The 185,337-nt window shown below is 43.1% G+C and carries 178 protein-coding genes, 1 pseudogene and 1 other annotated feature; of the genes and pseudogenes, 28 read left to right on the top strand and 151 right to left on the bottom strand.

Annotated elements, in window-relative coordinates; translation table 11 throughout:
* Window positions 1–1,126: 1,126 nt before the first annotated feature.
* The 7 genes from AB5916_RS06180 to aroD all read right to left on the bottom strand — a co-directional run bounded on the left by AB5916_RS06180 (window position 1,127) and on the right by aroD (window position 6,668).
* On the bottom strand, window positions 1,127–1,432 hold the full coding sequence (locus AB5916_RS06180) for a hypothetical protein (protein ID WP_368189771.1): 306 nt from the start codon (window positions 1,430–1,432) through the stop codon (window positions 1,127–1,129).
* Window positions 1,433–1,473: 41 nt separating this feature from the next.
* The gene (locus tag AB5916_RS06175) at window positions 1,474–1,905 is read right to left on the bottom strand and encodes an ACT domain-containing protein (protein WP_158421117.1); all 432 of its coding nucleotides are present in this window, start codon (window positions 1,903–1,905) and stop codon (window positions 1,474–1,476) included.
* A gap of 103 nt (window positions 1,906–2,008) precedes the next feature.
* On the bottom strand, window positions 2,009–3,316 hold the full coding sequence (locus AB5916_RS06170) for a phenylacetate--CoA ligase family protein (protein ID WP_368189769.1): 1,308 nt from the start codon (window positions 3,314–3,316) through the stop codon (window positions 2,009–2,011).
* A gap of 218 nt (window positions 3,317–3,534) precedes the next feature.
* Window positions 3,535–3,966 carry a hypothetical protein gene (locus AB5916_RS06165; RefSeq protein ID WP_368189767.1) on the bottom strand — a complete coding sequence of 144 codons (432 nt, stop codon included), beginning with the start codon at window positions 3,964–3,966 and terminating at the stop codon, window positions 3,535–3,537.
* Between the two features lie 142 nt (window positions 3,967–4,108).
* Window positions 4,109–4,837 carry an RNA polymerase sporulation sigma factor SigE gene (gene sigE, locus AB5916_RS06160; protein ID WP_173728911.1) on the bottom strand — a complete coding sequence of 243 codons (729 nt, stop codon included), beginning with the start codon at window positions 4,835–4,837 and terminating at the stop codon, window positions 4,109–4,111.
* 16 nt (window positions 4,838–4,853) lie between these two features.
* Window positions 4,854–5,693 (bottom strand): sigma-E processing peptidase SpoIIGA, encoded by an 840-nt coding sequence (locus AB5916_RS06155; RefSeq protein WP_158421113.1) that lies wholly within the window; start codon window positions 5,691–5,693, stop codon window positions 4,854–4,856.
* Between the two features lie 195 nt (window positions 5,694–5,888).
* Complete coding sequence (gene aroD / locus AB5916_RS06150) at window positions 5,889–6,668, bottom strand: type I 3-dehydroquinate dehydratase (RefSeq protein WP_368189765.1); 780 nt, start codon at window positions 6,666–6,668, stop codon at window positions 5,889–5,891.
* A gap of 77 nt (window positions 6,669–6,745) precedes the next feature.
* On the opposite strand from aroD, the gene AB5916_RS06145 reads away from it, so the two are divergent.
* The gene (locus AB5916_RS06145) at window positions 6,746–7,615 is read left to right on the top strand and encodes a shikimate dehydrogenase (RefSeq protein ID WP_368189763.1); all 870 of its coding nucleotides are present in this window, start codon (window positions 6,746–6,748) and stop codon (window positions 7,613–7,615) included.
* Window positions 7,616–7,897: 282 nt separating this feature from the next.
* Here AB5916_RS06145 and thrS read toward each other — a convergent pair whose 3' ends face one another.
* From thrS to AB5916_RS06075, 14 genes are all read right to left on the bottom strand, one after another.
* A complete protein-coding gene (gene thrS, locus AB5916_RS06140) occupies window positions 7,898–9,832 on the bottom strand; it encodes a threonine--tRNA ligase (RefSeq protein ID WP_158421110.1) in 1,935 nt (644 codons plus the stop codon).
* A gap of 100 nt (window positions 9,833–9,932) precedes the next feature.
* Window positions 9,933–10,154 (bottom strand) — a binding site (T-box leader).
* A 51-nt stretch (window positions 10,155–10,205) separates the two neighbouring features.
* Complete coding sequence (locus tag AB5916_RS06135; RefSeq protein WP_158421109.1) at window positions 10,206–10,952, bottom strand: YdcF family protein; 747 nt, start codon at window positions 10,950–10,952, stop codon at window positions 10,206–10,208.
* A 16-nt stretch (window positions 10,953–10,968) separates the two neighbouring features.
* Entirely contained in the window at window positions 10,969–11,484 is a 516-nt protein-coding gene (locus AB5916_RS06130) for an SEC-C metal-binding domain-containing protein (protein ID WP_368189761.1), read from the bottom strand.
* Between the two features lie 324 nt (window positions 11,485–11,808).
* A complete protein-coding gene (locus tag AB5916_RS06125) occupies window positions 11,809–12,612 on the bottom strand; it encodes an HAD family hydrolase (protein ID WP_368189759.1) in 804 nt (267 codons plus the stop codon).
* A 74-nt stretch (window positions 12,613–12,686) separates the two neighbouring features.
* Window positions 12,687–13,967, bottom strand: coding sequence for an adenylosuccinate synthase (locus AB5916_RS06120; protein ID WP_368189757.1), 1,281 nt, complete (start codon window positions 13,965–13,967; stop codon window positions 12,687–12,689).
* 85 nt (window positions 13,968–14,052) lie between these two features.
* Window positions 14,053–16,023 (bottom strand): DUF2207 domain-containing protein, encoded by a 1,971-nt coding sequence (locus tag AB5916_RS06115; protein ID WP_368189755.1) that lies wholly within the window; start codon window positions 16,021–16,023, stop codon window positions 14,053–14,055.
* 34 nt (window positions 16,024–16,057) lie between these two features.
* Window positions 16,058–16,615 carry a LemA family protein gene (locus AB5916_RS06110; RefSeq protein ID WP_368189754.1) on the bottom strand — a complete coding sequence of 186 codons (558 nt, stop codon included), beginning with the start codon at window positions 16,613–16,615 and terminating at the stop codon, window positions 16,058–16,060.
* A 245-nt stretch (window positions 16,616–16,860) separates the two neighbouring features.
* Window positions 16,861–18,294 carry an adenylosuccinate lyase gene (gene purB, locus AB5916_RS06105; RefSeq protein WP_368189752.1) on the bottom strand — a complete coding sequence of 478 codons (1,434 nt, stop codon included), beginning with the start codon at window positions 18,292–18,294 and terminating at the stop codon, window positions 16,861–16,863.
* Window positions 18,295–18,439: 145 nt separating this feature from the next.
* The gene (locus AB5916_RS06100) at window positions 18,440–19,126 is read right to left on the bottom strand and encodes an amino acid ABC transporter ATP-binding protein (protein ID WP_158421101.1); all 687 of its coding nucleotides are present in this window, start codon (window positions 19,124–19,126) and stop codon (window positions 18,440–18,442) included.
* A gap of 14 nt (window positions 19,127–19,140) precedes the next feature.
* On the bottom strand, window positions 19,141–19,791 hold the full coding sequence (locus tag AB5916_RS06095; RefSeq protein WP_368189750.1) for an amino acid ABC transporter permease: 651 nt from the start codon (window positions 19,789–19,791) through the stop codon (window positions 19,141–19,143).
* Between the two features lie 128 nt (window positions 19,792–19,919).
* The gene (locus tag AB5916_RS06090; RefSeq protein WP_173728908.1) at window positions 19,920–20,807 is read right to left on the bottom strand and encodes a transporter substrate-binding domain-containing protein; all 888 of its coding nucleotides are present in this window, start codon (window positions 20,805–20,807) and stop codon (window positions 19,920–19,922) included.
* A 253-nt stretch (window positions 20,808–21,060) separates the two neighbouring features.
* The gene (locus AB5916_RS06085) at window positions 21,061–21,843 is read right to left on the bottom strand and encodes a hypothetical protein (RefSeq protein WP_368189747.1); all 783 of its coding nucleotides are present in this window, start codon (window positions 21,841–21,843) and stop codon (window positions 21,061–21,063) included.
* A 13-nt stretch (window positions 21,844–21,856) separates the two neighbouring features.
* Complete coding sequence (locus AB5916_RS06080) at window positions 21,857–23,137, bottom strand: DUF5716 family protein (RefSeq protein WP_368189745.1); 1,281 nt, start codon at window positions 23,135–23,137, stop codon at window positions 21,857–21,859.
* Window positions 23,138–23,140: 3 nt separating this feature from the next.
* A complete protein-coding gene (locus AB5916_RS06075) occupies window positions 23,141–26,680 on the bottom strand; it encodes a DUF5717 family protein (protein WP_368189743.1) in 3,540 nt (1,179 codons plus the stop codon).
* Window positions 26,681–26,843: 163 nt separating this feature from the next.
* Here AB5916_RS06075 and sigK point away from each other — a divergent pair, with 163 nt between their 5' ends.
* Window positions 26,844–27,485, top strand: a complete 642-nt coding sequence (gene sigK, locus AB5916_RS06070; protein WP_158421096.1) for an RNA polymerase sporulation sigma factor SigK — start codon at window positions 26,844–26,846, stop codon at window positions 27,483–27,485.
* A 39-nt stretch (window positions 27,486–27,524) separates the two neighbouring features.
* Here sigK and AB5916_RS06065 read toward each other — a convergent pair whose 3' ends face one another.
* From AB5916_RS06065 to mtaB, 9 genes are all read right to left on the bottom strand, one after another.
* Complete coding sequence (locus AB5916_RS06065) at window positions 27,525–28,766, bottom strand: U32 family peptidase (RefSeq protein ID WP_368189742.1); 1,242 nt, start codon at window positions 28,764–28,766, stop codon at window positions 27,525–27,527.
* Complete coding sequence (locus AB5916_RS06060; RefSeq protein WP_158421094.1) at window positions 28,751–29,416, bottom strand: O-methyltransferase; 666 nt, start codon at window positions 29,414–29,416, stop codon at window positions 28,751–28,753. The genes AB5916_RS06065 and AB5916_RS06060 overlap by 16 nt, the downstream gene beginning before the upstream one ends.
* A complete protein-coding gene (locus tag AB5916_RS06055) occupies window positions 29,413–29,817 on the bottom strand; it encodes an endolytic transglycosylase MltG (RefSeq protein ID WP_158421093.1) in 405 nt (134 codons plus the stop codon). Before AB5916_RS06055 ends, AB5916_RS06060 begins: the two co-directional genes overlap by 4 nt.
* Before the next feature lie 38 nt (window positions 29,818–29,855).
* Window positions 29,856–30,200: a YlbF family regulator gene (locus AB5916_RS06050; protein WP_158421092.1), complete on the bottom strand. Its 345-nt coding sequence runs from the start codon at window positions 30,198–30,200 to the stop codon at window positions 29,856–29,858.
* Window positions 30,201–30,226: 26 nt separating this feature from the next.
* Window positions 30,227–32,191, bottom strand: coding sequence for an RNase J family beta-CASP ribonuclease (locus AB5916_RS06045; RefSeq protein WP_368189741.1), 1,965 nt, complete (start codon window positions 32,189–32,191; stop codon window positions 30,227–30,229).
* A 17-nt stretch (window positions 32,192–32,208) separates the two neighbouring features.
* Window positions 32,209–32,463 (bottom strand): DUF1292 domain-containing protein, encoded by a 255-nt coding sequence (locus AB5916_RS06040; protein ID WP_158421091.1) that lies wholly within the window; start codon window positions 32,461–32,463, stop codon window positions 32,209–32,211.
* Window positions 32,463–32,912: a Holliday junction resolvase RuvX gene (ruvX, locus tag AB5916_RS06035; protein ID WP_158421090.1), complete on the bottom strand. Its 450-nt coding sequence runs from the start codon at window positions 32,910–32,912 to the stop codon at window positions 32,463–32,465. Before ruvX ends, AB5916_RS06040 begins: the two co-directional genes overlap by 1 nt.
* A 2-nt stretch (window positions 32,913–32,914) precedes the next feature.
* Window positions 32,915–33,187: an IreB family regulatory phosphoprotein gene (locus tag AB5916_RS06030; protein WP_158421089.1), complete on the bottom strand. Its 273-nt coding sequence runs from the start codon at window positions 33,185–33,187 to the stop codon at window positions 32,915–32,917.
* Window positions 33,188–33,249: 62 nt separating this feature from the next.
* Window positions 33,250–34,569 (bottom strand): tRNA (N(6)-L-threonylcarbamoyladenosine(37)-C(2))-methylthiotransferase MtaB, encoded by a 1,320-nt coding sequence (gene mtaB, locus AB5916_RS06025; RefSeq protein WP_158421088.1) that lies wholly within the window; start codon window positions 34,567–34,569, stop codon window positions 33,250–33,252.
* 272 nt (window positions 34,570–34,841) lie between these two features.
* On the opposite strand from mtaB, the gene AB5916_RS06020 reads away from it, so the two are divergent.
* Complete coding sequence (locus AB5916_RS06020) at window positions 34,842–35,078, top strand: HPr family phosphocarrier protein (RefSeq protein ID WP_158421087.1); 237 nt, start codon at window positions 34,842–34,844, stop codon at window positions 35,076–35,078.
* 58 nt (window positions 35,079–35,136) lie between these two features.
* On the opposite strand, the gene thiI is transcribed toward AB5916_RS06020, so the two are convergent.
* The 9 genes from thiI to hrcA all read right to left on the bottom strand — a co-directional run bounded on the left by thiI (window position 35,137) and on the right by hrcA (window position 44,950).
* Window positions 35,137–36,318 carry a tRNA uracil 4-sulfurtransferase ThiI gene (thiI, locus tag AB5916_RS06015; RefSeq protein WP_368189738.1) on the bottom strand — a complete coding sequence of 394 codons (1,182 nt, stop codon included), beginning with the start codon at window positions 36,316–36,318 and terminating at the stop codon, window positions 35,137–35,139.
* Window positions 36,319–36,329: 11 nt separating this feature from the next.
* A complete protein-coding gene (locus AB5916_RS06010; protein ID WP_368189736.1) occupies window positions 36,330–37,484 on the bottom strand; it encodes a cysteine desulfurase family protein in 1,155 nt (384 codons plus the stop codon).
* Between the two features lies 1 nt (window position 37,485).
* Window positions 37,486–38,232 (bottom strand): 16S rRNA (uracil(1498)-N(3))-methyltransferase, encoded by a 747-nt coding sequence (locus tag AB5916_RS06005; RefSeq protein ID WP_158421084.1) that lies wholly within the window; start codon window positions 38,230–38,232, stop codon window positions 37,486–37,488.
* Window positions 38,233–38,234: 2 nt separating this feature from the next.
* The gene (gene prmA / locus AB5916_RS06000; RefSeq protein WP_173727016.1) at window positions 38,235–39,188 is read right to left on the bottom strand and encodes a 50S ribosomal protein L11 methyltransferase; all 954 of its coding nucleotides are present in this window, start codon (window positions 39,186–39,188) and stop codon (window positions 38,235–38,237) included.
* Entirely contained in the window at window positions 39,163–39,900 is a 738-nt protein-coding gene (locus tag AB5916_RS05995) for a phosphatase PAP2 family protein (RefSeq protein WP_368189734.1), read from the bottom strand. Before AB5916_RS05995 ends, prmA begins: the two co-directional genes overlap by 26 nt.
* Before the next feature lie 113 nt (window positions 39,901–40,013).
* Window positions 40,014–41,198, bottom strand: coding sequence for a molecular chaperone DnaJ (gene dnaJ, locus AB5916_RS05990; RefSeq protein WP_173727014.1), 1,185 nt, complete (start codon window positions 41,196–41,198; stop codon window positions 40,014–40,016).
* Window positions 41,199–41,330: 132 nt separating this feature from the next.
* Window positions 41,331–43,220 carry a molecular chaperone DnaK gene (dnaK, locus tag AB5916_RS05985; protein WP_158421080.1) on the bottom strand — a complete coding sequence of 630 codons (1,890 nt, stop codon included), beginning with the start codon at window positions 43,218–43,220 and terminating at the stop codon, window positions 41,331–41,333.
* A 16-nt stretch (window positions 43,221–43,236) separates the two neighbouring features.
* Window positions 43,237–43,884 carry a nucleotide exchange factor GrpE gene (gene grpE, locus AB5916_RS05980; protein WP_368189778.1) on the bottom strand — a complete coding sequence of 216 codons (648 nt, stop codon included), beginning with the start codon at window positions 43,882–43,884 and terminating at the stop codon, window positions 43,237–43,239.
* Window positions 43,885–43,909: 25 nt separating this feature from the next.
* A complete protein-coding gene (hrcA, locus tag AB5916_RS05975) occupies window positions 43,910–44,950 on the bottom strand; it encodes a heat-inducible transcriptional repressor HrcA (protein WP_158421079.1) in 1,041 nt (346 codons plus the stop codon).
* A 212-nt stretch (window positions 44,951–45,162) separates the two neighbouring features.
* On the opposite strand from hrcA, the gene AB5916_RS05970 reads away from it, so the two are divergent.
* Entirely contained in the window at window positions 45,163–46,065 is a 903-nt protein-coding gene (locus AB5916_RS05970; RefSeq protein WP_368189732.1) for a ComEC/Rec2 family competence protein, read from the top strand.
* 616 nt (window positions 46,066–46,681) lie between these two features.
* Window positions 46,682–48,673, top strand: a complete 1,992-nt coding sequence (uvrB, locus tag AB5916_RS05965) for an excinuclease ABC subunit UvrB (protein WP_368189731.1) — start codon at window positions 46,682–46,684, stop codon at window positions 48,671–48,673.
* Window positions 48,674–48,707: 34 nt separating this feature from the next.
* Here the strand turns inward: uvrB and larC are convergent, their stop codons facing one another.
* The 14 genes from larC to AB5916_RS05895 all read right to left on the bottom strand — a co-directional run bounded on the left by larC (window position 48,708) and on the right by AB5916_RS05895 (window position 66,626).
* Window positions 48,708–50,027: a nickel pincer cofactor biosynthesis protein LarC gene (larC, locus tag AB5916_RS05960; protein ID WP_368189729.1), complete on the bottom strand. Its 1,320-nt coding sequence runs from the start codon at window positions 50,025–50,027 to the stop codon at window positions 48,708–48,710.
* A gap of 172 nt (window positions 50,028–50,199) precedes the next feature.
* Complete coding sequence (locus AB5916_RS05955) at window positions 50,200–51,987, bottom strand: aminopeptidase P family protein (RefSeq protein ID WP_368189728.1); 1,788 nt, start codon at window positions 51,985–51,987, stop codon at window positions 50,200–50,202.
* Window positions 51,988–51,992: 5 nt separating this feature from the next.
* Window positions 51,993–52,709: a ribulose-phosphate 3-epimerase gene (locus AB5916_RS05950; RefSeq protein ID WP_173727007.1), complete on the bottom strand. Its 717-nt coding sequence runs from the start codon at window positions 52,707–52,709 to the stop codon at window positions 51,993–51,995.
* A gap of 29 nt (window positions 52,710–52,738) precedes the next feature.
* Window positions 52,739–53,908, bottom strand: a complete 1,170-nt coding sequence (locus tag AB5916_RS05945; protein WP_368189726.1) for an amidohydrolase — start codon at window positions 53,906–53,908, stop codon at window positions 52,739–52,741.
* Window positions 53,901–55,610, bottom strand: a complete 1,710-nt coding sequence (locus AB5916_RS05940; RefSeq protein ID WP_368189724.1) for a M3 family oligoendopeptidase — start codon at window positions 55,608–55,610, stop codon at window positions 53,901–53,903. Before AB5916_RS05940 ends, AB5916_RS05945 begins: the two co-directional genes overlap by 8 nt.
* Window positions 55,607–56,788 carry an iron-containing alcohol dehydrogenase gene (locus AB5916_RS05935; RefSeq protein WP_368189722.1) on the bottom strand — a complete coding sequence of 394 codons (1,182 nt, stop codon included), beginning with the start codon at window positions 56,786–56,788 and terminating at the stop codon, window positions 55,607–55,609. Before AB5916_RS05935 ends, AB5916_RS05940 begins: the two co-directional genes overlap by 4 nt.
* 49 nt (window positions 56,789–56,837) lie before the next feature.
* Complete coding sequence (locus AB5916_RS05930) at window positions 56,838–58,031, bottom strand: amidohydrolase family protein (RefSeq protein ID WP_368189720.1); 1,194 nt, start codon at window positions 58,029–58,031, stop codon at window positions 56,838–56,840.
* Entirely contained in the window at window positions 58,028–59,611 is a 1,584-nt protein-coding gene (locus AB5916_RS05925; RefSeq protein ID WP_368189718.1) for an aminopeptidase, read from the bottom strand. Before AB5916_RS05925 ends, AB5916_RS05930 begins: the two co-directional genes overlap by 4 nt.
* Before the next feature lie 11 nt (window positions 59,612–59,622).
* Window positions 59,623–60,963 carry an MATE family efflux transporter gene (locus AB5916_RS05920; RefSeq protein ID WP_368189716.1) on the bottom strand — a complete coding sequence of 447 codons (1,341 nt, stop codon included), beginning with the start codon at window positions 60,961–60,963 and terminating at the stop codon, window positions 59,623–59,625.
* A gap of 115 nt (window positions 60,964–61,078) precedes the next feature.
* Window positions 61,079–62,710, bottom strand: coding sequence for an ABC transporter substrate-binding protein (locus AB5916_RS05915; protein ID WP_158421067.1), 1,632 nt, complete (start codon window positions 62,708–62,710; stop codon window positions 61,079–61,081).
* Between the two features lie 24 nt (window positions 62,711–62,734).
* Window positions 62,735–63,703: an ABC transporter ATP-binding protein gene (locus tag AB5916_RS05910; RefSeq protein ID WP_158421066.1), complete on the bottom strand. Its 969-nt coding sequence runs from the start codon at window positions 63,701–63,703 to the stop codon at window positions 62,735–62,737.
* Entirely contained in the window at window positions 63,696–64,742 is a 1,047-nt protein-coding gene (locus AB5916_RS05905; protein WP_294526040.1) for an ABC transporter ATP-binding protein, read from the bottom strand. Before AB5916_RS05905 ends, AB5916_RS05910 begins: the two co-directional genes overlap by 8 nt.
* A gap of 13 nt (window positions 64,743–64,755) precedes the next feature.
* Window positions 64,756–65,694: an ABC transporter permease gene (locus tag AB5916_RS05900; protein ID WP_368189713.1), complete on the bottom strand. Its 939-nt coding sequence runs from the start codon at window positions 65,692–65,694 to the stop codon at window positions 64,756–64,758.
* Between the two features lie 11 nt (window positions 65,695–65,705).
* Complete coding sequence (locus AB5916_RS05895) at window positions 65,706–66,626, bottom strand: ABC transporter permease (protein WP_158421064.1); 921 nt, start codon at window positions 66,624–66,626, stop codon at window positions 65,706–65,708.
* 298 nt (window positions 66,627–66,924) lie between these two features.
* On the opposite strand from AB5916_RS05895, the gene AB5916_RS05890 reads away from it, so the two are divergent.
* The 7 genes from AB5916_RS05890 (at window position 66,925) to AB5916_RS05860 (ending at window position 74,377) form a co-directional block, all read left to right on the top strand.
* Entirely contained in the window at window positions 66,925–68,310 is a 1,386-nt protein-coding gene (locus tag AB5916_RS05890; protein ID WP_158421063.1) for a tryptophanase, read from the top strand.
* Window positions 68,311–68,390: 80 nt separating this feature from the next.
* Entirely contained in the window at window positions 68,391–69,050 is a 660-nt protein-coding gene (locus AB5916_RS05885) for a transcriptional regulator (protein ID WP_368189710.1), read from the top strand.
* Window positions 69,051–69,072: 22 nt separating this feature from the next.
* A complete protein-coding gene (locus tag AB5916_RS05880; RefSeq protein WP_368189708.1) occupies window positions 69,073–70,185 on the top strand; it encodes a phosphotransferase in 1,113 nt (370 codons plus the stop codon).
* Window positions 70,186–70,517: 332 nt separating this feature from the next.
* Window positions 70,518–71,549 (top strand): phosphate/phosphite/phosphonate ABC transporter substrate-binding protein, encoded by a 1,032-nt coding sequence (locus AB5916_RS05875; protein WP_158421058.1) that lies wholly within the window; start codon window positions 70,518–70,520, stop codon window positions 71,547–71,549.
* A gap of 5 nt (window positions 71,550–71,554) precedes the next feature.
* On the top strand, window positions 71,555–72,346 hold the full coding sequence (gene phnC, locus AB5916_RS05870; protein WP_368189706.1) for a phosphonate ABC transporter ATP-binding protein: 792 nt from the start codon (window positions 71,555–71,557) through the stop codon (window positions 72,344–72,346).
* Complete coding sequence (gene phnE / locus AB5916_RS05865; RefSeq protein WP_368189704.1) at window positions 72,343–73,884, top strand: phosphonate ABC transporter, permease protein PhnE; 1,542 nt, start codon at window positions 72,343–72,345, stop codon at window positions 73,882–73,884. Before phnC ends, phnE begins: the two co-directional genes overlap by 4 nt.
* 142 nt (window positions 73,885–74,026) lie before the next feature.
* Window positions 74,027–74,377, top strand: a complete 351-nt coding sequence (locus tag AB5916_RS05860; protein WP_368189702.1) for a BlaI/MecI/CopY family transcriptional regulator — start codon at window positions 74,027–74,029, stop codon at window positions 74,375–74,377.
* Between the two features lie 209 nt (window positions 74,378–74,586).
* Here AB5916_RS05860 and AB5916_RS05855 read toward each other — a convergent pair whose 3' ends face one another.
* The 11 genes from AB5916_RS05855 to rpmJ all read right to left on the bottom strand — a co-directional run bounded on the left by AB5916_RS05855 (window position 74,587) and on the right by rpmJ (window position 83,061).
* On the bottom strand, window positions 74,587–75,159 hold the full coding sequence (locus AB5916_RS05855; protein WP_173726995.1) for a xanthine phosphoribosyltransferase: 573 nt from the start codon (window positions 75,157–75,159) through the stop codon (window positions 74,587–74,589).
* A gap of 66 nt (window positions 75,160–75,225) precedes the next feature.
* On the bottom strand, window positions 75,226–76,647 hold the full coding sequence (locus tag AB5916_RS05850) for a substrate-binding domain-containing protein (protein ID WP_368189700.1): 1,422 nt from the start codon (window positions 76,645–76,647) through the stop codon (window positions 75,226–75,228).
* A gap of 16 nt (window positions 76,648–76,663) precedes the next feature.
* Window positions 76,664–77,263 carry a WYL domain-containing protein gene (locus tag AB5916_RS05845; RefSeq protein ID WP_368189698.1) on the bottom strand — a complete coding sequence of 200 codons (600 nt, stop codon included), beginning with the start codon at window positions 77,261–77,263 and terminating at the stop codon, window positions 76,664–76,666.
* Window positions 77,264–77,268: 5 nt separating this feature from the next.
* Window positions 77,269–78,006 carry a type 1 glutamine amidotransferase gene (locus tag AB5916_RS05840; RefSeq protein ID WP_368189696.1) on the bottom strand — a complete coding sequence of 246 codons (738 nt, stop codon included), beginning with the start codon at window positions 78,004–78,006 and terminating at the stop codon, window positions 77,269–77,271.
* Complete coding sequence (locus AB5916_RS05835; RefSeq protein WP_158421050.1) at window positions 78,003–79,340, bottom strand: Mur ligase family protein; 1,338 nt, start codon at window positions 79,338–79,340, stop codon at window positions 78,003–78,005. The genes AB5916_RS05840 and AB5916_RS05835 overlap by 4 nt, the downstream gene beginning before the upstream one ends.
* A gap of 232 nt (window positions 79,341–79,572) precedes the next feature.
* The gene (locus AB5916_RS05830) at window positions 79,573–80,109 is read right to left on the bottom strand and encodes a bL17 family ribosomal protein (protein ID WP_158421049.1); all 537 of its coding nucleotides are present in this window, start codon (window positions 80,107–80,109) and stop codon (window positions 79,573–79,575) included.
* Window positions 80,110–80,213: 104 nt separating this feature from the next.
* Complete coding sequence (locus AB5916_RS05825) at window positions 80,214–81,167, bottom strand: DNA-directed RNA polymerase subunit alpha (RefSeq protein WP_158421048.1); 954 nt, start codon at window positions 81,165–81,167, stop codon at window positions 80,214–80,216.
* 60 nt (window positions 81,168–81,227) lie between these two features.
* Window positions 81,228–81,821, bottom strand: a complete 594-nt coding sequence (gene rpsD / locus AB5916_RS05820; protein WP_158421047.1) for a 30S ribosomal protein S4 — start codon at window positions 81,819–81,821, stop codon at window positions 81,228–81,230.
* 18 nt (window positions 81,822–81,839) lie between these two features.
* A complete protein-coding gene (gene rpsK / locus AB5916_RS05815; RefSeq protein ID WP_158421046.1) occupies window positions 81,840–82,235 on the bottom strand; it encodes a 30S ribosomal protein S11 in 396 nt (131 codons plus the stop codon).
* Between the two features lie 49 nt (window positions 82,236–82,284).
* On the bottom strand, window positions 82,285–82,653 hold the full coding sequence (gene rpsM, locus AB5916_RS05810; RefSeq protein WP_158421045.1) for a 30S ribosomal protein S13: 369 nt from the start codon (window positions 82,651–82,653) through the stop codon (window positions 82,285–82,287).
* A 294-nt stretch (window positions 82,654–82,947) separates the two neighbouring features.
* A complete protein-coding gene (gene rpmJ / locus AB5916_RS05805; protein ID WP_003022746.1) occupies window positions 82,948–83,061 on the bottom strand; it encodes a 50S ribosomal protein L36 in 114 nt (37 codons plus the stop codon).
* A gap of 280 nt (window positions 83,062–83,341) precedes the next feature.
* Here rpmJ and AB5916_RS05800 point away from each other — a divergent pair.
* Window positions 83,342–83,533 (top strand): annotated as a pseudogene (locus AB5916_RS05800) (hypothetical protein); the annotation flags it as partial.
* Between the two features lie 60 nt (window positions 83,534–83,593).
* On the opposite strand, the gene infA reads toward AB5916_RS05800, so the two are convergent.
* From infA to murB, 30 genes are all read right to left on the bottom strand, one after another.
* Window positions 83,594–83,812, bottom strand: coding sequence for a translation initiation factor IF-1 (infA, locus tag AB5916_RS05795; RefSeq protein WP_005428560.1), 219 nt, complete (start codon window positions 83,810–83,812; stop codon window positions 83,594–83,596).
* Window positions 83,813–83,890: 78 nt separating this feature from the next.
* Entirely contained in the window at window positions 83,891–84,646 is a 756-nt protein-coding gene (map, locus tag AB5916_RS05790) for a type I methionyl aminopeptidase (protein WP_158421044.1), read from the bottom strand.
* Window positions 84,647–84,660: 14 nt separating this feature from the next.
* On the bottom strand, window positions 84,661–85,305 hold the full coding sequence (locus tag AB5916_RS05785; RefSeq protein WP_173726991.1) for an adenylate kinase: 645 nt from the start codon (window positions 85,303–85,305) through the stop codon (window positions 84,661–84,663).
* A gap of 98 nt (window positions 85,306–85,403) precedes the next feature.
* On the bottom strand, window positions 85,404–86,720 hold the full coding sequence (gene secY / locus AB5916_RS05780; RefSeq protein ID WP_158421042.1) for a preprotein translocase subunit SecY: 1,317 nt from the start codon (window positions 86,718–86,720) through the stop codon (window positions 85,404–85,406).
* The gene (gene rplO / locus AB5916_RS05775) at window positions 86,720–87,160 is read right to left on the bottom strand and encodes a 50S ribosomal protein L15 (protein ID WP_158421041.1); all 441 of its coding nucleotides are present in this window, start codon (window positions 87,158–87,160) and stop codon (window positions 86,720–86,722) included. Before rplO ends, secY begins: the two co-directional genes overlap by 1 nt.
* Window positions 87,161–87,197: 37 nt before the next feature.
* Window positions 87,198–87,380: a 50S ribosomal protein L30 gene (gene rpmD, locus AB5916_RS05770; protein ID WP_117852555.1), complete on the bottom strand. Its 183-nt coding sequence runs from the start codon at window positions 87,378–87,380 to the stop codon at window positions 87,198–87,200.
* A 14-nt stretch (window positions 87,381–87,394) separates the two neighbouring features.
* Window positions 87,395–87,904 (bottom strand): 30S ribosomal protein S5, encoded by a 510-nt coding sequence (rpsE, locus tag AB5916_RS05765; RefSeq protein WP_158421040.1) that lies wholly within the window; start codon window positions 87,902–87,904, stop codon window positions 87,395–87,397.
* A gap of 18 nt (window positions 87,905–87,922) precedes the next feature.
* The gene (gene rplR / locus AB5916_RS05760) at window positions 87,923–88,291 is read right to left on the bottom strand and encodes a 50S ribosomal protein L18 (RefSeq protein ID WP_158421039.1); all 369 of its coding nucleotides are present in this window, start codon (window positions 88,289–88,291) and stop codon (window positions 87,923–87,925) included.
* 17 nt (window positions 88,292–88,308) lie between these two features.
* Window positions 88,309–88,848, bottom strand: a complete 540-nt coding sequence (rplF, locus tag AB5916_RS05755) for a 50S ribosomal protein L6 (RefSeq protein WP_158421038.1) — start codon at window positions 88,846–88,848, stop codon at window positions 88,309–88,311.
* Window positions 88,849–88,946: 98 nt separating this feature from the next.
* A complete protein-coding gene (gene rpsH / locus AB5916_RS05750; RefSeq protein ID WP_158421037.1) occupies window positions 88,947–89,348 on the bottom strand; it encodes a 30S ribosomal protein S8 in 402 nt (133 codons plus the stop codon).
* A 102-nt stretch (window positions 89,349–89,450) separates the two neighbouring features.
* Window positions 89,451–89,636: a type Z 30S ribosomal protein S14 gene (locus AB5916_RS05745; RefSeq protein ID WP_158421036.1), complete on the bottom strand. Its 186-nt coding sequence runs from the start codon at window positions 89,634–89,636 to the stop codon at window positions 89,451–89,453.
* Window positions 89,637–89,655: 19 nt separating this feature from the next.
* A complete protein-coding gene (rplE, locus tag AB5916_RS05740; RefSeq protein WP_368189690.1) occupies window positions 89,656–90,195 on the bottom strand; it encodes a 50S ribosomal protein L5 in 540 nt (179 codons plus the stop codon).
* Window positions 90,196–90,217: 22 nt separating this feature from the next.
* Window positions 90,218–90,532 carry a 50S ribosomal protein L24 gene (gene rplX / locus AB5916_RS05735; RefSeq protein WP_158421034.1) on the bottom strand — a complete coding sequence of 105 codons (315 nt, stop codon included), beginning with the start codon at window positions 90,530–90,532 and terminating at the stop codon, window positions 90,218–90,220.
* Between the two features lie 11 nt (window positions 90,533–90,543).
* Complete coding sequence (rplN, locus tag AB5916_RS05730) at window positions 90,544–90,912, bottom strand: 50S ribosomal protein L14 (RefSeq protein WP_019162495.1); 369 nt, start codon at window positions 90,910–90,912, stop codon at window positions 90,544–90,546.
* A gap of 14 nt (window positions 90,913–90,926) precedes the next feature.
* Window positions 90,927–91,181: a 30S ribosomal protein S17 gene (rpsQ, locus tag AB5916_RS05725; protein WP_008707264.1), complete on the bottom strand. Its 255-nt coding sequence runs from the start codon at window positions 91,179–91,181 to the stop codon at window positions 90,927–90,929.
* Between the two features lie 21 nt (window positions 91,182–91,202).
* Window positions 91,203–91,412: a 50S ribosomal protein L29 gene (gene rpmC / locus AB5916_RS05720; RefSeq protein WP_158421033.1), complete on the bottom strand. Its 210-nt coding sequence runs from the start codon at window positions 91,410–91,412 to the stop codon at window positions 91,203–91,205.
* Window positions 91,402–91,839 carry a 50S ribosomal protein L16 gene (rplP, locus tag AB5916_RS05715; protein ID WP_158421032.1) on the bottom strand — a complete coding sequence of 146 codons (438 nt, stop codon included), beginning with the start codon at window positions 91,837–91,839 and terminating at the stop codon, window positions 91,402–91,404. The genes rpmC and rplP overlap by 11 nt, the downstream gene beginning before the upstream one ends.
* The gene (rpsC, locus tag AB5916_RS05710) at window positions 91,839–92,495 is read right to left on the bottom strand and encodes a 30S ribosomal protein S3 (RefSeq protein ID WP_173726989.1); all 657 of its coding nucleotides are present in this window, start codon (window positions 92,493–92,495) and stop codon (window positions 91,839–91,841) included. The genes rplP and rpsC overlap by 1 nt, the downstream gene beginning before the upstream one ends.
* Before the next feature lie 11 nt (window positions 92,496–92,506).
* Window positions 92,507–92,896, bottom strand: a complete 390-nt coding sequence (rplV, locus tag AB5916_RS05705; protein ID WP_158421030.1) for a 50S ribosomal protein L22 — start codon at window positions 92,894–92,896, stop codon at window positions 92,507–92,509.
* Window positions 92,897–93,013: 117 nt separating this feature from the next.
* On the bottom strand, window positions 93,014–93,295 hold the full coding sequence (rpsS, locus tag AB5916_RS05700) for a 30S ribosomal protein S19 (RefSeq protein WP_173726988.1): 282 nt from the start codon (window positions 93,293–93,295) through the stop codon (window positions 93,014–93,016).
* 15 nt (window positions 93,296–93,310) lie between these two features.
* On the bottom strand, window positions 93,311–94,156 hold the full coding sequence (gene rplB / locus AB5916_RS05695) for a 50S ribosomal protein L2 (protein WP_368189687.1): 846 nt from the start codon (window positions 94,154–94,156) through the stop codon (window positions 93,311–93,313).
* A gap of 193 nt (window positions 94,157–94,349) precedes the next feature.
* Window positions 94,350–94,649 carry a 50S ribosomal protein L23 gene (gene rplW, locus AB5916_RS05690; protein WP_158421027.1) on the bottom strand — a complete coding sequence of 100 codons (300 nt, stop codon included), beginning with the start codon at window positions 94,647–94,649 and terminating at the stop codon, window positions 94,350–94,352.
* Window positions 94,649–95,269: a 50S ribosomal protein L4 gene (gene rplD, locus AB5916_RS05685; protein WP_158421026.1), complete on the bottom strand. Its 621-nt coding sequence runs from the start codon at window positions 95,267–95,269 to the stop codon at window positions 94,649–94,651. Before rplD ends, rplW begins: the two co-directional genes overlap by 1 nt.
* A 21-nt stretch (window positions 95,270–95,290) precedes the next feature.
* Window positions 95,291–95,923 (bottom strand): 50S ribosomal protein L3, encoded by a 633-nt coding sequence (gene rplC, locus AB5916_RS05680; protein ID WP_158421025.1) that lies wholly within the window; start codon window positions 95,921–95,923, stop codon window positions 95,291–95,293.
* A gap of 95 nt (window positions 95,924–96,018) precedes the next feature.
* A complete protein-coding gene (rpsJ, locus tag AB5916_RS05675; RefSeq protein WP_158421024.1) occupies window positions 96,019–96,336 on the bottom strand; it encodes a 30S ribosomal protein S10 in 318 nt (105 codons plus the stop codon).
* A gap of 397 nt (window positions 96,337–96,733) precedes the next feature.
* A complete protein-coding gene (locus tag AB5916_RS05670) occupies window positions 96,734–97,813 on the bottom strand; it encodes a hypothetical protein (RefSeq protein ID WP_173726986.1) in 1,080 nt (359 codons plus the stop codon).
* Between the two features lie 50 nt (window positions 97,814–97,863).
* A complete protein-coding gene (locus AB5916_RS05665) occupies window positions 97,864–98,118 on the bottom strand; it encodes an HPr family phosphocarrier protein (RefSeq protein ID WP_158421022.1) in 255 nt (84 codons plus the stop codon).
* Window positions 98,115–99,074: a DNA-binding protein WhiA gene (whiA, locus tag AB5916_RS05660; RefSeq protein WP_158421021.1), complete on the bottom strand. Its 960-nt coding sequence runs from the start codon at window positions 99,072–99,074 to the stop codon at window positions 98,115–98,117. Before whiA ends, AB5916_RS05665 begins: the two co-directional genes overlap by 4 nt.
* A gap of 14 nt (window positions 99,075–99,088) precedes the next feature.
* Complete coding sequence (gene rapZ / locus AB5916_RS05655) at window positions 99,089–99,964, bottom strand: RNase adapter RapZ (RefSeq protein ID WP_368189685.1); 876 nt, start codon at window positions 99,962–99,964, stop codon at window positions 99,089–99,091.
* Window positions 99,965–99,977: 13 nt separating this feature from the next.
* Window positions 99,978–100,889 carry a UDP-N-acetylmuramate dehydrogenase gene (murB, locus tag AB5916_RS05650; protein ID WP_368189684.1) on the bottom strand — a complete coding sequence of 304 codons (912 nt, stop codon included), beginning with the start codon at window positions 100,887–100,889 and terminating at the stop codon, window positions 99,978–99,980.
* A 190-nt stretch (window positions 100,890–101,079) separates the two neighbouring features.
* On the opposite strand from murB, the gene AB5916_RS05645 reads away from it, so the two are divergent.
* From AB5916_RS05645 to AB5916_RS05625, 5 genes are all read left to right on the top strand, one after another.
* A complete protein-coding gene (locus AB5916_RS05645) occupies window positions 101,080–101,499 on the top strand; it encodes a stage V sporulation protein AB (protein WP_158421018.1) in 420 nt (139 codons plus the stop codon).
* Window positions 101,500–101,561: 62 nt separating this feature from the next.
* On the top strand, window positions 101,562–102,023 hold the full coding sequence (locus tag AB5916_RS05640; RefSeq protein ID WP_173727024.1) for a SpoVA/SpoVAEb family sporulation membrane protein: 462 nt from the start codon (window positions 101,562–101,564) through the stop codon (window positions 102,021–102,023).
* Window positions 102,020–103,096 (top strand): stage V sporulation protein AD, encoded by a 1,077-nt coding sequence (locus AB5916_RS05635; RefSeq protein ID WP_368189682.1) that lies wholly within the window; start codon window positions 102,020–102,022, stop codon window positions 103,094–103,096. The genes AB5916_RS05640 and AB5916_RS05635 overlap by 4 nt, the downstream gene beginning before the upstream one ends.
* 39 nt (window positions 103,097–103,135) lie before the next feature.
* Complete coding sequence (locus tag AB5916_RS05630; RefSeq protein ID WP_158421120.1) at window positions 103,136–103,492, top strand: SpoVA/SpoVAEb family sporulation membrane protein; 357 nt, start codon at window positions 103,136–103,138, stop codon at window positions 103,490–103,492.
* Window positions 103,493–103,528: 36 nt separating this feature from the next.
* The gene (locus AB5916_RS05625; protein WP_368189680.1) at window positions 103,529–104,161 is read left to right on the top strand and encodes a stage V sporulation protein AA; all 633 of its coding nucleotides are present in this window, start codon (window positions 103,529–103,531) and stop codon (window positions 104,159–104,161) included.
* Here AB5916_RS05625 and AB5916_RS05620 read toward each other — a convergent pair.
* Both AB5916_RS05620 and AB5916_RS05615 read right to left on the bottom strand, forming a co-directional pair.
* A complete protein-coding gene (locus tag AB5916_RS05620; protein WP_368189678.1) occupies window positions 104,119–105,522 on the bottom strand; it encodes a hypothetical protein in 1,404 nt (467 codons plus the stop codon). The genes AB5916_RS05625 and AB5916_RS05620 overlap by 43 nt on opposite strands.
* A gap of 23 nt (window positions 105,523–105,545) precedes the next feature.
* Window positions 105,546–106,400 (bottom strand): C40 family peptidase, encoded by an 855-nt coding sequence (locus tag AB5916_RS05615; RefSeq protein ID WP_368189677.1) that lies wholly within the window; start codon window positions 106,398–106,400, stop codon window positions 105,546–105,548.
* Window positions 106,401–106,714: 314 nt separating this feature from the next.
* Here AB5916_RS05615 and AB5916_RS05610 point away from each other — a divergent pair, with 314 nt between their 5' ends.
* On the top strand, window positions 106,715–107,536 hold the full coding sequence (locus AB5916_RS05610) for a hypothetical protein (protein ID WP_368189675.1): 822 nt from the start codon (window positions 106,715–106,717) through the stop codon (window positions 107,534–107,536).
* Between the two features lie 161 nt (window positions 107,537–107,697).
* Complete coding sequence (locus tag AB5916_RS05605; RefSeq protein ID WP_158421013.1) at window positions 107,698–108,201, top strand: QueT transporter family protein; 504 nt, start codon at window positions 107,698–107,700, stop codon at window positions 108,199–108,201.
* Window positions 108,202–108,265: 64 nt separating this feature from the next.
* Here the strand turns inward: AB5916_RS05605 and AB5916_RS05600 are convergent, their stop codons facing one another.
* From AB5916_RS05600 to AB5916_RS05540, 13 genes are all read right to left on the bottom strand, one after another.
* The gene (locus AB5916_RS05600; protein WP_368189674.1) at window positions 108,266–108,979 is read right to left on the bottom strand and encodes a SigB/SigF/SigG family RNA polymerase sigma factor; all 714 of its coding nucleotides are present in this window, start codon (window positions 108,977–108,979) and stop codon (window positions 108,266–108,268) included.
* 1 nt (window position 108,980) lies between these two features.
* Window positions 108,981–109,406 carry an anti-sigma F factor gene (spoIIAB, locus tag AB5916_RS05595; RefSeq protein ID WP_158420707.1) on the bottom strand — a complete coding sequence of 142 codons (426 nt, stop codon included), beginning with the start codon at window positions 109,404–109,406 and terminating at the stop codon, window positions 108,981–108,983.
* A 16-nt stretch (window positions 109,407–109,422) separates the two neighbouring features.
* Window positions 109,423–109,722 carry an anti-sigma factor antagonist gene (locus tag AB5916_RS05590; RefSeq protein ID WP_158420708.1) on the bottom strand — a complete coding sequence of 100 codons (300 nt, stop codon included), beginning with the start codon at window positions 109,720–109,722 and terminating at the stop codon, window positions 109,423–109,425.
* Between the two features lie 98 nt (window positions 109,723–109,820).
* The gene (locus AB5916_RS05585; protein ID WP_368189671.1) at window positions 109,821–111,056 is read right to left on the bottom strand and encodes a tetratricopeptide repeat protein; all 1,236 of its coding nucleotides are present in this window, start codon (window positions 111,054–111,056) and stop codon (window positions 109,821–109,823) included.
* A 16-nt stretch (window positions 111,057–111,072) separates the two neighbouring features.
* Complete coding sequence (locus AB5916_RS05580) at window positions 111,073–111,225, bottom strand: hypothetical protein (protein WP_173726977.1); 153 nt, start codon at window positions 111,223–111,225, stop codon at window positions 111,073–111,075.
* Complete coding sequence (locus AB5916_RS05575; RefSeq protein WP_368189669.1) at window positions 111,222–112,526, bottom strand: folylpolyglutamate synthase/dihydrofolate synthase family protein; 1,305 nt, start codon at window positions 112,524–112,526, stop codon at window positions 111,222–111,224. Before AB5916_RS05575 ends, AB5916_RS05580 begins: the two co-directional genes overlap by 4 nt.
* 187 nt (window positions 112,527–112,713) lie before the next feature.
* Window positions 112,714–114,729 carry an LTA synthase family protein gene (locus tag AB5916_RS05570; protein ID WP_368189776.1) on the bottom strand — a complete coding sequence of 672 codons (2,016 nt, stop codon included), beginning with the start codon at window positions 114,727–114,729 and terminating at the stop codon, window positions 112,714–112,716.
* 41 nt (window positions 114,730–114,770) lie between these two features.
* Entirely contained in the window at window positions 114,771–117,425 is a 2,655-nt protein-coding gene (locus AB5916_RS05565; RefSeq protein ID WP_158420711.1) for a valine--tRNA ligase, read from the bottom strand.
* Between the two features lie 245 nt (window positions 117,426–117,670).
* Entirely contained in the window at window positions 117,671–121,489 is a 3,819-nt protein-coding gene (locus AB5916_RS05560) for an FtsX-like permease family protein (protein ID WP_368189667.1), read from the bottom strand.
* A 9-nt stretch (window positions 121,490–121,498) separates the two neighbouring features.
* Complete coding sequence (locus AB5916_RS05555) at window positions 121,499–122,215, bottom strand: ABC transporter ATP-binding protein (protein ID WP_368189665.1); 717 nt, start codon at window positions 122,213–122,215, stop codon at window positions 121,499–121,501.
* A gap of 20 nt (window positions 122,216–122,235) precedes the next feature.
* Window positions 122,236–122,664, bottom strand: coding sequence for a cytidine deaminase (locus AB5916_RS05550; RefSeq protein ID WP_368189664.1), 429 nt, complete (start codon window positions 122,662–122,664; stop codon window positions 122,236–122,238).
* A gap of 19 nt (window positions 122,665–122,683) precedes the next feature.
* Window positions 122,684–123,214, bottom strand: a complete 531-nt coding sequence (locus AB5916_RS05545) for a nitroreductase (protein WP_368189663.1) — start codon at window positions 123,212–123,214, stop codon at window positions 122,684–122,686.
* Between the two features lie 427 nt (window positions 123,215–123,641).
* Window positions 123,642–123,824, bottom strand: a complete 183-nt coding sequence (locus tag AB5916_RS05540) for a small, acid-soluble spore protein, alpha/beta type (RefSeq protein ID WP_158420716.1) — start codon at window positions 123,822–123,824, stop codon at window positions 123,642–123,644.
* A gap of 167 nt (window positions 123,825–123,991) precedes the next feature.
* Between AB5916_RS05540 and AB5916_RS05535 the strand changes: the two genes are divergently transcribed.
* Window positions 123,992–125,395 carry an RsmF rRNA methyltransferase first C-terminal domain-containing protein gene (locus AB5916_RS05535; RefSeq protein ID WP_368189661.1) on the top strand — a complete coding sequence of 468 codons (1,404 nt, stop codon included), beginning with the start codon at window positions 123,992–123,994 and terminating at the stop codon, window positions 125,393–125,395.
* A 44-nt stretch (window positions 125,396–125,439) separates the two neighbouring features.
* Here the strand turns inward: AB5916_RS05535 and addA are convergent, their stop codons facing one another.
* Window positions 125,440–129,147, bottom strand: a complete 3,708-nt coding sequence (addA, locus tag AB5916_RS05530; protein ID WP_368189660.1) for a helicase-exonuclease AddAB subunit AddA — start codon at window positions 129,145–129,147, stop codon at window positions 125,440–125,442.
* A 1-nt stretch (window position 129,148) separates the two neighbouring features.
* Window positions 129,149–132,505, bottom strand: coding sequence for a PD-(D/E)XK nuclease family protein (locus AB5916_RS05525; protein WP_368189658.1), 3,357 nt, complete (start codon window positions 132,503–132,505; stop codon window positions 129,149–129,151).
* A 185-nt stretch (window positions 132,506–132,690) separates the two neighbouring features.
* Here AB5916_RS05525 and AB5916_RS05520 point away from each other — a divergent pair, with 185 nt between their 5' ends.
* Window positions 132,691–133,125 (top strand): hypothetical protein, encoded by a 435-nt coding sequence (locus tag AB5916_RS05520; protein ID WP_158420720.1) that lies wholly within the window; start codon window positions 132,691–132,693, stop codon window positions 133,123–133,125.
* A 20-nt stretch (window positions 133,126–133,145) separates the two neighbouring features.
* Here the strand turns inward: AB5916_RS05520 and AB5916_RS05515 are convergent, their stop codons facing one another.
* The 23 genes from AB5916_RS05515 to AB5916_RS05405 all read right to left on the bottom strand — a co-directional run bounded on the left by AB5916_RS05515 (window position 133,146) and on the right by AB5916_RS05405 (window position 161,375).
* Window positions 133,146–135,053, bottom strand: coding sequence for an NAD(+) synthase (locus AB5916_RS05515; RefSeq protein ID WP_368189656.1), 1,908 nt, complete (start codon window positions 135,051–135,053; stop codon window positions 133,146–133,148).
* On the bottom strand, window positions 135,050–135,931 hold the full coding sequence (gene hslO / locus AB5916_RS05510) for an Hsp33 family molecular chaperone HslO (RefSeq protein WP_158420722.1): 882 nt from the start codon (window positions 135,929–135,931) through the stop codon (window positions 135,050–135,052). Before hslO ends, AB5916_RS05515 begins: the two co-directional genes overlap by 4 nt.
* A gap of 55 nt (window positions 135,932–135,986) precedes the next feature.
* Window positions 135,987–136,739, bottom strand: a complete 753-nt coding sequence (locus AB5916_RS05505) for a class I SAM-dependent methyltransferase (RefSeq protein WP_368189774.1) — start codon at window positions 136,737–136,739, stop codon at window positions 135,987–135,989.
* Window positions 136,740–136,838: 99 nt separating this feature from the next.
* Window positions 136,839–137,825 (bottom strand): hypothetical protein, encoded by a 987-nt coding sequence (locus AB5916_RS05500; RefSeq protein ID WP_173726965.1) that lies wholly within the window; start codon window positions 137,823–137,825, stop codon window positions 136,839–136,841.
* A 140-nt stretch (window positions 137,826–137,965) separates the two neighbouring features.
* Window positions 137,966–140,053 (bottom strand): UvrD-helicase domain-containing protein, encoded by a 2,088-nt coding sequence (locus AB5916_RS05495; RefSeq protein ID WP_368189654.1) that lies wholly within the window; start codon window positions 140,051–140,053, stop codon window positions 137,966–137,968.
* A gap of 157 nt (window positions 140,054–140,210) precedes the next feature.
* Window positions 140,211–142,046, bottom strand: coding sequence for an ABC transporter ATP-binding protein (locus AB5916_RS05490; RefSeq protein ID WP_368189652.1), 1,836 nt, complete (start codon window positions 142,044–142,046; stop codon window positions 140,211–140,213).
* On the bottom strand, window positions 142,043–144,205 hold the full coding sequence (locus AB5916_RS05485) for an ABC transporter ATP-binding protein (RefSeq protein WP_368189650.1): 2,163 nt from the start codon (window positions 144,203–144,205) through the stop codon (window positions 142,043–142,045). The genes AB5916_RS05490 and AB5916_RS05485 overlap by 4 nt, the downstream gene beginning before the upstream one ends.
* A gap of 72 nt (window positions 144,206–144,277) precedes the next feature.
* A complete protein-coding gene (locus AB5916_RS05480; RefSeq protein WP_368189649.1) occupies window positions 144,278–144,778 on the bottom strand; it encodes a MarR family winged helix-turn-helix transcriptional regulator in 501 nt (166 codons plus the stop codon).
* A gap of 318 nt (window positions 144,779–145,096) precedes the next feature.
* The gene (locus tag AB5916_RS05475; RefSeq protein WP_158420728.1) at window positions 145,097–145,270 is read right to left on the bottom strand and encodes a DUF4250 domain-containing protein; all 174 of its coding nucleotides are present in this window, start codon (window positions 145,268–145,270) and stop codon (window positions 145,097–145,099) included.
* 32 nt (window positions 145,271–145,302) lie between these two features.
* Window positions 145,303–147,906, bottom strand: a complete 2,604-nt coding sequence (clpB, locus tag AB5916_RS05470; RefSeq protein WP_368189647.1) for an ATP-dependent chaperone ClpB — start codon at window positions 147,904–147,906, stop codon at window positions 145,303–145,305.
* Window positions 147,907–147,998: 92 nt separating this feature from the next.
* On the bottom strand, window positions 147,999–148,460 hold the full coding sequence (locus AB5916_RS05465) for an Hsp20/alpha crystallin family protein (RefSeq protein ID WP_173726961.1): 462 nt from the start codon (window positions 148,458–148,460) through the stop codon (window positions 147,999–148,001).
* An 844-nt stretch (window positions 148,461–149,304) separates the two neighbouring features.
* Window positions 149,305–150,255 carry an AEC family transporter gene (locus AB5916_RS05460; RefSeq protein ID WP_368189645.1) on the bottom strand — a complete coding sequence of 317 codons (951 nt, stop codon included), beginning with the start codon at window positions 150,253–150,255 and terminating at the stop codon, window positions 149,305–149,307.
* Between the two features lie 28 nt (window positions 150,256–150,283).
* Window positions 150,284–150,853, bottom strand: a complete 570-nt coding sequence (locus AB5916_RS05455; protein WP_368189643.1) for a chromate transporter — start codon at window positions 150,851–150,853, stop codon at window positions 150,284–150,286.
* Window positions 150,850–151,425: a chromate transporter gene (locus AB5916_RS05450; RefSeq protein ID WP_158420741.1), complete on the bottom strand. Its 576-nt coding sequence runs from the start codon at window positions 151,423–151,425 to the stop codon at window positions 150,850–150,852. Before AB5916_RS05450 ends, AB5916_RS05455 begins: the two co-directional genes overlap by 4 nt.
* Before the next feature lie 261 nt (window positions 151,426–151,686).
* On the bottom strand, window positions 151,687–152,793 hold the full coding sequence (locus AB5916_RS05445; protein WP_173728842.1) for an anaerobic sulfatase maturase: 1,107 nt from the start codon (window positions 152,791–152,793) through the stop codon (window positions 151,687–151,689).
* A 19-nt stretch (window positions 152,794–152,812) separates the two neighbouring features.
* Window positions 152,813–154,297, bottom strand: a complete 1,485-nt coding sequence (locus tag AB5916_RS05440) for a sulfatase (RefSeq protein ID WP_368189641.1) — start codon at window positions 154,295–154,297, stop codon at window positions 152,813–152,815.
* Between the two features lie 51 nt (window positions 154,298–154,348).
* Window positions 154,349–155,818 carry a sulfatase gene (locus tag AB5916_RS05435; RefSeq protein ID WP_173728846.1) on the bottom strand — a complete coding sequence of 490 codons (1,470 nt, stop codon included), beginning with the start codon at window positions 155,816–155,818 and terminating at the stop codon, window positions 154,349–154,351.
* A 12-nt stretch (window positions 155,819–155,830) separates the two neighbouring features.
* On the bottom strand, window positions 155,831–156,577 hold the full coding sequence (locus tag AB5916_RS05430; protein WP_158420745.1) for an ABC transporter ATP-binding protein: 747 nt from the start codon (window positions 156,575–156,577) through the stop codon (window positions 155,831–155,833).
* Window positions 156,578–156,591: 14 nt separating this feature from the next.
* Window positions 156,592–157,368 (bottom strand): ABC transporter ATP-binding protein, encoded by a 777-nt coding sequence (locus AB5916_RS05425; protein WP_368189773.1) that lies wholly within the window; start codon window positions 157,366–157,368, stop codon window positions 156,592–156,594.
* On the bottom strand, window positions 157,347–158,138 hold the full coding sequence (locus AB5916_RS05420) for an ABC transporter permease (RefSeq protein WP_368189640.1): 792 nt from the start codon (window positions 158,136–158,138) through the stop codon (window positions 157,347–157,349). Before AB5916_RS05420 ends, AB5916_RS05425 begins: the two co-directional genes overlap by 22 nt.
* Window positions 158,135–158,920, bottom strand: a complete 786-nt coding sequence (locus AB5916_RS05415) for an ABC transporter permease (RefSeq protein WP_368189638.1) — start codon at window positions 158,918–158,920, stop codon at window positions 158,135–158,137. The genes AB5916_RS05420 and AB5916_RS05415 overlap by 4 nt, the downstream gene beginning before the upstream one ends.
* Window positions 158,921–159,014: 94 nt before the next feature.
* The gene (locus AB5916_RS05410) at window positions 159,015–160,061 is read right to left on the bottom strand and encodes an ABC transporter substrate-binding protein (RefSeq protein WP_368189637.1); all 1,047 of its coding nucleotides are present in this window, start codon (window positions 160,059–160,061) and stop codon (window positions 159,015–159,017) included.
* Window positions 160,062–160,349: 288 nt separating this feature from the next.
* Entirely contained in the window at window positions 160,350–161,375 is a 1,026-nt protein-coding gene (locus AB5916_RS05405; protein ID WP_368189635.1) for a LacI family DNA-binding transcriptional regulator, read from the bottom strand.
* A gap of 241 nt (window positions 161,376–161,616) precedes the next feature.
* Here AB5916_RS05405 and AB5916_RS05400 point away from each other — a divergent pair, with 241 nt between their 5' ends.
* The gene (locus tag AB5916_RS05400; RefSeq protein ID WP_368189633.1) at window positions 161,617–162,558 is read left to right on the top strand and encodes a ribokinase; all 942 of its coding nucleotides are present in this window, start codon (window positions 161,617–161,619) and stop codon (window positions 162,556–162,558) included.
* 253 nt (window positions 162,559–162,811) lie between these two features.
* Here the strand turns inward: AB5916_RS05400 and AB5916_RS05395 are convergent, their stop codons facing one another.
* The 5 genes from AB5916_RS05395 to AB5916_RS05375 form a co-directional block, all read right to left on the bottom strand.
* On the bottom strand, window positions 162,812–163,378 hold the full coding sequence (locus AB5916_RS05395) for a hypothetical protein (RefSeq protein WP_158420751.1): 567 nt from the start codon (window positions 163,376–163,378) through the stop codon (window positions 162,812–162,814).
* 103 nt (window positions 163,379–163,481) lie between these two features.
* Window positions 163,482–164,822 carry a glycoside hydrolase family 32 protein gene (locus tag AB5916_RS05390; protein WP_368189632.1) on the bottom strand — a complete coding sequence of 447 codons (1,341 nt, stop codon included), beginning with the start codon at window positions 164,820–164,822 and terminating at the stop codon, window positions 163,482–163,484.
* Between the two features lie 18 nt (window positions 164,823–164,840).
* Window positions 164,841–165,695, bottom strand: a complete 855-nt coding sequence (locus AB5916_RS05385) for a carbohydrate ABC transporter permease (RefSeq protein ID WP_158420753.1) — start codon at window positions 165,693–165,695, stop codon at window positions 164,841–164,843.
* Window positions 165,695–166,567, bottom strand: coding sequence for a carbohydrate ABC transporter permease (locus tag AB5916_RS05380; RefSeq protein ID WP_158420754.1), 873 nt, complete (start codon window positions 166,565–166,567; stop codon window positions 165,695–165,697). Before AB5916_RS05380 ends, AB5916_RS05385 begins: the two co-directional genes overlap by 1 nt.
* Window positions 166,568–166,580: 13 nt before the next feature.
* The gene (locus tag AB5916_RS05375; RefSeq protein ID WP_244093027.1) at window positions 166,581–167,957 is read right to left on the bottom strand and encodes an ABC transporter substrate-binding protein; all 1,377 of its coding nucleotides are present in this window, start codon (window positions 167,955–167,957) and stop codon (window positions 166,581–166,583) included.
* 282 nt (window positions 167,958–168,239) lie between these two features.
* Here AB5916_RS05375 and AB5916_RS05370 point away from each other — a divergent pair, with 282 nt between their 5' ends.
* Window positions 168,240–169,280 (top strand): LacI family DNA-binding transcriptional regulator, encoded by a 1,041-nt coding sequence (locus tag AB5916_RS05370; RefSeq protein WP_368189631.1) that lies wholly within the window; start codon window positions 168,240–168,242, stop codon window positions 169,278–169,280.
* Here the strand turns inward: AB5916_RS05370 and AB5916_RS05365 are convergent.
* From AB5916_RS05365 to AB5916_RS05345, 5 genes are read right to left on the bottom strand one after another with little or no spacing between them, the layout of a single operon-like run.
* Window positions 169,277–170,146 carry an EamA family transporter gene (locus AB5916_RS05365; protein WP_368189629.1) on the bottom strand — a complete coding sequence of 290 codons (870 nt, stop codon included), beginning with the start codon at window positions 170,144–170,146 and terminating at the stop codon, window positions 169,277–169,279. The two genes, AB5916_RS05370 and AB5916_RS05365, sit on opposite strands and share 4 nt — an antisense overlap.
* 27 nt (window positions 170,147–170,173) lie before the next feature.
* Entirely contained in the window at window positions 170,174–171,922 is a 1,749-nt protein-coding gene (locus AB5916_RS05360) for a S8 family peptidase (RefSeq protein ID WP_368189628.1), read from the bottom strand.
* 58 nt (window positions 171,923–171,980) lie between these two features.
* A complete protein-coding gene (locus tag AB5916_RS05355; protein ID WP_368189626.1) occupies window positions 171,981–172,754 on the bottom strand; it encodes a prolipoprotein diacylglyceryl transferase in 774 nt (257 codons plus the stop codon).
* On the bottom strand, window positions 172,744–173,568 hold the full coding sequence (locus tag AB5916_RS05350) for an arginase family protein (RefSeq protein WP_368189625.1): 825 nt from the start codon (window positions 173,566–173,568) through the stop codon (window positions 172,744–172,746). The genes AB5916_RS05355 and AB5916_RS05350 overlap by 11 nt, the downstream gene beginning before the upstream one ends.
* 3 nt (window positions 173,569–173,571) lie before the next feature.
* The gene (locus AB5916_RS05345) at window positions 173,572–174,354 is read right to left on the bottom strand and encodes an HdeD family acid-resistance protein (protein WP_368189624.1); all 783 of its coding nucleotides are present in this window, start codon (window positions 174,352–174,354) and stop codon (window positions 173,572–173,574) included.
* Between the two features lie 266 nt (window positions 174,355–174,620).
* Here AB5916_RS05345 and AB5916_RS05340 point away from each other — a divergent pair, with 266 nt between their 5' ends.
* The 4 genes from AB5916_RS05340 (at window position 174,621) to AB5916_RS05325 (ending at window position 178,542) form a co-directional block, all read left to right on the top strand.
* On the top strand, window positions 174,621–175,418 hold the full coding sequence (locus tag AB5916_RS05340) for a GDSL-type esterase/lipase family protein (protein ID WP_368189622.1): 798 nt from the start codon (window positions 174,621–174,623) through the stop codon (window positions 175,416–175,418).
* Window positions 175,415–175,891, top strand: a complete 477-nt coding sequence (locus AB5916_RS05335; protein WP_368189621.1) for a DUF4358 domain-containing protein — start codon at window positions 175,415–175,417, stop codon at window positions 175,889–175,891. Before AB5916_RS05340 ends, AB5916_RS05335 begins: the two co-directional genes overlap by 4 nt.
* 63 nt (window positions 175,892–175,954) lie before the next feature.
* On the top strand, window positions 175,955–177,343 hold the full coding sequence (locus tag AB5916_RS05330; RefSeq protein WP_368189620.1) for an MBOAT family protein: 1,389 nt from the start codon (window positions 175,955–175,957) through the stop codon (window positions 177,341–177,343).
* 23 nt (window positions 177,344–177,366) lie between these two features.
* Window positions 177,367–178,542 (top strand): DHHW family protein, encoded by a 1,176-nt coding sequence (locus tag AB5916_RS05325; protein WP_368189618.1) that lies wholly within the window; start codon window positions 177,367–177,369, stop codon window positions 178,540–178,542.
* A 14-nt stretch (window positions 178,543–178,556) separates the two neighbouring features.
* On the opposite strand, the gene AB5916_RS05320 is transcribed toward AB5916_RS05325, so the two are convergent.
* From AB5916_RS05320 to AB5916_RS05290, 7 genes are all read right to left on the bottom strand, one after another.
* Entirely contained in the window at window positions 178,557–179,294 is a 738-nt protein-coding gene (locus tag AB5916_RS05320) for an HAD family hydrolase (protein WP_368189617.1), read from the bottom strand.
* A gap of 19 nt (window positions 179,295–179,313) precedes the next feature.
* Window positions 179,314–180,618: an O-acetylhomoserine aminocarboxypropyltransferase/cysteine synthase family protein gene (locus tag AB5916_RS05315; protein WP_173728863.1), complete on the bottom strand. Its 1,305-nt coding sequence runs from the start codon at window positions 180,616–180,618 to the stop codon at window positions 179,314–179,316.
* 186 nt (window positions 180,619–180,804) lie between these two features.
* Window positions 180,805–181,626, bottom strand: a complete 822-nt coding sequence (gene larE / locus AB5916_RS05310; protein WP_368189615.1) for an ATP-dependent sacrificial sulfur transferase LarE — start codon at window positions 181,624–181,626, stop codon at window positions 180,805–180,807.
* Entirely contained in the window at window positions 181,619–182,788 is a 1,170-nt protein-coding gene (locus tag AB5916_RS05305; RefSeq protein WP_158420765.1) for an ATP-binding protein, read from the bottom strand. Before AB5916_RS05305 ends, larE begins: the two co-directional genes overlap by 8 nt.
* 64 nt (window positions 182,789–182,852) lie before the next feature.
* The gene (locus AB5916_RS05300; RefSeq protein ID WP_158420766.1) at window positions 182,853–183,038 is read right to left on the bottom strand and encodes a hypothetical protein; all 186 of its coding nucleotides are present in this window, start codon (window positions 183,036–183,038) and stop codon (window positions 182,853–182,855) included.
* 17 nt (window positions 183,039–183,055) lie between these two features.
* Entirely contained in the window at window positions 183,056–184,243 is a 1,188-nt protein-coding gene (gltS, locus tag AB5916_RS05295; RefSeq protein ID WP_173728865.1) for a sodium/glutamate symporter, read from the bottom strand.
* A 33-nt stretch (window positions 184,244–184,276) separates the two neighbouring features.
* Window positions 184,277–185,224, bottom strand: a complete 948-nt coding sequence (locus AB5916_RS05290) for a TAXI family TRAP transporter solute-binding subunit (RefSeq protein WP_368189614.1) — start codon at window positions 185,222–185,224, stop codon at window positions 184,277–184,279.
* Window positions 185,225–185,337: the final 113 nt, after the last annotated feature.

The following is a 185,337-nucleotide window of genomic DNA, read 5'->3' as shown; positions in this document are numbered from 1 at the left end:
CGTTCATCCTGAGCCAGGATCAAACTCTCTGATAAAGTTTGATGTCTCAAGACAACCAACTAGCTTAGTTATCTCTCGTCATTACTGTTTTAAAGTTCATTCACTCAAACAATGAAGTTCGGTTTTTAAAAACCGAACCGCACTCTCACTAAACTCAGCTTCGCTTCGTCAAGTGATCGTAGTGTTAAAGAATTTTCGAGAATCGTATGTGTTTCACTGTTTAGTTATCAATGTTCATTGTCATCTGTCTTTCGACAGCTTATCTAATTTATCACATCTGTTTTCGTTTGTCAAGAACTTTTTAAGTTATTTTAAAACTTTTTAAGTGGTTTCAAAACTGTTTAAGATAATGATATCTGTCATTCTGTTTCAACGACTTGGTTACTTTATCATAAGTTCAGTCATTTGTCAACATCAATTTTATATTTTCTGAAAACTTACTGATTTTTCAGTTGTTCAGAAACATTTCCTTGCGACAGCTTGTTTACTTTACCACACCCAAAAGCATTCGTCAAGCACTTTTTTTAAAAAAATCAATTTTTTAAGTCAATCGGATATTCCAGCAATCGGATATTCCAGGCCCGCTTCGCTACTTGTTCATAACCGAATAACTGCTTCGCAGTTTATCAGAAGGAGCTTACACTCCTCCTGATACAAGCAAGTCCCCACCCATTTCTTATTGCTTTTCGCAACCAACCCAGGGAACTCACTTGATTCGGTTAAATTCAAATTCAAGAATGCCTCGGCATTCTTGCTGCGAGGTGCGCGTCATGCAATTGCATGACATACTTCTCCTGCGCACCTCTGCAGTCCTGCCGGAGGCTATATCAGCTGGGGGATTAACTCCCAGCTGATATTCTTCAGATAACACTTCAAATTATTTTTTCAAATGTTTTTTACTCTTTACCCCAAAATGTTGAGAATAAAACGGACAAATCCACTTCAAGCTCCGTAAATTTCTTATTCTTTGAAAAACTCAGGGCGTTTGAAGTGCTGGATACATTTAAAAGATCTTTTCATCTCTTTCAGGTATTTTCCCTACTGCTGATTATCTTATTTATAATCTTGTTTGCCAATCCGTTTTTCTTTTTATCCAACAATTTAATTTACCTGATAACTTCTATGATTACTTATCTGCTGCCTTTTCCGCTTCCTGAAGACTTGCCATCAGCAATTCATAAAAATCATCTTCACCTTCAAGCTTGGGAGAATTCTCCCCACCGCCATTTGTACTGCGGCGCATCTCTGCATAAAAATCTTCTCCTGCAGAAATAAGATCCATCTCATAGAGCTCATAGCCAAAGCTTCTACATAAGCAGCAAAATACAGTCAACGGATCCTTCTCACTGCGTGTGGCAAGAAGATGTTTTCTCAGTTCTCTGTCACGTAGTGCATCTTTCTGCAGTCGATCCAATATATCCAATGTTGTCATACTTACTCCTCCCTCACACGCATTTTCGATCACCTTGCTTTTTATAACTCCGTCAATTCTTCCTGCTCAACCTGACGGATGCCTTCTTTTTGCAGTACTTCAATTGCTTTTGCAACATCTTCTACACGAAGGATCATGCAGGCAGTTCCCTTTTTCGGGGTGGTAAATGCATACATGTATTCAATATTCACTCCAGAATCGCCTAAAGTCTTAATCACATGGGAAAGTCCGCCTGGTTCATCTGGAATCACAGCTGCAACCACCTTGGTCATAGAAAATACATATCCTGCATCTTTTAAAATCGTAGATGCATTGTATACATCATCTACAATAACACGGGCAATTCCGAAATCTGCTGCCTCTGCCAGAGACAACGCACGCATATCAATCTTATTATCAGATAAAACATCTGTAAACTCAGCCAGCTTCCCCGGCTTATTTTCAAGAAAAACGGAAATCTGCTTTACTGTCATAAATCTTCTGCTCCTTTCACTTTTTAATAAGAGTCAAGCGGATATTCCAGGTCCGCTTCACTGCTTGCCCATAACCGAATAACTGCTCAAAAAATCCCACAGCTTACTGCTGATACAGATTACGTTTATCAATCACACGCACTGCTTTTCCTTCACTTCTAGTAATGGTTTTAGGATTTACCAGCTTCACTTTCGCATAAATACCCAGCATAGCCTTTAACGCATCTACCAGTTCTTTTTCCTTTGCAGCTACAGCACTCAGACTGTCAGAGAACATTTCCGCAGTCATCTCTACCTGTATTTCAATTGTATCGCTATGATTTACCCTGTCAACAATGATCTGATAGTTTGCTGGGTATCCTTTGTTCATAAGTACAGTCTCTATCTGGGACGGGAATACATTCACGCCCTTTACGATCAGCATATCGTCACTTCTGCCTAATGGTTTTGTCATTTTAACATGAGTTCTTCCACAGGAACACTTTTCTCTGCTAAGGATACCAATATCCCTTGTACGGTATCTCATCAAAGGGAAGGCTTCTTTTGAAATACAAGTAAAGACAAGTTCCCCTTTCTCTCCGTCAGGAAGAACCTCTCCTGTTTTGGGATTGATGATCTCAGGAATAAAATGATCCTCATTTACATGCATCCCGGACTGTGCTGAACATTCAAATGCTACTCCAGGTCCTGAAATCTCAGTTAGTCCATATATATCGTAGGCTTTGATTCCAAGCTTGTCCTCAATATCCCTGCGCATCTCCTCAGTCCAGGCTTCTGCTCCAAAAATACCCGCCTTCAGCTTGATCTGGTCCCGTACGCCCCGCTCGCAAATACACTCTGCCAAATAAGCAGCATAAGAAGGGGTGCAACACAGAATCGTGGATCCCAGGTCTGTCATAAACTGAATCTGCCGGTCTGTGTTCCCGGAAGACATAGGTAATGTAAGGCAGCCTACTTTATGTGAACCTCCATTAAGACCAGCACCGCCTGTAAACAGTCCATAGCCATAACTTACATGGCAAACATCTTCCTTTGTACCGCCAACTGCAACAATAGCCCTTGCACAACAGTCTTCCCAAAGATCAATATCATGCTGTGTATAAAAAGCAACTACCCGTCTGCCGGTGGTTCCGCTGGTTGAATGGATCCTGACACAGTCTGATAGTGGTCTGGCCAGCAAACCATAAGGATAAACCTCCCTTAGATCGTCCTTTGTAACAAAAGGAAGCTTATGAAGATCATCTACTGATTGGATATCTCCTGGCTCTACTCCCTGTTCTTCCATTTTCTTTCTATACATAGGAACGTGCTCCCACACATTCTGTACCTGCTTCACAAGCCGTTTGCTTTGTAATTCCCGAATCTGATCCAGGGAAGCGCACTCAATCTCCGGTTGATAATATCTTTCCATTATCTGACATGTTCCTTTCTTTTGTTTTTCTGATAATTTCTGTATTTAGCTTTCTTTTCTATTTAGCTTTCTTTTTCATTTAACTTTCTTTTATTTTATCTTTTAGCATCATCAAATTCATAGTAATACTATATCACATCACAGTTTCAACGTAAACAAAAAAGTCCGGAAACATTCCAGACTTTTTATCCTAGGATTTTTTCGTTTTAATTAAAATTTTAAAGATATTTCTTCAGTCGTTCTATATTTTTTTCTTCAAAATCCTTCAGGTCCTCCATTAATTTCCGAATTTCCTTATCTGCATCATTCTCATACTGATGCAGTTTCTGCAAAGCTTCAGTAATGCCCATACTGCTTCCCTGTATCATCATTTTTGCAATATGAGAAACCGACTGATCTGTTAAGGTCTGCATGTTGATCATCAAATACGTTCTCATTTTTTCAAAGGAATTTAACCCTTTTTCATCAAATCCATTCTCATGAAGCTTTTCTCTTGCCTTTTCATGAAATCTCATATAATCTTTCTGTTGCTCCTTTAATACCTTCCGAAATGATTCATCTTCTGTCAGATCCAGAATCCTGTCTATGGATTCTACGCCCATCTGCGAATTCTGGTATACATAATTCAGTAATTCTGCATTTTCATTCATTGTTCTTTCTCCTCTCTTTTGTGATATTATTCCCATATTCAGAGACTTTATGCATTTCACATATCATAGTTCTTTCACACATCAAAAGCATGATCCCCGGAATAAGTCTTTTCCCAAAACCATGCTTCTGAATCTTACCTCTTTATTCGTACTTGACGATTTCTTTTCTCAGCCTTTTCATAATACGTTTTTCCAGCCTGGAAATATAGGACTGGGAAATCCCCAAAAGATCTGCCACTTCTTTCTGTGTTTTCTCCCGTCCATCCGTCTTTCCAATTCCAAAACGTAATTTGATAATCGTCTGCTCCCTTGGTGAAAGTTTTGCAATAGCTTTCCCCAGTAATGTAATCTCCACCTCATCCTCCAGACGTCTGGATATCACATCTTCATCTGTTCCCAGAATATCTGACAGCAGCAGCTCATTTCCGTCCCAGTCTACGTTCAAAGGCTCATCAATGGAAACCTCCATTCTGATTTTACTATTCCTGCGAAGGTACATCAGAATTTCATTTTCTATACACCTGGATGCATATGTTGCAAGCTTGATCTTTTTCACAGGATTAAAGGTATTAATTGCCTTGATCAACCCTATGGTTCCTATAGAGATCAGATCCTCTACCCCTACCCCTGTATTATCAAACTTCTTTGCAATATAAACAACCAGCCTAAGATTATGCTCAATAAGAAGAGCCTTGGCTTCTTTTTCCCGTTCTGTTCCCAAACACTCCAACACATCATTTTCCTGCTCCGGCGTAAGGGGTGGCGGCAATATATCATTGCCTCCAATATAATAAATTTCCCTGGGTCTTGTGAATACGAACCTGGAAAAAAGCTGAAACGGATAATAACTTACATCTGCTGCTCTGTTCATAGATATTCCCCTCCTGTTACAACAATTTAGCATTCAAAAGCACCTGGCACTCTTTTCCCAAAGCAGAGGGTTCCTCTGGTAATACCAACACCGGGCTTTCAATATGAACCACTTCTTTGGGAGTGTGAATGATCAGATCTTCCAGTGTCACTGCCAGAAGCATCCTTTCTCCTCCTACACTCCTGCAGATCAGAAAATGAGGATGCAGCCCTGCAAGTTCCGTACTTTCAATCTCCCCTGGGTTCTCTTTTAAATGTGTTACTTTTTCTGCCAGCGATCCAGGCAGTAAACCTGCCAGAAATTCCGGTGTTACAACAGAAACCGGTTTTCCACTGATTGGATCTGTCAGCAGATTCCCTGTGTCATATAATCCATAAGATGACTGTACTTTTCCCTGATAAGACAGGGCAACCGGATAAAGATTCCTCTTTTTCACATCCACAACCTGTGAAATATAAGCCAGGAACATAAAGCAAAAATAAGTGACCGCCGAAAAAAGAAGAAAAATCAAAAATCCTTTCTTTCTTCCCCGCATAAGCATATCCCACAATCCTCCTGCAAGAAACGCAGCAAGATACAGCGACAAAATTGCTTTTGCCAGAATTCCTTTCTGCTTTAATCCATACGCCAAAAAAGTCATGCAACAGGCACATCCACCGTGAAGCAAAATACTTACAGTCAGAATCCCATCCATATGTACATAAAGAATCAGGCAGGAAAACAGGGCACCAATCATTGCCCCGGCAAAGGTTCTCTTCTGGCTTTTGCAGCAGGACAGATATGCGCCGACTGCCTGCAGAAGAATATAGTCCATTAAGAGATTTGTTACAAAGACTACATCTATGTATATCTTCATACATAAAAACCCCCTATGACCTGTCAATCCTTCACTTTGGTGAGCGAATTCATTATAAGGTGATAGGGGGTGCGGATTTTGTCAAAACAACCACCAGGATCTTTAGAATTTCTCGTGACATTTCGATATGTTTCGACTTTTTATCCTTCTACTTTATCCTTCTACTTTATTCTTCATTTTTCCTGTCAGTTCTGATCACTTGGTTTCTTGCCGCCTGTTTTCCTGATGAAGCGCCTCCATCATTACACGAAGCTCCTGGATAGGGAACTGCCCTGGCGCTGATGCAGCTCCTACTGTAGCAAAAGTAAGGCAGGAACCAAAATTTTCTCCTGCAATCCTGCTAATGGAGCCTATACTTCCCATAGACATGGAAATCAATGGTTTGCTGGTACATGTGCACATTTCCTTTGTTGCCTGCATAATTGCAGCAACATCCTCAAAGTTCTTTGGCATCACAGCAATTTTTAAGATGTCGGCACCGGTTTCATCCATTCTTTTAAATCTTTGAACCAACGCTTCTTTTTCTTCCGTTTTTTCAAAATCATGACTGGATGCAATTACCCTGCAGTCTTCTTTTTGGAGCTGTAAGATCAGGGACTTCTTCTCCTCCTCTTCTCCAAATACTTCTACATCCACAAAATCAGCTTTTTTTGTTCTGGCTGCGGCCAGATTGATCCTTACATACTCCTCTGTGGATAATTCTGCGTTTCCGCCTTCTTTTTTTGTACGAATAGTAAATATCAACGGAATACCATCCAAAATCCGGATCAATTCTTCCAATGTGTCCCTTAAATCATCCTCATTACAAAGATTGCAGTAAAAATCCGCTCTCCACTCCACCAGCTCTGCTCCTGCCGTCTTTGCATTCACAGCTTGTGTACATATTTCCTCTGATTTACTTTCTGTGAGAGGAACACATATCTTGGGCATTCCCTCTCCCAGTATAATGTTTTTTACCTGAATGGGTTTTGTCATTTCTTGACATCTCCTTTTCACTGAAATAAAATAAAAGCAACACGATGATCACACTGATCTGTAAATGGAGGTATATTATGATTCCAATCACTGGCCATACAAAACTTACTGCTCTTCTTGGAAGCCCGGTTGCACACAGTATTTCACCATCCATGCATAATGAAGCCTTTCGTCTGTTAGGGCTTGATTACGTATATCTTTGCTTTGATGTAGGAGAAGAGGGTCTTCCTGCTGCTGTACAGGGACTGAAAACCTGTGGTATCCGCGGTTTTAATCTGACAATGCCAAACAAAAACAAAGCAGTAGAGCTTATGGACGAACTATCTCCTGCTGCTTCTTTGATCGGTGCCATTAATACAGTTGTAAATGATAATGGCAGACTGATCGGTTATAATACAGATGGTATGGGATATATGCGTGCAGTACAGGACGCCGGCTATGACCTTATTGGGAAGACGCTTACCATAATGGGTGCTGGTGGAGCTGCCACTGCTATTTGTGCACAGGCAGCACTGGACGGAGTAAAGGATATACACATTTTCGCCAGGAAAACCAGCCGTTTCTGGGATCGCACCCGCAGGCTTGTGGATAACATCAACCATAATCTGCCCTGCAATGCTTATCTTCACGAAAACCAGGATCAGCAGGCTCTTAAAAATGCCATTTCAAAAAGCTACCTGCTTTTAAATGCCACATCCCTTGGTATGGCTCCAAATACAGAGAATACTATCATCACAGATACCTCCATATACCATAAAGATCTGATCGTTTCTGATGTGATCTATAATCCCAGAGAAACCCGTTTTCTGCAGGAAGCAAAGCTTGCTGGCTGTCATACTTTTAACGGCATGTATATGCTTCTGTATCAGGGTGCAGAAGCCTTCCGTCTGTGGACTGGCCAGGATATGCCAGTTGAACAGATCAAAGCGGCTTTCTTCTCAAAATAAAGTTCAGATTCAAGTCGAGCAGCCGCGAGACTTGGCGCGTGATTCTGGTCAGCGTAAGCTGACATATTCTTTACAGAATCACTGCGCATCCTCGCGGAGCGTTTATCTCAGTCGGAGATTGGACTCCCACTTAGACGAACTTGCTGTTACTCACCACCTGAAAGAGGTGGGAGTCTTCTCGACTGAGATAAACCTCCATTTTACAAAAGGACTGTATCGCAGGTTTTTCCCGGATTGCAGTCCTTTCATAATTTCTTTTACTGTTTTATTTCTTTTGCTGGTTTATTTCTTTTCTTCCTGCACTTCAACCTTACGGTTTGCTCGTGTTCTGATCTCCTCTTTAATATCAGAGACAAATACGCTCAGGTCTTTAGCTCCTTCATCACCAAGGAAACGGCTTCTTACAGAAACCTTGCCTTCTTCCTCTTCCTTTGCACCTACAACAAGCATGTACGGAATCTTCTGAAGTCTCGCCTCACGGATCTTGTAACCGATCTTCTCTGCACGGGTATCGATTTCTGCGCGGATACCATTTTCCTTCAGGTCATCAAGTACTTTTCCTGCATAATCCATATATTTGTCAGAAATAGGAAGTACCTTTACCTGTACTGGTGAAAGCCATGTAGGGAATGCACCAGCAAAATGCTCAATCAGGATACCGATGAAACGCTCAATAGAACCAAATACAACACGATGGATCATGATCGGACGATGCTTCTCTCCATCAGCTCCGATATATTCGCAGTTAAATCTCATTGGCAGCTGGAAGTCAAGCTGGATCGTACCACACTGCCATGTTCTTCCAATAGAATCTTCCAGATGGAAATCAATCTTAGGACCATAGAATGCTCCGTCTCCTTCATTTACAGAATAGGACAGACCCAAATCATCCAAAGCACCCTGAAGTGCTGTAGTCGCCATATCCCAATCTTCGTCACTTCCCATGGAATCCTCAGGCCGTGTGGAAAGTTCTACATGATATTTAAATCCAAACAGCTGGTATACTTCATCAATCAGCTTTGCAACGCCTTTGATCTCGTCACGGATCTGCTCAGGCATCATAAAGATATGGGCATCATCCTGTGTAAAGCAACGTACACGCATCAGGCCATGAAGCTGACCGGATTTCTCATGACGATGGACAAGACCAAGCTCACCCATACGCAGTGGCAGATCCCGGTAAGAACGTGGTTCTGACTGATATACAAGGATGCCGCCAGGACAGTTCATTGGTTTGATGGCGTAATCCTGCTCATCGATCACTGTTGTATACATATTCTCTTTATAATGATCCCAGTGTCCGGATGTTTCCCACAGATGACGGTTCAAGATAATAGGTGTGGAAATCTCCACATATCCAGCCTTCTGATGGATCTCTCTCCAGTAATCCAGAAGTGTATTCTTCAGAACCATACCCTTTGGAAGGAAGAATGGGAAGCCAGGTCCTTCATCACTCATCATAAACAGACCAAGCTCTTTACCAAGCTTTCTGTGGTCACGTTTCTTTGCTTCTTCCATACGGTTCAGGTATTCTTCCAGCTCTGCTTTCTTGGTATAAGCAGTACCATAGATCCTGGTAAGCATCTTATTCTTCTCGCTGCCTCTCCAGTATGCACCAGCAAGACTGGTAAGCTTAAATGCTTTGACAGGTTTTGTGCTCATCAGATGGGGACCTGCGCACAAATCTACAAACTCACCCTGCTGATAAAAGCTGATCTCGGCACCTTCTGGCAGATCCTGGATCAATTCTACCTTGTAAGGCTCATTTTTTTCCTCAAAATAAGCAATTGCTTCTTCTCTTGGCTTTGTAAAGCGTGTAATAGGCAGTGCTTCTTTTACCACCTTTTTCATCTCAGCTTCGATCTTTGCAAGATCATTTGTCTGGATCGGTGTCTCACTGTCAATATCATAATAAAATCCCTCTGCAATAGAAGGTCCGATCGCCAGCTTCACATCCGGATACAGTCTTTTCAGTGCCTGAGCCAGGATATGGGATGCTGTATGACGAAATGCAGCTTTTCCGCCTTCATCCTCAAATGTAAGAATGCTGAGCTCACAGTCTTTATCAATAACTGTTCTAAGATCGACAACCTCTCCGTCCAGTTCTCCTGCACAGGCAACTCTGGCAAGTCCTTCACTGATGTCGGAAGCAATCTCAATAACAGACTTTGGTTCGGAATATTCTTTTTTGGATCCATCTTTTAATGTGACAACCATGTTCTTTCTCCTTTTCACTTATTAATGTGAGGGTTCCCAACGGATGCGTCTCTTTTTTTATGAAATTATACAAAAAAATCCCTTACAATGCATATGCACTGTAAGGGACGAATAAACATTCGCGGTTCCACCCTGCTTGCCAGATCATACTATCTGCTGATACTATCGTATAAAATGGCCACTTATTTGATGATAACGGAATCACCGGACTGTATTAAAGTCACTCGGAGGTGGTCTTCAACTACTTTACGATAAGACAATCACACCTATATGTCTCTCTCTGAATCGTTCTGCAGCCTACTCTTCTCTTCATCGTTTTTCCTTATTACGCACTCATTATATATGCGGAAATTCTGTTTGTCAATGGGCTGACTCAGATATTCCCGGATATTTTTTCTTTTATTAGGGCTGCTGTCTCCCGTATCACATAATGTACCTGCATGATCAGATCCGACTTTGCTCCGATACCGCATAAATCCTGATATCCTAATTTTCTTGCAAGACACAGTGCACGATAAATATGAAAATTATTGGACAAGATCCCGCAATTCCCATGACTGCATCCAGTCAACTGATCAGAAAAAACGAGATTCTCCCTGGTACTTACAGACCGTTCCTCGAGGATCATCTGCCCTTTTCCTATCCCATGTACTAGCAGATACTCTGCCATACACTTTGCTTCTGTGATATCTTCACCAGGTCCCTGCCCGCCGGACAAGATCAGGACAGTATCAGGATTCTCCCTGGCATAAGCCCTGGCCGCCTCCAGACGCATCTTCAATGCCTTTGATGGCTTCTGCCCTCTCACCTGTGCCCCAAGAACAACTACATACTCAAGTCCCGGTTTTCCTTTTGCCTGCATCCCGTGGATCACACAGATCAACAGAAATGTAAATAAGCAAATACCTGCTGCCAGCAGCACATAACCTGCCATACTGATCCAGTCAGGAAGCTGCAGTTCATATCGTTCCATGTGTCGTCTGACCAGACACCATCCCCACAAAAGAACAGTTCCTGCAGGCCAGATCCAGGCAAAATCTGCCGTAATACCTGCATGGATAATAATTACTATATAATAGGTCAGGCAAAGAATACCTGCCGAAAAAATGAATACGTTCATCAAAAAACCGTTTTATTTATTTATTTCTGCCACAGCAATATTTATATTTCTTGCCGCTTCCGCAAGGACATGGATCATTACGGCCTACTTTATGTGGCTTGATCACAGTTCCTGACTTCTTCTGCTCCAAATAAAGTTCTTTTCTCTTCTCAGGAGTAAAGATCTTATCCCACTGAGGCAGTTCATACAGCCAGTCTGCTTTTGCATCTACCATATTCTTATACAGAAGTTCTTTGTCAAAGCACAGACTTACAATTGTATTCTCATCCATAGTCTCAATAGGATTCTTAACCTTCAGGCTGTCATTAATACCATCCAGGAAACCTACCATGGTAAGTACTTCCTGTCCATATTTCTCAGCAAGCTCTTTTACTGTGCCGGTAACAACCTCATCCGGATTCTCTAAAAGCTGCTCATAAATACCTTTTTCAATGTTAAAATAGTTTGCCCAGAATCTCTGGAGTTTATTGCGGTCTGCCTGCTGATCATAGGCAATCCCACGCCACTGCTCTAAAATGGTCTTGTCGCTCATTTCTTGGTTCCTCTTTTCAAATAAGATTCATTTTTCATTTCCTTAGGTCCTGCATCTGCAGACCGGATTTCATCCATTATAACATCTTTTAAATCATTACGCAATTCTTTTAGCAGATTACGCGTTTTTTTCCATGTATAAAATCAATTCTATATGCCTATACTATGATTGTTCATTGAACCCCTTCAATGACGTCATTACAAATGATAAAGCAAAAGTAACTGTTCAGCAGGCAGGCTTCTGCCGGTACCAAACAGTTACTGTAACTTATATCCTCCCCTGGAAAATGCGGAATGCGGTACAAATAAGGACTGCTTTCCGCATTTATTTTATGCCCAGCTTCTCCAGCTCGGCCACTGCCTGCTTAAAATCATGAAACTGGATGGCATGGATGCCAAGCTGTCTGGCTGCCTCACAATTCTCAGCCCTGTCATCCAGAAATACACTTTCTTCTGCTTTCAGTCCGTATCTGCCCAGCAGGGTTTCATAAATATCCTTTTCCGGTTTCAGCTGCTGCACTTCGCAGGAAAAAATGATCCCATCCATATTTTTCAGGAAAGTAAGATCCTTTCTTGTTTGTTTTAATGCATAATCACAGTAATTGGAAAGCACATACAGACGATACCCTTTGCTTCTCAGGTACTTTGTCCAGGTATCTGCATAATCCCGCACCTTAATAGTTTTACCGGAACCTTCCAAAACCTTCCTTACATCCTGTGCATATTCCGGTAATGCTCTTTCAAAAGCCTTTACGTAAGTTTCCTCATCATAAAGGCCGCGATCTCTCTCATTCCACTGCTGGCTGAGAAATACCTTTTCACCGATCAGCTTATTCTCTTCCTCTGGAAAGCCAAAAGACTTAAGATACCCCTGCCAGTCAAAGTCAACCAGAACCAGTCCTACATCAAAAATCACATTTTTCATTTTACCCTCTGCACTCCTTTTTCTTTTATCCAGCAGCCTGTACATCATCCAAAACAGATATCCAAGAATAGGCACAAGAATGGCTACTCCCCAGGAAGCCCTGAACAGATTGCTGTCTGTCATTGCAAAAAACATTGGCATACAGGCTGCCAGCAGAAAAACCACTATTCCTAAAATCGCAGCTGCCTTTTTTAAATTTTTCATAATACTTCCGCCTTCCTGACAGATAAAAAGAGGGGCCAGCAAGCTGTTCTCCACTGGCCGGTCCCTCAAAACTTTTACCTGTTTCTATAAATAATATCATTTCTTCCCGGTCCGTTAGAAATCATTGTGATCGGGCACTCGATCTGCTTCTCAATAAACTCAATATAATTTCTGCAGTTTTCCGGAAGATCTTCGTATTTCTTGATTCCGCGGATATCACATTTCCATCCCGGAAGCTTTTCCAGTACGGGTTTTGCTTTTTCCAGCTTGCAGGTAGTTGGGAAATCAGTTGTTACCTGACCGTCAATCTCATATCCTACACAAACCGGAATCTCATCCAGATATCCAAGAACATCAAGAACTGTAAAAGCCACGTCTGTAGCTCCCTGGATACGGCAGCCATACTTGGATGCAACACAGTCATACCATCCCATACGTCTTGGGCGTCCGGTAGTAGCACCAAACTCACCGCCGTCACCACCGCGTTTTCTCAGTTCATCAGCCTCATCACCAAAGATCTCAGATACAAATGCACCAGCACCTACAGCACTGGAATATGCTTTACTTACAGCAATGATCTTCTTGATCTCATATGGAGGAACTCCCGCACCGATTGCGCCATAGCCTGCCAGTGTAGAAGAAGATGTAACCATTGGATAGATGCCATGATCAGGATCTTTCATAGAACCAAGCTGTCCTTCAAGAAGGATCTCTTTTCCTTCTTTCAATGCATTCCACAAAAAGAGAGATACATTTCCTACATATGGAGCAACCATTTCTTTGTATTCCATCAGCTTATCCATAATTTCATCCGGATTCAGAAGCGGCTTGTGGTAAAGATGCTCTAACATAACATTCTTAACCTGGCAAACGCTTTCAACCTTCTCTCTCAGTTTCTCATTGTCAAACAGTTCATTTACCTGAAAACCGATCTTTGCATATTTGTCAGAATAGAAAGGTGCAATACCTGATTTGGTAGATCCAAAGGATCTGCCTCCCAGTCTTTCCTCCTCATACTGATCAAACAGAGGATGATAAGGCATAACGATCTGTGCTCTGTCAGAGATCAGGATCTTAGGTGCCGGTACGCCTCTACTGACAATCTCATTATATTCTTTAAAAAATACAGGAATATCCAGTGCCACACCATTTCCGATCACACTTGTAGTACGACCGGAAAATACACCAGATGGAAGTGTATGCAGTGCAAATTTGCCATAGTCATTGACGATGGTATGTCCTGCATTAGCTCCTCCCTGGAATCTTACAACAACATCCGCTTCCTGAGCCAGCATATCGGTAATCTTTCCTTTTCCCTCATCGCCCCAGTTAGCGCCTACTACTGCTTTGATCATAACACAATTCCTCCTCGTGTCTTTTTATGTTTACCGTAAATCCGGAAACATCCTATACTATTTTCTTAATATTTCTAAAACCACATTACCAGCTTCCGCCGCCTCCGCCGCCAAAACCGCCGCCGGAAAAACCGCCGCTGCTTCCAAAGGAAGATCCTCCGCTGCTTCCGCCTCCTGATGAACTTCCCGGATCCACCTTGGTAAGGGTACTTGTTACGTGCTGCATGCTCTTTGACATCTGCCTGCTGAACATATAATAATTCCATGTTAAGTAATCCGGGGAACTGCTTACATACCACTCAGGTGCAGGAATAGCTAATGTTTCCAGTCTCTTTGCAAATACATCAGAAAGACCGAACACATAGGTATATGGCAGCACGCTATAAAACCATTCCGGATTATCTTCTGCCATTGCCTTCAGACGGTCAAGCTCTGCCGTTTTAATAAACTCTCTAAGCCCAAGCAAACGTCCCATCCAGTCCACACATTTTTCAGTTCTTTTTTTCATAAATGCTGTAAAGAACAGACATATAAAGGATGCCACTGCTGCCACTGCCAGCCCACGTGTAAAATCAAACACATTCTGCTGTCTTAAGCCAGAAAGATAAATACCTGTCACAAGTGCAATACCGCACAGGTAAAAACAGATTCCTATGAACCCGCCTCCAACACGGCCGGCGCCTCGTCGGCCATGCCATTTATCAACAGCAGAGCAGAGAAGAACCATACCGATCACCATCAAAATCAGTGAAAACACACTGAAAAGCTGCTGCAGGATCCAAAACTTATTCAGCACAAGCATCATCACAAGAAAGATGCACATGGGCACAAAGCTGATCAGGGCAGCAAACACTCTTGCCACAGTAGATGAAGTAGTATAAAGCCCCCCCTTTGCCTTCACATAATCCTTAACCTGACTCTTAACCGTATCAATTGTACCTGCACATTTATATTTCAAACTGGAAATCCTGACAGAATCTCCTTTTTTGAAAAGCTTATCAAACAGGGTCCTTTCATATTTGGGAGCATCTACTGGTAATGGAAGTGCTGTCTTTATCAGTGTAAGATCCTTTTTCTTGCCTGTATCTTTAATCTGAAGATGACCTCTGTCTGCCCAGTAAAGAATCAGGGACAAAACATCCTTATCCTCCACACTACCGTCAATAATGTATCCTACTGCTGCACTGTCCAGATCTACAGGGGGCTGGAACTGTACAGATGTGATGATCTCTTCGTCCCTTCCAAAACAGCGGAACATAAAGATCACCAGCATCAGGATCACCACGGAAGCAGCCACCAGGATCGTATTCACAGGAGGGATCAGATTACTTCCTGTAAAATAATCATCTCCCATCTGGGCATACATGGTAATGCCGCTGCCAAATTCCATATCCTGGGTCAGCGTACCTTCCAGGGTATTCCCATCCCAGACAAGATCCATCAGTTCCTTCCCATCTGCAGTCGATCCGTAACTTCCATAATATAATTCCAGCTTTTCATGATCAAAATTCTTTGGAAAGCTTACTATAAAGCTGCTGCCTGCTGGAATCACATTCTGCCAGCTTAAAGGAAACAGGTTGTAATATACATCTGTATATGCTTTTTCTTGTACTAACGGTGTAACTGAGTACTCCAGGTAATAGGTCTGTGGGCCATATACCGTATGATCCGCATCCCCAAGCTTAAGAACATAGAAGCCCTCGTCTGTACTCTCTTCTACATTTGTATTGCAATCTTCCAACTCTATATCAGCAAAATAAGGGATCTTTTCCCCTTGCACATTCTGAATGGTGCCTTTCATTGGAATATAGCGGTAAATTCCATGACGTTCCCGAAGCATGTCCACCTGGATCGTCTCACTTACCAGGTAACTGTTGTCTTCCCCAAGGGTCACTTCCACATGGTAATTCTCAGTATCCATATTGTGGTCATATTCAAGGGTGCTGCTGTCACCACTTACCCCTCCCAGGATATTCCCTGTCATACAAAACATGATTCCAATAACAACCAGTATGCCGATCTGGAATATTGTTGACAGGCTGACTTTCTTAAACATACTTTCTCCTCCTGCTCAGGTTTCTTGTTTGATGTCAAAAAGAAACCTTTACATTTTCTCTTTCAGCTTCAGAATTTACTTCATAAAGAGGTTTTCTCTTGAAGCCGAAAAGTGACGCAAGAATATTGCCTGGGAACATCTCTGTTTTCGTGTTGTATTTATTAACAACACCATTATAGTATCTTCTTGAACCTGCAATTTCTTCCTCGATACGGGAAAGCTGATTCTGCAGACTCAGGAAGTTCTGGTTTGCTTTCAGATCCGGATAACTTTCTGTAAGTGCAAACAGACTTTTCAGTGTACCTGAAAGTGCATTGTCATTTGCTATTTTCTGCTCCGGACTGTTGGCATTCATAGCCATATTTCTGGCATTGATCACAGCCTGAAGTGTGTCCTGTTCGTGCTTGGCATAACCTTTTACAGTTTCCACAAAATTAGGAATCAGATCATACCGTTTCTTTAAGGATACATCCATAGCTGAAAAGGCTTCTTCGCTTTTGTTGCGAAGTCTGACAAATCCATTATAGGAGGACACAAGCCAGAGCACCAAAAGTACAACTATTGCCAGTACAATAATCACAATTTTTAACATTTTTCTTTCTCCCTCCATCACGGAAAACCATCAGGCTTTCCAAACAGCCACAGCTTTCAAGTCGAGCAGCCGCGAGACTTGGCGCGTGATTCTGGTCAGCGTAAGCTGACATATTCTTTACAGAATCACTGCGTATCCTCGCGGAGCGTTTATCTCAGTCGGAGATTGGACTCCCACTGAGACGAACTTGCTGTTACTTACCACCTGAAAGAAATGGGAGTCTTCTCGACTGAGATAAATGGCTGTTATACATTAATCTCTGCGTGCATGCCAAGCATCTCTTTATGGGCATCCAGCACAGGGGTTACTACCTTTGCAACAAAGCTTTCTGTCTGCTCTTTTGCACGGCCAACATACTTCTTAGGATCCATTGTTTTCTGCAGTTCTTCCAATGTAAGGTTGAAAGCAGGATCCGCAGCGATCAGTTCAAGAAGATTGTTATCCTTTCCTTCTACCTTTACAGTCTTTCCTGCTTCCATGGAAAGTTCACGGATACGCTCATGCAGTTCCTGGCGGTCTCCGCCTGCCTTTACTGCATCCATCATAATGTTCTCAGTAGCCATAAACGGAAGTTCAGCCATCATATGCTTCTCGATCACCTTAGGATAAACAACCAACCCATCAACCACATTCAGACACAGATCCAGTATACCATCAATAGCAAGGAATCCTTCCGGAATGGAAAGACGCTTATTTGCTGAATCATCCAAAGTTCTTTCAAACCACTGGGTGGCAGAGGTGATAGCCGGATTCAATGCATCTATCATCACATATCTGGATAAGGAAGCAATACGCTCACTTCTCATAGGATTTCTCTTGTATGCCATAGCAGAAGATCCGATCTGAGACTTCTCAAAAGGCTCTTCCACTTCTTTCAGATGCTGTAAAAGACGGATGTCATTGGACATCTTATGTGCGCTGGCAGCAATACCTGCAAGGATATTTGCAACACGGGTATCAACCTTTCTGGAATAGGTCTGTCCGGATACCGGATAGCATGCCTTAAATCCCATCTTCTGTGCGATCATCGGATCGATCTTGTCGATAGTCTCCTGGTCTCCGTCAAAAAGCTCCAGGAAGCTTGCCTGTGTACCTGTAGTTCCTTTGGAGCCAAGCAGCTTGATGGTTCCCAGTACATACTCCAGATCTTCCAGATCCATAAGGAACTCCTGACACCATAAGGTTGCTCTTTTCCCTACTGTAGTAGGCTGTGCAGGCTGAAAATGTGTAAAAGCCAGTGTGGGCTGATCCTTGTATTTGCCTGCAAACCTGGACAGCTCTGCAACAACATTCACCAACTTCTTCTGAACCAGCTTCAATGCTTCTACCATAATGATGATATCTGTGTTGTCCCCTACATAACAGGAGGTAGCTCCCAGATGGATGATTCCTTTTGCCTTGGGACACTGAACTCCGTAAGCGTACACATGAGACATTACATCATGACGGACTTCCTTTTCCCTTGCTTTTGCCACATCATAATTGATGTCCTCTGCATGGGCTTTCATCTCATCGATCTGCTCCTGGGTAATATGAAGCCCCAGTTCTTTCTCTGTCTCTGCAAGTGCGATCCACAGCTTTCTCCAGGTACGGAACTTCATATCCTGTGAAAAAATATACTGCATCTCTCTGCTTGCATAACGCTCGGATAACGGACTTGTGTATCTGTCTGTGCTCATCTTCGTTCTCCTATTTCTTTGTATATTCAGGAACTGACAGTTCCTGCACATGATAAAATGTATGTTTCCCCGCTTTTTACGGATAAACATACTTATTCGTCTAAAATTATATAACATTGCCCATGCAAAAGCAACCAAAAAGGCATCAACCCTGATGGAATTTACCCAGGAATTCCTTCATACGGGCATGTTCGGAAGCAAATACCTGCTCAGGTGTACCTTCTACAGCGATCACACCATCATCCATAAAAATAATCCTGTCTGAAATATCTCTTGCAAAAGTCATCTCATGAGTTACGATCACCATGGTAATATGCTCTGCAGCAAGGGCCTTGATCACCTTCAGGATCTCACCAGTAAGCTCCGGGTCCAGTGCAGAAGTAGGCTCATCAAAAAACAAAATATCTGGATTCATGCAAAGTGCCCTTGCAATGGAGACCCTTTGCTGCTGACCGCCAGACAGCTGGTAAGGATATGCATCTTCCTTTCCTTCCAGTCCCATCTTTTTAAGAAGCTCTCTTGCCTGCACCAGCACCTCTTCTTTTTTACGCTTCTGCACACGCATCGGTGCATCAATAATATTTTTCAGCACAGAAAAATGAGGGAAAAGATTAAAGTTCTGAAATACCAGACCTACTTCCCCGTTTTTTACGATCTCACCGGCATCCGGTGTCTCAAGTCCTGTAGCACACCGAAGCAACGTGGACTTTCCGGAGCCGGAAGGCCCAATGATGCTTAACACTTCTCCTTTATCTACCTCCAGCGAGATATCTCTTAACACATCCAGTGCACCAAAGCTTTTCTTAATATGTTTCATTTCAAATAATATCATTTTACTTTTCCCCCTTATTTGTAGTAATTCATCATTTTCTCGATCTTGTTCATAGCTACAGCTACAATAAGGTTAAAAATGTAATAGAAGATGGCAGCAACCAGAAACGGAGTCATGGTAGTCTGGGCACTTGCAATCTGTTTGGCAATGGTAAACATTTCGGCAACAGATACTACAAATGCAAGGGACGTATCTTTTACCAAAGTGATCACCTCATTGGTGATGGACGGAAGGATTCTTTTAATAACCTGTGGCAGGATGATCCTGAAAAAGGTCTGGGACTTGCTATACCCAAGAATCTGTGCTGCTTCATACTGTCCTGCAGGCATGGATTCAATCCCGCCTCTGTAAATCTCTGCAAAATAAGCAGCATAATTGATAGCAAATCCGATAAACACTGCGATTAGACTGTAACCTCTGGATATACGGATCCCGAAAATAAAGTAAGGGCCAAAATAAACCACCATCAGCTGCAGCATCAGCGGTGTTCCTCTCATCACCGAAACATAAGCAGATACGATTCCTTTCAATATTTTATTCTTTGACATTCTTCCAAAACATATCAGAAGCCCCAGTGGCAGGGAACAGATCAAAGTCACAAAGAAAATTTCCACAGTAGTGACCATTCCGCCTGCCAGCTGTTCCAGCATTGTACTTAAATCCATATACTTTCCTCCATTAGCACAACAACAGAGGGTGCAAGCTGTACCCTCTGTCTGTTATACATTCGTCCTGTTTTATCTCAGTCGAGAAGACTCCCACCTCTTTCAGGTGACAGCCGTCATCAAAATTATCACTCTGCCTCTGTTTCTTCTGCTTCTGTTTCAGCTTCTGTTTCACTGTCATCTGCTGTCTTAGTATCTTCTGTCTCAGAAGTCTCCTGTGCATCATCGTCTCCAATGCACAGCATATCAGCAACCTCATACTGCTGGGCAAGCTTCTCTACTTCGCCAGCCTCATACAGCTTCATAACCTCTGCCCATACAGTATCTCTCAGTTCTTCATTGCCCTTCTTAAAGCCGATACCATACTGCTCACTCTGAATAGGCTCATCCATGATCACATATTTGCCCTCTTCTCTTTTGGACAGCTGATATTTGGCAACCCCGATATCAACAGCAATAGCATCTGCTGCACCTGAATCCAGATTCATAAATGCTGTATTGTAGTTCTCATTCTCAGTAAGAGAAGCAAAACTTGCAGTCAGATCTTTGTTGTCATCACTGTTCAGTGCATCCAGTGCAGCGGATGCAGTCTGTACAACCACATTCTTACCAGCCAGGTCTGACAACTTCTCAATACCGGAATCTGCTGCCACAACCATTACCTGCTCATTATTCAGATATGGGTCTGACCATGTATAGTCATCCTCACGACCGTTAATGGTAAATCCATTCCAGATACAGTCAATAATACCAGAATTCAGGTCTGCATCCTTGCTGTCCCACATAATCGGTGTTTTCACCAGCTCCCAACCAAGATTGTCGCAAACTTTCTGAGCCAGATCAAGATCAAAGCCTACATATTCTCCATCATCATTCATGTATCCAAAAGGTGGATATTCTGCATCAAAGCCTACCACCAGTGTCTTGCTGTCTGCATCTGCGTAAACCGGAACAACAGATACCATTCCCACTGCCATTACTGCTGCCAGAACTGCAGCCATCATCTTTTTCTTCATATTGTGATCCTCCTCTTCGTCTTCCTTTAAAAAAATTCATGTTCTAAAACCATTCTTTTCGTAACTGTTCACTGCCTGATAAATTGTTACCATTTCTTTAGTGCGTAGTCACTCTACCGTATTAAAGCATGTTGATATGGTAGCATAGGAATCCATAGCTGTCAAGAGGAGTTTTTGTAAATACCGGGATTGTTGAAATACACAAGTACGAAACAATCCACAGTTATCATAGAAACACAGGTTCCTTATTGAATCAGGAACCTGTGCTTCTATGATATTCTTTTGTAAATTTTACCAGGCACTCATCAATATGCTGAGAATACACCGGTATCTCCGGCTTCTTGGCAAACCGTTCCAGCGCCTGCTGCACAGTCTCTTTTACCTGGTCGCTTACATTCAGTGCAGTCAGACGGCTTTCATATTCAATAGGTGTCCGGATGCTTTTATAAGCAAGAAGATAGGTGATCAGGGACTGCTCTGTTTCATCCAGCTGATGCGCATGCCAAAAGCATTCCACTGCCTTTTCCATCTGAAAAAGATAGCTGCAGGCACATCCCAGATTGTGATAGATCTGTGCTGTAAGCCCTGCCTGTCCCTGCTCCAGTCCTTCTTTTTTCAGAAGCTTCTCATATACATGGATGGCACTTACCAGCATCCCATTCTCTACCAATGCATCTCCCTTTTTCTTCTCACGGACTACAAGGGCTTCTGCATCCATCTTGGAAAGCTTTGCATTTAATGTGCGAAGCTCTTCATATGTAAGATAATTGATCTCCTTGAAAACAGGATACAGAATATCCTCTGCGCTTGCAAACTTACCCAGCTTAGGACGAAGCTTTGCAGCCAGCCTTGGAAGCTCCAGTTCCTGGGCGATCCAGCTGCACAATGCTTCATTGATAATCGTCTGATCCACCAGATAAATATTGTGATAAAGATAATAACACAATTCTTCCAGTGTATAGATATTGGTGCTGATATTCTGGATAAAATAAGGGGATCTGGCTTTTTTAGTCTGACATAAAATATATCCGCTCATTCCTCGTTCCTCCTTACCACTTTACGGAATCTTTCCATACCTTGCCGCTGGAGGGATACATTTCTCCAAAGCCAAGATCCTTTACTGTGATCCTGCACAGATCTTTGGAAATATACTGTAGCTCCAGGGAAAGCCTGGTAGTTTTATTTGGACGCACAGGCAGTCCTGGAAGCCCCATGGAAATACGTTTCTTACCTTCCTGTCCCATGGTACTCACCACAAACACCAGCTCCTTTGTATCATCCAGGATCAATTCGCAGCCGGCTTTACATTCATACCAGTTCACTCCTGCATGGATCAACGGATAGTAGGTAGGTGATCCCATCACCCGCATTTCCATACCTACATCTGTAAGCACCAAGGAAGGACTGAGGTAGCGGTAGCCTTTCAGATTCCTGTCCTCTGTTTTTTCCTTACCTGCTCCGCAGGCTCCCTTTGCAAAAAGATTGTTTCCAAAATACACTTTTCTTCTCTGCTGGCACAATAGTCTTACAGATTGCTTAGCCCACTTTGGATCAAACCCCTTGCCGGTGATCTGAATGCTGGAATATAGATCTGTTCCCAGAGTTTTCTGAATGAAAGTCAGAAAATCCGAATCACGGTGCAAGGCTGCTTTTTCTCTGGAAGCTTCCGCCTCCTCGGTCAAAAGCGCTGTAAGGCTGCACTCTCCCAGATCTTCCAGCTGCACCAGTACAGGACCTCCGCCCTGCATCACCAGCTTACGGAACTGCACCCTGTCCCCGTTAAAATCATACCAGCCTACGCTTCGGTTCCAGGTTTCTCTTTTTTGGGTCATAATATAGTAGAAAAAGCTTTCTCCGTAATCAAGAAGCAGATACTTATCCTCCAAAAAGCCCAGCGCCTGGCAAGCTCTCTGAAAATTAGACACTTGCACCTGATCCAGCTCCTGCGCAGTGATCACCAGGCATTTGGTATTTTTCACCACATCCATTACACCTAAAAATTTCAGCATTCCTTTTAAGAATACTGCCAGCAACTCCCAAGGCTGCTTTGTTTCTGTGCCCACCTGCACTGCTTCCTCTTTTCTGCAAAGATCATACAGACTGTCGATCAGTATGCCCCCACGGTCTCTTGCAAAATATTCAGCCTCCAGACCTACACAATAATCCTTATGCTCTCCTCTGTGACAGAGAAGGGTAGGGGCTTCAAACTGTTCGCTGCCCACCTTCATGGAAACAGACCTGGGCTCATCACCCTTTCTGTCATAATAACAGATCTGGGAGTATTCCTTGCCAAAGTCAATACCAATAATCAAGTCCCGAATCTCATTCATCCCTTAGTCCTCTTTCCTGATCACAAACATCTCATTCACATACTGTTCCTGCCGCAGATACTGTTTCAGCTTTGCAGCTACTTCTGCATCCTTGTCCAGCCTTCTGGCTGACAGGATCTGGTTGATCATCTGATATTTGCTGCCTGGTGCGCCTTCCACCCGGCTCATGGTCATAGTACGTTCTGCAGTCTTTTTTATTTTCCCTTTATATTCTGACTGGAAATAATAATGCAGGGTTTCCCCATAGAAAAGTGTAAATGACTTTGTGCGGATCCCTTCGTATATATCATAAAGTGGTTCATTTTTGTATTCCGGTTCTGCTCCAAGACCAGTATCCAATGCATAAAACAGTGTAACCTTCCACTTTGGACTGCCGTGGAACTCTACATAGGTCTTATCATCCAACTGATAAGGGCTGAGAAGCTCTGCAGATAATTTATGGAAAAAGGCAAACTCCATGTTTCTGTCCATGCATTCCTTCAGAAGCTCTCTCTCCATAGAAAGGATCTCTTCGCTTTTTCCTTTTTCCCTTACAAGTTCTTTAAAAAGCGCCAGATGGCAGATCAAATCTACCGGCCACTTTTCCAGATATGCCTTTTTCAGGGATTTTTTCACAAGACTGCTCATGGAAAACTCTTTAACAAAAATCCCATATGCCACCTGTGTCAGATAAGCACCGATCAGTCTTTCTTTTCCTTTATGCTTGATATAATCTGCCAGAATACTCTCTCCCTCTTTTCGATAGTCAGAGGTAAAGATCAGAAGCCCCAGCAGCTTTTCTTCCATATCATAAGTATCCATTTCAAAGCCTTTGGCACTTTTCCAGATAGAAAACATCTCGTCCATTGGCCCAAACCTATACTTCATCAGATACTGAAGGATTACTTCATCATAAATCCCGCTTCTGTATACTTCAGATGCCAGTGCCAGCAATTCTTCGTCCTCTGCCATTTCACAGCGGATGATCATCCTGCTTACCAGCTTCAGAAGGCTCTTCATATCCAGTCCTTCAAAGCCAAACTCTTCCACAATGGCTGCTGCCTGCGGAAAAAGCCCTCTGGAAATCAATACAGACAACAAAGTTTCCCTGTCTACCAGTGCATATTCCCTGCAATCCAACCTTTTCAGGTATCCGTCCAGGTCTTCCCCATGGATATGACCAGCATAATAATCCAGGATCTCTTTGCGGATTCCTCCCCTATAATCACTGCTCACTCCAGGAAGTCCGGCCAGCTTCTGGAAAAGTTCCAGATCATCCCTGGAAATAGGATGCTCCATGCAATAGTGAAGCAGCACACCTGTCTCCTCCACACCAAAAGCCAGCACCTTTGGCATCATCTCTTCTTCGTCCAACATCTTTTTCAAATTATAGCCAACGGTAGAAGCATACCGTCTCTGCTGCTCATCCTGGAAAAGGATCACCGCATCCTCTGTATAGATTCTTGGATAGGCCACCCCCTGTACACATGGATACACTTCTTCCTCGGCCATCTGGCTGTGCTTTACGATCACACTGCGGATCTTTTTGTCATCACAGAAAAGCCGGTAAGTAAACATCCTGCCGGCAATAGCGTTTGCCTCTTCCTTTGTCTTTGGGTCTGTAAGAAATTCCTGATAGATTGCCGCATAATGTTCATTCATACATCCTTCTGACAGTTTTTTCTTTGCAAAAACAGCCATACTCTTCTGATAACTCTGGTAATTTGCTGGATCTGCTTCTTTATCAGCAATTACCCTGGAATAAATGAATGCTTTCTTGTTATCCCCCAGCGTATCATTATTATAAGTAAAATACATAAGCAGAGGCTTGGGCAGTTCCTGCTGGCCGGCCATATCCATGGTCTCCACATAGTACTCATACAATCTGGTAATCCGCAATCCCTGCTGTACAGCCCGGCTGTACCATATAAAATATTCAGGTTTCCTGGGATCCCCTTTTATGATATATTTGCACACTGCTTCCAGGGTATCCTCAGATGGAAAGTACTCATACCCTTTTGCCAACACACGATAAAGACTTTCATTATAATTCTTCTCATATCCGGACAAATAGGCAATACGCATAGCCAGCTCCTGGGTTAGCAGATCCCTTTTTGCAGCATACAAAAATACCTGTACCCAGAACCCATTTAATCTGTGCAGAAGGGAAATATTCCTGCTTACCAGCTCCCAAGCCTCCAAATACAGGAACGGACTTTTACATCCTTTTTCATAAAGCTCCTCCATCATAAAAATCGCCTTGGACGATGACTGGCAAAGCTCAGGATCCTTTCTTAGCAATACCCATAAAAGAGTAAAGCTATCCTCTTTCTGCATATGGAAATTGCGAAGCTTCCTAAGAGCCTGCTCCTGATCTCTATAAATCCCTGTTTCCACACACAAATACAAGTAAAATCCTGCAAATTCCAGGTCGTCCTTTGTAAAGGCTTTGTCCTGGTATTTTTCAAGAATCTGCACTGCTCCTTCATCATTTCCTTCCTGATGGAGCAGAAAAGCTTCATACATCTGATATTCTGGATAATCACATCCATTTTCACGCAGCTGGTTCAGCTCATAATGAGTGCTTGCCGCCCATGTGGAAGCATCCATTTTATTGCACCTGAAATCCAGGTAGTCCTTAAGGATAGCCAGCTTGTGCTGCTCCTCCACTACCCGCACATTAACCTCTACCTTTGGTGTTCGTGACACCAGAAGCTCATAAGTAAGCTGTTGATAAGGACTTTTTACTACAATCTTACCGAACTGGTTGCCTGCCCCCAGCTTGTCACAGCTGATCAGATAATCCACTTCATAATAGCTGCCAATAAAGTCTTCATCTGTAACAACCTTCTTGGGAATCTCCAGGAAATCCCCATATGATTCTATTTCCAGGCGCAGATGTCCCCATCCGCTTCTGTGGATATGAAAAGCCTCCTGCATATCCTGCTTCACTTCGTAGTATCTGGCACCAGGGTCTTTCAAAGAAACGCTCACTTGCTCTTTCATGCCAATACCGATCAGGAATTCCTCCAGATGCTGGTAAGTCACTGGCTGTCTGGAAAGGCCGGCAAAAAGAGCCTTTTTCTGATCCTCTTCATTCTTTAACAAAGAGGAAAAAGAAGGATCAGTAAAAATACGAAAGGCTTCTCTGAAATCTTTTTTTGCAATCTGGCAGAATTCTTCCAGATCACTCACTGTACCTTTCGCTGTTTTTAATTCTTCTTTTTCTACATGTATCTCAAAACCAAGTCTGTATTCTCCGATATTGGTGGTAAAGCAGATCCAGCCTTCCAGATCCTGTCCTGGTTCCATGCCTACTGCATCAATACCATATGGCAGGCAGACTGTTGTTCCGGTAAACTTATCAAGACCCGGCACCAGCCGTCTGGAGGAGGATGTAACATATCCCCGGATCCTGCAGTTATCTTCGGTTCCAAGATATACTTCTCCCCGCCTGGTTTCTCCTGCTTTCAGGGTCAGGGAAATCTTTTCTTTTGAAAAAAGAAGATGGGGCTGTTCATATTCAAATTTTCCATTTAATAGCTGTTCTGTTTTTTTCTTCAATATCCTTCACCTTACTGTCTTTTGTTATTCGCTGTACTGTTTTCCATTATAATGATTTTACAGCTCTATTTCAACGCAAAATTAGAAGCAAATCCAAGTTGGAAAAGCACCAGCCTCCATTTTGCGGCATAGAATATAGAGAAATCCCTTTCGAGGTGCGGACTTGAAGACTTTCCAGAAACCCCTGACTCCTGCACAGGAACGCTTCTATCTTCAACAATACCAGGAGGGAAATGAAGAGGCAAAGAAAATCCTGATAGAACGCAACCTCCGTCTGGTAGCCCATATCGTTAAAAAGTATCAGAGCGGCGAGGAAGACCTGGATGATCTTATTTCCATCGGCACCATCGGTCTGATCAAGGCGATTTCTACTTTTGATATCAGCAAATCCACCCGGTTATCCACCTATGCAGCCAGATGTATTGATAATGAGCTTCTTATGATGTTTCGTTCCAGAAAAAAATTCTCCAGGGAAGTTTCTCTTTATGAACCAATCGGAATGGATAAGGAAGGAAACGAGATCAGCCTTTTAGATGTGATTGAAAGTCCTCTTACAGATGTGGTAGAAGATTATTCCATACGTGAAGATTTAAAGCTTCTTTTTCAGTCCATAGATAAGGTTTTAAATACTCGGGAATATCAGGTGATCTGCTGCCGTTTCGGTCTTTTCGGCCAGCAGGAACTGACACAGAAGGAGGTTGCCAGACAGATGGGCATCAGCCGTTCTTATGTTTCCCGCATTGAAAAAAATGCCCTGACCAAGCTTCGGAAATTGTTCCCCGCCGGGCAAAGGCATTTTTCATAAACGGCAACTGCTGGACATTCACAGTTGTCGTAAATATGTCTATTGTTCTTCTTCTCTTCGCAGAATATCATACTCCTGGATATCTGCCCCAAGATCGATCCACAGCTTCTGCTGGGCATGAGGTGCACTTTCCATTGATGTGCCATCACAGTCATAGATCCCACGGACAGTTACATCCAGATTCCGTCCATCCGGCTTCATGATCTGTATGGTTTCACCTACAGAAAACTTATTTCTCTGAGTGATCTGGATACGACCGCTTTCATCAACAGCCTCTGCAAAGCCCAGATAAGTAAAATTCTTCTCATAGGTATTATCTGTATAAATCTGGGTATTGCTGTCCGGCTTCCCATAAAAAAACCCGGTTGTAAACTGACGATAAGTACAATTGGAAATCTGCTCCTGGTACCAAGGCATATTTGCCTGATACTTCTCAGGTGATTCCATATAATCATCAATGGCTTTCCGATAGGTGCGGGCAACCGTGGCTACATACAAAGCCGTTTTCATCCTGCCTTCGATCTTCAGACTGTCAATGCCGCTGGTCATAATATCATCCATATGCTCTATCATGCAAAGATCCTTGGAATTAAAAATATAAGTGCCTCTTTCATTTTCATAAACAGGCATATACTCGCCTGGGCGTTTCTCCTCTACAATGGAATATTTCCATCTGCAGGGATGAGTGCAGGCTCCCCGGTTGGCATCTCTTCCCACCATATAATTGCTGAGAAGGCAGCGTCCGGAATAAGAGATACACATTGCCCCATGGACAAAGGTTTCTATCTCCAGATCTTCCGGGATATGTGCCCGGATCTGACGAATCTCTTCCAGAGACAGCTCCCTTGCTGTAACTACACGCTTTGCTCCAAGCCTGTACCAGAAAAGGAAGGTTTCATAATTGGTATTATTGGCCTGGGTACTGATATGGCATTCAATCTCAGGGCAGATCTCCCTGGCATAAGTAAATATACCTGGATCTGCAATGATCAATCCGTCCGGTTTCAATTCTTTTAATTCTTTTAAATATTCCCGCACTCCTTCCAGGTCATAATTGTGTGCCAGGATATTCACCGTAACATATACTTTTACCCCGTGCTCATGGGCAAAAGCAATCCCCTGAAACATATCTTCATGAGAAAAGTTCTTTGCTTTTGCACGAAGTCCGAAAGCTTCTCCACCGATATATACTGCATCAGCCCCGAAAATAACCGCAATCTTCAACACCTCCAGACTGCTGGCTGGAACAAGCAGTTCAGGTCTTTTTAATGGTTCTCCCATTCTATTTCCTCCTTCTTCACACTTACAGTCACTCCGTCTCCCAGGGGAAGAATGGAGGTTTCCAGTAATGGATCATGTTTCAGCTGGTACAGATATTCCCGCATTCTTTTGTAGATCGTCCGGTCACGCCTTTCCACAATGTAATGGGACTCTATAAGATTTCCATCCTGCAACACATTGTCAGACAAGAGAACCCCTCCTTTCTTAAGCAGGCGAATCACATCCGGAAGCCAGTGGATGTACTGTCCCTTTGCAGCATCCATAAAGATCAGGTCATAAGAACCAGAAAGACCGGCCAGTATCTTTGTTGCGTCCCCTTCCAGAAGGGTGATCTTTGACTCCTGCCCGGCTTTTCTGAAATTCTCCTTTGCCAGGGGAATTCTTTTTTCGTAATTTTCTATAGTAGTAATCTGTACATCTGCAGGACCATATTCACACATAAGAAGTGTGGAGAAGCCAATGGCTGTCCCCACCTCAAGAATGCGCTTCGGTCTTTGCAGTGCCAGAAGCATCTTTATGAAGCTTTGCATTTCCCTGCGGATCACCGGAACCCTTTCCTGCAAAGCATACTGCTCCAATTCTTCAAGAAATGGTGTATTCCCGGTATCCAGGGAATTAATAAAGGTCCGCATTCTCTCTTCTACGATCACGAATTGCTTACCCCTTCCTGCTCTGTATCTCCTGCAAGGATCCCCATGATCCTGGTAGGTGTATATGCTGTACTGAGCAAATATGTACCAGCTTTCAGCTTTCCTTTGTAATTGGATAATTTCTCCTGTACATAGAACACCTTGGCATCCTTGATCAGTCCTTTGGCTTCCAGAATCTCTCCGATCTGATATTCAGAAGATCCTTCTGGGATCACAACAGTTACTTCCTGTCCATCCCCAGGGCTCATTGCCTGTTGGTTAAATATGTCATATCCAAACTGATAGGTAGTCTTTCCTGCCCAGAATATAAACACTGCAACACATACGTACAATGCGATCCGGAACACTCCGCCTGCAAAAACCAGTCCGGCTTTTCCTATCTTGTCTCTGGTATTTCCCATTACAACCTCCTTTACATAGGCTTTCCTGTGGCCATCTGTCAGAACTCCGGAATCTGTATATGGATTCCTTCTGTCACACGGATACAGATCTTCTGCATCAGCCTGCATAAGGCAAGCTCTGCATCCAGGTATGCATTCACCTGCGGATTCCTGCGAAGCTCTTTGGACTCCCTTGACAGCTGTTCTGCCACCTGGAACAGATCATCCCTTCCGGTCTCATTCTGCATCCGAAAATTATTACTGCGGAATTGAAAAACCCTTGCCTTCAAATCCGGATCCTGATCCAGAAGTTCTTCCTGTTTTTTGTATTCCTCATATTCCCTGCTGTTTTTAACAGCATCCAGCAGGGAATCGATCTTTTCTTCAATTACTTTCGTATCCATTTATTTCTTTTGTACCTCCCTGGAGGCTACGCCTCCATAATAATGGGCAGGATCATAGGACTTCTCTTTGTCCTCTTCCAAACATAATCGCTTAATGCATCTTTCACATTTGTCTTGATCTTGCTCCAGTCTGTGATATTCTTCTCCAGACATTCATCCAGCGCATTCTCCACTGTCTCTCTGGCATGATCCATCAAGTCCTCAGATTCCCTCACATAAACAAATCCTCTTGAAACAATATCCGGTCCTGCAAGTACTACATTGCTGTGACGCTCAAGTGTCATAACAACGATCATGATCCCGTCTTCTGCAAGATGCTGACGGTCACGGAGCACAATATTCCCTACATCACCTACACCAAGTCCATCCACAAGGATCGCACCAGTATGCACCTTGCCAGTTACTTCTGCATCCTGACCATCCATCTCAAGCACACAGCCGGATGAAAGAATGAATATATTCTCATCAGAATATCCCAGTTCTTCTGCAACATGCTTCTGTGCAGTCAAATGGCGGTACTCACCATGTACAGGAATGGCATACTTTGGACGAACAAGGGAATAAAGAAGCTTGATCTCTTCCTGGCAGGCATGTCCGGAAACATGGGCATCCTGGAAAATAACCTTTGCCCCCTTCATAGAAAGCTCATTGATTACTTTGGATACAGCTTTCTCATTGCCAGGGATAGGGTTTGAGCTGAAAATAATCGTATCATTAGGCTTTATAGTGATCTTCTTATGGATATTGGCTGCCATACGGGAAAGCGCTGCCATAGACTCTCCCTGACTTCCAGTAGTGATAAGTGCTACCTGCTCATCCGGATAATTCTTTACCTGATCGATCTCGATCAAGGTCTGATCCGGTACCCGAAGATATCCCAGTTCTGCAGCAGTGGTGATAACATTTACCATGCTGCGTCCTTCAACTGCCACTTTCCTGCCAAACCGGTATGCAGTATTAATAATCTGCTGTACACGATCTACGTTGGACGCAAAAGTGGCAATAATGATCCTGGAAGATTTATGCTCATTAAACAAATTGTCAAAAACATGACCCACTGTCCGCTCAGACATGGTAAATCCCGGACGCTCTGCATTGGTACTGTCGCACATCAGTGCCAGTACTCCCTTTCTGCCAATTTCGGCAAAACGCTGCAGGTCAATGGCATCTCCGAATACAGGTGTATAATCCACCTTAAAGTCTCCGGTGTGGACAACAATGCCTACCGGTGAGTAGATAGCCAGAGCTGATGCATCCTGGATACTGTGGTTTGTTTTAATAAATTCAATAGAAAAATCGCCAAGATTGATAACCTGTCCATGCTTTACTTCTTTTAATTTAGTTGTCCTGGTAAGATTGTGCTCTTTCAGCTTGTTGGCGATCAGTGCCAGGGTCAGCTTTGTGGAATAGATCGGCACATTTACATCCCGGAGTACATAAGGCAATGCCCCGATATGATCCTCATGCCCATGAGTGATCACAAATCCTTTAACCTTGGAAATATTATCCTTCAAATAAGTCACATCCGGGATCACCAGGTCGATACCCAGCATATCATCCTCAGGGAAAGCAAGACCGCAGTCCACTACTACAATGCTGTCATCATATTCAAAAGCTGTAATATTCATACCGATCTGCTCAAGTCCTCCCAGCGGGATGATCTTTAGCTTCTTACCTGTATAACCGGACTTTCTGCCTCTTTTCGCCACACCCTTTACAGGATTCTTGGGGAGCTGCCTGGATGGCTTTTCTGCCAGCTTTTCTGCCGACTTTAGTGATGGCTTTACAACTGCCTTTGCTTCTGGTTTCACAGCAGCTTTTACAGCCGGCTTGCCTGTACTTTTCGAATTCTGCCTGTTATATCCTGATTTTGATTTGTATTTATAATTATAATTTTTCTGTTTTGTATTTGTGGACTGTTTTTTGGTTCCCCACATAGCAGCCGGTGACTGCCCGCTGCTGTTCCTATTCTCATTGTTTTCGCTTTTCAATCGCTTCGTCCTCCATTTTATGCTTCAAGGTCCACGTCATCTAACATTTGGGCAAAGACTCTGGATATAGCTTCAAGCTCCGAATCATCCTGGATCATCTCATAACATGCTTCCTGACTGTCTTTCTCAGAGATATCCTTCAAAATATAGGCATTTGCTTCATCATCCTGCGAATCAGAAACAAGGAGATAGGTGATCCCTGCAATTGTGGTCTGCTCTTCAACATAAAATTCTACGATTCCGTCCTCGGACTGAAATTTGATCTTTTCCATCAGATATTAACCTCTCTCACTGCATCTTCCCGTCCGTATGCGTCCAGGTAACTCTGCAAAATAAAAATAGCCGCCAACTCATCCAGATACTGTTTGCGGTTCTCACGCCTTACTCCTGATTCCATCAATGTACGGTTCGCTTCTACTGTAGTCAGTCTTTCGTCCCACATAACAACAGGCAGGCCTGTACGTCTCTCCAGCATTTCTTTAAACTCCAGAGATTTCAAAGCCCGCTCTCCTACTGTATTATTCATGTTCTTAGGATATCCAAGTACAATCCGTTCCACCTGGTAATCCTCAACAAGTTTCCCGATCTGGGCAAGTGTCTGGCGAAGCTTGTTCTCCTGCTTGCGCCAGATCGTACTCACACCCTGTGCTGTTATGCCTAACGGATCACTCACTGCAACTCCCACTGTCTTAGAACCGTAATCTAATCCCAGAATTCTCATAATCAGCCTTCCCAGGATCTGTTCTTAATATACTCGGTAAGAAGCTCTTCTACCAGTTCGTCACGTTCCACTTTCATGATCATGCTTCTGGCTCCCTTATGGCTGGTGATATAAGTGGGATCACCAGACATAATATAACCAACGATCTGATTCACAGGATTGTATCCCTTTTCTTCCATCGCATTGTACACCAGATCCAGAATCTCCTTAACTTCCAGATCCTGGTCCGGTTTTGAACGGAAATACTGTGTACTTCCCAGATTGTTCTCTGCCATTGTCTCTCACGTCCTTAAAATTATTTCTATTTTATAATAATATAATTCTCAGTAAAATACAATCAAAACTTTCCAAGGAGCATATGTTGGTCCAAAAAGTCCTCTGCCTGAAGTGTGATAATATCATTTATGCCATACCCTTTGGATTTCTCCACTGCTACCTTTACATACTCCTTACTGTGTCCCAGATAATATTCTCTGCCATTTACCTGAATTTCTTCTTCCAGAAGCACTTCCAGCTTCTGCCCAAGAAGAGATCTTTCATATTCAGCCGCATGAATATGATGCATCTGAAGCATCTGATCACTGCGTCCTGCTTTTACTGGCTCCGGGATCTGTCCTTCCATAGCTGCTGCCTTAGTGCCCTGACGCATGGAATATTTAAAAATATGGGTTTCATAAAAATGGATGCTGTCCACAAAATTCTTTGACTGTAAAAACTCTTCTTCTGTCTCCATTGGAAAACCTACGATCACATCTGTGGTCAGCGCAGGATTGGAAAAATACTCCCGCAAAAGCTTACACTTCTGCCTGTATTCATCACTTCTGTATCTCCGGTTCATACGCTGAAGCGTTGCATCACAGCCGCTTTGTAAGGAAAGATGAAAATGGGGACAAATTTTCGGAAGGCCAGATAAAGTCTGTGCAAACTCCCTTGTTACGATCCCAGGCTCCAAGGACCCCAGGCGGATCCGTCGGATCCCATCGATCTGGTGCACTTTCAGTATCAAAGACAGAAGGGTTTCTTTTTCTTCTTCCTGAAAATCCACACCATAGGAAGATAAATGGATCCCGGTAAGCACCACTTCCTTGTATCCTGCATCTGCCAGTGCCTGCACTTCCTTCAACACATGCTCTGCTTTCCTGCTGCGGACTCTGCCTCTTGCATAAGGAATGATACAATAGGTACAGAACTGATTGCATCCATCCTGTACTTTGATATAAGCACGCACATGCTCTGCTGTTTTCTGGATATTCAATTCTTCGTATTCTTTTGTCTGGTTGATTTTGATCACATGGGCAGCCTTTTCTCTGACTTCCTGGTATTCCTCCAGTGCCTGTACAATGTTCTTTTTCTGGTTATTTCCAAGGATCAGATCCACAGCCGGATCCTTATCCAGCTTTCCCTGATCAGTCTGCACATAACACCCGGTAGCCACTACCACTGCTTCCGGATTCATTTTTTTTGCTTTGTGAAGCATCTGTCTTGATTTACGGTCTGCAATATTGGTAACAGTGCATGTATTGATCACATAAACATCTGCCCCAGGTTCAAAAGGTACGATTTCATACCCGGCCTGTTCCAAAAGCTGCTGCATGGCCTCTACCTCATAGGCATTTACCTTGCATCCCAGGTTATGCAATGCTGCTTTTTTCTTCATATTTTCCGATTCCTACTTTCCTTTCATGAATGCTCACAGGCATTCTTACTGCAAGATGTGCATCATACAACGTATATCTTGCTTCTGCAGCGTTTTTATTTTTTATACAATTTCACTAATTCTTTCGATTTTTTTTATCTCTTTTCACCTTGACTTTTAGAATATGCACAGGTAAGATGAAATCTGTAAGATAACGTAACAATTCAGCCGGCAGCATCCTGTCAGTTACTGAACCGTTACAAATAACAATTATCCCAAGGGAGGTTATTAAAATGAAAACAGTAAAAATCTCACTTAACTCTATTGACAAGGTGAAAGCATTCGTTAATGAAATCAGCAAATTTGACTGTGACTTTGATTTAGTATCCGGCAGATATGTTATTGACGCCAAGTCAATCATGGGTATCTTCAGCCTTGACTTATCCAAGCCTATCGACCTGAACATCCACGCTGACGGATCCGCACTTGACGGTGTAATGGATATTATCCAGAAATATACTGTAGAATAATTTTCATCATCACCAGCCATCTGGGGAGGAACTGTACACAGTTCCTCTTTTTTTATTTTTATCTTATCTCAATCACCTCTGCGGTTCTTAATGCCTCATCCATCAGCTCCTGGATCTTCTCAGAAAGCTTCTCCTCTGAACGGCTGATCACCTTCAGATTTGGCTTTGTTACCGGATGCTTTGCCACAAAAATGGTACAGCAGTCTTCATAAGGAAGGACAGAAGTATCGTATGTACCGATCTCCCAGGCTCTTTCCACAATCTCCTGCTTGTCAAATCCAATCACAGGTCTGTATACAGGCAGTGTACACACCTCATTGGTGGCAGCAAGACTCTGCAGGGTCTGACTGGCTACCTGACCGATGCTCTCTCCTGTGATCAGTCCCAGACAATTGTCCTTCTTAGCAAAATGCTCTGCGATCCTCATCATATAGCGGCGCATGATAATGGTCAGCTCATCATGTGGACACTGATCATAAATATATAATTGGATATCTGTAAAGTTTACTACATGGAGGCGGATAGGACCGCTGTATTTTGCCACCAGCTTTGCCAGATCCACAACCTTCTGCTTTGCACGCTCACTGGTGTATGGCGGAGCATGGAAATAGACAGCCTCAATCTTTACTCCACGCTTTGCGATCATATATCCTGCTACCGGACTGTCAATACCGCCGGAAAGCAGAAGCATTGCCTTGCCATTGGTTCCAACCGGCATACCGCCCGGTCCCTTGATAGCCTGGGAATAAACATAGATCTTCTCACGGATCTCCACGGAAAGTGTAAGCGCAGGCTCATGTACATCCACCCTTGCCTCCGGAAAAGCATCCAGAATACTGCCGCCAAGCTTTGCACTTACCTCCATAGATGGAATAGGATAAGATTTCTTTGCCCTTCTTGTATAGACCTTAAAAGTGCCTGCATATCCCGGATGGCAGGCCTGCATATAAGAAACCACATCCTTTGCCATCTGGTCAAAGCCCTGATCTTCATAAATCACAACAGGGCAGATATATACGATGCCAAATACCCTTTTCAAAGCTGCCACTGTATCTTCATAATCATATTCTTCCGGGCAGAATACATAAATGCGTCCCTGCTCCTTAACAACACTAAAATCTCCTTCTACTGCAGAAAGGGCAATGTTCATCTGCTTTACAAGGGCATCCTCAAACAGGTATCTGTTCTTTCCCTTGATGGCAATCTCTGCATACTTGATCAAAAATGCATGATATATCATTAATTCTCCTCCTAATGCCTGGAATATCTGCGAAGTACAGGAACCACTTCCCGAAGGACTTCCAGACAGTAATCAATTTCTTCAAATGTATTTTCTTCTGAAAAGCTGAACCGAAGTGTACTCTCTTTCTGGGAGACCGGCATTCCCATGGCAGCCAAAGTACCTGCTGCTTTACGTTTATGGCTTGAGCAGGCGCTTCCTGCTGAAACATAGATTCCCCGGTCTTCCAGTGTATGAAGCAGTACTTCGCTTCTAATACCAAGAAAGCTGGCACTTAAGATCTGTGGTGCCCCTTCCCGTAATCCCATACCATTCAGGCATACATCATCCAGCTTTAAAAGCCCCTCTGCCAAGTATTCCTTCAGCTGATAAAGATGCTCCCTGTTTTCCTCCAAATGGTCATAAACCATCTGTGCAGCTACACCAAGACCTGCGATCCCCGGTACATTGTCTGTACCGGAACGCATCCCATCCTGCTGTCCGCCACCAAGGATCTGGGGCTGTATCTTTGCTTTCTCGTTGATATACAAAAAACCAACCCCCTTTGGTCCATGCAGCTTATGACTGCTTACAGACAACAGATCAATCCCTGTCTTTTTAGGATGGATGGTATATTTTCCAAATGCCTGGATAGCATCCACATGGTACAAAGCCTTAGGGCTTTTCTCATGGACAAGTGCTCCGATCTTTTCCACAGGCATCACTGCACCCACTTCATTATTCACATACATGGTAGAAACAAGGATCGTATCCGGACGAAGTGCTTCTTCCAAGGCTTTCATATCTACCACACCTGTACGATCTACAGGAAGGACTGTAACTTCATAGCCCATTTGCGCCAGCCTTTCCATTGGCTGCCCTACTGCTGCATGCTCCACTGCTGTAGTGATCACGTGTTTTCCACTTCTTGCATTAGCCTGGGCTGCCCCAAACAAGGCAAGATTATTGCTTTCTGTCCCACCGGATGTAAAAAAGATCTCTTTTTCCTTTACTTTCAGGATCCTTGCAAGGATCTCCTTTGTATCGCGGATGTATTTTTCTGCTTCCACACCCTTCTGATGCATGGATGAAGGGTTGCCGAAATCCTCTGTCATTGTTTTTACCACGATCTGTGCTACCTGAGGATAGCATCTGGTTGTGGCTGAATTATCAAAATATGCTTCCATCTTATCTTTCCTCCAGCTGGAACATCAGTACTGACAGGATCGCCATGCCTGCTGTCTCTGTACGCAGGATCCTGTGCCCCAGTGTGATCTGTCTTGCTCCATGTTCCATGGCAAGCTGGACCTCTTCTTTTTCAAGACCGCCTTCAGGACCAATAAATATCCCTACGCTCATCCCTGGCTTTACTTGAGACAGAATCTGTCGTGTTTCTTCCATTCCCTTAGCATTCTCATACGGAATAAGACAAAGATCCATCTGCCCGGCAAAATCCAAAGCTTCTTTGAAGGACATTACCGGCTCTACCTTTGGAACGATCATCCTTCTCGACTGCTTTGCACCACCTTCTGCGATCTGCTGCCATCTTTGCTGTTTCTTCTGGGCTTTCTTGGCATCAAGCCGTACCACACACCGTTTCATCTCTACCGGGATAATGGAATAAGCCCCAAGCTCCACTGCTTTCTGCACGATCAGATCCATCTTATCTCCTTTGGGAATCCCCTGAAAAAGATACAGCCGGGTTGGAAGTTCATAATCCGGTCTGGAAATATAATAAATCTTAAGTTCTATCTGTTCCGGTGAAAGGGATTGGATGCTGCAATAATATTCCTTTTCGCCCCCTGCACTGATCCAAAGTTCTTCACCTTCCCGCATACGGAGCACATTCCGGATATGGTTCACATCATCCCCACAGATCAGGATCTGTCCTGCAGCTTCATCTACCTGTCCAGGCTCTACAAAAAATCTCTGCATGCTTATTCCTTTCTTGCTGTCACACATACCCACTCACCCTGATGGGTGATCTCTTCCACCAAAAGACCGGCAGCTTTCACAGCCTGTACCACCGTGTCCTCTTTCACATCCAGAATCCCTGATGTTACATAATAAGCGCCCTTTTTCATATGGCTTACCACTTCTGGTGTCAGAGCAACCAATACATCTGCCAGGATATTGGCTGTTACAAGATCATACTTCTCGTAGCCTGCCTGATCCTGGATCTTCTTATCATCAATAATATTACCGATCATCATATCAAAGGCATCATCCGGGATCCCATTGGCTTCTTTATTCTCTGCGACTGCAGGAACTGCACAGGGATCCAGATCCGTGCCAACTACATGGGCTGCTCCCAGCTTCAATCCTACAATGCCAAGAATACCGCTTCCTGTTCCTACATCCAGCATCTGTGTATCTTTATGGACCAGCTTTTTCAGCTGGCGGATCACCAGCTGGGTCGTCTCATGCATACCAGTGCCAAAAGCAGTGCCCGGATCGATATGAAGGATCATTTTCCCTTTATCCTCTTCTTTAACCTCTTCCCAGGAAGGTACGATCAGAATATCATCTACATAAAACTGATGGAAGTATTCTTTCCAGTTATTGATCCAGTCCTTATCCTCTGTCTGGGACTGTTCAATACTGCCCTCTCCAATATCCATATAAGAGCTGACCTCATCCAGTACCTGGCGTACATTTTGCAGTACTTCTTCTATATCCTCATCTTCTTCAAGATAAAAATTCAGGTATGCGATCCCGTCATCCTCTGGACAATCAGGCATAATATCTACAAACATCTGTGCTTTATCTTCATCTGTAAGAGGCTGCTTGTCCTGGATCTCCACACCCTGGATTCCCACATCCGCAAGAGCTGAAATGATCACATCCTCTGCCTCTGTTTTTGTCTTAATGGTAAAACGATTCCACTTCATCTAAATTTCCTTCTCCTTTCCAAATCTTGTGATTTAACACCTCAAAAAATCCCATCAGCTTCTGGTATCGCTGCTTTTTACCGTAAAATCTCCAGAATATTTCCACAAGTGCCACTCCTGCCACAGCATCCACAATATAATGCTGCTTCAATACCTGGGTGGAAACAATGATCAGTGATGCAAATACAAAGGAAAATCTCTGATACCACACAGGAATCTCCCTGGCTCCCTTAAGTCCACGATAACACATCCAGCTTACATAACAATGGATGGAAGGAAAAAGATTAGATGGATGCACACCTCCATCCATAGCATACACAATACCCAGGATCTTTTCAGAAATAGTGCCATCTGTCAGCTCCGGTCGGATATTGGTAGTAGGGATTACTAGGAATAAAATAAAGCATGTCAGATGAATGGTCAGGTCTGTAGCCACAAATCTGTAAAATATTTCTTTCCCCCTTCTTGCAGACAGAAGATATCCAATTGCCCAGAAAGGAAATGCCAGGATATAAAACCACACAAAAAATGGAACCAGAGGCACAGCCCGGTCAAATCCCATGGTAAAATCAAAATGATGCCTGTTTGCAGTAAGAAGATCACTTCCCCAGTAGATCAGGCAGTTGGCTGCCAGGATAGTCAAAAGCGGGAGAACCGCCCATCTGGGTACATATTTATCAAGAAATTGTTTCCATTTTGCTTTTTCTTTCAAAGCCGACGACTCCTTTTCTATATTAGGTCTAACCCTTAATATACAATAAGACACAAAAAAAGAAAAGAGGTGAATCCCTCTTTTCTCGTATTTCTCACCGTCAAACCTTTATTTTACTCTTCAAAAGTCTCTTTCAGCTTATCCATAAAGCTCTTTTTCTTCTTTTCGCTCTTTTCAGGGCCATCCCCCTTTGCTTCAGCAGGACGGTTGCCGCAAGCTTCATCAAATCTGCGAAGGGCTTCCTTGGCCTCTTCATTCAGGCCTGTAGGAACCTGAACCACCAGGGTAACATAATGATCACCACGTATGTTCTTATTCCGCAGGGAAGGAACTCCTTTGCCTTTCAGGCGGATCCTGGTGTCTGTCTGTGTGCCGGGCTTCACTGTATATACCACATCTCCGTCCACAGTGCTGATCTTCACATCTCCGCCCAATGCTGCCTGAGCATAAGTAATAGGAGCTGTGGAAAAAATATTCATATCCTGTCTCTGGAAAATAGGATGACGAGCCACGTTCACTTCAACAAGAAGATCTCCTCTTGGTCCTCCGTTTACTCCTGGCTCACCCTTCTCACGGATGCGGATGCTCTGTCCATTGTCAATACCTGCCGGTACGGACACCTGGATCTTCTTCCTGCTGGAAGTATAACCGGTTCCCCGACAAGCGGAACACTTTTCTTTGATGATCTTTCCAGTTCCATGGCAGTCCGGACAGGTCTGTACATTACGCACCATGCCAAACATGGACTGCTGGGTATAGACGATCTGACCTTCCCCGTTACATCTTGGACAGGTAACCGGAGATGTACCCGGTTTGGCTCCTGTGCCGTGGCAGGTAGTGCATTCATCTTTTAATGTGATCTCCAGCTCCTTATCACATCCGAAAACAGCTTCCTCAAATGTAATATTGACTCTTGCACGGAGATTGGCTCCCTTTGTAGGCCCGTTATTCGGTCTTCTCCTGCTTCCGCCTCCAAACAAATCGCCAAATATGTCCCCGAAAATATCTCCCATGTCTGAACCTGAAAAATCAAATCCACCAAAACCACCAGCACCACCGCCGCCACCATTTTCAAAGGCTGCATGCCCGAACTGATCATACTGTTTTCTTTTCGCAGGATCACTTAGCACGCTGTAGGCTTCTGTGGCTTCTTTAAATTTTGCTTCAGCTTCTTTGTCTCCCGGGTTTACATCCGGATGATACTTCTTGGCTAACTGTCGATATGCTTTTTTCAGTGTTGCATCATCCGCATTCCTGTCAACACCAAGAACCTCGTAGTAATCTCTTTTATCAGCCATAGTCTCTTTTCCCTAATATAATTATTTAGAACCTTAACATCGGCTGCCACTTCTATTTCAAAGCAGCAGCCGTCATAACAGTCACTTTATTTATGCTGCCGTCTGTGCTATTAAAAACAGACAGCTGCTATTTTACACCTCTTTGTAGTCAGCGTCAACTACATCATCACCATATCCGGCTTCATTGCTGCCTGTAGCTCCGCCCTGGGATGCGCCTCCCATATCCGGGCCTGCTCCTGCAGCTCCACCCTGTGGATTCTGTGCCTCATACATCTTTGCAAAAAGCTTCTGAGCACTTTCCATCATCTTCTCCTGTGCAGCTTTGATATCAGCTACCTGAGAATCTGTAACTTCATCAGGATTTGTGCATTTTGCAAGGATATCTTTCAGGGCATTCAGATCAGACTCGACTGCTGCCTTATCATTGGCATCGATCTTATCTCCTGCTTCTTTCAGGGCATTCTCAACCTGGAATACCATGGAATCTGCATTGTTCTTTGTATCGATTGCTTCTTTACGTTTCTTATCCTGTGCCTCAAACTCAGCAGCTTCTTTTACTGCCTTGTCGATATCGGACTCAGACATATTAGATCCTGCTGTAATGGTAATGTGCTGCTCTTTACCTGTACCAAGATCTTTTGCAGATACATTTACGATACCATTGGCATCAATATCAAATGTAACCTCAATCTGCGGAACACCACGACGTGCTGGCGGAATACCATCCAGACGGAACTGTCCAAGGGATTTGTTGTCTTTTGCGAACTGACGCTCACCCTGTACTACGTTAATGTCTACGGCAGTCTGATTATCTGCTGCTGTAGAGAAGATCTGGCTCTTCTTTGTAGGAATGGTTGTATTTCTCTCGATCAGTCTTGTAGCAATACCACCCATTGTCTCAATAGAAAGTGACAGCGGAGTAACATCCAGAAGAAGGATATCACCTGCGCCAGCCTCTCCTGCAAGCTTACCACCCTGTACGGAAGCACCAAGTGCAACACACTCATCCGGGTTAAGAGATTTGCTTGGCTCCTTGCCAGTCAGCTGACGAACCTTATCCTGAACAGCAGGGATACGTGTAGATCCACCAACCAGAAGTACCTGACCAAGCTCAGATGCTGTAAGGCCAGCATCTGAAAGTGCACGGCGAACCGGCTCTGCAGTCTTCTCAACCAGATCATGTGTCAGTTCATCGAATTTAGCTCTTGTAAGGTTCATATCGAAATGCTTCGGACCTTCTGCTGTAGCTGTAATGAACGGCAGGTTAATATTGGTTGTTGTTGCAGAAGAAAGCTCTTTCTTTGCTTTCTCAGCTGCTTCTTTCAGTCTCTGAAGTGCCATCTTATCGTTGCTTAAATCAACACCCTCGTTCTTCTTGAACTCGGAAAGCATATAATCTGTGATTCTCTGGTCGAAGTCATCACCACCAAGACGGTTATTACCTGCTGTGGAAAGAACCTCGATAACACCATCGCCGATCTCAATGATAGAAACATCAAATGTACCACCGCCAAGGTCATATACCATGATCTTCTGCTCTTTTTCATTATCAAGACCATAAGCAAGAGCTGCTGCTGTAGGCTCGTTGATAATACGTTTTACATCAAGACCTGCGATCTTACCTGCATCCTTGGTAGCCTGACGCTGTGCATCATTGAAATATGCTGGAACTGTGATCACCGCTTCTGTTACAGGCTCACCTAAGTATCCTTCTGCATCTTTTTTCAGCTTCTGAAGGATCATAGCGGAAATCTCCTGTGGAGAATATTTCTTACCATCAATATTTACACGATAATCTGTACCCATCTCTCTCTTAATGGAAGAGATTGTCTTTTCTGCATTTGTTACAGCCTGACGTTTTGCAGGCTCACCTACCAGACGCTCACCTGTCTTTGTAAATGCAACAACAGACGGTGTTGTTCTGGATCCTTCTGTATTTGCAATAACGGTAGGTTTTCCACCTTCCATAACTGCTACACAACTGTTTGTAGTACCTAAATCAATACCAATAATCTTACTCATGATAATTCCCTCCTGATTAATTTGCAACTTTAACCATACTGTGTCTTACAACAAAATCTTTATAGGTATATCCCTTCTGGAATACTTCTACTACTTCATTAGCACCTGCATTTTCATCCTCTACATGCATCACTGCATTATGGAGGTTCGGATCAAACTCTTTGCCTTTGGCCTCGATCTCCTTAACACCCATCTCATCAAGAGCGGTCATCAACTGTTTGTAGATCATCTTCATGCCATCTGCAAAGGCATCTCCCTCTGGAGCCTGTGCAAGTCCTCTTTCAAAATTATCCACAACAGGCAGGATCTTTTCAACAATATCTCTTGCCCCGATCACATACATGCTGGCCTTTTCCTTTTCCGTTCTTTTACGGAAATTATCAAACTCAGCCATGCTTCTCTTTAAACGATCGGTAAGCTCTTCCACCTGCTGTTCAAATTTATCTTTTTTCTTTTTTCCGAAGAAAGAAGTCTTTGTCTTTTCTTCCGGTTTGGCATCTTTTGTTTCTGGCTCTTCTGATGCTTCAGCCTCTGGAACTTCTTTTTCCTCTTCTTTGGAAGATTCTTTCTCTGTATCCTCAGCCTCGGCTGCTGTCTCTTCTTCGCTGCCGTCAGTCACCGGAATCTCAACTGTTTCTTCTGTAGCTTCGGTTTCTTTCTTTATATCTGACACGCTGTCAACCGCCTTTCTATGTTTTCTTATTTACTGCTTCATCAAGATGAACCTTAAGCTTCTTCAAGCTGTCCACAACATTCTCATAATCCATACGCTTAGGTCCGATGATACCGATGGTTCCATGCATCCCATTGCCCAACTCATAAGAGGCAGTCACAACACTGCAATCCTTCATGGTCTGAATGGGAACCTCATCACCGATGTACACCTGCACACCTGTGCTTTCCTGATCACCCATGCTCTCACGAACCATATCTGCCAATTCCTTCTTATCCTCGAAAGTGGAGATCAGCTCGCTTGCTCTGGACTTGTCAGCCAGCTCCGGATATTTAAAAATATTGGTGGTTCCTGATGTATATACTTCCAAATCTTCCTCATCCACCTGAATGGTGGCTGCCACTGCATCTAACACGGTAGCTACCACACCGCTGTGGGTTCCTGCCTGCTCCTTCAGTCTGGCGATCATACCAAGATTGATATCCTGGATAGGAACTCCGTTCAGGTTGGTATTCAGAAGAAGGTTTAATTTCAGAATAGTCTGGTCATCCATCTCTTCGTCCAGATCAATGATCTGATTGCGGATCACATTGCCTTCACAAACAACAACTGCGATCAGCTGGTGCTCACTGACTCTGGAAAGCTGAATGAATTTCAATCGGCTTCCGCTGTACTGTGGAACCGTGATCATAGTGGCATAATTAGTATTGGCTGCCAAAACCTTGGCAACCTTCTTTAATACTTTATCCATCTTATCCGTGTTCTCTATCATCATCTCACGGATCTCTGCGATCTCTGATTCCTTTTCCCTGGTCAGTTCATCTACATAGAGACGATAGCCTTTGTCAGATGGAATCCTTCCTGCAGATGTATGAGGCTGTACGATATATCCCATATCGGTCAGGTCTGACATCTCATTCCGGATGGTTGCTGAACTTACATTCAGATCTGGATATTTGGAAATTGTCCTGGAACCTACCGGCTCACCTGTTTCCATGTATGTTTTGATGATTGCTTTCAGTATTTTCTTTTTGCGCTCATCTAATACGTCATCCATGAATGTTTGCTCCTTTCTCCATCTGTTTTGTTAGCACTCAACATAATGGAGTGCTAACATCTATGGTCTTAAGATACACCTGTTGTAAAAGTTTGTCAATATTTTTTACAAAATATTTGTGTGAAAATTTGGTGATGATTTTTCCTGATTGAGAAATGATTGTAAACGGCTTATAATATAGTTACGCAATATAAAAAAAGGAAAACACTACAATGGATTATAAAAAACATCTGACCTATTTTACAGGACTGGCTATCGGGCTTCTGACTCTTTTACTGGCTTTATTTCTTTCTCCTGCTGTTCCATGCTCAGCCGGCACTGCTTCTGTCACCTGGCGCGTTACCCAGTACGGCGATGACCATGCCGGAAAGCAGTCCATGTTCTATACCATCAAGGGCAGTAACGGCAAACTGATCGTAGTAGATGGTGGCTGGACAGATCAGGAGGCCTTTGTCCGTAAGACCATCCAAAGTCTGGGCAGCAAAGTTGATCTGTGGATCATCACTCACCCGCATCCGGATCATACCGGTGCTTTTATCAAAATCTTTTCTTCTCCAGGAGATATCCAGATTCGAAAAGTGATCGCTCCTAAGATCAATGACAGTCGCTACCGTAAATTTAAACACAGCTGGGATGAATATCCTGTGTTTCAGCAGTTTATGAAATTAATGTGCGGCACCTCCAAAATCCACTGGAAAGGAGCTGGTGACAGCTTCCGTTTTTCCGGACTGAAATTTCAGTTTTTCAACGGTTACAGCAACACCCTTACCAATACCACCAAAGACATCTGCAATGGTTCCTCCCTGGTATTTAAAGTATCCGGCAGGAAAACCAGCATGCTGTTCACAGGAGATATTCTCACAAAGGTAGGCAGACGGCTGATCAGTACATATAAGAAGCAACTAAAATCCACCTTTCTGCAGGCGCCGCACCACGGCAATAATACAGGTCGTTATTCCTTCTATAAATATATCGGTGCTGATATCACTTTTGTGGATGCCCCTGCTTTTCTCCGGACTTATCCTGCAGTAGCCCGGAATCTTCAAAATATAAAAGCACTTGGCGGACAGGTATATACCTACAACAGTTCCAGGCGAAGCGTTATCATTCACTGAAAATTGCAGGAAGATTGGGGATTTCCTGTAAGATCACAAAATGACCGGTCAGATGTGTTTACACCTGCCGGTCATTTGTATAAAACAGCCCCAGCAGTCCAAGCCCTGGGCTATGATACCTGATTTTTTGTTTTATATACGCTTACCGCTCCATCTCTATGTGAAATCCCTGATTTTCATGTTCTTTTATAATATTTTCCACTTCTTTCAGATTCATGGAGGTTAAATCCCCTGGAATGGTATTCTTTGCTGCACCGCTGATATTTCCGAAACCCGTCGCCTTTTCACAGCTGCCTTCCTCACATAAAAGCCCATATAGCACACCGGATAGCTTAATTCCATAAATCTCAAGAGATTCATCCCTCCTTACATAGGTTTATTATCTATTTTATCTGTGGTTTTCCTTTCGGCAAACGCAGTCTCTTTTGAATTTCTTTCACTCTGGTTACTTGTGATTGAAATACTGATGAAGATTGCAACCTACTCTGTAGTTGCAGTAGAAATAATCAGTATTATCCCTATACTTTCAAAAGTATTTCTGCTATAATCGGGAAACAGAGTACAGCGCAGACGGTAACGTCCACCCATAAATAGATTCTGACAAAGAGGTGTTTCCATGGATCATTTCAAATTACATTCCGAATACAAACCTACCGGCGATCAGCCGCAGGCCATTGAGGAACTGGTCAAGGGCTTCAAAGAAGGTAACCAGTTTGAAACCCTGCTGGGTGTTACCGGCTCAGGTAAGACCTTTACCATGGCAAATGTGATCACACAGCTGAATAAACCTACCCTTGTCCTTGCCCACAATAAAACACTGGCAGCACAGCTGTATGGTGAGTTTAAGGAGTTCTTCCCTGAGAACGCAGTGGAATATTTTGTCTCCTATTATGACTATTATCAGCCGGAAGCTTATGTTCCCTCCTCTGATACGTATATTGCCAAGGATTCAGCCATCAATGATGAGATCGACAAGCTTCGTCTTTCCGCTACTGCTGCCATGTCCGAAAGGCGTGATGTGATCATTGTATCTTCTGTTTCCTGCATTTACGGTCTGGGTTCTCCTCAGGAATTCCAGGACATGATGATCTCTCTTCGGCCTGGCATGACCAAAGACCGGGATGAAGTGATCCGGGAACTAATCGATATCCAGTACACCAGGAATGAAATGGATTTTCACCGCAGTACCTTCCGGGTACGTGGAGATACTCTGGAGATCTTCCCTGCCAACTACTCTGACAGTGCGATCCGTGTAGAGTTTTTCGGCGATGAAATCGACCGGATCACAGAGATTGATGTGCTTACCGGTGAGATCAAATGTGAGGTTTCCCATGCTGGGATTTTTCCGGCTTCTCATTATGTAGTACCAATGGAACAAATCCAGCGTGCAGCCAAGGCAATCGAAGAAGAACTGGAAGAACGTGTTACTTACTTTAAAAGCGAAGACAAGCTTCTGGAAGCCCAGCGTATTTCCGAACGAACCAATTTTGATATCGAAATGATGAAAGAAACCGGCTTCTGCTCTGGCATTGAGAATTATTCCAGGCACCTGGCAGGTCTTGCTCCTGGTCAGCCCCCTTACACCCTTCTGGATTATTTCGGAGATGATTTTCTTCTGATCATAGATGAGTCCCATAAAACGGTGCCTCAGATCGGTGCCATGTATGCCGGTGATCAAAACCGTAAGCAGACCCTGGTGGATTACGGTTTCCGTCTTCCCTCTGCAAAGGACAACCGACCTTTAAGCTTTGATGAATTTGAGCAGAAGCTGGATCAGGTTCTGTTTGTATCTGCTACTCCTGGTGAATACGAAGCAGATCATGAACTTCTTCGTGCAGAACAGCTCATCCGTCCTACCGGCCTTCTGGATCCGGAAGTAGAGGTACGTCCTGTAGAAGGCCAGATCGATGATCTGATCGGAGAAGTGAATAAAGAGGTAGAAAAGAAGCATAAGATCCTGATCACAACCCTGACCAAACGGATGGCAGAGGATCTTACCCAATATATGAAGGATGTGGGGATCCGTGTACGTTACCTTCACTCGGATATTGATACACTGGAGCGTGCACAGATCATCCGGGATATGCGTCTTGATATATTCGATGTACTGATAGGTATCAACCTGCTTCGAGAAGGCCTTGACATCCCGGAGATCACCCTTGTAGCAATCCTGGATGCAGACAAGGAAGGCTTCCTCCGTTCGGAAACCTCCCTGATACAGACCATTGGCCGTGCTGCACGTAACAGTGAAGGCCATGTGATCATGTATGCAGATACCATGACCGATTCCATGCGTCAGGCCATTGATGAGACCAGACGGCGCCGTCAGTTACAGGATGCCTATAATCAGGAACATGGTATTACGCCAACCACTATCAAAAAAGCCGTCCGTGATCTGATCGCAGTATCCAAGGCAGTAGCAGAAACAGAAGTGAAGCTTGCCAAGGATCCTGAATCAATGAACAAAAAAGAGCTTACCAAACTGATCTCCCAGGTAGAAAAACAGATGCGTGCTGCTGCAGCTGATCTTAACTTTGAACAGGCCGCACAGCTACGCGATAAGATGATCGAATTGAAAAAAAGCCTTGCCGAGCTTGAAGGGAATTAACAGCATTCCCGGCCCGGCAGGGCTCTTTTTTCTGTTACATTGTCTTTTCAGCTTCTAATTTAATCTCATGATAAAGTTCTGAAAAGCTCTTTTTATTTTTACGTGCCAGTTCTGCCACGCCATCACTTTCCGGATAGCAATAACATTCACCTTCCCAGGTACAGAATTTCACTTTGGCTGTCCCATAAGATGTGCTCACATTCTTAATCTCCCGAATCATTTTAGAGCGGTTTACCAGGTAATATCTGATCCCTATAGCTGTGGTATGGACAAAGACCAGTTTTTCCATACTTTTCCGATCTTGTATTTTGCAAAGGATACTCAGCTTGTAGGCGGGACGATTCTTCTTCATATAAATTGGCTGATACCAGACATCCAGTGCTCCTGCCTGCAACAGCTCTTCCATAACAAAACCAAGTGTTTCTCCTGTACAGTCGTCCAGATTACTTTCCAGTACCATCACCTGATCTCTTTCTTTATCATCCGGGGCTTCTCTGGTTTTGCCAGTTTCTCCCAGACTCTCAGGATTCTTATTCTCCTCAGGTACTTGGATCCACATGGCACGAAGAATCCCTGCAATCCCGTAATCTCGCTTACCACCGCCCATACCCATTCTTTTGATGATAAACTGCTCCGGCAAAGTATCCCTAGTTCTAATCGCCGCTGCAATCGCCGCACCGGTAGGCGTTACCAGTTCTCCCTGCACATGAGTAATATGAAGTGGCAGCTGATATGCCTGAGCAATAGCTGATGTTGCAGGAACAGGAATGGGAAGAAGGCCATGCTGGCAGCGGATCTGACCCTGTCCTTCATTTACAACCGGAATAACCACGTCCCGTACCTGAAGATCATCCAGACATATCGCTGCTGCTGCAATATCAATAATAGAATCCACTGCACCCACTTCATGAAAATGTACCTGATCCATCGGCTTTCCATGTACACTTCCTTCTGCCTCTGCTAGGATCCTGAAAATCTTAAGTGCTAGTTCCAGTGCATAAGGACTCATATTTCCAGCCTGAAGAATCCGGGTGATCTCCTGAAGATTTCGTCCATGATGTCCGTTTTTATGGATACTGTCATGATGAACATGCTCTTCATGGCTGTGTCCGTGAAGATACTCCATATCATGATCATGATTATCATGCTCCAGGATCACGTTAAAATCGCAGACCCTTAAACCGGATTTGGTCACATTTGAAATCTCTGCTTTCCAGCCGTCCAAAGGCAGGCTTTCCAGAGTTTTTACAAGATGCTCCGGATCAGCCCCAAGATCCAGAAGAGCTGCTACTGTCATATCTCCGCTGATTCCACTGGAACAATCCAGATAAATCATTTTTCCCTGTTTCTGCATATATAAATACTCCCTGTTTTCTCTTCATTTGTAACTGTTTTCTCTTCATTTATAACTGTTATGTGTTTTCCATCATTTTTTTATCCACTCTGCCTTATTATAAAGCAAAAACCTGCTTCTCTCAACAAAAAAAGAAAAGCCGTTGCTTTATAACAACAGCTTTTCCATACTTTTAGTCCCTGATCGGACTTGTTACGTTTTTAAGCCATTCCCGCTCTTCTTCCGGCAAAAAGGCTTCAATCTTCTCATATACCATTTCGTGATACTGATCCAGCCATTTCTTTTCTTCACAATCCAGGTATTCCATTTTCACAGCGGAAAGATCAATCGGGCAAAGAGTCAGTGTTTCAAAATGCAATAGTCCATCCTGGGAATCCTTCACACACAAAATCAGATTCTCTATACGTATCCCATGGCTTCCTTCTACATAAACTCCTGGCTCATCAGAAGTGATCATCCCCTCCTGAAATACTGTTTTCAGATGATCCGGCAATCTCCAGTGAATAAAATTAGGCGGCTCATGTACATTCAGAAGTGCGCCTACTCCATGTCCGGTACCATGATTAAAGTCCTGTCCATGCTCAAGCAGCGGCCCTCTTGCCAGGTAATCCAGCATCTGCCCATTTGTACCCTGATGGAATCTGGCCTTTGCCAGATCGATCATACCCTTTAATACCAGCGTATAATGAAGCTTCTGTTCCTCCGTTACGTTCCCCATTACAACCGTTCTTGTAATATCTGTTGTACCGGCTCTATACTGCCCGCCTGCGTCTACAAGATAAAAGCCTTCTTTTTGGATTTCTGTATCTGTTTCTCTTGTGGAAATATAATGGCACATAGCTGCATTTTTACCATAAGCAGAAATCGTTTCAAAGCTGGGCTCCAGATAACCCTTCTGCTCTCTTCTAAGCGTTTCCAGATGATCCGCAGCCTCCATCTCCGTTACATGTGCTGTTTCCGGAACGTGCTTCAGCCAGTACATATATCTGGTCATTGCCACCCCATCCCGCAGATGAGCACTTCGTACCTGTTTTATCTCCTGCTGATTCTTCACAGCCTTCATGAGAACCGAAGGATCCGTTGCTTCTTTTTTAGTCACGTGTTCCGGCAGACAATAATATAATTCATCACTTACCTTTTCCGGATCCATTAATAGCGTACATTTCGGAAGCTTTTCTAAGACCTGAACAATATCATCATAATCCCTTACAAAGACTCTGTCCTTTTCCAGTACATCTCTTTGTGCCTCATTAAGTACACCACTTTGTACAAACAAAACTGCGCCGTCCATGGTAATAATGGTATAGGCCTGAATTACCGGGCTGCAGGCTATATCCATTCCACGAAGATTATAAATCCATGCAATATCATCCAGAGAAGTAACCAGATGTACATCCGCTCCCTGTTTCACCATTTCTTCCCGGACACGTTCCAGCTTATCTGCCCTGCTTTCTCCTGCCTCATCCATTGTAAGGAACCAGGCCGGTGTTTTTTCCATTGCCGGCCGATTCTCCCACGCTTCATCCACAATATCTCTGGAGCTGCTGATATTGATCTTATTTTCTTTTAAAACAGATCGGAGTTTTTTCCCTTCTGATGCGCTGAGCACCCTGCCGTCAAATCCGGCTGTTTCTCCAGATTTTAATTCCTGTGCCAAAAACTCCTCTAAAGTCGGCACATTCGGTTGTCCGCTTTTAAACAAATGAACCTCCGTACCTGCCAGCTGCTTTTCAGCCTGTACAAAGTATCGTCCATCCACCCATAGCCATGCTCCCTTTTGTGTTACTGTCACAGTGCCAACGCTTCCTGTAAAACCGGTAAGGTATTTTCTGACTTTGAAATGTTCTCCAATATATTCAGAACCATGAAAATCATTGGTAGGTGCGATCCATGCATCTATCCCATATTTTTTCATTACATTTCTGAAATTTTCCAACCGTTCCCTGATTACCTCTGACATTGTTCTTACTCTAATCCGTACTTTGCAGCAGCCTCATCAATGGCTTTTCTGCACTTCTGGACTCCGGCCTTGATTCCATCCGGATCCTTAAAGATTGCAGAAGAAAGGATGATCACATCTGGATTGCATGCGATCAACGGATCCATATTATCATGACGAAGACCGCCATCAATAGCAAGCTCACAGCGTGGATTCTTCTCATCGATCAGCTTTCTTGCCCTCTGAACCAAATCTACAGCAGATTTTCTCCATCCCCAGTTATCCTGTCCATCTGTGTCGTCTACACCATGGGTTACGATCTGAAGACGGTCAATATCATTAATAGACTCATCAACAAAGCAAAGAGGTGTATAGCATCCTACGGTAAGACCGATCTTCATGCCAAACTCACGGCAATAATTGATCAGGTAAGCGAGTGGTGCTCCAATAAAATGCTCAGCTGGTACGATCAGCATCGTGCAGCCAGCCTTTGCCAGCTTTTCAACAAACAGACGGTCACACTCGATGGTATAGATATGGCATTCAATATGCTTATCTGTTACTTCCCGAAGTCCTGAAATGATCTGTGGGCCTCCCATAAGCTGCATATTTTTCAGGTCATACATATCTGCTGCATCTGAATGGATATAATCAACTCCGCCGTCAATAGCCTCCAGAACTCTGTCTGCGATCCTTGCGTAACTTACATGTGCCAGTCCTGCTGCGATTTTAATGTGTTTCATAATGATTTCCTCCTTCTTATCTTAAATAATTATTTTTCATATACAATCCTGCCATCGATCAACGTGCAGATGCATGCTGCATCAAGATTCTTTACAGGATTCTTATCAAACACTGCAATATCTCCATCCTTGCCTGGTTCAATGGATCCTATTCTGTCCTCCAGGCCAATAGCCTGTGCTGCGTGAAGGGTAACTGCTTTTAAAGCCCCTTCCTCACTCATGCCTTTTCTGTGGCAGATTCCTGCACATACGATCAGATTCTCCTCATGCATTCCCGGAAGATCTGTCATAATAGCAACCTTTACTCCTGCCCGCTCCAGGATTCCTGCTGAAGCTTCATCCTGATGGATCGTTTCGTTTTTGTGCGGAAATCCGGTAAATGGTCCAAGAATAGCAATTCTGTTTTTGGCTGCAAACTCTTCTGGGATCAAATGCCCCTCTGAACAGTGCTCAATGGTCATCTTAAGGTCAAACTCTTCTGCAATACGAATAGCAGTCATGATATCATCTGCCCTGTGTGCATGAGCCTTTACCAGAAGTTCTCCCTTTATCACAGGAACAAGGGCTTCCAGCTTCATATTGAAAGCTGGCATCTTATCCGGATCCCCAGCTGCCCGTTCCTTTTTGTCTGCATATTCCTTTGCCTTAAAAAGTGCTTCCCGGATCAGTGCGGCCACACCCATTCTTGTGGATGGAGTACGTTTACTGCCATATATATTTTTTGGATTTTCCCCAAAAGCCATTTTCATGGCAAGAGGCTCTTTGATCACCATCTGCTCCATAGTACGTCCCTTGGTTTTCATTGCAAGGAACTGTCCACCAATTGGATTGGCACTGCCAGGGCCTGTAGCTACACAGGTAACTCCTGCTTCATAAGCTTTTTTAAACTCCGGATCCAGCGGATAAATCCCATCCAATCCTCGCATTTCAGGAGTGATTGGATCATTCTCCTCATTTCCATCCACACCTGCATTACCGATCCCGGATCCAAAAACACCGATGTGGCAATGTGCATCAATGATACCAGGCATAACAAAGCCGCCATGTGCATCAATCACTCTGCAGTTTTCTGGCTGGTCAACCGTATGTCCTACCTTTAGGATCTTTCCATTTTCCAGCAGTATACAGCCATTTTCAATGGTTCCTTCTGCAGCCATGGTAACAATGGTACCGTTCTTTATAAGAACTGTTTCACTCACTGCTTACACCTCCCTGTATTCTTGCAGATAACTGCTCCATCTGGGCAATCGCTTTCTCTGAAAGCGTTCGGATCACCCCGTCCTCAAACGGAACCTGCAGACCTGCTTTATGAAGAGTATCTGTAAAACCATACTTTCCACTGTACCTAAGGATATCCATGTAACAGTTCCATCCCTTTTCCCTGTTTTCTTCACAGAGGAAATGCACCTGCATTGCACAGGTCTGTGCCAGTACATAATCAATATAGTAAAATGGCCATTTATAAATATGAGTCTGTCTCTGCCAGAACCTGCCTTCTGAAAGAAAACTCTGATTATCATAATGTCTGAAAGGCATATACTCCTGTTCCAGCTTTTTCCATAAATCAAGTCTCTGATTTGGTGTCATCTCCGGATGGTCATATACAGTTTCCTGGAATTCATCAACTGCACAGCCATAAGGTATAAAGGAAAGAGCCCCTTTCAGATGCTGATATTTATATCTATCGATCTGTGCTTCCGGCATGGTTTCATTCAGGTAAGGCCACACAAGAAATTCCATACTCATGGAATGGATCTCTGCAAGATCACTGCTGCAGTTCTCTGTAAACCTAAATGGCTCTCCACGCTTTAGATAAGAATGGAAACCATGTCCTGTTTCATGGGCAAAGGTTTTTAATGCACCAAACGTGCTGTTATAGGTTTCAAAAATAAATGGCATATTATACCGGCCTACCAAATTAGAATAAGCACCATTGATCTTCCCTGGACGGACTGCAAGGTCATAAAACTCCCCTCTTGTCAGATCGTCATAAAATACAGCGGTTTCTTTGGACATAGAACCATAAATCTTCTTAAATGCCTCTACCACATTGTCTGTTATGTCGTACTTTTCACCTGGAAAACTGAAATCCTCATCATAATGATAAAGCGTTTCCACACCCAATCGTTTCCTTTGTTCTTCAAAAAGCTGTGTCACTACCGGAACAAGCTGCTCTTTTACTGCATTTCTAAAGGCCGCAACTTCCTTCTTTCCATAGCTGGTTCTTCCCATGGAACAATAGCCGATTTGAGTATAAGTGTCTTTTCCAAGCTTTCCGGCAATCTTTGCACGAATCTTGACAAGACCGTCATAAACCTGATCCAGTTCCTGTGCAATTCCCATCCAGCTTTCTTCCCATATTTTATAAAACCTAGATCTTTCTTCCCTGTTTTCACTTGATCCCATTTTGGCAAGACTTACAAGCGGCACTTCACCTTCTGCTGTTTTTGCCTTAAGTGTAGCCGTAAGTTCTGAATATCTGGCAGACAGTCTGTTTTCTTCTCTTAGATCCTCCAGAATCTCTTCTGAAAAACACTGCTCCTTCAGTCCTGCTTTTTTGAATGCTTCTTCGCCTGTAAAATAAGAAAGCTGTTCTTTAAAAGGAGTCTTTTCCATAGCACTGCTAAGGCGGCTTTCCAATGCTTCATATTCTGGACGGATCTTATCACACCAGGCAGCTTCTTCTTTATAAAAAGCATCTGTTACATCCATAGTATTACGAATCTCAACGATGGTTGCCATTGTCTGGTATTTCACCATCAGTGTATCAAGATCCAGCATTGCATCATAAGCTTCTTCCATAGTTTTTGCATTGGAAAAGCGTTCCAGTTCTTCTTCAAAGTGTCGTTTATAGGACACTATATCCAATCTGTAAAATGGAATATCTTTAAATTTAATCATAATTTTTCTCCATAGCTTTCATTCATGATCTGAAGGAGTGTTTCCTTCGGTGCAAATGGAAGAACATTAAATACAAAATTTCCTTTCATTTCCTCAAACTGCTCTTTGGTCACTCCCAAATTGGAAAGTGTATTGTAAAGTCCGATTTCTTTCAAAAAGCCTTCAATCTGTGCCGGAAGGTGGGATGCAGCCTCCTCATCAGAAACCTGTGCAAGAGCAGGATCAAAAAGCCTTGCCACATCTGCACATTTTTCCGGTGTTTTTGTGATCTGGAATCTGATAAATGCAGGATACAGACATGCCAGACACTGTCCATGTGCGATTCTTGGTGTTACCCCTCCGATCACCTCACTTAATGGATGCGGAATGGTTGCAGAAGCATTGCTCAGGGAAATCCCGGAAAATGCAGCTGCTCTTGACATAGACTCCCTGTATTCCATATTGGAAGTATCCTTTACCAGCTTGGGCAGCACCTGTATAATAGTTCGCATAGCTTCCTTCCCAAGAAGCATGGTATAAGGAGATGCCAGTTCTCTTACATAGCTTTCAAAAGAATGAGTAAATGCGTCAAATCCTGTAATCGCAGTTGGATAAGACGGCAATGTACGACAAAGCTCCGGGTCAATGATGGCAACCCGTGGGAAAACTGCCTGATGGTACACACATTCTTTATCATTGTTTTCCTGGTCAGAAATGATCATTGCCTGGGTAAGTTCGCTTCCGGTTCCTGCAGTTGTTGGTACAGCGATCACCGGCAGTACACTTTTTCCCGGAAGTTCATATACAGCAGAAGGGCTGGAATATTTTGAAAATACTTCTTTCCAGTGGATTTCTCCTGCATCATGGAACAATGCCACAGATTTAGCTGTATCCATGGAACTGCCTCCTCCTACAGCCAGTATTACCTGCAATTTTTCTTTATTTACAATCTCAATTGCCTTTGCAATTCCCCGAATATCCGGATTTGGAACAACTTCATCAAAATGTACATAACGGATTCCTGCTTTCTCCAGGATCTTTTTTACCCTGTCATATAAAGGTCTCAATACATCTTCCTTATTTGTGGTAGTGACAAGCAGACAACTGTCGCCGTAGGATGCAACGATCTCTCCTGCCTTTTCAAGCTTTCCTGCACCAAAATCAATTCTGGTGGGCTGGTAAAACATAAAATCTGCCATTTAAGTGTTCCTCCTTTAATATGATTTTCAATACCATTACAGTTATGATTTAATCCAGATTCACTTTCTTTCCATCCATATAAAGAGCTGTCAGTTCATCTACATAATCGATCTTTTCCAGTGGATTACCTTTCAGGCACACAAAGCTTGCTTTTTTTCCTGCTTCCAGAGATCCAAGTTCTGGAAGATCCAGAAGCTCTGCCCCGCCTCTGGTTGCAGCATCCAAAGCAGCCTTCGGAGTAAGGCCTGCCATAACCATCAGCACCATTTCATGGGCTGCTGCTTCATATGGATTAAAGGGACAGCCTGCATCTGTTCCCATTGCGATCTTAACTCCTTTTTCCCAGCATCTTTTCAGAACATCTCTGTGACGCTGCAGAACTTCTTTGCTCTTCTTGTGGTCAGGATTATCCGGTTCAAGGCGGATTCCCTCATTTACTGCATAATACGGAGCGCATAAGGTGGGGACAAGGAAGGTTCCCTGTGCACTCATCTTATCCATAATATCCTCAGTCATAAATACGCCATGCTCAATAGAGTCTACGCCTGCGTCTACGCATCTGCGAATAGCTGTATTTCCATGGGCATGTACTCCCACTTTTCTGCCCCAGTTATGAGCAGTTTCAATTCCTGTTTGAATCTCTTCCCAGGTAAGCTCACATGGTCCCGGCTCAGGTCCTGGTGAATTAACGCCTCCAGATACCATCAGTTTCACCACATCAGCACCATCCTTGATCACCTGCCGGACTGCTCCACGCATCTGATCCTGATCATCTACTTCATAACTGATCTCATAACCGTGTCCGCCTCTTGCGCATACTGCATAACTACAGGCAAGTATCTTAGGCCCAACGATCAGTCCACGATTGATAGCATCACGGATGCCCAGCACATAACCTTTATATGAACCCAGATCTCTGCAGGCAACCACACCTGCTTTCAGCAGCTGTTTTGCATGGGCTGCTCCCTCGCATACTACATTGGCGATCTCACGGTTTTCATTTGCATAATCTCCGCCTCCGTGGCTGGTGCTTCCAAGAAAATGCACATGGCAGTCAATAAATCCTGGAACAACATATGCATCCTTCAGATCGATCACCTGATCTGCCTCTGTCTGGTCTGTTTCCTCTCTTTTTTTCACCCAGAGGATCTGCTCCCCTTCGGTCAGCATTGCAAAATCTTCAATCACTGTTCCTGCTGCATCTGCTGTGTACAGCCATTTTCCTAAGTATAATGTTCTCATTTTTCACCGCCTCCAAATCCGGTATTTAATCCATCTGTCCCAGGCAGTACAAATCTGCCTTTTTCAATAAAAGCAACCTTGCTGCCGTCCTTTTTTATACCTCTTAAATACTCCACCTGATGATAGGGAAGTGTTATATCTACATGGTTTTCAAAATACACATCATCTTTTTTGTCCCGATCCTTTGTCACTTCATTTTCCCTGCACACCATTTCTTTATGGTCATACATATTGTAAATCGGTGCATCCTCAGATCTTGCAAAGCATGGATCTCCGATTGCAATGTGGGGTCCCATTTTCTCGTAGATCAGGATCGGCAGTCTGCCTCCCAGCTGATATTTATGGGCAATGGAATAAGCCTTTGTGTTGCTTCCGATTGCAAATTCACCCATAGTCACTTGCTGATAAGGATACAAAAGCCGGTTCATCACATACTCTTTTCCTTCTTTACAGGTAGCATCCACAACCCATCCATCCTTAAAGGTAAGCCGAAGATCATGATAAAAGATACCTTTCAGACAGATTTCCTCCACATGATAAAGTCCCGTTGTCCCAGTCAGCCTAGGAGTTGTAAAAACCTCTCCATAAGGAATATTCAGATCTCCGCCGCAATTCAGAAATTTTGTCTCTTTTTCCGGATCCTTCACAGGCCAAAGGCTGATCTTAATGTCTGTTTCATTTCCATTACAGCCTTTGATCTCCACAGTCTCACAGGTATCAAGCCCATCGATCAGTACCTGCTGAAGAAGTTCAAAAGGCTCAGATACTTCTGCATTCATCTGGAAAAAGTCATCAAAAATCTGTTCAAACCGTTCTCCCACCAGCATATTTGGAAAAGCCACCTTGCAGAAAGAAATCTCAGAGGGGCGGATCCACCGTGCTTCAAAATCACGTTTTTTCTGTGAAAGCTTTGTAAGCCACTCTTTATTTTCTTCTGAAAGAAAAGCATTTTCATTACCTGTATCTACTACTGGCTCCATACCAAACTGATCAATGCCGATCATTCCGCAGGTATCCTTAAGCTCTTTCTCATATAAATACATAGCAGCTTTATAAGCTTCCCACTCAGCATGAAATAGTTCTTCGTCCATTACATCCCCATGCTCAAGCAAAAGATCTTTCTGCCCCTGGCTTGCATACAATATATGAGGTTCTGTGATCACAGGAGTAAGGCCTTTTTCCTTTAATGCTTTTACCACTTCCTTTGCCAGAGCTTCCTGACCGATCTGATAAAAGAACCTTACTCTTTTTCTGTCTTTTCGATCCCTGCTCTGACTGATAAAGCCATGAAGGAATGCATTTGCAACGGTATTTCCCATTGCCTGCAGTTTTTCTTTTTCAAGGCCAAACCAGAACTTCATCATTTGCCGGTCAGTATCTGTAACCGGCAGTCCGTATTCTTCCATCCAGTCTGTACTTTCAGGCGTTGCTTTTTCCAGAATCATTTCGTAAGGATTTTCTTCTCCGATACGTATCAGGCTTTTTACAAAATCCTGTGCACGGCTTACAGCAGTTTCCAGAAGTTTACGTTTCCACTGCTCTTTTTCTGCAACCTGTGCTTTACCTTGTTCCTTCATCATGCCCTCCTTGGTTACATTCCCTGTTTTTTCAATTTCTCTTTGTAATATTTACTGTGAAGAAACAGCCATGTAAGGATCACAGAAGCCACCCATCCGCTGGGCACTGCCAGCCATACGCCCATTTCTCCCCAGAAGCTTTTCAGAATATATGCAAGAGGAAGCCTTGCTCCCCAATTTCCAACAAGAGTGATAGCCATTGGCACTGCCGTATTTCCTGTTCCCTGGATAAAACCATGAAGAACTACCCAATAGGAAGCCATGAAATATGCAATACTTAAAACCCGGATATAGCTTTCCGCCATTTTTGCCACTGCAAGATCACTACAGAAAAGTGATGGTATTGCTTTTCCTGTTCCCCAGAATAAAAGCACCAGGAACAGACTGTAACCATAAGCCCACATCAAACTGAAGCGTTTGCCCTTTCTCACACGATCCGGTTTGTCTGCTCCCAGATTCTGACTTGTAAAAATACATAAGGACTGTCCGATGCCTGAGATAGGTATATTGGCAAATGAATCAATCTTTGACCCTACCGTATAAGCTGTAACCACCTGCGTTCCCAGTGAATTTACTGCTATCTGCAGCACGATCATACCGATACTGTTGGCGCATTGCTGCACAGAGCAGGGAATTCCGTATATAAAGCCCTGCTTGATAGCAGTAAGGCTTATTTTCAAATGAAATGGATTATACCTGATCATTCCTTTTTTCGTATTTGTATAGATAAGACAGCAGATAAAGGCTATTGTCTGAGACAAAACTGTGGCAATCGCTGCGCCTTTCACGCCCATACCCAGTCCCCCTACAAAAGTCAGATCCAGTCCAATATTCAGTACTGCTGAAATCAGTAAAAGAACCAGTGGAACAATTGCATTTCCACTACTGCGGATCAATCCGCTTAATGTATTGTAGCCTGCAACACCCACAAGCCCAAGAAAATAATATTTCAGATAGAGAACTGCTTCATCCAATATCTCTGCCGGTGTACCGATCAGAGAAAGTAAAAATCTGGAACCAAAAAAACCGATCAACATTGTTATAACTGCAATCACCAAAATCGTTGTAAGCATGGAATCCAGAGTGATCTTCTGTCCCTTTGCATCCTTCTCACCAATCTTTCTGGCCAGGATCATCTCGGTTCCTGCCCCAAGGCCGATCATCAGTGCAACTAAAAGGGTAATGATTGGTGTACTGGCACCTACTGCTGCCAGAGAGTTCCCGCCTGCTACACGCCCTACGATCACTGCATCTGCAGCACTATACAGCTGCTGCAGAATGTTACTTACAAGAATGGGAAGGGTAAATAATGCCAGTCTTCTTTTAACCGGCCCTTCCGTCAGCAAACCAGTCATTCTTTTTCATCCTTTCCCTTGTAAAAACTTACGGGAGGGATTGCAAAATCAGCAATCCCTCCCGCGGGACTAACTTACTTTATGGAATCCTCCATATATGCAGACCCTGCAATCTTTATTTTGTGATTGAAACATATTTGAAATCAAATTCATAACCATAAGTAAAGATTTCAAGCCCCTGTACATTGCCTTTGATTGCCCAGTGATTCAGAGCATATACCTGTGGAATGTAGATAAAGTTATCAAGTACCATTTTCTCAATATCCATCCATGTCTGGATTCTTTCATCACCAACCTGTGTATGAGCTTTCTCAACTAATGCTTTGAACTCATCATTATCCCACTTGCCTTCATCATAGATGAACTGCATGAAGCCCTGAGGATCACGATAGTCAGAATCCTGGCCACCGCCGATTACGCAGTCAAATGTTCCCTCTGTAAGCATTGGAAGAATTACGTTGAAATCAAGAACGCTTACAGGCATCTCGATACCAAGGTTTGTTTTCCACATATTCTGGATAGCCTGAGCCTGAACTTTGCCGCTTTCCAGACACTGAATGGAGAATCCATCCTGCATATCTTCTTTGGTCTTGCCGATTTCTTCAAGACCCTGATCCAGAAGCTGCTGTGCTCTTTCGATCTCGGACTGATCAGATGCATCTTTTACGATTGGGCCGGCCTGCTCACGGAAATCTCCGCCATCAAGTCCCTTTACTCCGTAAGGAACAAGACCATAAGCTGCCAGATCTGCATTATGCATTACCTGCTGTGCAAATACTTTACGGTTGAAAGCGATGGATAATGCTTCACGGATGTTCTTGTTTGCAAGATATTCATTTGTGTTCGGGTTGAACTCAATGAATGTATTTCTCAGAAGCTTGTTGTCAACGATATTCTCGTCTGCATACTGATCAAGAAGCTCGTCGCTGACTTTCAGAACACTCAGTTCATCATTCTGATACATACCCTGAAGAGTATTGGCATCAGATGTGATTGTGATCTCGATCTTATCAAGCTTTACATTGTCTGCATCCCAGTAATTCTCGTTCTTTTCCAGTGTCATGGAATTCTCATGTGTCCAGTCTGTTACAACAAACGGTCCGTCTGCAACGATCTTGTCCACATCTGTTCCATAGGTATCTTTATACTCTTCTGCTGCTGCCTTCTGAACAGGCGCAAAGCTTGCAGATGTTAAAAGGTCGATAAAGTAATCACATGGTTCACCTGTTGTGATCTCCAGTGTGCTGTCATCTACCGCTTTTACTCCAAGATCATCTTCTGTTGCTTCCCCATTGTAATACTTCTCAGCATCTTTGATGATGAAGTATTTGTAAGCAATAGCAGATTTCAGTTCTGGATCAAGCTCACGCAGGAAGCTGGCAACAACATCGTCCATTGTTACATCTGTACCGTCAGCCCATTTTACACCATCACGAAGTGTAAGGGTATGTACAGTATAGTCATCATTGTGCTGATAATCCGTCATCAGGGCTGGTTCCCATCCCTGCTCATCATTTGTCTTTCTCAGCATTGGCTCATGAACAGCTGCCACTAAATTACCAGCTGCACCAGAGTTATTTACCCACGGATCAAGTGTTGCAGGCTCATTGTTAAGGGAAAAATAAAACACCTGCTCATCTGCCAGTTCAGCATCTTCTGCATACACTGCTGTAGATGCTCCGATCGTTCCTACGCCAAGCATTGCAGCCAACATAAGACTCATACCTTTTGATACACGTTTGTTCATTTCTTTACCTCCTTTTAATAAAACTTACCCGTTTATTAAGTGACAGGCCACTTTATGACCTGGACCACACTCTTTAAGTACCGGCGGCTGCTCAAAGCATACCGGCTTTGCATATGCACATCTTGTACAGAATTTACATCCCTTAGGTGAATTGATAGGGCTTGGAATCTCCCCTTCCAGCTTGATCCTGCTTCTCCCTTTTTCAATCTTGGGATTGGCCACCGGGATTGCGGAAAACAGTGCCTTAGTATAAGGATGCTGAGGATTCTCATACAATTCCTTATTGGTTGCATATTCCATAATGCTTCCCAGATACATAACTGCTACAGTATCAGAAATATAACGCACCATAGACAGGTCATGGGCAATAAAAATATAAGATAATCCTTTATCCTGCTGCAGCTTCAAAAGAAGATTCATAACCTGGGCCTGAATGGAAACATCCAAAGCACTGATAGGCTCATCACAAATGATCAGTTCCGGTGACATAGACAAGGCCCTGGCAATTCCGATACGCTGTCTCTGCCCTCCTGAGAATTCATGAGGAAAACGGTTTGCATGTTCTTCATTTAGTCCTACCGTTTCCAGAAGCTCGATCACTCGGTCTCTTTTCTCCTCTGCACTCATATGAATGGCATGATTCAGACCCCAGCCCTCAGAAATCAGTTGAGAAACTGTCATACGTGGACTTAAGCAGGCATATGGGTCCTGGAAGATCATCTGAATGCTTCTTGCCAGATCCTGCCGGAACCTTTTAGTGCTTTTTCCACTGATATCCTTTCCATTCAAAGTGATTTTTCCTTCTGTAGGCTCATAAATACGGATCAATGTCCGTCCAAGAGTGGATTTACCACATCCGGACTCCCCTACAAGTCCTAATGTTTTTCCCCTCTCAACTTCAATGCTGACGCCATCTACGGCCTTTACCACTTTACGTCCTTTTATTTTGAAATATTTTTTCAGATCTTCTGCTTTTAAGATTACATCACTCATGCTTCGCTACCTCCCGTTCTGTAATGGGATTGACTGTCCTAACTGCTTTCTTATGGTACAGCCAGCAGGAAGCATAATGATTTTCACCCTGCTGTGAATATGCCGGAGGATACATGGTTGAACATACCTTCATAGCATACGGACATCTGGCTGCAAAAGGACATCCAGCCGGAGGATTAAACAGATCCGGCGGTGTACCAAGGATCGGATGCAGCGGTTCCCTGTTGCTGGTATCTTCCGGAGGAATAGACTGAAGGACACCCCAGGTATACGGATGTGCAGGATGCTCGAAAATATCTTCTGCATGTCCGTATTCCATGATCTTTCCTGCATACATAACCGCAATATCGTCTGCAATATTAGCAACAACTCCCAGGTCATGAGTGATCATGATCACGGAAGTATCGTACTGTTTCTGGATATCCTTGATCAGATCCAGAATCTGCGCTTGTATGGTAACATCCAATGCAGTGGTAGGCTCATCCGCAATCAGAAGCTTAGGATTCACTGCCATTGCCAATGCGATCATAGCACGCTGTCTCATACCACCTGAAAACTCATGGGGATACTGCTTGAATCTCTGCTCCGGACTTGGGATCCCGGCCATTGCCAGAGTATCCAGTGCGATCTTCTTTGCTTCTTCTTTTGTTTTATTTCCGTATTTCAGAATACCTTCCACGATCTGTTTTCCAATAGTCATGGTAGGATTCAAGCTTGTCATAGGATCCTGAAAAATCATGCGGATCTCCTGAGCTCTGATTTTCTGCATCTCTTTTTCTTTTAGTTTTGCCAGATCTTTGCCGTCAAACCAAATCTCTCCCTTTTTCAGAAGCCCCTTTGGCTTTGATGGATTCAGGCCAATAATGGATTTGGCAGTTACGGATTTACCGCATCCGGACTCTCCTACTATACCAAGACTTTTGCCTCTCTCAAGGGAAAAGCTGACGCCTCTTACAGCCTGTACTTCTCCTGCATAGGTTTTAAAAGAGAAGGTAAGGTCTGTTACATCCAACAAGGTTTTTTCATTTCGGTTCCCCATGTTTGTTTCCTCCTTACTGTCTCATTCTCGGGTCAAGGGCATCTCGTAAGCCATCACCCATCAGGTTAAAGCAAAGCATTGTAATACAGATCAAAAGTGAGGGGAATAAAAGCTGGTATGGATAGCTAAGCAGCTTATTGGCACCATCGCTTGCAAGTACACCCCAGCTGGCTGTTGGAAGCGGAACACCCAGTCCGATATAGCTGAGGAATGCCTCTGAAAAGATAGCACTTGGAATAACATTGGCCATACTGATAATGATAGGGCTCATAGCATTTGGAAGAAGATGCTTCATAATAATGTGAAGGCTTCCTGCGCCCATGGTCCTGCTGGCCATAACAAACTCAGATTCTTTTAATGAAAATACCTGACCTCTGAAAAGTCTGGCCATGCCGATCCATCCTGTCACTGCAATCGCCAGAATGATAGGGAATACACCTGGCTTCATGATCAGGATCAGAAGTACTACCCACAGCATCTGCGGAATAGATGCGATCAATTCGCAAAAACGCATCATAAGGTTATCTGCCACACCGCCAAAATATCCTGCAATACCTCCGTAAAGGATACCAATGGTTCCATTAAGAATCGCAACGATAAAAGCGATCATAAGGCTGACTCTTGCGCCTTCCCAGCAACGTACAAAAATATCTCTGCCCAGCTCATCTGTGCCGAACCAATGCTCTGCTGACGGCCCCTGATTGATAGCAAACCAATCCTGCTGGTCATAGGTATATTTGCTGACCATAGGCTGAACAATCGCCATTCCAATGATCAGTATCAGAACCACAGCAGATACCATAGCAACTTTATTTCCTTTGAATCTTCTCCATGCATCACTCCAGTATGTAAGGGAAGGTCTGGACATCTTATCCGCATTCACATGAGCGGAGTCATCTTTTTCAAAAAGGCTGTCTTCCAGATTCTGCAGCTCCATTTCTTTTGTTTCCATGTACTCCCCTCCTATCCTGCGATTCTGATACGCGGGTCAACAAGACCATACACAATATCTACTATGAAATAACAGACAACAGATATAAAAGAAAAGATGATCGTCAGACCCATGATCATTGTGTAATCTGAGTTCTGAATCGCAGTGATCATTGACTGTCCAATACCTGGTACGTTGAAAATCTTCTCAATTACAAAGTTACCTGTAAGCACACCTGCACACATTGGTCCAAGAGATGTTACAAGCGGCAAGAATGAGTTACGAAGCATATGCTTTCTTACAATCTCATTCTGATTTAAGCCCTTGCTCTTAGCTGTGTAGATGTAATCCTGTCCCATAGTATCCAGCATACTGGTTCTCAGCATTCTGGCATAATAAGCAATGTTGGTAAAAGCTGCTGCCCCAATGGGAAGGACTGCGTATTGCCATCCTTTCCACCCCTGTATAGGGAACATCTTCCATTCTACTGCAAAATATCTCTGGATCAGGGATCCAAAAACAAAGTTGGGAATGGAAACTCCCAGGATTGCAAGTATGATAACAAAATAATCAACAAAACCTTTATTCTTTAATGCAGCCACAGCACCAAGCACGGAACCGATCAGACATCCGATCAGTACACCGCCAAATCCGATGATGGCAGAAACCGGCATACCGGATGTAACATTACCCACAACAGTCTGGCTCTTATATTTCATGGATACACCGAAATCTCCGTGAAGAAGATTCTTCATATAGATCAGATACTGTTCAAACAACGGTTTATTCAATCCATACTGTTCATAAAGAGCTTCCTTTACACTGTCTGGTGTCTCCCTGGTAATCTCAAAGGGCTGTCCAGGTACTGCATGCATCAGAAAGAATGTTACTGTTGCTACCAGAAACAGCGTAATGAGCATTGACACAAAACGCTTTGCCACATATTTTGCCATTTGCATCCCCTCCATTGATAAATGATATGTAATAATATATTCTCAACCGCTCGGGTAGAGTTGAACAATTTGTATACTCTTTTTAGACAATTTAAAATATATTTTGTAGATTATGCATAGAGTATAACCGACTTCTATTCTCTTGTCAATAAAAATTGTTCAAAAATATATTCTTTTATTGTGTTGACATTATTTTCTCATTATGATAATATTTTTTTATCAAATATTTGCAAGATTCTTATTTCTATTGCAAATACCAATGTTTTCCATTATAATTTTACAAGGAGGGTCCTATTTTATGAAGTACATGACCGCAGAACCATTTCGTATTAAAATGGTAGAGCCAATTACCAGATCCACCAAAGCCCAGCGCCAGCAATGGCTTCAGGAAGCCGGATACAATGCATTCCGCCTGAAATCTGAACAAGTTTATATTGACTGTATCACTGACAGCGGTACAAGTGCAATGAGCCAGGCGCAGTGGTCAGCTATGATGATGGGTGACGAAGCCTATGCAGGATGCCGCAGCTTTTACCGTCTGGAAGCTTCCGTACAGGATATCTTTGGCATGCCTTACGTACAGCCCACCCATCAGGGACGTGCAGCCGACTACATCATGACTCAGATCTACTGTCGTCCAGGTGCTTATGCCATTGGCAATATGCACTTTGACACATTCAGAGGCAACGCTGAAATGATGGGATGCCTGCCTGTAGATTATGCTATTGCTGAAGGTATGGACACTGCTTCTGCTCCTCATCCTTTCAAAGGAAATATCGACCTTAACAAGATGCAGAGCCTGATCGATGAGAAGGGTGCAGAGAATATATGCGTATGTATCATTACTATTACCTGCAATAATAACGGCGGACAACCTGTATCCATGCAGAATATCCGTGAAGTCAGCGCTCTCTGCAAGAAATACAATATCCCGGTTGTTCTCGACAGTGCACGTTTGGCTGAGAATGCTTACTTTATCAAAACAAGAGAGCCAGGCTATGAGAACAAGAGCATCAAAGAGATCACCAATGAAATGTTCAGTTACTGTGAGACAGCCACCATGTCCAGTAAGAAGGATGGTCTTGTAAATATCGGCGGTCTTTTTGTTACAAGAAATAAGAGTGTTTATGAGCAGGCAAACCAGCTTGCAATTGTACACGAAGGTTTCATTACATACGGCGGTATGTCCGGCCGTGATATGGAAGCACTTGCTGTAGGCCTTCAGGAAGCATGCGACTTTGATTACCTTGACTACCGCATCAAACAGGTGGCTTATCTTGGCGAAAAGTTAAAAGAAAGAGGAGTTCCGATCATCGAGCCTACCGGCGGTCACGGTGTATATGTGGATGGTCGCCGCTTCTTCCCACAGATCCCTCAGAGCGAATTCCCAAGCCAGCGTCTTGTATGTGCACTTTACGAAGAAGCAGGTGTACGTGCTGTTGAGATTGGTGCATGTGCTTTCGGTTCCATTGACAAGATCACAGGCGAGCCTGTTTATCCGGCTATCGAGGCTATGCGTATTGCCATCAACCGCCGTGTTTATACCAACAATCATATGGATGTGATTGCCAATGCACTTGGTGACATCTATGAAAACAGAGATCAGTATCGAGGCATGAAGATCGTTCATCAAGGTTCTATCCAGTCCCTGCGCCACTTCACAGCCGGATTTGAACTTTTATAAATACCACTAATAGTAACTGTTCAGCTCCATGACAATTAACTGAATAGTTACCAATAATCTTCCTCAAAGGAGAACCTACTATGCTGAATGTTGATTTTTACAGACCTATTGTTGAATTCCTTGCCCTTTATATGGGTTCCAATACGGAAGTGATTCTTTGTGACACTGAGAATATTCTTCTGATTGAGAATTCCATGGACGAAGAGCGCTTCGAAGGTGCTCCTATCGGAGAAATGCAACAGGCTCTGATCCAAAATCCAGAGTGCAGGAATATTCCCTACAATATCAATTACCGTACTCTGTCCAAAACAGGGGAAAAGGTCCGTTCAGCAACGCTATTCATCCGTGATGCCAATGGTACTCTTGAGGGGTTGCTTACGGTCAACCAGTGCGTTGGTGAGCTTGTACGCCTGCGCAATATGATGGATATGCTGATCAGCGGAGAACAGGATCATAATGTTCTCCGTAAATCCAAGCATGGCAGTTCACCAAAACAATCTTATGAAGCACTTACCCTGTCTGTGACAGAGATCATAGACAGGGTTCTGGAGGAAGCTACCATCCGTTTCGGAGCTCCTCCTAACAGACTGACTGCCAACGAAAAGATTTCTACTATCCGTGAAATGGACAGCAGAGGTGTTTTCCTGGCAAAAGGCTCCGTCAACGAAGTGGCTGATAAACTTGGCAGTTCTAAAGCCACGATTTATCGATATCTTCATCAACTGGAGACAAAACAATAAATAAAAAGGACAGATATTTAATATGGCACAGAGTATTGATGTGGAAAAAGCCAGAAAGGCCCTTGCAGAATGCGGATATACTGTGGATGCTATCAGCCAGATCAACGAGGGAAGCAACCACTATGTATTTGATGTAACTCTGGCAGGTGGCAAGCCAGCTATCTGTAAATTCGCCAGAGTCAGAGAAACAGAAGAAGGGCTTTCACAGGAAAATAAAGACACTTTGTTTGGCGGTACACTTTCCCTTGGAAGGGAAGCATATCTTTTCCGTATGATCCGTCAGCAAGCAAATGTTCCTACACCGGAAGTGTACGGAGTACATGACTCTCCTTACGGGAAGTTTATCCTCCTTGAAAGAATGAGTGGTATCTCCCAGAAAGAGTGTATGGTACAAAGCGGTTACTCCAAAAAGGTATTTCTTGACAGTATGAAATATCTTGGCCGTGATTTTGCACGCATTCAGAATATTACCTTTCCCTCCTTTGGGAATATTATGGAAGACTCTGTGATCGAGCCTTCTGATATGACTAATTTTTCAGACCGTTTTCTTCAGGTTGTGGACATGCGGCTTCTCCGCTGTCAGCAAAAAGAGGTCTTTACCCCTTCAGAACAGACAGTTGTAACCAGATTTTTCCATGAAAAGCTGGAAGCCTTACGTCCTTATTTTGATAAAGACAAAATGCCTCCTGTATTAGTTTTTACAGACATGCATGCTGAGAATTTCTTCACAGATGCACAGGGCGTTCCTACCGGATATTTTGACCTGGAATCTGCACAGGCAGCACCTGCTGCCCTTGAGTTCTATGGTTTCCGGTTCTTCCTTTACAACTTTTATGACCATACCTGCTTTGAAGAAGCTGAGAAAGCTTTTTTTGATGGTTATCAGGAGGCCGGTGGTAAAAATACTCCGTCTTCTGCTTCTGATTTTGAAGCCATTGATTTTCTTGCAGGATGCCGTCTCCTGGAGCTTGCCCAGTCTTACTGGGGATACATTGATGGGATTCGTGATACCTGGGGTCAGGATATGAAGGATTTGCTGTTCCATTATATGGATACTGGTGTGATTGATTACGATGCGATAGGACGTATCTGGCGTCAGAGAGATAAGCAGCCTGTTATCCCTGCCCGTCCATAGTCACACGCCCTATTGTGTTTTTTATAGAGATATGATACAATCATTCTCGGTTAACGGAATGCAGCGGAAGGGGGAGCGCCCTGCCGCTGCGATCAATATAATCTCCGGCATCTTAACAAGATTGCCGGTGCATTCTTAAAATATGATGACGAAAACCAGATTGCGAGGGAGCCTGTATTTCCAGGCTGAGAGGATCCCGTAAGGATCGACCGAAACCTGTCCGCCTTATATAGGTGGATTGTCAGCATCTGCCTGAAAGTCATTTCTTCAGTACATGCTGCGGTATGTACTTTTTTATTTGGCAGATAATCAAATTTATGGAGGACTTTGTAATGAAGAAAAGAAACACATCAGCACTCTCTCTGGCTCTCTGCCTGGGACTTACCTTAGGAAATACCAGCTTGGCATTTGCTTCTGATGCCAAAACCATTGACTCATTAAAAATCGCATTCTCCCCATACGCAGACTCTGATACTATTACAACTGCTACCGAGCCGCTGGAAAACCTTTTAAAAGAAACCCTTCTGGAAAAAGGCTATGATGTAGAAAATGTAGACATGACTGTGGGCACCAGCTACACAGCAGTAGGACAGGCATTAAGCGCAGGAAGTGCAGATATCGGCTTTATTTCCGGAGGCAATTACGTACTTTTCTCTGATGACTGCGATGTGCTTCTCACTGCACTCCGCTACGGAATCAACAAGGACTCTGATGACCCGAAAGACTGGAATGATGGCACGGTTGAAGAAAATACGGATGACATGTCCACCTATTACCGTTCCATCTTTCTTGCAGGTCCAAGTGAAAAAGGACAGGCACTTCTTGAAAAGGTGAATAATGGTGAAGAGCTTACCTGGGATGATTTAAACGATGCTACCTGGGCTGTTATGGGGCCAACCTCTGCTTCCGGATATATTTACCCCAGCCTGTGGCTCCTTCAACGTTATGGCAAAGGAATCAGCGATCTGGATCATGCTGTAGAATCTGATTCTTATACCACGTCTCTTGCCAGACTTGCATCCGGACAGGCAGATATAATGGTATCCTATGCGCACATCCGCACCAAATATGCACCGGAATGGAAAGAAACCTTTGGCGGTACTGACGATATGATAAACCAGACAGGCGTGATCGGAGTGACAGACAAGATCTACAATGATATGATCGCTTACAGTAAAACTTCTGAGACAATGGCTGACCAGGATTTCCGACAGGCTCTTGGAGATTCTTTCATCGAAATCGCTCAGACGGAAGAAGGAAAGGATATCATCAGCGTCTTCAGCCAGGTTGGCTATGAATGGGGCGACGACTCCAATTATGACGGTGAACGTGAGGCACAGAAACTTCTGAAATCCGAAGAATAAGGAAGGTGATTCCCATAAAGCTCCAGATCCAGCATATTCATAAAGCATTTAAAAATCATGTTACTGCACTGGAAGACATTAGCTTTTCCATTTCCCAGGGAGAATTCGTCTCTGTGATCGGTCCTTCCGGTGCAGGAAAAACAACCCTGTTCCGCCTGTTAAATGGAACGGAAGACTGCACAAAAGGCCAGATCCTTATAGATGATCATCCTATGAAGAACATTCGCAGACAACAAAAACGGCAGTTTAAGAAGAACATGTCTACTATTTATCAGGATTTCTGCCTTGTGGAAAACAGTTCCTGTCTAGAGAATGTGCTTACCGCTGCACTTCCTGACATGAGCTTTTTCCCTGCTGTTCTGGGGCTTTATGGTACTGCACGTACAGAAAAGGCCCTTCAGCTGCTTACCCGGGTCGGTCTGGCCGAAAAAGAACAAGAGCCGGTAAAGAACCTGTCCGGTGGACAGAAGCAGCGGACAGCCATTGCCCGGGCCTTAATGCGGCAGCCTTCTCTGCTTCTGGCAGATGAACCTATCGCTTCTCTTGATCCTGTTACAGGCCGTCAAATACTGTCTCTTTTAAAAGATATTCAACAAAAAGATGGAGTAACAGTTCTTATGAACAGCCACAATCTGGAGCTTTCCATGGAATTTTCCCACCGTCTCATCGGACTTAACAATGGCAGAATTGTGTTCGATGGTTCCCCTGATGAAATAAATGATTCTGTGATCCGTACCATTTACGGAAATTCCAGTGTCTGTCCTCTGAATAAAAACCGAAAGGATGTGGGACTATGACCAGAAGCAGTAAAAACAGATGGAAAGGACTAGCCTGCTTCCTTCTTTTTTTATGTCTGTTTCTTTTTACAGTAGTCTATACACAGTGTGATCCTGTCCTGTTCTGGAAGCGCCGGAGTCATCTTACTGATCTTCTATCCGGCATGTTTCCTATGGATTTTGCTTATATTCCACATATTCTTACCCCACTGTTTTACACCATACAGATGTCTGTTACAGGTACTGTGATCGGCTCAGTACTGGCTTGTATCCTGGCACCTGCATGTGCAGGTTCCATGGATTTCCCAAAATGGATCCGTTATGTTCTCCGTTTTCTCATACAAATCCTACGGTCTTTCCCAGCACTGATCCTTGCTCTTTGTGCCACCTTTCTCTTCGGTCTTGGAACCTTTGCCGGCACCTTTGCCATCACCTTGTATACCTTTGCCATTATGACCCGGCTTACCTATCAGGATATGGAAGCAGCCTCTCCATTGGCTTATCAGGCACTTCGAACCATGGGAGTGTCTCGTTTCCCAGCATACATCCACGGGCTTTTCCCGGAAATAGCCCCCTCTTTTTTCACCAACGCACTATATATGTTGGAAACCAATGTGCGTCACAGTTCTATTCTTGGTTATGTAGGCGCAGGAGGAATTGGTCTTCTTCTGAACGAAAAAATATCCTGGCTGGAGTATGAAAAAGTAGGAGCCATTTTACTGGTACTTTTCCTGGCTGTTTTCACTATTGAAAACCTTAGCCGCTATCTGGCCGCCCTGATCCGAAAAGAATGCACATTGAAAAAAAAGTACATAAAGCTGCTGCTATTTTTTCTGACAGCCCTGTTTATTGTTTGCACCATCACTCTGTCTCCTCCGGATTTTGGCAGAACAAGCCTTCAGACCATGAAAAATATGTTTTCCGGTTTTCTGTCACCAGACTGGGGCTTCTTCTTTTCCACTAAGAAAGACGGACTTTTTACCCTTATCCTGGAAACTCTTTGCATCGCTTTTGCAGGCACTGTAATTGGTACGGTTTTCTCGATTCCTTTGTCCTTTGTGAATACCAGACGTTTTGTACCTGGATCTGTTGCCTTTATTTTCAATCTGTTGATTATTGCCATCCGATCCATTCCTTTTCTCATCTATGGACTGATTTTTATCCGTGTATCTGGCCCTGGACCCTTTACCGGAGTTCTTACTCTTTCCATGTGCAGTATCGGCCTTCTTACAAAACGCTTTACAGAAGCCCTGGATGCCATAGATTTGAAAGCTTATCGCGCCCTGCTGGCTATGGGAGCTCATCCGGTACCTGCTATATGCCATGGTATTTTGCCACAGCTAAAACCAATCTTCATCTCCATCTTCCTGTATCGGTTTGATGTAAATATCCGTGAAGCCTCTGTGCTTGGTCTTGTAGGTGCTGGCGGCATTGGTGCACCCTTGATCTTTTCCATGAATCAGTATGCCTGGGAAAAGGCCGGTGCTATCCTTTTGGGCCTGATCCTGCTGGTTTGGCTCATTGACATGATTTCAGTCAAGATTAATCATATTTTATAAAGCCCAATATAGTTTACATCAATTATAAATTATGATAAAATTAATCACGAATCATTGATGGGCATTTGTCATCAACTGCAAAGTCTTATGCATTATCATAATAGAAAAGCAAGACTTCAGCTGTGACAGGGAGGAGAAAAGTATGAGAAAGCCAGACAAAGGATTAACGCCCATGGAACAGGAAGTTATGAAGGTTCTGTGGGAAAGTCAGCATGAACTGACAAACAGCGAAATCGCAGAAAGTATGAAGAATCAGAAAGTCAGCGTGGCATCTGTTGCACAGACCATGAAGAGACTCCTTGAAAAAGGGGCTGTCTGTGTAGGAGATCATGTCCTTGTGTCAAATGTATATGCAAGAACATTTCATCCATGCATAACCCGCAAGGAGTTTGTCCGGCAGGAGCTTATCCGGCTATGTGACACTGCATACCGTGACCAGATTGTTGGTATGCAGGAGATTCTGGATATCCTTGAAAAACAGATCAAAGTATAACTACAAAGATACTAATGCCAGGCATTTATGCCTGCTCAAACGAAAAAGAAGCCCTTGGATCAGGTGCACATCTGTAATGTGCCGCCTTTCTAAGGGCTTCTTATACTATCTGATACTTTTGTATGATCTGACACTTTTGTACGTTCTGATACTTTTGTATGATTTGATATCTCTTATATGGTCTGGTATCTCTTGTACGGTCAGTGGATTTATTCCCTGAATGTAAGGGATGTATCGCTCATGGACTCAATGATGGCAAGGGATTCCAGACGAACACCCATATCACGGATCTGCTGTCCACCAGACTGGAAGCCTTTCTCAATCACAATACCGGCTCCCTCAAGGGTAGCTCCGGATTTCTTTACAATATCGATCAGTCCCAAAAGGGCACATCCATTTGCAAGGAAATCATCGATCAGAAGAACATGATCCTGCTCTGTGAGGAACCGTTTTGCAAGGATCACATCATAAACTTTCTTGTGGGTAAAGGATTCTACCTTTGTAGTATACATCTCCCCATCCAGATTAACGCTCTGTGCTTTCTTGGCAAATACTACCGGTACATGGAAATACTGTGCTGCAATACAGGCGATCCCAATGCCTGAAGCCTCAATAGTAAGGATCTTTGTAATCGGGCAGTCAGCAAACCGCGCCTTAAACTCCTTTCCGATCTCATTGATCAGATCAATATCCATTTGATGGTTCAGGAAACTGTCTACCTTAAGAATATTTCCAGGCTTCACAACTCCATCCTTAAGAATACGGTCTTTTAAAAGCTTCATGTTTTTTCTCCTTTTTTCTGGGCGTATTGTAAATTAATATCATGATACGCTATTCTTCAAAGAAGTTCAATCCTTTCCTGAACTTTCTTCCTTTGTTGCTGCAGGTGTTTTGGTTGAGGTCAGTGTTTTGGTTGGCGTGGGACTTTCGGTTGGCGCCGGGCTTTCGGTTGGCGCCAGGCTTTCGGTTGGTGCCGGGCTTTCGGTTGGTGCCGGGCTTTCGGTTGGTGCCGGGCTTTCGGTTGGTGCCGGGCTTTCGGTTGGTGCCGGCGTTGCAGTTGGATCTGGAACGATCTGAGATTTCATATAAAAACCATTATCTACAAGGATCTGGTAATTATCCTTGTCAATCACCTGTGCCTCACAAGTATAAGTACCTATGATTTTCTTTCCATTATCATACTGCTCATAGTCATTCACCTCCGGCTTATCTCCCTTAAGATAAGTATCCACCATATCTGCGCAGGCCTTTGCCAGTTCCCTTCCATCCAGGAACAAAGTAAAATCCTGCTGATCCAAGGCAATTTCCTTTACAGAATCAGCTTCTGCACCTACACCGGTGATCATTGGCCAGGCTTCCTGGGAGATTCCTTCTTCCTTCAGTACCTGTATTACCTGACTGGCAAATCCATCATAGGCTGTACAGATGATATCCGGGGTTCCCTCTTCCTGGTAATTCTCTTTTATAATCTCTTCAAATCTGGATCTGGCGCTGTCCTCGCTCCATCTCATTATAGCAGAATCATCAAACGAAGATTTCTGGGAACTGCATACCAGTGTACCGTCATCCAGATACTCCTGCAGGCTTTCCATCAGACCATTATAGAAAAACAGTGCTCCTCCATCATCTGGAGAGCCCATAAGAAATTCGATGGTTTTTGATTCCTTATTTTCTCTTGCCTTTTCCAGCTCTGCATTTTTTATAATGGTATCCCCAGCTTCATTCCCTGCTTTTCTTGTATTAAAGGTAACATAATAATTGACTGCATCAGTATCACGGATCAGCTTATCATAGGCAAATACTGGTATCGGATCTGAATCCTGCTTTATCTCTTCCAACACCTCTGTAAGAGAATATTCGTCTACAGGGGAAATCACCAAAGCGGCTGCTTCTTCTTTTGCCTGGCGGATCTGGTTGATCTGGGTATCCGTATCATTCTCTGCATAATAAGCTTTTGGCTCATACCCTGCATTTTCAAGCTGCTGAAGAAGCTCTTCTTCTTCTAATGTATGCCTTTCATCCTGCCGGTCTGTAGAAAAAAGAACCCCTACTATCGTTGCCGGCTCTTCTTCCTCTGGCTCTTTTGCATCCGCTTCCTCTTTCTTAGGTACTTCAGTAACCGCCGCCTCGCTGTCACCTTTTCCTTCCTTTTCAGTTTCCACACTTTCATTGGCAGCCTCTGTGGCCTTATTAGAACCGCATCCTGTCATCATAACCGAAAATGCTGCCACACTTAATAACAATGCTTTTCCTGCAGTTTTATTAATCATAACACATTCCTCTTTCTTATATGCCTTTATACTCTCTTGCCAGACTTTTCAAATAGTCCCTGTATGCCTGCCCTGCCTTTTTAGGCTTTGCGATATGTACGCTTTTCCCCATACGGGTCAGCCATCCATAAAACTCCGGATCCTCTGCAGTCTGTACCACTGCAGTAAAATAACCGAACTCTTTTTCTTTATACTGAACCTGAGGGCCAAACCAGCGCTGAACTTGAGGACGCGCCGCTTCCTCACATAAAAGCTTGATCTGCTTTTCCTCTTTCTGAAATTGCTTTCTTTCAATAACCCGAACAGGTTCAGCTTCTCTTTGCTCTTTTACTGCACACTGCCCGTCCACGGTTCCCTGTTCGTTTGCTGATGTCTGCCCGTTTGCTTTTCCTGCCAAATAATAACCGCCTGATTTTCCTCGTTTGTACCGGATATCCATTCCAAACAAACGGAGCACTTCCATATCATCATAAATGCTTTTTCTCTCTGCAGATATACCCTGTTCTGTTAATTCGTCCAAAATCTCCTGCATAGACACTGTATGATTCTCCCCTGTACCTTGCAGGATCCTTTCAAGATATAAGATCTTTCCCTTTTGATTATATGACTTTGCCATGTCTTTTACTCCTCTGCCTGGCCGCTTTTAACAAACCTGTGGTACACATATGCATTTGCCTCTGCCTCCTCACTGTCATCAAGAAGGGACAGTTCTACTGGCTTATGATACTTCTGTTCAAGGGCACGGGCAATCAGCCAGTCTGCAAGCTGGGGATTCTTGGGAAGAAGCGGTCCATGAAGATAAGTACCGATCACGTTCTTGTATACTACTCCTTCATAACCTGTTTTCCCATCATTTCCAGAGCCGTACAGCACCTTTCCAAGAGGCTTATTTTCCCCTATAAAAGTCCTTCCGCCATGATTCTCAAATCCGACTACAGGCATATCAAATAAATCGCTTTTAAGCACGATATTGCTGATCAGACGGCCCTCTTCCTGCTCTGTATAAAGGTCTACCAGGTCAAGTCCTGTAATGGTTCCCTGGTCTGTTTTGTAATATTTTCCAAGAAGCTGGTATCCACCGCAGATAGCGATCACCACACCGCCCTTTTCCACATACGCTTTAAAATCCGCCTGAATCTCTTTTAATTTTTCACATACAAGCATCTGTTCCCTGTCAGATCCGCCGCCCAGGAGCACAATATCCAGCCTAGAGAAATCAATCTGATCCCCAAGTTCAAAAGGGATGGTCTCTGCCTCAATCCCACGCCACTGACATCGTTTCATCAGGCACTGAATATTCCCTCTGTCACCATACAGATTCAGAAGATCCGGGTATAAATGTCCAATGGTGATTTTCATTCCTTCTCTCCCTCCATCCTTTTCAGAATATTTCTTGTGCCGAATAAGGCTGTGTAATTCACAAGCACATAAAGATTGGATACTCCATCCTCCACCCTTGCACGAATTGCCTTTTCCACATCAGCCTCCAGCATAGAGGGGATATCCACATACTTCAGACGCAGGCGCATATCCTGACACCGGATACCGCTGACTGTGATTGACTTAACCGAAGGATCCATCAGCCGGTCAAAATCCACATCCCACAGCCAGGAAATATCCCTGCCATCCTGTGCATTGTCATTGATGGTAATAATAATATCCTTAGGAGCTGTATCCTGCATCACTGCCGAAATATTCTGATTAAAGCCGGCAGGATTCTTGGCAAGGTTCAATGTAACACTGCAGCCCCTGATCCTGAACTGCTCCATTCTGCCGTTTTCCGGATTAAACTTATTCAGCATATCCTGAAAATGATCGGCACTGTAACCGGCCGTCCGCACTCCTGCATATGCAGCAAGTATATTATATACATTATAAAATCCACGATAATTAGCCACCAGCCTACGTCCTTCCACTTGGAAAGACAGCTGGTCTGCCACCTTTACATCTGTAGCATCATAGTCCAGGGCAGGTCTGGTAAAACCACATCCGGGACATTTGTAATCACCTAACTGGCTGTAATGATAAAAACTGTACTGAAGACGTTCCCCACATCTTTTGCAGAATCTTCCTTCGCGGATCTCATTGGTATCATTTTTAAGCACCTGTTTGCTGATACCATAGGTAATATATGGATTTCCACAGTCCATGGCCAGATATGCAGACAGCGCATCATCACCGTTTACGATCACCTTCATCTTAGGAACCTTACGGATCATCTCCTCCAGAATATTCATAGTAATATCAATCTCTCCATACCGGTCCAGCTGATCCCTGAAAAGATTCGTCATCACCATATAATCAGGCTGAAGATGCGGGAAAACATGTCTGGTAGAAGCTTCATCCACCTCTATACATGCATAGTCTGCATCCAAACGCCCATTTAACCCTGCTGACAGTACAAATGCTGCCACAACACCGTTGAGCATGTTGGAACCTGTATGATTACATACAACCTTTTGTCCTTCTGCTTCCAGTGCTGCACAAAGCATATTGTTAGTGGTTGTTTTGCCGTTGGTTCCGCATGTTACAAAAATCTCTTTCCTCACCTGGGAAGAAAGCTCTTTCAGGATATGGGGTGAGATCCGAAGAGCTATTTTTCCAGCCCATGTCACACCCTGTCTGCCAAGTTTTTTACATGCAAATCCGGCAAATTTTGCCGCCCAGATGGCTGCAAGTGTTCTTATATTCATTGGTTTCTCTTGTTTACCCTTTCTCTTTCTATATTCCGTTATAGTATACCCTTTTCCATTTAAAAAGTACAGACCGCAATTTCTTTTTGTGTAATACAACATTACAGTTTTTTTGAACAACATGAACAATAAATCATTACAGAGTAATATTCTGTTACACAAAAAAACTGCTGCAGGAACAACAGGCTAAATACCTGCAGTCTTGCAGCAGTTCACAATTCAATATGGTAAATTAAACAAGCTCCAGCAGAACTTCCATAGCGCCATCACCTTTACGCTGGCCGATCTTTACGATTCTTGTGTAACCGCCGTTACGGTTAGCATACTTAGGAGCGATCTCTTCAAACATTTTCTTAACAAGATCAATATCCTTTGTGTTTTTCTTTCTTCCAGCAGCTTTTACCGGAACCTCTTTTACAGGATAGAATACTTTCAGCATCTGGCGACGAGCATGCAGTCTGGAAGGAGAATCTTTCTTGATCTCTTTCTGAACTTCATCGTATACGGTTTTCTTCTTGCCGTCTACAACTTCTTTGACTCTTTTGCCTTCAGCATCTTTTCTTGCAACTTTAGCAGTTACAGTAACTGTCTCGAAGTTATCTCTCTCGCGAACAGCCATAGCGATCATGCTCTCAGCGATCTTACGAACCTCTTTAGCTTTTGCTTCAGTGGTAACGATCTTTCCATGGTATAAAAGACTTGTTACCTGGCTTCTGAGGAGTGCTTTTCTCTGATCAGATGTTCTGCTTAATTTTCTATATTTTGCCATGTTATTTTCCTCCATCTGTGGGACAGCGGTACATGCTTGTTCGGTCTTACTGTACCGCTGCTTTGGCATCCCACTGTAATTATCATTGCATGTGTCCTGGCTGCTTATTCCTCAGTAGGCTGAAGCTGCAGACCAAGTTCTTTCAGTTTTGCAAGTACCTCTTCCAGTGACTTACGACCCAGATTACGAACCTTCATCATATCATCGGAAGTTTTGTTGCAAAGTTCTTCAACAGTATTAATACCGGCTCTCTTCAAGCAATTGTAGGAGCGGACGGAAAGTTCAAGCTCATCAATGCTCATCTCAAGAACTTTTTCTTTCTCGTTATCTTCTTTCTCGATCATGACTTCTGCGGTTCTTGCATTCTCGGAAAGGTCAATGAAAAGGCTTAAATGCTCACTTAACACCTTAGCAGCAAGGCTGACAGCCTCATCCGGATCCAGTGTTCCATTTGTGTATACATCTAATGTAAGTTTATCGAAATCTGTAACCTGACCAACTCGGGTATTCTGAACAGTCATGTTGACTCTGTCTACAGGAGTGTAGATAGCATCTACAGCGATCACACCGATAGGCATGTCATCTGTCTTGCCTTTGTCAGCACTTACATAACCGCGGCCTTTGGTAATGGTAAGCTCCATTGCCAGTCTGCAGTCTTTTCCACCGTTCAGTGTAGCGATAACCTGATCTGGATTCATGATCTCAATGTCCTGATCAGCCTGAATATCAGCAGCAGTTACTACACCCTTGCCCTCACACTCAATGTATGCGGTCTTTGGCTCGTTGTCAGTACTGTTATTCTTGATGGCAAGGCTTTTCAGATTCATGATGATCTCAGTAACGTCTTCTTTAACTCCAGGAATGGAGCTGAACTCATGAAGCACGCCTTCGATCTTAACCTGGCTTACTGCGGCTCCCGGCAGGGAGGACAGCATGATTCTCCGAAGTGAATTGCCAAGTGTAGTACCATATCCTCTTTCAAGAGGCTCTACCACGAATCTTCCAAATTTCTCGGATTTTTCGGTGATTTCGATTTTAGGTTTATTGAAATCAAACACTTTAATGTTCCCTCCTTCTGGGTTTAATCAACATTTGAGGGTATTTATGATTCAAAGGGCTTATCTGGAATACAACTCGACGATAAGCATCTCTTCTACAGGAACGTCGATCTCTTCTCTTGTAGGAAGCTCTTTAACAACGCCTTTTAAGTTCTCCTGGTCAACATCCAGCCAGTTCGGAACAAGTCTTCCGCCTGTGATCTCCAGAATACCTTTGTATCTCTCTGAGCCTTTGCAGCTTTCTTTGATTTCAACTGTATCACCAGCTTTGATCAGGTAAGACGGAATGTTTACACATTTGCCATTTACCAGTACATGCTTGTGATCTACGATCTGACGAGCTTCTCTTCTTGTTCTGGCAAAGCCCATACGGAAGATTACATTGTCAAGTCTTGTCTCAAGCATGATCATCAGGTTCTCACCTGTCTGACCTTTCATTCTGTCGGCTTTCTTGTAGTAGTTACGGAAAGGTTTCTCAAGTACGCCGTAAATGAATTTTGCTTTCTGTTTTTCTCTTAACTGCATACCGTACTCAGATAATTTACGGTTAGCACGTTTTAACTGTCTTGTGGATTTCTTATCAATTCCTAAATAAATCGGGTCAAGGCCAAGAGATCTGCATCTCTTCAGGACCGGTGTTCTATCTACTGCCATTGTGGCTTACCTCCTAAATTAAACTCTTCTGCGTTTTGGTGGACGACATCCATTGTGAGGAACCGGTGTTACGTCACGGATGCTTGTTACTTCAAGACCGCATGCCTGAAGGGCACGGATAGCTGCCTCACGGCCTGAACCAGGTCCTTTTACCATAACGTCTACAGTTTTTAATCCATGAATCAAAGCAGCTTTTGTAGCTGTCTCAGCAGCCATCTGTGCTGCATAAGGGGTAGATTTCCTTGAACCTCTAAATCCAAGACCACCAGCACTTGCCCAGGAAAGAGCATTTCCTTCGCTGTCAGTCAGTGTAACGATTGTGTTATTGAAGGATGACTGAATATGTGCCTGTCCATGTTCAACGTTTTTCTTGACACGACGTTTTGTTACCGTTCTTTTCGTTGTTTTTGCCATTTTAAAACTAACCTACGCTTTCCTTTTTCGATTAATTATTTATAAGGTATTATTTCTTCTTATTTGCTACTGTTCTCTTCGGACCTTTACGTGTTCTGGCATTTGTCTTAGTCTTCTGTCCACGAACCGGAAGTCCTTTACGATGACGGATACCTCTGTAGCATCCGATTTCCTGCAGTCTCTTAATGTTGAGGGCGATTTCTCTACGAAGATCTCCTTCTACCATCATTGTTTCATCAATGACAGCACTGATTTTCTTAACATCCTCGTCTGTCAGGTCTCTGACACGTGTGTCAGGATTAACACCTGCCTGTGCAAGGATCTTGTCTGCACTTGCTCTGCCGATACCATAAATATAGGTAAGGCCGATCTCAATTCTTTTCTCTCTTGGTAAGTCTACACCAGCTATACGAGCCATGTACTGTTTCCTCCATTTTCTTTTACTGAAAGCCTTTCGTCCTGTACACCACTTGTATTTCTACAAGGTGAAATGGGGTGCATCTGTACGCTGCCTTCTCCTTCATTCCTAATTGGGGTGCCTCGGTAATACACCCAGCCGCTTTGGCGTGTTGCGGCCTTTCCGATTTGTTGCGGCCAACGGGCCAACGTCGCCTCTCGGTATTAGGCAATACATGAATAGTTCATTATTTCATCAGTCCTGACAACCTGTCCGGGTGTCTCAACTGCAGCCGCATACCACACAATCCAGACATCAACCCTGACGCTGTTTGTGTTTTGGATTCTCACAGATAATTCTGATAGATCCTTTTCTTTTAATGACCTTGCATTTTTCGCAGATCGGTTTTACAGATGATCTTACTTTCACTTGGAAATCCTCCTTCCGTAAAATATAGCATTAAAATCTGCAGTATGGGCGCACGTATACAAAGACTATACATGCGTACAAAGTGTATTTTAACATTATTATTTCCAAAAAGCAAGTATATTTTTGTTTTTTTTCTTAATAATAATCAGAAATAAATGATGGCCATTCATGTATCTAAAAAACTATTTCCGGAGGAAATCCTGATGAAAGATAAAATATTCGGTGTACTGCAAAGGATTTGGCTAAGCTTCATGCTTCCCATCGCCATGGTTCCTCCTATGTGGCAGGACAGCTGGTTTCTGGTGGACAGAATATTTTCTTTGCCCAGCTGGCGGATGCTGCTAATATCACCCATTTCAGTGCAGATGCTACACGGTATTTTTCAGGGGAATTTATATTCATGATCTTTGGTCTTCCAGGAGCTGCCCTGGCTATGTACCGCTGCGCTAAACCCGGGCGTAAAAAAGCTGCTGTAGCACTCCTATGATAGGAATAAATACAGCAGCCTTTGTTTGCAAGCTTAAAACGGATCTTATTTATCTCTCCAGATGATCCTACCCTTGGACAAATCATATGGTGAAAGTTCAATCGTTACTTTATCTCCCGGAAGAATACGGATGAAGTTCATGCGCAGCTTTCCGCTGATATGTGCAAGAACCACATGTTTATTCTCCAGTTCAACCTTAAACATTGCATTTGGAAGTTTTTCCAGAACAGTTCCTTCCACTTCAATAACATCTGCTTTTGACATTGATTAACCTCCTGTGTCTGTCATCTGAAAACGAGTATTTGTACCTGTAGAATACCCTCACAGTTACGAATATTTCAATTATTTAGTAAGCGTCAGAATCTCCGGTTCACCATCTGTGATCAGGATCGTATTCTCATAATGAGCTGAAAGAGAACCATCCATTGTTACAACAGTCCACTCATCATCCAGCCATACTACATCCGGACGCCCCAGATTGATCATTGGCTCAATAGCAAGTGTCATCCCCGGTATTAGCTTAACGCCTCTGCGTTTCTGCGGGAAATTAGGAATTTGCGGATCTTCGTGAAGATGTGTGCCAATCCCATGGCCAACCAGGTCACGGACAATACCATAATGGTATTTTGCCGCATATGCCCCAATTGCCTTTGATATGTCATTAAGATGATTTCCTGCTTTCGCATACTTAATTCCCTCGAAGAAGGACTGCCTGGTCACATCCATCAGCTGCCTTGCCTCCTGGGATACTTCGCCCACTGCATAGGTACGCGCTGCATCTGAATGGTATCCTTTGTAAATCAATCCGGCATCGATCTTCACCAGATCACCATCCCTTATAACCTTCTCCTCCGAAGGAATCCCATGAACAACCTCGTCATTCAGGCTGATACAGAAAGATCCTGGAAAACCTCCATAATTTAAAAAGTTTGGAATACATCCCAGTGAACGAATCATTTCTTCGCCGATATGATCCAGTTCCTTTGTTGTAATTCCAGGTTTAATATAAGGGATCAGTCCATCATGCACCTTTTCAAGAAGATGTCCGGATTCCCTCATAAGTTGGATTTCATGCTCTGTTTTTATAGTAACTGACATTTGTTTTCCCCGTTTTATTCACCAAGAATAGTCACGATATCCCCAAATACCTCTTCAAGGTCCCTGGTTCCATCTACTGTCTTTAAAACACCCTGGTTTGTATAATAATCAATCAGTGGCTGTGTCTGTTCATGGTACACATTCAGACGCTTCTGCACAGTCTCTGGCTTGTCGTCATCACGAAGAACCAGATCTTCTCCACATGCATCGCATACACCTTCTGTCTTTGGTGATGCATAAACAACATGATAAGTTGCACCGCATTTCAGGCAGGCACGTCTTCCACCCATACGTCTTACAATGTTTTCATCCGGAACATCTACATCAATTGCATAATCGATCTTGCTTCCCAGTTTCTCAAGTGCTTTTGTCAGACACTCTGCCTGTGGAATTGTTCTTGGAAATCCATCAAGAACATAACCATTTTCTGCATCTGACTGCTGGATCCTGTCTACAACAAGGTCGCATGTAAGCTCGTCCGGTACTAAAAGCCCCTGATCCATATATGTTTTTGCTTTTTTGCCAAGTTCCGTCCCGTTTTTGATGTTTGCACGGAAAATATCGCCTGTGGAAATATGGGGAATACCATATTTTGCAGCAATCTTCTTGGCCTGTGTACCCTTGCCGGCTCCCGGCGCTCCTAACATAACGATTCTCATAAAATACCTCCTGCATGGAATTACTATGGGATTATTATAGGTTTCCTTATTTTAAGCAAGGCTGCGATGCAAAATAGCACCGCAACCTTATCATGGCTTTATTCGTTCAGGAAGCCCTTGTAATTGCGGACAAGCATCTGGGACTCGATCTGTTTCACAGTTTCAAGGATAACTCCTACGATAATGATGATAGATGTACCACCAAAAGAAACATTTGCTCCAAATACACCGTTAAAGAAGAACGGAATAACTGCCACAATAATAAGGCCAACTACACCAATAAAGATTATATAATTCAGGATTTTGGTCAGATAATCAGACGTAGGCTTACCAGGTCTGATACCTGGGATAAAACCACCCTGTTTCTTGATATTGTCTGCTACTTCCAGTGGATTAAAGGTAATGGAAGTATAGAAATATGCAAAGAATACACAAAGTAAGATGTACACTACCAGTCCCCAGGTATACTGAAGCTGGCTTGGATTACACCAGTTGTTGGAAGAAAGACCACGAAGGATCTCACCGCCAATACCTGTACTATTTGCCTTTCCTGCCATCTGGGCGATCACACCCGGGAAGGACATAATAGAAGAAGCAAAAATAACAGGGATTACACCTGCTGTATTAACCTTCAAAGGAATATTGGTCGTCTGTCCGCCCATAAGCTTTCTTCCAACCATCTTCCTGGAATACTGTACAGGAATTCTTCTCTCTGCGCCGTTCAGGATCAGAACGAAAACAACCATTGCGATAATGATCGCTGCAATGATCAATCCGGCAAGCATTCCTTTTGCGATAGTCTTACCTTTGATAAAGTTCTCATACAGAACTGTCAGATCACTTGGGACACGGGATACGATATTAACAGTAAGCACGATAGAAATACCATTTCCAACGCCCTTCTCAGTAATACGCTCACCAATCCACATAAGCATTGCTGAACCAGCTGTCAGACACACAACAACTGTAAATCCTTTGAAGAAGGTCATGTTCGGAATAAGACCCTGACGTCCGAATCCGATTGCCATGGCAATTGACTCAAACAGAGCAAGACCAACCGTTACATAACGGGTGATCGCTGTGATCTTTTTCCTTCCTTCTTCACCATCTCTCTGCATCTCTTCCAGTGCCGGAATGGCAATGGTAAGCAGCTGCATGATAATGGAAGAAGTAATGTACGGTGTAATGTTCAATGCAAAGATCGACATCTGAGTAAAGGAACCACCGGTAAATGCATCAAAGAAATTGAATGCATCGCCGGTATTCTGTTTAAACCAGTCCTTAAAGAAATCACTGTCAACTCCAGGTACTGGGAGCTGTGATCCAATACGGATCACAAGAATCATCCACAGTACATAGAGAAGTTTACGCCGCATTTCTTTAACTCTGAAAATATTTTTCAGATTTTCTAACATTAGATCACCTCGACGGTACCACCAGCAGCTTCGATTTTTGCTTTTGCAGTCTCGCTGACAGCATTTACTTTGACATTAAGTTTCTTTGTCAACTCGCCATTTCCAAGGATCTTAACTCCATCTCCTGCTTTGGAAATTGCTCTGCTTTCAAGTAAACTCTCAACAGTTACTTCTGCACCATCCTCAAAACGGTTCAGAATGTCAACATTGATTGCAATAATCTCTTTAGAATTTCTGTTTGTGAATCCTCTCTTTGGCAGACGTCTGTATAAAGGCATCTGTCCACCTTCAAATCCCGGTTTCTTATGTCCGGAACGTGCTAACTGTCCTTTATGGCCTTTTCCGGCTGTTTTGCCGTTTCCTGAACCATGTCCACGGCCTCTTCTGAAGTTATCGCTATGCTTAGAACCATCAGCTGGTCTTAAGTTTGATAATTCCATATTGGCACCTCCTTTTAGTATTCAACTCTTTTAACTATTATGCTTCTTCTACTTTAACCAGGTGCTGTACCTGCTGAATCATTCCTCTGGTTGCAGCATTATCCGGCATCTCAACTGTTTTATGCATCTTTGTAAGACCCATAGCCTTAACAGTCAGTTTGTGCTTCGGAACTGCGCCAATAGGAGATTTTACTAATGTAACTTTTAATGTGTTTGCCATTTTCGTATTCCTCCTTAAGCCAGAATCTCATCAACAGATTTACCGCGAAGTTTAGCAACTTCTTCCGGAGTCTTTAACTGTCTTAAGCCTTCGATGGTAGCAAGAACAACATTCTGTTTATTTCTGGATCCCATACATTTTGTACGGATATTTTTGATACCTGCTAACTCGATTACCGCACGTGCAGGACCACCAGCGATGACTCCAGTACCTTCCGGAGCTCTCTTCAGAAGCATCTGTGCGCTTCCGTAGTTTCCTACAAAATCATGGGTAATAGAACCATTCTCATCTCTGGCAACTGTAACTAATTTCTTCATTGCATCCTCTTTTCCTTTGCGGATTGCTTCAGGAATCTCGGCTGCTTTTCCTAAACCTGCGCCAACGTGTCCATTGCCGTCACCGACAACAACTAAAGCTGTGAAACGGAAGTTACGACCACCTTTAACAACCTTTGTAACACGCTTGATTGACACTACTTTATCTTCTAATTCTAACTGACTAGCATCAATAAGATTACGTTTCATGTGTTTTCGCTCCTCCTTTTAGAATTTCAGTCCAGCTTCTCTTGCTGCCTCTGCCAATGCTTTTACTTTACCATGGTAAATGTAACCGCCTCTGTCAAAAACTACGCTTTCGATGCCAGCTTCCAAAGCCTTTTTACCGATCACGGTACCAAGAGCTGCTGCAGCTGCTACATCGTCTGTGTTCTCAAGCTGTGCTTTTACATCTTTCTGAAGAGTAGAAGCAGATACTAAAGTCTTGCCAACAGTGTCATCGATAATCTGTGCATACATATGCTTGTTTGAACGAAATACTGCAAGACGAGGAGTCGTAGCAGTGCCGTTTAAATGATGACGTAATCTTCTATGCTTATTCTGACGAATTTCCGCCCTAGATGCTTTATTAATCATTTTCTCACTCTCCTTAATTATTTCTTACCAGTCTTACCAACTTTACGTCTGATAACTTCATCAGAATACTTAATACCTTTGCCCTTATATGGCTCAGGTCTTCTCTTATCTCTGATTTCAGCCGCAAACTGTCCAACCTTCTCTTTGCTGATACCGGATACGACGATCTTGTTGTCTTCAACTTTTGTCTCAATACCATCCGGATCTTCCATTTCAACTGGGTGAGAATATCCAAGGCTTAATACAAGCTTTTTACCCTGTTTTGCTGCTTTATAACCAACACCGTTTACTTCAAGTGTTTTGGAATAGCCTTCGCTTACTCCGACTACCATGTTGTGGATAAGGCTTCTGGTCAATCCATGAAGGGATTTCATCTTCTTAAGATCATTTGGTCTTGCTACTACTACATGACCATCTTCAACTTTGATTTCCATTTCTGTAGGAAGCGCTCTTTCAAGTGTTCCTTTTGGTCCCTTTACAGTTACTACATTACCCTCAGCAATAGATACCTCAACTCCTGCCGGGATAGCAACTGGAAGTCTACCGATTCGTGACATACTGTGTGTCCTCCTTACTTAGATTATCGGAGGGGAAACTGTATCCCCTCTGTTTTCAGTGCTGCGTCTTTGGTGTGCATCAGTGTAAGCTTACCTGCTTACCAAACGAATGCCAGTACCTCGCCGCCTACCTGCTGTTTACGAGCTTCTTTATCTGTGATAACGCCCTTGTTTGTAGAGATGATTGCTACACCAAGTCCACCAAGAACCTTTGGAAGCTCATCTTTACCAGCATACACACGAAGACCTGGTTTGGAGATTCTCTTTAAACCAGTAATGATCTTCTCGTTTTTGTCTTCACCGTATTTCAGTGTGATATGGATTGTCTTGCTTGCTCCATCCTCAACTAAATCATACTTTGTGATATATCCCTCATCTAAAAGAATATTTGCGATTGCAATTTTCATTTTAGATGCCGGAACGTCTACTGTGTCATGTTTTGCAGTATTAGCATTACGAATTCTTGTAAGCATATCTGCGATTGGATCGCTCATTGTCATGTAAGTTTCCTCCTCATTCAGACTTTACATGTCTTAGATATATTTTAATAATTTACGTGTTACCTTGTTCAGCAACGGATCTTGCTCATTAAGTGCTTCGATTTACCAGCTAGCTTTCTTAACTCCCGGGATCTGACCCTTGTAAGCTAACTCACGGAAGCAGATTCTGCAGATTCCGTATTTTCTTAAATATGCATGTGGACGTCCACAAATTTTGCAACGGTTGTACTCTCTAGTAGAGAATTTGGATCCACGCTGCTGTTTGATTTTCATTGCTGTTTTAGCCATGAATCTTTCCTCCTATCAATTACTTTGCAAACGGCATATTGAATAATGTCAGTAATTCGCGGGCTTCTTCATCTGTCTTAGCTGTGGTAACGAAGATAATGTCCATACCTCTTACTTTATCAACCTTATCATACTCTACCTCAGGGAAGATCAGCTGCTCTTTAATACCCAGTGCATAGTTTCCTCTGCCGTCGAAAGCATTAGGATTAACACCACGGAAGTCACGTACACGCGGAAGAGCAAGATTGATAAGACGATCAGCGAACTCATACATCTTTTCTCCTCTTAATGTAACCTTACATCCGATAGGCATTCCTTCTCTGATCTTGAAGTTAGCAACGGATTTCTTAGCTTTTGTTGCAATTGCTTTCTGACCTGTGATCAGTTCCATATCAGCGATTGCAGCATCAAGAAGTTTTGCGTTTTCTTTTGCTTCACCAACACCCATGTTAATGACGATTTTCTCGAGTTTTGGCACTTCCATAACATTTTTGTATCCGAATTTTTTGGTCATGGCATCCATGATCTCATTTTTGTAAAGCTCTTTTAATCTACTCACTTATGTCTGCCTCCTCTCTCAATTAATCATCAATTACTTTACCGGTTGCTTTAGCAACACGAACTTTTTTGTCTCCGTTCATCTGGAAACCTACTCTGGTAGCTTTTCCATCAACAAGTAACATAACATTGGAGATGTGAAGAGGAGCTTCCTTTGTAACGATTCCACCCTGCTGGTTTGCAGCAGACGGTTTGGTATGCTTTGTAACAACATTTACGTTCTCAACAAGAACTGTGCTGTTCTTTGCATTTACTGCAAGAACTTTTCCTTCTTTACCTTTATCTTTTCCAGCGATTACTGTAACAGTATCGCCTTTTTTAATTTTCATAGCTGACATTAGGCACCCTCCTATAATACTTCCGGAGCTAAGGAAACGATCTTCATGAATTTCTTCTCACGAAGTTCTCTGGCAACTGGTCCAAAGATACGTGTTCCTCTCGGAGTTAAGTCGTCTTTAATGATTACGGCAGCATTTTCATCGAAACGGATATAGGATCCATCTTTACGACGAGCGCCCTTCTTTGTTCTAACTACAACTGCCTTTACTACATCACCTTTCTTAACAACGCCGCCTGGTGTTGCATCTTTGACAGTAGCAACGATAGTATCGCCAATATTTGCATATCTTCTTGTAGAGCCACCCATAACACGAATACAAAGGATTTCTTTTGCACCAGTGTTGTCGGCAACTTTCAGTCTTGTTTCCTGCTGAATCATACTGGTCTTCCTCCTTATTTCACTTTCTCTACAATCTCAACCAGTCTCCATCTTTTGTCCTTGGACAACGGTCTGGTCTCCATTACTTTAACGGTATCACCAATATTGCACTCATTATTTTCATCATGAGCCTTTAATTTATATGTTCTCTTCACGATTTTTTTGTAAAGAGGATGTTTTACATGGTCTTCAATAGCAACTACAATGGTCTTGTCCATCTTATTGCTGACAACCTTACCCACACGGGTTTTTCTCAGATTTCTTTCCACGATTGTTTCCTCCTATATTCACTATTTGGAAGCGTTAGCCTGCTCAGTGATTACTGTCTGGATTCTGGCAATATTTCTGCGAACCTCTTTGATTCGTCCGGTATTGTCTAATTGATTTGTTGCATTCTGAAATCTCAGATTGAAAAGTTCTTTCTTAGCAGCTACTAATTCTTCATTTAATTCAGAAGCTGATTTTGTTCTTAAATCTTCTACGAATTTATCAATTTTCACTGTTATCACCGCCTTCTAACTCTGCACGAGAAACTATTTTACATTTGCATGGTAACTTGTGCATTGCAAGACGCAACGCCTCACGAGCGATATCCTCGGATACACCTGCGATCTCGAACATTACACGACCTGGCTTAACAACTGCAACCCAGTACTCCAGAGCACCTTTTCCGGAACCCATACGAGTTTCTGCCGGTTTTGCTGTTACCGGTTTGTCTGGGAAAATCTTGATCCAAACTTTACCACCACGTTTGATATAACGAGTCATAGCAACACGGGCTGCCTCGATCTGATTTGATCTAATCCAGCAAGGCTCTGTAGCAACAAGGCCGAAATCACCGTAATTGATCTGGTTGCCTCTAAGTGCTTTGCCTCTCATGGAGCCACGGAATTGTTTACGACGTTTTACTCTTTTTGGCATTAACATTATTTATCGCTCCCTTCCTTAGTTCCTTTAGTCGGAAGTACCTCACCGTTGTAAACCCAAGCCTTTACGCCCACTTTTCCGTAGGTGGTGTCAGCTTCCGCAAAACCATAATCAATATCTGCACGAAGTGTCTGAAGCGGAATAGTACCTTCGCTGTAGAACTCTGTACGAGCCATATCAGCACCGCCAAGACGTCCGGATACGGATGTTTTGATACCTTTTGCTCCGGCCTTCATAGTTCTCTGCATTGTAGATTTCATTGCACGTCTGAAGGAGATACGGTTCTCAAGCTGTAATGCAATGTTCTCTGCTACTAACTGAGCATCTCTGTCAGGTCTCTTAACCTCTTTGATGTCAACGATTAATTTCTTTGTTGTGTATTTAGCAAGCTCTGCTTTAACTTTCTCGATCTCAGCTCCGCCTTTACCGATAACGATACCAGGTTTTGCTGTATAGATGATGATCTTTACTCTATCAGATGCTCTCTCGATCTCAATCTTGGAAACACCTGCGCTGTATAATTTCTTTTTCAGGAAAGATCTGATATTGTAATCTTCTACCAGATAGTCTGCGAATTCGCCTTCAGCATACCATCTTGAATCCCAATCTTTGATAACACCGACTCTAAGGCCATGTGGGTTAACTTTCTGTCCCATGTTTTTCCTCCTTATCTTTCATCCAGCACGATGGTGATATGGCTTGTTCTCTTCTCGATTCTGTAAGCCCTACCCTGTGCTCTCGGCTGAATTCTCTTCATTGTAGGTCCTTTGTTTGCAAAGCACGCTGCAACATAGAGGTTGTCTGCGTTCATTCCGTTGTTATTCTCAGCATTTGCAACAGCTGACTCAAGCAGCTTCTTTACAACGCTGGAAGCGTATCTCGGATTATATGTCAGGATTCCAAGTGCTGTCTGCACATCTTTGCCACGGATTGCATCTAATACGTAGCAGGCTTTCTGAACAGAAATTCTTGCATAAGATAATTTTGCAGACGGCCTTGTCTCTCTATTACTCTCATTTCTGGCTCTCTTAATCTGGCTTCTATGTCCCTTTGCCATTTTTAAGTGCCTCCTTTCGTCTTATTCAATATACATCTTATATCAGAACACCTTGGTCACTTAAATCGCCTTACGGTTCATTAAGTGTCCAGGTGAATAACACATTGTATGTGCTAACTAGCGAACGCCGGATTTCTTTTCGTCTTTACCGTGTCCTCTGTAAGTTCTTGTAACCACGAACTCGCCAAGCTTGTGTCCTACCATGTCCTCTGTAACGTATACCGGAACATGCTTTCTTCCGTCATGGACAGCAATTGTATGTCCAACGAAGGACGGGAAGATTGTGGAACGACGAGACCATGTTTTAATAACGGATTTATCATTTGCAGCATTTAAAGCATCGATCTTTTTCAGTAAGCTCTCATCTGCAAAAGGTCCTTTTTTCAGTGAACGAGACATTCTTAATCCTCCTTATTATTTTGATAAAGCTTTGCCATCGCGTCTTCTTACGATGAGCTTGTTGGACTGTTTGTTTTTCTTTCTGGTCTTCAGGCCGAGAGCCGGTTTACCCCAAGGAGTACACGGACCTGGACGTCCGATACCGGTCTTTCCTTCACCACCACCATGTGGATGGTCGTTAGGGTTCATGACAGAACCACGAACGGTAGGTCTGATACCCATGTTACGTTTACGTCCTGCTTTACCAATATTAATCAGATTGTGGTCTCCGTTTCCGATAATACCTACAGTAGCACGGCATACGATCGGAACCATTCTCATCTCGCCAGATGGAAGACGAAGAGTAGCATATTTTCCTTCTTTTGCCATTAACTGAGCACCGTTACCAGCAGAACGAACCATCTGTCCGCCCTTTCCAGGATGAAGCTCAATGTTATGAATCATAGTACCAACCGGGATCAGCTCTAATGGAAGGCAGTTACCAACACGAACCTCAGCTTCCGGACCATTCATGATCTTCTGACCAACCTTCAGTCCTTCCGGAGCAAGGATGTAAGCTTTCTCACCATCTGCATAGCAGATCAGTGCGATATTTGCTGTTCTATTCGGATCATACTCGATAGTCTTAACAATTGCCGGAACACCATCTTTTCTTCTCTTGAAATCGATGATTCTATATTTTCTTCTGCTTCCGCCTCCGCGGTGTCTTACAGTAATTTTACCCTGATTGTTACGGCCGGCGCTTTTCTTTAAGGAAACAACCAATGATTTCTCTGGCTTTGCAGCAGTAATCTCAGAGAAGTCAGAACCGGTCATATGTCTTCTGGACGGTGTATATGGGTTATAACTCTTGATTCCCATTTCAGTTCTCCTTTCAAATTTGTTCTCACGCTTTTGAATGCGTATATCCGCGATGAACAGAGCGCCAAGGATTCATAAGAGGGAAGCCGTCATGCTTGCATGCAAGGCTGAACTCTTATGAAGACTTGTAAGCGTGTAACGCGACTGAGGAAGCATAGCTTCCGAAGTGCGCCCGCACATCGCAACCTGTTAATTAAAGGCCTTCAAAAATCTCGATATCCTTGCTGTCCTCTGTAAGGGCAACGATAGCCTTTTTAGTCTTAGCTGTTTTTCCAACAACCATACCACGACGTCTTTTCTTACCGTCAAGGTTCATTGTATTTACAGCTTTAACCTTTGTTCCTTCAAACATTTTCTCCACAGCTTCTTTAATCTGTGTTTTATTTGCTTCCGGGTGTACTAAGAATGTGTACTTCTTTTCTCCCATAGCATTCATGGACTTTTCAGTAATCACAGGTTTCAGGATTACATCGTAATACTTAATGTCTGCCATTATGCGTACACCTCCTCGATTGTTGCTACAGCGTCTTTGGTAACAACTAATGCGCCGTGTTTCATAACATCGTATACATTGATTGTTCCCGGTGTAGCAGTCTGTACATCAGTGATGTTTCTTGCAGAAAGGATCACATTTTTGTCATCCTGTGCAGTAACAACAAGAGCTTTCTCTGCTTTCAGGTTTGTAAGAACCTTCTGCATCTCTTTTGTCTTGATCTGGTCAAGCTTCAGCTCGTCTACAACGATCAGCTTGTTATCCTGAACTTTGGAAGTAAGAGCGGATTTTAATGCAGCTCTTCTTTCCTTCTTATTGATCTTTACTTCATAATCTCTTGGAGTAGGAGCAAAAATAATTCCGCCGCCTGTCCACTGTGCTGCACGGATGGAACCCTGTCTTGCATGACCAGTTCCTTTCTGTCTCCATGGTTTTCTTCCACCGCCGCTTACTTCAGAACGTGTTTTAGCTTTCTGAGTACCCTGGCGTTTATTTGCAAGCTGGCGAACAACTGCAAGATGAACAAGATGCTCGTTGATCTCAACACCAAACACTGCATCATTCAGCTCCATTGTTCCAACTTCTTTGCCTTCCATATTATAAACAGTTACGTTTGCCATCTGTGTGCTCCTCCTTTCTCATTATAAGGACTTTACTGTCTCTTTGATTGTTACCAAAGATTTCTTAGGTCCTGGAACAGCACCCTTAACTAACAGTAAGTTATTCTCAGCATCTACACGTACGATCTCAAGGTTCTGAACTGTCACCTGCTCATGTCCCATATGTCCAGCCATGTGTTTTCCTTTGAAAACCTTGCTCGGATCAGAACAAGCACCATTTGAACCTGCATGGCGATGATACTTGGAACCATGAGCCATAGGTCCTCTGGACTGTCCGTGTCTCTTGATCGCGCCCTGGAAACCTTTACCTTTAGAAACAGCTGTTGCATCAATATGCTCACCTGCTGTAAAGATATCAGCTTTAATTTCCTGTCCTACTTCATATTCAGCTGCGTTGTCAAAATGGAACTCTTTCAGGAATCTCTTTACGTCAACGCCAGCTTTTGTAAAGTGGCCTTTCTCCGGCTTGTTAACCAGTTTCTCTCTGATCTCGCCAAAGCCAACCTGAACTGCTGCATATCCGTCGTTCTCCTCTGTCTTAACCTGAGTAACGACACATGGACCTGCCTGTAATACGGTTACAGGAATCAGCATTCCTTCATCGTTGAAGATCTGCGTCATTCCAACTTTTGTAGCTAAAATAGCTTTCTTCATTCTTTCTTCCTCCTATAGCGGATTACCCGGATAGGTAATCATATAATAAATAGCTAAATGCTCATGCATTTACATTAGGAAAGCAATGCGTTCAATTATTTTGTTTTCATCTTGATGTCGATGTGAACGCCTGCCGGCATCTCCAGTCTGGACAGTGCGTCTACTGTCTTCTGGGTAGGTGCTACGATATCGATCAGTCTCTTATGTGTTCTCTGCTCAAACTGTTCTCTGGAGTCTTTATATTTGTGAACAGCACGCAGGATTGTAACAACTTCCTTCTTAGTAGGAAGCGGTACCGGTCCGCTTACTGTTGCTCCATTCTTCTTTACAGTGTCGATGATTTTAGCTGCAGATGCATCTACTAACTGATGATCATAAGCTTTTAATGTGATTCTCATTACCTGATTTGCCATAAAAAAAGTCTCCTCCTATTCGTACTCACAATCAGTACGACAAGCGGCGACTGTACACATCTCCGTGTGTGTCCTAAGACATCTTTCCACACGCCCATCCCTAGATGGTCTTCTGAACTTGTACAGTGACTTGTCGTCAGTTTCCTAACTTGACATTCGCTCCACGGAAAACCTACCATGTGGTAGCAACCTCTCGCTTCATAGCTATCATGTCACAGCAAGTAACAGTATACACAATCTTATTTCTAATTGCAAGGCTTTTTCAAAAAAAATTGTATTTTTTTAAAAACAAGCAGTTGGAACATTATGGGGTAATTTCCTATTATGTAATAAACGCCTGTGGAAATACTTTTGTACTTCCCAGGCGTTTTACTGTCCTCTTATACCAGGTAAAGGATCATTCTTCTTCGTCTTCATCCTCTTCTTCTGCAAAGATATCAGAATAATCAAGAAGTGTCACCTTTGTAATATCATCTCTTACGATCTCCGGCGAATCTCCTTCAGCCTTTGCTTTGTCAGCAAGCTGTGCAGCTGTCATTCTCGGAATTGCCATTCTTTTTAGCTTGACCGGTTTTTCAGGAATCTCTTCTTTCACCGACTCCTCCAAGGTATCGGGGATTTGGACTTTTTTTTTGTGTGTTACCACTTTCCTTGTCTCGTCCAGCTGCTGTTTTTTTTTGCGTACTGGCTGCTGATAATCATCTTCCGCAGTAGCGGCTGCAATCTCCTTTTTCAGGACTTCATGAGCTTCGCTGGTAGCTGTCTGAACCGCTTTCTCCGGACGTTCATCCTCTTCCTCGTCTGGATCGTCCTCTTCGATCTCATCAACAAAACCACCGGTACGTACTGTACGCTTCGGTTTCTTCTTGTTCTTTTTGCTTTCCGCTTTGATCTCACGCTCTTCTTCTCTCAAGAGGCGTTCTTTTTTCTTTTCTTCCAGCTTCAGTTCCTTTTTGGATTTCACATATCCCGGTTCTGTATCCTCTGGAAGATCTTCTTCCTTTGGATCCTTTTTCCAGAGCTCTGCGATCACGTACAAGATAATCAGGAAAAATACTGCAAGTGCCAGAATGATCAGCCCTTCAATACTCTGTGTGGCTACCATAAGATAACCAATCAGCGGAATTGTCACTACAACTTTCGGCATATATTCGCCAATAGAAAGATTCACAGGGGACTCTTCCAGGGCATCTGGATTCACTGCTGTGCCTGTGCCACTGGCAAGGTCAACGCTGGCAATATCATAACGCCATGCATTATCATCTTTCTGTGCAAGGATTCTGTCTCCCACTGTCATCTCAGATGACTTCACAGGGATCGCATATGTAACTGAACCCATAGGAAGATTGGATTCCTGGTCTGCATGATCGCGAATCTCTGTAGTTACTCCGAAAAACGGAGGTAATGCCAGTGCAAGTATACTTAATATGGTGCAGATCACCACAAAATGTACAATAAACTTCAGTACCTTTGACATTTTAAACATTCCTCTCTTTCATATGGCTTTAACATGCAAAGCACTGTATCTTACTGATTGCTCAGATATTTCTCAATGCTGTCCATCGCAGCTTCTTCATCCTCTCCATTTACATAAAGAGTGATCTCCTCACCTGTGTCCAACCCCAGTGTCATCATACCCATAATACTTTTGGCATTTACTTTTTTCTTGCCAATCTCTACATGAATCTCACTGTTGAACTGACTTGCCACCTGTACAAGCTGAGCAACAGGACGCGCCTCCAGACCAGTAGACAGATTAATGATGATTGGTTTTTTGATCATAATAATTCCTCCTCGTCCCCCCTCAGTTCCTCCGCAATCATTGAAAGCTTTCTCAATCTGTGGTTTACACCTGACTTTCCCACCTGAGGGTTCAACATCATTCCTAATTCTTTTAATGTAGCCTCCGGATATTGCAGCCGCAGTCTGGCGATCTCCCCCAGGCCTTCACTCAGGCTTTCAAACCCGGCCTTTCTTTCGATCAGTCGTATATCCTCCACCTGCTTCACTGCTGCATTTACCGTTTTGTTAATATTCGCAGTCTCACAATTCACCTTACGGTTGACTGAATTACGCATTTCTTTCAGGATACGGATATTCTCCAGATCCATCAGTGCCACATTCGCCTCCATAACGGCCAGTATATCAACGATCTGCGCACCTTCTTTCACATAGACCACGTATGATTTCTTACGTAAAACGATCTTCGCATCAATATGAAAACTGCGGATGATCTCCTGCAACTGTTGTGCTTTTTCTTCATCAGGACAGACAATCTCGAAATGGTATCCTTTCTGTGGATCGCTGATGGAACCTGATGTAAGAAAAGCTCCCCGTATAAATGCACGCTTACAGCAATTCCTCTGAAGGATCATTGTATTGCCAAGCTTAAGCGTACCATCGCTGCTTCCCTTCACAACAAGCTTCACAGCCTCAAGAATTTCCAGAGCCTGTTCCGTCTCCCGTGTGGTCACATGATAAACTCTACATCTCTTAAGATGTGCGCTCTCATGAACGGTAATATCTGTTTCTATATTAAATGTTTTTTGCAAAATTGTAAAGCACTTTCTTGCAACCCACTGATTTTCCGTCTGCACCCATAAAACCAGTTCCTGACCCTGGGTACACTTCAGTTTGCCGCATAACAGATACATCGCAGCCAGCTCTGCGATCTGGCAGTGCCTGGATGCTCCTGTACGCTTGGAAAGTTCTTCTTTCACCATCCCTGAAAAAGACATCTTCCCACTCCTTTTTATTTTTTAAGAAGCCGGTCCTTCTCTACATCCCTGTGTTCCAGGCGAAAACCGTACTCATTATTCTTGATCAGCCTGCTGTATAGTTCCCTTGCAATGGTAACAGAACGATGCTTACCGCCTGTACATCCTATGGCGATTACCAGGCTTGTTTTTCCCTCCTGAACATAATTGGGAATCAGAAAATTCACCATATCCTCCAGCTTTCCCATAAACCTTTTGGCAGTCTCATTGTCCATTACATAATTGAATACACTGTCATCAAGCCCTGTCATAGGCCGAAGTTCATCCACATAATAAGGGTTTGGAAGGAAGCGGACATCAAATACCAAATCAGCATCTGCCGGGATCCCGTATTTGAATCCAAAGGATAGGACAGAGATCATCATATTCTTGAATTCTTCATTGTCCACAAATATCTTGTCTATTTCCTGACGCAATTCCCTGGTAAGCAGATGGCTGGTATCGATAATATAATCAGCCTTTCTGCGCAGGAACTCCATTTTCTTCCTTTCCAGACGGATCCCTTCATCGATCCGTCCGGACATTGCCAATGGATGGCTCCTTCTTGTTTCTTTATATCGTTTCACAAGAACAGCATCCTCTGCATCCATAAAAAGTATTTCAAACTGATAACCTGCTTCCTGCATCTTATCCAGGATCAGTTCCAATTCTCCCATGGATCCGCTTCTTGCATCAATACCAAGCGCTACATTCTGTACATCCTCTCCGTGGATCTCCGGCATCAGTGATACAAACTTCTCAAGAAGCGGAATAGGCAGATTATCCACGCAGAAATATCTTGCATCCTCCAGCATTTTTAAGGCTGCTGTTTTCCCTGCACCTGATACTCCTGTCACAATCACAAATCGCATTTTTTATCTCCTGTTAAAAATCTCCCAGAAATTTTACTTCCGGTTCAAGCTTTACATTGTATTTCTCGTAAACTGTTTTCTGCACATGTTCCATCAGCTCACATACATCCCTGGCTGTAGCACCCCCTGTATTGATCACAAAGCCACAGTGCTTTTCTGAAACCTGCGCTCCTCCATGGGTAAACCCCCGAAGGCCGCTGTCCATGATCAGCTTGCCTGCAAAATATCCTTCCGGACGCTTAAAAGTGCTGCCTGCACTTGGATATTCCAGCGGCTGTTTGCTGATCCTTCTCTGTGTCAGATCCTTCATTGTTTCCCGGATCTGATCCGGATCCCCTTTTTTCAGGGAAATCACTGCTTCGAGCACCATATATCCGGCTTCTTTGATCACACTGGTTCTATATCCCATTGCCAGCTTCCCGGCAGGGATACGACGGATCTGCCCTTCACTATCCAGTACAGTAGCTTCTTTTAGCACATCTTTCATTTCGCCTCCATAGGCCCCTGCATTCATCACCACAGCCCCGCCTAATGTACCAGGAATGCCTGCAGCAAATTCAAAGCCTGTAAGAGAAGCTGCTTTGGCTGCCTGGGCGATCCCTGAAAGGAGTGCTCCTGCCTGTGCACGGATGCAATCTTCCTCCACCTGGATCTGCGCCAGATTTCTGTATGTCTGAATGATCACGCCACGAAAACCACTGTCGCTTACCAGCAGATTACTTCCATTGCCCAGGATAAAATATGATTCTTGCTCCCGGATACATATCTCACGGATCTTCTTTATTTCTTCTACTGTATTAGGAAGGAGAAAAAGATCTGCCGGCCCTCCGATCCGGAATGTTGTATGGCGGCTCATAGGCTCGTTTGTAAGCACCCTGTCATTTCCCAGCAGTTCTGTTAATTCTTCTATTAATCTCTGTTTCACAAAAAAATCCTCTATCTTTCTATTCAAGTACGCTGTCTATTTTACCATCTGATGAAAAAAAAGTACAGGATAACACATATTTTTTTCTTTTTTCCAAATACTATGATTACAGTGTTAAAAGGTCCGATCCACTTATGCTTATGCGAAAGCAGGTAAATGACCTTAAAACATGCTCAAGGAAGGAGCTTATATGTGGAATCAGTTATTGCTTATTATGATTGGTTTTTCCGCAGGCATTATAATTGCAGGCGGAGAAGTCGGCCTTCTCATCGGCCTTTCCATTATTCCCAGATATGCAGGGATCACCCATACCGGAAAACATATCTTATTATATGAAGATTCCATTCTTCTTGGAACTGTTCTGGGAAATCTTTTTTTCCTTTGGAAATGGCAGATTCCTGGCGGATTGCTCTTTCTCATTCTCTATGGTCTTTTCTCAGGACTTTTCCTCGGCGGCTGGATCATGGCATTAGCAGAAGTAGCAGACATTTTCCCTATCTTTGCAAGACGAGCCAGATTTTCAGAAGGTCTGCCCAAGGTGATCCTGTCCATTGCCCTGGGAAAAACCTTAGGATCTTTATTCTACTATTATAAAGAATGGTTCCCCTAATCTTAAGATCTGTAGGTCCTTACATTATAAATCATCTGCAGCAGGAGGTTGTTATGGATAATATGAACAAGCAGACTGAGCAAAAAGAATATGAGAAGTACGTAAAAGAAATCACTCCATCCCATAATCTTGGTATAAACATGGCAAAAGCCTTTCTTACCGGAGGGCTGATCTGTACGGCCGGGCAGGGGATTACAAATCTGTTCCTCTGGATGGGTAGTGATCTGGATGAGGCCCGGATCTGGTGTTCTGTTACCCTGGTTTTCATCAGTGTATTGCTTACCGGGTTAAATATTTACCCTAAGATTGGGAAATTTGGAGGCGCAGGAAGCCTGGTTCCTATCACCGGATTTGCAAATTCCGTGGCAGCACCTGCTATTGAATATAAAGCAGAAGGCCAGGTTTTTGGTATTGGCTGCAAAATCTTCACCATTGCAGGACCTGTGATCCTTTATGGCATTTTAAGTTCCTGGTGTCTTGGCATTATCTATTACATTTTAAAAATGATAGGAGTAGCATCATGAATATAACAGAAAATCAACAGACAGGCAAAGCAAGCATATCCTTCCACAGGCCTGTATTTATCCAGAGCTGTGCATCTGTTGCAGGAAAAAAAGAAGGAGAAGGTCCACTTGGTTCCTGCTTTGATCAGGTATGGGAAGACCCAATGTTTGGAATGGATACCTGGGAAGCCGCAGAAAGTACCATGCAGAAACAAGCCGCCTTTCTTGCTATCCAAAAGGCTGGTCTTAGTCCGCAAGATCTGCGGATGGTTTTTGCAGGCGATCTTCTTGCCCAGACTACTGCCTCTTCCTTCGGGATTGCCGATATGGGCATTCCCTTTTACGGACTTTTCGGTGCCTGTTCTACCATGGGTGAATCACTTTCCCTTGGCTCCATGGCTGTAGCAGCCGGTTATGGAGATCATGTTCTCTGTGCCACCTCCAGCCATTTTGCCAGTGCAGAAAAGGAATTTCGTTTTCCTTTAGGCTATGGCAATCAAAGACCTTTATCTGCCACCTGGACAGTTACAGGAAGCGGTGCCTGCATTCTTTCTTCTGCTCCACCAGCTGAAAAAAGCACTGTCATGCCTTCTCCTCTTCGTACCGGAAAAAGCTGTATACAAATCACCGGAATCACCACAGGAACCCTGGTGGATTATGGCTTTAAAGATTCCATGAATATGGGGGCCTGTATGGCACCTGCCGCCTGTCACACCATCTGCCAGAATTTACTGGACTTTCATAGAAAGCCATCCGATTATGACCAGATCATCACCGGGGATCTGGGAGATGTAGGACAACATATTTTGCTGGATCTTCTCTTAAAAGAAAACATTGATATCCAAAGCCGTCATCAGGACTGCGGCCTTCTGATCTTTGATAATCCGTCCCAGGATACACATTCCGGTGGCAGCGGCTGTGGCTGTGCTGCAACTGTTCTTGCTGCCTATATCCTGCCAAAGCTTCTTTCCGGCGCATGGAAAAAAGTTCTTTTTGTTCCTACTGGAGCTCTTCTTTCCAAAACCACTTTTAATGAAGGCGATTCCATTCCAGGTATTGCCCATGGAGTTGTATTGGAGCATGTTTCTTTGTAATGCAAAAAACCTAAAGAAAAAACATAAATGGAGGTTATTATGGATTACCTGAATGCATTCTGGGTGGGTGGCCTAATCTGTGCCCTGGTCCAGATCCTACTGGATAAAACAAAACTGATGCCAGGAAGAGTAATGGTGCTTCTTGTATGTACCGGTACACTTCTGGGTGCACTTGGGCTTTATCAGCCCCTGCTGGATTATGCCGGGGCCGGAGCCGGAGTCCCCCTTCTTGGATTTGGAAACACATTATGGATAGGAATGAAAGAAGCTATTAATGAAAACGGCGTGCTTGGGCTTTTCACGGGAGGCTTTACAGCCTGTGCTGCCGGCATTTCAGCAGCCCTGATTTTTTCCTATATTGCCAGTCTGATCTTTAAACCTAAAATGAAAGAGTAATTCAAGTCGAGCAACCAAAACAATGGAGGAAGAAATATGAGCGACACCCTTTATATCCAGACAGACGAAAACATGGAGGTGCATCACCCCCATGTTTATCTGCAAGATATCGTTAAGCTGTCTTGCAGCAATTCTAAAATTTTAAACAGACTTCGCGTACTGCCTGTGGCCAGCCTGGATCCCAAACGCCCTGGGCGATATGTTCTGTCAGCCATGGATCTGATCCGCGAAATCCAGAAAAAGGAACCAGATCTGGAGATTACTCTCATTGGAGAACCTTCCTTTATCATTACTTACCAAACGAAGTCCAACACCTCTCCTGCATGGTGCTGGTGTAAAGTGATCTTTGTCTGCCTGGCTTCCTTTTTCGGTGCCGCATTCTCCATTATGACCTTTAACAATGATGTGGATGTACCTGCCCTTTTCCAGCAGATCACTGCACAGGTCACAGGCCAGGATGGCAGTTCCTTTCCTGCACTTGCCATCTCTTATTCCGTAGGCATAGGTCTTGGAGTATTATTTTTCTTCAATCACTTCGGTCATATCAAGCTGACAGATGATCCTACTCCCATGCAGGTGCAGATGCGTCTTTATGAAAATGATGTAAATACAACAATTATAGAGGATCAGGAACGGTGCTTTGACGCCTTAACAGTAGAGAATAAATGAAAATGCTGGCAGAACAGTGCTCCAGATTGAAGCTGCCCCATACTCATCCAGTCTCCATTGATAGAAGTAGGCCTTCTGCCTCCTACTGCGGAATCTAAAATCAGATACTTCCCATCAGAGCTTCTGTACTTTGCAATTGCCAGATAATGGCCCGGTACAAGTGCAACAGCTGTACCACCTTTTCTTAAATGTTTCTGTAATTCTGCAAAGGATCCTGTCAGGCCATCATACTTAAAGCGATATTTCTTTCCCCATTTCTCAGCCACATCTGGATACAGGGTATCAGCTGTGCCCGCATTGTAAAAATAGTGTCCTCTGGCAGCAGAAAAACGTGCCAGCCTCTCAGGAGGAATATAAGAACCATTTAATGCATAAATAGCATTCACAAGAGCCATCACACCGCATCCGGAAGTAGATATGGTTCTTGGGCCTATATTCCCATCTTTATAAACGGTTTTTCCATATTCCGGATCATATTGGGAATATACGACCGTAACTGTGCGAGTGGATTTTTTCTGAAAATTCCATGCCTGAGTCTGATCCAGTGCAGCCTCTGTAGTTTCTCCCTTCGCATTCAATGCCAGCTTACGGCTGTCAGTCAGCAGATAATAGAAATCGCCTTTTTTCTGGATGCACACCTGTCTGCTGTTATCCACCTGAAGGTATCCTTTTTTCACATTCTTAAGGGTATAAAGACCAGTTCCAATATACTTCACATCATAGGTGGTTTTCTTCAGTGTATCTGTGCCTACCAAAGCAGGACATAACGTATATCTGCCGTCTGCCAGAATCTGCCCTGTCCGCACTGCAAAATGGAACATGCTGCTTTTAAATCTGGATGTAGGGATCCATCCCAGATAATACTGTCTTTTTTTCTGGATCATTACCTGGGTCCATTGCCCCTTTTCCCCAACCTTAAGGCCACAGTCAGCCTGAGCTGCATGAATAAACCGCTGGGAGCTGCTATTCTTTGGAACCTTATAAATATCTATACCGCCGGAAGATCCTACGTACATTCCTTCTCTTTTACCGGATGGCTGCTGCAGAAAACAGCTGGCAGATGCATATCCCTTTTTTCTGGTTCCATCTTCTGCCTTATAAACCAGCTGCATGGTATTTCCAAAAAACTTGACAATCTTGTATTCTTTATAAGTACCCTTTCCTGCCACGCTTGTCATTTCATGGTCACTGTAAATGGGAAAAGCTTTCTTTGACAGCGGATAGGCATGAAGACAGGCGGAATCTGTAATCTCCGTAAAAGAAGCAGCCCTGACCTTCGCTGTTCCTAAAAGCATTAGAAGTGCAAGGCCAATAATAAAAGCCGCCTGATACAGGGTGCTGATCTTTCTTTTCTTATTCATTACTCTTTCCCCTCTTAACCGGCTCAAAAGCCAATGATCCTTTTGCAAAGGACCATATAGCGGTGTCCATACTGTACTCTCTTAATGCATACACCGCCTGTAGGATATACATATCCATAATGGCCGGAAGCATTCAGCATCATACCCTTTCCAATGTAGATTCCCACATGGCCAATGGCACCACTTGTATCCTTATCCAGATAAAAAAGAAGATCGCCTACTTTCATCTTATTTAATTCTTTCTTAGTAAGAGGTGTATTCGTATTATGCCAGAAGATCTGTCTGGATACTCCCTCCAGTGTAATGGTATGATACCAGCTTGCAAGATTCCTTCCTGCCATCTGGAAGCATTTTCCCACAAAGCCAGAGCAGTCAATACCATCTGTCATGGACAGTCCTCCAAGTATAAAAGGTGTACCGAGATATTTCATACCTGTTTTGATAGCTTTATCAATAATACGGTTGCTTGAATACTTCTTTGCATTCAAGGAAAGCATCTTAAGCCGTCCCATCTGCACATATGCTGTGGCCTTCTTGCCTTTAGCATCCTTAAGATTATCCATATATACAGGAAGCCATGCATATTTCTTGTTCATTTTCAGTTTTTTTGTATTTACTACTAAAGCATCTCCAAATCCCAGTACCCCATATTGCTGAGATTTTGGTGATGTACGTGCATATACCGGAACCCCTGTCTGTGACGGATTATATGCCAGGACGATCCTACCCTTCTTTGCCTTTACGATACAAGAATTCAAAGTTCTTGAATAGGTTGTGGCTGCTGACACCCCTACTGGAACAAAGGTTCCTACCAGCATCGCCAGGATACAGATCAAAATGAAATCCCTGATCCCCCGCTTTGTTACTCTTTCTGTCATGTTGCAATATCCTCTCTTTCCTTTTCTATTTCTATGGTAAGTGAAATCCATTGTGTAAATTTCAGCTTATACCCCTTTTCTGTATTTCAGATGCCGTACAGATGTATTTATTATACAGAATCCCGCATTTAAACACAAGAACGATCCTACAAAATACACCCTTATTTTCCCAAAGGTTGCTATGCACTCCGTTCACAACAGCATTGCTGTCATAAGTGCTAGTGGCAGATGGGAAAAAATATGGCATAATGAAAGCGGAATAACCGTACAGACTCATAACTGGTCTGGATACCAAAGGAAGGAAGGTTGATCAAATGTTAAAAAAAATATCAGGGATCATTCTCATCATTGCCGGATTATTTTTTTTCGTAACAGCTATCAAAACAATTTTTGTGGATATTCCAAAGGCAAAATCCGCTCTGAAAGAAGTTGTTTATGTAGGAGACGAAGCTCTTCATGCCGAGAACGAAGGAAAAACGGTAATCGTATGTGGTACGCTTGAATTGACAGAGCCCTCCTATGACGATGAACTGGGACTTGCGTTTGACAGCATTCGTATTTCACGTTCAAAACAGACTATGCGGCGAGACAAAAGCACCTCCAATTCAAAACAAACCTTAAAAAATTTAACTGACGAGGAAAAACGATATGGCGTTCTGAAATGGGGCACAACAACTTCGGAAAAGACTTATTCCGGTGAAGGTAAGATTGGCGATTATACACTTTCACAGGATTTTATTGATGCAATAAGATTGAATACAACCTGGGATCATTATGATGAAGCAGAGCTGAAAGCCGCCGGTTATGCTTATGTGCCAGACAGTAGCTTTACACAAAAAGATTTCATAGAGCCTCTGGCTCAGACACAGCGGGATGATGCTGAAAATGATGTACGTTATTTTTATAGTGCTTCCGATTTCAAGACAGGAGACACTGTGACAGCACTTGGTATACAGGACGGTCAAACACTCAGAAGTGCGCCGGAGGTTACCGATAATCTGCAAAAAGGTGCACTGGATCGAGAAACAGCCATTAAACAGGGAGGCGCACCTGGGATTGGAGCATCTATTTTTTCAATTGTTTTTTCACTTCTGCTTCTGGCAGGCGGTGCAATTATGTTTACAAAAAGCAAATAGTTTTCCCTTGCATTCTTCTCCTGGATGTGCTATACTCATGCCCGTTGAAAAGCCCATAAAAATAAGGTCTTAAGCGGCTTTTCCGCCGATTCCCGGCGCTAAATGAATCGAGTGTTCGTGACCTTCCACTCGTAAAACAAAACTAAAGGAGACAAAAGAATATGAAAAACAAAAGTACCCTGTTTCTGGTACAGGCGGCACTGATCGGTGCCATCTATGTAGTACTTACCCTTGTGTTTGCACCCTTCAGCTATGGAGAAGTCCAGGTACGTATCTCAGAAGCACTGACCATCCTTCCTTATTTTACACCGGCGGCAATCCCCGGATTATTTGTAGGATGTATCATTGCCAATATCCTGGGCGGCTGTATCCCGGTAGACATCATCTTCGGAAGCATTGCCACACTGCTGGGCGCAGTTTTTACTTACAAGCTGCGTAATTCCAGTCGGTTCCTTGCCCCGCTTCCACCTATCATCTCCAATACAGTGATCGTGCCTTTCGTACTTCACTATGGATACGGCATTAATCTTCCTATCCCATTGATGATGCTGACTGTAGGTGCTGGCGAGATCGTTTCCTGCGGTATCTTTGGACTGATCCTTCATAGTGCTCTTTCCAAATTCCGCGGTTCCATCTTCTCAGGTTCCAAAACAGCAGCCAGATAAGCAGGTTTACGCTTATGTTATATTAGACGGACTTACCTCTTGTTCAGAGATAAGCCCGTCTTTTTCAAATTAATTCCTTAAGCCGGTTCAGGATCCGCTTTTCCAGTCTGGAGACCTGCACCTGGGAAATCCCCAATTCTGCCGCCACTTCCATCTGTGTCATATCCTGAAAATACCGCATGCAGATCAGCTGTCGTTCTCTCTTATCCAGATGTGCCAGAAGTTCTTCCAGTAAAATCCGATTCAACAGCTTTTCCTGCGGGTTTTCCTTATGCGCCAGCTTTTCTGACAGTGAAATTTCACTGTTTTCTCCCTGATAAACAGACTTTTGAAGGGACTCCACCTCTGCCGCAGCCTCCATAGTCATCACCAGATCTTCCACAGGCATTTCCAAAGCCTTCGACAGTTCCGTGATCATAGGCTCCCTGCCCATGGAATATTCCAATTCTTCTCTCTTTTTATATACACGATAATAATTTTCTTTCAAAGAACGGCTCACCTTCAAAAGGCCATCATCCCTCAGATATCGTTTGATTTCACCTGCGATCATAGGTACTGCGTAAGTGGAAAACCGCACATCAAAAGAAAGATCAAATTTGTCCACTGCCTTTATAAGCCCGATACTGCCAATCTGGATCAGATCCTCCATGTCCACGCCCCGCCCCACAAAACGCTTTGCCACACTATAAACAAGTCCTGCATTTTCCTCAACTAATGTATCTCTTGCCGCTTTATCACCCTGGTGTGCACGCCCGATCAGGGCAAGAGTATGGTCCATGTTACCTCCCTATGATTTTTTTCATGTGCACGATTGTGCCTTTTCCAACCTCTGATTCCACAGTCACCTGATCCATAAAGGCTTCCATGAATGTAAATCCCATACCGGATCTGTCCTTGTCTGGCCGTGTAGTGTACAAAGGCTCCATGGCTTTTTCAATATTTTCGATCCCTGCTCCTTCATCTGCAATATCAATCTGGATCTCCTGTCCCTGCCTTCTACAGGTCATATGGATCTTATGTATTTCTCCTTCATAACCATGTATGATACAGTTGGTAACAGCTTCTGAAACTGCAGTTTTCAGATCTGACACCTCTTCCAGCGTAGGATTCAACTGTGTGCAAAATGCTGCTGCAGCTATCCTTGCCAACCCTTCATTTACAGGACGGCTTTCAAAGATCATTGTCATTTCATTGGTATCCTCCATAATATGCTCCCTTCCCTTAACAGATAAATTTATGGACTCCAGACAGATGAAGCAGTTTTTCCACATAACTACTTACATTCACTGCCTTTATACACCCTTTTCCCATTCCAAGCGCCCGATATCGTCCCATGATCAGTCCGATTCCGGAACTATCCATAAATGTGGTCTCTTCAAAATCAAAGATAATGGTCTTAATATATGTCTGTCCCATAATCCGGTCTGTTTCTTTCCGGATCAGATCCGATGCAGGATGATCCAGTTCTTCTGGCAGTCTTACTGTCAGACTGGTACCCTGAATATAAATTGCAGCTCCCATCACCACTCCCCCTTATATTCAATATTCCCCCTCAATGTTACAAAAAAAGAGGGGCTGCTGTCATAGACAACAACTCCCCCTGCTTCGAGGTTTCTCTGTTAAAAAGTCCCATCTTCACTACTGCCGGATCCGCTTTCGTCACTGCTTGCAGATCCGCTTTCGCTATTGCCATCCTCTTGACTTTCGGAAGTAACTCCGGTCACACCAAGGCTTCCACACATAGCACTGTAAACATTCTTCATATCATCTGTCAGATACTCCTCATACACATTCTGAAGATTCTCTGCAGCTACATCATAGCTCTCCTGCACATATGCAGTATATGCTTTGAAAAGAGCTTCATAGGTCTGGCTCTTTTTCTTTTCTTCCTCCATCTGCTGAGTGATCTGCAGAGCTGTATCGTCAGATTCCTTTGCTTCACCCTGGGCTTTAGAAAGCTCGGCCCCTTGACTGGATAAAGATTCGCTGTAATTGATCAGCTGTTGGTTGGCTTCCCGATATATTCCCTGTTTGATAGCAGGTACGGCCAAAAGCCAGAATGCCAGTGCACCGGCCCCAATACCAAGCATCAAAGTAAAAAACAGGGAAATCCTTGAATTTTCACGATATGCAGGCGGCTGTACCACCATGCCTTCTATACCGTTATCTTCACCCTGTTCAGATTTAGTTCTGCCAAACAGTCCCTTTTTCTGCTTTTCCAGCCTGGTAGTAACGCCAGTCTGCTCATCCACTTCCCTCAGAAAACGGAGTGTGGTAGTATTGGTTTTATCGATCCTGGCCGCCTTTCGTAAGATCCGTCTTGCCTTTCCCCATTCATGATTCTTCATCTGGATCAGTGCAAGCAAATGATACCCCTTGATCAGCTTGGAATTCTGTGCAAGGATCTTTCGAAGCTGTATTGCAGCCATATCTTCATGCCCTTCCCTGCAAAGTGCTAGGGCATTGTTGTATTTACGGATCGTTTCATTAATGGCATCCAGCTTATTGGAATTGGCCTGAAGACGGTTAATGTACTCATTAGCCAGATTCTTGGTAGGCTTCAGATTCTTGCTGATCACCCATTCACTTAATGCAGCAACAACCTCGCCGGTTTCAAAATAAACAAGTCCAAGAAGATTTCTTGCCTGAATATTTCTTTTGTCATAAGTAAGACTTTGTTTCAAACAATTAATGGCTCCTGACAGATCCCGGATACTGGCTTTTTCAAGTCCCTGATTATAGTAGAATTTTGACAGATAGTCCACTTTCTTCTGTATCAGAACATTGCACCCACAATTAGGACAGTAATCCAGATCCTTGTCTGCCAGAAATGCGCCGCAATTCATGCAGTTCATCAGTATCTCCTTATGGTTATTTCATGCGGCGGCCGCTTTTTGCTTCCCGCAGCATCTCCTGTAAAATGTCCAGGATATCAGTGAGTTCTCTGTCATATATGGCACTTTCTGCATCTGTTACATCCAGACACGGTTCAAACTTCTTCAGTTCTTCTTCGTAATCGATCATGCTTTTCTCCTTGCGATTGCTGCTTTAATCTCTCCTACAAGATATAAAGATCCTACACAGAACAGCATTCCGTCTTCTCCCTTTGCCTTTAAGGCAAGTTCCAGAGCCTTTTCCACTTCTGGATCAGCCTCTACAGAGGCACAGCCCTCCCGTGTGAAGATATCTTTTAATTCCTCTTCCGGAACTTCCCGATAACCACCTACCTGGGTAACAACCACATGTCTGAAACGGATCTGACTGCAGATGGTATGGATCATATCTTTGTAATCTTTATCATTTACTGCTGAAAACAGAAGTGTAAGCGGATATTCCTGCTGAAAATGCGCTGCAGTCTCCACAAACTTGGCTACTCCGTCTTCGTTATGTGCTCCATCAACGATCACTCCTGGCAAGATCGTCTCCATCCTGCCCTGCCATCTGGTGGCGCTCATTCCTTTTCGCACATGCTCAATAGCTACCGGAATCTGATCCTGTAAAACCTCCATGGTTTTTAATGCCAGCATGGCATTCATAACCTGATACTTTGCAATAAAAGGAATATGAAATTCCTGATGATCCTTACCATAATACTGATTTTTCAAAGAAAAATCAATCCCTGAAGCTGTATTGGAAAGAATCTGCGCATCCTCCTTTTTTACTTCGTAAAAGGGACTGTGAAGCTCTCTGGCATGTGCACGGATCACCTCTGCTGCTGATGGGTCATTGCCATCAAAGATCACCGGCACTCCCGGGACAATGATCCCAGCCTTTTCCCCTGCGATCTTAGCTACTGTATCCCCAAGGTACTGCATATGATCCAGACTGATGGATGTGATCACACATGCTGCCGGATCTTCAATGGCTGTGGTAGCATCCAGCCTGCCTCCAAGGCCAGTCTCCAAAGTCACATAATCTACTCCAGCCTGTGCAAAGATCACCATGCCCATAAGGAATAGCATCTCAAAGTAAGTAGGATGATAGCTGCCCTCTGCCACCAGTTCATCTGCCAGTGCTTTCACCTTCTGGAAAGCAGCCAGAAACGTATCGTTATCAATATTTACTTCATTAATCTGAAACCGTTCATTAATCTCTACCAAATGAGGAGAAGTAAATAATCCACAGGAATATCCGGCTTCCCGGAGAATGGATGTAAGAAATGCACAGGTACTGCCCTTTCCATTGGTACCTGCAACATGAATCACTTTAAAATGATTCTGTGGATTTCCCAGCCTTGCAAGGCATTCCTTGGTATGATCCAGACTGTTCTTTTTTGTAAACTTAGGTGTTTCTTCAATATAGGCCACTGCTTGTTCGTAATTCATAAAAAAATTCACCACTTTTATCTAATGTATTCGCAACCCTTTTGGTTACTCTACCATTATATAATAGTGGTGAAAGATGTCCATACCCAATCGTAACAATTTATCCGACAAGATGTTACGATTGGATAAAACACTATTCGTAGCTGTTCAGTACCCTCGCGAGATATTGCCTTCTGAACAGTTAAAATTATTCCTCTTTTTCAAGTTTCCACGGATTCTTGTCATACAATGCATAAACCGCACGGTCATAACTCTTGCTTAATGCCTTTCTTGTGGAGCTGTTGCTTCGCTGTACAACAGAAAGCCGGTCAAAGTCCTTCAGCTCCGTACCTGTGATCACCAGAGTAGTAGGACTTACATAAACCGTATCATACCATTCTCCATTTAGTTTTACCTGGCTTGAAGGTGTGAAATTGGTTCCCTGGATATAATAGGTATAATCCGAATCTGATACAAGACGGATGGAATCCAGTGTTGCATCATAGAGTCCCATACGCATCTTTGTCCGCTGGAAAGGATTCTCTCCTCCGTATGCGTAACGATCTCCATAAAGCAGATCATATTGCAGGGTTTCCAGATCTACCTGGTAATTCTTTGTATTTCTTCTTGCCTGATGATAACGGAAAATCGTTCCGTCATGGATACCTACCCGATCCATCACCTCTGCTGCGATCTGATAAGATGCCAGGTTTTCATTCTTTTTCTGAAGCCCCATATTATCCCAGATCACATATTCTGTCTGAAACAGATATTTGTTTTTCAAATCTTCCACTGTCAGTCCCATGGTAGGAAGATGATCCCCATACATTACAAGTACCACGTCTTCCGGATAGTCAGCCAGTGTATCCACCAGATCTTTTACAAAATTATCCATCTCATGGATCTCATTTACATAGTATTCCCATTTACAATTCAATTCTTCTGTAGGTGCACCGGAAACTGTAATCTGTGGATCCTCCAATATCGGTTCATCCGGATAGTCTCCATGTCCCTGCACCGAAATGGTATATACATAATCCGGTTCTTCTGTAGAATCCAGACATTTCACGATTTCATCGGTCAGAACACTGTCCTTTACCCATCCCAGAGGATTTTTCAGATTCTCACCAGCCATATATTCTTCTGAGGTAAACGTATCGAACCCAAGGTTGGGGAAAATAGTCCTTCTTCCATAAAAATTGGCTTCATTGTTATGGACAGCATGGGTGGAATATCCAAGATTTTTCAGCACATAGGGCGCACTCTCGCAAGTGGTTTCCTTCAGGATACTCTTATATGGATACTCCCCTGGGCCGAAATAATGAAGGCTCATCCCTGTAATTGTCTCAAACTCTGTATTGGCAGTACCTGCACCAACAGACGGCACCTTGTAATACCCGGAAGAATAGTTTTTCATCAGCTTTCGGAACGTAGGAATAGGATCCTCAGAAATATCCAGATAATTTACAAGTGTAGGATCAAAAAATGATTCCAGTTGCAAAAAAAGGATATTCGGTTTTTTATCTTCCTTTGTTGCCGGAAGGTTCTCCTCTGTCTTTTCGATCCTTTTGATCTCAGACTCAGAGTAATCTCGCGGACTTTTAATACCTGTATTAAAGATTGTAGTCGCAAGACAATATGGATATCCATAATCCTCATATGCAAATGCTATATTTCCAAAATAATTGGAAAGTATCCTTTTCTCAAGGGCAAGCTGTGTAATACCTCCAAAAGCAACAATTCCTGCCAGGATCAGCGGGATCACATATCTGTATCGAATCTTCTTTTTGTATTTCGGTCCCTTGATAAGCAGGATCAACAACCCGATCAGCACAAGTCCGATCAGGATGCAGCCCAGGATCACTCCATAAGCAGGCAGATACTTCTGCATAATGGATAATCCATCGGTAAGCATATGCAGATCCGGCCCTGTAAATGGCGTAACCCTGTTCATCAGCAGGATCCCATTTACAAGTCCAAGGAACAGCCAGAATGCCGATACCAATACACGCCAGAAAAATCTTCTGTGAAACAGATACACGATCAGCATTGTTGTGAAAATAAAAGCTGTATTGTATGCAAAAACCAGTGGCTTGCCTGTCATATACTGCCATGCTTCTGCAATAGAATGGCGGCTGATGGCTTCAATAATAAAATAAAGCACCGCACACCACAGTGCCTGCAAAACAGGCGATATCTTATTACACACATCACTTATTTTCATCTTTGTGCAAAATTTGCCCGTTTTCATGAAAACGCTCCTTTTTATTTCTTTAACTGTTCAAGCTGTGTGATTACTTTTTCTTTCATTTCTTTATATTTTGCCAGTTTTGCTTTTTCAGCATCAACCTTGTCAGCTGGTGCTTTATTTACAAAATTAGGATTGCTGAGCATTCCATCACAGCGGGCGATCTCTTTGGTAAGACGATCCTGCTCTTTTGTAAGGCGTTCAATTTCTTTTTCCCTGTCGATCAGATCTTCCAGTGGCAGATATACAACTGCATTGGATACGACTACCGAAACTGCATCCTCACCAATACCATCTTTGTTGTCCTGTACATGGATCTGACTTGCATAGGCAAGATTAATAAAGGATCTGCTGCTCTTTTCATACATCTGGCAGATCTTCTCATCCTTACCCACGATGTACAGATGCGTCTTACGGTTCTGAGGAACATTCATGCTGTTTCTGGTATTACGGATACCTTTCACTACTTCTTTGAAGCTTTCCACAGCAAGCTCTGCTTCCGGGAAATTCCATTCGTCTTTATATACCGGCCAGTCTGAGATCATGATGGATTCTTCTTCCGGAAGAAGTGTACAGTAAATCTCTTCTGTAATAAATGGCATAAACGGATGAAGCAGCTTCAAGCCCTGGGTCAATGCAGTACGCAGGGTCCACAATGCTTCACCTGCTGCCTTGGGATCTTCCTGGGCTTTCCAGAGGCGTACCTTTGCAATTTCAATATACCAGTCACAAAGTTCATCCCACAGAAAATCATAAACTTTCTGTACTGCAATTCCCAGTTCATACTTATCCATATTCTCTGTTACATCTTTGATCACTGTATTCAGCTTGGAGAGGATCCACTTGTCTTCTGCACAAAGACCATTCAAATCTTCTGGCTCAGTAACAGTCTTGCCTTCCAGGTTCATCATAATGAAACGGGAAGCATTCCAAATCTTATTGGCAAAATTACGGCTGGATTCTACACGTTCCCAGTAGAAACGCATATCATTTCCAGGTGCATTTCCTGTGATCAGAGTAAGACGCAGGGCGTCTGCACCGTATTTGTCGATCACTTCCAGAGGATCGATACCATTGCCAAGAGATTTACTCATCTTACGTCCCTGGGAATCCCTTACCAGCCCATGGATCAGCACATGATGGAAAGGTGCCTTTCCTGTCTGCTCAAGAGCAGAAAATACCATACGGATCACCCAGAAGAAAATAATATCATAACCTGTTACAAGTACATCTGTAGGATAGAAATATTCCAGTTCCGGTGTTTTTTCCGGCCATCCAAGTGTGGAGAAAGGCCACAGTGCAGAACTGAACCATGTATCCAGTGTATCCTCATCCTGATGGAAATGAGTACCGCCACATTTAGGGCAGATTTTTGGCATTTCCCTTGCTACAACCGTTTCCTTACAGTCATCACAGTAATAAGCAGGAATCCTGTGTCCCCACCAGAGCTGTCTGGAAATACACCAGTCTCTGATATTCTCCAGCCAATGGAGGTAAGTTTTGTCAAAACGTGCAGGTACAAATTCCAGATCTCCGTCATCCAGGGCTTTGATCGCAGCCTTTGCCATCTCATCCATCTTAACAAACCACTGGGGTTTGATCATAGGCTCTACAGTAGTGCCGCACCGGTCATGGGTACCAACACTGTGATTATGAGGAACCACCTTCACCAGAAGACCCAGCTTATCCAGATCTTCAACCATAGCCTTTCTCGCCTCATAACGATCCATGCCGGCATATTTGCCTCCAAGCTCATTGATGGTAGCGTCATCATTCAGGATATTGATCTCCTGAAGATTGTGACGGCGCCCCACCTCAAAATCGTTAGGGTCATGAGCCGGTGTGATCTTCACACATCCTGTACCAAATTCTTTATCTACGTATTCATCTGCGATCACCGGGATCTGTCTGCCTGTAAGGGGAAGCTCCAGCATTTTCCCAACCAGGTCCTTATATCTCTCGTCTTCCGGATTCACTGCCACTGCTGTATCTCCCAGAAGTGTTTCCGGACGGGTAGTAGCGATCTCTACAAATCTTCCTTCTTCTCCAACGATAGGATAATTGATATGCCAGAAAAATCCATCCTGATCCTCATGCTCTACCTCTGCGTCTGAAATAGAAGTCTGGCAGACAGGACACCAGTTGATGATCCTGGAGCCTTTGTAAATATACCCTTTCTCATACAGCTTGATAAAGACTTCCTGTACTGCTCTGGAGCAGCCTTCATCCATGGTAAAGCGCTCACGCTCCCAATCAGCTGAAGCGCCAAGCTTCTTTAACTGATTAATGATCTTTCCGCCGTACTCTTCTTTCCATTCCCATGCATATTTCAGGAATTCTTCACGGCCGATAGCATTTTTGTCAATGCCTTCTTTTTTCAGCTTTTCTGTTACCTTAACCTCTGTAGCAATAGCCGCATGATCAGTACCTGGCTGCCATAATGCTTCGTAACCTTCCATCCTCTTGAAGCGGATCAGGATATCTTGCATGGTTTCATCCAGGGCATGTCCCATGTGCAGCTGTCCGGTTACATTTGGCGGCGGCATCACAATAGTAAACGGCTTCTTGTCCGGATTTACTTTTGCGTGGAAATATCCGTTATCCATCCATTTCTTATACAGACGATCCTCAATACCTTTTGGATCATATGTTTTTGCAAGCTCTTTGCTCATTTCATTTTCCTCCAAAATTTACGCCCCCCACACAGATGTGTGAAGGGCGATGTCATGCAGTACCACCTTTTATCGGTTGATACGGCCCTTTTCTTTGCCTTTACTATGAAAACTACTATAATTGTAAATCCATTTCTTGTCAAGATTTTTATGGGATATTACCTGTTACGATTCACAGGCAGCTGCAAGCAGGGTAAACAGTGATCTGCGTCCTTTTAAGCAGCAGCCCACCTTTATATTCCTTTTTATTCCACACTTTTCAAAGATTCCACCATATTGATCTTCTTCAGCTTGAAATGCATGGTAAAGTTTACAAACAGGGAAAATCCACAGGTGATAAGCCCGCTGTAAAGGAAGCTTATCGGATTGATATTCCTGCCAAACATGACTGCATCTACCTCCACAGTGGTAATCACATACCTGTGCAGGAAAATCCCGAAAAGTACTCCCACTAGCACTCCTGCCACTGTCAGCAGTATATTCTCTCTGAATACATATTGAGACACCTCTTTATCATAGAATCCCAGCACCTTTAAGGTAGCAAGTTCCCTTTGCCTCTCTGTAATGTTAATATTATTCAGATTGTAAAGAACAACAAAGGCAAGCATACCGGCTGAAATGATCAACACAAGGATCACTGAATCCAGGGACGTAAGCATTCTTTCCAGCTGTCCTGCCAGACTGCTTGTATAGCTGATACTTAAAACACCAGGCAGTGTAAGCAGCTGCTGGCCTATAGCTTCCAGATCATCCTTATATTCTTCTTTCATAGTAAAAAACAAATTTTTGTAATCTGGTTTCTGTTGAAATACCGACTCATATAAAGAGGGTGAAATATATACATAATGAGCCATATAATTCTCTGTGATGATCTCCACTGGAACCTGATACTCCTGTCCAGCCATTTTCAAAGTGATGGCATCTCCTGCCTTCAGGCCTAGCAGATCCGCTGTTTTCTCACAGATTGCTGCACCTTTATCAGAAAACAAATACTTCTCCTTTGTGATCCGGTTCTGCAAGGTCACATCCTTTTTAAAGCTCTCCATATCCTCAGGTACGATAACGTAAACACTCAGATTGGAAGAGCCTCTTGGTACATTCATTTTGGTAAACTGAACAGACGTACAATGATCTACCTTCTGATTATCCTTAAGGAATTGTACCACTTCTTTTCTCTGTTCCTCGTCTGCATCCTCATCCTCAATCACATTGCCCTCATAATGCTGCAGGTCCCGGTACTGGATCACCGCAATATTCATAATGGAATCCCGTAATCCAAATCCTACCAGCATCAGCCCCATACTTCCTGCAATTCCAAAAACCGTCATAAAAAGGCGTTTCTTATATCGGAATAGATTCCGAAGTGTGGATTTCCAAGTAAAGCTTAAATGCTTCCATAGAAATGTGATCCGCTCTGCCAAAATACGTTTGCCTTCCTTGGGAGCAGGAGGACGCATCAATGAGGCCGGTGTTTCCCGCAGTTCCCGTACACAGGCAAACATTGTGGCTCCTACTGTACATATAATAGAAGCCCCTGATGCGATCAGTGTATATTTCATTTCATAATTAATACACAGAGTATCAGAAACATTATGATACATAATCCCATAAGAAGTGATCACAACATATGGAATGATTTTTTCTCCTACCAGAAAACCCAGGATACTTCCTCCGATCGTAGCCAAGAGTGCATAACAGATATATTTGGCTGCAACAGCTGCTTTTCCGTATCCTAAAGCCTTCATGGTCCCGATCTGGGTTCTTTGCTCCTCTACCATCCTGGTCATAGTAGTAAGGCTGATCAAAGCTGCTACCAGGAAGAAGATCACAGGGAACACCTTGCCGATATTCCGGATACGATCTGCATTATCTCCGTAATCCGAATACTCTGGCAGGTCATTTCTGTCTGTAACCGTCCATGTAGGAACCTTCAGATCTGCCAACTTTTTTTTGGCATCTTCCAGCTTCTGCTGGTTGTCGGCCAGCTCCTTTTTTACCTTTTCCTCAGACTCCTGATACTCCTTTTCACCGTCTGACAGATCTTTTTCTCCATCCTCCAGCTCCTGTTTGGAATCTTTCAGCTTCTGTTCATTTTCCTGGAGTTCTTTTTGTCCATCTATCAGCTTCTGACGGTTTTCTTCCAGTTCCTGTTCTCCACTTTGCAGCTTTTCTGTATTTTGGGAAATCTGGATCCTGGCCTGGGCAAGCTTTCCTGCATTGGCATCTATCTCTTGCTGTCCCTTTTGTGTCTGCTCCTGTCCTTTTTGAATCTGTTCTTTTCCTTTATCCAGTTCTTTCTGAGCTTTATCCAGCTGTTTTTTTGCATCTGCCAACTTTTTTTCTTGCTGCTTTAGTTCTTCCCTGCCCTGATTGATCTGCTCCTGTCCTTTTTGAATCTGTTCCTGGGCATCATTTAACTGGCCTTCTTTTTCGTCCAGCTGCGCAAGACCTCCGTTTATCTGTCCCACAGAGCTTTCCAGCTGTGTCCTGGTTGCAGCCAGCTGCTGTCCTTGTCCTGTCAATTCTGTTTCTGACTGCTGGATCTGTGCAGTAAGGCCCTGGATCTGTGCAGTAAAACCTGCGATCTGTGCCTGCAGCCCAGCCAGTTCCTCCTGGGATACCTCTCCTGAAGCAATGCCTGCATCATAGCTTGCTTGAAGGGAATCTCTTTCCGTGATCAGTGCTGTCAGCTGCCCCTTTGCCAGATCCAGTGCAGCCTTTCCCTGGGCAAGCTGCTGCTCTCCTGTTTCTACTTGAGAAAGCCCTTCCTGGCACTGCAGAAGTTGTTCCTGCAGCTGCTGTCTTTGCTGTTGGATCTGTTCTTTTCCCTGGCTTACCTGTCCTGCCCTTGTATCCAGATCACTTTGGCTTTGTTCCAATTTCTGTCTGGCTTCTGTAAGTTTTAACACACCGGCTTCATATTCCTGTCTGGAAGCCTGTAGTTTTTCCAGTCCATCCTCCAGCTTCTGCTGGTTCTTTTCAAGCTCTTTATTGCCATTATCCAGCTGCTGCTGTGCCTGGGAAAGCTGCTGCTCGCCCTGTTGTACCTGCTGGGTTGCCTGGGAAAGCTGTTGTCTGGCATCTTCCAGCTTTTCTGTTCCTTCTTCCAGCTGCTTCTGTCCATCCTTTAACTGTCCCTTTGCATCTTCAATAGCTTTTACACCATCTTCATATTCTTTCTGTCCATCTGTTAGCTTTTTCCTGCCATCGATCAGCTGCTGCCTGGCATCTGCCAGTTTTTCTTCTGCTTCTCGCCTGCCATCTGCCAGTTCCTGCTCGCCTTCAGTGATTTCTTTTTGTGCATCTGCAGTTACCTGCTGATAACGTGCTTCACATCTTACATCCTGTATCCCTTCCACCTTGCTTTTGATCTTACGGATCAGGATATCATAAGCATCTGTATAGCTGACCACATCTTTGGCACCGTGTACCAGAAGATAGATCTGCGTATATACTTCCTGGTCAAAATCCTCAGGCAATATAAATGCAAATCCGTTCACCTCTCCTGTACCAAGAGTTGTATTACCACGGTTAAAAGAAATATAAAGGGGACTTTTCCCTATAGCTGTCACAGTATAGCTGTGCCTTCCAAGAAACGAACTGTCTTCCTGCTCCCGAAGAACAATCTGATCTCCTGGCTTATACCCATGAGCATTGGCATAAGTATCATCAAGAAACAGTTCTCCAGATTTCTGCGGCAGTCTTCCCTCTGTAACTGTCAGCTGGTTCACCCGTTTGGTCAATGACTCAATATGTAATACCGTCTGTTTTTCATTCTCGCCACAGGTAACATCTGTAAAATAAGCACCTTCCGCATCCTCAATGCCATCGATCTCCCTTAATGCATCTTCATCCTCACTGGTAAGCCCAAGTGTGCTTACTACCTTCAGGTCCATCAGGCTGTTTTCATCATAATATGCATCTCCTGAATATTGCATGTCCGGTGAGGAAGCCTGTATCCCGGAAAAGAAAGCCACCCCAAGGGCTACAATGAAAAAGATGGAAAGAAACCTGGCTTTGCTTCTGCGGATCTCCATCCAGAACTCTTTATGTATTGCTTTCATCTTTTTCACCTACCACTCAATTTCTTCCACTGGCGTGGGGTGTGCATTCTGTGTCATTTTGGATACTTTTCCATTCTTAATCCTGATCACCCGGTCTGCCATGGGAGTAAGTGCAGAGTTATGCGTGATCACGATCACCGTCATATTTTTTTCCCTGCACATGTCCTGAAGCAGTTTCAGTATCGCCTTACCGGTCTGATAATCCAAAGCACCGGTGGGCTCATCACACAGCATCATCTTTGGATTCTTTGCCATGGCCCTTGCAATGGAAACACGTTGCTGTTCTCCTCCTGAAAGCTGGGCCGGAAAATTGCCAAGCCTGTCCCCAAGGCCTACTTCTTCCAATACCTGAGCCGCATCCAACGGATTCTTACAGATCTGCGCTGCCAGCTCCACATTTTCCAGTGCTGTAAGATTTGGCACCAGATTGTAAAACTGAAATACAAAACCAATATCATCCCTTCTGTATGCGGTCAGCTGGCGGCTGTTATATCCTGCAATATTCCTGCCATCCACCCATACTTCCCCATCTGTTGCATGATCCATGCCCCCAAGTATGTTCAGCACTGTGGTTTTCCCCGCACCACTAGGGCCAACAATCACTACAAATTCTCCTTTTTCGATCTGGAAACTGATCTCATCTACAGCCTTTATTGGTACCTCATTTGTTCCGTAAATCCTGGATACTTTATCCAGCTTAATATAATTTTCTGTATTCTTCTGCAATCCATCACTCCCAAGCTGTCTTATTTTATGTTGCCCTTTTCCATATCCGCAGATGTAAAACCAAGGGGTAAAAGCTGCCCCAGTGTATAACTTTTGTAATCATTCTCTGTTCTTGGCAGGATTACCAGAAAAGTTGCAGGGTCACAAAACTCACTCATAACCTGCCTGCAGATCCCACAAGGTGCACAGTACTCCAGGTTTTGTGCCTCCCTGTCCCCACCTGCAATGGCAATAGCTGTAAATTCTCTGTATCCTTCGGAAACTGCTTTGAAAAAAGCAGTCCGTTCAGCACAATTGGTCGCTCCATAAGAAGCATTTTCAATGTTGCATCCAGTAAATATTCTGCCGTCTTTGCATAAAAGTGCTGCTCCCACCATAAAATCCGAATAAGGTGCATAAGCTTTCTGTCTTACTTCTAATGCCTTATGAATCAGTTCCTGGAACTCCATAGGCTCCTCCTGTATTCCATCAATCTACATAATATATCCAGTTTTCTTTTCTTGGATGGGTTCCCTGTACTTCTTCCTTTGGATAACCCAGGATACAATGGCCAATGCCTTCATAATCCCCCTGGATCCCGAGAGATTTCAGAAGTTCCTTTCCTTCCTGGCTTTCAAATTCCTCTTTTGCCCTGTGGATCCAGCAACTGCCAATCCCCAGTGCATGAGCTGCGTTCATAAGATTTCCCATAACAAGACTTCCGTCATATACATATGTACCTACAGATTTGTCTGCAAGGACCACCAGCACTACAGGCGCTCCATAAAAGGGATCTCCCTTTGCACCCATGATCTGTGCATTCATCCTTGACAGCTGATCTCGTACTTTCTTATCCGTTATGGCAAGAATAATGGGAGACTGTCTGTTCATACCAGTTGGCACCCATGTACCAGCCTCAACGATCTCCTGGAGAACTTCTTTAGGAAGCATATCAGGCTTATAACTTTTCACACTTCTTCTTGACTTTAAACATTCAATCGTACTGTTTGTTCCACTCATGGTTAATTGCCTCCTTTTATTTATCTTTCATTTATATTTATTTTTATTTTCAGATATGTTTATGATACCATCCTGTTTTTACAAAAACAAGTGGCTGTCCCCTCATAATAAAAGCGAAAATACAGAAAAATAATCATTGGCAAATTTGTAATAATTTTCGTTGCGTTGTAGAAAAGATTTTGGTTATATATCATGCGAGGCTTTCGTAGATTTCGACTGCGCTAGCTTCTCTGTTATTTGCCGTGTCTGAACGCCGCAGGCGTGAGTTTGGCAAATGACAGAGATAATAAGCGCGCGGGAAAAATCCGAAAACGAAGCCCTGATATATAAACATATCTTTTCTACAACGCAACATGAACAAAATAATTATAAAATTTGCCAACTGATATTTTACTGTATCTAAAAGCGAAACATCCAATATCTATTTTCATTTCTTTTTTCTGGCCATCAGCCCTCCGATTCTTCCGGTTTCTTTTGCTGTCAGTGTTTTCCAGCCGCCTCCCAGAACCTTGTCAAGCAATCCCAATTCCTGGGCGATCTCATACTTTGCTTTTTCCTCTTCTGGCAGTTTTCCTTTTAAATAGGCTTCTATTTCTTTTTCTCTATTCAATATCCTATACTCCTTTTTCGTAAAAGTATGAACCCAAAATTCGAAATTTATACACCTGCCATCAAACCTTCTGACTGTTTCTTTCTCCATCCTATTCCCAAAATCAAACAGATTGGTTATAATAATGCACATAATTGTATTTTTGATATCTGGAGGATATGTGTTTTATGAATGATGATCCAAAATATCTGCCCGAAGAGTTTTTAACCCGCATGAACAACATGCTTGGAGATGATTTCCAGGCTTTTCTTAATAGCTATCAGCAACCTCGCACATTTGGCCTTCGAGTCAATACTGCCAAGATTTCCTGTGAAGAATTTGAAAAAATCGTCCCCTTTCCCATAAGTCCCATCCCCTGGATCCCAGGCGGATATTTTTATCCTGAAAATGTCCGTCCGTCCAAATGTGCATTCTATCAGGCCGGACTTTATTATCTTCAGGAGCCAAGTGCCATGACTCCTGTTTCCAGACTTCTGCCAAAGCCTGGCGAATACATACTGGATATGTGTGCTGCCCCTGGCGGAAAGGCTACAGCACTTGGTGCTGCCCTTAAAGGACATGGGCTTCTTGTAGCCAATGACATCAGTACTTCCAGGGCACGGGCACTGCTCCGTAATATTGAACTTTTCGGCATCCCAAACAGCTTTGTTACCAGCACAGCGCCTAAAGATCTGGTTCCCTGCTTTCCTGAATTTTTCCATAAGATCATTCTGGATGCCCCATGCTCCGGAGAAGGTATGTTCCGAAAGGATGAAGCTCTTGCCAAAGACTGGAGTCCTGCCAAATCCCAAGAGCTTTCCCTCATCCAGCGTGAACTGATCCTTCAGGCAGCAGATATGCTTCGTCCAGGAGGATATCTGCTTTACTCCACCTGCACCTTTGCACCTCAAGAGGATGAGGGCACAGTTTCTTATCTTCTTGAAAACCGCCCGGATATGGAACTGGTGGAAATGCCCGGATATGAAGGCTTTTCAGATGGTGTTCCTGCCTGGGGAAAGGGACAGCCCCAGCTTACACGCTCTGTCCGTATTTTTCCTCATAAAATGAACGGGGAAGGCCATTTTATGGCTCTGCTTCATAAGCCTGGCCAGACCATTTCAGAGATCTCCCCTGTATTTACAAAGCCAAACCGTACTGCATTTGAATATATCGACGCTTTTTTCCGTGAAATCGGACTGAAATCCTTAGGTGGACAGCCCTTTGACTGGAACAGAGTAGAGATAAAAGGAGATAAGGTTTATTATCTTCCTCCTGTTTCCTGCAGTATCCGTAGGATCAATTTTTTAAGGAATGGCCTTTACATGGGTGATCTGAAAAAGAACCGTTTTGAGCCTTCACAACCACTGGCTCTTGCCCTTCACAAAGGCGAGGTTTCTTCAGTGATCACCTTGCCTGTTCAGGATCAGAGGCTGGAACGCTACCTAAAAGGAGAAACTCTTCTCATAAACCCAGAAGAAGCCGCCTCGCCCAAAGGCTGGCAGCTTCTCTGTGTAGAAGGTTATCCTCTTGGTTTTGGAAAACTGGTGGGACAGACCCTGAAAAACAAATATCCTTCCGGCTGGCGGCTTTGACCGCCGGCCTTTTTACATGTCTTCTATCTGTTCATTAACATCTTTCAGACCAGGATTTCTTTATGGACAGCAAAAGAATAAATGATCTTTTCTCTTACTTTTTTCCCTGTCATCCGTTCCAGGGCCTCTGCATAATCTTCCAGCTGTACCTTATACAGATCTACAAGACGTGATTCTTCTCCAAAACGTATATGGTCTGTTTTATAATCTACAAGCACCAGGTCCTTTTCCTCTTCAAAATATGCATCAATGATTCCCTGGATCAAAACAGGTTCCCTTTTCCCTGCCCATGTCTTATCCAGTTCTTCTGCAGACCTTGCGATCACAAATGGCTGTTCTCTGTAAAGCCTTTTCTCCAACCAGGCTGCCTTCATCCTCACACCTAATGGTGAGTTTAAGAAAGCAAGCACCTCCTGTATTTTGATACAATCAGCCTCTTCCTGGCTCATTTTCTCCTGCTGCACCAGCATCTGAAGCTGTTTTAGCAACTCTTCTTTACTGTCCGTTTTATCATACATTATGCATTCCATAAACCGATGATAAGCAGTACCTCTGGCTGCTCCTGTGTATTCTTCCTCTGTCACCATGCAAAACTTTGGAATCAAGGGAACAATATCCGGTTCAAAAAAGACTGCCTCTTCTTTTTCATATTCATCAGGATAATTTCTTTTTTTCAGTTCTGACACGCTGACTTTCACCGGCAGTCCCTTCAGATATTCAAAAGGATACCGATAATCAAATCTTTCCTTCAGTTCTTCCCGGAGTTTCTCATCAAAAACCCGATTCTTATCCCAGCTGCGAAGAATCTCTTCCTCCATCTGTCCCTGTGCCTGATGGATCACTTCCTCCCCGGTAAGATCCTTTACCGTTATCTTTTTTATAAGGAAAGGTGTCTTAGTACGGTAAAGTAAAGTATTACACCCGGCAGGCATTCCATATTCTTCAAATAAAGGATCCATTGCAGGATGTTGGGCCAATGCAGGAAGTATATAAGACCAACAGGTTTTCCCCTTCATTCTTACATCCACTGGAAGAAATGGAGTCCCACTGTCCCGAAACCTGTACAGTACATGCATCAGCTTTTCCATTTTCCCTACACAGCCTGTAATAAACAGCTTTTCCTTAGCTCTTGTAAGAGCAACATACAGAATACGTAATTCTTCTCCCAGGCTTTCCTTCTGAAGCTCTCTGCGGATAATCTGCTTATGCAATGTGGAAGCAATGATCCTTTTTTCCGGAATAATTGCATCTGCCCCAAGTCCAAGCTCCGGATGGATCAAAAGTCTTGCATTCAGATCCTGAAAGTTAAATGCTTTTCCCATACCTGATGCAAATACTATCGGAAACTCCAGACCCTTGCTTTTATGGATGGTCATGATTTGTACAGCACCCTCTCCTGCATCTGCCAGGTTCACCTCTCCATAGTCTACCTCATATTTCTGAAGATGCTCAATATAACGAATAAAATTAAACAAACCTCTGTAGCTTGTCTTTTCGTAATCCATAGCCTTTTCAACCAACATTGCAAGATTGGCATTTCTCTGTGACCCATCCGGCAGCGCCCTGGCATAATCCCCATACCCGGTTTTCTTTAGTGCAGCACTGATCAGTTTATGAACCGGTGTATAAACTGCCATATCACGAAGATCTTCCAACAGCTTATAGAAATCCTGAAGTTTTTCCTGAAACTGTTTGTCTATTTTCTTTTCTTCCAAACTTTTTTCACTATCCATTATACAGGACAGTACGCTTTCAAAAAGTTTTCCTTTTGGATAACCACATCGAAGAGATGCCAGTTCCTGTGAGGAGCATCCTATGATAGGTGAATGAAGAACCCCACATAAGGGTATATCCTGATAAGGATTATCGCACACCTTCAGTAAATTCAATACAGTAACAACTTCTGTAGCTGAAAAATAACCGGTTTTGGATGCAGCATACGAAGGGATCCCCTGTGTAGAAAACACCTGGGAAAAGGATTCTGCCCAACCGGATGCAGATCTTAAAAGCACTACAATGTCATTATATCCAGCAGGCCTGTACTCTTCCTTTTTCCGGTCATATATCTGTTCTTTTCCCACGATCTGCCGGATCCTATGTGCCACTGCCAGTGCTTCCAGTTCTCTTACCTTCTTGGAGCTGCCTTCCATCAAGTCCTCTACTTCTTCTCCGTCCTTTTCAACAAGCAATACCTCTGTGGTATAAAACTCTTTGTTCCCGCCTTTCGGAAACTCTGCTCCTGGATAAAGGGCGGCACGATCATCATACCCTACGCCTCCCAGATCCGGCTTCATGATCTGATGGAACAGATAATTCACACTGTCCAGTACCTGATGCCTGCTTCGGAAATTCTTATGAAGATCGATTCTTTGCTCTTTACTCTCTTCCAGCGTATAGGTTTCCATCTTATCCATAAAAAGATCCGGTCTTGCAAGACGGAACCTGTAAATACTCTGTTTTACATCCCCTACCATAAAGATATTTTTCCGTCCTGACACTTCGCCGGAAACACAATAGGTGATCATCTCCTGTACAAGGTTGCTGTCCTGATACTCATCTACCAGCACCTCCTCATACTTCTCACTTAATTCTCTTGCCACGTCAGAAGGCTTCCCGTCCTTTACAAGGATAGCCAGCGCCAGATGCTCCATATCTGTAAAATCCAGAATATTTTTTTCTCTTTTTTTCACAGTAAACTGCTTCTTAAATTCCAGGGTCAACTTTACAAGTGTTTCCATAGGTTCTTTTCCGTATTGAAGGGCTTCCAGGATTTCAGCTGTGCTGTTCTGAAAATATCTGCTTCCCAGATCCTTCAGACTTGTCTTCATATCATCCCGCAGACTTTTTACCTGTTCTTTTTTTTCTTCATCAACAGGTACTTCCGGCTTTTTCCCGGACAGACGCTGATATGAAAAATCCATAAGAAGACTGCGAACCTGCTCATAATCCTGCTTACCCAGGGCTTTTCGCACAGCTTCTATACCAGCCTGGTCTGAGATCAGCGCCTCCTCATAAAGATAAGGTCCTCCCGGAATCCTGCTGATCTGTCTTGCCTGACGGATCAGTTCTTCTGCCCCTGTCAATTCCTCATCTGCTGTCTGCCACAATTTCTGCAGCCATCTGGAGTCATACAGTTCTTCTTCTGTTGTAATATGGTAGATCTTAAGACAATGCTCCAGCCATTCTTCCGGATCCGGATGGCTCATAGCCGCCTGATAAAGTCCGATAATCAAATCTTTCAGATTGTCATCTGTTTTCCCTGGAGCATAACATTCCACAAATTTTACAAAGGCAGGGTCCTTTTCCCTGTAGCACTCCTCTGTAAGGTCTTTTAACACATCTTCCCTGAGAAGCTTTAACTCACCTTCATCAGCTACCCTGTATCCTGGATCCAGATTGATCGTATGGAAATAATTTCGGATCACATAGGCACAAAAGCCATCAATGGTGGTGATCTGCGCAGTATGGATCCGTGTCATCTGTTTCTGCAGATGCTCATTTTCCGGATTCTCACACAGTGCATTCTCCAAAGCTCTGGAAATCCTTTCCTTCATTTCTCCGGCTGCTGCCCTTGTAAATGTCATGATCAGGAGTCTGTCAATATCAATCGGATGATCCGGATCCATGATCTTATTCAAGATCCTCTCCACAAGTACTGCTGTTTTTCCGGATCCTGCCGCTGCACTGACCAGAAGATTTCTATTACGCAGACGAATCACTTCCTGCTGTTCCTTTGTCCAGCTCATTCCCATTTTACCGTTCCTCCTCTCCTGTCAGGATCTGGTCATCCATACTCTCTCCCAGGCTTTTCCACAATTCTTCATCCGAAAAGCTTTTCAGTCTGCGGAAACCATATCCCGGAATTTTCCGGTCAAAGCCACACACAGAAATATAAGGACAATAAGTGCAGGCATTTTTTGCTCCCAGCTCATATGGAGAAATCTGCGCATCCCCTTTCAGGATATCCTTCCGGATCTGTTTGATTTTCTTTTTCACATACTGATCAAGAATCCAAAACTGCTGGTTGTCAGCCACTGAAGAACCTTTTTTAATTCCGCCATCCTTTTTGTAGGATACAGGAATAGACACCAGACTTTTATCGATCTTCTGGGCGATCTCAGGGTCTTTCTGAACCAATCCGTTCATTTTCAGGCTTTTCAGTATTTCCTCATTAACTGATTCCATATCTGTTTCTATTTTCTCCTGAATCATAGGATCTTTCACATTGTAATAAAAGATCCCTGCTGGAACGATCTCCTTGTCCGGATACTTCCGTCTTTCTACTGATAAGGCTGCATCCATATATACAAGCAGCTGAAGCTGCAGACCATGGTACAAAGCCACCAGGTCAAAGGTAGTATTTCCTGTCTTATAGTCAATCACCTTCACATATACCTTGTCCTGCTCTTCCAAAATATCTACTCTATCAATCCTGCCGCCCTGGAAAACAACCTCAAACCCCTCCGGTACAAATTCTCCGTTCTTCAGCTGGTTCTGCAGTGCCCATAATGTTCTGTGTAAAAGCCTTCTGGTACGCTGGATCATATACTCATTTCTTGCACTGCTTTTTAAAATAGTATTTCCATAATCTGCTGTTACTTTTTCCAGGCATTGATCTGCAATCTGCCTTTGCTGTTCCTGGCTAAGATCAGCCCACAAAAGCCCCTGCCTTCTTAACTCTTTTGAAAATTCCTCCAAAGCTTTATGTATCACATTCCCCATATCCATAGCCTTAAATTCGTACTCTGCCCGCTCTGAAAGACGCAGCCCATACTGAAGAAAATGTGCAAAAGCACAGGCGGCAAACCGTTCCAACCGTGTTGCACTGTAAGGAGACACCTCTCCATACAGCACTTTCGCCACACTTGCGCCGATCATATCCTTAGGACAGATACTTAAAAAGGCTTCCACAAGCTTCTGTGTCATCGCCTTATATCCGGGGCTTCTTAAAAGCCAGCCAAACACTTCACCAAAAAGGGGATCTTCTGCCGTATATGCACCTTCCGAAAGACCTTTCAAAAAAGCATCCACACCATCTCCCGGGATCTCCAGATCCTCAAGAGTATAATTACCGTCCTCTATACGGCTGATCTTTAACGCCGGAAACAATCCTGTCACTGTATGGATCAGGTAAGCAGGGCTAACAGCCTCACCTTTGCTGTTAGAACTGCTAAAGGAAAGACACAGCAGCTTTTCTGGCTTTGTAAGATTCAGGTACAAATAGAATCTTTGCATGTTCATAAGCTCCTTGGGACCTGGTGCCAGCTCCACTCCTTCCTCTGCAAAAAAATCCCGGTCCATTTCATTCAGGATTCCTCCGGTATCTGCTGCTTTGGGAATATTTCCCTCATTCACTCCCACGAAAAATAATGCCTTGATCTTTTTCAATCTGGTTCTTTCCATATCTCCTACAAGAACCTGATCCATACTTGGCGGAATCAAAGCCACCTTTGCCTTAGACAGACCGGTTTCCAGAAGCTGACGAAATTCCTGGACTGTAACCAGTTCATCCCCAAGGATCTCAACCATACGATCCAAAAGATCCATAACAATACCGTAAATCTGTCCGTATTCTTTTTCCATGGCAGTATCTCCCACAGACTTAAAATACAGTTCCTGCTTTTTAAGTTTTTCCTGGATCTGACCTTTTACAATAAAATCATACAAACCGCGGCAATACTGCTCTACCTTTTTTCTGCCCTTTCCAAAGATTTCTGCAAAGTCATATACTTCCTCCACAAATCTGGCACGGCTTTCATTGATCTTCAGGATATCTTCAGCATCCATTCCCCTGTAAATCCTGGTCCAGTGCTCCTGCCATCTCTTTAATCCACGTATCCCCAGGGCGATCACATAATTCTCCAAATAATCTGTCTCTTCTCTTGTAAGTCTGGACATACCGCATCTTAAATATCGAAAAACTCCTTCGTAAGAAAATCCAGTAAACACCATCTCCACTGCTGCCCGGATATATTCAACAAAAGGATTCATCAGCACTGTATGTTTTTCATCTACAAAATGTGGGATTCCAGCCCGCTCAAACACCTGAGATGCAATATTACCGTATTCTTCCAGATTTCCTGTAATTACTGCGATCTCTCCGTATTTCATCCCCTGTGTACGCACAAGTCTGCGGATCCTTCTGGTTGCCTCTTCCAGTTCTTTTTCCGGAGTACCTGCCGTATAGATCTGTATTTCTTCCTGTGGATCCTCATATTTCTTTCTGCTGTAACGGAATATATGTTTCTCCAGGAATTTGAGGGCCGGTGCCTGTGAAAACCGGGATTTTTCATCAGTAGTAAGACATACCGGCTCCTCCAGATCCCTGGTAAGCGCTGACAAGATATGGATCATCTGATGGCTCATATAAAAAAGCTGGTGAGGTTTTCCCTTGGCAAATACATCCCCGCTTCCATCCATAGTCACTGTAACCATCACTTTTTGACACACTGCAAGCAGTTCCCGGATCACCTTGACCTGAATCGGAGTAAAACCTGTAAATCCATCCAGGACTATCACACTGTCTTTCAGCTTTTCAGACAGTGGAACTGCAGGCAGTAATGCATCCAGGATCTCTTCCCCTGTAATATAATGTCCTTCCAGATATTCCTTAAAGCCTTTATAAAGTACCTGTATATCCTGAAGTTTCATATGAAGAAGGGGCTGTTGCTCCGCTCTATTCACCATATCCTCCAGATCACTGTCCCTAATATCGTACAGTAAAAATTCAGAGATCAAGGACTTCACCTCATCAAGACATCCTGGTCTTTTCATCTGACCGCCCAAATAAGGAAGCTGTCCTTTATGCATTTGTACTACCTTTTGCAGAACCATGCTTTTCCCGGTATCCTCCAAAAGCTTTCCCATATTTCCACCGGTTTCCTGAATGATCCTGTATGCAAGTCTCTGAAAGCTAAGTACATCTATATTTAAGATTCCCCGTCCCGGATGCATTTCCACCAGTGTTTTCTGGGTCTGCATGGTAAACTGCTCCGGCACGATCACATAGTATTGCCGTTTTGGATATTTCATAGATTCCCGAATCACATGATCATATGCATAACAGGATTTTCCGGCTCCTGAACTGCCGATTACAAATTGAAGGGACATATGGACTCCTTTCCTATAAACAATCTTAAGATCGTACCCCGCACTGGGACAGGCACGGTAAAGAACTGATTTTTAAACACCGTATCATTATTGAGGACTTTTTCCCCAACATCATTTCATAATCATATCATAAATCCAAAGGTTTGATAATAGGATATAGAAAAACAGACCGGGAGGCGCATGCCATGAGTTCCAAAACAAAGATCATTGTTTTACATATGAAAGAAGTGGTTTATACCATTCTTTTTCTGATCCTTGCCATTCTTTTCGGTGTTCTGCTCTTCTTTATGTTTGGCTCCGGAAAAAACCAGGCTCAATCCGGAAAAGCTTCCAAATATACTCCTGGAATCTATCGCTCTTCCATTTCACTGAACGGAAATACCTTTGACATGGAAGTAAGCCTGGACGCTGACAGGATTGCTTCCATTGATCTGGTAAACTTAAGCGAAAGCACAAAAGCCGCATTTCCTCTGATGAAACCTGCCCTGGAATCCCTGGCCGCGCAGATCTATCAGTCTCAATCCCTGGAGAATATTACCTATCCGGATGATCAGAAATATACCAGTCAGTTGCTTCTATCATCCATAAAAAGTGCCATAGAAAAAGGGACTGTGTACTAAGCAGTCCCTGATCCAGTATTCTATTCTTCCAGCTCTGCCATCCATATAGCAGCACTTGCATCACTTGGCATACGCAGATCCCCTCTTGGAGACAAGGCAACGCTTCCCACCTTTGGTCCATCCGGCAGGCAGGAACGTTTAAACTGCTGTGCAAAAAATCTCCGATAAAAAATCTTCAGCCACTTCATAATGGTTTCCTTGTCATAAATGCCATCAAAGGTTCTGCATGCGATCCGGTAGATCTTATCCGGCTGATATCCGGCACGCAGCATATAATATAAGAAAAAGTCATGAAGCTCATAAGGTCCTACCAGGTCTTCTGTCTTTTGTGCGATCTTCCCGTCTTTTGGAGGCAAAAGCTCCGGGCTTACCGGTGTATCCAATATATCCAGAAGTACTTTGGAAAGCTCTTCATCCTCACATGTATCTGCATAATATCTTACCAGATGACGTACAAGGGTCTTTGGTACAGAGGTATTCACCCCATACATGGACATATGATCTCCATTATAGGTGGCCCACCCAAGGGCCAGCTCTGAAAGATCACCTGTACCAACCAGAATCGCCCCCTCCTGATTGGCCATATCCATCAGAATCTGTGTACGCTCCCTTGCCTGAGAGTTCTCATAAGTTACATCATGTACCTCAGGATCGTGTCCAATATCCCTGAAATGAATATTTACCGCATCCCGTATATTAATCTCCGTCAGCGAAGCACCTATACGCTTGCTGAGTGTACATGCATTCTGGTATGTCCTGTCTGTAGTCCCAAAACATGGCATAGTCACACAATGTATCTGCTCTCTTGGTGCCTTCATCCTGTCAAATGCCCTGGCCATTACCAAAAGGGCAAGTGTGGAATCCAGTCCTCCGGACAGCCCAACCATTGCACGCTGGCTGTGTACATGATCCAGTCTTTTTTTCAATCCCATAGCCTGTATATTCAGAATTTCTTCACATCGCAAATCCCTTTCTTCTTTTTTTCCAGGAACAAAGGGAGTTGCCGGGAATACACGGGTCAGCTTTGTCTTTTCTTTCTTAACATGGAAAGGAATCCTATCATAACCACTGCCATCTGTTCCCGGGAAGGTGGACATCCTTCTTCTCTCGTCTGCCAGACGGTACACATCGATCTCTCCGAAAACCACAGAATTATGGAATCTTCTGCCCTCTGCCAGCAGTACTCCGTTCTCAGCGATCATGTTCTGTCCACCGAAAACCAGATCCTGAGAGGATTCCCCCTCACCTGCAGTAGCATAAACGTATCCACAGATCAGCCTTGCAGACTGTCCGGTTACAAGGGATCTTCTGTAAGCATCCTTCCCTACCATCTCATCACTGGCAGAAAGGTTCACGATCACATGAGCACCTGCCTGTGCATGAGATACACTTGGTGGCTGTGGAACCCAAAGGTCCTCACAAATCTCTGCTGCTACTGTCAGTTCTTCACACTCATCACACACAAACAGCAGATCTGTACCAAATGGAATCTCAACGCCGTCTACCTCATGAGTGTCCATACAGTCACTGCCTGAAGTGAAATGGCGCTGCTCGTAGAATTCATTATAATTAGGTATACAGGTTTTTGGGATAAAGCCCAGGATCTCACCATGATTCAGCACAGCTGCCACATTATACAGCTTGCCTGCATGACGCATAGGCAGCCCGAGAAAAATAAGCGCATCCACTTGCTGAGTAGCCACTGCCAGCTTTTTCAAAGTATGCCATGCACTGTCCAAAAGCTGACGCTGTAAAAACAGATCCTGACAGGTGTAGCCTGTAATACAAAGTTCCGGAAGCACCATGATCTTTGCATGTTCTTTCTCCATCTTGTGGATCACTTTCAGGATGGCCTTTCTGTTGGCTTCGCAGTCAGCCACTGTGATCTCTGGTGTACCGGCTGCTGCTTTTATAAATCCATGCTTCACTTCTTACACCTCCGAAGGATCTCCTTTAATTCTTCCACATGAAACACATAGTTGGTATTACAGAAATGGCAGTTCAGTTCTACATCCTTTCCTTCCTGGATCATTTCATTTAATTCTTTTCTGCCAATACTGATCAACGCCTTCTCCACCCTGCTTTTACTGCAGTTACAATAAAATCTGGTTGGAAGGGTATCGTTGATCTCAATATCAAATCCATCAAGAACCACATTCAACAAACTTTCCGGTGTATGCCCTTCCTCCAGAAGGCTTGTGACAGATGAGATCTTGCTGATGTTCTCTTCCAGCTTTGCAATAACGCTTTCCTCTGCAAAAGGCATTAGCTGTACAATAAATCCGCCTGCCTGGCGGACAGTATTGTTCTTATTCATCAGAACACCCAGTCCTACTGCTGATGGCACCTGTTCGCTGGTTGCAAAATAATAGGTCAGGTCTTCTGCAATCTCACCTGTCTGTAGAGTAACCTGTCCCACATACGGCTCTTTCAGGCCCATATCCTTGATCACGCTGATATATCCTGCTCCTACGGCACCAGATACATCCAGCTTGCCTTTACTGTTAGCCGGAAGGATCACATCCGGATTGCCCACATAGCCTTTTACATTGCCCTGGGAATCTGCAGTGACTGTAATTCCCTGGATCGGACCGTCTCCCTTCACCTGAAGAGTCAGGATATCCTTTTCCCCTTTCATCATGGCTCCCATCATAGCTCCGCCTGTAAGAAGCCTTCCCAGTGCAGCGGTTGCCACCGGACTGGTATTATGATCTTTTCTTGCTGTTTCCACAGTATCTGTTGTAACTGCTGCAAAGGCACGGATCTGTCTGTTAGCTGCAACAGCTCTGATAATATAATCGCTCATTCTTCTCTCCTGTTTATCCGTTTAATCATAAAATAAGTGTTTTCACCACATTATTTTATTTCCCATATTCTTTTGCAATAAAGGTAAGACGTCCGCTGTCAGCCCTGGGTGCATCTCTGGTATAAGCATCATAAACTGCCAGCAGTTTAAGACCAGAGCTTTGCAGAAGAGTCTTGATCTGTTCCAGCGGATAGGCTCTCTGATAATGAACCTCCTCCACTTTCTCATACCTGCCGTCTGCATCCGGCAGGAAAAGTGTGAGTGCATACTCATTGATCCCGCTTTCCTCATCGTAAGTATTCTCCCATATGAAGCTGCCTTCCTCACGATTCTCCGCAATGGTGGAATCCCCGATCATCTCCTGATACTTATACACTGTGTTCATATCAAAAATAAAAAGTCCGCCTGGATCCAGATAATTATTTACCAGTTCAAAAACATGCTCCAGATCCTGCTCCTCAGTAAGATAATTCAGGCTGTCACATACGCTGATCACAGCCCGCACTGTACCATAAAGTTCAAACTCCTGCATGTCCTGCAAAAGATACAGGATATCATGGCCTGAAGTTTCTCTTTTCTGCATGGCCTCTGCCAGCATCTCCTCTGAATTATCCACACCGATCATATCATAACCGGAGGCAGCTAACAGCTCTGTCATAGTACCTGTACCACAGCCCAGTTCCAGTATCAGGCCGTCACTGATCCCATATTCTCTAAGTGTGTCATTAAGATAACCGGCCCAGCTAGCATAATCCACATTATCCTGAAAAATATCATATACCCTGGCAAACTCGCCATATGCTTCCATTGTATCCATTCTTTTCCCCACGTATAACAAACAGCAGACAACCGGCTGTAAGTCGGCTGTCTGCCTTTGGTTTCTTCCTGAAGTATTACCGGAAATCCTTTATTCTACCGGCATATAATATACATCTGCACCTTCGCCGTGCCAGTAATAATCCACATCATTCTGATCATAAACATCCTCATTATTGGCAAAACGGTAAGTATTGCCCTGGGAATCTACCCAGTTACCGCTGCCGTCCGGGGTGATCACAAGCGGATGTCCATCAGAGTTACGGTAGATGGTTCTTGTCTGATTGGTATCGGTGAGCTGCTCCTGTGTAAATCCTCCGGAATTACCGGTAGTGGAGCTGGCCTGTCCGTCTGTACCTGTAGCAGAATCACCGGATGCTGTACCATCTGTTGTCTGTGTACCGTCTGCAGTGCCGTCAGCAGTAGTATCTGCAACAGCAAGTGTACTGGATGCGCCAATGATCTGGAAAGAATCAACAGCCGTCTGGATCCCTGTCAGGGATGCATCATTCACTACCGAGCCTGTAATGCTGTAGTACTCGCTCTCATTGGCATATACCTTCTTCACAGCATAAGCATATCCGCCGCTCTTCTCTGTATTCAGATACTTCACAGTGTAAGAATAAATGCCTACTCCATTCACATTTGTGCTGTTGTAATTCTGGATCTCAAAATCTGTACCCTGCTCCAGGTCAGAAGCCTGCTCAAGTGCAGCTGCCAGATCCTGGGTATTGGGGATCATAGCTGAAGACATATCCTCTTCCCCTGCTCCATGAAGAACAAGGATCTTACCCTGCTCAGGTGACTCAAAGCTGATCATATCCTCTGCATCTGACTTATTCGCCCAGGTAGCGTCCGGAAGCTTGATCGTCACTGCTCCATCACTGGAAGTATAAGTAGTATCCTGTACATCCGGTGCAATCGTAGGCTCTGGTGTAGGCTCCTGGGTGGGCTCCGGTGTAGGAGTCTCATCCACGATCACCTGCTCTGCCGGATCATCTCCGCCAAAGCATCCTGTGGCCAGTCCTGAAAGTGCTGCTGTTATAGTTAAGAGAACTAAAAATCTTTTATTCTTCATAATTGCCTCCTTATTTATCTTACAAAAATCCCTCATTCGATATTTTACAATTGTATTACAAATATGTCAATATTTTTCACAGTGCAGATTCTTAAATTCCTGTAAACTTTTGAAAAACACAGTGTAACTATTCAGTGCCCTCACAGTTGGAAATCAAAATGCTTTCCAGAAGCAGTTATAACACTGTACATATATAACTCATGAAGAGCCCTTGTAGCCGCAATATATCTCCCCTGTTTTGCAAGCGCACTTTGGTCTTTTTCAGGAAATACTACAAATACCTGGTCGAATTCCAGTCCCTTTGCCAGATAAAAGGTGGTAACTGTAATTCCCTTTTTAAATCTGGAACTGTTCCTGTGCAGATAATTGAACCGATTCTTTGTATCAAAACCTGTTTCTTCCAACATCTTTTTAAGCAAAGCTGCTCCCAGGTCTGCTTCCTTCTCTGTGCGGAAGATCACCGCTGCTGTTTCAAACTCATCCTCGCCCAGCTTGATATAGTCCAGTATTTCTTTCACCGCTGCCTGTATATCCTCAAACTGCTGTTCCTGTACAGGCTTTCCATGACGCTGAAGTAGTTCCATATCCGAAATCCCTGCCAGCTTATTAGCATAAGCCGCAATCTCCACTGTATTTCGATAGCTTTTATTCATCTGGATCCTGCGGATATCCCTTCCAAAGATCCCAGGCAGGAAAGTAAACACATCCTGTTGTTTTTCTTCCATTGTTTGTGCCTTGTCTCCAAGAATGGTCATCCTGCAGGAAAACATATTTTTCAGGATCAGATACTGCATTCTTGAATAGTCCTGCATCTCATCTACCACCAGATGCTTGATCGTACTATTTTCCTGCTGCCCCCATAAACGGTATTTCAGATAAAGCACAGGATATACATCTTCATATAGAAGCTTTCTCTTTTCAAGAGGAACCCTGGTAAGAGCCGGATATCCGCTGCTTTCCAGAAAACGACTGTACAATACATACAGATCCCTTGTTTCATACAGGGAATAAAAATCCTCCCTGATCAGCTCCCTCTCTTCATCTGGCAGATCCCTGTCCCTTAATGTTTCCACTTCATCAATAAAATAATCACACACTGCATCCATTCTGGCAAGCAATGGAATATCCATAAATTTGAAGTAAAACAGATCAATGATCTCTGCTTCTGTCTTTGTATAGCCTTTATAACGGATATCCCTGAAATCCATCAGCTCATCTTCCAGTTCTGTAATAAACCGTTCCAGCTGGTTCAGAAATCCTTCGGACTGCTTCTCCTGGTAAAATGTAACAGCCTTTGGATGGTTCAGGCTTCTCTCGATCTGGTCATAACGGTCTTCACAGTCAGCTGCTGTATCCTGAAGCTGCCGATAAGCAAACAGGTCAAAACTCATTTCTTTTATATTTTCTTCCCCTAGTTCCGGCAGAATATGAGAAATATAATCTGAGAAAACCCCATTAGGAGACAATACCAGAATATTGGATGATTTCAGATTCTGCCTGTCATGATAAAGAAGATAAGCAATCCTGTGAAGCGCAATGGATGTTTTACCTGATCCTGCTGCCCCCTGAATCACCATGATCCGGTCTTTCGTGTTACGGATAATCGCATTCTGCTCCTTCTGAATCGTACTTACAATATTCTTCAGTGCTACAGAGCCATTACTTCCTAGCTCTGCCATCAGAATCTCATCATCCACCTTGATGTCACTTTCAAACTGATAGACCATCTTCCCCCTGCGGATCTTGTACTGCCATTTGGAAAGGATCTCACCCTGGATCCTGCCAAGCGGTGCTTCATAAAAAGCCGGTCCTTTATCATAATCATAAAAAAGTCCGCATACAGGTGCACGCCAGTCATAGACCAGGGGCACACCTCCGGCCTTTTCTGCAAAATTGCCAATACCAACATAAAAGCTTTCCGGCTCATCTTCTCCCTCAAAAATGAAATCTACTCTTCCAAAAAAGGGAGAATCCAGCATTTTCCGAAACCGGCTTTTTAGATGGAGTTGCTGCTCATTGGCACTGATTTGATGAAACAACGCCTGCTGATTGTCAAAATTTTCATATCCATACTGGTCCATTTCTGTGTAATTTTCCCAGTAATATTCATGCATACCGTCTATTTCTTTCTGGCCTTCTGCAATGCTTTGGGATATCTCTGCAATCCTCTGACGCAGCTTATCCAATACATAGGCCAGATATTGGATCCCATCTTTATTGTCTGTCATTCTAAAAGCTCCCTTTTTGTCATCCCCTTCCAGAGAGGTTCTTATTATTATACCCTATAGCCTTTAAAAAGTACACAAAAAGAAGCAGTACACCCCAAACAAACTGAGATGAAAACTGCTTCTTAAAAATGCTTATCTGTAACTGTACCCTGATTATTTATGCTGTCTGCGTTTTTTCAAACTGGCTGTTATAAAGCTGTGCGTAAAATCCTCCCTTTGCCAACAGTTCCTCATGAGATCCCTGTTCAATAATATCTCCATCCTTCATAACAAGAATCATATCTGCATCCTTGATCGTAGAAAGACGATGGGCGATCACAAAGCTTGTTCTTCCCTTCATCAGATTGTCCATTGCCCTCTGGATCTGCATCTCAGTTCTGGTATCAACAGACGAGGTAGCCTCGTCCAAGATCAGGATCTTGTTGTCTGCCAAAATAGCTCTGGCAATAGTCAAAAGCTGCTTCTGGCCCTGGGAAATATTACTTGTCTCCTCGTCCAGCACCATATTATAGCCGCCAGGCTGCTGCATAATAAAGTGATGGATATGAGCTGCCTTTGCTGCTGCGATCACCTCTTCGTCTGTTGCATCCAACCGTCCGTACCGGATATTCTCCATGATCGTTCCGGAGAACAGCCAGGTATCCTGCAGAACCATACCAAACATTTCTCTTAACTGACTTCTGTTAAAATCCCGGATATCATGTCCATCTACACAGATGGAGCCTTTATTTACATCATAGAACCGCATCAGCAGCTTCACTATAGTGGTCTTACCTGCACCTGTAGGTCCTACAATTGCGATCTTCTGCCCATTTTTCACATCTGCTGAAAAATCATGGACAATGATCTTATCCGGATTGTAGCCAAACTCAACATGCCGGAACTTCACATTGCCGGAAAGTCCTGTAATATCCACAGCATTCTCTTTGCCCTGCTCTTCCTCAGGCTCATCCAGAAATTCAAAAACTCTTTCAGACGCAGCAGCAGAAGACTGAAGCAGATTTGTTACCTGTGCGATCTGCTGGATAGGCTGTGTAAAATTACGGATATACTGGAAGAAGGACTGGATATCTCCAACCTCAATACTTCCTTTGATCACAAACACACCGCCTAACAAAGCAACCATTACATATCCCAAATTTCCGATAAACTGCATAATAGGCATCATCATGCCTGAGAAAAACTGGGATTTCCATGCAGACTCGTAAAGCTTCTGGTTATCTTTTTCAAAAACATTCAGTACATCCTGTTCCTTATTAAACACCTTCACCACATTGTGTCCACCGTAGTTTTCCTCAATCTGACCATTTACTTCACCCAGATATTTCTGCTGATCACGGAAATATTTCTGCGACCGCTTCATTACCCCATTAATGATCAGCATGGACACTGGCAGGATCAAAAGGGCTGTCAGCGTCATCGGCACATTAATGGAAAGCATCATTATAAATACTCCGATCAATGTGGTAATAGAGGTGATCAGTTGGGTAATACTTTGGTTCAGACTCATCTGCAGGGTATCCACATCATTTGTTACCCTGGAAAGAATCTCTCCGTTTGTCCGGCTTTCAAAATAATTTAAAGGCAGACGATTGATCTTTTTGGAAATGTCCTTACGCAGACTATACGTAACGTCATTGGAAATCCCTGTCATTACAAACCCCTGAATAAGGGAAAAGCATGCACTTGCCACATATAAAGCCAGCGTAAATAAAAGAATCTGACCAATTTTTGAAAAATCAATGCCGCCAGATCCGTTTACCTTTCTTACCAGTCCGTTGAAAAGCTCTGTGGTCGCTTTTCCAAGGATCTTTGGCCCAACAATATTAAATATAGTTCCTGCAATAGCAAACAGAAACATCAGTCCAAAACGGAATTTATATTTACCCATGTACTGGAACAGACGACTCATGGCTCCTTTAAAGTCCTTAGCCTTCTCAACAGAACGCATACCATGCCCGCCTCCCATAGGTCTTCTGCTTCTCTCACTCATGCTAATTCCTCCTCTGACAACTGAGACATTGCGATCTGACGGTAAACCTCACAGTTCTTCATCAGTTCCTTATGTGTTCCGATACCGGCCATATGTCCTTCATCCAGTACAATGATCTGATCCGCATTTAAGATCGTACTGATACGCTGTGCAACAATAATAGTTGTTGCATCTTTGGTACTCTCCTTTAATGCTTTTCTCAGATTACTGTCCGTTTTAAAGTCCAGTGCAGAAAAGCTGTCATCAAAAATAAAAATCTCCGGCTTCTTGGCAATCGCTCTTGCAATGGACAAACGCTGTTTCTGGCCTCCAGATACGTTGGTACCGCCCTGTGCGATCGGTGAGTTGTACTTTTCGGGTTTTGTATCAATAAACTCTGTGGCCTGGGCGATCTGTGCTGCCTGCTGTACTTCTTCAGAAGAAATGTCTTCTTTTCCGTAGCGGATATTGGAATCAATAGTTCCTGAGAACAGGACTCCTTTCTGAGGTACGTATCCAAGGCATTCCCTTAACTGGTGCTGTGTCATTTTACGCACATCCACACCATCCACCTTTACAGTTCCCTGCGTTGCATCATAAAATCTTGGAATCAGATTGACCAGTGTACTCTTGCCGCTTCCTGTACTTCCGATCACAGCCACTGTCTGGCCTTTCTTAGCAGTAAAGCTGATATCATTCAACACATTTTCTCCTGCTTCCGGATACGCAAAGCTTACATGGTCAAATTCAACTGTTCCACGTAAACTATCCTGTGGGGCTTCCGGAGATACCGGATCTTCAATACTTCCTTCTGTTTCCAGAACCTGATTGATCCTGACAGCAGCCACATTGGCACGGGGAATCATAATGGACATGGCAGTGATCAACAGGAAGGACATAATGATCTGCATAGCATACTGGATAAATGCCATTACATTTCCTACCTGCATACTTCCGTTATCTACAGCATGTGCTCCGAAATAAATGATCATAACGGATACACCGTTCATGATCAGCATCATTACAGGCATCATAAAAGTCATACACCTGTTGACAAACAGGTTTGTTTTCGTCAGTTCTTCATTGGCAGTTTCAAAACGGTCTTCCTCGAATTTTTCCCTGCTGAATGCCCGGATCACAGGAATACCGGTAAGGATCTCCCTAGTAACCAGATTCAAACGGTCGATCAGAGTCTGCAGCTTTGTAAATTTTGGCATTGCGATCTTAAACAGAACCAGGATCACAAGAAGGATCAGTGCAACAGCAACACCCAGGATCCAGGTCATGGATGCATCAGTATTCAGTACCTTGATCACGCCTCCGATCCCCAGTATAGGGGCATACAGAAGAATACGGAAGGTCATAGTCATAACCTGCTGTACCTGCTGCACATCATTGGTACTTCTGGTGATCAAGGATGCAGTTGAAAACTTATGATATTCGTTGCTGGAAAATCCTATAACCTTACTGTAAATATCTCCCCGCAGATCATGGCCCATCCTTGCTGCTACTTTTGAAGAAAGAAATGTCACTGTCACTGCTGCCAGCATGATCACCAGAGCCATTAACACCATCTGTGCTCCTGAACGGATGATATAATCCATCTGAAGCTTATCCAGATCTTCTCCTAACTCTGTGTATTCTTTCTTAACTGCAAGTACAGCACTTTGGCTTACAATAGACTCTGGCATATTCTCCAGTTTTTCATTCATCTCCTGAAGAATCTGAGTTTTCATCTCCTCTGGCATAGCTCCCAGCGCCTGCACCGGATCTGTTCCTTCCTGAAGACCCATGTTCTCTGTCATCGCTTTGCTTTCATCACTGCCGGAACACATTCCATAATACAGCATCATCGGCTTTTCCAGAAAATGATTCAGGTTTTCTCTTTCATCTTTGGAAATGCCATCCTTCAACACATAAATGTCTTTGTCTTCTTCATAATACTTTTCCACCTGTTTCATATCATCATCATCCATAAACACAGATAGTGCTTTCATGGTAGATGTGCGCATCTTCTGTGGAACATTGTCTTCAATGCCTCCCTGCTGGATCCCTACATTAATGATCCTGGATGTGTAATCCGGAAGTGATAAATCACAGTATGCCTGCAGAAACAAAAGTCCCATGATCAGGACTATATACCCTGCTGACTTTTTCAGATATCTCATCAGTTTAACCATTGCGTGTCTCCTTTATATCTTTATTTGTAACTGTTCTGTAACCTCACAAGACTACCTGTTGAATAGTTACCTTTACTTTACAACTACATGCTTCTCCGACAAAGGACATCCTTCTTCAACTATTCCCGGCATTGTATTAATATTTTCCAGCAGCTGATTAAAAAAACGCCTCATCAGGCACAACTCTGTCTCGGAAAAATTTCTGAACAGATATTTCTCTGTCTCATGCATGGTGGCAAGCCCTTTCTGGATTACTTCATTGCCCTTGTCTGTCAGACGGATCCTGGTAATACGCTTGTCATGTTCATCCTGCTTCCTGCATACCATTCCCATCTTTTCCAGCCTTTGAATGCTGACCGTCACTGTAGGCGGCTTCACGCCCAAAATCTGAGCAATCTCTTTCTGGCTATATTCTTCATTTTTCCCCAGAATGGCAAGAATGGGGATCTGACTTGGATGAATCTCCAGTTCCTTCATCTTGCTGAAACACTTTCCCATATATCTCCTGTTTATTTCCAAAAACAAAGCCTGCATACTTTTTTGCCGGTCCTGTTTTTCTTCTTCCTCCAACACCTATTCACCTCCTGTTTCGTTTCATAAAATCAACCTCTCAAAAGTACCTCCTGCTGTTTTGCTTTTATTTTCCAGCCATCACCATTATTATTCATTTAGTCGGCTAAGTATATAAAATATACTTATATTTGCGAGAATGCAAGTATTTTTTTCAGTTTTATAAAAATTTAACATTTGTTCGACTAACTATTTTCTCATGAATTATAGAAATACCACAACGTAATTTTCTGTTGCATATACATAAAAAAAAGAGGATGCCTGATCAGAGCGTATCAAATACTACCTCTGAAGCATCCTCTTTCTTATGCCTGATAATGATCAGATAAACTGATTGGTGTCTGAATCATAATGATAATCAATCTGATCCAGCTGGCTGATCAGATCCTTTTTCTTGATCCCCCTGCAGGTGCACAATGCCTCCAGGGACTCATAATAATCCCGCAACTGGGTATTCACATAACTTAGCAATATTACCGGATCCTTTGGTATCATGCATGGAATCTCCTTTTCTGCCTGTTACAGCATCATTTTCTGTCATCAGGAGCGCCCTGCACTCTGACAACAAACTCTCCATTCTCCACATCCAGCACAAGGGTATCACCTGTATGCACATCTCCGGAAAGGATTTTCTTTGCAGCCAGCGTTTCCACATAATTCTGCAGATAACGCTTCAGCGGTCTTGCACCGTATACAGGATCATAACCATTTTCGATCACATTTTCCTTTGCTGCCTCAGTCAGAGTCAGGGAAAGTTCCTGGTCAGAAAGACGTTTATCAAGGTCTTTTACCATCAGGTCTACTATGTTACCAATGTTTGCTTTTGTCAAGGGCTTAAACATAATTATTTCATCCAGACGGTTCAGAAACTCCGGACGGAAATGTGCCCGCAGGTCATCCATAACCTGTTTCTGAGCCTCTGGTCTGATCTGACCATTCTCATCAATACCATCCAGCAGATAAGGAGAACCGATATTCGATGTCATGATCAGGATCGTATTCTTGAAGTCCACTGTTCTTCCTTGAGAATCTGTGATACGCCCATCATCCAGCACCTGGAGCAATACATTAAATACATCCGGATGTGCTTTTTCTATCTCATCAAACAGTACAACACTATATGGTTTTCTTCTCACAGCCTCTGTAAGCTGGCCCCCCTCTTCATAACCAACATATCCCGGAGGCGCTCCGATCAGTCTGGATACAGAATACTTCTCCATATATTCACTCATATCAATACGAACCATATTCTGCTCATCATCAAACAGCGTCTGAGCAAGTGTTTTGGCAAGTTCTGTCTTACCTACACCGGTAGGTCCGAGGAAAAGGAAGGAACCAATAGGCTTTGTAGGATCCTTGATCCCTGCCTTAGACCTGAGAATGGCATCGGTTACTCGGCGCACTCCTTCGTCCTGGCCCACCACACGTTTGTGCAGTTCATCTTCCAGGGTAAGAAGCTTAGCACGCTCTCCTTCTGTCAATCTTGCAACCGGTATCCCTGTCCATCTGGAAATAATCCTTGCAATCTCATCATCTGTAACAGCTTCATGAACAAGACGTCTGTCTCCTTCTTTAACGTCACGTTCCTCGATTTCCAGCTGCTGCTGAAGTCTTGGAAGCTCTCCATACTGAAGCTGTGCAGCCTTTTCCAAGTCATAACTCTGTTTTGCTTTCTGGATCTGTTTATTCACATCTTCAATCTGCTCACGCAGCTTCTGAAGCTTTTCCACAGACTTTTTCTCATTATCCCACTGAGCTTTCTGGGTATTAAATACATCCCTCAGATCTGCAAGCTCTTTCTGCAGGTCAGCAAGACGCTCCTGGCTTAAGCTATCCGTCTCTTTTTTCAGGGCTGACTCCTCAATCTCCAATTGCATAATCTTTCTGCGCTGCTCATCCAGTTCAGTAGGCATAGAATCCAATTCCGTCTTAATAAGTGCACAGGCTTCATCTACCAGGTCGATAGCCTTATCTGGAAGAAAACGATCCGTAATATATCTATGTGAAAGAGTTGCCGCTGCTACCAGGGCGCTATCTGTAATCTTAACTCCATGGAAAACCTCATACCGTTCCTTCAGTCCACGAAGAATAGAAATGGTATCTTCTACTGTAGGTTCATCTACCATAACTGGCTGGAAACGACGTTCCAGTGCAGCATCCTTCTCAATATACTGGCGATATTCATCCAAAGTGGTAGCGCCGATGCAATGAAGTTCTCCTCTTGCCAGCATAGGCTTTAACATATTACTGGCATCCATGGCTCCATCTGTCTTACCTGCTCCAACGATCAGGTGCAATTCATCAATAAACAGGATGATCCTGCCTTCGCTTTTCCTTACTTCTTCAAGAACAGCTTTCAGTCTTTCCTCAAATTCGCCTCTGTACTTGGCTCCTGCTACCAAAGCACCCATATCCAGGGAAAAAATCTTCTTTTCCTTCAGACCTTCCGGTACATCCCCTGCAACGATCCTCTGTGCAAGTCCCTCTACAACTGCAGTTTTACCTACACCAGGCTCACCAATAAGAACCGGGTTGTTCTTAGTCTTACGGGACAGGATCCGTACCACATTACGGATCTCCCCATCACGGCCGATTACCGGATCCAGTTTTTGATTTCTGGCCTTTTCCACCAGATCCTCGCCATATTTGGCAAGTGTATCATAAGTAGCCTCCGGATTGTCGCTGACCACTCTTTGATTTCCTCTTACAGTAGACAAAGCCTGCAAAAACCTTTCTCGTGTAATTCCAAATTCCTTCCAGATCTTTGTCATGCTTGGACTTGGATACTTTAACAGGGATAAAAACAGATGTTCCACAGATACATATTCATCCCCCATGGACTTGGCTTCATCCTCTGCATTTACCAGTGCTTTGTTCAGATACTGTCCAAAACGCAGTTCGCCGCCGGATACTTTTACTTTCTCGTCCAGTGCTTTTTCAACTGTATTAATAAAATAATCTTTATTGATATCCATCTTCTCGATCAGCTTCAGAATCAGGCTGTCTTCCTGCTTCAGAAGGGAATACAGCAGATGCTCCTGTTCAATCTCCTGATTGCCGTAAGAATAGGCAACCTTTTCCAGATTCTGCACTGCCTCAATGGACTTCTGTGTGAATTTACTGATGTTCATATACGTTCCTCCTCTCCGAATCCTTTTATATGGAAAAACTGCCGGCAGACAGCCTCCTTCTAGAAGCTGTCCATCGGCATTTCATAATACGATCATCCTTCAATGGAAATATAACGTTTCTCTTCCACTTCCGGCTTAGCCTGTTTCTTTGGAAGTGTAAGCTTTAAGATCCCATGCTTGAATTCAGCTTTGATCTGCTCATTCTCAATATCCTCACCAATATAGAAGCTTCTCTGGCAAGCACCAGTATAACGTTCTCTGTGGATATAACGCCCGCTTTCTTTCTCCTTGGAATCCTGCTCCAGAGCCTTTGAAGCACTGACTGTCAGATATCCGTTTTTCTCTTCTACTTTGATCTCATCCTTTGTAAATCCCGGAAGATCGATCTCTAATTCAAAACTGTCATTTTTCTCTTTAATATCTGTCTTCATCAGATTAGCTGCGTGATGTCCATACAGCTTTCTCTCTGCCCTGTGGTCTGCCTTATCATCATAAAATGGAAATCCAAAAACATCATCCAGTAAACTGTCTGTAAAAATACTTGGTCTTAACATAAGTCATATCTCCTTTCAATGGACTTCTTACTTTATTTATTAAAATTCTTGTTATCTTTATAATCCATTTCCTTTGTTCTGTACGTAATATAACACGCATTGTTAGCACTGTCAAGAGGTGAGTGCTAATAATTTTGTGAAGATTTTGTGACCGCTAGGAGCCATGCAAAATCTCTGTACCCTGTATAAATTTCCCAACATACCATACCTATTCATATAATGCATATCACCTCTTCTTTTTTTCATACTTCAGTATCCCCCTGGGAGGCTTGTTTTCCCCCTCTGTTTTGTTAAAATAAACATAACACAAACAACTGTGTTATCTACCAAATAAAGTGCATTACCTCCGCATATTGATGCACATTTAATTCAACCCATAAAAAAAGTACTTCCGATTCCACGGGAAGTACTTTTTTATATCATTATGGACCCAACAGACTAAAGTCCATAAAAAAATGCTAAGCCATAGGTTTTGATCTGTGGCTTAGCACTATATTTTATGGTTCAACTCTCAAAGTCAGGTTTCATTTTTATTTTGTCAAGAATATTGTGTATTTTTTTATCTTATTGTGTAATTACAAATCATTTTCGTCATTTTGCACAATATTTAATGTAAATCCACGAACTAATGACATTTACTTAGTGAAATCTCTTGCCCAAAAGGCATTCCTCTTTTTATTATTACTGTTTACGGAACTGGGATGATACAATTCAGTTTGGTACAATATAGTTCTAAATTATCCAAAATATAATTTTTCATTCAAATTCTAATTCATCACTCCCCAAATAATGAGAGAGTAACACACGATTCAAGTTAACCTAATCTGTCATTTAACATATCTCTCTAATAAATTATCAACGCCAGCACCATATATACCAGAATTGACACAATACAGTACAAAGAATTTGTAGTAGATACATATGCACTGCTTTCTTTTTTCTTCAGGAATGTCTGCATACTGAAAGTAGCCGGTGCAGACATATACAGAATGATTGCAAGATCCATAAGCTGTGAACTGCCTACAAGAAAATGGACAGCAAGTAGAACCCCAGCCATCATCACCGCCTGGACGCAAATACGAAGTATGATCGTTTTTATACATGGGCTGATCAGTTCTCGGGTCAACTCCATACTGTACCCTACCACAAGAAGGATCATAGAAGTTACAGAAGTGGTAAGAATATTTTCAACGCTAAGATAAACACCTCCAAAAGAGCTTTCAACAAGCCGTGAAATGATTCCGGTTAATCCGGCTGCAATTCCCAAAACGCTGGCTACAAATGCAGGAGTTTTTACTGCACTGAAAAACAGTGCCTTTGCACTAATCTTTCCTCCATTTTCAGTCTGTCCCAGCATTCCCATATATACACTGAAGCCAAACAGCAGTCCTGCAATATCCAATACAGCAATCTGGGAAAGATGTTCACTGCCGCACAAACTGGTATATAATGGATAGGCCATCATTCCCCCTTCGTATACACAGACCATGTAGGGCAGATATTTTTTATATGGTGCTTCCAATAATGGCTTTAGTAAAAATCCAACCGAAAAAGAAATCAGCAGCATCACAAACATGATTCCTACCAGTATACCGATTTTCCCTGTATATTCTGCTGTTGCCAGCGCATGGAAAATAGCCACAGGCAACATAATATTTGTAACCAGGCTTTTTATATTGTCAATACCGCTTTGTGTTAATACATTCTTCTTTCTGCACCAGATGCCAAGCAGGATCATAACCAGCACAGGCATAATAATTTCCAGAACCTTCATATCATACACTTCCTTCCTCATATCCTTCCTTTTGTTTAATGCAGCCTGTTCACACACCGGTGATCATAGAAAAAGCCACATTTGCCACTCCACACAGCACCATGACTAATATAGGATTTACCTTAAACTTCCGTAACAGCACCAATGCTATCCCGAAAAACACTATCATCCGTATACATATATTTTGTCGTATAAGCTGTATCGTTCCGTTGACAAAAAAAGAAGAAATCAGGATGGTCACTCCCGCTTTCGCAATCATAGCTACAACTGCAGGGCGAAGAGAGGCCAAGGTTCCCTGAAACACAGATACATTTTGATATTTAGTATAAAGATGTGCCAATAAAGTCACCATCACGCAGGATGGAAGAATGCAGCCAAATGTTGCAACCACGGCCCCTAGTGGTCCGATAATCTGCATACCTACAAAGGTAGCTGCGTTTACTGCAATCGGGCCAGGTGTCATTTCTGCAATTGTTACCAGATCGGTAAAGGCATTCATAGATAACCATCCATGCAAATTCACCACCTGTTCCTGTATCAGCGGCATTGCTGCGTATCCACCGCCGAAGCTTAACGCTCCAACCTGAAGAAAACTAAAAAAAAGCTGAAGATAGATCATTTTTCTTTTCTCTCCTTTATTACTGTGCGGACAATTCCAAATACGATCGTTGCTAATATAATGAAAATAATATTAATGTTAAGGAAGTAACTGCAGCAAAAGCTGACAGCCATGATCAGGATATTTATCCAGTCCTTTGATTTTACAACATTCTTCCCCATGTCATACACAACTGACATGATCACTGCACCAACACCTGCAGTCATTCCTTTTAATAATGCAGCAATATAATAATTAGAGCAAAACGCATTATAAAATACCGAAATTAAGGATAAAATCACCATTGGCGGTATAATGGCCCCCAGAGTTGAGACTAGCACTCCTGGTATGCCTGCAAGCTTGTACCCTACTACGATTGCCCCATTCACCGCAATGGCTCCTGGCGAAGACTGTGCGATGGCTACCAGATCCAGCATTTCCTCTTCATCGATCCAATGGTAATGATCCACAAATTTCTCTTTTAATAGGGTCACAATCACATAACCACCGCCAAATGTAAATGTGCTTAAATATAAACAGGCGAAAAACAATTTTCGCAATATATAACCTTTATCTTTCGATTTTTCTTCCATAGTCCACTCCTTTGGCCTGATATAAACGTTAATTCATAAATGCTTTCAGCATTTTTCCTGCAAATCATATTGTGCCACATATAAGCACTTTAGTAAATATTGGTTCTGTTTATTTTATAAAAATTGCGCATCTCACTCCTCTCACCCCTCACCAAAGTAATCAGAATGTGATGCGCAGCTGTTTAAACTGTGTAGCAGTTGTCCCTGCAAGCAGAAATTTTATTAAGCACTGAAAAGCTTCCGTTGGTAATCAGGTATCCGTCAAAAATCCTGTGCAATTTCAACCATTTTATCATAACAAGTATCAAAAAATAAACGATATCCTTCACAGAAATAATTTTTCCAGGTACCATCTGGCAGTTTGTTTCTGTTTCTCTGGCAACCGCCCCTGCATAACTTCAGGTATCTGCAATTTTTACATGTCTCAGAGATTTTCAGAGATTCTTCCTGAAAACGGATATTTTTCCTGTTTTCATCCATCTCTCCAAAAGTATCCGTATTGGCATTTCCAAGACAGTACTCATCCATCATATAAAAATCACATGGATATACACTTCCATCTGCTTCGATCACGTACTGAATCCCACAGCAGCCTCTCTGATCACAGGCCTCCGGTTCATATCCCTTAAGAATACCTATATAATTGTCAAACTGCCTGATATAAATCGATCTGCCTGTACGAATATCTTCATTCCATTTTTCAAATAAACGGATCAAAAACTTTCCATATTCTACTGGATCCAGCGAATAATGCATTTTACCTTTTTCCTGCTGTAATGGATCAATGCATGGTATATACTGTTGATATTCAAATCCTTTTTTGCTATAAAAGCTATATATTTCATTCAAATATTGTGCTGTCTGGTCATGTACAACGGTAAGAATATTAAAAGGCACGTCATACTGTTTCAACATTTTGCATGTTTCAAGAATCCGGTCAAAGGTTTCTTTTCCATTTTGGGCATGGCGGTAGCAATTATGGGTCTTCCATATCCCATCCAATGAAATTCCAACAAGAAATCCACAGTTTTTAAAGAGTTTACACCATTCTTCGTTAATATTTGTCCCATTTGTTTGAAATGCATATGTTACGGGAATCTTCTTTTTATTATATTTTTCCACATATTCTGCTACTTTATAGTAGAAATCAATTCCTCTTAGTGTTGGCTCTCCGCCCTGAAATGCAATCGCACAACCGCCTTCTGCATAGGCAAGTGCTTTGCGAATAATATTCCGGGCCGTCTTTTCCTCCATCATCCCATAGGATTTCTGCGTTCTGTTTTTTTGTTCATCACAGTAAAAACAGTATTCACATAACATATTGCAGTTTCCGGATGCTGGTTTCATCAAAATGCTGACTGGTGGCATTTGTCTATTCCTTTTCCTTTTAATATTCGTTTATCAAATGCATGGAAAAATCCATATTTTTCATAATTGCACTGTCAAAATTCTTTTTGATCAGTTCATGCTTCAATATCTGATAGGATTCTTTATTCCAGAGATTATCAAATTCACATGGATCGTTCTCCAGATCGTACAATTCCCCGAATTCCTTCCCATGGTAATTCACTATCTTGTACCTTCCATCAAAATACATTGTAGCATAAATATCTTCATGTGTCCCCTTCAGACAGTGATAGAATTCAGAATAAACAGAATCCTTATGATAATCTTTGTCCGCAGTTCCAGTTAAAATAGGTACCAGGCTCTTGCCCTGCATGAAATATGGCACTTCATAACCGGCAAGTTCCATCAATGTGGGTGCCAGATCTACCAGTTCCACAAGCGCATTCGATTTTACATTCTGAAGGATCCGTGACGGACAGGATATAATCAGGGGCACATGTGTAAGTGCTTCATAAAAATATGCGCCCTTCCAATATAAACCATGATCGCCATTCATCTCACCATGATCACTCATATAGATCACTACTGTATTTTCTCTTTCTCCGCTCTTGTCCAGATAATCCATTAATCGGCCAAATTGATCGTCTACAAGTTCTATTTCTGCATAGTAGTCACGGAAATGTTCTCTCTTTTCATAATCTGTCAGCTCCGGAAACGGCTCTGCCTGCCCCTCTTGACCGCCAATGTAAAAATCTCTTTGCTGATGAGGTGGTTTATTTTCCAATTCTCCCTCTTTCCAAAGTGGCAGCGGCATGTCTTCTACTTTCAATTTATCTTTGTATTCCTGTGGCGGGTCCAGCGGTGGATGTGGATCATACGGATTCAGGCTTATCAGCCAGGGTCCGTCCTTGCCTCTGTTCTCTTCAATAAATTCAATTGCTTTTTCCACACACCAGGTTGTCTGATGATATTCAGCCGGAACTCCTACTGTCTTCCCGGTGAAATTTGGATTTGGAGTTGGCGGCCATGTTGCCATGCTTGTATATTTACCACCATAAATATCTGCCCATTTCAGGCCTTTCTCCTTCAGCCAGTTCTGGTAACAATTTTCCCCATGCAGCCAGTCATCATTTGGATGCTCACTCCACTGCACATATGTATATCCATCGTCTGTTCTGTTTTCCATCCTGCCTTGTGCGGATGTGAGATGCAATTTTCCTGATAAACCACAAACATACCCTTCATCTGCCAGAAGCTTTGTAACTAGCTTTTCGTCCTTTGAATAATTATCATTTCCATTGTAAAAAGCTTTTGTTGTTCTCGGATAACGTCCTGTCAGAAAGCATGAACGGCTTGGTGTACACACCGGTGCCTGGGTATATGCCCTTGTGAATGTAACACCTTCACTGACAAATTTATCAATATTCGGTGTCTTAATGTATGGATTTCCCAGACACCCAATCGTATCCCATCTTTGCTGATCTGTACAAAACCAGACAATATTCAATGGTTTCTCCTGAGCCATAGTATCATCCTCCCAGTTCATAAAATAGTAAGTTATTAAAAAATCCTTGTTCTAATTCATATTCAGCCCTATACGATCATACAATTCCTGTGGTGCTTCATTTTCTTCCAAAAGCCCCTTCATAGCCTGTATCATTTTTTCTTCTACTACTGTATCCATAATAGATGTATTCTGATCTGGGTCATTCTTCAAGTCAAACAACAGGTCACCGTATTTCATGTGTTCTTCATACTGATAACACGAATTATTGGGAGACGTTGCACCAGATGCAGGAATCTTCATAACCGGTATTCCCTTTGTAAATCCAAAATCTTTCACCATTTCAACATCCGTATTCTGCAGTTCCTCTACAGAAAATGGTTCAAACATATGCAATGGCACAATTGTATAATTATTTAGACTGTTATTCTCTTTGCGTCCTGCACGCATATATACATATCTTCCGTCTGTAATATTGACATGCTTTCCGAAATAGCCAAACAAAATATAATCATGAATTGATTTTTCGTCTTTTAAAACGGGGAAAAGTGACTTACCTTTCATATCAGGTGTTGGTGCGATTCCAAAGTAGTCAAGGATCGTTGGTGCAATGTCAATTGTCTGACAAAGCTGTGAACGTCTTTCTCCAGCACAGCCAATGGCTGGATTCCAGATAAAAAATGGTGTATGGACAATCTGGTCATAATTAGGCATATAATTTTTTCCAAAAAAGCCATGTTCCCCAAGCATATATCCATGATCTGTATTTACGATCAACATGGTATCTTTCCACATGTCATGTTCATCCATAAAATCCAAAATTTTACCAAAATACTCATCTATCATAGAAAGGACTGCCCGATAATTGGTTCTTGCTTCGCTTACTTCTTCTGACCCTTCATTTACCTCTCCATAGAAAGGCCAATCAAAGGGCTGCTCTTTATCTGTATACATCTTTTTGTACTTATCCGGCACGAAATATGGTTCGTGTGGATCAAAATATTCAATATGTAAATACCAGTTATCTTCCTGATAATTGCTTTCGAGAAATTCAAGTCCTGCCTGACACGTTTTCACATGAGGGTGGTTTTCTCCTTGCATATATTTCCTGTTTATTTCATCCTGGCGATGAAGATCTATATTTTCTTTAAAACCTTTTACTTCTCCCTTCCAGAAATCACCTTCCTGGCCTCTTATCATCTCACATGATGCAAATTTGGTATGATAAGTACTTCCGCCTTCCTGCCAATAATGTGCATGATCTGTCACGCAATGGGTATATATTCCATTTTTTCCCAGTATGGATGCAATAGAATCATCAAAAGGTTCCAACGGTCCCCAACATCTATGTAAAAAATTGTATCTTCCTGTATGAAGTTCTCTTCGTGCAGGAATGCAGGGAAGACTTCCAACATAAAAATTATCAAATGTAACTGTTTTTTTCGCCAGCCGGCGAAAATTCGGCATGATCGACAGATTATCTCCATAATTCGGAAGGTATTTTCTGTTCAGAGAATCATACATAACAGTAATTGCCCTCATAGGTTCACCTCTCTACCACCATTTAATTAATTCAGTAACTTCATTTCTAAGTTTAACAAACTCCGGTGCTGCAATATCTCTTGGCCTTGGAAGTTCATTTATCAGTGTTTTCTTTACTGTAGTCGGTTTGTTGGTCAGAACCATAATCTTATTTCCTAAATAAACCGCCTCTTCAATATTATGGGTAATGAACAAAACCGTCGTCCCTGTCATCTGCCACAGTTTTACCAGTTCATCTTCCAGTTTGAATCGAAGCTCAATGTCCAGCTGTCCATATGGTTCATCCATCAAAAGAAGTTCCGGTTCTGTTGCAAATGCCCTTGCAATACTTACTCTCTGAAGCATACTTGCAGAAAGCTGTTTCGGATAATATTTTCTATATTTTGAAAGACCTACGATTTCCAGATACTTGTCTACCTGTTCCTTTTTTCTTGCCTCAGGGATTTTCTTGATATCAAGACCAAAACGTACATTTTCCTCTACAGTAAGCCATGGCATGGTGGAATCTCCCTGAAAGATGTATGCAATATTCTGCTTTTTCGGATCTACCTGTTCTCCGTTTAGAAGAATTTCTCCATCTGTAATGTCATAAATCTTTGTAAGGCTGTTCAGGAATGTTGTTTTTCCACAGCCAGTAGGACCAACTACACACAAAAGATCTCCGTCCTCTACATCAAAAGACATATCATTTAACACAAGCAGGTCTCCAAATTTCTTTGTCAGATGATTTACTTTTACCTTCGTCTTTTTTTCACTCATTGGATACCCTCTCCCTATAATGTGCTGTCCAGAATGCTGGTGATCTCTTTACGGAGAGCCAGGAATTCCGGTGAAACCAGATTTCTCGGTCTTGGCAGATCAATCTTATATTCTTTTTTAACAGTCGCCGGGCAATTTGTAAGCACCAGTATTCTGTCTGCCAGGTACAGAGCTTCTTCTATATTATTTGTAACAAAAATAACCGTTCGTTTTTCTGCTTCCCAGATTCTCTGCAGTTCCTCCTGCATAAGATATCTTGTCTGTGCATCCAGTGCTCCGAATGGCTCATCCATAAGCATAAGCTTGGGTTCATTGCAGTAAGCACGGGCAATACCTACTCGCTGCCGCATACCTCCTGACAACTGTACCGGGAAAGACTTTTCAAACCCGTTCAGTCCCACAAGATCAATATACTTTTGTGCGCGCTTCTGTCTTTCTGCTTTTGGAACTCCTGCCATTTTCAATCCATATTCTACATTTCCCATTGTGGTCATCCAGGGAAATAATGCTGTTGACTGAAACACAACTCCTCTGGAAGGATCTGGCTTAGTAATCTCTTTTCCCATAAATTTCATACTGCCAGCTGTTGCTTTTTCAAATCCTGCAATCATATTAATGATCGTTGTCTTACCACACTGTCCAGGTCCAAAAAGAACCAGAAATTCGTTTTCTTTTGCTTCTAAATCAAAATTTCGAACTACCGGATGTTCGCCCTCCGGAGTAATAAAAGTTTTGCTCACATCTTTACATTCTACAATAATATTGTGATTTATTTTCCGCTCTTGTTCCATCGGCATAATACATCCTCCGCCCTTCGCATTATAATCGCCAGAATATAACCAACAACACCGATCATCACGATTCCAGAAAGAATCTGTATCATATCATTGTTATTCATTCCGGCTACGATCATCCATCCAAGTCCTTCTGAAGACCTTACCATCTCTGCAGCTAATACAGTTGCCCAGCTGCTTGAAATAGCAACTTGTAATCCTGCAAAAATATTTGGCACAGAAGCCGGAAGCACAATGGTAGTAAAAATCTTGCGTTCACTTGCGCCAAGCATTCTTGCTGCATTGACAATTTCCGGATCAACACTTCTGGCTCCAGCCATAGAGTTCAATGTTGTATTAGAAAATGATGCCAGAAAAATCAGAAAGATTTTTGCATCTTCTCCAAGTCCAAACCAAATAATAGAAATCGGGATCCATGCAATCGGAGGGATTGGACGGATAATTCTGAATAATGGATTAAAAATCGCTTCTGCAATCCGATACCATCCCATCAAAAGTCCAAGTGCCACACCAACTAACGAACCAACTATAAATCCAATCATTACTCGTAACAGACTGTATCCTGCATGTGCCAGAATACTATGGCGTCCAACTTTTCCCACAATGCCTGCACCAACAGCCTTCAATACATCAAAAGGCCCAGGAATGAGTAATCCAAGCTGTGTAGTCTGTGTTCCCCAATACCATAAAATGATAAATGCTCCTATGGAAACTACTGCACAGACAGCACCTATTGATTTTTCAGATAGTTTTTTTCCATTTGTCATTTTGCATTCATTCCTTTCGCAACATGAATTTCCACCAGATGAAGCAACGCATCAAATATTGCTCCTACCGCACCAATAGCCAGCATTCCAACGATGATGATATCCGGTCTGGAAATTGCCCTTGCCTGCTGGATCATATAACCAAGTCCTTTTGTAGATGCAAGGAGCTCAGCTGCAACCAACGCTGTCCAGGATGTTCCCAGAGCTACACGAAGTCCTGTAAAAATCATTGGAAGTGCAGTTGGAATTGCGATTTTAAAAAGTTTCTGACTGTCTGATGCTCCAAAAACATCCCCCACCCACAAGTGTGTTTCTTTTGTCTGACGTATTCCTGTGTAGCTGTTTACAATACAAGCAATCAGTGCACCCAGAAAGATAACCAATGCTTTTGATGTAATTCCGATACCAAACAGCAAAATAAACATTGGAATCCATGCAAGTCCGGGAATGGGACGAACCAGGTCAAACAATGGTCTTACAAATCTGTCTACCCATTTATTCCATGCCATTGCTATACCAAGCGGTACCCCTACGAGTGCGCCCAATGCATATCCTAACAAAGCAACTTTAATACTGGACCACAGATGTGCCTGCAAGGTTGCTCCATCAGGAGCTTTCGTATGCAGTTTATCTAAGAACGTATTGAATACTTTTACCGGTCCCGGAAATACTGTTTCTGATTTCATATGAAATACATTGATACACAGAAACCAGATAACAATTACTGTACAAACTGAGACAACGGAAATGCAAAAATATTTCATTTTATTCTTTTGTTTCATTTTTATCCTCCATATTTTCTCTTAAATCACTTGTGGGACTGATTTTCAATTCTATTGAATTAAAATCGTCCCACAAGTGATTTTTCATTTCCTATCAGGATTCTGTATTTCTACTTTTCACTGTCTCAATAAAAGATTTATCAATGCTGTTTTCTACATTTTTAATATCGTCATCTGTGAGCATTTCCTGATCTACATAGAACTTTCCGATATTCAGCATAAATGCGCCTAAAGGATTCTCATCTGTATCTACAGTTTCACGTGTAAAGTAATCTTTTACTGCAACTTCAGTACTCATATCTGAATCACTATATGTAATTCCTTCGTCTGCATACCACTGCATAGCAACTTCTTTTCTCTCATCTTCATTTGCCATAATATCTTCGCAGGCTTTATAGTAGCATTCCAGGAACAGTGCCAGATCATCTTTTCTTTCTTCTGCCACATCATTTTGTGTGAAAATGGTATCAATAATCGGACTGTCAGAAACCATATTCATATCACACACTTTTACATAGCCTTCTTCTTCAAGCTGATTGGTATATGGCATTTTATTTGCAACCAGATCGCCCTCGCCTGTAACAAATGCCTGATATGCCTGAGGATAATCCATGGAAACCATACTGAAATCATCTGTTGTCAATCCAAAATGTTCCATATACATAATAGCCTGATAGTGGGCTGTTGTTGCCAAAGGCCCTAAAATGGAAGCTCCTTTTAATGTTTCCGCACTTCCAATAATTCCATCCTCATCAGCGCCTGCTTTAGCTATGTCGCTATCTTCCCTTACATAAATGGATTCGCCGCCAGTTGTGATAACACCATCGCCAATATACGTATACATTCCTGTTCCAAGGGCATAAATAGAAGCCATTCCACTGACAGCCACATCCAGTTCTCCTGCTGCCATTGCCTCATTGATCGGTGCACCAGTTGCAAAAATCTCAAGCTCTACATCTAAGCCTGCATCCTCAAAATATCCCTTTTCCTGAGCCCAATGTACCGGAAGGCCAAGTGCATTTGCCATTGTTCCAACAATCAATTTCTCTCCAGAACCTTTCAGTTCATCTGCACTTACCGGAACAGTCATTGCTCCTGCAAGCATGCAAGTTGCTACTACTAACGCCACTCTTCGCTTCATGTAAAAACCTCCTGTTATTCTTTTTTACTGTCTTCTTTTTTGAATACGTATTCATTTGATGTTTTATTTATACCATAAATAATATTTTTTGTCAATAAGTATCCTTTTATGTTCTGTTTTTTTAGTTATATATAACATTTTATGTTTTTATTTTTGTAGAATCTGCATATTTCTTTATTATTTTTGTTTGTATTATATTCTTTTTTTATGCATCTTGTACATTTTGATTCGGGCGGGTAAAATCTAAAACCCATAAAGAAAAGCAGGTCCCGAAGAACCCGCTTCTAATCAAATTGTTGTATCCCGAATCTCAAGATGTGGCCTGATCCATTCATGGGCACTTATTGTTTCTCCACTGATCAGTTTCAACAGAAGTCCGCATGCTTTACTCACCATAGTGTCAACTTCAACATGTACTGTACTCATCTTCGGTATCAGCACAGATGACAACGGTACATCATCCATTCCCAATACCTGAACCTGCTCCGGAATTTTTATATTTAGATTTCTCAGAGCCTGTACAACACCAAGCCCTACAATATCACTATAAGTAAAAATAGCTGTTTTTTCTTTTGTAAACTCCTCTATATTCTTAACCGTACACTCATATGCACTGCCGATTCCTATTTTACAATTAAAGATATCCTTTTCTTCCAAAACGTATCCACATTCTTCTAGACCGTCACGATATCCGTTCATACGCCTCTTTGCATCCGATTTTTCATCACTTACTGTTATATGGATTTTTCTGTATTCAGGAAATCCACCATAATATTTTCCTGCGATATAGCCTCCATAATAACTGTCCGAAAAAAAGTAATTCAAGTTTTCACGGATCTTACTACCTGCATTCATCATAAACACACATGGGACCTTGAACTCCTCAATAAGCTTGATTTCATTATCAGACAGTTCCATTCTCAATACAAGAAATCCATCTACTTTTTTCTTACGGACAATTCTCTCAAAGCTGGAAAAATCATCAGCATCACGATCATAATAAATAACCATAATATCATAATCAAAATGGCTTAATTCCTTCTGGATCTGATCATAAACATAGGCAAGCATACAATTTTCAGTCATACCCACAAAATGCTTTGGAAACATTATTCCTATTGTCCCTGTTTTACTTGTCCGCAAGCTTTGTGCCTGACTGTTAAGCTGAAAATTGTACTCCCTTGCCTTACGCAAAATATATTCCTTTTTCTCTGGAGTCACCAGATCACTATTATTTAATGCCCTTGAGACCGTTGACTGCGACACGCCAATCAACTTGGCAAAATCTCTTGACGTCATTCCTTTTTTATTCATTCCATTCCCCCAAATAACACATTACAATAAAAATCGCCCTTTTATTTGTAATTATAACCAAACTTTTAGCTATTAGCAATATTATTTTTGACATAATATGCAATCAAACAAAGCATTGCCAGACCAGCTGGTTTTGGTGTAGAGTATATATTAAATGGAGAGTTGACAAATTTCGCCCCCTATTGACGAAATGCAGTCTCCAGATTACTAATACATCTGAAATAATAAAAGGGAGAAACATATGGAACAGCCAAAAATTCTTGTAGTGGGAAGTATCAATATGGATCTTTTTGTAAAAGGTGCCCATCGCATTCCCTCCTATGGTGAAACCATCCGATGCGGCGAATACGGTTTTGCTTCCGGTGGAAAAGGATCCAATCAGGCCTTTGCAGTTGCCCGTCTAGGCGGTTCTGCTACCTTTGTGGGCCGTATTGGAGATGATGATTATGGAAAAAAAGTAACCGCATCCCTAAGAAATGCTGGCGTTAATACTGACTATCTGGTAGTTGATCCAGACACCCAGACCGGACTTGCCTTGATGCCCATTGAGCCTGGTACCGGACGATACGTCTGTTATGTTGCCATGGGTGGAAATGACCGCCTTTGTCCGGAAGACATAAAAAAAGCCATGGACGCCCAGGCTTTTGATATGGTTCTTATGCAGCTTGAAATGCCTTTGGAAACCATCTATGGCACCATAGAACTGGCAAAAGAACGTCACATTCCGGTATTTCTGGATGCAGGTCCTGCCATAGATATTTCCCTGGAACGGCTGAAAGGTCTTTTTATCATTTCTCCTAACGAAGCCGAAACCTCTGGCCTTACCGGGATCTGTCCGGACACAGATGCAAACGCTTTCAAGGCTGCCCGGCTGCTTTATGAAAAGACTGCTCCCACATATGTGATCCTGAAGTTAGGTGACAGGGGGATTCTCCTTTATGATGGAAAAGAATCCCTCCGAATTCCCTGTTTTAAAGTTGATGCTGTTGACTCCACCGCAGCAGGAGACACATTCGGTGCTGCACTTGCCATCTCCCTTTGTAAAGGGCTTTCTATGATGGATGCAATTCGCTATGCTCAGGCAGCAGCAGGAATTTGCGTATCCAGGACAGGCGCCCAGAGTTCTATCCCCACTCCGGAAGAAATCTGCCGATTTTTGGATTCCCATCCAAATCTGAATTAGTCCCATGCTCGCGGAAAGTTTTTATGTAATAGGAGCATTCCGACGCAATCATAAAAAAGCGTGCATCCTGTGGTTGATAATGCCACACAAATGCACGCTTTTTTATGTAAGTCCTGTCAAGAATGCCTCGGCATTCTTGCTGCGAGGTGCGCGTCATGCAATTGCATGACATACTTCTCCTGCGCACCTCTGCAATCCTGCCGGAGGCTATATCAGCTGGGGGATTGACTCCCAGCTGATATACAGGCTGAAATCATTTAATGGTCAGATCAAGGCAAAGCTTAGTTCTTTCAATATTACCCATTCCAATGTACAGGGTCTCGCCTTTTTTCAGCTTAACAGATGCTGTCCTGGATGGCAGGAATGTGTTTGCTGTGATTTTCTTAGTATAGCTCTTGCTGATGGACCAGCTGTATGCAGAACAGATATACATTACATCTGTTTTCTTTTTGTTCAGCTTAATGGTCACACGGTCAAGACCATAATAGCCGTTTTTGTACAGGCTGCTATGTGCTGCAAGAATATCACTGGCAGAACTTCTTCCTCTTTTACGAAGATTTCCAAGTGTAATCTTGTAAGTCTTTGTTGCCGGTGCTTTAAATTTCACATAGCTGTATGTGGAGCTTTTCTTGGTTGCCTTTGGAAGTGTTACAACTGTCTTTCCCTTTTTCACTGCTTTTGCTTTTGTTTCCTTTGTAACAGCTGTCACCTTTGCTGCAGCGCTTGCTTCCACTGGAAGTGCCAGTACCATGACCATTGCCAGAAGCAGTGCAAATACTTTTGTAAATTTTCTCTTTTTCATTTCTGTTGTCTGAGCCAAAGCTCTCTCCTTATATTATTTGCAGTTTTCCTGCAAATATACATTATCATGCTTTGTTCATTTTGTCCATATTTTTCCAAATTTCTGTAATTATCATATTTTTCTACTTTTCACTAATCATGGCGTTTTTCCGAACCTCTGTGATCGTAGCATTTCCGGAAATTTCACTTTCCAGTCCATAAACCACATTGCTTAAGGTGTACTGCCCCTGATTTACAAAAATTTCAATCAAATTTGGCTCCACAAAAATATCCAGCTGCGCTTTCTCTCCAACATAAGGCGTACTGCTTTTTGTTCTGTACCTGGAATCCTCTACAAAAACATTCTGCCGGTCAGTACAAATGCATCCCTGTTTCATTTCCAGATCAAAACCTCCAATAGAAAGGCTTTCTCCCTCTTTCATGTCTGCTTTTATGTACAGTGCGCTGCCTTCTTTTAGTATCTTTTCTGCTGATTCTGCTTTCTGAAAAGACTTCCATACCTCTGGATGTACATAAAAGCAGATCTTTTCATTCTGGATCCTTACCTCTCTTGGAAGGCACATCATCCCGTTCCATGGCTGTCCATCCGGTCCATTCACTGGCTCAGGCATACGCATCCAGGCGATCATCACCCTTCTGCCTTCTTTATCAAGATTAGACTGTGGTGCATACAGATCTCCACCATAATCTACCCGTTCATACTGATCTGCAAGAGTAAGCTTTCCTGTTTCAAGATCAAAATCAGCAAACCCACACACAGAATGATTGGCATACTCCTTGCCATCCTCCTGGATCCCCATAGGCGAACCAATAAACACTCTTTTTCCGTCAACTAGAAACAGATCCGGACATTCCAGGGTATGTCCATAACGGGCATTAGTACACTGGGACAGATATTCCCAAGACAGCCCGTCCCTACTTGAAAACAACACCAGCCGTCCAGCCTGATGATTCTCAGTGCTTCCCAGGATCATATAATATCTGCCATTTTCTTCCCATACCTTCGGATCTCTGGTGTCCGCAGAATCTGCAATTTTCGGATCACGAATCACAGGTACGATCTGTTTTTTGTCCTTCCAGTTATCGAAATGAAAACCATCTTCAGATGTGATCATACTCTGACTTGTCTCAATTACACCTTCTGCCTGATGAATATTCTCAGACTGTTCTTTCAGATAGCGAACTGCAGAATAGTATAAAAACAGTTTTCCATCTTTTTCCAAGGCACTTCCGGAAAAAATGCCGTTTCTGTCATAATCCTTAGTGGGAAAAAGTGCCACGCCCAGATGTTTCCAGGTAACAAGGTCATCGCTGACCGCATGTCCCCAGTGCATGGTGCCCCATACAGGTGCATATGGGAAATACTGGTAAAACAGATGATACTGCCCCTTATAATAGATAAATCCGTTTGGATCATTGATCCAGTTTCCCGGAGCTTTCAAATGCAAAATATTCTTTTTCATAGTTCCACTCCTCCTGTTTTATTTCACAGCACCTGCCACAACACCATTAATGATCTGCTTCTGCAATGCGATATAAAGGATCAGCAACGGAACCACACATAACAGAAGTCCTGCCATAATCGTGCCATAATCAGCAGAATATGTGCCATAAAAGCTATAAGTGGATAAAGGTAATGTTAAAAGCTTTTTGTCTGTCAAAACCAGTGACGGAAGCAGGAAATCGTTCCAGAACGCAAGGGCATTCAAAATCAATGTGGTAGACATGATCGGCTTCAGCAATGGGAACACGATCTTGAAAAATGTCTGAGTGTGTGTACATCCGTCAAGATATGCTGCCTCCTCCAATGCAATTGGCACGCTGCCCCTTATAAAACCATGGAACATAAACACTGTCATGGACATGGAAAACCCTACATGCATAAAGATCAGAGTAAGTCTGTGGTTCAGCAGATTCAGTGTTCCTCCGTAAATGCTTACCAGCGGGATCATAATGGCCTGGAACGGAATGATCATGGAGGCAACCATAAGGGCAAAAATAATTCTGGTCAGCAGATTGTTATTCCGTACAATAAAGTATGCCAGCATAGCAGCCAGTATTGTAACGATTGCTGTTGCAGATACGGTAATGATCAGAGAATTCTTGATGGCATTCAGGAAATCCATCTGATTAAATGCTTTCGCAAAATTATCAAAGGAAAGGCCTTTCACTGTAAAAAGCCAGGAAAAAGGACTTTTAATAATATCTCTTTTCTGCTTCAGAGAATTGATCACAACCATCAGAAATGGAAACATATAAGCTATAAAAATAAGGATCATCCCTGCCATTGCAAAGGTTCTTACTGATCTTTTCTGAACTCCTGATGAACTGTTCATTATGCAGCTACCTCCTTTTTCTTAGTGATATAAACCTGGATTCCACTGATGCATGCAACGATCAGGAACAATACAATAGCTTCTGCCTGGCCTGTACCAAATTGTCTGGATGTGAAAGCTTTTTCGTATACATGCATGGCTGCCATTTCAGTGGAACCATACGGTGCGCCGCCAGTAAGAGAAAGGTTCACATCATAAACCATAAATGCTCTTGAAAGCGTCAGGAAAAGACAGATCGTGATGGATGGCATCATCAGTGGAAGAATGATATTCTTCATTTTTTTCCATCCGGAAGCTCCATCAATGCTGGCTGCTTCCATAACTTCTGTATCCAGTCCGGTAAATCCTGCCACATAGATCAGGATCATATATCCGGACAGCTGCCATACAGTTACAAGCACCATGGCCGCAAACGCTGTATTCGGCTTTGACAGCCAGGAGATCTCAAAAAGATTCCAGTCTGTGGCTTCTCCAATGCTTACAAATACTCTTGAAAATACAAACTGCCAGATATATCCAAGAACAATTCCACCGATCAGATTGGGGGTAAAGAAACCAGCCCTGAAAAAATTCTGTCCTTTAAAACCTCTGGTCAACAGATATGCGATCAAAAATGCCAGTACATTTACCAGCACTACTACAGCGATCACATACTTGAAAGTAAGTACAAGAGAACTCCAGAACTGAGCATCCTTTGCCATGGCAGCAAAGTTCTTCAGACCTACAAAATTCTTTACAGACGACACTCCGTTCCAATCAGTCAATGTTAAATAAACACCATATAAAAACGGTACGATCACTACTGCCAGGAAACAAAACAAACCAGGCAGTGCAAATATGCAGAAATCTTTACCTTTCCTTTTCGTATTCATGGTTTTCCTCCTTTTACTGCTCATCCCAATAGTTCTGAATTGCATCCATAAGTTCTTCCCTGTCGCATCTGTCCGCCAGATATTTCTGCATAGCAGCGCCAAGCACAGACCAGTGATCGTTTGGAACAACTGCTGCTGCATTATAAGTCCGGTCAGTCTGTACCTTTTCAAAAATATCACGACTCAAAGGATCCAGCGGCTCATTTGGATTGTTCTTAAATGCCGGGATCAGATTACAGGTTTTGACAAGCATCTGCTGTCCGATCTCAGAAAATACGATCCAGTTCAGAAATTCTTTTGCAGCATCCTGCTGCTCCTTTGACGCCTGCTGACCATCCAGCATTACCTGCTTTGAGGGTGCCGCCTGTATCTTTGTATTTACAAAATCATCAGGGTCATTATTCAGGAAATATGGAAGAAAACCATACTCATCATCACTTTTGGCGCCAGCCTCTTGCATATTTGGCCATGCCCAGTTACCATTAAACCAGAATGCTGTTTTTCCATCAACCAGATCAATGGCCATCTCATCATAATCTGCACCAAGGGGATCTCCCTGTGCCACATTGTATTCTTTCAGTACATCAAACAAATCCAGAAGCTGGGATACGCGTTGGTAATCCTTTACCTTCAGCTGTCCGTTTTCCAGGTCTTCTACTGCCTTGGCAGCCCCCTCCGAAGTTCCATCGTAAGTTTCATACAGGTACTGAAGATGATGGGCTCCTAAAGACCAGTCTTCCTTTGCAAGAGATACTGGTTTTTCCATTCCGGCATCCCGCATTTCATTCAGAAGTGCTTTAAAACCATCTAGTGTATTGATCTCATCTGGGTTCAAGTTTCTTCCCAAAGTTTCTTCAATCACTTTTTTGTTATAAATAATGCCTTTTCCTTCAACGCACAAGGGCATACTGAAAATATGTCCCTGAATCTCTGTTGCATAATTCCCAGCTTCTTTTACCCAGTCTTCCCCGTCCAGTACCAGTGCTTTTTCATCTGCCAGAGCCTTAACATCCGTAGTATCCAGAATCGCCATGGTAGGTGCATTTCCTGAATTATACATGCTTACAACTTTGGTATAAGGAGAATCTCCCTCTGTTACCGGCATAACCTCAATATGCACCCCTGCTTTTTCTTCAAAGATCTTGCTCATTTTCTCCAGGGCGACCTGGATCTCCGCCTTGGAATTCAGAAGTGTGATCTTCGTTCCCTGCAGACTTTCATCGTATGCAAAAGTATCCACAGAGGTATCAATGGGTTCCTCTTTTACTGTATCATTTTCATCATCCGGATCACTGGCAAATCCGAACCTGCATCCCGATAAGGATGTAACTGCAAGCACTGTGCTTAAACCAATTGCTGCAGTTCTTTTCCACTGCCTAAGCTTCATCATACATTCCTCCTGTACTTTCCCGTTCTTTGCTTCCAATTCTTCTTGGATAACCGGTTACGTAACCGGTTACTTTATATTTCATATCCTACCTGTATACACTCAAAAAGTCAATATACATCTTTATTTTCGTGAATATTGAACTATTTTTATTTTTCATTTTTGTGCGTCTTGCATAACCGGTTACTTTCCTTTATGTAACCGGTTACTTATGGTTGTATAATTCGATTTTGTTTGCTATACTACAAACATAATAAAATAGCAGTTACGAAAAAAGGAACAATTATGGGTAAAAAAAAGAAGGTCACCTTCAGTGACATTGCCAAATTTACAAACTTTTCCAAAACAACAATTTCAAGATATTTTAATGATCCAGATTCCATTACCCCAGAGAACCAGCAGATCATAGCGGATGCACTGGTAAAACTGAATTACCAGGAAAACAAAGTGGCCCGGATCCTTGCCAATGGAAAAACCGAATTTATCGGTATCATTATCCCTAACTTATATCTGCATTATTATTCAGAGATGCTGAATCAGATCCTCTGTACCTATGAACAGTATGGATACAAATTTCTGGTATTTATCGGAAATGAAAATGAAAATACAGAACGTCAGTATATTCAGGAACTTATGGCTTACCAGATTGAAGGACTGATCGTCCTCAGCCACACCATTCCTTCCAAAGAGCTTGCAGATCTGAAAATCCCTATTGTGGCAATTGAACGAGAAGATCTGTACATTTCCAGTGTAAATACGGATAATTATTCCGGTGCCAGACAGGCAGTCCAGCTTCTTGCCAGCCATCACTGCCAGATCATGCTTCACATTAATAGTCCCACAAAGGAAAATATCCCCGCATACGGACGTATTTCGGGATTTCTTGATTATTGTCGGGAAAACCAGCTTCCTCATGAAATGTTTATTGAGGACCTGGGAATTAACGATGAGGATCTCCATCAGAAATTCACCTGTATTCTGGATCAGATCCAAATGAAATATCCAGACAAGAAAAAAGGCATATTCATATCCAACGATACCTATGCCAGTGTTTTTCTTAATCTTCTGATCCGCAGATATGGAAAGCTGCCTGATGATTTTTATCTGGTAGGCTTTGATAATTCCCCTATTTCCCGCCAAGCAGTGATTCCCATCAGTACTGTAGGACAGCAAATCAACAAGATTGCCCAGGAATCCATGAAGCTTCTGGTAGGACTTATGGACTCCCAGAAAAAGCGCAATCCTGTCCCTTTATCTGAGCCTATCCATAAAACCATCCCCCCTCTTTTGATTCTAAGGGATACTACAGAAAAAAATATTTTTTAATGAAGAAAGACCATGGCGACCGTTCCTGCAGTAAGCAGGAACAGTCCAAGGGCTTCTTTTTTATTCAGCTTTTCTCCAAATACAAAGTAAGAAAATGCAACTGTAACAAGCACACTTAGCTTATCTACCGGTGCTACTACACTGGCAGGTCCCAGCTGCAGTGCATGGTAATAACAAAGCCAGGATGCCCCAGTAGCAAGCCCTGAACAGCAGATAAACATTCCTTCTTTTCTGGATATATTTTTTATCTCTTTTCCTTTTCCGGTAACAAATACCATCCCCCAGGCCAGTACCAGTACCACCGTAGTACGGATGGCTGTCCCAAGATTTGACTCCACTCCATTGATCCCAATCTTACCAAGAATGGATGTAAGGCTGGCAAATACAGCAGATCCGCAGGCGTACCAGAACCAGCCGATGCCATTCTTTTCTATCTCTTCACCAGTATCCTTTTTCTGGATCATCAGATATATCCCTGCAGTGATCACAAGAATGGCTGCTGCTTTTCCCGGACGAAGCCCTTCGTGGAAGAAGATCAGTGCCAGAATAATGGTCAGCACTGTACTTGATTTATCCACAGGCACTACTTTATTAACATCGCCGATCTGAAGTGCCTTGAAATAGCACAGCCAAGATGCTCCGGTGGCAAGCCCTGACAAAATCAGGAAAAGAAGAGTCTTTCTGCTGATCCCAGGGATCTGATCCTGGGATCCTGCCAGAAATACCATCCCCCAGGCAAAGATCAGTACCACGATGGTGCGTACTGCTGTTGCCACTGTGGAATCCGTTTTTTTGATCCCACATTTTGCCAAAATAGATGTTACACCTGCAAAAAATGCAGATCCTGCTGCATATAAAAGCCACATACAAATCCCTTCTCTCAAGTAAATTTATTACGTCAACAACTCAAATGTATGGTACAGATCCATTCTTCCATACCCCCACTCTCTGTTTGGGTATGGATAATTTTCCTCACGTCTGGCGCCTCGCTGAAGATAATTTTTCACACTGGTTCCTGTAAAATAAGGCTGGTTTTTGCGGATAATGGCCCACTCAAACATAAGAGCTGCCACGCCTGCTGTCTGGGCAGCTGCCAGACTGGTGCCGGAGGCTTCCCCATAGGTACCGTTAAGAAGCGGCACACGTATACCCACTCCCGGAGCTGCCAGCTGTGGCACTACCATTCCATTTGGCATAAAGCCCCGGCTTGCATAGAGATAAATACTATTATCCCGATATTGATATGCTGTTACTGTCATACTTTCCATAGAATCTCCAGGTGAGGTAACCGTTGTATAAGGAGACGGCTCCAGGAAATAGGTTTCATCGGAGATCAGCCCTTCCACAGGCAGCCAAATATGAAAATTAATATTATGATTTTCCCTCTCACGCACAAAAATCTTCCAGATTCCGGAAGCTGGACTTACAAACCTGAAAAATACCAGAGTATTCCCAGTCTGGCGCTCAATCGGTACATAATTCACAGAGATCTTTGTTTCCACAAAAACAAAAGACAATTCCTGGGTAACTGTCCCCAGAAAGGAACTTATTTCCAGGTTTTCTCCAGTAGGCGACTGTATGGAAAGATTGTATATTTCCGGTGGTTCTCCCCAGAATTCCATTGTAAATCCTTTTTCCCCAGGTCCTACCCGCAGTTCTGCTACAGACTCTCCTCTGCGATCTCCCAAAGTACCGGCAAAGTGATGTCTGGACGCCCCCTCATTTCCTGCTGCTACAGATACAGATACCTGTGCAAAACCGGCCAAGTAATCCACATACTGGCTTAAAGGACTTTTTCCAAGATGTGCTCCCTGACTGGTACCAAGACCCAGACAGATGGAAAGAGGCATGCCTAGTGCACGGGCACATTTCATTGCAAAAGCCATCCCCATCATAATATCATCTTCCTGAAACACGTCCTCAGCCTGAGACATCTGATAAAAATCTTTAATATATTTCTTGGCATGTTTAAGCTTTATCACGATTAAAGAAGCTTCCGGTGCAGCCCCTGAAAAATCCTCCTCAGGTACAAGATTCCCAGCAGCCACTGCTGCCAGCATGGTTCCATGTCCATTAGTATCTACAGAAGGAACTGCCTCAAGAGGCTTCTCCTGCTCCATGGCATGGTCAATATCCTGTTTCATATAAACCTTTCCATAAGGAGCCATCCCGTCTCCGTCTCCTATAAGGGACTGATCCCAGATACAGGCGATCCTGGTGCCTGAAGGTGATGAAAAAACAGGATTCTGATAATCGATCCCTGAATCGATCACCGCTACTGCAGCCCCCTTTCCTTTAAGCCCCAGATAAGGATGATTATGAAGCCTGGTAATACCAGATGCCCCCAGCGCATTCAGGTCCATATAAGTATAACACTTAGGAATTGAATTGTAAGAATCACTGTTTATTTCCAACGGAGAAAGCTGCGCCAGCGGCACATATAGTACTCCGTACACCTCACTAACCGGATACAGGCTTGCTCCCGGTATCTCTTCAAGAGGACTTGGCATATTCTGTACATACTTTACAATAAAATTTGCATACTCTTCACTTTGTGCAGGTACCACTGACTGCTGTTCCTGCAAAGGAATTTCCTGATTCAGTTCCTCCTGTGAAAAGAACATAAGCATAACCTCACCCAACTACGAATCATTGGTTAAGCTTATGCCTATCGCTTCTGTTTTATTCTATTTGAAAGATTCAGATCCGCATATCAACCGTTTTCTTACGTACAGCCCCGTATAAAAACAACAGTAGCCCTGCACAAAACGTAAAAATCGAAATAAACTGAGAGGTAGATAAAATACCTACATTTCCCCTTTCCAGATCTCCTCTGTAAAATTCCAGGATAAAACGCCCCACACTGTAAAGGATCAGATACAGACCTGCCACCTGGCCTTTCTCTTTCAGATGCTTTGCCGCCAGAATCAGCACAAAATAATGGGCAAAATCAAGAACACTGGCATAAATCTGAGTTGGAACTAGGGGCACATAGTTAGGGGCAAAATCAGAATTAGTAAAAGTGATTGCAAAATGGGAAGCGGTTTCTTTTCCATAGCAGCAGCCGGCCAGAAGGCATCCCAGCCTTCCAAATCCCTGTGCCAATGCAACCGAAGGGATCAACAGATCAAAGTATCTAAGAAAATCCATCTTTTTTATATGGCAGTAAATATATGCTGTCAGTATTCCTCCCAGGATCCCGCCCAGCACCACAAACCCATCTGTCAGGCTGTCAAGCAGAAATCCAGGATCCTTAAGGATCATTCTCCATTCAGTGAGCCAATAAAGTATCTTTGCACCTACGAAGCCGCCAGCCACACACCAGAGCACAATGTAGAATACCTGGTTATAATCCATTTTTTTCTTTTTAGCACGGTACTCTCCTGTTAAATAGGCAGCAAGTATCCCTATAGCAATCATCAGACCATAGCCGTATACAGTAAAAGGTCCAATGGTCAGCAATTCATTCTTCATAATCAAATCCTTTCAAGACTTCAAGCAACTCATGATTCGCATGATCGTGTCCGGCCGGACTCCCTGCTCCTCCGTTTTCAGGCTCCCATTCCCCGCACACATCAGCAGCCTGTAAAGGAAGCTTTCTCGCTTTCAGAAAACTTTGTAATTCCTCCAGACAGCTTTTTAGTTCTGTCAGAGACATATCTCCCTGACTCCAGGTTGTTTTTACCTCCTGTTCATTCAGTACATCCTTATCCACAGACAAATACACAGGCGAAAACTTCCCTGTTTTTTTCTCATACTCTGAAAGCATCTCCAAAAAAGAAGCCGCCACACCGGAACTGCTGTTAGTTTGCCGGGCAGCTTGCAGATCTTCCCTGCTAAAAAATGTGACACGTTCCTTATACACCTGCTGCACCTGGTGGAATGCCGACTGATCCGGACCCACAAGAAACACATGATCCAATAATTCCACAGATTCCAGTGCATCTGCTATCCATCCGCCGCAGGACAAAAGACCTCCAAAAGCAGGGGGCTGCATATCTGTATGATTATCAAATACAAGCAGAGAAAACGGGTTCTTAGCCTTATCCATCCAGATCCTGGTCATATAATGATAATTGCCGGAATCAATAAAATGTATCCCTGAAAGTGTAAACTCTCCGATCTTTTCCCTGATTGCCCTGACTGCCGGTTCATCACAATAGCAGTTGGTACCGGAAAGATCCTCCAGCCGAACCCATGTGAACCGTTCCTCTCTCCAGAAATCCTGCTCTTCATATGCCCCTGACAAATTCATCAGAAGGATTCCGGATTCTCTTTCTTTTTCCATAAATCAGTTCTGTTCCTGTTCTTCCAGATGATCGCTTTCCGGGTTCTCTTCTTTTGTTTCCGCTTCGGAAATCTCCTGGGTGTCCTCTACTGTTACATCCTCTGGAGGAATCACCTCTGTACTTACAGAAGCTGCCCTGGAATTCCACTCTGGAATGATCTCTTTCTCTTCTGCTGCCTCTTCTGCCTTTGTATCCGGTTCTTTTTCGGCATGTTTCTCAGGGGTTTCATCTGCTGCAGTCTGTACTTCCCCTGACAGCCCCTTTTTCAACATAACAAATGATACTACATCCAGAATACCGTCCACCAGAAAGACCCATCCGGCAAACATCAGCATTCCATTAATGCTCTGGAAATTATACATCATCAGAAATACACCCAGTCCCACAAATACAAGGCTTTCAATGAGAAGGAATTTCCACGTTTCCTGTGTTCTTTTTTTCAGCTTCATGCTACCCCGAAGAGTCCAGATGCTGTCCACCAATACCAGTGCTCCCAGCATCAGCGGAAGAAGTTTCACTACGATCTGAGGATTTGTAAAAAGAAACAGGCCGATCACAAATACGATCACACCTGAAAACAGATCCAGGATCGTAGCCTTGTCTTTTTCTGCGGCAAAAAGGAAAATATGGTACAGACCTGCTCCGATCAATACCAGTCCAAATACTACTTTACATAGCAGATTCACTGTACCTACAGGCATAAATACAAGACAGATCCCAAACAGGATATAAAAAACAGATGTTACGATCTGTCCTTTTAATAACTTGCTTAATTTTTCGCTCATGGCACATACCTCCTTGATGTATTTTAGTATACCTCTTTTGCCTTTTTTCGTCCATAGGCATTCCTCTCCTGTTTGTGCAATTTGTGCAGGATTATTTATCTTTAAAAACGTAAATTTGGAAGTGCAAAAGCCCCGTTTACACTTGAAGTTTTCCACTGTGGTATTATAATGAAAAAGTCGAATTATCTCGAAGATCAAAATCTGATTATATTCCATTATGTATGATTTGATTATATTCCATTATGATTTAGGAAGGATTTACCATTTTGAAAAAACAAATAAAACATTCACGAATTGTTTTGACGGTTATCCCCGTCGCCGTTGTTCTGACAGCCGGGATAGCTTTTTTATTCTCACGTTCTGATAGTGAATCACAAGTATGCCAGCAAAATGTTGCCCGTTTAAAGGAGCTTGAAAATACAGACATTTCCTCTGTGGAGCAGGCCATTTCGGATATCCAGGGACAGCTGGATGCACAGGCAGATGCCCAGGCCCGAGAGGATATTGTCAATTCTTCCGGTATATTAACCAATGTACAGATCCGTCAGGCTTTTTCAGGAAGTGTGATCGTAGGTGATTCCATTACACAGGCCATTTCAGAATACGGATATCTGGACACAGACGTAGTTGTCAGTAAAAGGGGCCTGTCTGTTGTAAATGCCCAGGAGCAGTTCAGTACCGCCATCAGTCTGAATCCCAGCCATGTTTTTCTTGCTTTTGGTACCAATGACCTGGAAATCTACAATGGAGATCCTACAGGCTTTATCGATGCCTATAGGGAAAAAGTTCAGATGGTTAAGGATGCTCTCCCAGATGTGCCAATTTATATCAACAGCATCCTGCCTATCCAGGATTTTGCCATTGCCAGCAATCCGGCCCTTGGCTACTATTCACAGTTCAACCAGGCTTTGTCAGATTTCTGTGATGAAATGGACTGTACCTTTATTGATAACACCTTCCTTGTGGAGGATTCAAGCATGTACGAACCGGATGGTGAACATGTGATCATGGATTATTATCCTAAATGGCTTACTTATATGGCAGAAACGGCAGGTCTTATATGAAAAATAAAAAATCACTTATCATAAAATCAACAATGGTCATACTTCTGGCAGTTTATCTGATCCTGCTTTACCGGGCCGATTATGCCAAGAATGTTTCCATGGATACCATTGCCAAGTCCATGGAAAAATATGACGCCATTACCCAGCTAGGGCAGGAAGACCGGGTGCAGCTTAAGCGCTGTTACCAGATCAATGATACAGATACAGACGGTTATTTCTTTTACAAAGCAGCCTCACCTATGGCTGTAGAAGAAGCTTTCATTGTAAAAGCAAAAGACAAATCACAGGCAGAAAGCTTTCTTACTGCTGCCCAGGATCACCTTTCCAGCCAGAAAAACATTTTCGGAGGATACGGAACTGATCAAATGGCTCTTCTGAACAAGGCTGAGGTAGGTTCCAAGGGGAATTATGTTTACTATTTCTGCGGTGAGGATGCATCCTCCTGGCGTCAGGCTTTTCTTTCCCTGATTTAATATTTGTTCCTGGCCATCTGGACCTGCAGATTGCCTAATTACATTTTATGGAGATTAATCATTATGGTATTCAGCAGCATTTTCTTTATTTTTTGTTTTTTACCCCCGTTCCTGCTTCTCTATTACCTTGTACCTGAGAAGTTCCGGAATATTCTGCTTTTTATTGGCAGCTTGATCTTTTATGCCTGGGGCGATCCGATATATGTGGTTCTTATGCTGTTTTCCAGCTTTTTTAATTATTACATGGCACTGGAGATCGATCATCTTGACAAGGATCCCAAAGGCCGTAAAAAGAATCTTATTTTTGCAGTCACCATAAACCTTCTGATTCTTGGATTTTTCAAATACTGGGGATTTCTTCTGGATACCTTCAGCACAATCACAGGGATTTCCATTGCCCATCCCCAGCTGGCACTGCCTATAGGAATCTCTTTTTATACCTTTAAGAACCTTTCCTATATCCTGGATGTATCTAAGAAAAAAGTGTCACCACAGCGCAAATTCCTTACATATGCAGTTTACAGTACCATGTTTCCGCACATGTCTGCAGGACCGATCGTAAGATATGCGGATATTGAAGGACAGCTTACCCGGCGTTCCATCAGCCTGACCCGGCTGGGACTTGGTGCTGAATATTTTACCAAGGGTCTTGCCAAAAAAGTACTGCTTGCAGATAACCTTTCTGCCATTTATACTTCCATTCTCAGTTCTGGAAGCAATTCCGTACTGACTGCATGGATCGGTATCCTTGCATACACCCTGCAGCTTTATTTTGACTTTTCCGGATATTCGGATATGGCCATCGGACTTGGCAAAATGATGGGCTTTGATTTCCTTAAGAACTTTGATTATCCTTACATTTCCACCAGCGTTTCAGAATTCTGGCGAAGATGGCACATCTCTCTTGGAAGCTGGTTCCGGGATTATATCTATATCCCTCTTGGGGGCAACCGTGTTTCAGTTCCAAAGCATATCTGCAACATTTTTGTTGTATGGGCACTGACCGGTTTATGGCACGGTGCAAGCTGGAATTTTATTTTCTGGGGATTATATTATGGACTGCTCCTTCTACTTGAAAAATTTGTCCTTAAGGATTTCCTGCCAAAGCTTCCAAAATGGGCCGCTAATCTTTACACCATGATCGCAGTTATGATCGGATGGGTATTTTTCAGTCAGACAGATTTTTCTTCCATGGGGCATTACCTGTCAGTTATGTTTGGTTTCGGTGCATCTGCTTTTCTGGACAGGACAGCTGTTTACTATCTTAAAACAGGTCTGATCCTTTTTGTGATCAGCATCCTGGCCTGCCGTCCAGGTCTGTACCAGTCCTTTAAAAAACTGATCCAGCGAAATGAAAAGGCAGCAGCAGCCGTTAATCTGCTTCTGTTTTTACTGTGTATTGCTTATATGGTATATAATTCCTATACACCATTCTTATACCAGAAGTTCTAAACCAGAATTTATGAGGTCATAAAATGAAAATGAAAAGAAAAAGATTCAGTTACCAGTATTTCTTCCACATCATGGGGATTCTTTTTGCAATCCTGCTTCTGATCTTTATGATATTCAGCCTGGTAAAGCCAGACCGTAGTTTTTCTGAAAAAGAAAACCGGGTGCTTTCTTCCAGACCCGGCTTTGACTTGTCCCAGATTGCCTCCGGCAATTATGAGACCCAATATGAAACCTATGTAAATGACCAGTTTCCTCTCCGTGATCTGTGGGTCACTATAAAGGCAGCCACAGACCGTGTACTTGGTAAAACAGATGGAAACGGTGTTTATCTTGGCAAAAGCGGCTACCTGATGGAGGATTTTACACCACCTTCCAAGGAACAGCTTGACCGTACTCTTAATGCTATGACAGCCTTTGCTTCTAACCATCCGGATCTGAAGCAATATGTGCTGATTGCTCCAAATGCTGTAAATATACTGAAAGACAAGCTTCCTGCTTCTGCCCCGGTAAAGGATCAGAATCAATATCTGGATGCAGTAAGGGATGCAGTAACTGCTCAGGGCGTCACCTTTATTGATGTACGTGATACACTGACCAGCCATAAAGACGATGGGATCTATTATCATACTGATCATCACTGGACCACCCAGGGTGCCTATTTTGCATTCCTACAGGCAGCCGGTACCATGGATCTTGATTCCTCTTCCATTCCATATGATAAGCTTCCGGTAACTACCCATTTCCAAGGTACCTTATCTGCCAAAAGCGGTTTTCGCTCCAATGAAACGGATGAGATTGATGTGTTCCTTCCAAGAAATGAAGATACACCTGCTTCTGTAGTAAATTATGTATCTCAGCAAAAAAAATCAGCCAGTTTTTATTCCACAGAGCAGCTGGATACCAGGGATAAATATGCCATGTTCTTTGGAGGCAATTTCCCGCAGATCAAGATTTCCACTGCCACAGAAAGTGAGCGTACACTTCTTGTATTAAAAGATTCCTACGCAAACTGCTTTGTTCCGTTCTTAGCACCTTATTACCGAACCATCATCATGATAGATCCAAGATACTATTACGGTGATCTTGAAGAATTAATGGAAGTAGAAAATATCCAGGAAGTTTTATATCTTTATAATGCAAATACCTTTTTCAGTGATACTTCATTGGAACTTGCCTTAACACCACAACAGGGAGCTTAACGCTCCCTGTTTTTTCAGCTGATCGTCTGGAACAGCTTTTCCATATCTGTTTTCATCAATGTATATGTGGCCTTTCCTTTTCCTGTATATTCCGGTGAAATATTAGAATGAATATAACAGGTATCCATACCAACCTTCTGTGCACCTTTTATGTCGCAAATCTCGTCATTTCCGATCATAATACTTTCTTCCGGCTTTAAATCATATTTCTGCAGGAGAAGCCTGAAAAACTCCGGATCTGGTTTCATAACGGAATAATCGGAAGAGATCAGAATCCCTTTAAAATATTTTTCCAGTTCCAGAAAAGCCAGTTCATAAGCGGTGAATATCCTCTGTGCATTGGAAAGAAGGTACAGATTTCCTCCCTGCCGGGTTAATCTATCCAAAAGCTTTGGAACCCCCGGATACAGGCGGATATATTCAGTAGAAAGTGCACGGAACATCTGTCCTGCATGAACAGCCAGTTCCTCTGATGGCTGTGCCCCTTTTTCTTTAAACAAATCTGCAAATACCAGCTGGATCTGTATTTCCGGGCAGGCCTCATGGCCGTCATTTCTCATCTCTTTCCCCTGTTTTCTGTATTTTTCCACCAATGCACCGTAAGTTTTCCATATTTCTTCCCAAGACCTATACACAGCGCCATAATAGCCGTAAAACAGCCGCATCTTTTCCCAAAGTTCCTGGTTATCCTCTTCTGTATGGATATCTACCAAAGTGCCATATAAATCAAAAATATAATTCTTATATCTCATGCTTTATATCTCAGCTTCTTTATTTAACTGCCTCAAATGCTGCATCCAAAGCTGCAATCAGATCCTCTACACGCTCAATACCGATGGAAAGGCGGATAGTATTAGGCTTAATGCCCTGATCAAGAAGCTCTTCCTCTGTGCACTGGCTGTGAGTAGTAGTGGCAGGATGAATCACAAGAGATTTTACATCTGCTACATTTGCCAGCAATGAGAAGATTGCCAGGTTGTCAATAAATTTCTGGGCAGTCTTAGCATCTCCCTTGATCTCAAAGGTAAAGATGGATCCGCCGCCATTAGGAAGATATTTCTTGTATAACTGGTGGCTTGGCTCTGTAGGCAGTGAAGGATGATGCACAGCCTCTACCTGGGGATGTTTAGACAAATAATCAACGATCTTTAAAGCATTGCTTACATGTCTTTCCACACGAAGGGATAGGGTTTCCAGTCCCTGAAGGAACATAAACGCATGGAACGGTGAAATCGTAGCACCTGTATCACGAAGGATAACCGCACGAATATAGGTAACAAAAGCTGCCGGACCTGCTGCATCAGTAAAGGATACACCATGATAGCTTGGATTGGGCTCAGAGATCCATGGATACTTGCCAGCTGCTTTCCAGTCGAAAGAGCCTCCGTCAATGATCACGCCACCAATGGCTGTACCATGGCCGCCGATAAATTTGGTTGCTGAATGGACCACAATATCTGCGCCGTATTCCAGCGGACGTACCAGATAAGGCGTTGCAAAAGTGGAATCCACTACCAGCGGAAGATTGTGCTTATGTGCTATCTTTGCCAGTTCCTCAAGATCCACCAGGTTAGAATTCGGATTACCCAGTGTCTCAACAAAGATTGCCTTTGTATTTTCCTGGATTGCAGCCTCAAATGAGCCGTCTTCCTCAGGATCTACAAATGTAGCTGTAATACCGTTTGTCTGCGGTAATGTATGTGCAAGAAGATTATAGGTTCCACCGTAAATAGTCTTGGAAGCTACAATATGCTCACCAGTCTTAGCAAGCGCCTGGAAGGTATAATTAATTGCTGCTGCGCCGGAAGCGACTGCCAATGCTGCCACACCGCCTTCCAGAGAAGCGATTCTCTGCTCAAATACATCTTCTGTTGGATTGGTAAGTCTTCCATAAATATTTCCCGCATCTTTAAGGCTGAACCTGTCTGCTGCATGCTGGGAATTGTGGAACACATAAGAAGTGGAAGCATAGATCGGTACTGCTCTTGCATCTGTTACAGGGTCTGCCTGCTCCTGTCCAATATGTAACTGTCTGGTTTCAAATCCCCAATTCTTTGAATCTTTGATGTCTGCCATTTTGTATTTCCTCCGATTTATCTTTCTTATTCTTTTCGCAGAAAGCTTTCAGCCTTGTTCTCTGCTTCATTGATAACATACTAACACTGTAGGAAACATCTGTCTAATACACAAAAAAAATATCCTGTTATAGTTTGTTTCTATATCAAATGCAATTTCATAATGTTCTTTAAATTATCAGAAAAATCAGAGTGTTTCGTTCATACTTCCCATCCGGTATCCTTGCAGATCCATAGTCACATAAGTAAAACCATATTCTTTCAGCTTTGCAACTATCTGTTCCCTGTTTTCCAGAAGCTTTTGGAATTCCTCAGGCATGACCTCAATACGGGCCATCTTACCATGGATACGTACCCGCAACTGATGAAAACCAAGATCCAGAAGAAGCTGCTCTGCCTGATCTACCATTCCCAATTTTTCCTTAGAAATAGTCTCTCCATATACAAATCTGGAAGAAAGGCAGGCAAAGGACTGTTTTTCCCAGGTAGGTAATCCCATTTCCCTGGATAGGGCACGAATATCTGCTTTATAAAGATTGCAATGTCTTAGCGGACTTTTTACTCCCAACTCTGCCACTGCCTGAAGTCCAGGACGATAATCCCCATTATCATCCATATTTGACCCTTCCGCCACTGCAGCAAATCCTTCTTCTTTTGCAATCTTTCCTATTTTCTGGAAAAGTTCCTTTTTGCAAAGATAGCATCTGTTCTTTGGATTTTGACAGAAGCCCTCAATCTCCAGCTCTTCAGATTCAACGATCCTGTGGCAGATTCCTTCCTTTTCGCAAAAGGCTTTTGCCTCATCCAGTTCTCTTTTGGGAAATGAACAGGACATTGCAGTTACAGCCATGCACTGGTCTCCTAATACATCATGCACTGTTTTAAGTAAAAAGGTAGAATCTACCCCACTGGAAAAAGCTACTACAACACTTCCCAGTTCTTTGATATAGTTCTTTAATTGGTGAAGTTTATCTCTTAGCTCCTTGGTTACGATCATTTCTTCACTCATTTTTCATCCCTCTTTTGTCATAGTCATCAAGGAAATTATAGGTCATGTCATCTTTATGATATCCGATCACTGTACGCAGATTAATATTCCGCACACTGTTAAAAATATTGGTATCGATCACATCACTGGTCTTCCTGAATTGTGCGATCAGTTCTTTCATCTCATCTCTCTTTGAACCTCTGCCGCCTCCACAGCTTACACAGTTCTCTGTAAATCTGCAGGCGCACTGGATAAAATGCAGGCCATTGTAATCTCTCCAGGATTTGATCGCGTCCTCATGTACCAGATACAAAGGACGGATCAGTTCCATCCCTTCAAAGTGCTGGCTATGCAGCTTTGGCATCATTGTTTCTACCTTACCGCTATACAGCATTCCCATCAGGATCGTCTCAATCACATCATCAAAATGATGTCCCAGTGCAATTTTATTGCATCCAAGTTCTTTCGCCTTTGCATACAGATATCCTCTTCGCATACGTGCACAAAGATAACATGGATTCCTGTCGATCCCTGCTACTGTATCAAAAATATTTGTTTCAAATACAGTCAACGGAATCCCCAGAAGCTTTGCATTATCCTGGATAATATTCCAGTTGTCCTCATTGTATCCCGGATTCATGATGAGAAATACCGGCTCAAAATGGATTTTGCCATGCTTTTGTACTTCCTGGATCAGCTTGGCAAGAAGCATGGAATCCTTTCCTCCTGAAATGCAGACAGCTACCTTGTCCCCTTCCTGGATCAGCTGATATTCATTTAAAGCTTTGGTAAAAGGACGCCATATGGTCTTTCTGTATTTCTTTATAATACTTCTCTCAATATCTGCTGTTTTCTGCTTCTTTTCTTCCTCTGAATCTTTTTGCATAAACCTTGATAAAGTCAGCTTCAGGTAGGCTCTGTATCCACCAGTTACATTTACTGCCTGATATCCCTGCTCTTCCAGAAGATGTACATATTCCTGGCTGTGCTCCCCTGTATGGCAGATCAGATAGTATATCTTTTCTTTATCAAGTTCCCCAAGTCTGTCTTCAAATTCTTCCATTGGAATATTCACAGCACCAGGGAATGTACCTCGACTGTACTGATCCTGTGGACGGATGTCAATAATCTCTCCTGACTGGATTTCCTTTTGCTCCAGTTCTTCAATTCCGATTGTTTTCACCTTTGCTTCCATCTCTTTCTTATAGATTCTTTGTAACCGTTCAATGCCCAAACAGCTGCACCAATTATTTTCTTTTTACAATGTGTATCTCCGGTATTGCCACATTCTCATAGGTAATAGATTCTTCATGCTTTTCTTTGTCCGTATCGTCATTATGATCCACTTCCCCTGTGTGTATTTCTGGAACAGCCAGATTTTCACTTGTCACCTTATATTCAGCCCTTTTCCCTTTTTTCTTCCTTCCCAGCATCTCTCTTCTCCTTGCCATTATAATATATTAATAAACAAAGTTAATACCAAACTATTAATAAAATCTGCAAACAAACTGCCTACCAGCGGAACAAGCAGATATGCCTTTACTGATGGAGCATATTTTTCGCAGAGTACCTGCATATTTGCCATTGCATTGGGCGTTGCTCCCATACCAAATCCGCACACACCAGAGGACAGAACCGCCGCATCATAATCCCTTCCCATAACATTAAATACCACAAAATAAGTAAACAGAAAGATCAGGATTGTCTGACCTGCCAGTAATACCAGCAGTGGAAGAGCCAAATCTGCCAGCTGCCATAACTTCAAAGTGATCATGGCCATTCCAAGAAACAGGGAAAGACTGATACCGCCAATATCATTGATCTCCCCCATGTAAATAGTAAATTTGCCGGAGTATTCTCCAATGTTACGGATAAATGCTGCCACGATCATTGCACCGATATAAATAGGGAAGGTCATTCCTGTTAAAGAAAGAAGTCTTGATACTACCGTTCCGATCCCCATGGCAATGATCAGCTGGAAAACAGCTGCCGGGTACATGCTTGTATGCCGCGCATGTTTCTTTTCTTCCTCAACCAACAGGCTGTCATCCTCTGTCACTACTGTATCCAACAGATTTTTCTTCTCAATCAGACGTTTTCCAACTGGTCCTCCCAGCATACTTCCGGCAATCAGCCCAAAGGTTGCACCAGCTGTACAAAGAGTAGTTGCACCACTTATCCCGAAATCCTCAAGAACTGTTCCAAAGGCGCCGGCTGTACCATGTCCTCCCACCATTGGAATTGATCCTGTACACAAGCCCACAAGTGGATTGATCCTCAGAATTTTAGAAAGACCTACGGCCAGCAAATTCTGTGAAAAGATCAGCACAATCACAAGTCCAAGAAAAACGATCAATGCCTTTCCACCACTTTTCAATACTTTCAAATTTGCCTGAAATCCAACTGATGTAAAGAAAAATACCATACACACTTCTTTCAAGATGTCATCAAACTGAAATTCCGCTACCCCTGTCACATAACAGACACAGGTAAATATGGCAAACAGCACACCACCAATCACTGGTGCCGGTATACAAAATCTTTCCAGCATATTGATCCTGCGTTTCAGGACCTTGCCAAGCATTAAAACCAGCACAGCAGCTGCCATTGTCTGATACATATCTAATTCAATTTTCATCGTTACTCCTCTTGTCATTTCTCTTTTCCGATTTTACACATTGATGCCACAAGATTTATAATAGCTGGCAGCCCCTTCATGGAAAGGGATTCCAATTCCCTGAACTGCTGCATTTTCATTCAAAGTAATATCTGCAGAAAGCGCATATTGGATTTCCTGTTTATTCTCAAATAAAATTCTGGTGATCCATTCTACAGTTTCTGCATCCAGATCATCACTGACCAAAAGCAGTGCACGCACTCCTACCGTCTGTACCTCTTCTTCCTGTCCGTTATATGTTCCGGCAGGTATAGTATATCTGGAATAAGCAGGATTTACAGTTATCATTTTGTCAATATTTTTTTCGTCCAGGCTTAGCAACCGGATATCACACTGTTTTGACAACTCACTGATTACAGTTGTCTCGGCTCCGGCTGTACAGAAAAATCCATCAATCTTTCCATCCCGAAGCTGCTGTGCTGCATCTGTATAATCAAGATGTACCTTTTCTCCTAAATTGTCCCAAATACCGTATATTGAAAGAATCTGTTTTGCACTCTCTTCTGTTCCAGATTCTTCTTCACCTACACTGACTTTTTTCCCAAGAAGATCATCAATTGTCTGAATATCTGACTCATCACGTACAATAATCTGGCATGCTTCCATATAAAGCCCTGCCACAGCACTATACCCCTGATATTTCTTACCACCTGTCCATGCACCAGTTCCCTGGTATGCAGCCCTGGTCATATCTTCCTGTGCAATTGCCATCTGGATATACCCTTCAGATAACAGACGCAGGTTAGCAGCAGAACCGGCAGTTGTCTTTACTTCAATTTGCTTCTCCTCCTGATCCGCTGTGAGAAGATCCCCAAAGGTATCTGCAAACGCATGGTACATACCGCCGATGCCAGCTGCACCAAATCGAATATGACCTATCGAACCTATACATCCGGTTAAAAGCAGAACCATTGCTAAAAATAGTATTCCCTTTTTTTTCATCCTTCTTCCTCCTGCATATTCTTGGTAATTTCATATTATATCAGCTGGGAGATGACTCCCACCTCTATAGGTGGTGAGAAACAAGCTAGTATCAGTGGTGGGAGTCAATCCCC

Source organism: Blautia sp. 1033sp1_1033st1_G9_1033SCRN_220408, from assembly GCF_040929965.1.
Lineage (GTDB): Bacteria > Bacillota > Clostridia > Lachnospirales > Lachnospiraceae > Blautia_A > Blautia_A ammoniilytica.
The sequence above is the reverse complement of the archived record's forward strand: the minus strand, read 5'-3'. Positions and strand labels throughout refer to the sequence as shown.

Excerpts from the sequence above, each read along its gene's own strand:
- AB5916_RS06180 (WP_368189771.1), bottom strand. The coding sequence starts at position 1,432 with ATGACAACATTGGATATATTGGATCGACTGCAGAAAGATGCACTACGT.
- AB5916_RS06175 (WP_158421117.1), bottom strand. The coding sequence starts at position 1,905 with ATGACAGTAAAGCAGATTTCCGTTTTTCTTGAAAATAAGCCGGGGAAG.
- AB5916_RS06170 (WP_368189769.1), bottom strand. The coding sequence starts at position 3,316 with ATGGAAAGATATTATCAACCGGAGATTGAGTGCGCTTCCCTGGATCAG.
- AB5916_RS06165 (WP_368189767.1), bottom strand. The coding sequence starts at position 3,966 with ATGAATGAAAATGCAGAATTACTGAATTATGTATACCAGAATTCGCAG.
- sigE (WP_173728911.1), bottom strand. The coding sequence starts at position 4,837 with ATGAACAGAGCAGCAGATGTAAGTTATTATCCGTTTCAGCTTTTTTCC.
- AB5916_RS06155 (WP_158421113.1), bottom strand. The coding sequence starts at position 5,693 with ATGAAGATATACATAGATGTAGTCTTTGTAACAAATCTCTTAATGGAC.
- aroD (WP_368189765.1), bottom strand. The coding sequence starts at position 6,668 with ATGACAAAACCCATTCAGGTAAAAAACATTATACTGGGAGAGGGAATG.
- AB5916_RS06145 (WP_368189763.1), top strand. The coding sequence starts at position 6,746 with ATGATTCCAATCACTGGCCATACAAAACTTACTGCTCTTCTTGGAAGC.
- thrS (WP_158421110.1), bottom strand. The coding sequence starts at position 9,832 with ATGGTTGTCACATTAAAAGATGGATCCAAAAAAGAATATTCCGAACCA.
- AB5916_RS06135 (WP_158421109.1), bottom strand. The coding sequence starts at position 10,952 with ATGAACGTATTCATTTTTTCGGCAGGTATTCTTTGCCTGACCTATTAT.
- AB5916_RS06130 (WP_368189761.1), bottom strand. The coding sequence starts at position 11,484 with ATGAGCGACAAGACCATTTTAGAGCAGTGGCGTGGGATTGCCTATGAT.
- AB5916_RS06125 (WP_368189759.1), bottom strand. The coding sequence starts at position 12,612 with ATGAAAAATTTAAAAAAGGCAGCTGCGATTTTAGGAATAGTGGTTTTT.
- AB5916_RS06120 (WP_368189757.1), bottom strand. The coding sequence starts at position 13,967 with ATGATCAAAGCAGTAGTAGGCGCTAACTGGGGCGATGAGGGAAAAGGA.
- AB5916_RS06115 (WP_368189755.1), bottom strand. The coding sequence starts at position 16,023 with ATGTTTAAGAAAGTCAGCCTGTCAACAATATTCCAGATCGGCATACTG.
- AB5916_RS06110 (WP_368189754.1), bottom strand. The coding sequence starts at position 16,615 with ATGTTAAAAATTGTGATTATTGTACTGGCAATAGTTGTACTTTTGGTG.
- purB (WP_368189752.1), bottom strand. The coding sequence starts at position 18,294 with ATGAGCACAGACAGATACACAAGTCCGTTATCCGAGCGTTATGCAAGC.
- AB5916_RS06100 (WP_158421101.1), bottom strand. The coding sequence starts at position 19,126 with ATGATATTATTTGAAATGAAACATATTAAGAAAAGCTTTGGTGCACTG.
- AB5916_RS06095 (WP_368189750.1), bottom strand. The coding sequence starts at position 19,791 with ATGGATTTAAGTACAATGCTGGAACAGCTGGCAGGCGGAATGGTCACT.
- AB5916_RS06090 (WP_173728908.1), bottom strand. The coding sequence starts at position 20,807 with ATGAAGAAAAAGATGATGGCTGCAGTTCTGGCAGCAGTAATGGCAGTG.
- AB5916_RS06085 (WP_368189747.1), bottom strand. The coding sequence starts at position 21,843 with ATGAGCGGATATATTTTATGTCAGACTAAAAAAGCCAGATCCCCTTAT.
- AB5916_RS06080 (WP_368189745.1), bottom strand. The coding sequence starts at position 23,137 with ATGAATGAGATTCGGGACTTGATTATTGGTATTGACTTTGGCAAGGAA.
- AB5916_RS06065 (WP_368189742.1), bottom strand. The coding sequence starts at position 28,766 with ATGGGAGAACCATTAAAAAGACCTGAACTGCTTGTTCCAGCCAGCAGT.
- AB5916_RS06055 (WP_158421093.1), bottom strand. The coding sequence starts at position 29,817 with ATGGGAAATACCAGAGACAAGATAGGAAAAGCCGGACTGGTTTTTGCA.
- AB5916_RS06050 (WP_158421092.1), bottom strand. The coding sequence starts at position 30,200 with ATGGATACGAAAGTAATTGAAGAAAAGATCGATTCCCTGCTGGATGCT.
- AB5916_RS06040 (WP_158421091.1), bottom strand. The coding sequence starts at position 32,463 with ATGGAAAAGATCAAATTTCAGTCCGAGGACGGAATCGTAGAATTTTAT.
- ruvX (WP_158421090.1), bottom strand. The coding sequence starts at position 32,912 with ATGAGAATTCTGGGATTAGATTACGGTTCTAAGACAGTGGGAGTTGCA.
- AB5916_RS06030 (WP_158421089.1), bottom strand. The coding sequence starts at position 33,187 with ATGGCAGAGAACAATCTGGGAAGTACACAGTATTTCCGTTCAAAACCG.
- mtaB (WP_158421088.1), bottom strand. The coding sequence starts at position 34,569 with ATGAAGAAAAAAGCAGCATTGCATAACCTGGGATGCAAGGTAAATGCC.
- AB5916_RS06020 (WP_158421087.1), top strand. The coding sequence starts at position 34,842 with ATGAAAACAGTAAAAATCTCACTTAACTCTATTGACAAGGTGAAAGCA.
- thiI (WP_368189738.1), bottom strand. The coding sequence starts at position 36,318 with ATGATATATCATGCATTTTTGATCAAGTATGCAGAGATTGCCATCAAG.
- AB5916_RS06010 (WP_368189736.1), bottom strand. The coding sequence starts at position 37,484 with ATGGAAGCATATTTTGATAATTCAGCCACAACCAGATGCTATCCTCAG.
- AB5916_RS06005 (WP_158421084.1), bottom strand. The coding sequence starts at position 38,232 with ATGCAGAGATTTTTTGTAGAGCCTGGACAGGTAGATGAAGCTGCAGGA.
- prmA (WP_173727016.1), bottom strand. The coding sequence starts at position 39,188 with ATGAAGTGGAATCGTTTTACCATTAAGACAAAAACAGAGGCAGAGGAT.
- dnaJ (WP_173727014.1), bottom strand. The coding sequence starts at position 41,198 with ATGGCTGATAAAAGAGATTACTACGAGGTTCTTGGTGTTGACAGGAAT.
- dnaK (WP_158421080.1), bottom strand. The coding sequence starts at position 43,220 with ATGAGTAAGATTATTGGTATTGATTTAGGTACTACAAACAGTTGTGTA.
- hrcA (WP_158421079.1), bottom strand. The coding sequence starts at position 44,950 with ATGGATGACGTATTAGATGAGCGCAAAAAGAAAATACTGAAAGCAATC.
- AB5916_RS05970 (WP_368189732.1), top strand. The coding sequence starts at position 45,163 with ATGGATTATAAAAAACATCTGACCTATTTTACAGGACTGGCTATCGGG.
- uvrB (WP_368189731.1), top strand. The coding sequence starts at position 46,682 with ATGGATCATTTCAAATTACATTCCGAATACAAACCTACCGGCGATCAG.
- larC (WP_368189729.1), bottom strand. The coding sequence starts at position 50,027 with ATGCAGAAACAGGGAAAAATGATTTATCTGGATTGTTCCAGTGGAATC.
- AB5916_RS05955 (WP_368189728.1), bottom strand. The coding sequence starts at position 51,987 with ATGTCAGAGGTAATCAGGGAACGGTTGGAAAATTTCAGAAATGTAATG.
- AB5916_RS05950 (WP_173727007.1), bottom strand. The coding sequence starts at position 52,709 with ATGAAACACATTAAAATCGCAGCAGGACTGGCACATGTAAGTTACGCA.
- AB5916_RS05940 (WP_368189724.1), bottom strand. The coding sequence starts at position 55,610 with ATGATTAAATTTAAAGATATTCCATTTTACAGATTGGATATAGTGTCC.
- AB5916_RS05935 (WP_368189722.1), bottom strand. The coding sequence starts at position 56,788 with ATGGCAGATTTTATGTTTTACCAGCCCACCAGAATTGATTTTGGTGCA.
- AB5916_RS05930 (WP_368189720.1), bottom strand. The coding sequence starts at position 58,031 with ATGAGAACATTATACTTAGGAAAATGGCTGTACACAGCAGATGCAGCA.
- AB5916_RS05925 (WP_368189718.1), bottom strand. The coding sequence starts at position 59,611 with ATGATGAAGGAACAAGGTAAAGCACAGGTTGCAGAAAAAGAGCAGTGG.
- AB5916_RS05920 (WP_368189716.1), bottom strand. The coding sequence starts at position 60,963 with ATGACTGGTTTGCTGACGGAAGGGCCGGTTAAAAGAAGACTGGCATTA.
- AB5916_RS05915 (WP_158421067.1), bottom strand. The coding sequence starts at position 62,710 with ATGAACAAACGTGTATCAAAAGGTATGAGTCTTATGTTGGCTGCAATG.
- AB5916_RS05910 (WP_158421066.1), bottom strand. The coding sequence starts at position 63,703 with ATGAGTGATGTAATCTTAAAAGCAGAAGATCTGAAAAAATATTTCAAA.
- AB5916_RS05905 (WP_294526040.1), bottom strand. The coding sequence starts at position 64,742 with ATGGGGAACCGAAATGAAAAAACCTTGTTGGATGTAACAGACCTTACC.
- AB5916_RS05900 (WP_368189713.1), bottom strand. The coding sequence starts at position 65,694 with ATGGAAACAAAAGAAATGGAGCTGCAGAATCTGGAAGACAGCCTTTTT.
- AB5916_RS05895 (WP_158421064.1), bottom strand. The coding sequence starts at position 66,626 with ATGGCAAAATATGTGGCAAAGCGTTTTGTGTCAATGCTCATTACGCTG.
- AB5916_RS05890 (WP_158421063.1), top strand. The coding sequence starts at position 66,925 with ATGAAGTACATGACCGCAGAACCATTTCGTATTAAAATGGTAGAGCCA.
- AB5916_RS05885 (WP_368189710.1), top strand. The coding sequence starts at position 68,391 with ATGCTGAATGTTGATTTTTACAGACCTATTGTTGAATTCCTTGCCCTT.
- AB5916_RS05880 (WP_368189708.1), top strand. The coding sequence starts at position 69,073 with ATGGCACAGAGTATTGATGTGGAAAAAGCCAGAAAGGCCCTTGCAGAA.
- AB5916_RS05875 (WP_158421058.1), top strand. The coding sequence starts at position 70,518 with ATGAAGAAAAGAAACACATCAGCACTCTCTCTGGCTCTCTGCCTGGGA.
- phnE (WP_368189704.1), top strand. The coding sequence starts at position 72,343 with ATGACCAGAAGCAGTAAAAACAGATGGAAAGGACTAGCCTGCTTCCTT.
- AB5916_RS05860 (WP_368189702.1), top strand. The coding sequence starts at position 74,027 with ATGAGAAAGCCAGACAAAGGATTAACGCCCATGGAACAGGAAGTTATG.
- AB5916_RS05855 (WP_173726995.1), bottom strand. The coding sequence starts at position 75,159 with ATGAAGCTTTTAAAAGACCGTATTCTTAAGGATGGAGTTGTGAAGCCT.
- AB5916_RS05850 (WP_368189700.1), bottom strand. The coding sequence starts at position 76,647 with ATGATTAATAAAACTGCAGGAAAAGCATTGTTATTAAGTGTGGCAGCA.
- AB5916_RS05845 (WP_368189698.1), bottom strand. The coding sequence starts at position 77,263 with ATGGCAAAGTCATATAATCAAAAGGGAAAGATCTTATATCTTGAAAGG.
- AB5916_RS05840 (WP_368189696.1), bottom strand. The coding sequence starts at position 78,006 with ATGAAAATCACCATTGGACATTTATACCCGGATCTTCTGAATCTGTAT.
- AB5916_RS05835 (WP_158421050.1), bottom strand. The coding sequence starts at position 79,340 with ATGAATATAAGAACACTTGCAGCCATCTGGGCGGCAAAATTTGCCGGA.
- AB5916_RS05830 (WP_158421049.1), bottom strand. The coding sequence starts at position 80,109 with ATGGCAAAATATAGAAAATTAAGCAGAACATCTGATCAGAGAAAAGCA.
- rpsD (WP_158421047.1), bottom strand. The coding sequence starts at position 81,821 with ATGGCAGTAGATAGAACACCGGTCCTGAAGAGATGCAGATCTCTTGGC.
- rpsK (WP_158421046.1), bottom strand. The coding sequence starts at position 82,235 with ATGGCAAAAACAACGAAAAGAACGGTAACAAAACGTCGTGTCAAGAAA.
- rpsM (WP_158421045.1), bottom strand. The coding sequence starts at position 82,653 with ATGGCTCGTATAGCTGGTGTAGACTTACCAAGAGAGAAAAGAATTGAG.
- infA (WP_005428560.1), bottom strand. The coding sequence starts at position 83,812 with ATGTCAAAAGCAGATGTTATTGAAGTGGAAGGAACTGTTCTGGAAAAA.
- map (WP_158421044.1), bottom strand. The coding sequence starts at position 84,646 with ATGTCAGTTACTATAAAAACAGAGCATGAAATCCAACTTATGAGGGAA.
- AB5916_RS05785 (WP_173726991.1), bottom strand. The coding sequence starts at position 85,305 with ATGAGAATCGTTATGTTAGGAGCGCCGGGAGCCGGCAAGGGTACACAG.
- secY (WP_158421042.1), bottom strand. The coding sequence starts at position 86,720 with ATGTTAGAAAATCTGAAAAATATTTTCAGAGTTAAAGAAATGCGGCGT.
- rplO (WP_158421041.1), bottom strand. The coding sequence starts at position 87,160 with ATGGAATTATCAAACTTAAGACCAGCTGATGGTTCTAAGCATAGCGAT.
- rpmD (WP_117852555.1), bottom strand. The coding sequence starts at position 87,380 with ATGGCAAACACATTAAAAGTTACATTAGTAAAATCTCCTATTGGCGCA.
- rpsE (WP_158421040.1), bottom strand. The coding sequence starts at position 87,904 with ATGAAACGTAATCTTATTGATGCTAGTCAGTTAGAATTAGAAGATAAA.
- rplR (WP_158421039.1), bottom strand. The coding sequence starts at position 88,291 with ATGATTAATAAAGCATCTAGGGCGGAAATTCGTCAGAATAAGCATAGA.
- rplF (WP_158421038.1), bottom strand. The coding sequence starts at position 88,848 with ATGTCACGAATCGGTAGACTTCCAGTTGCTATCCCGGCAGGAGTTGAG.
- rpsH (WP_158421037.1), bottom strand. The coding sequence starts at position 89,348 with ATGACAATGAGCGATCCAATCGCAGATATGCTTACAAGAATTCGTAAT.
- AB5916_RS05745 (WP_158421036.1), bottom strand. The coding sequence starts at position 89,636 with ATGGCTAAAACAGCAATGAAAATCAAACAGCAGCGTGGATCCAAATTC.
- rplX (WP_158421034.1), bottom strand. The coding sequence starts at position 90,532 with ATGTCAGCTATGAAAATTAAAAAAGGCGATACTGTTACAGTAATCGCT.
- rplN (WP_019162495.1), bottom strand. The coding sequence starts at position 90,912 with ATGATTCAGCAGGAAACAAGACTGAAAGTTGCCGACAACACTGGTGCA.
- rplP (WP_158421032.1), bottom strand. The coding sequence starts at position 91,839 with ATGTTAATGCCAAAAAGAGTAAAACGTCGTAAACAATTCCGTGGCTCC.
- rpsC (WP_173726989.1), bottom strand. The coding sequence starts at position 92,495 with ATGGGACAGAAAGTTAACCCACATGGCCTTAGAGTCGGTGTTATCAAA.
- rplV (WP_158421030.1), bottom strand. The coding sequence starts at position 92,896 with ATGGCAAAGGGACATAGAAGCCAGATTAAGAGAGCCAGAAATGAGAGT.
- rpsS (WP_173726988.1), bottom strand. The coding sequence starts at position 93,295 with ATGTCTCGTTCACTGAAAAAAGGACCTTTTGCAGATGAGAGCTTACTG.
- rplB (WP_368189687.1), bottom strand. The coding sequence starts at position 94,156 with ATGGGAATCAAGAGTTATAACCCATATACACCGTCCAGAAGACATATG.
- rplW (WP_158421027.1), bottom strand. The coding sequence starts at position 94,649 with ATGGCAGACATTAAGTATTACGATGTAATCCTGAAACCTGTGATTACT.
- rplD (WP_158421026.1), bottom strand. The coding sequence starts at position 95,269 with ATGGCAAACGTAACTGTTTATAATATGGAAGGCAAAGAAGTTGGAACA.
- rplC (WP_158421025.1), bottom strand. The coding sequence starts at position 95,923 with ATGAAGAAAGCTATTTTAGCTACAAAAGTTGGAATGACGCAGATCTTC.
- rpsJ (WP_158421024.1), bottom strand. The coding sequence starts at position 96,336 with ATGGCAAATCAGGTAATGAGAATCACATTAAAAGCTTATGATCATCAG.
- AB5916_RS05670 (WP_173726986.1), bottom strand. The coding sequence starts at position 97,813 with ATGTCAAAGGTACTGAAGTTTATTGTACATTTTGTGGTGATCTGCACC.
- AB5916_RS05665 (WP_158421022.1), bottom strand. The coding sequence starts at position 98,118 with ATGATCAAAAAACCAATCATCATTAATCTGTCTACTGGTCTGGAGGCG.
- whiA (WP_158421021.1), bottom strand. The coding sequence starts at position 99,074 with ATGTCTTTTTCAGGGATGGTGAAAGAAGAACTTTCCAAGCGTACAGGA.
- rapZ (WP_368189685.1), bottom strand. The coding sequence starts at position 99,964 with ATGCGATTTGTGATTGTGACAGGAGTATCAGGTGCAGGGAAAACAGCA.
- AB5916_RS05645 (WP_158421018.1), top strand. The coding sequence starts at position 101,080 with ATGTGGAATCAGTTATTGCTTATTATGATTGGTTTTTCCGCAGGCATT.
- AB5916_RS05640 (WP_173727024.1), top strand. The coding sequence starts at position 101,562 with ATGAACAAGCAGACTGAGCAAAAAGAATATGAGAAGTACGTAAAAGAA.
- AB5916_RS05635 (WP_368189682.1), top strand. The coding sequence starts at position 102,020 with ATGAATATAACAGAAAATCAACAGACAGGCAAAGCAAGCATATCCTTC.
- AB5916_RS05630 (WP_158421120.1), top strand. The coding sequence starts at position 103,136 with ATGGATTACCTGAATGCATTCTGGGTGGGTGGCCTAATCTGTGCCCTG.
- AB5916_RS05625 (WP_368189680.1), top strand. The coding sequence starts at position 103,529 with ATGAGCGACACCCTTTATATCCAGACAGACGAAAACATGGAGGTGCAT.
- AB5916_RS05620 (WP_368189678.1), bottom strand. The coding sequence starts at position 105,522 with ATGAATAAGAAAAGAAAGATCAGCACCCTGTATCAGGCGGCTTTTATT.
- AB5916_RS05615 (WP_368189677.1), bottom strand. The coding sequence starts at position 106,400 with ATGACAGAAAGAGTAACAAAGCGGGGGATCAGGGATTTCATTTTGATC.
- AB5916_RS05610 (WP_368189675.1), top strand. The coding sequence starts at position 106,715 with ATGTTAAAAAAAATATCAGGGATCATTCTCATCATTGCCGGATTATTT.
- AB5916_RS05605 (WP_158421013.1), top strand. The coding sequence starts at position 107,698 with ATGAAAAACAAAAGTACCCTGTTTCTGGTACAGGCGGCACTGATCGGT.
- AB5916_RS05600 (WP_368189674.1), bottom strand. The coding sequence starts at position 108,979 with ATGGACCATACTCTTGCCCTGATCGGGCGTGCACACCAGGGTGATAAA.
- spoIIAB (WP_158420707.1), bottom strand. The coding sequence starts at position 109,406 with ATGGAGGATACCAATGAAATGACAATGATCTTTGAAAGCCGTCCTGTA.
- AB5916_RS05590 (WP_158420708.1), bottom strand. The coding sequence starts at position 109,722 with ATGGGAGCTGCAATTTATATTCAGGGTACCAGTCTGACAGTAAGACTG.
- AB5916_RS05585 (WP_368189671.1), bottom strand. The coding sequence starts at position 111,056 with ATGAACTGCATGAATTGCGGCGCATTTCTGGCAGACAAGGATCTGGAT.
- AB5916_RS05580 (WP_173726977.1), bottom strand. The coding sequence starts at position 111,225 with ATGATCGATTACGAAGAAGAACTGAAGAAGTTTGAACCGTGTCTGGAT.
- AB5916_RS05575 (WP_368189669.1), bottom strand. The coding sequence starts at position 112,526 with ATGAATTACGAACAAGCAGTGGCCTATATTGAAGAAACACCTAAGTTT.
- AB5916_RS05570 (WP_368189776.1), bottom strand. The coding sequence starts at position 114,729 with ATGAAAATAAGTGATGTGTGTAATAAGATATCGCCTGTTTTGCAGGCA.
- AB5916_RS05565 (WP_158420711.1), bottom strand. The coding sequence starts at position 117,425 with ATGAGCAAAGAGCTTGCAAAAACATATGATCCAAAAGGTATTGAGGAT.
- AB5916_RS05560 (WP_368189667.1), bottom strand. The coding sequence starts at position 121,489 with ATGAAAGCAATACATAAAGAGTTCTGGATGGAGATCCGCAGAAGCAAA.
- AB5916_RS05550 (WP_368189664.1), bottom strand. The coding sequence starts at position 122,664 with ATGGAGTTCCAGGAACTGATTCATAAGGCATTAGAAGTAAGACAGAAA.
- AB5916_RS05545 (WP_368189663.1), bottom strand. The coding sequence starts at position 123,214 with ATGAGTGGAACAAACAGTACGATTGAATGTTTAAAGTCAAGAAGAAGT.
- AB5916_RS05535 (WP_368189661.1), top strand. The coding sequence starts at position 123,992 with ATGAATGATGATCCAAAATATCTGCCCGAAGAGTTTTTAACCCGCATG.
- addA (WP_368189660.1), bottom strand. The coding sequence starts at position 129,147 with ATGGGAATGAGCTGGACAAAGGAACAGCAGGAAGTGATTCGTCTGCGT.
- AB5916_RS05525 (WP_368189658.1), bottom strand. The coding sequence starts at position 132,505 with ATGTCCCTTCAATTTGTAATCGGCAGTTCAGGAGCCGGAAAATCCTGT.
- AB5916_RS05520 (WP_158420720.1), top strand. The coding sequence starts at position 132,691 with ATGAGTTCCAAAACAAAGATCATTGTTTTACATATGAAAGAAGTGGTT.
- hslO (WP_158420722.1), bottom strand. The coding sequence starts at position 135,931 with ATGAGCGATTATATTATCAGAGCTGTTGCAGCTAACAGACAGATCCGT.
- AB5916_RS05505 (WP_368189774.1), bottom strand. The coding sequence starts at position 136,739 with ATGGAAGCATATGGCGAGTTTGCCAGGGTATATGATATTTTTCAGGAT.
- AB5916_RS05500 (WP_173726965.1), bottom strand. The coding sequence starts at position 137,825 with ATGAAGAATAAAAGATTTTTAGTTCTCTTAACTATAACAGCAGCACTT.
- AB5916_RS05495 (WP_368189654.1), bottom strand. The coding sequence starts at position 140,053 with ATGACAGACAATAAAGATGGGATCCAATATCTGGCCTATGTATTGGAT.
- AB5916_RS05490 (WP_368189652.1), bottom strand. The coding sequence starts at position 142,046 with ATGAGTGAGAGAAGCAGAAGACCTATGGGAGGCGGGCATGGTATGCGT.
- AB5916_RS05485 (WP_368189650.1), bottom strand. The coding sequence starts at position 144,205 with ATGGTTAAACTGATGAGATATCTGAAAAAGTCAGCAGGGTATATAGTC.
- AB5916_RS05475 (WP_158420728.1), bottom strand. The coding sequence starts at position 145,270 with ATGATACCAAAGGATCCGGTAATATTGCTAAGTTATGTGAATACCCAG.
- clpB (WP_368189647.1), bottom strand. The coding sequence starts at position 147,906 with ATGAACATCAGTAAATTCACACAGAAGTCCATTGAGGCAGTGCAGAAT.
- AB5916_RS05465 (WP_173726961.1), bottom strand. The coding sequence starts at position 148,460 with ATGTTAAGACCAAGTATTTTTACAGACAGTTTACTGGATGATGTTTTT.
- AB5916_RS05460 (WP_368189645.1), bottom strand. The coding sequence starts at position 150,255 with ATGAGGAAGGAAGTGTATGATATGAAGGTTCTGGAAATTATTATGCCT.
- AB5916_RS05455 (WP_368189643.1), bottom strand. The coding sequence starts at position 150,853 with ATGATCTATCTTCAGCTTTTTTTTAGTTTTCTTCAGGTTGGAGCGTTA.
- AB5916_RS05450 (WP_158420741.1), bottom strand. The coding sequence starts at position 151,425 with ATGGAAGAAAAATCGAAAGATAAAGGTTATATATTGCGAAAATTGTTT.
- AB5916_RS05445 (WP_173728842.1), bottom strand. The coding sequence starts at position 152,793 with ATGCCACCAGTCAGCATTTTGATGAAACCAGCATCCGGAAACTGCAAT.
- AB5916_RS05440 (WP_368189641.1), bottom strand. The coding sequence starts at position 154,297 with ATGGCTCAGGAGAAACCATTGAATATTGTCTGGTTTTGTACAGATCAG.
- AB5916_RS05435 (WP_173728846.1), bottom strand. The coding sequence starts at position 155,818 with ATGAGGGCAATTACTGTTATGTATGATTCTCTGAACAGAAAATACCTT.
- AB5916_RS05430 (WP_158420745.1), bottom strand. The coding sequence starts at position 156,577 with ATGAGTGAAAAAAAGACGAAGGTAAAAGTAAATCATCTGACAAAGAAA.
- AB5916_RS05425 (WP_368189773.1), bottom strand. The coding sequence starts at position 157,368 with ATGGAACAAGAGCGGAAAATAAATCACAATATTATTGTAGAATGTAAA.
- AB5916_RS05420 (WP_368189640.1), bottom strand. The coding sequence starts at position 158,138 with ATGACAAATGGAAAAAAACTATCTGAAAAATCAATAGGTGCTGTCTGT.
- AB5916_RS05415 (WP_368189638.1), bottom strand. The coding sequence starts at position 158,920 with ATGAAACAAAAGAATAAAATGAAATATTTTTGCATTTCCGTTGTCTCA.
- AB5916_RS05410 (WP_368189637.1), bottom strand. The coding sequence starts at position 160,061 with ATGAAGCGAAGAGTGGCGTTAGTAGTAGCAACTTGCATGCTTGCAGGA.
- AB5916_RS05405 (WP_368189635.1), bottom strand. The coding sequence starts at position 161,375 with ATGAATAAAAAAGGAATGACGTCAAGAGATTTTGCCAAGTTGATTGGC.
- AB5916_RS05400 (WP_368189633.1), top strand. The coding sequence starts at position 161,617 with ATGGAACAGCCAAAAATTCTTGTAGTGGGAAGTATCAATATGGATCTT.
- AB5916_RS05390 (WP_368189632.1), bottom strand. The coding sequence starts at position 164,822 with ATGAAAAAGAATATTTTGCATTTGAAAGCTCCGGGAAACTGGATCAAT.
- AB5916_RS05385 (WP_158420753.1), bottom strand. The coding sequence starts at position 165,695 with ATGAACAGTTCATCAGGAGTTCAGAAAAGATCAGTAAGAACCTTTGCA.
- AB5916_RS05380 (WP_158420754.1), bottom strand. The coding sequence starts at position 166,567 with ATGAATACGAAAAGGAAAGGTAAAGATTTCTGCATATTTGCACTGCCT.
- AB5916_RS05375 (WP_244093027.1), bottom strand. The coding sequence starts at position 167,957 with ATGATGAAGCTTAGGCAGTGGAAAAGAACTGCAGCAATTGGTTTAAGC.
- AB5916_RS05370 (WP_368189631.1), top strand. The coding sequence starts at position 168,240 with ATGGGTAAAAAAAAGAAGGTCACCTTCAGTGACATTGCCAAATTTACA.
- AB5916_RS05365 (WP_368189629.1), bottom strand. The coding sequence starts at position 170,146 with ATGTGGCTTTTATATGCAGCAGGATCTGCATTTTTTGCAGGTGTAACA.
- AB5916_RS05355 (WP_368189626.1), bottom strand. The coding sequence starts at position 172,754 with ATGAAGAATGAATTGCTGACCATTGGACCTTTTACTGTATACGGCTAT.
- AB5916_RS05350 (WP_368189625.1), bottom strand. The coding sequence starts at position 173,568 with ATGGAAAAAGAAAGAGAATCCGGAATCCTTCTGATGAATTTGTCAGGG.
- AB5916_RS05345 (WP_368189624.1), bottom strand. The coding sequence starts at position 174,354 with ATGAGCGAAAAATTAAGCAAGTTATTAAAAGGACAGATCGTAACATCT.
- AB5916_RS05335 (WP_368189621.1), top strand. The coding sequence starts at position 175,415 with ATGAAAAATAAAAAATCACTTATCATAAAATCAACAATGGTCATACTT.
- AB5916_RS05330 (WP_368189620.1), top strand. The coding sequence starts at position 175,955 with ATGGTATTCAGCAGCATTTTCTTTATTTTTTGTTTTTTACCCCCGTTC.
- AB5916_RS05325 (WP_368189618.1), top strand. The coding sequence starts at position 177,367 with ATGAAAATGAAAAGAAAAAGATTCAGTTACCAGTATTTCTTCCACATC.
- AB5916_RS05320 (WP_368189617.1), bottom strand. The coding sequence starts at position 179,294 with ATGAGATATAAGAATTATATTTTTGATTTATATGGCACTTTGGTAGAT.
- AB5916_RS05315 (WP_173728863.1), bottom strand. The coding sequence starts at position 180,618 with ATGGCAGACATCAAAGATTCAAAGAATTGGGGATTTGAAACCAGACAG.
- larE (WP_368189615.1), bottom strand. The coding sequence starts at position 181,626 with ATGAGTGAAGAAATGATCGTAACCAAGGAGCTAAGAGATAAACTTCAC.
- AB5916_RS05300 (WP_158420766.1), bottom strand. The coding sequence starts at position 183,038 with ATGCTGGGAAGGAAGAAAAAAGGGAAAAGGGCTGAATATAAGGTGACA.
- gltS (WP_173728865.1), bottom strand. The coding sequence starts at position 184,243 with ATGAAAATTGAATTAGATATGTATCAGACAATGGCAGCTGCTGTGCTG.
- AB5916_RS05290 (WP_368189614.1), bottom strand. The coding sequence starts at position 185,224 with ATGAAAAAAAAGGGAATACTATTTTTAGCAATGGTTCTGCTTTTAACC.